The following is a 202,381-nucleotide window of genomic DNA, read 5'->3' as shown; positions in this document are numbered from 1 at the left end:
TGGATTCATTATGAACCCTTGGTCCTTCTTTTTTATAGGCTATGTTTTTTCACAGCCCCCTGGATAGACTTTCTCTTTCGTGAAATTGGTTTTGGTGCTTTTTTGTTTTTGCTTTCTGCTGAAGCAGCTTTTGCATTTACAACCTCATACACTATGGAATCAATATCTTCTTGAGAAAAATCGATGGTATCCATTTTATATGTCCATTTGTAGGGCACTGGTTCTTTGTTGATTTCATCAAAGTATCTGTAGATTCTATCTTCGAGTTCTTTCTTGCTTTCCACACGGATTCCATCCAGCATCTGCTTTGTCATTTTACTGAAAAAACCTTCAATCATGTTTAACCAGGAACCATGTTTGGGTGTAAATACAAACTCAAAACGTCCAGAAACCGTATTCAGATATTCCTGGGTTTCTTTGGAGGTATGTGCAGAGTGATTATCCAGAATAATCTGAATAATATCGCCCTTTGGATATTTTTCATCAAGTTTCTTTAGAAAAGTCACAAAGTAAGAACTTTTATGAGTTTCACTTACTAATGGAATTGCTTCTCCTGAGAGCAAATCAATCGCTGCAAGCAGGGAGAGGGTTCCCAGCCTGACATACTCATAATCTCGCTGATAGCCATTGCTTTTATCTGTATTCGGAATCGGTGGACGGTCTTCACCTGTGGTAGCAATTGCCTGAATTCCTGGCTTTTCATCATAAGACAGGGTATGTACGGCATCTTTCTCAAAGGGAATCAGTTTTCCATCCTTGTCAAACTGCATTTCAATCTGCTTGTAGATAACAAGGACATCATGCATTTTTGCATCAAACTCAGGATCCCGTCTTTCGCAGTAATAGGACACCTGAAACGGTTTGATCCTTGCATTGCTCAGAATTTTCCGAAGCGTTGTTTCAGCTACTGTTGCCATACGAGGATGTCCTTCCGTTTCTGCTATAGAGTTGATGAATTTCCTGAAACTCATGGGATACCAGAATTCAGCAGAATAGCCGTAATCCTTCGGTTTTTGGCAGGCTTTACTGATTCCCCAGGTGATATCGTCATCGGTGATTTCCGTTTTTCTTCCACGGCCGTTGTTATCATGTAAAGAAGCTTCAACACCGTTCTCTTTAGATTTATTAAGACAACGTTTTACCACACCGATTCCAATATCCAGTTTGTCAGCAATTGCTTCGTTAGATGCACCCTCAGATTTGAGCAGAAGGATCCTAGCACGTTGATAAACGCGAATTTCCAAAGTGCTCTGAGTCAGCAGTTTATTTAAGTAAGATTTATCATCATCTGTTAAAGAAATAGTTTTAATTGTATTAGGCATAATTGACACCTCCGATGGTTCAATTATACCATAATAGGAATGTGAATTAAAATAGTTTGTTATTTAAAGTGGATTATACTAGTGTAACGGTTTTAAATTAACTACACCATATCACTTGCCTATTTTCCCGAGAATACATGCCAAAAAGCCTCAGCGTAGCCCCGCTACGCCTACGTTTTTTGACATGTACTCTTGAAAAAACATTCTGCGTGAATGGTGCAGTTATTTAGAAACCGTTACACTACATGTTTTCCAACAGCCTAGGAAGCTCTCCCAGCCGGTTAATATAACAATCCGCCCCCTCCTGATTCATAGAAAACCGGGTCTCACGCCTGGCTACCACATAAAGGCCGGCTCTTTTTGCCGCCTCAATTCCATAAGCGGAATCCTCCACCACAATACACTGCTCCCCGGATAATCCCAGCTGTTCCAAACATTTCAGGTAAATCTCGGGATTAGGCTTGCTTTCCTTAACCATATCCCCACACAGCACAATCTCCATAAAACTGCCAAAACCGCACAACTCCTTCGTCTCCATTGCCTTTTCCCTTGGCGTGGAGGTTGCCATAGCCAGACGCAGACCCATGGCCTTCAGTCTTTTCAGCGTAGGAATGGTATCCTCAAACACAATATCCTGATAAGACACCGGATGGCTTCTTCCGTAAACTCTATAAGCCTCAAAAAATTGTTCTCTGGTCCATTCAGGCGGAAAATACGCCCGGACCGCCTTCCAGTGCCCCTCCGAGGTAGCTCCCACCATCTTTAAAAGCTGTTTCCTTGGAACCTCCCTTTGGGCTGCCTCACGGGTAAATTCTTTAAGCCTTCTCATATAGACAATCTCTGAATCAATCAAAACACCGTCCATATCAAAAATGACCGCCTTTATCCTTCCGTCCATCCGCCTGCACCTTTCCTCGTTCTTACCGCTGAACTGGCTTTGCCTTTGTCTGTAATGCATCCCTTGTGCGCGGATAATTGCGCACATTCAGATCAATCCCCTTTGCTGTATAAGTCAGATAAGCCAAAAGTTGCATCGGAATACAGTATTCCAGGGCAGAAAAGTCCTCATCGTTTATAAAATCCGCTTCCAGAACATGGCCGGACTCCACTCCGTCCTGTGCGCCGATGGAATATACATGCTCGTTCTGGTCATTCATGATTTTGAATAATGTATTGATTCTGTCATAACCCCAGGTCTTTGGAGAAATAAGCACCGTGTACACATCCGGCTTTACAGAGGCCAGAGGGCCATGAAGAAATTCCTCAGACTCAAACCAGAAATAGGGATAGCGGACCGTTTCCATAGATTTCAGTGCTCCCTCCATTGCCGTTCCCACATTTGCGCCATAACCGATCACATAACATTTCTCACAGGCTTTCCAATCTTCTTTATTCGTCTCAAACCATGCCTTGGTTTTTTCAACCACCGCGTTTGTGTGACCCAACACCTTATTCAGTCTTTCCTTATAGTTCCTGTATGTATCTTCATCCACCCGCTTACTGTACCTTGCCGCTTCCAGAGCCATCACATAAAGCGTCAGCACCGTGCAGGTGTACCCCTTCGTTTTTGGCCCCACAAACTCACGTCCGCAGTCGATTGTCACCTTGTTCTTTGCGGTCTGGGTGCATGTGTTGTTCAAATACTCTGTCACAACAAAGTTATCCATTCCAAGGGTATTTGCTTTCTGAAGGGCATCAATGGTATTCGTGCTCTCCCCCTCCTGGGTCACAGCTACCATCAGATCAGTCTCCGGCTTCAGTGTGTCTTCAAAATGCGCAAATGCGTAGGAAGTTACTGTCACGCAGGGAACTCCCAGCATCTTCTCCATAAAATACCTTGCTGTCACACATGCGTTATAGGAGGTTCCGCTGGCCGCCAAAATTACTCTCTCATATGGCTTTTTTGCAAAATTTTCAGCAAAAACGCGGCAGAGGTCTTCACTCTTATCTACAATATGCAGTGCTGCCTCCTGCGTTTCATTGATATAATCCATCATTACAAAATCACTCATTTCAATTCTCCTTTAAATCTACAGTATTCCGAAAAATTTTCCTACAATGCCTACCGCAATAATTCCAAGCATGATCCAGTATGCCTTTACGCCCTTCTTTAACAGCTTGTATACAATAAAGGTTGCCGCAAGGGGAAGCATACAGGGGCAGATTTCATCAAAAATTGACTGAACATCCAATGTAACATCAGAGCCAAAATTAGCTACCAACGCTATTTTTATGGATACCATGGATGCAATCATGCCGCCTATTACCGTAAGTCCCATAACCGATGCCGCCCTGGTCGCGCGGTTCATAAGACCGCCGGAAACCAATGTGTCGATTGAGTCCGCTCCCAGCTTGTAGCCAAACAGGACGCCATAGTAGCGCACCAGGAAGTTAGGGATGTTATAAATCAGCAGGAACAGAAGGGGGCCAAGAAGATTCCTCTGCATAGCCAGTGATATACCAATACCGGTGCCAATGATACGGAAGGTTCCCCAGAAAAAGGTATCGCCGATTCCTGACAGCGGACCCATAAGGGCTACCTTTATGGCGTTTATGGAAGATACATCGAAATCCTCATTTTCGGAAGCTTCCTCCTCCATTGCGGCCGCAATGCCCAGAACAAAGGGAGAACAGGCAAATGTATTGTTATATACCTCAGAGTGGCGGCTCAAAGCCTGCGATAATTTTTCCTTATTATCCCCATACAGCTTTTTAAGTACAGGGATAATGGAATAGGCAAAGCCCGGTGCCTGCATACGGTCCATGGAATAACAGGCCGGAAGAAGAAAAGAGCGGAAAAACAAAGACATAAGATCCTTTTTCGTTATTTTTTTGCCTGTTGCCTCTTCATTAGATTTCGTTGTCATCGACAGCCACCTCCTTATTTGCATGATTGCTGGAATTAAATACTAAAACCGCCAGAATCGCTCCCACAATCGCAACACCTACATTGCTCATTCCTAAAAATGCAACGAATACAAAACCGATAAACAGGTATGGTGCCAGCTCCTTATTGTAGGTAAGCTGCATCAGCAGCGCAAAGCCCAGAGCCGGAAGCATATTGGAAGCCACTTTGATTCCGTCTGTAATAAATGCAGGAATCACTTTAATCAGATATTCAAACAGCGGCGCTCCTACCAGCATGCCTAAAAGGACTACCAAAAACGGGAAGAAGAAATAATTGAACAGTCCCATCCACTGACAGATCTCCATAGTACGGGTATTCCCGTCCTCTGCCGCCCGTTTTGCCCGCTCACTGAGCAGATGGTTTAACGGAATCCATGTCAGGTATCCTATGGTTGTTGCGAAAGTAGAAATCGGAAGTGCCAGCGCCAGCGCTACCTCGGTTCCTGTTCCGCTCCCCAGAACAAAACCAGTACATAATGCGCTTCCCAGAGTGATTTCCGGCATACCGGAATGTGCGCCGATTCCCACCAGTCCCATACTGAGCAGTTCAAACTGCGCTCCTATTATCATTCCTTCTACCGGGTTCCCGTAAATGAATCCTACCAGTGTTCCAACGATTAATGGACGCTGTATCATCGTCATTCCGAAAATACGGTTATCAATTTTACATATTCCCGCGATCAGCGCCACTAAAAAAGCCTTCATAAACATATGGTTATCCCTCCTGATTTTTCAATGCCTTTACAAGAAGCTTCTCAAGATTTACGAATTTGTCACTGGGCGTCGGAAGCATTCCCACTGCCACTCCTGTTTTTATCACTTCAAGAAGTGCTTTCATGTCCTCATTTGTCAAATTCAGATTATCTGTAATATACTCCGCCTTTTTTCTCACTCCTCCGATGGTCAGACGCTGTACGTCCTTTACGCCCTTGCATACCTTCGCCGCATCCTGCGGGTCGCTGACCAATGCCATAATCTTATACTTCTGATTCTCCGGTGCGTTTAAAAAAGCAATTCCATCCTCCACGCTTCGGAAGCCATATTTCACCCCCGGCGGAACTGCCATTTTCAAAGCTTTTTTCCTGAGCTCGTTTTTTACAACCTCATCGTTGATTACTAAAAGTACGTTTGCATCCAGAAACCTTGTCCATGATATAGCAACCTGTCCGTGAATCAGACGGTCATCCAAATGCAGTGCCTTTATCATAGTTCATCCTCCTCTCCCGGCTGTGCAATCCGGTTCACATACCTGACGCCTTCTTTTCCTACGTTTTCCAGATATGCAGCCAATTCCTCTGTCTGCATATCCTTCGGTGCTAAAAGCGCTTCCAGCACCATGCCCAGATTCATGCCCGCAACCAGATACAGCTTCTTAGCGGACAGATATTCCGTCAGAATGTTATTCACATTTCCTCCAAACACATCTGTCAGCGCTATGATTTCATCTCCGGCTTCAAATCCGGAAAGAATCTGCTCAACCTGTGTCCGGATGCGTTCGCCTGAATCCTCTCTTGCGACCATTATGGTTTTTACCGGACTTATCAGTGCACTTCCACAGATAAACGAAGCACTTTCCAGTATAGCTCCTGCTAATGGGCCATGGGAAGCTAACAGCAGATGCCTCATCCCACCATCCTCCCTTCTTTTTATTGATATTTACATTTATTTGTAATATATATACATTATTGGCGATTTTACATTTCTTTCCTCTACATATGTATATATATTTATGTAGGTTCATTATAACATACTCATACTTTTTTGCAATATTTTTTTACATTTTTCATACTTTTTTATACATTTAAAAGAAACATCTTTTGTTTCACGACAAACGCATGAGTAAATAAATTGTGAACACGCTCCTTTTCTGATAAAATTAAAAGAAAAGGGGCGTTGATACATGCAGGAATTATTAGATTGGCTGGAATACATAAAAGATGATCGTCAGCAAAGGAAAGTTCGTCATACATTAAAGGACATTCTTGTTATTGTGTTGTTTGCAACATTAGCAAATGCAGATGACTGGGTAGAAATGGCATTATTTGCAGAAAATTATCAGGATTATCTTCGCAAATATATAGAGTTAAAAAACGGAATACCATCTCATGATACAATAAGACGCGTAATGGGAATGATATCACCAGAAATCCTGCAGCAGCTCTATGGAAAATGGCAGGATCGTTTAAATCAGGACGATGGGGAACTGTTGAAGAAGATCATCTGTATCGATGGAAAAACCATGCGTTCCAATAAAAGAGGAGATGGGAAGGCGGCCCACATTGTATCAGCATGGAGTAAGGAGGATGGTTTTTGCCTTGGTCAAAAAGCAGTTGAAGAAAAAAGCAATGAGATCGTAGCGATCCCGGAATTGCTGGACAAGATCCAGATAAAAGGCCAGATCGTAACAATCGATGCAATGGGAACGCAGACTGCAATAGCGGAGAAAATAAAGAAAAAACGGGCAGACTATGTGCTGGCATTGAAGAGAAATCAAAACAGTCTGTATGAAGATGTACAAGAATACTTTTCAGACGAAGAGTTCCAAAAAGAGATCCGTGAAAGAGGTAATTACAAAAAAACCCAGGAAAAAGCACATGGTCAGATCGAGATAAGGGAGTATTATCAGACAGAGGATATAAAGTGGTTAAGCCAAAAAAAGAAGTGGAAAGGACTGTCCAGCATCATAATGGAAAAGAAAACCCTGAAGAAGGAAGGCAATACAGCCATAGAGTATCGTTATTTCATTAGCAGTTTGAGGGCAGATATCGAACAGGTCAGCCGTGCAGTTAGAGGACACTGGAGTATAGAAAGCATGCACTGGTATCTGGATGTAACCTTCCGGGAAGATGCGAACACAACAATAGATAAGCTGGCAGCACAAAATTTGAATATCATAAGGAAATGGAGCCTGAGTATTTTGAAACCGGCACAGATGACAAGGCATAAGCTGTCGATGAGAAAGAAAAGGTTTGTAGTTAGTTTGCACCCGATTCAATATCTGGAAGAACTTTTAGAAGCTTAAAAAAATGAAATATAGTAAAAAAAGAATTGACAGGGGATAATCATTCATGCGTTTGTCGTGTCTTTTGTTTGTATATACATTGACCTTTTTCTCCATTTCGATTATAATAATTAAGCTCAAACTTCCCACATAAAAAATGGGGCTCGCACCTTGAAAAATCAATACTTTAACTCATAAATTAACATTCTGACAGGCATTTTAAGCATAGCATAATGCCTGTTGCATATATTTTGGCAGTCGTCAAATAAAGTTGGATGTAAATTCTTCCAACTGACTTTCTGTTATATGAAAGTATTCCATAACAGCATCCATTAGGGCATCTATAATAATCCTCATGGATTGGCTGAATGTGATATCATCCAATTCATCCAGTAGGCAGAAAAATAGTTCACAGATGGTTTTCTCATCTGTATTACGTCTTTGTGCGATAGACAGCATCATGTATCTTGTAAAAACGATGGCAATATGAGCATTTAAGGCATCATAAGATGTGCTTCTGCATTCTTTCTCCAGATGAAGATACGATTTGCAGGATTTGAAGAAAACTTCAATATCCCATATGCCGATATCTGGAACGTCCACGCCTCTTTTTATTACGACTGTAGATTTCCTTGATATTCAGATTTTTATCTTGGTATCCAGATTTGATCTTGCTGCTTTTCTTGATCATGGCAATGATATCCAGATTTTCTTCCTTTTTTAAAGCCTGGATTGTCTTTGGAGAAGAAAACCAACTGTCAAAAACAACGTATTTTGCAGCAATCCCTGCTTTCTGAACAGAATGGATCAGTTCGACCATGACATCAGTAGCTTTCCGCCGGGATTGACTTCTTCGTTTCCTGGCAAGGGAACGTCCATCATAGCATTCAGCTCTGCACAGAAGATTTTTGTCATCTGCAGCTGAGAGAAAGCAATGATTAATTGAAACAAAGGAATTTCCATCAGACCAGCCAAGCTGCACCAAGTGTCAGCATACGATAGCCACGCTTATATTTCATCGAGCAGTGATCAAAGACTTTTGCAAGAAGTTCTGTTTTCTTAGAACGTGACCGGTCAAACAGGCTATCATCGATAATGAATACGTCCTTGCGGTCTTCGGAAGTCAGTGGCTTCATAAAATCATTGACGATATTTGCAGAAAGCAGTGTTGTAAACCTTTGCCAGTTCGTCTTCGGACTATTTATAAAGCGATAGACGGTATTTTTAGAAAAATCTTCCTTAAATATGCCTGTTTTTCGCTGCATATACATGCTTCTGTCAGAAAAAAGGAGGCAAAATAGATAGCGAAAGATATCCATTACCGGAATCCCCTTTTCTTTTCCGGCATTGCTCTTAAACAAAAGCTTGCCTATATGAAACTCCGCGATAAAATTTGTGACAAAATCTAAAACATTGTTTTCGTTTTGGGAATTACGTGGTATACTTGACATGGCATAAATCTCCTTGCTGTGTAATTGTTTTTCGTCAACTCAATTATACCACTAGCGAGCGGTTTATGTCTTTTTTATGGGTTAAAATATTGATTTTTCAATGTTAAACACACCAAATGGTGTGGGAAGTTTGAGTTAAATATATTTAAATCGGAGAGGATTTTATGGGAAAGCAGTTACCGAAATATAAAGAAATAGAACGGGATATTCTTAATCAGATACAGAGCGGCGCTCTCAAAACAGGGGATCAGATTGAAACAGAAAATGAACTATGCGAGCGCTACAAGGTCAGCCGTATGACTGCCCGAAAAGCCCTGGATCTGCTTTCTTCGCAAGGCTATATAAACCGCATGCCGGGAAGGGGAACCTTTGTAAGTTCTATACAAATTTCAAAAAAAGCCAACTTTACCCGAAGCTTTTCAGATGATATGCGGTCGATTGGAAAAGCTCCAGGCTCTATTTTAGTGTCTTATTCCATCCATCGGGCCGCTGAAATTCCCGAAGCCGCAAGAGAACTGGGACTTGGGGATGATGAGCTGGTCCATTCTATTATAAGAATTCGTACCGCAGACGACACGATCATGGCTCTCAACTACACCTACCTTCCTGTCAGCCTGTTTCCTAACTTTGATCTTCGTATGCTGGAGGGTTCCCTTTACAATTATATCTCGCAGCACTATGACATTGATCCCACAGACGGCTCCCGCACAATCAGTGCGGTTTTGCCTACCCCACAGCAAAAAAAATGGCTGAAAATCGACGATATCCCGCTTCTGAAAATTTCCCATCCGGGCCATCTGACTGACGGACGCCGTTTTGAGTATTCGGAAACCTACTATATTGGTTCTCACTTTATCTATCGATACGAACGGTCTGAATAAAAGGAAAAGGAGCTGTGAAAAATGAGATCATCATTTTTCACAGCCCCTTTTTAATTGAATGGAATTTCCCGTAATCCCTCCGGACTTAACACCGTCACCTTCCGGAATCCGCACTCATAGGCAATCTGTCCGGCCATGTCGAAGGCATAGGCAATGGTACTGGCACTGTGGCTGTCGGAATTGATCATGATCCGGCCGCCCATGGCATGGAGCTCTTTCAATAAGATCCGGTTCGGATACGGAACTGTCCGGTAACCGCGTGACATGGCACCGGTATTGATCTCAAACGGGAGTCCCTGCCCGTGAAGCTTTTTCATCGCTGCAAGTGCCGGTTCCAGATACGCATCCTTCGTCTCATCAAAATGCTTATATCCTTCATTAAACTTCGTAAGCAGGTCAAAATGTCCCACCCAGTCACACTTCAGACGATCGTATACGGTTCCCTCCAGCTCATAATAATCCTTCGCAAACGCGTACCAGTCACCGTTCCAGAGTGTTTCCACGCCCTGTACCAGCTTTTCCTCCGTATCGTCCACACATACAAGCTGCCCGTTTTTTAATACACTGTGGGTGGAACCAATGGCATAATCCGCCTGCTGGCGCGGTCCCAGCACATCCAGTTCAATGCCGATATACAGATTCAGTTTCCCGGCATATTCCTCTTTGAGTTTCTGCAGCTCCTGCCTATAAGATGCCAGAATCGCATCAGACATGCCAAAGCCCGGCTCATACATCGAATAATCTGCATGGCCGGATATTCCAAAATCGGTAAGCCCCATGCGGTAAGCCGCCTCCACCATCTCACGGGGTGTACTCTTTCCGTCGCAGTACGTTGTGTGTGTGTGAAAATCACCTCTTATTTTCATTTGCGCAAATCCTTCCTTGTTTGGTCTTTCCATCATCCTACATACGGTACCATCTCAAAACAGTCATTTTCGCTGACTCCGTTGATCTTCCACTCCCAGTCGTCTGCTGCTTTCGTAACCGGGATCCGGCAGATGCGTCCGTCCGTAAGCTGTGCTTCCACAAAGCTCTCGCCATCGGTAGCGGTGATCGTGTAAGACGTTCCGGACGGCAGTGTTTCCTGCTTCCAGGAGTCCGCCAAAGTCCCCGTTCCAACCGTCACATCCAGTTCCCGTGTCGATACCAGCGTAACCGGATATTCCTTATACATATTTCCAAGACGGTACACAGTCTCATCGGTCTTTGGAAGTCCACCCTCTCCGATATGGTAGATCCGATACGCGCTGTAAGTTCCGAGCACATCCATGCGGTCCCACAATGGGAAGCATTCCGGATCGGTGATCGGAGAACCTGACCAGCTGCTGTCTAAGGAACCCACAAAAGCTGGTGTCCCTTTGCTCAAATCAAACACGTTGATGTAATGGGCATCGTTGTCACTCTGATGCTGCAGATACAGATATGTTTTTCCATCCTCAGTGTGGATCAGGTAACCCTCGGAGGAATAACCGCCAGAAGCGCCGTAATCCTGCTCGATCAGCTTTTCTGTGTTGAGAGAGGTACTGTCGCAGGTTACGGTAATAGCACCGCCAATCCCGTATTCATCACGGTCCACGGTGTAGGAGATCTCCTCTTTCTTTCCATCTCCGTTTCCATCAGCTTCCAGCGTCTCGTACTCCTGAATCTGCATGACATAAGATGTTTTCGATGTCTCATACTGCTTCTCAAACAGGTCCGCACGTTCTGCAAACGGAATCTCCACGCGGATCGGACCTGCCGCATAAGGTGCGATATCGTACTGGTTAAACAGGACCACTACCCGGTCATTCATCAAAAACCACTGCACACTGCCGTAATCCGGATCTTTGCCGTAAAACATGGCTTTCACGGTATCCTCGTAGCCCTCAAAAAACATGTCAGGATCGTTTTCCTCTTTCAGCTTCTGACAGACACTATCGTAAACGCCGTCGTAATCTGCTGCAATATCCTGCAGTGACAACTCTTTTCCGGTTTTCGTATCAAAACAAATCCCCTTATAATAGGTATTCGGATGCGCGCCGCCGAGCCAGCTGTATTCCGTCTGCTGCAGACTCAGTACCGTTTCATCGGTCCGGAGCGCTGTCACGCTCACCTCGGACTCCCAGGCACTGTCCTGAAACATTTCCGGACTATCCTGATAGCTTTGTCTGGCATCCTCCTGATTTTCCTGAAAAAAGGTATTCTGATCATCCAGATTTTTCTGGTTCAGGGCATCTATGGCTTTCTCCAATGCTTCATGCCCTTCCTCCAGAAGATGTACCTGAGATGTTTTTACGGAAAGCAGTGCCTTGTTATCCTCCCAGTCATTGTTGTATTCCGTGGTAATCTCCAACGGCAGCACACCCGAATGATTGCCCAGGGAATCCGAATCTTCCGTTACTGATGCGTCTGCGCCAGTATCAGAAGTTTCCGTTTCCGAATCCGCTATGGTAATTTCCTGCTGTGAGACATTTTCTGCCCCGGAAATCCGTTCTGTGCTGATTGCTTTCTTTGCACAGCCGCCGGTAAAACCTGCTGCTGCGATCACAAGTGCAGCGGCCGTATATTTTAACACTTCGTATTTCTTTTTTTTCATATTCTTTCCCTCCCCGTAATCACCGGCGCCTCCTCGATAAGCAATGCAATAAAAGCAAGCCCTGCCACATCGTTTTGTGCGGGCAGGACTGCTTTTTTCACTGTCTCGTTCTTCTAACTTTGTAACGGTTCCGTATCTTCACAGTCACGAGCAAAAATCTAACTTCTATGATACCGGATTGTTTCGCACTGCATGCTACTATAATCCTTGTATCATACTATCTCGCAAACAGCACCAGTTTCTGTGCCTGGTTCTCGCTATCGCTCCATACCAGCAGGTTGCTGCCCTGCTCCACATCTTCCAGGGAAACGATCTGTCTGGTCAGATACGGCAGAATGCGGCAGTCAGCAGAAACTGCATACTCGGTTCCGGCCGTGGAAACCAGACTCCAGCTTCCGTCTGCATTTGCAGTCATGGATTTTACCGTAATGTACTCCGGTGCCTTCGCGTCTGCCGGGATCTTACCGATGACAACCTCGCCGGTTGCCTGCGGTGGAAGGCTCATGGCCATAGCCGGGCCGATGTAGGCATACACCGTCTCTCCGGCCTGAAGATCCTTTAATTCCACTGGATAACCGTTTTCACCATCCAAAACCAGTGTATCATCGGAAATATTTACAATGACTTCCCCCTCAAACACATTGCCTGCCGGGCAGTCCAGATCGATGCTGCTGCCATCCACGCTGATGATGGTGCCCCAGATTGGTGCCTGCTCCTCAGCTGCTGCATTTTCACCAACTGTTCCCGGTCCTGCTGCTTCATTCTGGCTCATACCACTTCCGGCTACAATGGTCGGGGACTGGGCTGCCATGGCAGTCAGAACACCTGCTGCTGTCATAAGAGCTGCCATACCAATAGCTGTAATTGCATTGTTTTTCTTTTTCATAAGATCTATCTCCTTATCTGTAATCATGGTTCAGCGGTGTTATTTTCATCCGCTGCATCGTTTTCGGTTACAAAATACTTCTGTTTCCTTTTCACACGCACAGTATAGCAGATAAATTTCTTAATTGCCATTGATTATTGCAGACGTTTCTCTTAAGGATTTATTACCGTTCCTATTTACGCAAACGTGACAAGCAACTTATGACCTACTGTCTTCCCAAATAATCCACAATGACATCCGTCCGTGTCTGATCTCTGGTCTGTGCCTCAATATAATAATTTCCAGTTCCATTGATGATTGGTTTCAAATACAGCAAAACAGACGTCGACCATTCTCTTCTACAAATTTGTCTGAATCTTTTCCATAAATATCATGAAAATGAACCATGAATTTTTCCTGGACCCGTTTCATATCCAATACGCCGTCTTTTATAAACTGGTTTTTATCGCGTTCTCCAAACTGATAAGTGTGTCTTCAGCTTCTCAGACAGAAACGCGCTGCAGCTTCGCCCAGATTCCCACGCTATGGTTTCGTAATAAGTCATGGCATTCCGGTATTGCTTCAGAGCAATCAGGCATTCCATCTTCTTGCACTGCCATTTCTCCGATGGATAGCGTTCCAGCACCAGATCTTACATTTGTGTGTAAGTGAACGGTGCAGCTTTATTTCTTTGCCAACAGTAGACTTGTCTTTGCCGATAGTCTGGGCAATGGCTGTCAGGTATATAAAGTGTAAGACTAAATACAACTATAGTGTAAGTGGAAATAAGGGAAAGACTAACATCTACTTTGTCCCTTTCAAAGTGGAAATAAGCTTTTCACTTCAGTAACAAAAAAATCAATGAATAGTTTTCTCTTATTGATATTTTTTTGCAGCTATAATAAAATATGTTTCAGAAATCTGCAAACAGCAGCCACGATGCATGCGATCAAAACTTACCTTCAGGAGGAATACATAACCATGGAAAAATCCAAAGTATATTTTACCGATTTTCATACCATTGCCTTCGGCGACAGCCTTCCGACCAAATTAAAAAAGCTCATTAAAAAAGCCGGCATTGCCGACCTTGACATGGATGGGAAGTTTGTTGCCATCAAAATGCATTTTGGAGAGCTTGGAAACATCAGCTATCTTCGTCCGAATTACGCCAAAGCAGTCGCTGATGTCGTAAAAGAACTTGGCGGCAAGCCTTTCCTGACCGACTGCAACACCATGTACCCGGGAAGCAGAAAAAATGCCCTGGAGCATCTGGAATGTGCCTGGGAGAATGGCTTTACCCCGCTTTCCGTCGGCTGCCCGGTCATCATTGGTGACGGCTTAAAGGGTACGGACGATATCGAGGTTCCGGTTCAGGGCGGTGAGTATGTGAAGGCTGCCAAGATTGGACGTGCCATCATGGATGCTGATGTTTTTATCAGCCTGACGCACTTCAAGGGTCATGAGATGACCGGCTTTGGCGGCACGATCAAAAATATCGGTATGGGCTGCGGTTCCCGTGCCGGGAAGACCGAGCAGCACTGCAGCGGAAAACCGCACATTGAGGAGAGCCTGTGCCGTGGCTGCCGCCGCTGTCAGAAAGAATGCGCCAACGGCGGTCTGGTATTCGATGAATCCACGAAAAAGATGCATGTCAATCAGGATAACTGCGTGGGCTGCGGCCGCTGTCTGGGTGCCTGCAACTTTGACGCGATTATCTTCGACAACAACAATGCGAATGAGCTGTTAAACTGCCGCATGGCAGAGTACACCAAGGCGGTTGTGGATGGCAGACCGAACTTCCATATTTCCCTGATCGTGGATGTCTCCCCAAACTGTGACTGCCACGGCGAAAACGATGTTCCGATCCTGCCAAACATCGGTATGTTTGCTTCTTTCGACCCGCTGGCCCTGGATCAGGCCTGCGTCGATGCCTGCATGGCTGCACAGCCGATGCCGGGAAGCCAGCTGGCAAAGCATCTCGCAGATCCAAATTTCCATGACCACCACGACCATTTCACCAACTCCACACCGGAGTCCGAGTGGAAGTCCTGCCTGGAGCATGCTGAGAAGATCGGGCTGGGAAGCCGGGATTATGAATTGATCAAAATGTAACAATTTGATTAACTTTAATAGGGCCGTGTGCGTTGCCAAAAGGCAACTCACACGGCCCTTGTCATATACTTAAATTGTTAATCTGCTTTCACTGCCCACCGCAGCTTCGTGGATCTTGCTCTGCTGTTGCGGACGCATTCTTCTGCGGACGGCCGGATGACATCTTCCGCGATTTCGGAGTACAGTCCAGCCTTCTGGTACTGCTTAAACGATTTCTTTACCATGCGGTCCTCGCCGGAATGGAAGGTCAGAATCGCCACGCGACCGCCTGGTGCCAGCACATGCGGCAGCTTGTCGAGGAATGCGTAAAGCACCTCAAACTCGCTGTTTACATCGATGCGCAGGGCCTGGAAGGTTCTGGCGCAGGCTTTCTTCACGGCTTCCTTCCGTTCTTTTTCCGGGATAAAGGAAAGCGCCTGTTCAATAAGCTCCCGCACCTTCGTGGTCGTGTCCACCTTTTCCCCTTTGCGGATAGCTCCGGTGATGCAGCGTGCGATTTCTTCCGCATACGGCTCATCGGAGTTTTCCAGCAGCATGCCAGCCAGTTCTTCCCGGTCAACTTCTTTTAACCGCTCTGCCGCAGAGATCCCAGCCTGCGGGTTTAAGCGCAGATCCAGCGGTCCGTCGAATTTATAGGAAAAGCCACGCTCCGGGTTGTCGATCTGCATCGAGGAAACGCCAAGATCAGCGAGAATGAAATCGAACGGTCCAACTTCTTTTGCAATCTGGTCAATGTCAGCAAAGTTCATCTGGCGCACCGTCATAATATTCTCGCCAAAACCAAGATCCTCCAAACGTTTTTTCGTCTTCACAGACTCGATCGGGTCTACGTCCAGGCCGTAAATATGGCCTTCGCCATGAAGCTGCTCTAACATGGCACGGGTATGACCACCGTAGCCAAGCGTTGCGTCGAGGCCCTTCTGGCCCGGCTTGATCTGCAGGAAATCCAAAATCTCTTTCACCATAATGGAGATGTGCATTCCCGCCGGTGTTCCGCCCTTCTGAATAACGTGCTCGATGGTATCTGCGTATTTTTCCGGGTTCAGCTCTTTGTATTTTTCCTCAAATCTTCTCGGATGGGTGCCCTTATAGCGGACACGGCGCTTGTGCGGGGTCTGCGAATCCTGCCCCGCATTCCTATTCTGATTATTTTCTTCCATAATTACTCAGCTGTTACCTTCATGAATTTCTTCTTACCACGTTTTACAACCATACCGTCACCTGCAAAGTCTGCCTTGGTGTAGGCTGTCTTGATCTCCTTCACCGGCTCACCATTTACGGATACACCGCCCTGCTCTACGTTTCTTCTTGCCTCGGAACGGGTCGGAGCCAGACCGGATTTCTGCAGAACTGCCAGAATGTCAATGCTTCCCTCGTTGAAATCTGCATCGGTTAAGGTAAAGCTTGGCATGTTCTCCAGACTGCCCTGACCACTGAACAGTGCACGTGCTGCAGTCTGTGCTTTCTTAGCCTCTTCCTCGCCGTGAACCAGCTTGGTCAGCTCATATGCCAGGATCTCTTTTGCAGTATTTAACTGGCTGCCCTCCCACTTGTCCATCTCATCGATCTGCTCAAGCGGCAGGAAGGTCAGCATACGCAGACACTTTAATACATCGGCATCTGCCACGTTTCTCCAGTACTGGTAGAACTCGAACGGAGTGGTCTTGTTCGGGTCTAACCATACGGCGCCAGACTGGGTCTTGCCCATCTTCTTGCCCTCGGAGTTTAACAGCAGGGTAATGGTCATTGCGTGAGCGTCCTTGCCCAGCTTACGGCGGATCAGCTCGGTACCGCCTAACATGTTGCTCCACTGGTCATCGCCGCCAAACTGCATGTTGCAGCCGTATTTCTGGTATAACATATAGAAGTCGTAGCTCTGCATGATCATGTAGTTGAACTCTAAGAAGCTTAAGCCTTTCTCCATACGCTGTTTGTAGCACTCTGCACGCAGCATGTTGTTAACGGAGAAGCAGGCACCAACTTCACGCAGCAGCTCTACATAGTTTAATTTTAACAGCCACTCCGCGTTGTTTACCATGAGAGCCTTGCCATCGCTAAAGTCGATGAAACGGCTCATCTGCTCTTTGAAACAGTCGCAGTTGTGCTGGATCATCTCCGGAGTCATCATCTTTCTCATGTCGGTACGTCCGGACGGATCACCGATCATACCGGTACCGCCGCCGATGAGGGCGATCGGCTTGTTGCCTGCCATCTGCAGACGCTTCATTAAGCACAGTGCCATGAAATGACCTACGTGCAGACTGTCTGCAGTCGGATCAAAACCGATATAGAAGGTTGCTTTTCCTTCGTTTACCATTTTTTTGATTTCTTCTTCGTTTGTAACCTGGGCGATCAGACCGCGGGCTACCAGCTCTTCATAACAGTTCATTGTCATTCTCCTTTTTGATATCTTAGAAATAGAAATAAAAAACCCCGTCCTCCTGGCAAATGCCAGAAAGGACGAGGGACGTCTCGTGTTACCACCTTACTTCACAGACAGTTCACACTGCCTGCCTCAGCGAACAAAGCTGCAGATCGATGCTGATTGATGCATTTTGTTTCCGCCTGCTTTGTTCCAGCATGATAACGGATGCTGTAATCCGGCGCAGCCTACTGATCCATGCAGAACCCCCTTTCGCGATTCCAATGCGGTTTTCGGAATCCTGGCATTTCCATGCCATAACTTCTGCGACATATCTGTAACGCTGTGGTTCTGATTTTGTTCGGTGCACGGCTCCGGGATGTATTCGCAGTTCGTTTTCCGCGCGCCTCTCATCTGCCGGCTGCTTTCTGTGCGGTACCTCGGACTGTTACTTGTTCTCTTCAATGCCTTAACCTGTATTTACGACTTTTGGATGTCAATGATACTATTTTCGCATCGTAGAAACAGTATCTTGCCAATATATCGCATTATAAAGTGGAAGCCTCAAAATGTCAAGTCCCGGCAAACGATTTCTGCGTATCAACGCATGCGGCGGTTCCCCTTTGATGGAAACGCAGACAGGCAATCTCTATTTTGTGGTAGCAGCCGGGATGTATCTTGCGATTCTTCCTGCGAACTCTGCGATGTTCTGAGTCTGTAATACCACTTTGCCAGGACCGGTCAGTCTGGTTAAAAACAGACCTTCTCCGCCAAACATGATATTTCCGAAACCTTTGACCGTCTCAATCTCGTACTGAACGCTCTTTTCAAACGCAACGACATTGCCGGTATCGACCTTCAGTACCTCGCCCGCCTGCAGATTTTTGATGACTTTATCCCCGTCAATCTCCAGAAATGCCATGCCGCTTCCGCTTAATTCCTCCAGAATGAAGCCTTCTCCGCCAAACAGACCTGCGGACGCTTTTTTGGTAAAAGTAACATTTAAATCAACACTTTCCTGGGCGCAGAGGAATGCACCCTTCTGGCAGATGAGTCCGCCGGTTTCCCCCACATTGACTGGGAGAATGCTTCCTGCAACCGTCGAAGCAAACGCGATCTGGGTACCAGGCTGTTCTGCCTTGTAAGTTGCCATAAAGAGGGATTCCCCTGCAAACATACGGCCAATTCCTTTCATAAGACCGCCGCGTGCATTGGTAGTCATGCTGATACCCTCTGTCATCCATGCCATGCCGCCGGTCTGGGTATACATGCTCTCTCCGCTCTGTTCAAATAAAATCTCCACTGCAGGCATGGTTGTTCCAAGAATCTGATACTTCATCGCGTTCCCTCCATTTTCTTTGCTGTTGTTTTCTATAAAAAGAATACCACAAAACAGATGGGGAGAATTTACAATTTTCTTTCAATTTCAGAAATATTTCAAAAGCCATCCGCAAACAATCTTCCGGAAATGTCCGTGCAGAAAAAACATTTGTATTTCTATTGCAAATTGTGTATAATAAAACACTGGGCGTCGCCCACAGATCAATCACAGTTGATCCATTAACGAAAGAAAGAGGCATATTTATGAAAAAGCTATTCGAAACCTGGTGCGGCATCAGTCTTGTAAAACGAATCGTTGCCGGCCTCATCATCGGTGCCATCTTAGGCCTTGCAGTTCCGCAGGCTGCCGGCATCTCCATCCTTGGCAATGTTTTTGTAGGTGCGTTAAAAGCAGTCGCTCCGCTCCTGGTATTTTTCCTGGTCATCAGTTCTTTGTGTCATTCCGGTAAGAGCCACGGCGGCGTCATCCGTACCGTGATCATCCTGTACATGTTCAGTACCTTCCTGGCTGCTGTCATCGCCGTGATCGCCAGCATGATGTTTCCGATCACCCTGACTCTGGCTGAGGGCGCATCTGACCTGGCTGCCCCGGAGGGAATCACGGAAGTATTAAGTTCCCTGCTTTTAAACATGGTAAGCAACCCGGTTCAGTCCATCGTGAGCGCAAACTACATCGGTATCCTGGTATGGGCAGTGCTGTTCGGCATTGGTCTGCGCGGCGCAAGCGAAACCACCAAAACCATGTTCGATGAAATTGCAGGTGGTCTTGCGAAAGTAGTTACCTGGATCATCAGCTTTGCACCGTTTGGCATCATGGGACTTGTATTCAGCACTGTTTCCGAGAATGGTCTTTCCATCTTCACAGAGTACGGAAAACTCCTTGCCGTTCTGGTTGGTTCCATGCTGTTCATTTACTTTGTTACCAACCCGATCCTGGTATTCTGGTGCATCCGCAAGAATCCGTACCCGCTGATCTTCAAATGCTTAAAGAGAAGCGCGATCACCGCATTCTTCACCCGAAGCTCTGCAGCAAACATTCCGATCAACATGGAAGCCTGCGAGGAAATGGGACTGGACAAGGATACCTACTCTGTTACGATCCCGCTTGGCGCAACCATCAACATGGACGGCGCAGCGATCACCATCACCGTTATGGCTCTGGCTACCGCACACACGCTCGGCATCACAGTGGATATTCCAAGTGCCATCATTTTAAGCGTTCTGGCTGCCCTTTCTGCCTGCGGCGCATCTGGTGTTGCCGGCGGCTCCCTGCTGCTGATCCCGATGGCCTGCTCCTTATTCGGTATCCCGAATGATATTGCCATGCAGGTAGTCGGCGTTGGCTTCATCATCGGAGTCATCCAGGATTCTGTTGAGACCGCACTGAACTCCTCCTCCGACCTGCTCCTTTCCGCTTCTGCAGAATTTAGGCAGTGGAGACTGGAAGGAAAAGAAATTAAGTTTTAATATCTCACGTAGCGCTCCTGCGTGATCTTCTCATGCGAATACCCTTCAAATTCTTCTGTCTGCGCCAGTTTCCACGCCGACAGATCCAAAGTGCAGTATAAATCTGCCGGATAACTGCGGTTCCAACGAAACAGGATTACTTCTTCCGCATTTTCTGCGTACTGAGCCGGGTCCTGGTCTTCGATCAGGCAATATTCCCCGGATGGGATATTTTGAAATCCATCTTCTGTCACCTGAATGCTGCTGGCAGCTTCCTCTGAGAACTGACCTCTGCTGTAAGTATTCATCCACAGCTTCTTTCCATTTGTCAGCTCCAGCATATGCTGCCGCAGCACACGGTCCTGGCTCTGGCGACGCTTATTGAACATCATTCCATTGTGATCATCGACACATACCATAATAATCATAGTTCGTTTTCCCCCTGCTTCTTTTCTCAATACCGTTTTGCTGCTGTTTTCAGATGCATTCCCGGCAAGCGGATGTCCATTCAGATTCTCCTTTTCCCGGGCAGCAGCATCATTTCTGTTGTTTATGGTAACATCTCCTTTTGCCCGTTACAAGCAATTTTCCATTTTACACGTCATTTATTCCATGTTACACTGGTCATAAACAAACGTAGATGGCTGCCAGAGCAGCCGCGCTCCGGCGCAGGAATGTGCCAAGGCACATCCTTTCTTGTGAGGTGAGAATTTTATGCATTACGCGATCGTGGAGGACCGGACCGAGGATCAGGAGTACCTCCTGGGACTGATCCGGGAAGAACATAGAAAACTTGGAATCCCGGCAGATTTTTCCTGCTATCCGAATGGAGAAGTATTTTTGAAAGAATTCATTCCAGGTACATTTCAGGCTGTTTTTCTGGACATCATGCTGGAGAAAAACGGCCTGAACGGCATGGAGACAGCCAGGCGTCTGCGCTGTCTGTCCAAACGGATCCCCATTATCTTTACAACATCGGAGCTGGAGTTTGCACTGGAAGGCTACGAAGTGCATCCACTGGATTATCTTTTAAAACCAGTAGAGCCGGATAAACTCGCCTGGTGTCTTCAGGAAATCCGGGAACATCTCGCTGTACCGTCCTGCATCACCATTCCAGTCACTTCCGGACAGGGCGCCGCCCCGGTAAACCGTCCGCTTTCACTGGACGATATCGTCTACGTAGAAAAATCCGGTCACTGTCTGCTGGTGCACTCCATGAAAGACGACATCCGCACCCGCATGTCTTTTTCCGATCTGCTTGCTTTGCTGCCAAAATCCGGAAGTTTTTATTTAAACAGCAAAACACTTCTGGTGAATTTTTCCCAGGTTCAGGCGATTTCTGAGGATGGAAAGATCCTCTTTAAAAACGGGGAAAGTTTATTTTGCAGCCGCAGAACAAAAAAAGAAACCCAGGATGCTTATTTTTCCTACGTATTTCATAATTTGCGGAAAGACGGATCATTCTGATCTTCCTGCTCCCCGCTTCATCGTTTTCAGCCAGACCCGGTGCCCGTCTGTTTTCCAGATGATGGCACCGTTTTCTGTCGTAAGCAGAATCTTACTGCCGCAGTTCGTCAGGCGCTTTATCGTGTCCGGATGCGGGTGCCCGTAACGGTTCTTTTTTCCGCAGGAAATCACCGCACAGTCCGGATCCAGCCAGGAAAGAAATGCCTCGCTGCTGGAATATGCAGAACCATGGTGCGCAGTCTTTAAAATCCAAATATTCTCCTTCTCTGCTCTGCTGCCATCCATATACTCTGACACGTTCTCTGACATATCCTCTGCTTCGTGTTTCTCCAGACGGATCAGTTCTTCTTCCCCTTTTGCACTCATGTCTCCGGTTAACATCATATGAAACGCACGATAATCCAGCAAAAAGACCAGGGAATGTTCGTTTCGGTCTGTTTCCACATGATTTTCACGGAATGTTTGGGGCATTTGTATCATTGGCTTCCTCGCGGCCTGTATCTGACTGTCACCCCCGGATAGGACATTCCGTTCCGGATACAGACAGGTAAGGGTCAGTATTCCGTCTCCTGCTTCCTTCCAGCCGTCACCACGCGCAGCCCAGATCACATGACCGCCCTGCTGCTCGCACAATCGTTTCAGGTTCTCATACACTTCTTCTCCTTTTCCTTTCTCCGGCAGTACCAGCGTTTTCACCTTCACAAAACCCGCAGCTTCCCCACCTGCCGCTTCCTGTCTTCCTATCCCCTTCTTTCCCTTCTCTGCTGCCTGTTCCATCAGCCAGCTTAAACCGCTGATATGATCCCAGTCTCCATGGCTGACAATGGCAAGGTCTATGAAGCGGATTCCCTTGCTCCGCAAAAACGGCTCCAGGCTGTATTCTCCCAGCTTTTTCTGGTCGGTACTGCCTCCGTCGACCAGAATCACCTGATTCTTTGTGCGGATGCAGATGCCGTCTCCCTGTCCGGTATCCAGGATCGTCACTTCCAGACCGCGCACCGCCGGAGTGTGCAAACATACCAGTCCGGCAAGCAATGCGATCACAAGAAGATACTCCCGGGTTTTTAAAGCAATCTGCCGCACGATTCTGACCTGTCGGGCATATCTCAGATCGGGCCGGTTCCCGGTCTGCCAGGTATATTCCAAATTGGGCTGCTTCCCGCCCCTCCTGTCAGACCCGCAAACAGCCACCATCCTATTTTCACTGCCGACCCGCAGCGCAATTCCCAGTACCAGATAATAGAGCACGATCTGCCAAAGTTCCGGTCTCCCCATGAGCAGGCTGCAGCCCGGCAATCTCATAAAACACCTGCAGCAAAATGTATACCACGCCAAAACCGCACGGCCTCCTCCGGTTAGAAACGCACCCACCTGTATCCTGAAAAGACTGGCAAGAAGTCCTCCGGCTCCCGTTCCCACAATAATTCCTGCTAGCGGCACTACCAGCAGATTCAAAAAGATTCCATACAGCGGATACGCAAAAAAATGCCACAATACGACCGGCAGGGAGACAAGCTGCATACAAAGAGTCATCCGCATCGTCTGCTCCCACACAGAAGCAGCCATTTTCCCGCCCTTTTCCAAGTCCCTGGCAAGCCCAATACCTCCGATGGCCGCAAACGAAAGCTGGATACCGGCCTGATCCATCAGGTAGGGACTGTACCACAAAAGGAGCAGCGCGGACAAGCCCATAGCAGACAACAGATCATAGGTTCTGCCAAGATAAGCAGCCAGAAAACCGCACAGTGTCATGACCAGCGCACGCAGAACCGAAGGCGATGCCCCTGTCAGCATGCAATAAAAAACCAGGATCGTCCCTCCCGCTACGGCTGCCTTCCCATACCCGGCTCCTGCCCTGCGCAAGAAGCCATAAGCTGCCATACTGACCAGTGACAGATGAAGCCCGCTCACCGCCAGCAGGTGGGCAATGCCGTTTTTCTGGTACAGATCACGGATTTCTTCCGACATACTGCCTTTCTCGCCAAGCAGCATGGCTGCAAAGATGCCTCCGTCTTCCTCTCCCGCCAAAAGCTTCAGCCGGTCGGACGCCCAGCCCCGAACATGCCAAAGCATATTTGCCAGACCATCAACGGGACGGCTTAAGCCATAGGATTTCCCATCGATGTTCCTTACAGACCGTGCAAACACCCTCCATACCAGCTTTTCTCCCCGGTAATATGCTGCATAATCGAACGCCCCCGGATTGGAAGCAGGCTGGAAAGTGCTAAACTCGCCCCAGACCCGCACGGATTCCCCAATCCGGTACGGAGCGCGTTGCTCCGCCCGGACTTCTGTTTCTCGATCAGAATCGATTTTCTCTGCATTTCTGTTTTCTGTCTTTTCAGCAGAGTGCTTTGCCCGGTCATCCTGGTTTTCTGCATTCCCTGTGCCTTCCAGATCCCGCTCCACATACACCTGCAGATATCGAAGTCTGCCTTCTTTTGTAGACACCTGCTTTAACAAAAGAACCGTCCAGGCTTCTTTTTCCCCGACAGAAACGATCCGTCCCTCTCCATAAGTACGTTCTGCATCCAGCTGCATGCACATTTCCTTAACCACCACATGCTGCTCCTGCATACCGCGTGCCATGCCAAACAATACAAAAAGAGGCAGAAGCCTGATTCCTAAGCTCCTGCCCCATCCGGTGGATGCGCCACGGGCACCTCCACGGTGATCTGCAATGCAAAACTTTCTTCTGCGGCGGTCTGCCAGCACAGCAGCCGCACACAGCACGAGCGCCGCCGCAAAAAGCAGCGCCAGTTTTTTCATTGTGCCCTGATGCAGGATTACGACCTCTCCAAGTACGAATCCCCCTGTCAAAAGCAGCAATGGATGTCTGATATTAATTTCCTCCTGTATAATCGAGATTTCTCTCAAACAATGTATTTAATGAAATATTTTCCCGGAATGTGACTTCCTGGGAGCCGTTCACCGTGATCTGCACCCGGTTGACATTGGACAGTTCCGATAAGGAGTTCACAATGGAATAAATCGGAATATAATCCTTTACTTCCAGGGAATTGTTTAAAAATGCTGCATCAAAATTAACATAGCAGACGTTTTCATTGACGGAAACATTTAAAATCTTGATATGCGAATTTAAAGTCGGCATCAGTCCCGGCTGTTCCGGTCCGCTGATGAGTTCTTCAAGGATGACCTGCTCTACGGATGTGTTTACATTATGCATGACACTGCGTTTTTCCGGATACAGCATCGTCCCGTCTTCATCTGTAAAATACAACGTCAGCTCTGTGCGCTCATAGGCATTGACATCGGTAATGCTGTCTACAAAATCCATTGCGGAAATCGGACCAACCGGCATTCCGTTTCGATCTAACAGAGGCTGGTCACCAGAGTAAATGCTGATGTATTCAATCCCCGGCACCTGGGTCAGAGTTCTTGCCAGCGCTGCCCGGCATAAAATCTCCTGGCAGGCATTCATACTGGTGTAGTTGTTGTCAAAAAACAGGTAAAGCACATTGTCATCCTGACGGCAGCCAAGATACACTACCTTATCGGATAAAACAGCCTGGGCATCCAGATCAGCCGGTACATGAAGCATCGCATCCACCAGTTCCCCGACCAGACGCTCCGTATCGTCTGTTTTGGTTCGGTAAGGCTGCGCAATCAGCTTATTTGCTGCCTGGTTCATATAATAGATCTGATACTCTGATTCGCCATCCTGCAAAGGAGTGTTCCGTTTCTGACATCCGCTCAGAAAAAGCCCTGCCAGAAGAACGATCAGAAGCATCAGGCGATTCCTGTAAAAAAGCCTGCCGGCCTTTTTGCATCGATACTGCGATTGTTTCATAAAACTCCTCCTGCTAGGCGATATAGTTTAATGGAATGCGAAGCGTAAAGGTACTGCCTTCCCCTTCTTTGCTGGAAAGTTTGATCGCTCCCTTATGCATCAGTACGACATTCCTGGTAATGGCAAGACCAAGACCACTTCCGCCGGTTTCCCGCGAACGGGCTTTATCTACCCGGTAGAAACGTTCGAAAATGCGATCCTGGACATCTTCCGGAATTCCAATTCCGGAGTCCTGCACCTTGAGATAGAAAAATTTATGGTCTGCATCCAGGGTTACACGCACCCAGCCTTCTTCCATATTATATTTGATTGCATTTTCTACCAGATTGGTGATGGCAAGGGACAGCTTCATTTCATCTACGTCGGCCGTCACCTCCCGGATACTCTCAAAGATCAGTTCTACCTTCCGGCGGTTTGCGATCGGCTTTAAGCGTTTTAAGATCTGCTCTACCAGCGTATTTAAGTTTACCTGGGTTATATTTAACTCCGCTTCTGACTTATCCATTTTTACCAGGGATAACAGATCATCGATAATTTTGCTCTCGCGGTCAATTTCATTTGAAATATCTTCCATAAACTCCCGGTAAAGTTCTACCGGCACCTCGCCCATGCCCATCAGGGAATCTGCCAGTACGCGGATCGATGTGATCGGCGTCTTCAGTTCATGGGACACATTGGAAACAAATTCCTGTCTGGACTGATCGACTTCCTGAAGCTTCGTGATGGTCTGGGCAACCGAATTCGAAATATCCCGTGTTTCCCGATATGCCTCGGAGCTGATATCGGTATCGAGAGCTCCCTGCTCCACATGATGCAGGCGGACCTGGAAGTCCTTGAACGGGCGGACCATCATGGCCGCCGCCAGTACTGCAGCCAGAATCAGCACCAGAACCAGGATCACCTGAAACAGAATCAGCCGGTCTCCTACCGTGTCGGTCAGGCGTATCATGGCCTCGGTTGATGCAGTCACAACCAGAACCCCCTCGACATGCTTGTCCTGGGACAGACTGTAGATTGGGATTGCCTGGGCAAAATAATGCTTATCGCGGTTGTACCGGCTCACGGTTTCCCCCTGAAAACTGCGGATGACGGTATCCGCGATATGAATGCGGTCTTCCGCAATATGGAAGGTATCCTGCACGATCTTGAAATCCTGGTTCACCACGACAATGCGTCCATTGTAAACATCTGCAATCGTCTCAATCTCACTGTTTAAATTGCTCCGGTCTTCCCCGGAAAGATATCCGGTGCGTGCGATTTTGCTGCTTAAGATCTGACACTGATTCTGCACTTCTACCATGCGCTCGTCGATCTGGGTCTGCCTGAGCGAGCTTAAGATCGTCTGGGTGCACAAAAACATGGGAATGATACCAAACAGGACCAGGCAGACCGTGATTGGCACTTTTAAACTGACGACCCGTTTTTTCAGCCAGGGAATCTGCAGTTTTTTCATTTTATAAGCCATAGCGTTTCCGTTCTGCCTCAATATCGATCTTCTTGGACATGGCGATTGCCAGGGAACCTGGTCCGATGTGGCAGGCAATGCTCAAAGACAGCGGTGCCTGATCAATTGCACCGGCAGCCGGATACTGTGCTTCGATCTCTTTTGCAAACTCTTCTGCAGGTTCCGTATTCTGGGTATGTGCCACAAAGATCCAGGTATTTTCTGCCTTTGGATCTGCATAACGCTCAGAAAGGTCTTTCTCTGCCGCGGACAGCATTGTTGTGCGCGCCTGCTTCATGGTACGGACTTTGGAAAAAGAATCCAGCTTTTCGCCCTGGATCTGGAGCACCGGTTTGATGCGCAGCAGGGTACCAAGCGCTGCTGCTGCCGGTGTGATACGTCCTCCTTTTTTCAGGAACTTCAGGGTGTCAACCGTGATGTAAATGCTGGATTCCATCTTGACACGTTCCAGGATTTCGAAAATCTGCTTTCCGTTAAAACCAGCCTCTGCCAGTTCCTTCGCGTCCATTGCGGCACGGCGCTGGGTCACGGAGATGCGCTGGTTGTTCACGACAAATACCTTATCTTCATAGGGCTCATCCTGCGCCAGCATACGGGCAGTCTGACAAGATCCGCTTAAGCCGCTGGACATCGGGATGTGGACGATCTGCTCGTAGCCCTGTGCAAACAAGCTGTCCCACAGATCTGTAACCGCCTGCGGGGAAGGCTGGGAAGTACTGATGTCCGCATCTTCCGCCTGACGTTTGTAAAATTCTTCCTGGGTCAGGTTGATATCCTCCTCAAAGGTTTCTCCGTTGATCATAAATGGCATCGGCAGCACATAAATCCCCATGGTTTTTGCCTGCTCCTGGGTAATTCCGCTGTTGCTGTCCGTTACGATTGCAATTTTCATACTCTGCTTTTTCTCCTTCCGGGGTATCGTGATCCGGTCTGAACCGGTCTTGTTTCCATTCTATCCCGTAACTATTTTTCACGTACACAGCCACGGGATCTCAGTGTTACAGTTCATTCTATCTCATTTTTTATGGAAATGGAAGCAGTATTTCATCTTGGAAGGAAAAAGAAACTGTGTTAGGATAGTGAGTGGGAACCCGGTCATTTCATTGCCGGTGTCGTTCGCAACATCTGCGGTTTCCCTATTACAAACGAAAAGGAGTATTTTTTCATGGAAACTGTTACCCTGGGGCTGTTTTCCCTTATTCTGATAACCTGTCTTATCTTCGGGCTTCCTACCCTGTATGCCCTCTTTGCAGGACTCATCCTCTTTAGCGGATATGCATTAAAAAAAGGGAATCCTCCAAAGAAGATTCTCTCCATGCTCATCTCCGGCATTCTCACTGCCAAAAACATTCTGATCGTGTTTGTCCTGATTGGGATGATGACAGCCCTGTGGCGCGCCTGCGGGACGATTCCGTTTATCATCTGCCACGCCACCAGACTTTTGCGCCCGGAAGTGCTCTTACTTGTCTCATTTCTCTTAAACAGTGCGCTCTCTGTGCTGACCGGTACTTCATTTGGCACGGCAGCCACCATCGGTGTGATCTGCATGGCCATGGGCGTCTCTGCCGGTGCAAACCCGATGCTTCTCGGCGGTGCCATTCTCTCCGGAGCCTTTTTCGGAGACCGCTGTTCCCCGTTTTCCACCAGCGCACTTCTGGTCAGCGAGCTGACGAAAACCAGCATCTTTGACAACATCAAAAACATGGTCCGCACCGCATGGCTTCCGTTTCTTCTGACCTGCATCCTGTACGGGGTTTTCGGCTTCCAGCTGCACAGTCAGGCTGAAACGACGGATCTTACCGCCCTGTTCGGGCGGGAGGTTGTGCTTCACCCGGCAGCGATCCTGCCAGCCATTGTGATCCTGATTCTGGCGCTGATGCGCATCCCGGTAAAATTTGCCATGCTTGCCAGCATCGCCGTTTCCCTGATCGTTGGCTTTTTCATTCAGGATTTGTCCTTTTCCGACCTGCCGCAGCTGCTCTTATCCGGCTACCACGCTGCCGATCCGGAAGTTGCAGCATTTCTTGACGGAGGCGGAATCCTTTCCATGGTAAAAGTTGCCGCGATCGTGTGCATCTCTTCTTCCTACGCCGGCATCTTCCAGAATACCGGACTCTTAGACGGACTGAAGAACGGATTATCAAAGCTTGGATCACGTATTACCCCGTTCGGCGCAATCCTGACAGCTGCCATCGGTACTTCCATGATTGCCTGCAACCAGACCCTTTCCATTATGCTGACCAGACAGCTGGGAAATGACTTAGAGCCCAACAACAGCCGCATGGCTCTTGATCTGGAAAACTCTTCCGTTGTCGTCGCACCGCTCATCCCGTGGTCCATTGCGGGCGCCGTTCCCCTGGCAACCATCGGAGCCCCCATGAGCAGCCTGCTTGCGGCATTCTTTCTGTATCTGGTGCCGCTGTGCTATCTTTTCAGCGCCGCCAATAAAGCAGGGCATGTGCGGCACCTAAATCGGCTTTTCTAACAGTCTCTTGTAATATGCGCGTGCCTGATACAGCGCCTGCACCGGATTGTTTCCAAGGACACGGTCCTTTACTACCAGGGTTGTTGTCAGACCCTTCGCATACTTGATAAACAGGCTGTCATGTCCACAGCACAATCCCATGATGATGTTTAAATCCACTTTTTCTTTATTTAAAAGCTTTGCCTGCAGAATCGGATTGCACATTACATTGCCGGTTACACAGGTGTATTCCGGTTTGACGCCGATATCTGTTTTTAACATGGAGCCGGTTTTGCAGGCTGCGCTGTAAACCTCAAACCCGTTTAGGCGCAGGATCTTTGCCAAAATCCGGCTTTCTTCCAGGAGACCGATGCAGGTCGCGATTCCCAGCTTTTTCGCGCCGATGCGTCTTGCAAACTCGATGGTCTCTTCCACACGGGTATATCTGCCGTAGAATTCCCCTTCTACTTCCGCAGAAGCAATGGCTACTTTTTTGTTGACCCGGTTTTCATACAGGTGCGCGATCTCCTGCAGCTCTTCCTCCGTCAGTGCTGCGGTCGCGCAAAACTCCGGATAGTCTCCGTTATGCTTTTTGCAGCCGCATTTTCCGCAATCCACGCAGCTGAAGCAGGTCTTTTTTTTCTCACTCATGTTTTCATTCTCCTCTCCTAAAATTCATGGCTGTCCATACGTCCCGGAATTTCTGAGATCCGCGCCTCCAGATAGTCGCGGTTTGCCCGCAGATAGTCCCGCAGTTCTTCTTTCCATGCATCGCAGGAACCATTGTAAGCAGCTGTCAGGGCTGTTTCTGCAAGGATATTGCGAACCGAAAACAAGCCAAGCGCCTCTTCCTCAAAGCGTTTGCGCAGATCCGGATTCGGAATGATCGCATAAGCCAGCGGAAGTCCCGGAATATTTGCGATCTTTCCTGCGCTGCAGAGGGTGATGCTGTTTTGCTCTGCCTCTTTGTTCAGGCTGAAATACGGGATATGCTCCCCTTCCAGGACCAGCTCACAGTGGATCTCATCGGCTACCACGAAAAGCTCATGCTTTTTTGCAAAATCTGCAACCTGTGTAAGCTCCTGCCTCGTAAATACCCGTCCAACCGGGTTATGCGGATTGCAGAGCACATATACGCCCGTCTGCGGGGTAACCGCCTGCTCCAGCGCTTCAAAGTCCATGGTGTAAAACAGATTGTTTTCTTTCATTGGAACCTCTGTCACAGCGGCCCTGGCTTCCTGCGGCAGACGGCGGATATGGGTATACATCGGTGTGGAATAAAGAATGCTTCCGTCTCCGCCCTGGTGATCCCATTTTGCACAGTTTGTCCCTTTCCGGTTCAGAACCTGATCAAATTGTACCATAATTCATCCTCACAATCTATATCTGATAGTCATAATCATTCGGTAAAATACGCTGCAAAAACGCGCGGGTACGCGGATTTTTCGGCGCAGTCAGAAGCTCTTTTGGTGTCCCGGTTTCGACAACCACACCTCCATCCATGAACACGATCTTTGTCGCAATTTCCATGGCAAAGCTGATCTCATGCGTAACGACGATCATGGTCATCCCCTGCTTTGCCAATTCTTTCATGACATTTAAGACCTCTCCCACCAGTTCTGGATCCAGTGCACTGGTAGGCTCATCAAACTTCCAGAAAAATGCAATCACTACTGAAATGACTGAAAATAAGCTAACACTCAGCCAATTTAGTGATGGTTGCAGTTTTTTTCGTACGCAGCGGAGTCAATAAAAGTAGGGCGTGTATGAGTCTGACTTCTGGAATTTTCAGCATATCAGTTGTTTCGCCTCCCCCGCACACATGTCCGAATGCAGCGGATGTAAATCCAATGCAGGCGAACATGTGTCAGCGAAAGCAAGCGAACAACGATATGTGAAAATGGAGGAAGTCAGACTCGTACACGCCCGGACCTTCTATTTGTTACTGTGCAATATTGTTTATTTGACCAGCAGGGATTTTCCAGTCATTTCTTTCGGCTGCTCCATTCCCATCAGTTCGATGAGGGTCGGAGCGATATCTGCCAGGCAGCCGCCCTCTCTTAACTTGTAGGACGGGTCTGCATTGACCAGGATGAACGGAACCGGGTTGGTGGTATGTGCGGTCCACGGCTCGCCGGTGCTGTAATCTACCAGCTGCTCTGCATTTCCGTGGTCTGCGCAGATAAACATCACACCATTCACTTCTTTGATGGCATCAACCGCTCTGCCGACGCAGGCATCTACCGTCTCGATGGCCTTGATGGCTGCGCTCTCTACTCCGGTATGGCCAACCATATCCGGGTTCGCGAAGTTGATGATGATGACATCGTACTTGCCGGACTTAATACAGTCTACCAGCTTGTCACAGACAGCCGGTGCGCTCATCTCCGGCTTTAAGTCGTAGGTTGCTACTTCCTTCGGGGACGGAACCAGAATACGGTCTTCACCCGGATTCGGCTCCTCGACACCGCCGTTAAAGAAGAAGGTTACATGCGCATATTTCTCGGTCTCTGCGATACGGGCCTGCTTTAAGCCGTGCGCAGCTAAAAACTCACCAAAGGTATTGGTGATGCTCTCTTTCTTGAATGCAACCAACTTGTTTTCAATGGTCTCGTCGTAATCGGTGAAGCAGACAAAGGTTGTTTTGATGCGCTCGCCGCGGTCAAAACCGGTAAATTCATCATCGCAGAAGGTGCGGGTCAGCTGACGTGCACGGTCCGGACGGAAGTTAAAGAAGATCACGGAATCGCCGTTTTTGATGGTTGCGACCGGAGCACCGTTTTCCGTAATGACCGTCGGCAGCATAAACTCATCCGTCTTACCGTCATCGTAAGAAGCCTGAATGGCATCCACTGCATGCTCTGCATGAACACCCTCGCCCTTGGTCAGCGCGTTGTAGGCTTTCTCCACGCGATCCCAGTTTTTATCACGGTCCATGGCATAATAACGACCGGAAACAACGCCAACTTTGCCGACGCCCAGCTCTGCCATCTTCGCTTCCAGTGCTTCCACGAACTCTTTTCCGGAGGTCGGCGGGGTGTCACGACCATCTAAGAAGCAATGAACATAAACTTTGGAAAGCCCGTTTCTCTTAGCCAGTTCCAACAGTCCGTAAATATGGGTGATGTGGCTGTGCACACCGCCGTCGGATACCAGACCGAACATATGCAGCGCGGAATCGTTCTTCTTGCAGTTCTCGACTGCTGCCATCAGTTCCTCATTCTGGAAGAAATCACCATCCTCAATCGACTTGGTGATACGGGTCAGCTCCTGGTATACGATGCGTCCTGCACCCATATTTAAGTGACCAACCTCAGAGTTACCCATCTGTCCGTCCGGCAGACCGACTGCCAGACCGCTTGCCTGGCCCTTTACAAACGGGCACTGGCTCATAAGCTGGTCCATGATCGGGGTCTTGCCCTCGCAGACTGCGTTCGCCTCACAATGATCGTTTAATCCGTATCCATCCAAGATCATTAATACCACTGGTCTTTTTTCCATGACTTGTTCTCCTTTTTCTTTAACGACCGGCTTCCGGTCCGATGGCTGCTGTTTTCCATGCGGCAGACAGCAGCTCTTTTCCTGCATTCCCAATGTGGTTTGTCTAAATTTTGACGAACCAGTTATATTGTACTTCAAGAAAAACAATAATGCAAGGTAGAATTCTGATTCTGCGAAGATTTCTCGTTGCCGTTCACACGTGCGTGCCAGGCAACGGGATTTTGCCGATGCTTCGCATTCCAAATCGGCAAAATCTGCTACCAGAACTGTATCTTACGGAATTTTCAGTTCAGAAAATTCCTACCCGTATACAGCAACCAGGTTTCCACTCATTGCTTCTCTGATGTCGCCGGAATCTTCCCAAGCCGTACCTGCTCTAAGTATTCAGCCAGATCCTTCTCTACATCTGCGAAGAGATAACGTTTTCCAGGCTTTACCAGATGCCCCCGGTCTTCCTCAATCTGGCGGCTGACGCGCTCCATGTCTTCCTCCAGATCACTGGCTGACATGAGAAGGCAGCCCTGGCTGCGGATGATGACCTGCTCCAGTCCATCGGAAGTTGCCACGGTCACCCGGTATTTCTTTCCCATCTGATGGGCAAATTTTTCGATGTACTGGTCCGCGGTCTCAGCCTCTTTGGTATAAACCACATGAATATTGTGATAATCCTCCGTGCTTCCAACTCCGCCGCTCACCTTGTAGGCATCAAATACCACGATCAGGTTGTATTTGCGGTAGCCCTGATAGTTACAGAGCATGTCCATGAGACGGTGCCGCGCACCATCCAGAGTGACCTTCATCAGCTCTCGAAGTTCCTCCCAGGCATAGAGGATGTTGTAGCCATCCACAAGAAGGTATTCTTCCACGGGTTCTTCCTTTTTGGTATGCGCATATTTTCCAGGATCATACACCACCTGGCGCGGACCGCTGTCGTAGGAGCGTTTGCGCTTGCTCTCGCCGTAGGTACGGGTAAAAATGGCTTCGAGTTCTTTTTCATCAGCACCGAAAGACGCACCACCAGAATTAGAACAGCTTCCAGTCTGCGATACGGATCTGCCAGATATCCCTACGGTTCCTGCTCCCGCATTTCTGCCATCCCCAGGAGACGCGCCAATGTTCCTTCCAGCTCCGCCCCCCGTATTCCATCCATCAGCGGCGTCATTGTCGGTATTCGCCGCGGCTTCCTCTCCCAGCACCGGAATTCCGGTCTGGATATGCATGTAATGCTTCACCTCATACCATGGCACCACAAAGCCGGCTCCATGGGCACAGAATACCGAGCCCGTCGGATCCGCCAGGTCCAGTTCTGCCTCATAACCTGTTTCCTGCACCACTTCCACCGCATTATGGCATGGGAAATATCCCTGAAGCACGCAGCTTAACCGTCCGCGTCCTTTCGTGTAGGAAACAACCTCCCGCTGGTAATTCTGCATGGTGGCAACCGGAACCACACCGCTTAAAACCATATTTTCTTCCTCTAACTGCGGCGGTTCAAAGGTTCCCTTCATGCGCTCCAGATCCGTCATGGCGCGGCCTACATACTCGGACGGCACCTCCAGCTTAAACGCGTAATACGGCTCTAAAATCTGCACACATCCTTCCGCTGCTGCCTCACACAGTCCCTGGCGGACTGCCCGGTACGTGGCCTGGCGGAAATCCCCGCCTTCGGTGTGTTTTAAATGGGCGCGTCCTGCGATCAGCGTAATCTGCATATCCGTAATTTCAGAGCCGGTGAGAACTCCACGATGGCGTTTTTCTTCCAGGTGGGTTAAGATCAGGCGCTGCCAGTTCCGGTCCAGAAAATCTTCACTGCAGCGGGCAGAAAACTGCAGACCACTGCCCGGTTCCCCCGGCTCCATCAGCAAATGGACCTCCGCATAATGGCGCAGCGGTTCAAAATGCCCCACGCCCTCTACGGTCTGCGTGATCGTCTCCTTGTATACAATACTTCCTGCATCCAGACGGATATCCACACCAAAGCGCTCTGCCACCAGACTTTTTAGCACCTCGATCTGTACCTCACCCATAACCTGCACTTGAATTTCCTGCGCCGGTTCATTCCAGGTAATGTGAAGTTCCGGTTCTTCCTCCTCAAGCTGCTTTAGTTCTGCTAGCATTTTATGGGCATCGCAGCCCTCCGGCAACTCTACACGGTAATTTAACACCGGTTCCAGGACCGGAAGCTCGGATTCTGCCTCCGTTCCAATCCCCTGGCCCGGATACGTTGTCACAGGACCGGTCACCGCACAGACCATGCCTGGCACAGCCTCATTCACAAGTTCGTATTTCGTGCCGGAATAAATGCGGATCTGGTTGACCTTCTCCGGTTCTTTGCCCTTTTCTTCCAGAAAATCTTTTACTTTCAGACAACCTGATGTGACTTTTAAGTGAGTCAGCCTGGCACCCTGATCATCGCGGGAGATCTTAAAGACTTTGGCACCAAATGCATTCCGGGAATCTTTCTGATCCCTGATTTCCGTTTTTCCAACGGCCTGCTCTGCTTTTGTACCAGCGGCCAAACTGTGTTTTTCGGTGTTTTCACTTCCCATCCACCGCTCCAGTCCGGCAAGCAGTTCCTCCACGCCCTGCAGCTTTAACGCCGAACCAAAATAACACGGAAACAGCTTCCGCTGCCGGATCAGCCCGCGGATCTGATCATCCGTAATGCTTCCATTTTCCAGATACTGCTCCAAAAGCGCTTCATCGGACATGGCGATGTTCTCCCACACGTCCTCCGGCACTGCATCCTCAGGCCCGTCCAGCGGTTCAAAATCCACGCAGGAATCATGCAGGCGTTTTTTCAGCTCTGCCATCAGCGCATCCCGGTCGGTTCCCGGCTGATCCATCTTGTTGATAAAAAGGAAGGTCGGAACCTGGTAACGTTTCAGTAAGCTCCACAACGTTTCCGTATGCCCCTGCACGCCATCTGCCCCGCTGATCACCAGCACCGCGCAGTCCAGCACCTGCAGTGTCCGCTCCATTTCCGCGGAAAAATCCACATGTCCCGGTGTATCAAGCAGTGTAACCGTGGTATCCCCAAGCTGGCATACTGCCTGCTTGGAAAAGATGGTAATGCCCCGTTCCCGCTCCAGCGCGTATGTATCCAGGTACGCATCCCGGTTATCTACACGCCCCAGTTTCCGTATGGTTCCGGACGTATATAAAATCGCCTCAGATAACGTCGTTTTCCCTGCATCTACATGGGCCAGAAGGCCGATGCAGCGATATGTCTTTGCTTTTTCCTGCTCCTGTACACCCATGAAAAAAGCCTCCTTTTCGTAATCGCATAATAGAAAAAATTATACCACAGAAGGAGGCTGTCGTCGAGAAAGTTCTTTTCATGGACCCTGGCTGGAACCCGGTTGGAAATCCCAGAAAATCCCTGGCAGGAAGATTTCCGATCTCCAACCAGATTTCTGACCATTTTGATGCATCCGGTCTTGTTCTACAGTTCCAGCCCCTGCGCAATGCCTTTGAGCGTCTCTGCCGACTGGATCAGCCTGATCGTCTCGTCTTCATTCAGTGAGATCGGCACATGCGTTTCCACGCCGTCCGCCCCCAGAACTGCAGGCATACTCAGGGCAATGTCCCGGATGCCGTATTCCCCATGCATCATGGACGATACCGGCAAAATCGAGCGTTCATTGCGGACGATGCAGGCGCAGATCCGGCGCACGGACATGGCAATGCCGTAATACGTCGCCTGTTTTTTGGCGATGATATCGTAAGCACTGTTTTTGACAGATTCCGCGATCAGATCCAGCTTTTCTTTCGGATTCTCGTAACCGCGCATCTCACAGAATACATCCAGCGGAATGCCGGAAATATTGGTACTGCTCAGCACCGCGATCTCGCTGTCACCATGCTCTCCCACAATATAGGAATGTACACTGCGGCTGTCTACCTGCAAATGTTGTCCAAGCGCATATTTCATGCGTGCACTGTCCAGTACTGTTCCGGAACCGATCACCCGTTCTTCCGACAAACTGCTCAGGCGAAGTGCCACATAAGTCAAAATGTCTACCGGATTCGAGACGATCAGCAGAATCCCGCCAAAATTTCTGCCGGCAATTTCCGGGATGATGCTCTGATAGATTTCTACATTCCTGTGCACCAGATCCAGCCTTGTCTCATCCGGCTTCTGATTGGCCCCTGCTGTCACAATGATGATCGAAGCATCCGCAATATCATCGTAATCTCCTGCATAGATTTTCATGGGTGCCGCAAAGGGGACGCCGTGGGAAATATCCTTCGCCTCCCCGTCTGCCTTATCTTTATTCACATCCAGCAGCACCAGCTCCGAAAACAGTTTGCTCTGCATCAAGGTAAACGCAATCGCAGAGCCAACAAAGCCGCAGCCAATGACTGCGGCTTTTCTGGAACGAATCACATTACTCATAAGACCCTCTCTTTCTGACGCATTGTCAGAAACTAGTCTTTGCAGAACCAGAAATTCGTATACCAGCAATATGAAATTTTATTGTGTCCTTTTTCTTTTCTACCCCTGAATCAGCTTCTCTGCGTCCTTCATCCAGTCCGCTTTAAAGAAATAGATTGCCATTCCGACTGCACAGAGCGCCCAGGTGATAGGCCATCCTGCCATGACAACCATAAGACTGTGTGTTGCAGGTACTGTGATCGCCAGATAAATCTGACGGATCACCACAAACGTTCCAAGCATAAAGATCATCGGAATGCTGGATTTTCCTGCCCCGCGCAAAGAACCGCTTAAGATCTGAACCACCGGCAGCGTCCAGTACGCATAGGAAAACAGCTTTAACATGGCAGCACCGTTGGCAATGACTTCCTCATCATTCGTAAAAAGACTGACGAGAGCAGCACCGCCGCAGTTCATCAAAAAGCATCCTCCCACGATCAGGACAGAGCACATGATCCACGCCGTCAGCATGCCTTTCTTTACCCGTTCCAGTTTTCCCGCACCAATGTTCTGCCCGACAAATGTAGTGATCGTCATATTGAAGCTCTGCAGGATCAGCTGCAAAAATCCATCGATGCGGATGGTGGTAGAATAACCGGCGATTGCAGCGGTACCAAAGCTGTTGATATACGACTGCACGATCACATTGGAAAACGCCGTAATGCTCTGCTGAAATGCAGCCGGAAGTCCTACCAGGATAATCTGTCTGGTCATGGCCTTATGGAAACGGATCTTCTTTATTTCCACCCGGTACGCTTCCCGGGTATGGATCAGCTGACGCATGACAAGAAATGCACTGACTGCCTGCGCGATCATGGTTCCAAGCGCAACACCGGCTACGCCAAGACGCGCCACACACACAAGCAGAACATCCAGGATCACATTCAGCACACTGGCTATTGCCAGGTAAATAAGCGGGTCCCGGGAGTTTCCGATCGCACGCAGAATTCCGGATCCCATATTATAGAACAACAGAAAGGTGATTCCGGCAAAATAAATAGTCAGATACAAGGTGGAATGCGGAAGTACTTCCTGCGGTACACCAATTGCCCGAAGCAGGGGTCTTGTGACTGCAATTCCTGCAATGGTAAACAGGACACTTAAAAATGCCGTCAAAGCCAGTGCACTGTGAATTGCATGGCTCATTTTTTCCTGATCCCCTGCACCAAAATACTGGGCAATGACAACACCGGCACCTACCGACAGACCCATAAAAAAGCCAACCAGCATCTGGATGACGGAGCCAGACGCTCCTACGGCTGCCAGCGCATTGGTGTCGACAAAATTTCCCACTACATAGGAATCCGCCGTATTATACAGCTGCTGGAACAGATTTCCAATCAGCAGCGGGATTGCAAAAACCAAAAGGGCCTGAAAAATATTCCCCTCAATCAGATCCGCATGTTTACCCTTCAATCTCATACACCCCTTATCTGTCTGCCTGATGTTCTGCCAAATATGCTTCTGTCAATGCCACCGCATCCATAATACACTGCGGACAGCTGCAGAGCACCTTTCCAGTCTCCACTCCCTTCAGCTCTCTGCACAGATAAGAACCGTTTTTCTCTTTGAATTTCATGACCTGTTCCTTAACCTGCTTGTAGGTCGCACCTTTGGTCGGCATCCCCTTTTCCAGATCACCGACACTGTTTGCCAGTCCAATGATCATCATCATGCCAGAAAGGGCACCGCACATCTCCATCATGCCCATGCCAAGACCAAAGCCCTCTGCGATTTTAAACATTTCCTGTTCGTCCACACCAAATTCTTTGCAGAACGTGCAGGCTACTGCCTGCGCACAGTTATACCCCTTGTCGTGTAAAGAAATTGCGTATTCTGCTTTTGTACCCATGTTGCTTTCCTCCGTCTGAATTTTTCTGGATTTGTTATGCTACAACACAGAATATAGCTTGATCCATTCCCATGCTGCACCCAACTCTGATATCTAGTATACTCCGAATTTTACAGACTGTCCACAAAGCATTTTACATGGATTTTACAGGTTCCCTATTCTAATATTTCATTGATCTGTTTCAGATCCGGAAACCACACCGGCATCTCCATCTCATCCTGATGCTCTCCGATCATTTTTTCCATCCAGACCATATTATACCAGCGTCCGAATTTGTAACCACACTGATAAAATTCTCCTACCAGCCGGTATCCGATATGTGCATGATAATCCACGCTGTTTCTGGTCAGGTATTCATCATTTTCTGCTTCCGGAACTGCGATACAGGCTTCCATGTTGAGAATTCCCATCGCCCTGCATACGGCTTCCATGGCTCTGTTCAGCTTTCCACCCACCCCAGAGTGCCGCAGGGTTTCATCCACATAGATAGAAGTTTCTACCGCCCAGCTGTACGCTTCGCGCTCATGAAAAACGCCCGCATAGGCATAACCGAGAATTTTTCCATTTTTCTCAGCTACGAGATAAGGGTATTTCTGCAGTGTATGACGGATCCTTCCGCGGAATTCTTCCAGAGTCGGCGGCTCATACTCAAACGTGATTGCCGTTTTTACTACATAAGGCGTATAAATTGCTAAAAGTGCTTCTGCATCGGCCTCCGATGCCACACGGATCTGGATATCGTTTTTTTCCATATCATATGTTCTCACTTTCCCTTGTCTATCTTTTTAACTGCCAACTTGAATGATTCTTCCAAATTCCGCTGCAATTCGGTGAGAAATCGAAATCACCGTGCGGTCCTCCGAAACCTGTTTCAGTGCCTTTAAAACAGCCTGTTCGCTCTCCGCATCCAGATTAGCCGTGATCTCATCTAACAAAAACAGTTCCGTCTCTGCCGCAGCCGCCCGTGCGATCGATAAAAGCTGCCACTGCCCCTGGGAGAACAATTCCGGTGTGCAGACCGTATCGTAACCGTGCTCCATCTGCATAATCGTCTCATCAAGCCCGGTCAGCACCGCAGCCCGCTTTACGGCTTCCATGGAAATGTCCGGATCAAACAGCGTGATCTGGTCTTTGACGGTTCCGGGTACCTGGTGGAACGACTGCTCCACATAGCCAAACCGTTTTCTTCTTTCCAAATCCTGAATTTCAGACACCGGGCGGCCGTGAAGCAGTACCTGACCTGCCTGCGGATCATAAAGACCCAGCAGCAGTTTCAGGATCGTACTCTTTCCTGCTCCCGTCCGGCCGGACAGGGTAACCTGCTCGCCCTGCTGCACCTGAAAACTCAGGTGATTTAAAACGGTATGCTCATCATAGCCAAAGGTGACATCACGAAATTCTACAACCTTGTCCGGCTTTTCCACACTCGCTGCTGCTCCTGCAAATGGTTTCTTTTTCTCCTCCAGCCCCAGAAATTCATTGATTCTCCGGACACCGGCAATGGCTGACTGAATGGTCTGGATCTCCATGCCAAGGCTTTCCACCGGCGTGAAAATCTGGGAAATGTAATTGATCACCGCCACCGCGGTACCTGCTGACATGCCAAACAGGGGCAGTACCTTCGGATTTCCGGATGCAGAAAGCAGCATGACCACTGCTACTACCACTGCATTGAAAATCAGGATAACCGGGGAATAAACGGCATCATAAAAATTGGTCTTTTCCATCGCGCGGTAGCTGTCACGGATGTACTGGTCATAACGCTGCTCCATATACGGTTCTTTTCCCAGAACATGAATGGTGCGGATGTTATGCAGGGTCTCCGGCACACATCCGGATGCCAGGCTAACTGCGCGGCGGTTTTCCAGCTGTGCTGCCAGCATATTTTTCTGCACGATTCTGGTAAAAAGAAACAGAATGGGAAGCAGAACCAGAAGTACCAGGGACAGCCCCCGGTTCCGGGACCAGATCACAAACAGGATACTCACGATCCGGCATGCATCCACAAACATACTGATGATTCCGGAGGTAAACAGATTCTCAACCGTGTCCACATCTCCCGCAAACCTGGATACCATTGCGCCCGGTTCGATCTGTGTCAGTTCCTGCGCTGTGAGCCGCTGTGTTTTCGCCATCAGATGACTCCGGAGCGCATGCGTAATTTTCTGTCCGAACACCGTTAAAAGCCCTTCTCTTGCCGATTCCAGAATGCCGGTCAAAGCTGTCAGAACAAAGTAGGCAATCACAAGTGAAACCGTAAGACTTTCGCCGTTACTCAACCGGTCGATCGCATTTCCCAAAACCAGTGGCGGAAGCAGGGATACCACAACTGCCCCACAAACAGCCAGGGCGATTCCAAAAGAAAGGACTGCCGTTTTCTGAACTGTCTGCCGAATAATACTGCTCACTTTTTCACGTTTCATCATGCTCAGCCCCTCCTTCCTGTGCTGCATAAAGCCGCGCATACTCCGGCACTTCTTTCAGGAGTTCTTCGTGACTGCCCACGAAAGTTTTTCCGCCTTCCATCCAGATGATCCGGTCCATCTGCGAAAACAGGTACAGCCGGTGGGAGATCAGCAGCACAATGCTGTCTGCTGTCAGTTCTCTCAAATGCGCAAATGCTTCTTTTTCCGTATTCCGGTCCAGGGCCGAAAACGGATCATCCAGGATCAGAAGCGGCTTTTTATGGTACAAAGTCCGCGCCAGGGCCAGACGCTGTGCCTGACCGCCGGAAAGTCTCATGCCATCGTTTCCAATGACCGTCTCTGCACCCGCTTCCATCGTCTTGAGATCCTCATCCAGACAGACTGCATTCAGATATGGCCTGGTATCTTTTTCATCGCCAAGGGATATATTATTTTTTATTGTGTCATGAAATAATTCCGGATCATGTCCCAGATACCCGATCATTCCAACACGTTTTTCCTCTTCCAGTCCGCTCAATTCCTGTCCGGCAAACCGGATGCTGCCCTCGTAAGGATATTCACACAGAAATGTCTTTCCGAGCGTGGATTTTCCACAGGCTACCGGTCCGGTGATGCCAAGTATCTGCCCTGGTTTTGCGGAGAAATCCAGATGCTCAAATATTTTTGTCCCGCCAGGGTAGGCAAATCCCAGGTCTGTCACCTGGAGATTTCCAGGCGTTCCTTCCGTCTTTTCATATGTTTTCTCATTCTGTTTCATAAATGGCTGAATCCGCTTCCAGGACACCTGTGCCTTATGCACTGCATTGAACAGCTTTGCCGCACTGGAAGACTTGACCGCCAGTTTGGTAAAACAGGACAAAAATGTCGTAAACACTGCTACATTCCAGGGTCTCCACCCGTTTCCCAGCACATTTTTTCCACCAAAATAGAAAATAAACAGGACACTGGTCATGGAAATAACCCGGTATAAAGGCTGCATGACTGTATTCCAGACATTGGCCTTCACGGCAGCTTTCTCATAGGCAGACAGATGCTGTTCATAATCCTGCCCACGCTCCTGTTCGCAGCCGAAGACGCGGTATGTTAAGGCATTGACTGCACGGTCCAGTGTCGCCGTGCTCAAAGCGCCGGCTTGTTCTTTATAGGCTGCCCCTGCTTTCTGGATCTGCACCTTCATCTTCTCTGCTATGAAATAAGATACCGGAGGAAAGATTATGGACAACAATGCCAGTCTCCAGTCGTAATACAGTAACATGCCAGCATACGCAAGCAGTGCAACCCCTGTGTCAAACACCTCGGTGGTAAATTTCCGCATGCCTTCCACACAGTCATCCACATCCAGGATGGCCTTGGTCATCACGGTTCCGGCGCCTTCTTCCTGCAGTTCGTTTCTGCTTTTTCGCACCAGACTTGCGTAGATGATCTGTTTCATTCTCCAGTTCACATTGTTGGCAAAACGCCGTACATAGAAACGCTTTATGTAGCGGGAGCCCTGCACCACTGCAATGGAAAGGATATAGGCGCAGACCAGTGTGAGCATCTGCGCTGCCGTGGAACTTCCATTTAAAATCTGAATGAGACAGCCGGTCATACGTCCTTCAAACCACGGACCAGCCAGAAGTCCGAGGTTATAAATCAGACCGGAAACCGTAATCAGTGCCAGTACCCGCCATTCTTTCCGGAAATAAAAGTCAATGCGGTCCGGACTGTCTGTGGTCTGGGCTGTTTGTGCCGCTTTCTGCAATTCACGCATGCGGATGCACCTTCTCTCCTTCTGCGGTCTGTGCTCCCCGTTCCTTCACACGGCTTGTCACGGTAGAAAAGCCCGCCTGACGTTCCCGCTTCGAACGCCAGTATAACGTATCCAGCGTCTCTAAAAACTGTTCTTTTTCTTTTTCCGGCAATTCTTCCAAAAGCCACTCATAAAAAACAGATTCGATTCGTGCTTTTGAATTTTTCAGATGTTCTGCCTGCTCTGTCGCATACAAAAGCTGACTTCTTCCATCTTTGGGATTCGGTTTGCGGACCAGGTAGCCTTTCGCCTCCAGACTGGCTGCCCTTCTGGCCGCAGCTCCTTTGTCAATCTGGAGCTGTTCCCGCACCTGAGTCTGGGTAATTCCCGGATTGTGGCGCACCAGATGGATAAAATCAAATTCCGCCGTACCAATGCCTTCCTCTTTCATGGTCTGAACGGTAAATTTGCTGACCTCGCGCGCAATTTTTGTGATTTTTCTTTCGGTTTGATCCATACTATCATCCGCCTTTCTCTGTTTCCGAAGATACGTCTTGCATTTAGATGTATCTGCAACTATTTAGATGATAGTACAACCATTTGTTGCTGTCAAGTTTCTTTTCTTACAGCTTCGGCCAGCATTTCGGCAGTTTCGGATTTTCCACCCGCACCGGCTCCGGGTAAACCGCTCCAAACAGTTCCAGTTCTACATGGTCCAGGATTTCCGGCTTTACCGGGCGGTTCACTTCCACACCCGGAATCGGGAAATCAACCGGCACCGTTGGCACCTGCGCGATACGTAAAATCTCATCGATGCCGGAAATGACCGTTCCAAATACCGGATAAATCCCCTTGTGATCCGGGCAGTCGCGAAGCGGAAAGAAAAATTCACAGCTTGCCAGACCCGCATCCCCGTAACCACCCATGCAGACACATCCCGGATGGGAATCAAGCGGCGTCACGTCCGGATTTAAGATAAATTCATTTGGGGATCAGGTACTGGGTTTCCTTGTGACCAAATGCCGTGTAGCTCATATCCACCCAGTTTCCCGGCACAATGCGTTCAATGGCATGATGATCCAGATACCCATGGGATGCCGCATAAAGAAAGCTGTTCACCGTATTCGGAGCCGACTCTGGAAGCAGCTCGATCACGATTTTTGCCCCGTTTGCCATGTGCAGCGCTGCGATTGGATGTTTCATATCCATAAGCCTCCTTTATTCGATGATCTGCAAAGTCTTTGGGTAATGGTTCAGCACTTCCACGCCATCTTTGCGAACCAGTACCAGATCCTCCACACGGACACCGGTATCACCGCTTAAATAAATGCCCGGCTCAATGGAGAAGATCATGCCCGGCTTTGCCTCCCAGGTATTGGCAGAAGAAACATCCCCAAACTCATGGCAGGACTGTCCGATAAAGTGTCCGAGACGGTGATTGAAATTTGGTCCCCATCCGGCATCGGCGATCAGGTTTCTGGCTGTGGCATCCAGCTCACAAAGCGGTATACCGGGTCTGATTTTTGCAATGGCACTCTCATTGGCAGCTTTTGCGGTCTCATAGACCTTCCGGTGTGCTTCACTGACAGACTTATAATAAAAGGTACGGGTCATATCTGAACAGTAGCCGTCTTTGATACAGCCTACATCAAACAATACACAGTCTCCCGGCTGCACCACGGTATCATCCGGGGAGTGGTGCGGATCTGCCGCATTGGCACCAAATGCCACCAGCGGCGGGAATGAGTAACCATCCGCACCCAGGCTTAAATAAATCTCCAGCATCTGGTCAGCAACTTCTTTCTCCGTCACACCCTCATGGATCAGATTTTTAAACTGCGCCATAGCCTGATCGTTCAGCCTGGAAGCCACGCGCATCTTCTCCTGTTCCTCAGCATCTTTCACACCGCGGGTAATGTCCACAGCCTCAGAGCCATTCACAAAGCCTGCCGCTGCCTTCATCTCCATCAGCGGAAGCAGAAAACGGGCCTTTAAATCCTTATCTACCCCCAGCACTGCATGCTTGTCCAGATGCGCTGCCACCAGTTCTGGCACCGGATCGGTATCGGAATACCAGACTTTCTCTGCCCCGACTTCCTGCGGTACATAAAACAGATGATTTAAAAAGTAAGCGTGATGTCCGTCTGCCCGCAGTAAAAGCGCGTAAAAGCGTTCGATGGGTGTCATGCGAATACCAGTCAGATAGGCAATGGACATCGGGTCTGTCAGCAGCATCTGGCTGACCCCCTGTTTCTGTAATTCGTCCAGAATTCTTTTTGCTCTTGCTTCGTTCATGTTCAAAAACCTCCTCATTTTATCTGCCTGTTGACAGTATTTCTCAAAAAGCTCCATCTGCCAAAAGGGGCGCCGCAGACCCTCCCGGTCCCCGGCGCCGTCTTTCTATTGCTGATTCGTTTTGAGCCACGCATCCGCGCGGCATTTTTATCAGAACTGTGTACGCAGCTTCGGATCCAGCAGATCCCGCAGACCATCGCCAATGAAATTGGCTCCTACAGCCATGGTGAAGATCGCAAGACCCGGGAAACCGGATACCCAGAACTTATTGAAGTAATCCACACCGTCAGAAACCATCATGCCCCATTCCGGGGTAGGCGGTGCGGAGCCCAGTCCCAGAAAGCTCAGCGTTGAGAACATCAGGATCTTATTTCCGATATCCGTAGTCGCCATGATCAGCACAGAGCTGACACTGTTTGGGATGATTTCTTTCATCAGGATACGCATGCGGGAGGCGCCCAGGGCTTCCGCCGCATTCCCCGCCAGCCTGATTTGCTGGCGGCAGTTGTTACTGTTCACGCATGCGTGCCCAGCAACGGGATTTTCTGAATTATCAACAATATCTCAGATTATTTTACGCGGGTCAGCAGTGCGATCGTCTCACAGTTTGCGGTGTCTTGAACCTGTGAATCTACTTATTATATAGTAAGTTATGCTATCACTCAGTTTCCGCACAAAATAAGGCAAAACTGGTTACCGAATACATTTTCGTTTTTCTGAGCAACCTAGCATATTATACCGTAATTTATGCGCCGTAGTCAAATCGTTGTCATTGACTACGGCGCATCTGTTTTACTGTCTTAAACCCGGATACTGCAACGCCCCATCCTGATCAGGATTCAGCACCACCGGCTCCGTGGCCATCCGGCCAGCATCATCTAAATAATACCATTTACCGCTGACCGTCTGTAGACCTGTCCGCATTACCCCATCATCTCCTAGGTAATACCAACCGCCGTTATAGATATACCAGACATCATGGACCATCATGCCCGCACCATCAAACCAGTACCACTTATCTCCGTCCTGCCACCAGGCATTTGTTACACAGCGCCCAGATCCATCCCGGTAGTAAAACCGCCAGCCACCGTCCTCCTGCTGCCAGCCGTTCTTAACTGCAACCTGCACCGGGGTCAAAAAAAGTGCATGCTCTTCCTGGCGGCGCTTAGTAAGACCCGCCAGCACTTTTCCACCAGCTTTGTTGTAGGCCAGGATCATGTGCGAGATCTCTGCACGTGTCCTGGATCCCTGTGCAGTCAGACCGTCGATAGATCCGATATTGTAAGCAAAACTTACAAGAGCATCAAACTCGTTCTGGTTCCACTGGTAGCGGTCGTACTTGTCCACCTTGGGGGCATACTTGCGATTGATGGATTCACGCAGCCACTCATCTGCAGTCTCCTGGCTAATCTGTAGCCCCTTGCAAATCGTGGTGCCGGTAATAGTCTTGTCAGCATTGGTGGTGCCATAGCCGATAGTCCAGACTCCTACAGCATCCTGGTAGGCTGTCAGACGGCAACCCTCAAATTTCTTGATCAGTTTCAATCCGTTATCTGAGATTTTCATTTGACATTCCTTTCCGTTAACGTTAACCCGTTAACGTTAACTTTTGGAATATTGACAAATTAAGAAAAATAGAATATGATGTAGGCAGCTAAGAAATGTGGTGAACTTTTCTCATGCGACGCAAAAACCCCAGAGGGCCCTAATCCTCTGGGGTTTTCTTGTTCGTTACGGTGAACCACTCCGTTTAGGCTGTTGCTGCCTACTTATCTCTGTCCAGCCATTTGCATATGTAGTAGCTAACTACACCTGCTAAAACAGAGACAAGAAATGTGGTGATCAATTCTATTATCATGGACGCACACCTCCTTTCTGCTGGAGGTTCGGCAGCTCTTACATCATATCATATTTTATGTCAATATTCTACATGATTTCTGTTGCATTTACTTTATTTGCAGCTTACGTCGTCAAGCTCAACACCCTCCATAACCGCCCTGGCTTCAAGCACCGCAAGATAATCCGTCATTGCAGTCAACTGCATATTATAGGTGCTTCTTGGACAGGTCGGCTTAAACGGAAGCGTACCGGCATCCTGCTTATCGAGCATACCGCGCAGTCCGTAATATCTGATTGCCAGCTGATTATACTCAGCCTTAAATCTTTCTTTGTAATCAGTGCTATTCATTGCTTCTACAGTTTCACTTAATTTCATCATGGTTTTGTCCTCTTTTCTTTTTAAATTAATATAGCGCTTAAACCACCCATTGCGATATCGCAACAGTATGGCGACCGTCACCCGGGCCGCCGCGGGAGATATCTGGATCACCTCCTCTCAGTGTTTGTCGCTGTATTTTGTCCGCTGCCAGATCTCAGCAACGCGCTCCCAACCGTCCATTGCAACCAGTGCCACAATAAAGGCTGCAATCATACACGCAAAAATCAGATACCAGGTAACCGGCTTTGACATCCAGGTCAGCAACGCCACTAGTGCCGCCGGGCAGAGGACCAGGCTCAGCACAATCACGACCACAGCAGTCGGAATCTGCTTAAAGCATGGAAGCTCTTTGATTACCTGCGTGATTACGGATACTAAAAAAGCCATCACACCGATGGCCACCAATACATACGCTGCATACTGCAGCACGTCATTCATGTTCATTTCTTATCCTCTCTTTCTGCTGATTCGTACGGCAATGCCAGGCATCTGTTATACAGTTCTTCGCCGGTTCCATTCCCGCCAAGGGCCTTGTAAGGCTTAAACATGTACTCCAAATTGTCCCGGTCTTCAAGCGTGCAAAATCCCCGTTTTAAATAAAACTGACAAGCCTGGTACAGCCTGTCGTGGAGCAGGGCCAGCACTGCAGCATTGATAGACCGCGCTTTTATCTGCTCTGCTTTGAGCTGCTTGGACAATCTGCGATAAGCTGCGCCCAGGATGCCGGAGATAGCCGCAAAAAGCCACGCAACCCAGTGCGTGACTATGTACTGCAAAATCAATGATACCATCATAAATCTCCTTTACTCGTGGTCACACTCCTTATGACCAGGGCCGCCCTGCACGTGTCTCGGCTCTGCATGATCTGCGGTACCCGGTGTGCTGTCATTGCGGTACTCGTGATCCGGGCCGGTGCTTAACACCTCATTGTGCGGTTTCGGAGTCGGTACTCCGGTTGCCGGGCCGTAAGGGATGTTCGGGGTTTCGGTTCTGTGCTTGATACTCATGTGTAGTCCTTTCTGCCATTTAACGAATGGCTCCGATGATTAAAAGGTTATGCCCCTAAAAGGGCCTTAATTTCTTCTCTTTCCGCATATGTAAGTTTCGTATACGACTGCAAAATATCGTCTAACTCCTCGCCCTCTAACAGCCGGATTCTCACCGCACGCAGGATAATGTTTTTCTGAATGTTACTCAGCATTCGTTCCACCTCCAATCAGATCAGCCATAGCAAGCGTCAGTTCGTTGTTTTCTGCCTGCAATGTTTCCACCTGCTGTTCCTGGGTGGGCGCGTAGGGGATAGCCGTCTCTGTGCCGTCCTCACCTACTCGGTAAAATGTTCCATCGCGGTACTTATCCCCGATGCCACAGGCATACTGCAAACAATCGACTGCAAAAGCTTCACTTCCATAGACACATTTTGTCAGGTAATCGGCTGTTGGATAGTTGTTGCAGACAATGATGTTTTTTACCTCACCGTTAAGAACCTGTGCAAATATTTCATGTACAATCATTTTCGTTCTCCTTTACCATGTTATTACTACGGCACCGGAACCTCCTGAAGCGCCAGCTATGTTAATACTTGCGGCACCGCAACCACCTCCACCTGTTCCAACAGATCCGGCAGTAGGTCCAGAACCACCAAAGTAACCATTTCCTCCGCCTCCGGCACCGCCATATCCTTGACCATAGATTTGCTTTGGGCAACCACCACCACCACCGCCTCCGGCATAAAGTGTTCCATTAGGATTTCCAAATTCTCTTGTTGTAGTTCCTTGTCCGCGGCCAAAAATTGACGTAGCATTAAACTGTCCTGCACCACCTCCATTTGAACCATCGGCGCCACCATTGCAGGCTGTCTTATAACCAGATCCGTTACCATGACCTCCGCCAGAGCCACCATTGCGACCATATGACCTATTCGATCCACTAGGCTCATTAATTCCTCCACCAGAAGCACTTACAAGAATTGTTCCGGCTTTAGTAGCATTAGACGCGCCACAATTGGCGTTTGTTCCACCAATTCCACCGGCACCTACATTAATTGCAATTTGATCTCCCGGATTTACAGGAATATTGTTTGTATATGCTGTACATCCACCAGCGCCACCACCGCCGCCGACCGTTGAAGACCCATATGTACAACCGCTACCACCACCAACAGCAAAAATGTTAATAGATCTTACACCAGCTGGCACATTAAAGATTTCTGATGCTGTGAACGCCTTACGCCCACTAGCTGTAGGTGCACATGTTGCCTGTAAACATCCGCTGTAAAAATCTCCGGCACTACAGGTTGTATAGGCCCAGATGCAGAAATAGTAGGTTGTTCCAGGCGTCAATCCACTAATTATTACACTGCTTGTCCCATTAGCCGCTGCATTATTACCAACACCCGTATATACCCGGCTGTCATGGATGCTTGTTGGATAGCCGCCTGTTTTTGCGCAAATGATAACTCCGGAAAAAGGTCCCATTGACGGATTTTTCCAAGTGGCAAGAACCTGTGATGTGCTGTAGGCGGCAACGCTAAAAGACAGTACGGATTGACAAGTCATATTGCCGCTTAATTTGCTTCCGTTTACCCATGCAGTTTTTCCTTTGTAAATATACGCGGCGGTGGCATCACCTACGGTCTGCGATGCCAGGCTTACCGCCGTCACCGTCCCGCCGGTTGTGTATCCTGCTGGAATCTGCTTACTCTGACCACATTTTAACGTGGCGCTCTGCTCTCCGTTATTCGGCATAGTACCAGTCACAGCCTCATCTTCGGAATCACTGGTAACTGCCGTGTACCCTGCAAGGACCTGGGCTTTACCAGCAGTGCAGTCATCTGATCCTGTACTGCCGCCACCTCCGCCGGATGCTAAAACCTTGCCCATAATATCACACTCCTCTCAAACCGGCTGTAAAATCCGTAGTCGGCTTTTTATAAACCTTAAACGTCACGCTACCGTCTGCCGTTGTACCGGTCCCAGATGCCAGTATTCCAAATGCCTTGCTGTATGCTTTTTGCGTGGCCAGATCGGCTCCATCTTCCAAGGCACTTACCAGCATCGGGTTATCCTCAGCAGTAACACCATCAACCGCTACCGTCTGCTCATATGGCGTCGCATCACCAATCCATTTAGCTGCTGTGAGGGTAATCAACGTGACATGCTCCTGGCGGTTAACGGCTGCGTTGGTTGCGTTGATGTCATTCGCCCCAAAGGAATCGCCTTCCTGGGTGTATGTGGTGGCATCCACTATTTCTATAGTTCCATCCGCATCACTGATTAGCCTATACTTTCGATTGCCTTCAAACACATCTTCCTTATAGTTTGTTTTTAGCAAATACAATCACCTCCTGTTTCCTAAAGCTGCAGTTCCAAGCCTGAATGCCAAGTGCTTTCTTCCACTCAGCATGTTATAGTACATATCACCCAGATCCTTTAAGATTTGTTCAATGTTATTTGCCTGATAAATACTTCCATACGTTATCTTTACAGGCGTCGGCGGAGTTCCGGATTTTGTAAAATAGGCGGCACGCAAAATTTTGATGTTCTCCAGTAAACGATCCATTTCCTTATCTGTCCGGAAATCCTCCATCTTCCACTCTTTTGTCTGAATGTCAACATGAAAATACTCCGCAAGCTGTGCACAGGCCTGTTCCACGCGGTTCAGGCATATGTAATCCGCATACACTTTATCCAGATCTGCAGCAACATCAGCTGCTGTCCGGTCAGTAATCAATGTATCTAACACTGTACTCATTTCACAGTTACCTCCGCAGTTATTTTTCTTCTGGAAAATTTAAAATCCAGCTTTGTAATATTACCAGTCATAACTCCCTTAAATCCGGTCGATACTCTCACACAGTTTCCAAGTTCCTGATCCTCGATAGCTGCCTTGAAACTGATGGTCTCATTTCCGGCATAGTAATCATAAACCCGGTTCAAAACGTCCTGTGCATTTCCGGCCGTCACCAATGTAGCTTCCTTCACCTCAGCAATATTTTTGTTCTGTGTGATTTTAGGATTTTCTTTCACAATACACTGGGTACTGTGGTTATACTTCGTTCCGGATAAAACCACTTCTTCGCCACTGCCTGTAATACACGCATAATTTACTCCACACTCATCTATCACTCCGTTTGTTATGCTCAAACTATGGTATGGCTCTGAAAACTCCAGTCTCGTTGTTCCATCCAGCAGTCCCTTATAGAGTTCTGACACCTCAGTTCCTTCACTGTAGGTGTGCACATAAAGCCGCACACCACTTACAATATCCGTGTGATTTACAGTTAAGCCCAGTCTGATATCTCGCTCAGTAAACTCTCCTGATAAATCTTTTTGCTGTGGATAAAGATACAATTTTCTGTCATAGCTTGTATCAACCAGAGCTCCGATCGCAAAAGCTAACTGCTGCAACGCATTTCTTTTGGACATGATTGAAAGATAACCGCTTATCTTTGTATCTGCAAAAGCATCATCTAAGAAATAATCCACATTTTCTCCCTGCATAATGCTGTCCAGAACATCCGATGTCAGAGCTTCCTGATATATTCCTCCCATGAAGGAATTATTATCCAGGACCCCAACAATATCCTGAGTTTCGACCGTGTACCTTTTGGCGCCCAGCTGCTTTCCGTCCTTCAGATAAAAGATTCCCAGAATTGTCTCATCAAAATACAGCGTCTGTTTTTGCCTTTTCTGAAACTCAAAGGCGTATTCTGATTTGCTGCGCAGTGTGTAATCCATGGTATTGATGCTGACTTCTTCTGATATTGGATTTAACTCCATGAGGCAGTTTATATCTTCAATTTCGTCATCCTTAAAAACCCGGATTAAGCCCCAGATAATTCTAGTAAGAAATACATTTCTACATGGTTTACTTGTTTCCAGGAAATAAATCTCCACCCGGTTGTAATAATCAACCACTCCATAGCAGAAATAATCAGCCGAATTCGGAGTATAGATCTCTTCCGCAATCAGTTCTTCATTTCTGTACCATCTGATTCTGACCTTGCTGCAGTAATCTCCAGAATAATCATTAAACCGCAATGTGATTCCCACACTGGAATAATTTTGCGTAAAGGTAAACACCAGACATGGCGGATCAGAAAAAACGCCTTTATCATCCGAAATACTGTCACTGACATATCCCATGTCCGTAAGTTCTTCTGGGACATTGCTATAACTGCCGTCCATCTTTACATAACGTGGCAAACACAGGGCATAATCAGGAAATTCTATTCCGTCTTTCAAGTTCTGCAGATCTACATAATACTCTTTGTCGTCTGCAGCTGCCGTGCTGTCTTCCGATGCCCCAAGTGCGATATCGTCATAAACAATTTTTAATCCTCCTGTGTCCGTCATTCTCTGAATTTTCATAACAGACAACCAGAGATACCGATATGGCCGATTCGTGCTGTAAAAAACAATTTGTATTTTATTAAACAAAGAAACCTGCTCTTTACAAAAGTAGTCCACTCCGTCAGGAATAAACTCCTTTTCATGCACAAGAGTATCATCTTTGTACCAGCTTATTTTTAAAGCGTTTGCATAATCCCCCGAAGCCCGGTTAAAAACCATGTTCATGCCATTGCTGGATTTTAACCGGTCAAATGTAATGATTATCAACGGCTGTTCTGCAAAATTTCCATTCTCATCACTCAATGCAGTACTGATAAAACCATTTTCCCCACTATGCAACACTTCCGGAGCATTCACAAAATCCTCTGTCATTTTTGCGTAGTGGGGCAGACAATATGCATACGGATTCATACAGGTTTCGTAATTTAACAAATTCTCTGTGTCCGAATACGGCTGCTGACCATTTTGATTGATACTGACATCCCACTTCATCCTTAGCGCCTCCTCTGCGGAGCCATTGCAGTAAAGGTAAGAGATAATCCACTCTGGCCCCAATAATTCTTCCCGTTGCGGATTCGAAGCTTATCTTTTCCCTGGCTAACATAGGCCTGAAATGTCAAGGTTTCATCTCCGTAAGGAAATGTCATGGTATGGCTTTCGTATGCCGGATCTGATATGGCATCATAAAAAGCATTGTATGATGCCATATCAGCTGTTTTGGGATAAATCTTCATCGTATAGTTATAAAATGTCCCGATAATATCCCTGTCCATCGTATAATCCAACGTACGACCGGACTGGTCTGTATCAGTAACCGAAAAGCTGCGTTCAAGAGAATCATGCTCTACTTCTACGTTATATTCCTTTCCATCAAGTAAAAACACTGGTTGTCCCATATTAACCTCCCACAACCACAAGGCTTACGCCTCGCCGCGATGCCTCTTTATCCAGTTCCGGTTTAAGAATCCTTGCAAGGGCAGCAAGGTTTCCGTTTAAATTCAGTACAATCTGCATTGGTTTTCCGTCCGTTTCCTGCAATCCAGACATAAAATCATCCATTTTTCTCAGCAATTGGCCAAACGCTTCCTCCTGATCGATACCAGGTGCACTTCTCGCAGATGCAGAAGCAGCACCTGCACGCGGTGGCACAATACTTCCCGTCGCTATGCGTGGTAAATACGATGCCGCATTAGGCAGATCTACTCCCACCGGCAGATTTACTTCCACGCCATCAAATACATCAAGCACACCATCGAGCCAGCTCTGAACCGTACTCCGTGAAGTCTTTGCCATATCTGAAATACCATTGTTAAAGCCACGCACTACATATTCCGCAATCGTATGAAACTCTTTAGAAGGTGAATTGATGTCAAATTCATCTTCCGCCTCTTCCATCGCTTCCTGAGCCCATCTGCGTATTGCCTCCTTTGCCATATAAGCGAAATCAGAAATACCATTTGCAAAACCTTCGTTAATCCGTCTGGCCATATTGTAAAATGCATCATACATTCCACCAGTACCATTCAGATTGCTATCGCCCCAAAACCATGTCTTCACATCTGCAGCCCATTGTTCCATTGGGCTCTGCGTTTCAGAGTGGCTTCCAGTGATCTTTTCAGCAAATCCTTTGATGATATCAGCTGCAAATTTCTGCCAGGATGGCTCATTTACTCCTTGCGTTTCATTTTCTCCCGTAAACCATTTTCGGATGTTAGAGGCCCATGTCTCTGTCGGCTCCTGCGTTTCCACATGCTTAGATGATATTTCAGTTGCATATGCCTTAATTACATCATCCGCAAACTTCTGCCAGGATTCCTTATTGACACCTTTGCTGCTTCCGGAAGCAACAAACCACTTTCTTACGTTATCAGCCCATTTTTCCATGACGGACTGTGACTTCGTGTAATTTACATTTACTGCATTATTGTATCCAGTCATAGTGCTGTTCGCCCAGTTCTGGGCTTCTGTGGAGTTGCCGCTGCTGATTCCAAGCTTTTGTGAAAACCAGTTGGCCACCCCCTGCGCCCATGACTGCACAACGTTTTGCGTAGAAGCCTGGCCATTTTCAACGCCCTGATTAAATCCCGAAACCGTGTATCCGCCAATTTCCTGCAGTACCGTAGATGGACTGTGTATCCCCAAAAGGTTTTTTACCCCATTGATAAATGGATCTGTGATATTGGCCTGAATAAACGACGTTGGATCACTAAAAAATTCTTTAATACCGTTGCAGAAACCTTCCCAGAGGTACTGGCCCATTTCTGCCATTACAGTTGATGGACTATGAATACCAAATGCAGCTTTAAAACCATCTATGAAAGGTTTAAAAATATTGGTAACAATCCAGTTGCCAATCCCAAGCATCCCATCGATAATTCCTTTCAGGATGCCTGCAACCACATCACCGCCACACTCTTCAATCTTCCCCTGAAAATATTCTTTCGCCGCCGTTACTCCATCTGACAACAGACCGCCAAGGAATGCAGCAAAACCACCGAACGCAGCACCTATTACCGCAAAGAACCGACTTGCCACTGTAGACCAGTCAATGCTTTCGATGGATGTTGCTACTCCTTCTCCAAATGCCCACCAATCAGTCTCCGTAAGGAACAGTAGCAACGCTGTCAGAATTCCAAGCACAATATCACTGATTGCAGTTCCAGCTCCTGCCCAATCGAAATTTTGGAAAAACATGCTCATACTCAGCGCGAGAGAAGAACCAAAGCCGCTCCAGTCATATGTAGTGGCAAAATTATCAGCCACACTGAATAAACCACTCAGACCCAAAGCAAAATCAAGGCCAAGCATAGCCCAGTCAATTTCCGCTATGATGCCATTCAGTCCTGTTCCCATAGCCTTACCAATAGATGCCCAGTCGGCGGTCGTGACGAATCCGTATAAGCCTGCAATCTTAGCCTGCATATACGCTCCAAGCACCCGCCCGAACAAATCCCAGTCTACTGTGTGCACCATGCCATTTAACCCAAGGGCAAGAGCAGCGCCGAGCATCTGCCAGTCAATCTGTGTCAGTAATAAATAAAGCGTATGCGCCAATGTATTGATTCCTGTCCCCATCAATACGCCGATGTTATACCAGTTAATCGTTGCAACCAAGCTGTTAAAAAGCGTTGTAAATGCCAGGACAAAAGCCGTAATTTCATCTCCTACATTATCCCAGCTGATATAATCCGTCCATTTTTCCACCTGCTCATTGATTTTTTCTCCAAGCAGTTTTCCGATCCCCTCCCAGTCGCCGGCATCCCATAAACTCTTCAGTTCATTGGCAAAATCACTGATTCCTTTATCAATAACTGCCGTTTCGAACATCTGTGACGGGTCTGCCCCAGATGCTCTGCCACCGCCGCCAGACGATTCTGTTTCTCGCTGAATCTGAACCAGATCATCAAATGGTGCAAGCGCCTTTTTCGCTTCTTTTCCTGCACTGGATGCCGCACCGCCAGTCTTTTTCAGACTCTTTGCATAGTCCTCATTAACCTTTTTTGCCCTTACAAAAGATGTTGCGCCGCCAAGAGCAGCGAAGAACTGATTAACCCAGCTGACTGCTGTTGCCAGTAAATTAATAATTGTCGTGAGTGGTGGGGCTACAATAGACAGTATCGGCGCAAAAGCTGCGGCAAAGCTGTTTTTCAGATAAGTGGTCCCCGAGGAAAGTTCCGACATGGACTTGTTGGCTCCAGCCGAATACTGCACCAGATTTTCAAAGCCCTCCTTGGCAGCTTGGATTGCTTCGCGCATGGCCATACGGATCAGCATCAGCTTAAACATGTTCGAAAGTTTCAAAACACTCTTGCTGACTGATCCGGAGGCTTTCCCGAGATTTTTCAGGTTTCCTACCGCCTGTCCTGCTTTCTTTGCCAGGTCATTACCTGCAGATTTTCCAAATTTCATAACAGCTTTTTCAGCCATGCCGAAACCTGCTTTTGTAATTGCGGCAAATTTACTTCCTGCTTTCCCACTCTGATTCAAATGTGTCTTATATTCGTTGAGCCTTGCGGTAATTGCGGCAATTTTCCGTGCATTGGTGTCATATTCCTGATATCCAAGTCCTAAACCGGCTTTTCCAAGGTCGGCCTGTCTGGCGTTCAGCTGCGCCAATTCTTCTCGAAGTTTTACCACCTTGCTTGCTGATACCTGTGCGGCCTGGGCGATTCCCTCCAAACGCTGCTGCTCCAAGGCTTCCTGAACTTCTGCAGCACGTTTTACCTGCAGTGTCTTTTCTTCTGCAGCAATCTTGGCATCTTCCTTTGCCTTTGCTGCCGCTTGTCTCTGCGCCTCTTTCTGGGCGGCTGCTTCTTCCTTTGCCTGCTTTTCTGCCAGAAGCTGATTTTCCTTTTCGATCATGGCTGGGGTTTTCGCAAGCTCAGCAGCGTAATTCTTGGCTTCCTCTTTCGCGATAGCCAGCTTACGATAAAGCTTATCGTACTCAGCATCACCGAGACCCTTGCCAGATTCAGCCAACTTTTGCATCCTGGTCTGCAAGTCCAGAATTTTACCAGACATAGAGTCGGTACCGAACGGATTGGCATCCAGCGTTGGAGATACAAGTTCTTTCTTGTAATCTTTCAGTGCCTGTTCTACCTTCTGGAGTTTCAGGTAAGCCTTATCATACTCCTCATCACCGAAATACATTCCCTGGCTTTCCAGCTGCTTCATCTGTCCTTTCAGACCATCAATCTCCTGCCGGAATTCATTTACCTTTTCGCCAGATTGCTCCGCCTGCTGACCATACTGCTCTACAAATTCCATCGCAGACTTGTCGTAACCATAAGCATCCGGATTCTCAATCGGAACCACCTTGCTTTTCGCGGATTCCGCGTCGGAAAGCGGTTCCCCGCCTGGGTTCTGCTCCACCTTGATGTTTTCCATCTGCTTTTGCAGATCTTTCACGTGGTCTTTGGCTTCATCAGCTGCGGCACCAATAGACTCAACACCCTTCGATGCTTCAGCTGCTTTCTCTCCGGTCTCCTGCACTGCTGTCCCAGCTCCCTGGAAGCCGTTTGTAATCTTGCCAGACAGCTTATCTACTGCAGCGGAAAACCGCTCAACAGCCTTGCTAAGGTTGGCAATACTCTTATCAAACTCTCCGGTATCAATTTTCGTATCAAACTTTAAGCTTCCGTCAGCCATACGTTACCACCTCGATTCCGGGCATAAAATAAGACATCTTTCGATGCCCTAACCCAATAGCTTATTCCAGTAATCAATTTCAGCCTGTTCCTCTGCGGTGTACCGCTTTTTCAGATCACAAAGTTCTTTGTTTTCCCTCCGGAATTCCTGTTCCCATTTTTCCAGTTTCTTCCCCTTAGCAAGCTTCTGGCGGATACCAAGGACGGTCGAAAATGTTCCATCCTCAATTTCCATGAAATATCCCGCAAAGGTCCACCAGTGAAGATATGGGACGGATCTGGTCTCGTAACCGGCAACCTTATTGATAGCTGGGAAAAGAATCCGCTCATCCTGCTCCCAGTCCATCAGCTTTTTTGCAGGTTTTTTATCATCATTTTCTTGGCCGCAATCGATAAACCATTTTGCTTGACCAGCAGCCTCCTCCCGGAGTTCTGGCGGGATTTTATCAAATCCGTCCCGGTACAGACGGCGCATCATGATTTCCAGCTTCTGCCCCGGTTCCAGGTCGGGATCCGCACAGGCCAGCATGATAACCAGGATATTCCGGTAATCTGTCTCGACAGGATAGTTTTCATCTCCAACTTTCAGGGTCTTTGGAAGTTCCCCGATCACGACAGATCACTGAGGTATTTCCCCATCATCTTCTGATTCTCCTTGTTATACTCTTCAACCGCAGGCTTTATAATCTCCAGAATAGCCTCCAGAACACCCTCAAATAGATAACGTCCCTTAACGATACACAGCGGAGATTGTCCATCAAAGATGGTGTCGTACACATCTCCATTAAAAATACCATTGAAAGCTGTTCTCATTGCCCCGGAGAACTCCGCCACATAAGCACCATCAACTTCCATATCACTCTTCGGGCTTCCGTCCGGATTCAGATTAATATTGTCCGGCACATGATAATTCTGAAATATTTTCTGTACATTCAGCACACGGTTGATAATTTCTGGATCCGCCGGATTGAACCGAATCACTCTGGAAGGATCATTATTTACAGAAAAGCTTTCATAACCATCATCAAATACCAAGTTCTTCATCTTTTCCATTGTTTTCCACCTCCTGATCTGCTATATCAAATACCGGCAGCGCATTTTCTGCGGCTGCCGGTTCTGGATTTCATTCGGAATCTGCGGTAAAAGTTTTTGTTGCAAGAACAAATTTTCCTTTCACACGGTTTCCTGTATGATGCACATTGAACGGGATCTGATAACCGGTCGTATCGCCACCATAGCTTGATACCTCAATAATAGCTTCTTCCTGATAAGCCACAAAGGATCCAGCTGCTTCGGAGACTTCATCCCAAAGATGTACTTCCACCACGGTAGTCTTCAGATCATCCAGAGTCTGACGCTCATCCACAATGCCTTGCAGGCGTTCAAACATTGGATCACCAACAACTGCATAGTACGGATCTGCGGAAGCCTGCGGCTGGTAGCTATCCAGAGTAACCGATGTATCACCCAAGATATTGTTTTTGGTCTCCACATTGGCGTTCATTTCCACGTTAAACTCTTCAAGATCGGTGCCTAAGCGGACATATGCCGGACTTCCGGCATCCGGAAGCGCAGAGTCGATAAAATGTGCCATAAATTTTCTCTTAATCTTCTGTCCTGCGACAGGTGCTTTCTCTGCCATTTATATTTCCTCGCTTTCTATTACTTTGTACTGGGCCTGTATCTGAATCTGATACATAACGCCCTGGTCAATGGTTTCTCCCATCAGCCCCATGCTCATGGCATTCGCTGTGGTTGCCTTTAAAAACACAGCCTGCTTTACCTCACTGCCAGTATTTACTTCAATGCCGCCCTCTTCCGGAAGATTTTCCAGCCAGTAGGACAGCTCCAAAAGAAAATTACTGTTCGCCATCCGGTTATAATCCGTGAAAGACTGCCCTGCAGCATACATGGTGAAATTGTGCCGCCGGATCTGATTGCCAAGCAAGTCCTCTTTCACCAGGGAATCCCCCGTACTGGATAAACCATAATTCACAGGTTCTGGTTCTGTGAAATCAATGTGAATATCATCACCTGCCAGAAACTCGGATATCTTCGGATACTCTGTCAGTTTCTGGCGCATATAATCAATGATCGTCATAAGCCGTCTCCTCTGTTGCTCATTGCCTGCGCTGCCCGGAGAATATCCTCTTTGTGGTCCGCTTTCATCCGCTCAAACCACTTTTTTCCCCGCATTGGAGCACCTGCATAGGTAAGCTCTTTCCCGGTCGGAACCTTGATTTCGTTTTTCTTCGCCCATGCACTACCGGTTGTCGGCGAAACATACAGAATGCCCTCGTACAGATAATGAGCGTAAGGACCAGGTGTGTCGATCTCTCCGGATCCGATTACGGTAGACAATACCATCATGTGCTCCAGCTCCCCGGCCTGTCTGCGTGGCATATAATCACTCATATACCGCATGCACTCGCTATCCACCAACTTCTGTACTGGTCCACCTTCCTGCAGACCGTGATTTTGCAAAATTTCCTGCATGGACTTCATTTCCACTTTCAACTTCACAAAACCACCTCCTACTTGCAGGATAGTTCATAATGCTGAACCGATTCACTGCCGTACAAGTATTCATCTACCGTGGTAACGGTAAGGTAATGATATTTCTCTTTCAGCGCTGCCAGAGATTGGGAAAGAGTTTCCGGCGTGTTGCCGTCAATCTCGTCCTCGATAATCCCTTTCACAACCAGGTCCTTGCCCTGCGTAAGCATGAGTGGGTCTGTCAGGCTCTCAAACGGGATTACCAGCAACGCCGAAGCAGCGTCTCTTTGTCCGGTCTTTAAAAATGTGCTCTGTCGTACATCCTCCCAATAAACTTCCTCGATTGGCTGCCGTAAGTAGCTTACATTTTTTCCGTCTTCGCGGTACAAGTACAGCGTTGCGTCTGCATTTGTAAACATCACTCCACCCCCTGATAGCACAATCCGGTATGCTCTAGCCATTTCATAATGATCTGGCGCTCCCTTCTGGTCTTCATCTCGTTCTGCTCCTGCACGGATCCGAACGATACAGAATAGGTCCCAATCTTTTCCGATGTCTTTCCGGATGATTCTTTTTCTGCTTTTTCCTGTCTGCATCCCACCTCTGCGAGTTCACAGCAGCACAGCCGAACATCCTCCGGAATCTCTACCACATTGGCGAGTCTGCCAAAAGTATACTGGTCTATCACCTGGCTCGCCTGGCGGGCATAATAGGGAAAGCCGGTGCTGATGACCGGCTTTCGTCCTAAAAGGTACTTGTCCTTATAAAATTCTTCATCTGCATAGATCATCAGCACAGTTTCTCCTTATCAGGTGGTCGGGATTAAAGTTACATCCTTGGTCACTGCAGAACCAGCTACCACTACCGTCTCCGTAATCTGGCTGTAGCCGGTCTTTTTAATCTTTGCCGGATAAGTTCCTGGTCTCAAGTTGAAAACAGCTTCACCGCTTGCATTCGTCTTGATTCTGGAACCATTCACATCTACGATTGCATCTTTAATCGGCTCCGGAGATCCCTGATTGTCCTTTACGGTAAAGGTAACCGTCTGGGTAGTAACCGGAGTTGCCGGCTCCAGATATGCAAACGGACAGCCTACGCGGTCCTCGTCCATTCTGGTTGCTGGATTCGGCAGCGCCCAGCCCATGCGAAATACTATACGCAGTGCAACCATATCCTGCTGCGCCAGGTTATAGGCGATCTCCTTGGTAGTCGGGTCCTGGATAACACCCTGATCCAGAACCTTTACCGTAATATCCTGACGGATCGCATATACAGCCTGCTTAAAGTCACCGATAATCAGCTGCGCAATACTGTTGTTGAACGCGCCATTCTGCGGGAAGTACATCGGTGCACCATCCAGCGCATAGTTGGTGGAACCCTGCATATCGCTCTTGAAGATCGGAGTGCCGTCGGTTGCTTTGATACCTCTCAGTTTCGCTCTCATGCTCATGGAAGCCAGCGCACCGGTTGCCATATAGCCATCTTCCTCAACCTTGGAGATCACACCATTCTCGCCCAGGAGAAGATTATAGTAATCCGGATTGGAACCAGGCGCCACGTTATTGCCGGCCTGACGTGCCAGGGTGATAATGTCATTCTGCCATACTCTCGGACGATTCTCGCCGAAGATGATTGCCGCATCAACTCTCTGGCCAATAGCCTCCATGACTCTCGGAGTTACCTCGCCGAAGATATCAAACTCCGCATCATCCAGCACAGCTTCCGGAATCGGAACAATAACGGCCAGCTCAGCCGCATCCAGATACACGTTGTCCCATGCCTGACGGCTGGTCTGCTTCATGCCGGTATCACCGTCTACCCAATACGCAGTCGGCAGGAAATCCAGTACGCGGATTCTGGTCTGGTTGCTGGTCATATTTGGCAGTTTCTTAGCCAAACTCATAAACACGGACTGCTTTGGAGCATCCTGGAAAATATTTTCTACGATCTGCTGGCGGATAATCGCCTCGGCATCCGCTCTGTTTACAATATTCGTTGCCATAAATAGCCTCCTTTACTCTCTGCCTAAGATACTTCTTAAGGCTTCATTTGCTCTTGTCTTTGTGTCTTCTGTTTTTGGTGGATTAGTTCCAGAAGTTCCTGAAACCACCCTGGGAATACTGACATCCTGAAACAGATACACATTGTCTTTCTTGACCGCCTCCAGGGCTGATTTGATATCACTTTCCTGGTTCTTGCTGGCTTTCAGCTTTTCGACATCAAGGAACGGCATAACTGCTTTCAGGTCGCGCGGCTTGAAGCCTGCTGCAGTCTCTTTCAGAAGATCATTGAAGTCACGATCTGCGAGCTGCTTTTTGTACTCATTGTCCTTGGCTGCCATGTCATTGGTCAGCTGGGCGATTTTCCCCTGCAATTCCTGGACGTTGACGCCTTCAAAGCTTTTCAGCGTTGTCTGCGCCGTATCCAGCTGTGACTTATAATTGTCACGCTCTGCCTTCATGGCTTCGATGTCCTTGCCATTTTCGTCCATAATGCTGTCGACCTGTTCCTTGGTCAGTCCCATGTCTTCCAAAAACTTTCTTTTCATGTTGCTCCTTTCGCACTACGCTTTTTACGGGGTCGCATCCCTTGTGTTGGTAGTTTTACGTCATTCCGGACAAAATTTTTGGCATAAAAATAACACGCATCTCTGCGTGCTTACTGCTCGACCTTATTACATTTTGTGCACCGCCTTACATATCCACCATACTGGCCGGATGCACGGCTCCAATGTTTGCGGTACTGGTGTTTGCAATACCGCTGCTTAAACCAGGTTAATACATTCATCAGCTACTCCTTCCTGTTGCGACGTCGCAACGCGTAACGGATCCACTGGCATGCGGTGTAAACCACGTAGGTCACTACCGTTACGAACCAGGTAACCGAACAAATCACCTTGATTGCTAAAACCACTTTTAACATAATTTTCTCCACAAAAATACCACCGGCCTGCTGACTGGTGGTATCATTTTCCTTGTTGTCTAAGTCTCCAAAGTGGTACATATGACCCTTCTTTCACCAAATGAAAGTTTTTTGCATAGTATTCGCGTTCTACTTCATATTCTTCCTGGCTCATTCCCTCTCGCCAAAAAGGAACTTCTTTTAAGGTTGGGCTTGACCAGTCATCACTTTTTTCTTCCGTCATACTCAATCAATTTACCTCCCTTCGTGTAGTCCCTCAATAAATTTTCCACAATCAAAAGTTCTCGCCGTTTACTCCATTCGGCTGATGATATTTCCCCACTTCGGATTTTCGCCCGGATTTCATTCAAATCCTGCTCATACAAATCATCAAACCAGCCTGATTCCAAAGGAGATCCTTTTCTTTCCGCCACATACTTCACTGAATCATTTCTACATGCAATCATAACCGGAATTTGTTTCTCAGTCAACAATGTTCGCATATCCGCTTCAGAAAAAGCGCTGTCTGTATTGTGGTTATGCACAAAAGCAAATTCTTCATCCGAATGTTCCTTTAAGTATCTCCAGAACTTATATCCAACTTCATGAGCCATATGATTGGTTTCATAATAATCCAACGTACCAGTTTTTAGATTTACCAGATACATATGTTCATAGCCATCTGAGCCACCTTTTTCTGCAACACTTCTTGCAGCATCTGACAGACCGGTATTAACCTTATCTTGATAGCTCTCGAGTTTCAACGAATAGTCATTATCTGGATCAAATGAAACATTAGAAAAAGTATTTCTCGTAGCTTCATGCGCTCCCGTTGCCAGCTTGCCAACTTTCAGCCGTTCCCGCTGCTGTCTCAGCCCCATAGCCGCCGAAAACTCCGTGTACGTCTTTTCTGTCAGCCGTTTCCGGCACCGTGCCGCGGTCAGATCGTCCTTGTCTGCTCCGCCTTTCTCCAGAAGCTTAATGTCCTGCTTCTGTTTCCGAATCACACGCTCCAGCTTGCGCTGGTACTGCAGAGCAGCATAGGTGTCGTATTCCTTCCCGCGAAACTCTTTCTTCTCGTTCTCCTTCCGGTTCTGCTCCGCAAGCCACTCATCGGTATACCTGCGCTTGGAAATTCCGGGAATAAAGGGCCAACGAATATGATAGCAGTTTATTCCGGCAAACCCAAGCATCTCGCCAAGACCACAGACGGTCCGCATCTCTTCCGAGCTATACACCTTGCCCTGCCATGACTGGTGATTCATATAGCCAGTTCCGGTATTTCTGGCTCCCATGTGCCAGTCTACTTCCCAGTAATCTGTTTTCAGTTCTTCCGCGTTCTTCTCGTTGACCTTGTCCGTCATCTGGGCTACCCCGGTCATTACTGCCCTTCTGGCAGCCACCTCAATCCGATCGGACTTTCCAGAAGCATAATCCACTATGCGGACACCGCTGGAAGTCATCTCATCAATCACATCGCCAATTGCCTGGCTGTATGTCTTCATGCCTGTGGTAATACCGAGCATTGCCTTGTCAAGACTCCGCTCCAGATACTCCGACATAGGTGTGAACACCCGCTTGCCGCCCATATAAACATTAAAGCCGGTTGTCTGCGTAATGTTCTCATAGGCCCGCAGGCTTTCCTTTGTTTGCCGCCTCACTGCATCCACGATCTGCTGCAGATATTGATTATCCTCATACGGGGTGTAATCCTGCCCGGCAGCTTCGTAGATTGCCTTGGTCCTGATGTAATCGGATTTTGCAGCCTGATCATAAATATCATCAACCTGCAAATCAGCTGCTTCCAGGGCGGCATGCAGGATCTGTTTTACCCGCGCCTTGCTTGCGCCGATGATGCTCAACCGGTTTAACAGCCAGTCTGTCACTGGTGTGATCTGCTGCGCCTCCTTAATGCGCTCAATGATTTCTGACATGATATCCAATTCCAAGGATGTCATGATCCGTTCTAGTGGCTTTGGCAGATTTTCAAGTTCTTCTGGCGTCAATCAGATCACTCCTCTACGTTGGCAGGCTCTGGAAGGTTCTTTTCAGCCTCCTCCCTTGTCTCACCATACCATTTGCTTCTGTACTCTGCCAGGCTCATAACACCCATAGCAACATCGGCACGGTCTGTCTGGCGTTCTGCTTCTGCATCCACGACAATACTGTCATCCCACTCAAACGACACCTCATAGTCCGCACCCACCGTAATCAATCCATATAGGGCCGCCCAGAAGTTCATGGCATATACCAGATCTTCCAGAGCCTTCTGCAATGCCAGCTGCGTATCGGAAACAAACGTATAAGACCGCTGCTTGCTGGTCTTGATCTCAGTTGCTGTCTTATCCACGTTCTGCGGATCCGAAAGCGTGCCATATGCCAGACAGCAGGCAAACTCAATCAGCTTTAACTGGTTATTGAAACCATTGAACAATGCCGTGTCGCGGATCTCCGGGGAAAACGTTTCCATGAACGGCTTGTCTGTTGCTCCGGAGTTGTATTCCACATTTCGGTACAGCCGGTTCTTTCCTCCCGGATACTCAAACTTGTCCAAGTCACGGTTATATTTGAGTAATGAGGTTGCCACATGCACGGCCAGCTGCGTACCTTCGTACTCCCAACAGATATTGGAATAACGGCGATCCGCTTCCTCAATCAGCTCCGGCGCTGCCCTGGAATACACGGAAACGCCCAGCGGGCTGTCAGAATCCTCTGCATTCGCAAGTGGCACCCGGAAATAACCAAATAACAGCCGGTCAGCACCGGCAAATATCACCTGCGGCTGCAGTTCAGACCAACGGTCCACTGAGTTTACGGCAATTTCGCTTCCAAGGCTATAATCATTGGTTGCCACAAATGCCCGATTCGTGATCCGGATGTGTTCGCCCTGCTGCTCATGCACTTCCAGGCGCGTGTAGATCTTCTTACCTTTCCGGAACTGCTCCGTAAATGCGCATTGCTGTATTCTGCCAGAGTCATCAAAAGACAGCGGAAAAAAGCAATCAGCCTGAACAAACTGGACCGTAAGGCCGTTCTTGGTTACATACGGCTTTAAGATCAGCCCGCCCTTTGCGCAGCCATATTCCACGTACCGCCTCAGCCCAGATAAAGCCTTTTCCTGGTACTGCTGGTTCAAATACTCTGCTGCAACACTGCCGGTAATCTCTGACTTCATTTCCAGAGTAACCAGACGGGCAATCTCTGAGGCAATGGTTGCCGGCAGCTGGGCGCTTTTCACATCCTTCCGATTCACCCAGGGCGCCCGATTCTCATACATGGCCGTCCAGAGTTCAATCTTCCGCGCCATTTCAGACGTCATACAGACATCAATCTCTGTGTCAGAATCCTGATTCAAAATATCTGTGATTGCTGCAAGCATCTTTGAAAATTTCATCGTCATCACCTCTATTCGTACCGGATAAACCGGCTGATATCCCGCTCGAATGTGTACTCAAAGGCATCCAGCGTATCGATATCACTGGTGCCGTCATCCAGTCTCACATCTTCCACGAGACTCTTTTTCTCGTCCCACAGTGCTGTTGTCATGGCATCCTCCAGGCTCTGGCACTGATCTTTCACGTATTGAAAGCGGTGCTGGCTAAGCATCCGCTGCGTAAATCGTATTCGGTCGTTGATCGCTGTTTTTAATGCGTTCTCAATCCGGATCCAGCTAAGTCCAGCTTTTCGGACGGCTGTCCTCATACCGGCAATAAGCGTCTGCTCGGCACTGTCACAGTAAACCACGGTAATGAATCCGTACAGATTTATGATTTTCAAGCAGAAGTCCACGAACAGATCACCCAGCTTGTCCGGGTCAATGCTGCCGTTTTTGCTCATGTGCCGCTCGCTAGCCAGTGCTGTGATACTTAAATATGCCCTGGAATAGGCTGTTGCCACAAACGCATGGCCGGATCCAGAACCACCGAAGTCAACACCGATATTGATTTGCATGATGCTCTTCGGCTTTTCGAAAATTGCGAAAGGATTTTTTGCTCCTGTTGATACGGCATCACACATCAGCTTATAAACTGAGCCTTCTGCTGCAACCCACAAACCGCGAATGTAACGATCATAAAGGACCGTGCCCTTATACTCCTTGCAAAGCTCATCCACGAACACAGGGCTTAGGAAAGGATTGTCGAAAATCTCGTACTTCTGACAATAAATATCTGCATCAGAGTCCAGAAACTGCTTAAACCAGTGCTGCGGGGCATCCGGGTTGCAGGCACCATCAAAACAGGAATATGGCTTATCAAGACGGGATTTCAGCATGTTAAACACTTCCTTGTTCCAGTCCACCACCTCATCACCGTAACAGTATTTCAGGGACGATCCTCGAATCTTGGATACCTGGCTGACCTTCTCAGCACCCAGACAATAAACATCCTCGCCAAACATCGGGCAGATGTTCTGCGAATTGATATCACCCACCAAGTCTGTGCCCCAAATATGCTGCAACGGCTCGATGATGTTACGATGGATCGTACCCTTTGACACGCCCAGGATTGCCACAAGCCCCTCTTGTCCAATCCTAGATCGGATTCGTTTCGGGATTACGTAATAATCCATGTAGGTCTTTCCTGATCTCGTTGCCCCCACCTTGATGTTCCAGCGGTGGCTTGCATTCTGAAAGAACTCCTGCTGCTTATCTGAAAATGGCATCTTACACAACCCCTTTGATTTCACTCAGGACTTCATCCAGGCGGTTCAGCGCCGCATCGTTGTCAGTGCCTTTAAGTTTGTCCGTCTGCGCCCGAATCTGGGCAATGCGGGCTTTCTGTTCCTCGGTGGCAAGGTCCCAGCGCTTATGCAGCAGCTCATCATACTGTTTAACCAAGCTGCGCAGTTCCGACTGTGCCCTAGCCTGCGCCTGCAGGAAGTTGCCCTGCTTATCCCATGCCTGCTGCACTTCCCACTTCTCTCTGGTAGACTTCTCGCCGTAGCCTTCCTCGATCTTGGTCGTTGTCATATCATCCCGGTCACGCACATACATGATCTGCTGCGCCCGGATAATGGCAGCGTAGGCAATCTGAATCTGATCCCAGAGGACGTCCAGAGGATCAGTCGGCATCTCCTGAATAATAGAAACGGTCTCCTCAGGCAAGTACTTGCTAAAGAAACCGAATTTTTCTGCATTCTTATTTTGTTCCGGAGCACCAGCACCTACAGCATTCTTATTTCCTTTTGGCGCTCCTCTTCTGTCCGAACGCTCGCTTTTCTTTTCCGAACGTTCGCTATCCCACTTGTGCGTGCACTTCCAACGACGAACCGTCCCTTCCGGCAGATTTAGTTGACTTGCAATCTCAACCAATTTCTGACCTTCCAGGTACATGGTCTTCGCCTGCTCAATTCTCGGATCCGGTGCTCTGGCCATGTCGATCACCTCGCTTTTGTTTGTTTTGTGGCATAAGAAAAGAGCCACGCGGGGTGACCCTTAAGATTCATAAATAAATATTAAAAAATTTCTATGTTAATAACACTTGCAAGGCTATCCTCTATTGTTAGCAGCGTATCAATATCTACTTCCTTCGCCTCTTTACTCGTAATATCTAAACGTTCATTATCCCAAAACACATATGCCCGTACTTCATAATCTCCTTTTTCCGTAAATTTCATATTAGAAATTCTTATACTCTTTATGGCATTAGAAAGATGTTGCATTGTTGTTTGTCTAATACGGCCATTAGATCCAGCCACACCATTTTTTCGGCGAAAAACTGATTTGTTGATAATTTTTGCAGTATTCGCACCTTTTTCCACATTATAAATACAATAAAAAATTGTTAATGTCTCATACTGCTTATTTAGAAAATTCATAATAGTTAATAAATCAAATGATAATACTTCATTTTCATTTAATTGGATTGAATTAAACAAGCCAACTATAGTTCCTGTCCTTGAATCATAATTATGGCATGCTAATAAGTTAAAATTACATTTTTTTTGATTTTCCATTATACTTCTATCCCCTCATCCACCTTAGATGGCTCTGCTGTTATATCGTTTTGGTATTCCATTACTCTTCTTGCTGTATCCTCAGATATGTGTTCTATTTTCTCATTTAACATATCATTGCCCTTAGCTAATTTATCTAAGTTTACTTCTACTGATTTATTAATTTCATTGACTTTTCTTTGCGTCTCTTGTATGTCTTTCGCTGTAGCTTCCAACTGTTCTTTGATATGCTCAGTTTTTCCCTCGCCTGTAATACTCATAATTATAGCCAACACCGATAAAATTATAGATGTAATCGTACTTGCAAATGAAACCTGTCCCACAAATCCATCATTTCCACATGTTATTATAGAAAATAACCATACACAAATCATCGTTGCAATAACAGCTAAATACATACTATGTAGCTTTATTTTCATGCACCTAATCTTTAGTTCATATTCATTATAGCTAGAACAAGGGCATTCTTTGCTAGTTTCTATTTCAACAATTGGAAGTTTTATTTTCATGCATATACCCCTTTTGCTTATATTATATATGAATAATACAGCAAAAAAACTACCTTGACAAGTTCAAAGACAGCAAAAAGCACCCATCTCACGACAGGCACTTTCATGAAAGAGGGCTTCTTATGAAGCAAATAGCGAAGGCAGGATTTGAACCTGCGACCTCCAGGGTATGAACCTGGCGAGCTGCCTGACTGCTCTACCTCGCAATATTAAGCACGGCCGGGTGTATGGGCCGTGCTGCAGCTGTTTGCAATCGGTAGCTGCGAACCAGTCCGCGCAGGTGGGCTCGAACCACCTCCTGCATAGCCAGTGCCATGGTGCACTACGCAAGACATCCGATCTGTTACGCGGAGAATCCCCGCCAGGCTGTAACACCCGGCAGGGGTGGGATTGTATTGTGTAATCAAATCAGCAAGGTAAGCCGCAAGCTGTATGCCTTTGGCTTCATGCATGCTACCATAATATCACGGAAGTACCCCTCCGTAGTTACCCACTTTTTTATTTTTCTTTTTGGCGCGTTCCTCTCTCTTACCCTGAATCACACCGTATGTATAAGCCAAGGAAAGCATGAAAGGCGAACACTTGCACTTATATCTATCCATAAGGCCTTGGAAAAAGGCTGCCATATCTGTCCCGGCATAACCAACCGTAGGCTGATGACCATTGATACGCAATTCTTCCTGAATATTCATTTACGACACCCCCTGAACTGTATCAGCTTTCTTTGTAAATAACTCACCATATATCAGATCAAGCACTGCTGCCATAAACTGCGTGCTAAGTTTCTGCTTTCTAACTTCGTGCATCACACTCTCACGGAATTCGTTAAACTCCTCTTCACTCATTTTTCTGCACTCATCCTGCAATTCCAAAACAGACGGAGCAATCTGTTTACAAAATTCATGATATGACATTACGCCACCTCCCCATAAACAACCTTGCATTTATTGCTGTTGCCATTAGAGAGAACCAATTCAATTACAGTCGGATAACCATTCTCATTCAGCCATTCTCTGACTTTCTCCAAAACACTACTCTTATACTGTACTGTCACACCGTCATGCCCATTTCGGCTATATGCTGTTCTCACTACTTCATCCGAGAAAATATCCAGCTTCTGGATAATAGCACTGACAGCTTTATCGTGCGGTCTGCCGGTCTCAGAAAGGATTCCCAGTTCTTTCGCGATGGAAGTACAGTCCCACAGCTTCGGCACATCGGAAATCACAGGAGCATTAACCGGATAACCAGAATCCGAATAAATTCTCACAACCTCTGCTGCAATATACTTTGAATCAACTCCAGCATCATGCAGGGCCTCTTTGATGTTCTTTACCATCATGTTTACGGATGGGAGTTTTTCTTTCTTAGACTTGTCCTGTTTCGGCATTTCATAGGAACCGCTCTTACGAAGAGCTGGAAGGACTTCGTCTGCGATCCAGTCTGTGAACGCTTCTGCATTTGGTTTATGGCTCTTGAATACCAGCTTGTATACGCCGCTTTCTGTGAGGAAATTCTCACCCGTATTATGCAATTTTCTAAAGTCAACTTTATTGACTTTAGAATTCGTCAGCTTCACAACCTGCTTTTCATTCATTTTTGATACAGCCATTCTCACCGCACTTTCGCCCAATTCCAAACATTCGCCCACGTGATACGGATTAAACAATACCTGTCCATTCAGTTCAAATACTTCTACATCGTGTCCTTCAAAAATCATTAAATTCTGCATTGCAATTCCTCCTTGCAATTTCTGGCGGAATCACTTACAATACAAAGTGATTCCTGGGTTTACAGGTTTCAGGTTTCGAGCAATCACGGCTGTCGCCAAACTTACCGTGACTGCTCTTTTTTTGTTTCAATCTCTGCTTTGACAAGCTCCACAATAATGTCAGTCACTGTTCTGCCTTCATTTACCGCCAGATGCTTTAACTGCTTGTGAAGTTCATCATCCATGATAATTCCTACTCGTTTCATCAGCGCCTCCTTTTTAGTGTTATTTGTGCTAATTCATTTGCATATTAGCACTAATTAGTGCTTTAGTCAATGCTTTTATTAAAACAATTGATTTTTAATGCTTTTCATGAGATACTTAGTGCAAAGGAGGCACACATATGGGTTTTGGAACTGTTTTAAAAGACATACTAGCCGAAAGAAAAATGTCCATCAAAGAACTATCTCGCATTACCGGCATATCACTTAATACCCTATATTCCATTACAAAGCGCGATACGGTAAATATTCGACCAGACACTTTGCAAAAAATATCTCATGCACTAAATATTCCCAGTAGCCAGCTGGTGGATTGTCTGCGTCAAAATATCTTTGAAACACAAAAGGAGCTCGAAGATCTTCAAATACGTTTAAAAGATGCAGAACTTGTAGAAGAATATCGCTTGGAATGTCGTGAACATTTAAAGCATTATCTTTATGAGCTGACTAACTATCATTTTAATGATAAAGAAATCGATATTATATTATCCACCGCAGTTCTTTTAAAAAAGCCACCCACCACTGAGTAGGTGGCTTTTTCACAACATATCACAGTCACCCTTAAATGTAAACCAGCTGAATTGTCTATACAATTACATACTTCACTGCAATTTCTAAAATTAGGTCTTTCCGTTTTGGAAATATCAAAGCAAAATACGAAAGATAGTAACAAATAGTGAAAGATAGTAACAGGTAGTAACAGATATTCAATTTTTCTGATTAGTCTATTCAATTTTGCATATTCACACCAATTCAATAATTATAAAATTTTTATAAACTATCTTTTCTGCGCCAGCAGATAGAAAAAATATCTGCGGTATTCATAAAACTGTCTGCGCCCCACAGGGACATCCAGCCATTCATAAGGTGTCCCCTCGGTAACATTCTTCAAAATCCACTTGTAAATCTCTGGTGCAGCTTTCTTGGCTGTTTCCTCTATCAGCCTGATATCTTCCTGCATCATAGTATTTCGCACAGCTTCCTGGGCTGTAGAATCGCCTGACAGATTCCCCTTAGGCATGCCATCATTGATCACTGCTTTTAAGCCATACGCATTCTGCAGTTTTTGCTTTTTCTCCGCGTACTGCACACAAAAATATTTCAGCTCATTGTATTTTGCACGGGATATGTTGAAATCACTCAGTTTTATATTTCTAGTGCACATCTGTTTTTCAAACATTATCATTCTCCTCAAATCAACTCAATTTACACAATTTTTCTAAATCGCATTCTATAGTGTTTCTCCCAATCGCCTGCTAAGCTGCAACTTGCCGGTGCTTCATAAATGCACTCACCGCATTCTGGCTGTTGCGACGTCGCAACACCCTCCGGCCCCTGCCCTTCTCCAAACTCCTCTATCATCTTGCGGGTCTCTGCCGCTACCATTGCATCATAATCGGTATCCCACAGGCAACGCACTCCCCTCTGCCAGCCGCTGCACCAACTCATCTTTTTTATTCGGAGACCAGTATCCGCTTTTGATTCCATTTGCTCTTTTATGCGTTAATCTTTCCACTATTTCTTTTCCTCCTCCAACAAGCTAAACGCTGCCAGCATCATCCTGCCGCAAACCGTTGCGCCTTTATATTTTCTCATGATCTCACCAAAGTCTTTCGTGGCGTCTTCCCAGAATCCAGGCTCTAAAGGCCGCCCATGATACTTTAGATAAAAGTTGTAGGAATCACACCAGACGCCTTTCGCCAGCACCGCCTGTTCCTCGCTTCTTGTCATAAAATACAACCCGCCTTTCTGTAATGAGTCTTTCGCCGCTTGAACTGATTTTCGCAGAACTGGATGGCATCCACATAGTCATAGCACACAGCATCTGTCTTTCCCTCTGCCTTCCTCGCTATCCGTCCAATCGACTGCGTAACCACTGCATAATCTTTCTGCGGTGATACCAAGAGCAACCGATCCAGACGCGGAATGTCCAGTCCTTCTTTTGCAGAACCAAATGAAGCAAACAAGATTTTTTTCTCTCCGGTCCGCATTTCTTCAATGGCTGCCTCTCGCTCTGCTTTGGCACGCTTACTGGTCATGCTTCCATCTATCATGGTTGACACCGCCTTCAATTCTTCCGGCAGCAGATTCTGAATATTACGTAACTGCTTTAAGCGGCTTGCTAAAACGAGGCAAGAATGCCCAGCCTGAATCACCAAATCTTTTGCAATCAGCTCATTTCTTTCCCGGTTTTCTCCCAGGTAAACAAGAAGCTCGTTATACTTCAGCGTTCCGTCGGTATCCAAACATTCACGACCAATTTCTATTCCAGTATCTCTCCTACAGATCCGCACCTTCATGGTCTTGTCTGCCACGGCTTCATCCGGTACTTTGTAAATGACCGGTCCCAGCACCGCAAATGTGCTTTTTATCATGCCGTCCGACCGGTGCACCGTCGCAGACAAGCCGTATTTATATCTTGCCGCCAGACTATTCATAACTTTGTAAAACATAGTTACCTGCGTAGGTGATCCAGCCAGTCGGTGGCATTCATCGACTATGATCACATCCCATGTATTCCGGTATCGCTCCAGATCCAGTTTGCAAAGAGTCTGAATTGTTGCAAACGTCATGTGACTGCCGATTTGCACTTTTCCGGCGGTAATCGCTCCAAGCGTCTCCGCTGGAAAATACTGTTCCGCCCTGGCTCTGGATTGCACCAAGAGATCTTGTGTGTGAGTGATCCACAAAACCTTACGGCCCAATGTTGCCGCCAACGCAATCCCCATCTGTGTCTTACCGGATCCACACGGGCTTTGTAAAATCCCACAGCTGACATGCCTCATCGCCTCCACAGCCTCTTCTTGATAGTCATACAAGGGAATGTTGCCTTGATAGTCTAAAATCCCGTTATCAGCTAAATTAACGCTTATCCTGTCGGCTGGCGTAAGGAACTGCCTTACCTGTTTTCCAACTCCCGTCGGAAGAATCAGATCAGAACCATCAATCCGATACAGACATAAGTATTTCGGGGTTTTTCCTATCCAGAGCCCTCTTAATTCCCGCTTGCGGTACTGCGGATTCGAAACAATCATATTTTCCCTCGCCCAGGCTCTCAGTTCCTTGGATGCGTCCTTGATGCGGATCTCAGGCCCAATCTCCACAACCATTGTTATCACCTGCCCTTGTTACGTTCAATTCGTCCAGCCAGCTCTCCAGCGTCCTGCCATATGTAGGCATTGCGCTTTTCGGAATAGTTTTCCTACCTTTGTTCTTCAAATGCTTCAACACCTGGAAATCTACCAGATAAACCTGTGCTCCCTGGAAGCTCACCGCAAACATCCCGCGGCTGTTTCCTGTCATGTGGAAAAGCAGCATTGCATTGTACTGGTTCTCCTCCATTCTTCTCAGCTCAAACACATCTTTCTGGCAGTCCTTGCAATCAACCAGGTACGTTTCCCCGTTTCTTGCAGCAACCACATCACACGGCTGACCATTTTTATTATCCTGGAAGCGGTGCACCCAGAAACCTTCTGCTGCCAGCCGGTCGGCAAATTCTTTTTCGAATTTCGTACCGGCTGCTTTATTACTGATTTTCATTGTCTTTCTCCTCTTTTCTGCCACAGTCTAACCATTTTTCCGTTTTGTCTAACCGAAAGTCTAACCCAAAATTGCCCGCAAACCCTTGATTTCCTTAATGGTCTAACCGTCTAACCTAAAATCCGGTATAATAAGTCTATATATTTATAGTAAGAGAGAAAATAGCTCTCTTCTTCCTCGCGTCACGAGACTATATATACGGTTAGACTGGTTAGACGGTTAGACTGTATATAAAAAAGCCAGGTTTTATGCGGGTTTTAGGGTCTAACCTAGGTCTAACCTTTCCAAATGTGGTTAGACCCTAAACGAACGGCAAACTCTCCTGCTCATACGTTTCTACTGCCATAAATCCGTCCTTATCCGTTGCATCATCATCCTCCGGAAGGTTGAACTTGATGTAACTGGATTTGATTCCATAGACCTTTGTGCTATGAATGAATTTTCCCTGCGAATTCCGCACCAGATATCCCTTTTCTGCCCATTTCCGATTCACTGCCGTATAGTCAAAGCCATTCTGATCCAGAAAATTTAAGAGCACATCCCTGTTTATAATCAAGACACCTGCATCAATCTTTCCCCAGACTTCGCCCTTATTCAAAGAGTTTTCTGCTTTCGGATCCTCAAACCGGATTTGATACTTTGCCGCCCAGTTCATTACCTGCTGGTAAGCCCGCTCCGCAATGTCTATGTCATGTGCACTTTGAAGATACTGTTTCACCTGTCCAATCTGTAACGCCTGCTCGCCCGCAAAAAACAATTTCACAGCAATTTCGTCCGCCAGCAAAATGCAAGCCATTGCCATAGCCTGCTTGTCCGTGGTATCCAGCTTGCAAAGCTCGTCAAAAATCTCCCGGTACCGGTCCATGAGTTTACTCGTTTCCGTTTCCTGTATGTACTCCACAAACTTCCTCCCGGCAAACCCATAGTTTTCCTGCACCATACTGCTCACATAATGACCATCCGCCACCAGCGGACCATCAATCGCAATTTCAATGACACGGTTCTTGGAACCGCCACCCGAATTCACCTTTGTGATCGGCTCCTCACCTGTGAAGATAAAGCTGTTCTTCCAGGTCTTTGTATCTTCCACACCGCCGTATGCCTTCGCACGGCCACGGTCCACACCCTCTGTGATCTGGTAGATCAGCTGGTCGAAATTTCCCTGCCATTTATCTTTTATGGTCTGCAGCTCGTCACCAGAAAACGGAATGCTGCAGAGAAACGCTGCGTTTCGCATAATGGCATTCTTTGTCATGTTCATGGTCTTGACCAGACCGCCCATCCTTGGATTGCCCCAAATGGACATGGCCACCATCAACGCCACTGTTTTTCCTGTGCCGGTCGTGCCCCACAGATGCAGCACAAACGGAAGCACTTTAAGCGGCTCCAGAAGCACGGAAGCAAAGCTTGCAGCCATCATCATACGCAATGGCAGATTCTTCCGCAGGTCGCTGCAAAGAGCCTTCCAGGACTCGAAATCGCCCTTCTCGGACACATTTTTGAAGATTGCTTCGTAATCCATCCCGCCCTCGTAGCGGATATCCTTTTCATATGGAGTAAACGCTGCACCGACCCATCCAAGGCGGTTGATAGACTTCTTTGGCTCCAGTGCCACCGGATTATACCCCACGCAGTCACTGATATAGCGCACCAGACTCTTTGCATTGTCCGATGTTACTTCGATGCCGTACTGCGACAATACATCCACGATCTTATTGGTATTGGCACAAACAGACCGGTCAACTGTGATTCGCTGCCAGGACGCAGATTTAAAATAAGCCAACGTGATACGTTCTTCTGATGTATCCACGTTCTTCAGGATCTCAACCGGCATGATCGGATGGCTGCAGGCAACAACCGGGACCTGCTGCATGTTTTTGTCATACCGGACTGTTTTCACACCCATATCGTTTGCAGTCCACTCTGCGCAGTTAAGCTCCAGCGGCTGATCGGTAAAAGCCGTCTTCTTCCCGGTCTGGCGCATACGCTGGATATAATCAAGCTGGAACTGTTTTAACAGGTTGTTAAACTCCAAGGCACGTTTTATGGTCTTTGCTGCGTTCCGCAGCGCCTCAATGTATTTCTGGCGCTCCACGTTGTCATCAATCTCAAAAATCCGGTAAAATACTTCATCTGGAAATGGATCCATCTTCTCCAATTTTGATATACCAGTCGCTAACTCTTCGTTCGACTTTTCCAATTTCACTCACCGCCTTTCTGTCTGCGTATAGTTGTTCCGGGCACCGATCCAGACAGTCAATCAGATACTCCACATAGGTAATATTGCTAAGTGCCTCACAGAAATGCTCGCTGCGCTCTCTGATTGCCTCACAGAGCAGCCCGCGATACACAACCAGCCATTTCCTTGCATAAGACACAAAATCGCGTAATTCGCGTTTTAAACGGTTTCGTTTATCTGCTTCGCGCTTCTCCCGGTACGTCACCGGTTCCTGGATTGGGATCTGGAACGCTGTCGCAAGCTGCTTGGCCGCCTCATAATTTCCAATGCTAAAATAACCGGCTACAAACTTAACTTGATCACCGCCAGCGCCACAGGAAAAGCAGTAATAGCCTTTCCCATCCGGATATATCTTCATGGATGGGCGGGTATCGCGATGGAACGGACAAAGACATTTCCCGTTTAAAACATGCAGGCCGCAGTATTCTACGGCCTGCTGCATACTCACTGCATCTTTTACTTTGCTATAAAGCTCCGGATCACATGAATGGGATTCCTTCATCGCCTGCTCCCTCCGGAATATCTACAAAGCCATCCCCTACAGCAGATGGAGTGCCATGGTTAACCGGAGTTGTCTGGCCTACAGGCGGATCCTGTAAAACTTCATCCTCCGGCACCTCTGCCTCAGCCAGACCGGCCACGCTGCGGATCTGGAACAGTTCCGTTACAAATGGGCGGTTACCGTTGGCTGCCTCGTACTGACGGCGGCGGAAAATGCCACCAAACTCCTTTCCGACCATCTGCTTCTCGTTGTCGTTCACGTCCCACTGGAAGGTAAAATTATTGGAACGCTCAATGGATGTGATAATACCCTTAAACCAGGAAAGGCCCTTTCCTTCCATGTTCTGCTTGAAGACACCGCGCCATTTCGCTCCCATCGGGTTCTGCGCCTTATCACTTTCAAACATCTTCTTGTAGAAGTCCTTGTATTCGCCCTTCGCGATGTCATACAGCAAAACAAACTGCAAATTGCCATTCCTGGATTCCTGGGTGGTTACCTGCTTAATCACACACACATATTTTCCCTTCGGCAGCTGTTGGAACTCTCCTGTATAAGCTGCTGCCTCATCGTATCCTGTCGGTTTCTTAATCATGACTGCTTATCCTCCTTGGATTTATATTTCTCCCATCCGTAAAAATCGCGGATAGTATCATCAACCAGTTTCAGGTTGTTTTCAATTTCTGGTGCCTCGAACATATCCTCCGGGGTCTTTGTAATATCGGAACCATCTGTAACCGTGCGGAAGAAATGATTTCCATTCTCGCTCATGCACCGGATGCAGATCGTCACCATTCCCTCCAGGCAAACCTTTCGATCAAGCTGCTTGCCAATCGTTCTAAGTCTGGAAATGCCAAAATCGTCCGTGTCTTCGTGGAACATGATGTATACAATTTTGTCCGGATCCGTCACATCCGTCTTGATCCGCTTCACAAGTCCATACATTGCATCCGCGATATCGTCATACATTTCAAACGACGCGTTGCCCTTTTTATTGCGGTGCTGTGACATAAACAAATGCGTCATGATATAACCAGCATCATCAATCACATAAACCTTTTCCGGATTCTTATTGATAGTAGTAATGATCTGGTTGATATCATCACTCGCCCCGGTTTTACGGAAGCGCTTGCGGAATGGCAATTCCTTCCGCTCTGTATTCAACAGCACAATTTCATTTTCATCGAAAAACTTTAAACTCCGGCTCTTTCCGCTGCCGGATTTTCCATAGATCAGTACCGGTAATCCCATAGTGTCCTCCTTAATATGGCAGTGTTTCTTCTTCATCAGAATCGTCAATTTTCTTGTCTTTGCTCAGCCAGTCATCCTCGAAGAAATCCAGATCCTTCATGCGGTCAAAGACAGTTTCCCGTGTTTTTCCTTCAACCTGCACGCAGCAAACCCAGTACAGCATGGTCTCGCTCTTAAAATAAAGGATACTTCCCAATGGAGAGACGCTTGGTCTGCCCGGCATACGTTCGCCAGCAACTTCCAGCTCTGCAGGAGACAGCATGCCATCGGTCCACTCTCTTACTGCTGTCAGATAATCCTTGTCACTGTGGCGCTGGTAAACAGACAACTCGTGATAATTGTTTGTCAGTACCAGCGGGACGCTGCAGGCGAAGTCCTTTGCCTCTCTCCATTTTTCATACGGATTCAGGTAATCCACACGGAGCTCTGCTTTTAACTGTTTGTCCTCGATATAATACTTATAGCAGCTGTCTTCTTCCGGCATGTCACCAATCAACTCCATGATGGCAGCCTTAAACTTATTGGTCGCATACAGCTTCTCAACGCACACGCCCAAGTAACCGGTATATACCAGATACTGATCATTTACATTTCCGACATACAATCCGCCCGCCGTCTTCAAAGCGGATTTCATCACTTTCTTAAACTCACTGATTTTCAGGAACATTTTCTCTTTCCTCCTCATATTTGCGCTTATAGGCATCGATTCCGCACCGGATGTAATCCAGAATAATATCCATTTCATCAAATGACAGGTGCCATGCACCCGTAGTCATGATCTTGACCGCTTTCGCAGCTACTTCCATGAGCAGCTGCATCCGGTACGGTCCAACTCCCGGCCGGTCCATCAGCGAATCCGCAGGCTTTCGCCACGCGGCTCCAGATGTGCCCAGTCGACCTGCTTCTCATCCAGCAGCTTGCGGATTGCCTCGTTGTTCGGCACTGGCGACTGCGGTACAAGGTACTTGCCTGGGATATCTTCCAGCAGACCATCAATCACCAACGGCTGCAAGCCACCATTTTTCTGGATATTGAAGCTAAACAGGGCCGTCTTGAACTTCGTCTTGCCTATCTCGCGCATATTGGCTTCCAGATTGCTCTTTAATGCCTGCTGACGGTTCTCCAGAGCCTTTCTTCTGGCTACCAGGCGGTTTTCCTCTGCTTTTAATGCCTCAATATCACCCTGCATACCCTTAATGATCTTGGCATAGCCGTCTGCCTTCTCCTCAATTTCTCCCCACAGGCCGTCCATTGTGTCCTGCAGGACCCGATTATCTACCTCCGGATCATAAACCAGATCCTGTAACGCTAAAAACTGCTCAGTCAACTCATAAAGTTTCATCTTGTTTTTCCTCCGCGCCTCGCTTATAATGAGGCTGTAAATTCATTTTTTATTTACTTGATTCCCTGGAAGTTGCCGCTTCCGGGGTTTCTTTTAATTCTGCTACCCGGATCTCCGACAATCCGTGCATAATGGCTTCCAGCCATAAATCATCCAGATTCCAGTCAACGCAAGTCGGTGCGTGCTTGTCGATCGCTTCCAGAATAATCTGTGCTTTTTCCAATTTGGTCATGTCCTCACCTCCCTCCTATGCCAATGCCAAAATAATAAACAACCAGAACATAAAACCGGTCGCGCCGCAGAACGCTGCAGCTACAACCATCACATCCACAGCCAGTTCTCCCAACCGGTCAGATAATGTCTCTTTCGGCGCCGGTTCTTCCGCCGGTTCTGCCACCGGATCACTCTGCACTGTCACATAGCTGAGCATCCGCGGGTGCTGGGACTCGATAAAGTTAAGCTTCGCCACTCTGATCACCTCCTTCCTCCGGCTCGTACGCCGGGTACTGCTCAATAAAGCGCTCCAGGTCACTGCCCCGGATCTTAATCAGTCCAAGGCGCAGAGCCACAAGCTGTTTTCCGTTAATCAGCCGGTATACCGCCTGCGGATTAACCCGCAGAAGTTTCGCAGCTTCTTTTACTGTGTACAATGGTTCGTATGCTCTTACCATCTTCTTACACCTCCCTCGTTGCTTTTCCTGCATATTCCGTGATACAATTTCTTTATCAAATTCATACTACGGAGGTTTTTATGTTTCTCACACAACTTGCATCCGCTTCCGACACTATGTTCACCGGCCTGCTTAGTTCACTCAGCCCGTCCGATATAATTCAGTTGCTCGGAATACTTTTGTCAACAATCATCAGCACAATCGCAGTCATAATATCTGTTGTCACCTTGCGTCAAAACCATCAAATGGTTGAAGAATCAACTCGTCCATACATAGTTGTTTACACCGCTGCAACCAACTTTCAATCTCCTATGTACTACCTGGTCATCAAAAATTTTGGTCAAACAGGGGCTCGCATTACCAGTTTTTCCTGCGATTTTGATTTAGCTAAGTGCTCCTACAGCCCAAAATACATTCCTTTTGAACACATCAAAGATACTTTCATTGCTCCAAATCAATCCTTCGTTTGTAATGTAAACCAACGCGAAATATTTGAAGATCCAAAACCAATCGCTATAAACATCTCCTACGAAGCTAATAACAAGACATATACCGATTCTTTTGTTCTCAATATCAAAGCAGATGCCGATTTAACTCATAGCCGAGCATCTACCAAAGATAAAGAGCTGAAAATCATCTCTTATACGCTCCAGGATATGGTGGAAAAGATGCTATAACACAATTCGCCCGCTCTGTAACCGGTCCTTACATCTACATAAAACAGTCTCGCAAACTTCATAGGTCTGGGCTTCCTCCGGAAGTTCAGACTTTATTGTTTGTAAAATCTCTTCGACAGTTTTCTCCAGTACCTCTTCGGAAACAGAAATGCCATTTCCAAAAGAAATCACTGTATTGAACATCTTCCTCACCTCCTACTCTGTTGCAAACAGGTAATCCACTGTACACGCTGAATTTAACACTCCATCAACGGCAGAACGTCATGCTGTTTCAACAGGTCATACAAGAATAACCGTCCTTTCTGTGTCCAGTAAGAATGTTCTTTTGAGTGCTGAACACCATCGGCGTCCGGATAGTTATGAGTCTTGGTCTTCAAATAGCCATTTCCCTGATACTTTGCATACAGCACCCAGACATCTCCCTGCTTGAACTGGATACCAAGGTCATGAAGAATAGCATTAAATTTCTTTGCTGACATTCCATAGTCCTTGGCAATCACAGTGGTTGCAATCAGGTCTTTGCACTGCAGAATCATGTCATAATAAGAAGCTTTTGGCTGCAGCTCCTCGATTACTTTCTGCTGATCCGCAACCTGTCCGCCAAGGAACTGGCAGCGATCCTTTAAGCTATTGATTGTCTGATCTGCCATGCGTAAGGCTCTGGCAAATACCTGCTCCGGCGTGTTCCATGCCTTTTCCAGTACATTAAATGCTTCTATATACTTCAACTTCCATTTCATTGCTTCTGAACCAGTGAATCCCATCGCTAGTAATGAAAAACCATCACGATTCATAAAATATACTTTTTGTTCTCTTCCATAAGAATCAGGCATTGTCGATTCAAAAAACATCTGCCCAAAATTCGGCACATCTTTTTCTAAGTTTCTTATGCTTTCTAATACATGACGATGTTGCTTATTGAATACGTCTGAAACATTTCTGCTGTCCGTAATCATTTGGTCATTCTCAAATCTTACACTTATTGAAACTAAATTATCCACTGCTCGACCGCCTCTCTTAATTCAGACAGCGTAAAATAGGAAATCCCTTTGATTTTCCGCTCGTCCTCAATTTCTTTTTCTGTTATTCCTATTAAAATAGGGTTCTCGAATTTAGAACCGTAGGCAATGAGTTGTGTATTAGGGTTTTTACTTCCTGTTTTCAATTCGATAATTACACTTCTCTCGCCACACAAAGCATAAATATCTATTCTCCCTATACTGCCAACTTGCTTTTCACATCCGACAAATGTATAATCAGGAAAAATCGAGTTGAAATTATTTACAATTTCTTCTTTCATTTTTTCCTCATTTGCCTTTCTAGCTTCTAAGCTCTTTACAGGCAAAACCATTTCTGTATCTATCGAATCTGCGAGATATACGACTGCTTCCGAACCGAATTTATAAGAGAATGTTTTTACAACCGTTCTTAATAATTTCAATTCTTCCATATCCATAGACACTTTCATTTTTGAGACTTCAACAAAGAAATCCTTGAAATCTCTGTGTCTATTCAACTGTCCATGCAGTTCTCTTGCCGACACCGTCTGAGTGTCGAAATTCACATTGATTAACTCATTCACTGGTATGTACCTCCTAAGATGATTTTAAATCATCTTTTTGTTTAAAAAAAAGAGATTCCTTTTCTTTTAAACTCTTGATTTCTAACAACTCACACAATGCAGCTACTTCGCTCGTCTTAAACTCCTGCTTGTTATTCAGTTTCAGCGCAAATCCATAGCTGGTTAATCCGAGATAATCCGCTACATATTTAAGCTTTAAACCTCTGGATTTAATCAACGCCTTTAAAGCATCTGAATCTGTCAATGTTCTCACTTCCTTTCGTTGGAGATGATTTTAAATCATCTGTTGTTATACTATCACTGCGTAGATTAAAAGTCAACTATTTTTTTTATTTCAATCAAAAAATATTGATTTTAAATCATTTTCGTGCTATATTCCAATTATAAATAAGGAGGTTTCCAATATGCCTGAAATAGGAAAACGAATACGTACACGGCGCGAAGAACTTGGGATGACTCAGGAAGAACTTGCATCTAAGCTAGGATACAAAAGCAAAACAACAATAGCTAAAATTGAGAACGGAATCAACGACATTGTTCAAAGCAAAGTAATTGAATTTGCACAAGTTCTTGAAACTACACCAGCTTATCTCATGGGCTGGACTCAATACGACGAAAGCTTCTCTGGAAAAGAAACTTCAGATAATAAGGTTATAAAACTGGCTCAAAATATTATCAAGTTTCACAGTGATCAAAAGCGCTTGATAGATAACTATGAACAGCTTTCTGATATCAATAAGAAAAAAGTGGTTGATTACTCCGATAATCTTCTAAAGATACAGCAGATGGAAGAAGAACAGCTGCACCTGATACCTGATGCCGCTCACGACCGCACCGACATTTCTGACTCCGACCGAACAGAAGCTTCTCGCAAGGAAGAAGACGATATAATGGATGATCCAAACTTTTAAGTGAGGTGATTGCGTGAGTTACGAAGATCTACTCAAAGAAGCTGATGCCGCCGGACTGATCGTAAAGGAAAAGCCTCTTCCGCTGAGTGACGGACGAATAAAGGGCCGTAAGATTGCTATTCGAAAGAATATCCCAACACTACGCAAAAAAGCGGATGTGCTAGCAGAAGAACTTGGGCACTACTACACCACTGTAGGCCGCATCATCGAGCAGGATTCCGTGTCTGATCGGAAGCAGGAACGCATCGCACGGTTATGGGCCTACGATAAGCGAATTGGATTGTTCGGAATAGTCGAGGGATATAAAGCACGCTGCAAAAATCGTCACGAACTGGCTGAGTATCTGGAAGTATCAGAAGAATTTTTAAAGGAAGCGCTGGAATGCTACCATGAAAAATACGGTTCTTATGTGAATTTTGGTGGCTACACCATTATGTTTGACCCAGCCTTGGTTGTTATAGAAAAATTTTAATAAAATCAAAAGAAAAGGAGAATTGATATGCGAAAAATTAAATTATTATCCTTCGTTTTTCTTGTTACCGCATCTATGTCCATCACGGCTTTTGCAGGTGAATGGACCGACGATAATCGCTGTTATTTAAAAGATAATGGTGCTTATGCCAGCAACGAATGGGTCAACATTGATGAAAAATGGTACTGGTTTAATGAAGGTAGCAATAGAAAAGGTTATTTGCCTTCATGGGCTGGGCGCGCAAATGACGGCTCGCCGTATAATGCAAATGGTGAATATATTGATATGAATACAGATGGGATGAAATACGCTACTGAAGATTTGTATAATCAATTGCAAGACGGTATGAGCTACGAGCAAGTTATTTCTATTCTCGGAAAAGAGCACGAAGTAAGTAACGCTGAACGTCGGCAAATCGGCAATCAAACCTATGATTATTTGCAAGTGAAGTGGTATGCTGAGGATCTTGATTCCAATATTCGAATTACATTTAAGAACGGATTACTTCACGCAAGACATGCGACCTGGAAGCATTAACCATTATAAAATGCAAAACCGCCCGGTGCTGGTAACACAGAACGGCTTTACATAGATTTCTCTTGCCGGATGCCCGGCCAGATATAATCGAGTCCAAACGAATTATATCATTTTCCTGGGCGTCCTGCAAGGGGTGCTATTTTTGTACCTAATTTTCTGTTGTGACATCGCAACAACCATACGAAAGGAGCATGATATATGGGACAGTTAAGAACAAGGAAGCGCGGATCAACCTGGCAATACAGCTTTGAGACCGCGCCAGTGAATGGAAAACGGAAATCAATCTCAAAGGGCGGATTCCGGACAAAGGCCGAAGCCCTGGCAGCTGGCACTATTGCAATGAGCGAATATAACTCATCCGGCCAGACCTTCGCGCCAGCGGAAGTCAGTGTTGCCGATTATCTGGATTATTGGTTTGAGAATTACTGTAAAATGAATCTGAAATACAACACGCAGCTTGGTTATCTCTACATTATGGAGAACCGGTTAAAGCCGCACTTCGGACAGTACCGGCTAAAATCACTGACCACTGCTGCCATACAGGAATATGTGAATCAGTTAAAGATTGACGGCCTGGCAAAATCTTCTGTCCTGGGAATCTTGCGGGTATTATCAGCCGCTTACGAGTATGCTATAGAACCGCTGCAGTATGTCAGGGAGAACCCCTGCGCCAGGATAAAACTGCCAAAATTTGAAAAACAGCCAAAACAGCGCTATGTGATCCGCCCGGAAGAGTTCAAAAAGATTCTGGAGCGCTTTCCGGAAGACAGCAATTTCTATCTGCCGCTCATGATTGGCTATTATACCGGCCTGCGTCTCAGCGAAGCCTTTGCACTGTGCTGGGATGATATCAACGTGGAAAGCCGCACCTTATCCGTAAAAAAGGCGGTCGTGAAACGGAATTATGGAGTGGATGTCCGAAAAGTGCTGGAACAGAAAGGGAAGAAAGAAGAAAAGTCTGCCTGGTACTTTGGAACACCGAAAACAGTCAATTCCATCCGTACCATCAAATTTGGAGATGCCCTCTATAAGGCATTGAAACATGCGCAGCTGACCCAGAAGAAGAACCGGCTGCTCTATGGTGAATATTATACCGATCATTATCTGAAGCCGGAGAAAGATGAAAAAGGAAATACCATATACCGGATTGTTCCGGTTGAGCGCGGTATCAGCTGCACGCTGCAGCGCGTGGATTTCCTGTGCGTCCGAGAGAACGGGGAATTCATCAGCCCGGACTCCTTTAAGTACTGTGCCAGAGTGATTCATCACGAGCTGAACATGGTCTTCGATTATCATTCTCTCCGGCACACGCATGCCACCCTCTTAATAGAAAATGGTGCTGACATCAAGGATGTCCAGACACGCCTAGGACACGCTGATATCAACACCACCTTGCAGGTCTACACCCATGCCACCGAAAAAATGGCAGAACGCAGCGTAGAAATCTTTGAAAAAGCTGCCAGTCTTTGACAACATCTCAAAAAAGCGTTGTCAAATCGTAGTCAAATGGTCTTTCGTAGTCGTCCAGAAAGCCCACAAATCCTTATTTTACGCGGGTCAGCAGCGCGATCGTCTCACAGTTTGCCGTGGACGGGAACATATCTACCGCACATGCTTTCTCCAGCTTGTAACCACGCTCCTGCAATACCACAAGATCCCTGGTCAGGCTGGTCGGCTTACAGGAAATGTAAACCATGCGGTCCACACCAAAATCGATGATCTGATCCAGTGCCTTCGGATGAATGCCATCACGCGGCGGATCCAGAATAATCAGATCCGGCTTATCTTTTAACGCTCCGATCACCTTCAAAACATCTCCGGCGATAAATTCGCAGTTTTTCAGTCCGTTCCCTGCCGCATTTTCTTTCGCAGCCTCTACGGCTTCCTCCACGATTTCCACACCCACAACCTTCGCAGCCACCGGGGCAATGATCTGGGCAATGGTTCCGGTTCCACTGTATAAGTCAAACACAACTTTATCCTTCGTCTCCCCGACATAGCTTCGTGCCGTCTCATAAAGCACCTCGGCTCCCAGGGAATTGGTCTGGAAGAAAGAAAACGGGGTAATACGGAACTTTAAGCCAAGAAGTTCCTCATAGAAGAAGTCCTGACCATAAAGAATCGTCGTCTCATCGCTCTGAACAACGTCAGCAAGGCTGTCGTTTTGGATATGCAGGATTCCGGCAAACGTTCCGGTAAGCTCAAGATTCTGCATGCAGGAAAGCCAGCCTGCCAGAAGTTCTTTCTCCTTCACCGGAGTTGTATGTTCTTCGATCACACCAAGCTTTTCGTTCTGCCCGGAAGTGACCAGGGCCACTAAAATCTCGCCGGTCTTCACGGCACGGCGCACCAGCAGATGACGCAGGTAGCCGGTGTGCTTCATCTTTTTGTGGTAACTGATATGGTGTTCCGTGAAATACTGCAGGGTTGCCGTTAAGATTTTGCAGAAATCCGCATGTACGATCTGGCACTCCGGCGTATTCACGATATCATAAAAGCTGCCGCGGCGGTGCATGCCGAGTGCCAGCGGACCGTCCTTGTACTCATCGCCAAAAGAGAATTCCATCTTGTTGCGGTATCCGTCAGAGAGCGGGCTTGCCTTGATTCCCTCGAATTCATAAGAATCACAGACTTCATCCAGAAGTGCTTTGATCTGACTTTCTTTGATCTTCAACTGTTCTTCGTAAGGAAGACTCTGATAGAGGCAGCCGCCGCAGATGCCAAAATGCGGACAGGGGCCCTCCCTTCGCTCCAAAGGCGACTTTTCTACTACTTCCAAAAGACGTGCCTCGCATTTTCCTTTTCTTTTTTTATTTACGACAAACCGTACTTTTTGTCCCGGGATGGCATTCTTCACGATGACCCGCTCCCCGTCCACATGTAAAATTCCCTTGTTCGGGAAGTCAATGGTCTCTACGACCGCTTCATACATATCGCCCTTTTTCACGTTTTTCTCCTATTCTTCTTTGATGCATGGCAGAGAAAAGGCGCATCCCGGTCTGCGAGACACGCCTGATTGGTTCTGCTAAGTAACAAGTTTCTTTCCTTCAAACCTTTGTGGATGACCAAAGCTATTCTTATTTTTCTTTGGTGTCGTCCTCGTCCTCGAAGAAATCATCATCGAAGTCGTCATCGAAATCATCCTCAAAGTCTTCCAGATAATCCGGGGTAAAGAAACGGTATACGCCATATGCGATTGCTGCAACAGCTGCTACCACTCCGATGATGGCAAGGATCCAGAGAATGCAGGTTTTCTTTTTCTCCTCTTCCTCTTTTCTGTGCAAGAACTCATTTAACTTGGTGGAATTCATGATTTCTTCCACACGTGCCATTGCGTCTTTGCTCATGTTATCAAAACGATTCATACTGCCACGTCCTTTCTACCATGTTTGGTCGGCTATATAAATGTGCCGTTTCATGCTATGCATTACTAGGATTATATCATTGTTTTTCTTTTTTTACTATCCTATTTTATTCAAATTTGTAAATTCTATGCGCCAGCGTAAACAGCACGGCTGTCTGTTTATCCGATTTTCTGAAGCTTCGCAAAGGAGGCGAACATCTTCTTCACACCGGCCGTATCAAAATTCACGAATACCTCAAAATCCTTCGCTCCGTCCTTTACACTCAGAACGGTTCCCTCGCCGAATTTGACATGGCGTACCCGGTCTCCTACTCCATAGTCCAAAGAAGAAGGTTTTTGAACCGTAAACGCCTTTCCAAATCCTGGTCCGGCTGACTGAAACGACTGTCCTGAAGCAGCCCTGGCTGCTGCCCCTGCCGCCCTGCCTCCGGATAACTTCCGGTCGAAAATCCCACTTAAATCACGTCCTGCTCCCTGCATTCCTGCGTATCCGTTTCCGGTCCCGGAAACATACGATGCGGTCGGCGATGCATAGGAATTCGATTTCATGCCAAATTTGCTGATGCCAAGATGACTCTGTTTTTTATTCCACGGAAGATCGTCATCCTCAAATTCATCCCGCGCCACGCTGCGTCCCAGTCTCGGCTCCAGCTTTTCCATCTGGATCAGTTCTTCCGGAATTTCTTCCACAAAACGGCTGACTTTGGAATAATGGGTTTCCCCATTGATCATGCGCATGCGGGATGCCGTGATCACCAGCCGCTCCTTGGCACGGGTAATGCCGACGTAGCAAAGGCGGCGTTCTTCTTCCAGTTCGGTCCGGTCATCCGCTGAAATTGCCATGCGGCTTGGGAAAAGTCCATCCTCAAGGCCGCTTAAATATACTACCGGGAACTCCAGTCCCTTTGCGCTGTGTAAGGTCATCAGCGTTACCCGGTTCTCAGAATCGTCCATCCGGTCCACATCGGCCACCAGCGCCACCTGCTCTAAAAATTCATCCAGGGACGGATGTTCCGCATCCTCGCTGTAGCTGACCGCCTTATTCATAAGTTCTTCGATGTTCTCCAGACGCGTCTGGGACTCGACCTCTCCCTCTGCTTCCAGTTCTTCCCGGTAGCCGGTATCGGAAAGGATCTGCTCGATCAGTGCTTTGATGCTGATCTCATCCTCGGTCAGCGCATCGCGGAATTCCTCGATCTGACCGGTAAACACGGCAACCTTTCCTGCTGCCTTACCGAGCCCCGGCACGACTGCCGCCCGGACACACGCATCGTAAAAGCTGATGCCCTGCTCCGAAGCCCACGCCGTAATCTTCGCGATCGATGCCGCACCAATGCCTCTTTTTGGCACATTGATGATACGCTGGACTGCCAGATCATCCCGTCCGTTTGCGATTGTTTTCAAATAAGACAGTACATCCTTGATCTCTTTTCTCTGATAGAAATTTACGCCTCCTACCAGACGGTACGGCACGTTGTGCTCAATGCATTTTTCCTCCAGAAGACGGGACTGCGCATTCGTCCGGTAAAGGACCGCGTAATCCTGAAAGTCCCGTCCATCCTTTAAAATGTCACGGACGATGCCATCCGCCTCTTCGTAAGCCTGCTCATACTGGTGGAAGATCACCGGTTCCCCCTCTCCATTGGCGGTCCAGAGAGTCTTGTCCTTCCGCCCCTGGTTATTGCGGATCACTGCATTGGCCGCATCCAGAATATGACTGGTGGAACGGTAATTCTGCTCCAGCTTAATGACTTTTGCCCCAGGAAATGCACTTTCAAAATCCAGGATATTGCTGATGTTGGCACCACGGAACTTATAAATAGACTGGTCATCATCGCCTACCACGCAGAGGTTTTTATATTTTCCGGCCAGAAGCTCAATCAGACGAAACTGCGCCGTGTTGGTATCCTGGTACTCATCCACCATGATATAGCGGAAACGCTCTTGATAATATTCCAGCACATCCGCATTCGTCTGGAACAGATCCACGGTTTTAAAAATAAGATCATCGAAATCCAGTGCATTATTTTTCTTTAACTCATCCTGATACATCTGATAGATTTCTGCAATCTTCTTTGCACGCCAGTCGCCTTCCGCATTCAGCCGGAATTCTTCCGGGCTCATCAGTTCATTTTTGGCACCGGAAATGGCAGAAAGCATGGCTCTGTCCCGAAACTGCTTCGGGTCCAGATCCATTTTCTTTAAGATCTGCTTCATCAGCGTTTTCTGATCATCCGAATCGTAAATGGAAAAACTTGTGCTGTAGCCCAGATTCTCGATAAAGCGGCGTAAAATCCGCACACAGGAGGAATGGAACGTCGAAACCCAGATGCTCTCAGAGCCAAAACCGACCAGCTTGTCCACACGCTCCCGCATCTCTCCCGCCGCTTTGTTGGTAAAGGTGATCGCCATGATATTCCATGGGTTCACGTCCTTTTCTTCAATCAGGTACGCGATGCGGTGCGTCAGGACTCTGGTTTTACCGGATCCTGCCCCGGCCAGGACCAAAAGAGGACCTTCCGTACAAAACACCGCCTCTTTCTGTCTGTCATTTAAGGTATCATAAACTGCCATTGCGCTGTTATCCTTTCAAAATCTTTTTTCTCGCTCCATAAACAGTAACCATTCTACCATAAAACAGCAGGTACCGCAAACCTTTGTTCGCAGTACCTGCTGTATCCGGATCTACGCAGGCAGCGAACCCAAGTCCGTGCCTGCATCGTTCCACTTCTATGCTGTTTCCGTGCATGACAGATTGAAAACAATCCGTAACACATCCGCCGTTTTTCGATTACTCAGCGTATGCAATTGCCTCAATCTCTACCAGTGCGCCCTTCGGAAGTGCTGCAACCTCGAAAGCTGCTCTTGCCGGGCATGCACCCTCAAAGAACGTAGCGTAAACTTCGTTCATAGCACCGAAATCTGCGATGTTGTTTAACAGAACAGTGGTCTTTACTACGTTTGCCATGCTAAGTCCGTCGCTCTCCAGAATGTTCTTGATGTTGGTTAAGGACTGCTTGGTCTGTGCTGCGATATCTGCACCTGCAAACTCACCAGTAGCCGGATCGATCGGAAGCTGACCGGAAACAAATACAAACTTGTCTGCGTGGATTGCCTGGGAATACGGTCCGATTGCTGCCGGAGCATTGTTAGTTGCTAATACTTTTTTCATAAGAAATCTCTCCTTTGTTTGTTCTTTGTAATTTTCTATTATAGACATTCCGGATAAAAAATTCAATCCCTTTTCAAGCTTCGTTAATACTTTTTGTTTTTGTTCCAAATTTTTTGTTTTTTGCATGATCTTTTCCACTTGCTATCTGGTTTTCAATACTATAATAGGAGGAACTTTTCAGCTCTTTTTTGCTGATATTTCCGTTGTTCCAGGGTATTATTTGCCGATTTTTAATGCTGATTTTTGTGTTTCATTCATTTTTTAGTATCATTTTAGTATCATGCGCCGTTCCATCCAATGACATCAGAACCGGCTATTCTTTCCCATGTCTGCGAATGTGATCAATCCGGTCAATCACGTCAATCAGCTCCTGCAGGCTGCTGCCCTTTTCTGCTTCTTTCAAGATCAGCTCCGCATCGTCTCCATACTCTTTTACGTCCAAATACGTGCCGATCAGCTTCACCAGCTTATCCAGGTAAGGCGCATCTTTGTTTATCATGATTGTGTCACTGATCCGGTCATAACCAACATGGATCCCGCCTTTCTTGCCTCCTGGCATATCTACAGCCACAATATGATATTTTTTATTCAAAATTTTAAATTTCATGTACTTATTCTCCTATTCATATAATGTTGAATGGTATCGCGTTTCACAACAGCCTATATCTAACCCGCGAATGGGCATTCTGCGCAAAGAATGGGGGAACTGCGGTCTTGTACGGAATCGCCTAAACATTTCCACATTCCCTGGGTAAAAGGGCACAGGAAGGCACAGAGAAAGCCTGCTGCTGTCCTGCTGCCCTCTTGGTTCGCTCTTGCTTCGTCCTCGCTTCGTCCTTGCTTCACGCCCTTTTTTAGGGCGTCGCAAATGTCGCAATGCTGCTGTCAACGCCCCATGTTTTCGCCATTTTTGACGATAAGGGAAAAGCTCCCATTTCTCACGGCTTCCTCACGGCTTCGTACTCCAGTACGAGTCGCAATTTCTCGTTGTTCCCCCGTTGTTCGCGGCTTCAAAGGTAAAGCCATTTCTGGCTTCTCCTGCTGCCACGCCCGATCCATTTCTGCCTCCGGCTGCTGCGGATCCGCTCCAACGAAGTGAGGTAAACGCAATTTTGCTTTCACCTGCAGCAGGGCACAAAGTTAACATTCCCGGAGCTTAATATTGCGCGCGCTCATCGTGTTCACTAATTAAGGCCGCACCGCAGCAGGACCACATAACCGCGCTGCAGCTTAACATTTCTTAACATCCTCGGGCTTCGTTCGGGCTTCAAGCTCTTGCGATCTCGCAACGCAGCAGGCTATTGTGACTATCAGTCACTTTCGGATGTGAATAATAGTCACATCCGGCTATTCGTGTTGTTTTGAAAGACAGCGTTGTACAACATTCGTTTAACCGGTTCGGAGTCCCTGGCAGTCTTCCAGAGCATGAAAGCACAAGGAAGAAAGAAAGCGCCCCCATCTTTATGTCTATGGGTACTGTTTGACACCTTGAAGTATTGCCCCGGAAGGTGTCAAACAGTACCCATAGGCTTTTCCAAAAAGTGATTTATCGGATTCCGAACGTTCGCTATTCTATCCGAACGTTCGCTATAAATATCTATGGTCTTAAATAGGCGTCCTGCTGCTTCGTCGGTTTTGTGAAACGCAACGTTTTGGCTATTCGTTTGTTTTGGAAAATGCAGTATTTCAGCCATTTTCCCGCGCATTCGTGTTTGTTTTGTAACCCTATTCGTTTCGTTTTAAAGTACAACATTGCTTACATGAAACGCTGCATTTTCGACCACGTTTGACAACAGTGCCGTTGCAAAAAAATTTCAGTATTTTTCAGTATCATGATACCGAACGTTCGCTTTGAATATTGGCCAAATAAGCATATAGCTCAGCTGTACGGCAGATGTTAGCATTTGCCATTTCCGAACGTTGCAGCGTATAGCTGACTATGTACCCCAAAAGACGCCTTACATAAAACCGTCAAGGCGTCAAATGGTAACATAAAGGCGCCTATTGTCTCTTTCACCAACAATCCCCTGTGAATAATGTGGATAACCCTATAACAATATGTCTCACGCATCTATTCGTGCAGATAGTGCCCCGCAATTACCTCGATTCTGTTATGCCCCAGGAAGCGGGAAACCTGTTTCATAGCCGCCTTGTCATATACTACCCCGGCACGATCACAGCGGCAGACATACCGTTCTGAGCGCTCCAGGAAAGCCACAGGACGCGCAAGGCGCTTATACCAGGCAGTAGCGTAATCAGCCCGGTAGCTATGTATATCAGCGTGACTCGATACATGAGGCCAGACCTTTCCAGAACCGGCAGCCACGCAGCAGCGTACCACTGTGACCTCGTAATCCGGAAGCACAGGAACATCACGGATCTTTCCGCCTTTGCCCTTGACGCCGATCAGATAATAGATACCGTCCCGCCGTTCCAACTGTGTGCCCTTCACCTGCTGCAGCTCCTTATGGTTGCGCAGACCGGTTCCGCGGCAGAAATCAACCAGATCCTGGTTGTTCTTCTCCGAAAAGTGCGCATCTGAAGCCTTGCGTCCTCTCGATCGGGTAATGTTCGCCCGTCTTCTGGGTGCTGTCTTAATCTTCAGATCTTCCACACTGCAGTGATACACCTTTGCGATAGCCGAAGCGATCAGCTTCAAAGTAGACGGTGCACGGCCGGCAGCAGTCAGCCCCTGGATATATTCCGCTGCATACGGCTTGCACGCTTCCAGATCGCGGATCTGATGCACGTCCCGGCACCACTTCACAAAATTGATAGCGTGCCGCAGATAGACGCGGTACGTCTCCCATGAGTAAATTTTTGATTCTGTGCAGCCTTCCAGCTTGTCCTTCCGCTTGCTACAGCCAATCGCAAGCTGTGCGTCCAGCGCTTCTTTGACCTGCTGGACAGTCGATTTTCGTTTGATTCTCTTACGCATAGATATTCCTCCATTCAGTTTAAGGTGTGTTTAAGATAGTCACGAGCCAATTTTTAAGCCGTTTTCACGGTCCGGGCAGGCAATAGCCCTCCTTACAGTCAACGGGTTACGGTATGGCGGGACCCAGTGCATAATGCACTCGAATAAAGGGCAGCATCGGCAGCAGCCGGCACAACATGACGCCACAGAGGGGCGTTTTAGGGTATCCTCGTCATGGTGGCGGCCTTGCACCGCCTCGCAGGTCTGTATCACCTGTGCTCTCAAACATGCCTTAATCTGTTCATAATAAGCATGAAGGACGATCCAAAAAAATGAAATCGTCCTTAACTCAATGCCTTTATTTTTCTGTATATTATAAGTATGGGGGCGGAATTGGAAATTGTAGCCCGAAAAAATAGATTTTAAGACGCAAAAAGATCATTGTATCGAAAAAAATACAATGACCTAATCTTCCTTGAACTCGCAGCAAGTAAACGCTACGCCAAAAATAACACACATGCGACATACTATAAAGTTAACCATCTGCAGGATACGGCAATCTTCCTGTTATCACTGTTTACATATCCATAAATGGACCTGTAACCGGATAACGATACCAGGCAGCAGGACTATTCTGGCCAAAGTCATGCGCGCGCTATCGTGTCAAAAAATTGCGGATAACACTTTTTGGTCGCACTTCCCTGAACTCGACGCCATTTTGTCGTTGAGCCGAAGACCAAACTAGACCGGCCACCCTGTTGCGATGTCGCAACACCTCAAACAAAACAGACACCGCTCTTGCTCTTTTCTGGCCGCCATAGATAAAAACAAGAGCCATTCGGCTGTACAATCCTTTTGGATTATGGGTACTGTGAATGACTCTCATTATGTTTTATTTTATGGTCTTATGAGTAAAAAGACAAGAAAGTTATGCTCCGAAACAACTACAGTTCTAAGGCTACCCGCTCCGTTGAACTTGTCCAGGTCTGGTTGAAACGCTCCCAACCGTTCCCGATCAGGGCGCTGCTGTAGATCTGTGCATCATCCGGAAGGAATGGACGCAGCAGCTTCCCGTTCTCGCCGCTTCTGAGGTTCCTCAGCGCCTTGTCGTGCTGTTTCCTTGCCTCTGCTGCAGTTATCCCGCACGCATCCCCACAGCCCTTTATTGTGAGGTTCTGGCCGTATCGGCTCCGGATCACGTCCGGCTGGATCCCTGGCAGACTGTCCACGCAGCGCCACAGGGTACGGCAGAGGCTTTCTTTCTCCATCCGGTCCAGAATATCCTCTTCCTGGTTGCCTGCTACTGCCACCAACTCCCCCACCGTGGTATCTTCTGTGCCATCAATTCCCGTAACAGGTGCGTCCAGGCTTCTCAGGATCACCATACAGGCATTTTCCTGTATCGCCCTGACTATCCCATAAACCAGGCTATTTCGACCGCTGAGGGCTCACGACCATACTTCTTTAGATAATCCGACTAGAATTCCTTCACCTTCCAGATCTATTCTGGAAACTGCACTTGGATATACTTACAAATGCCCTCGTTCCGCGGATTGTCTAAATAACTACATAAGTACTTAAAAGACAAAACAATTTTTCATCACATGACTGCTGTAAAATGTAACATCATACAGGTGTCTGTTTATGCTAATATCTCAATCCGTAAAACTTCCAGTATTTATAGCACTAGACGATTTTTAAATATAATTCACATTAAAATAATCAATTAAATATCGTGCCGCAAAACGTATGTCTTTTTCAAATTGGACATCATCCTCTGACATTGTCCTACTTCTTTTGGGACTATTTTTCACCAACTTGCATTCTAACTCGTTAATTTTTTGCTTAAAATACAAATTTTCTGATCCTCCATACTTTTGAGCTGCTTCCATGCATGAAATTGCTTTTTCATATTCGTGTTCTGATTCGTAAACTTTAGCATAAGTTAAATGTATATTGAGTGGCTGAAAAGATGAAAATTTCATTAGCGTTTCATCTGATACAAAAGGTTTTGATTTTTCAAAAAAATTTATCGCATATTTTCTAAAAAAGGCTCCTTTCGTTACATAAGCAATAGATTTTGAAAATTCGTCAAGCGGATTATCCGACAACTCTAAGAGTTGGATTATCATTTCAAACAAAACATATCTAGCCTTATACTTCACAATCCAGCTTTCGTTTGCAAGGCCGATCCCTCTTAAATCCATAGGATATTTATTTCGTGTTACCTTCAAAGCATGATAGATGGCTTCCACCTCATGCGTGGAATATTTTTGTGTGCAATACTTGCCATTTTCTACTACACTTTTCCTCGGATCTTGTATAAATGAAGAATCCGCTACATACATTGGTATATTTTTCATTTTTAGTAACTATTCTAAGCCGATTTGGGCTTTTTGATATAATTTTCCGTCCACAAAGTATAACTCTGCATTTGCTCCGCTGTATTCATCGGCGTACCACATATATGCTGTCATGCTTGTATCTATAATTTCAGACTCAGCAAGCGGAGTTCCCGCAGATCCAATTATTTTCTCACATTGCTCATATGTCATTCCAATTTCACACTGATTAAACGCTTCCAACGTAATTTTTTTGTCGTGCATAATGGAAGACATATTATTCATGTAGAAAAAGAATGAACCCAGCAGAATAATGAATGCAGATATCCAGCATAATGCCTTTTTTCTTCCTGGCATGTAATTATATGCAGATCGGCAATCAATTCTTTCATACTGTTCATTCAGTTTCACATCTGGATATCCTATTTGTATGATATCCAAAAATTCTGATACCTGTTCATTTTTCTTTTTCCGAAACAAAAATGTCTCAACCGAACCGTTTTTTCCGTGGAACCTTAAATATCCAAAACTTCCATGATCCCCATAGCAATACGTTATTTCTTTTATTTTTCTAAAAGAATGTGCTTGTGATGGCATAAAAAACTCAGATAATAAAAAACTCTTATCAGAGTATAAAAGTTCCTGCCGGATTCCCTTTACCGTGGTATTCATTGAAAACCTCATTTTTCAAATATGCATACTTTTAATCACATATTATCACAAGTTTACGCAAAAGAAAAGCATCCGTCCCACATGACAGATGCTTTCAAAAAATAAAAAACTTTGGATAATGCCGTCATCTTGGATCTATGATACCTTATCCTACACCATTGATGCTATTGTAGGAAATATCCGTATAAAGGTAACGGTGGTTTTCCATTCTGACCACGCCTGGAACTGCAACCAAAATTTCAAATAACATCACACTGTCACCATCCTTACACCTACACGCTGTTTTTCTTCATTGTTTGCCTTGTACACTGCCTGTCCAAAACGCCGACCGTCCACTTCCATGATAACCGTTATGTCCCGACTACCTCCGCTTTCTGCCAGAGCTTCTTTCAATGCCTGTTTTATCGTGCTTAACGGGGAAACAACTTCTGTCTCGCGCTTGTTATCACCAAGGATAGCCGCAAACTCACCAGCGCGTGGCGGTACCACGGTTCCGGTCGCAAGACGTGGCATATTGTACGTTGCCGCTGCGGAAGCGTACTTTGCATATCTTCCGCCGCCTGCATTGCTGTAAGTAGACTGCGTCTGCCGTTTGCCTGCATTAATCGCAATCATTGCCGCTCCTATTCCTGCCGCAATAGATGCTCCCATAGCCAACGCACCTGCAGCACCAGAAATCGCACCAAGGGCAACTGCAAGAATTCCAGCCGCAGAAGCTGCTGCCAACAGAAAGCTTATCATTCTTTCTGTCGGAGTCATTTTGTCCCAGCTATCGTATAAAATGGCTGCAAGTGTTATTATTGCCCATAATGCCAGTTTAACCGGTGTTATAGAATCCAGGACTTTGCCCATTACACTAATAAAGCCTTTTAATGCGACAAACAACTTTCCAATATCAGATACCAACTTTATTATTGTCCAAGCCGCAAAAAAGCCAAGTATTGCATATGTTATAGTTCTTACAAGTTCTTTATTTTCACTAATCCAGTCAGAGAACTTTTTCAAAACATCTGTAAGCAATTTCAGGGCGTTAATTATAATTTCCCCTGTCCATTCCCCAATAGGCTGCAAAAAGCTATTCCATAACCATTCTCCAACCGGTTCCAAAGCTTCTATTACTGCGCAAAGGGTATCAAGTGCCGCTGCTATAAGTTCAAACACACCGGGCAGAGCCTGTTCTAAACCCCATTTTGTGATAGGCAGCAAAACATTATTTAAAAGCCATAGCAGCAAATTTCCAATAGCCCTTACAACTGGATTTACGGATGTAAGCACCTTATCAAAGGATTTCAGCAGCGGAGAAAAGTCCAAGTTTGCAGCCCAATTCTTGATACTTTCTGATGCTGAGCGGAAAAATCCTGATAACGTAACCAAAATATCCCCCAGATGGCGTAATATCTTTGTCCCGGTATCACCTGAGACCCAAGCTTTATCAAACTGCGTTATAAGATTCGCAACAGTTTGCGCCAGATTGGCAAATGTTATAAGCAGATTGTCCGTTATGGTCTTTCCGTACCCTTCAACATTCCAAACCTGCATGAATGATGCGCCTACGTCCTGTGCAAGCTGTTTTGCGGATGTAAACAGGTTTGTGAGAGACTGCATCACTTCCGGGCCATTATCAAGCCAGGATTCTTTCAGCGGAGCAAACAGGCCGGAGAATATCTCTTTCACTGCATCGGCACGGGCCTTTATGTCGTTTGATACCTCTTCCGTGGTAAACATCTGATCTGGTGTAGGTCCGACATATCCGGTCTTGTCCTGATCTGATTTGTTCCCGGCCTGGATAAGCTCATCAAACGAATACGTCAGCTTTTTATTCGCCTTTTCCTGTGCCTTTATCTGCTTGTTACTCTCTTTTAAGGCAGCGCCGTAGTCTTCCTCTACCTTCGTTGCTTTGGTATATGTATCTTTTCCGGTAAGAGCCGCAAAAAACTGAGAAGTCCACGTAACTGCTTCTGAAAGCAATGAGATGAATTCTACCAGTACAGGAGACGCATATTCTGCGACCGGAGAAAACGCAGTAGCAAATGAATTTTTCAGCTGCGTAAGAGACGAAAGAACATTTGATATGGCCTTATTCGTCTCAGGCGAATACTGAGCAATATTCTCCATTCCCTCGCGTGCCGAACGAAAAGCTGTGAATATAGCAGTGCGAAGAATCCGAAAAAGAATAAGCCTTTTCAAGAGTCCGGCCATATTGGATCCAAATTTCTTAGCGGATTTTCCGCCCTGATCCACGCTTGTCTTCATCTGCTTTGTGGATTTGCTTGCCTTTTTCGTATCTGACGCATAGGCATTAATCTGAGCACGCAAATTGCGGATTTTCGCCGCATTGCGGTTATATTCTTTGTATCCTACACCAACTCCAGCCTTTTGCAGATCCTTTTGTCGGTTTTCAAGAGCTTCCAGTTCCTGCCGGAGCTTGACGATATGAGCATTTGACACCTTGGCATTTTCGCCAATCTCCCTAAGCCTTTCGGATTCAGCGGCAGCAGCGGCTTCTTTTTCTTTTGCTTCTTGCAGCTTTTGGTTAAGCTTTTCCTGGGCTTCCTGCTGCTTCCTGACTGATTTCGCTTCTTTTTGACGCTGTTCATCAGTCTTGAAAAGCTCTGATTTGTATGCTGCAAGGGCTTCCTGGGCACGCTTAAGAGCTACCGCGGTTGCATCATATTCAGAATCTCCAAAGCCTTTTCCTTTATCCTCCAGATGCAAAAGCTCTTTTGAGAGCTGACCTATCTTTCCAGACATTGTGGATACATCAACAACCTTTGGAGTTGCCGCAGGACTGACAAGTTCTTTTTTATAATCTTTTAATGCCTGAGTAACCTTCTGAAGCTTAATGTATGTATTGTCATAATCTTCATCACCAAAATACATACCATCTTGCTCCATGTCCTTTAAGGCCTTTGACAGGCTTTCAATTTCCCGCTTATAATCATTTGTCTGATCCTGTAATGACGAATCTAGTTTATTCAATACCTGTCCGGCTTGTTTCCCATACAGTTCTATCGCATCTACATAATTTTTAATATTTTGGGCAGCAGTCTTTCCAAACACCTTCTCCATAGCTTGAGGATCATAAGTGAAAGCCCCAGCTTTAGCAAAAGCCTTTTTTACCTTATCCGCTGCTTTCTCCGCATTATCTATTACCCGGCCCAGTTCCTTTTGTAGTTTTCTCCCACCTACACCAGCGCCATCCGTATTGATCTGGGTATCAATAATAATTGATCCATCACTCTGCTGCATCATAAATCACCGCCTTATATAATACAAAAAGCCGATGATTCTCATTTCTGAAAGTCACCGGCACCATTTTGCCATTAACAGATACCATTCTATCTGCCTGAGCTGTATGCAATTTTTCTTATTACTTCAAGTACTACTACATCCTCCTTCCTCTTTTTAACCTCTGCTGTATTGCCTCGCCCCTGAATTTCTTCAATAACACGTAATATTTCTGTATCGATAGTTCGTCTCCAGTCTACTTTTTATATTTATCTGTGTATTTTCCAATACGGCTTTGAGTCGCTGCGCCAACCTCTTCATTCACCATCTCAAAAGCTGCCTCAAGAAATGCCTCAAACAACAGCTTATGATCTTTTCCCACAATGGAAAATGGAGATTGTCCGGCAAATACTACATCGTATACATCTGAATTGAAAATATAATTCAGTTTCTGCTTAATGAGATCATTAAATTTCTCTAGTGTTGCGCTTGCTTCTTCCAATGAGCTCATATCATTAATGGCCGCAGTTCCATCTGGATTCAGTTGTATGTCCGCCATAGTTTCTTTTTCGGACTGCAGTTCTTTTATTGCCTTTGCGAAACGCTGAACAATGTCTGCGTCCGTTGGGTTAAAGCTGATTGTCCTGTCCGGATCATCATTAATGGAAAAAGTCTTATAACCGGTCTCAAATCTAATGCTTTTCATTCTCTGTTTCCTCCGCCAAAACCTGCTGCCTCAGAAAAATTTCCTGCTTGACTCCCTGTTCACACCCTTCTCCCAAATTCTTAATCAACGCGCCCGCTCTGCGAAGTGCCTGTAAAGCATTTTCCGTCTCGTTTTTATTTTTCATCTGCATGATCTCCTTTTTTTGTTGTCATATCATCATAAATAGCCGCAAGTTCACAGACTATCAAAAATAAGAATCCGCTGATTATTATCACACCAAACATTCAGTTCACCTTCTTTATACCATTATTCAATTTTCACTACGCTTTCTTCACTTCTTTTGATATCATGTATAACTTTTAAAATATGCGCGGCAGCAGGTTTATCCAGTTCATACCGCATACGCCGTACCAGAGTATTTTCCGATATACCTAATGCATCTGCCAGGCGCCATTGTGGTATCTTACATTCTTTCAAGGTTTTCCGTATTGTTACATTATTCATGCATCCACATCACCACCACCATCATCATAATCATACTATATCATCCGCATTCAATGCGGCTATCCTCGTTTATTAAAAAAAATGGGCGTAATATAAATTTCTATGGTTTTCTCTCACATAAGCAACAATACACAGTTCATAAATCAAAACCCATATTTACTGCAAAATCCAGTAAAAGTTTTTATGCAAGCGGTACGATAATCTCTCTGCATCTTTTTTAATTCCGACACCAGCTTTTCATACTTTTCATATCGCATATACGCGGGCTTGGGTGGAATAGAAAGGTCCGCAATGTAATCGCAGATATAATGCCATCCATAATAGCCCATTTTTTTCTCCACAATATTCTCCATCTTCATGCGAAGTTGTTCTTGACCGCTGACCTGTTGGGACCTGTAATTTAATCCCGAGCATAACCTACACTGATATGTACCTTTCCGGCTGTCACGATACAGATACCGGACACGCCGCTCACAGCATGGACAATAAAAATACAGGCGCTGTGATACTCCATCAATATTCTTTACCCTTGAAACCTCCAGCGGATAAAATGCACGGTTCTCCAGAATCTCCATTTCTCTGCTTTGTGGATAATATCGAATAACCGTACCGCCGCTGCGAATATCCACTTCCTCTTTGTAATGAATATACTTGTCATACTGCAGAAAATTATATACCGTGAAACTATCTACACGGACACTTGTTTTTTCTTCAACCTGCTCATGCTTTTTATTGTGGCCGCCGCTCCCAAAACCGCCCATACTATTCTCACTCCTTTATCAAACACGGAAATATACCCGGCTCGCCGGGATCTGGAATCAAAACTTCCATTTCCCATTTAACCGGATACAGCCTTATATGATCCAGCAGCATTCTCTCCATTGTTTCTACATTACGAGAAAAAAGCTTCATACCCGCGGTCTTTGTGTTATCATGCTCATAATGAGCCAATGATAATAAAGTCTCCAAAACTTTATTTTTTTCGTCCCATCTTACAGAAATAAAACTTACTTTCAAGGTTGTCCGCGTATAATATGCTTTGGGCTTAAGCGTGATTTTTCTCATTGCAAGTTGCTCCTCCTCTATGATTTTCACCATAAATCATACAATTTCAACCTGTGGTAAAACTCTGCTTTGACCTTCCGGCGGTAGCCGTAAAAATCATCGGTCTTAGCCGGAATATCACGCCCGCGGCGAAGCAAGCTATAGTACCCGGCTTCTTTCGGATCCTTGGCCGTCAGACTTTCATAAATAACTAATTCCATGCCTGGCGCTTTTGATATTGCACAACTAAAAAGAATGAACCGAATATCTGAATCCAGCTTTTTGCAATATTCATCAAGCCTCGCTTCATCCTCTTTCGGTACATCATAATCAGATAGTTTTGCATCGCGTGTGCGCATGATTTTCCTCCCTATGTCCGTTTTCCAACTGTCCACAATTCTACCTACTATTTTCCACCAAATGCTATTACTCCAAAATATTTATTGAAAAACAAAAAAGGGCGAAGAAATGACAACGAATATCTTCGCTCTCTGTCATTCCCACGCCCTTAAAGGACTTCCGAACATGTTCATATGCCCAGGGTACTACATATTCTTTTTGCTTGCTTTCACTATGTCAATTTCTAAATAAAATCCCATCTTTATTTTTCTATTAGGCGAAATTTGCCTAAATTAATCATAAATCCGCGGTTTTCTGCAAATTCATATGTACCGCCGCAGATGCTGTGATTCACTCCGTTTTTATATCCACGTAGGCCCGTCTGTATTGCCCGTCCTTGCCCTTTCCTGCCTTATACGCCTTAACTATCGGTCGGAGCAATTTGAGCACTGTATCAAGCTCCTGTGGCTTCTCATAGGATATTCTAATCTTTACAGACATATTATAATCCAATCGCCTCACTTTTGCAAATTATCTATTTCACATGCTGCCGATCGTTTCCCAATCGGCAGCACCTTATCATTTTACGCACACTTAGACCGGTTCAGCTTGCGGCGGACTCTCGCCACGCGCGCCAGTGCGTGAAAAATTCCCAGTAAGATATCACTCGTCACAACCTCATACAGTTCTTTCCGGACTTCATCGTCCTCCTGCTCCAGATACGTAACCATCAGCCTTACAATTTCCTCCTGACAAGGCATAGTGCTGTTAACGATAATAATATCGGCAGAGCTGTAGCAAATCTGAAAGTTATTTGCTTCTCCCGGCATCTCAGTGGTAGCGATACGATGTTTTTCATTTAAAATTCTTCCCATTATTCTTGCCCTTTCTGCCGGTTCTGTGCTACTATGTAATTGGTTTTGAGTAGCTCCGGCTATGCCCGCCCTATAAGATGCGCCAACATCCTATAGGGCTTTTCTTTATACATTTCCAGATTTTCCCTTGTTAATCTCGGCCAACTGGTAAATTTTCAGCATCTCCAATGCTTCCTCCTGTGTGTAACCTTCCTGAATGGCCGTTACGATCATTTCAGACTGCGCACGCAGCCAGGAACGGAAGTTTCCGTCCACATCCGTTTTCTTTGACCGGTCAATCAATCTCAGATTCATCTCCCGCAGCGCTCTATCTTCGCCCGCTGTAAGTTTCGCATCATCTGAGGCCAGTACAACGCCCTGACGGGTCAGAATGACATATGCGTCTACCAGTTCGCAACTGCTGCCCTTATACTTTTTATCCACCTGTTTCTCCTTTCCGTAGCATTACTCCGCGCCCTCTTCTGGCACTTCCTGAACATCAAGAAGATTGCTCTGTGTTTCAGTAATTTTTTTCATGTTCTCTCGTACCTTTGAAGGAATTTTTTGTTCTTCTCCCATTTGTTGCGCTATGCCCTCATACTGCCTTAAAAAGTGGCTCTGTTCAACAGTCTCTAAACGTCCTATATCAAGCTGGCTCATTTCTTTTAAATTATCTGCAGAGCCAAGAGCGCGCTGAACTGCCTCCGGCAGCTTTTTAAACTCCTCAGCAGCATTATACAGGCTATTGCGTAAAGCTTTACGCACCAGGGCCCACGCTTCAAGTGAACTCATTTTCTGCCTCTCTTCCGGCATTGCTTTGTGAATACAGTCAATTACTTGCCCTGGAGACGGCGGGAAACCTTTTGTGTCAGTAGAAAGATATATTCTAACCCCGGCTGAACCCTGAGAATATGTATAATCTTCAAGCACTGAATGCCATACAAAAACCATGTTTGTAATATCCTGTGCAGAACATTTTGAATATGTCTGCGGATATGCGGACCGGATCACGCAAAGCATTTTTGCAACTTCGTCTCTCGTCAAAAGAAATCGCCTCCTTCAAGTTTAATGTCTCCGTTAATGATCCCTTGTAAACAATCATCCGCACTCATAACCTGCTGCCTGCTACTTGCCTGCCTCTGTTCTCCCTTTGATGGGTATACCGTCAGCCAGCCGCATTCTATTGCGGTATTGATTAAATCAATTTGGTCTTGCACACTGTCTGTCATTCCCTGTAAATGTCTCACAAATAACGCTATGGCCTTGTCCGTCATGGGTTTTCTCAATTTTTTTCGATTTTCCACAAAATCGCAAATAGCTGTATTCAGTTCTGGATCATCTACATAGGCGCTCGCCTCCACTTTCTTTTTCTTCTCTTTCTCTACCTCTTTATCTTTCTCTATATCTATCTCTTTCTCTACGTTACAGCATTGAACGCTTGCGTCACTCCCTGTTACACTACCGTTACACTCTGTTACATCGTTGTTACATTGTAACGCTTTTCGCCGTCTGAAATTGCGAACACGCTCTGCTGATGTTCCCTCTGATCCGACCCGCTCCAACGCTTCTGGAAGAAAAATACCGCTTTCTGTCCACTCAAGTTTTTCGTTCGCTTCCAGAAAATTTATGGTTTCTTTCACCATCTCTGATTCTTCTCCGAGTTCTTCTGCAAGTTCTTCCTCAATAGAATCATATACACCCTGGAATGGTATCACGGCGTCCTTATCTATGCTGTACAGCAACATTTTTAAATAGATCAACTGCATTTCAATGCCGCCGGTCTGCTTTCTCATTTTCCGCTGAAACAACTGCCGAAAATAGTCATTCGGCAATTTCATCCAGTAGAAACGTCTGTTTTCTGCCATCCTACTGCCCATCACCTCCAGGCTGATAGCCATAATATTTCTTTCCGAAAAAGCCCTCCGGGATTTTACCGGCTATGGTTATGTATCCCGCTTCTTTCAGTTCCGCGTTCATCTCCCGGATAAGGCTATAAGCCTTTGTGGTAGACACGCCAACCGTTTCCGCCACTTCCGCAGCGGTTAAATACTGCTTCATGGACTCAGCACCTTCCTTTCTTCCAGCGCCTTTCTACTGGCTGCTATCTGCTCCAGAAGCTCACAGCGGCGCTTTGCAATCGGTTCGTATGCTTCCGGGCTTTCCGCATTACGTGGAAGCTCTGAAAGCTCTCTGCAGAGCCTTGTGTACTCTGCAATCTGGTTAATGATTCCCACATGTGCCCCTTTCTGATGCCCTCTGTGCATCCCAGACGCCCCAGCCCGGCCCGTCTTTTAATTGTTTTCAGTATCAATAATATCGGATACATCACACTCTAAAGCACGAGCAATCTTTCCTATCGTCTCCGGTCTTACTTCGCTACGCAATGCTCTGCATAGGGTTCCTTTTGGAATTCCAGCAGCTTCAAGATCCTTTTGCCCCATGCAGGCCCTTGCTCTTGCAATCATATACTTTTCTCTATCCAATTTCATTTTTGTCACCTCCATTCAGATTCACATTGAATCTATTCATATTATATAGCTTCAATATGAATCTGTCAAGTTTCATTTTGAATCTATACAAACTTGTTTTTTTATGATAAAATCATTATTATGGAGGTAACAAAATGTCAATCGGTAAAAACATTAAAAAATTTCGATTAGAAAGAGGACTAACTCAAAGAGGTCTCGCAAATAAAGTTGGCCTTGCCGAAATAACAATACGACAATATGAAAACGAAAGTAGAACACCAACCCTTAAAACATTAAATATAATCGCTGATAAACTCAATATACTACTCTCTGAATTAATATCCGATGATTCTTTAGATTCATTTACACCCGAGGAATTAAAGAATTTTACAAGTGCAAAATTATCAAGTATCACCATCAACACAGATACTGATCAAAAAGCCTTTACGAATTCAAATGACTACAAGAAATTTATTTCAGAAAAAGCAAAAGAGACACAGAATGACATACCAAAGCAAAATGCACCTGTAGACAATACGGAGACAGCCACACACAAAACAATCGTTATCGATGATAATATAGATAAAACTCATCCTATTAATACCATTCTGGCCAAGGTAGATAACCATGAACAGTTAACGCCAGAAGAATTGGAACAATATAGAAATCATGTTGCAAAAGCCATCCCCTCCATAAAGCAATCGTTAGAAAGCTTTGCTGAAACGCTCAAGCAGTCACTGGCCGAATATTATGAGGCAATGAATGACGAAGGGCAAAAGGAAGCTGATCTGCAAATACAGAAAACGATTGAAAAAGTAACAAAGCAGGCTGAGAACCAGGCTATAGATGAAGCTACGGAAAAAGTTCAGTTGCTTAGTAGAATACCAGAGTACAAGAAAGATTCTGATGCTTAATTTTAAGTTTCACCGCACCATGACAATATAATACACTTAACCGGGGAGCCGGGGGACGCGCTGCACCCGTTCCGAGCCTGTCGGAGGTGGTGCCAATGAGTACATATGAGAAATTTCAGCTTGTAATATCTGTTGTATCGCTGATTGTGGCAATTCTCACATATACGCATAAAAAATAGCCGTCCTGAACTTTGGCGAGTCTGACGGCTATTTTTTAATAACTAGATTTTTCGCCGGGGCGGGGAGGTAGTGGCTCCTTTCCGGCTTTCCTGTTAAGTGTATTATAAGTCATTCCGTTTTATTTGTCAAATACCTACACCAGGTGCAGAGCGCCCAAAGCGCCCCTGTTGCACATTGAAAACTATAATACACTTACCCAGGGAGCCGAAGGGGCGATTATGTCAGCCGCCGGACGTTATACGGAAGGAGGCCGGTGCCAATGGTTACATACTCTGATCTTTTTCAGTTTGTGATTATGCTTTGTGCTGTAATTACTCTTGTCGCTTATTTTACACACAAAAAATAGCGCCCTCGTCCTGGTAAGATAAGGCGCTATTTTTTGCTCTATGCTTTGCCGGCGGCTAGGTGTACTCTAGCTTTCGGCTCTCTTGTTAAGTGTATTATAAGTCATTCCGTTTTATTTGTCAAATATCCTCTGTTTGTCCCAGACGCCCCAGCCCGGCCAGGAACAAAGGAGGGGCAACTCATGCCTGTATATCAAGACAAAACAACGAAAACCTGGTTCGTGAAGCTGTATTATACCGACTACACCGGAACCAGAAAGCAGAAGCTGAAACGCGGCTTCAAGCTGCAGCGTGAGGCGAAGGAGTGGGAACGGCAGTTTCTGGAGCGGCAGCAGGGCCAGCCAGACATGACCTTTCAGACCTTATACGACCTCTATGCCGCCGATTTGAAAGCCCACGCGAAGGAATCCACCTGCAGGAGCCGCCTGTCTATGATCCGCAACCATATTCTCCCGTTCTGGAAGGACCGGAAGCTGTGCGAGATCACCCCGGCAGACGTCCGGAGCTGGCAGGGCGAACTAAAGGCATCCGCCTTAGGCGAATACAGCCAGTATATGGTGAACTGCCATTTGTCTGCTATGTTCAACTTTGCCATGCGCTACTACAATTTGAATTCCAATCCCTGCCGGTTGGTTAAAGCGGTTGGAAAGGTTCACAGAGGTTTAAACTTCTGGACTCTGGAAGAGTTCAAGACGTTCCTTCCTACCGTGGAAGACATGATTTTGCGCGTTGCGTTCCTTACGCTCTTCTATTCCGGCATCCGGTGCGGGGAGTTGCTGGCCTTGACCGTGAAAGACTTCGATGCAGCAGGCAAAACGATCACCATTTGCGGCACTTTCCACCGGTTCAATAAGGTGGACACGATCACAGACCCAAAAACAGACAGAAGCAAGCGTTCTATTCCGATTCCCGGCTTTCTGGTTGCAGAGATCCAGGGCGTTATTGCAAAGATCTATGAACCGGATCCGGACGAACGGATATTTCAAACGGTGACGCCGTCCAGGCTCTACACCGCCATTGAAAAAGGTTCTGCTGCTGCCAGCGTGAAGCGCATCCGGGTGCATGATCTGCGGCACAGTCATGTGTCTTTGCTGATCAACATGGGCTTCCCGCCGATCCTAATTGCGGAACGCATCGGTGACACCGTGGAAATGGTCAATAAAATCTACGGCCATTTGTACCCCAGCAAGCACCGGGAAGTGGCTGACCAACTGGAAAAATTAAATTTTTAGTATCATTTTAGTATCAGAAAGGCTTAATTGTGTGGAGTATTTCCCACAGTTAAGCCTTTTCCTCTTGCTATCTGGTTTTCAATACTATATAATAGAGTAAGAGGTGACATCATGAAAAATAATTCCGAAAGACTATCTGATATTCTGAGCTGGCTTGACTCCATCTCATACATTAAAACAGAAAAAATCCCTGAAGTGGACTTATATATGGACCAGGTCACTTCCTTCATGGAAGAACATTTGAAGAAGACCAAACGCAGCCCGGAGGATAAAGCCCTCACCAAAACCATGATCAATAACTACGCGAAAAACCGCCTGCTGCCCGCGCCTGTCCGTAAAAAATACAGCAAAGAGCACATTCTGCTGCTTTTGTTTATTTATTACTACAAAAATCTTCTTTCCATTAACGACATCGAGCAGTTGTTCCGTCCGGTGACCGAACAGCACTTTCGCGCAGAAGAGGGATTGTCGTTAAGTGACATTTACGAGGAAGTTTTTTCCCGGGAAGACCTTCAGATGGAACATTTAAAAGACGACGTCCGTTCAAAATTTGAGGACAGTCTTAAGACTTTTGCTGATTCCGAAAGTGACGACAAAGAATATCTGCAGCTTTTTTCTTTTATCAGCGAACTTTCTTTCGATGTTTATCTGAAAAAACATATGATTGAAATGCTGATCGACCAGCTCCGCGAAGAAATGCCGCTTGATCCTAAAACCAGGAAAACGAAAAAGTGATGCCGCATGACATCACTTTTTTATATGGTGATATTCTGTTTTTGTTCTTCCGGACTCTGAATCCACCGGATCATGCTTATTCCTCTGGTGCATGTTCTGTCTGAGTTTCTGCAGTTTGCTCCTTAGCAGTTTCCCCGTTTGCGGCTCCCGCTTCCTGCTTTTGGGCAATACGGCCAAATACCATGTCATAACCATCGTTTCCATAGTTTAATGAGCGGTTCACACGGCTGATGGTTGCAGTAGATGCTCCTGTCTTATCTGCAATTTCCAGATAAGTCCGCTTCTCCCGCAGCATTTTTGCTACCTCATAGCGCTGGGATAACGACAACAGTTCATTTACCGTACACACATCTTCAAAAAATATATAGCACTCCTCCGGAGTCTTTAATGTTAAAATGGCTTCAAACAGATGGTCAACCGCCTCTGTCTTAATCTTCTTATTCATCGGACACGATTCCCTTCTTTTCATGCAGGATCCTGCAGTTTCTACTGTCACCAGTTTATCACACTAAATTTGTAAAGTCCATAGTCCTGAGGAAAAATTTTGCTGTGCTTCTGCTCCAACACCCTTTTCTTCCCGTCTACGGCAGCGCCTTTTTTGCATATTCCGTTGTGACCAGGTTTTCGTATGGTACGCGTCCGGAAAGTTCTCCGGCTTCCTCCAGGATATTTTCCAAAAGTTCAAAACTGCTCTTTTCAAAGATCAGATCCTTTTTCCAGGTATCCTGATCCTGATAACGTTTTACGATCGTTACGATATTTTCCAGTGGAGTCTCGGAAAACTGAGGCTGGATCGTCTTTGCAATCTCCTCCGCCGTATGGGAATTCACGTAATCCATCCCCTTTTGCAGGGCATTTGTAAATTGCTGGATCCGCTCCGGATGCATGGCGAGATAGCTTTTCTTTGCGCAATATGCCGTATAGGGGACATATCCGGAATCTGTGCCCAACGATGCCACCACATAACCATTTCCTTCCAGTTCCAGTCCCGTCGCAAACGGTTCAAATTCTACCGTATAATCGGACTGGTCACTGGTAAATGCTGCCGCTGTCAGACCGAACTGGATACTCTGGTCAATCGTGAGATCTGTTTTGGGATCAATTCCGTTTTTCTTTAAAATGTATTCAAATACCATTTGCGGCATGCCACCTGCCCGACCGCCAAGAACTCTGCTTCCTTTTAGTTTCTGCCAGTTAAAATCCGGATCCGCTTCTCGTCCCACCAGAAAGTTTCCTGCCCGCTGCGTCAGCTGTGCAAAGTTTACCGCGTAATCCTCAGCTCCTTGCGCATAAGTATAAATACTTGCCTCCGATCCCATAAATCCAATATCTGCATCCCCGGCAAGCATGGCTGTCATGACTTTATCTGCCCCCGCACCATTCACCAGTGTCAGATCAATCCCCTCTTCTTTAAAGTATCCAAGTTCAATCGCTGCATACTGCGGTGCATAAAAAATAGAATGGGCAACCTCATAAAGCGTAACCGGGGTAAGCCCCGATTGTTCCTTTGTACAGCCGCACAAAACCGCGCAGATCATGCTGACTGCGCATAAACACCCGATTCCTTTTCTTCTCAAACCGAAATGCCTCCTGTCAAACCTCTTAATACCTACAATGTATGAAACCGATTCCCCAACGGTTCGCCTTTTGATCTGTCTAACCTGTTTTTTCGCTGCTGTTCACGCATAATGTCCGTAACAGTTTTCTTTCTGTCTGCCCATATTCGACAGCGATTCCGTGTCACGTATGTGCACCCAGATTCCAGATCCGCATTACCATCTGCAAATAATCGAAAAATCCGGCTTTCTCCACGCTTCCATTTGTCAGAATCCCGACCTCCCCCAGTACCTTCCCATTCAGCTCATAGCGCAATACTCCAACTTTTTCTCCGGCACTTACCGGAGCCTTCAGGGTTTCCGGCAGCATCAGTTTCTTCTCGATCGCCGAAAAATCCTCACCGTTTAAACTCAGATAGGAAAAACTTCCTGCGTATTTCAGAAAAACGGACTGGGCAACACCATCCGTTACTTCCATAACCGGGAGCGGCACCATTTCCTGATCCTCGTAAAGCCGGCAGCTTGCATAACCGTAATTTAAAAGGTTCTGGGCATCTGCAAAACGTGCCTTGTAGTCCGGTGCTGCCATCACAACTGCAATCAGGCGTACTCCGTCTTTCTCAGCAGTGGCGGACAGACAATATTTTGCAAGGGAAGTCGATCCGGTTTTTAAGCCAGTCACTTTAAAATTGGTTGCCATCTTTAATAACTTATTCGTGTTGGAAAGCCCAAACTCTTTCGTTCCCTGCTTTGTCACATGGGTAATGTTTTCCATCCAGATAGTGGAGTAGGTATGGATCTGCGGATATTTCGTAATGAGTTCCCGCGACATGACTGCAATATCCCGCGCTGTAGTCAGATGCTCCGGTGATTCCGTCAGACCACAGCAGTCTGTAAAATGGGTTCCTGACATTCCCAGAGCCTTAGCACGTTCATTCATGCGCTGGACAAAAGCATCTTCCGATCCGGCTATGTATTCTGCCATCGCGACCGATGCATCATTCCCCGATGCAACCACAATGCATTTGATCAGGGTTTCCACCGTCTGCACCTCTCCCTCCTCCAGAAAAACCTGCGAACCGCCCATGGATTTTGCATGGGCGCTGGTTACCACCTCATCGGTCAGCCGGATTTTTCCTTCATCGATCGCATCGAAGATTAAGATCAGGGTCATAATCTTTGTTATGCTGGCCGGACTGCGCCTTTCATCCGCATTTTTTTCATAAATGATCTGCCCCGTGGAAGCTTCCATCAAAACGGCAGACGGCGCCTGCACCTGCACCGTGGATTCTGCAGACAGTTCCTGTGAGTCCAGTTCCCTTTGTATTTCCTGTTCTCCCTGCAGTCCCGGCTTTTCCTGCAATCCAGGCAACATCGCTTCTCCCTGCAGTCCCGGTTCTCCCCGTAATCCCGGCATGTGCGCCGCATCGCAGACGATTGGATTCACCAGATTCACCAGCAGACAAAAGCACATGATCATCCCCCATCGTTTCATAAAACGCCTCACTTTTCCCCTTTTCTATAATGCAATCTATGGCTATTTTTCAGGTTCTATGCTATGATGAAAATATCATAGTAAAGGGGTTTTTATATGAACGAATATTATTCCGGCAGGTCATACAGCCACAGGCGCCGCCGCCCGCGGTTTCCACGTTTTCTGGCAGCTGCAGCCTGCGTTGTACTGATCGGTGCACTTGGCACCGGCATTTTTTTTCTGAAAAAGCATCATGATACCAGCACACCTGACGCGACCAGTTCCATCGTCATTTCCACGGACTCTTCTGACTTAGCAGAAACTCCAACCGAGGGAGACGGCTTTGTCATGCCCGATACTCCGGCAGCAGACCTGCTTCACCAGGCTTATCTGCTTGCAGCCGGCTACGACTACGACGCTGCCATAGACCGGTTAAAAGCATCGGAAGAATTCGCTTCCGACCCGGAAGTTATCAATGCCATTTCCGAATATGAATCCACAAAAGAAACGCTGGTCCGCACACCGATCAGTAAGATTACCCATGTATTCTTTCATACTCTGGTAGCGAATCCATCCAAGGCATTCGATGGCGACAACGATCAGGATGGTTACAATCAGGTCATGACTACCATCGATGAATTCAACAAAATCCTGGAAAGCCTGTACAGCAAGGGCTATGTCCTGGTACGACTCCACGATATGGCTTATGAGACAACCGATGAAAATGGAAATACGGTCATGAAAGCCGGCGACATTATGCTGCCGCCTGGAAAAATTCCGTTTGTTATGTCCCAGGATGACTTATGCTATTATCCCTACATGGATGGAGACGGCTTCGCCAACCGCATTGTCATTGGCGAAGACGGCAAGCCAACCTGCGAAATGACCATGGATGATGGATCTGTCCGCACCGGGGACTATGACCTGGTTCCGATCCTGGACAAGTTCTGCGAACATCATCCTGATTTCTCCTACAAAGGGGCCCGCGCCGTTTTGGCATTCACAGGCTATGAAGGAATCCTTGGATACCGCACGGCATCTTCCTATGCCGGTTCCGCAACCTATGAAGAAGACCGGCAGGCTGCTTCCCAGGTCGCACAATGTCTGAGGGACAACGGTTTTGAACTTGCCTCCCACAGCTGGGGACACTTGAATCTCGGCACCGTGGAGTGGGAACGTTTCCAATCCGATACAGACAAATGGGAATCGGAAGTAGAATCCCTGATCGGACCTACGGATATCATTCTGTTCCCATTTGGTGCGGATGTCGGTGACTGGCATCCTTATACCATGGACAATGAACGCTTCCGCTATCTTTACAACGTGGGCTTCCGCTATTTCTGCAACGTCGATTCCAGCCAGTACTGGGTACAGCTTGGCGATGACTACCTGCGTCAGGGCCGCCGCAACTTAGACGGCTACCGCATGTGGAAAGATATTACGGCAGATGCAGAAGGACGTTCCCGCAAGCTGGACGATCTCTTCCGCGCAGAAGATGTTTTTGACAAATCCAGACCCACTCCGGTACCGGAAATGTAAGCAGCAGATACACCACTGACGTCCCATCAATATCATGAAAAAAACTGCAGATGAATCCATCACCTGCAGTTTTTTTCATTCCTGTTTCCGCATTACGCAACCGTTTTTCTTATCTTAAGCTTCCCGAAAAACAAATAATAAATGATAAACAGAATCGTGGTTGTGATCCAGGTCAGCGGATAACTGAACATGATCGTGTAAATATCCCGTTTCAATGGAACTGCGATCAGAATCCAGCTGACGCGCAGCACACAAACACCCAGAAGACAGATGATCATCGGCCACCAGCAATCCCCCACTCCGCGCAGAGCGCCGGAAAGGATTTCGATTGCCACGTATTCTACATACATCGGAGCCAGATAGTGCATCATGGCAATGCCGATGTGAATTACCTCACGGTCTGTGGTAAACAGTTCATAGCCGTACACACCAAACCGGTAGATCAGAAATGACATGCCCAAAGAAGACAGGATTGTCATGATCATGCAGGTCCGCACGCCCCGGTGTACCCGCTCCATCTTCCCGGCACCAAAATTCTGTCCCACGAAGGTTGTCACCGAAATGCCAAACGCATTGATCATCATCCAGAACACGGAATCCAGCTTACTGTAAGCGGCCCAGGCAGCAACCGTATTGGTTCCAAGCGAATTAATGCCTGCCTGGATGATTACATTCGACAGTCCGTACATCACAGACTGCATTCCCGCCGGAAGTCCTATACGGATGATCCGTTTTAGCATCCGTCCATCCAGCCGCAATTCTTTCAGGATCAGCCGGTGCATATCTTTGGTTCTTATGAGACAGCCAAGCACCAGCACTGCACTTAAAAGCTGGGAAAGAATGGTTGCAAGCGCCGCTCCCACTACACCGAGCCTGCAGATCACAACGAGCAGGATATCAAGAGCAATATTGGTCAGGCAGCTGGTCGCTAGAAAATAAAGCGGTCTTTTGGAATCTCCCACGGCGCGCAAAATCGCAGCCCCCATATTATAAACCAGATTGGCAATGATCCCCAAAAAATAAATTCGCAAATACGTTAAGGAAAGCCCCTGTACATCCTCCGGTGTTCCCATGGCAGTAAGCATGGCCGGAGCAAACCAGATTCCTGCCGCCATGATCACAAAGCCGGAAAGGATACTGAACATCAGCGCAGTATGAACTGCATATCCAACCATCTCCGAGCGTTTTGCACCGTAATACTGGGAAACGATCACGGAAGCTCCCGACGACAATCCGACAAAAAAGCCTACGATCAGCTGTGTCAGCATGCTGGTGGAACCACCTACTGCCGATAATGCTTCTTTTCCCACAAAACGGCCTACGATCATGGCATCCGCTGCATTGTAAAGCTGCTGAAAAAAAGTACCAAAGAGAATCGGAAAGAAAAACAGCAGAAGCTGCTGCCAGATGATGCCTTCCGTAATCTGATTTTCTCTGAAATTATCTTTTGTCATGTTTTCTGTTCCTTCCCTGGGTTTCTTTTACTGCTGTCTGCACCGTTTCATGCTGCGCAATCTTGAAGAAGTAATCTAAAATTAAAAATATCTTAAAGCTTTTTTATCGGTTCCTTGCTATAATGACAACACTATTGTTATTGGAGAATGATTATGCAAATATACCGTAAAGTTCTGGTTCTTTTTCTTTTGTCCGCGGCAGCTGTTTCCGCTTCCGGATGCAGTATCAGCGAAAGCAAGGAAACGCAAAGTACTGATACAGAGCTTGCCGACACGCAAAACCAGGAAGAACCAGCCAATATGATCCTGTTAAACAACATTCTTTACTATGACACGCAAAGAACGGTATCTGTTTTTCCAGGATACACCGATGGCACGATCCAGTCTGTCACGGCTGCCAATACCACACCGGTCAATAACGGAGAAGCAAATTTCGACTGTCAGGGCAAATCTTACTCGTTTCTCGCAGACGGGGCGATCGGTCTGATCACAGACGAAACAGCCAGAATCTGTGAACTTTTTCTGGCTGATGACACCGTGGAGTTTCAAGGTGTTTATAAAAAGAAAAAAGAACTTTCCAAAGATACCTTAAAGTGGCTCAACTTCTATTATACACTTTCTGAATCTGACCGCAATGCACTTTCCATGATTCCTTCCGAATTTGCCGGACAGATTTCCGGAACCAGTGCAGCAACAAAAGAAACCAGCACATCAGGTGCTTCCTACCTGGAATCACTCACACAGGAGGAACTAGACACGACTGAAGCGCTGGCTCAACATTATTTCACAGAAGAAGTCATCTCTTTTGAAGGAGTCGACCAGATCTACCCGGCAGACTCTTCTGACCCTCAATACCACAACAGTGGCATTGAAGAGGATTACAGTCCTGGAAATATCATCATCTACCGCGTTCTGACCAACCTGGACCGCAGGGACGGAAACCCGTTCCGTTATATCAGTATTGCCAGGAAATCCAAATCTGACGACTGGAAGATCATCAACAGCGGATTCTAACATCATCTATCATCATTCTTTCATCCGGTATCCCACACCAATTTCCGTGAAAATGTAGTGTGGCTCTGCCGGATTTGTTTCGAGTTTCCGACGGATATTCGCCATGTTTACACGAAGAATCTGATTGTCCGTATCGGCATATGGTCCCCAGATTTCCTTTAGGATAAAGTCGTACGTAAGTACTTTTCCTGCATTTTTCGCAAGAAGGGACACCAGCTTATACTCAATCTGGGTCAGATGGATGTCTTCTCCGTTTAAGGTAACGACACGCTTATCAAAATCAATCACCAGACCATCCCGTGAATATACGGTTTCCCGCGGTCCGGCACTGACGATCTGGGCACTGTGGCGCAACGCGGTGCGGATGCGTGCCAGTAGTTCTTCTGAACCAAACGGCTTGGTTATGTAATCGTCTGCCCCCTTATCGAGTGCCTGTACTTTTTCTGCCTCCTGCGTTCTCGCAGAAATTACAATGATCGGTACCGCAGAAAAGCCGCGGATCCGCTCCAGCACTTCACTTCCGTCAAGATCCGGCAGACCCAGATCCAAAAGGATCAGATCCGGATGGTGGGAGGTGCAAAGGGAAAGCCCCGACATTCCGTTCATGGCACGCAGTGCTTTGTAACCGTTTGATATCACAATGGTTTCAATATAATTTCCAATATTTTTTTCATCTTCAATGATCAGAATCACCTGTTTATTTGTCATGTTCTTCTTCCTCTTCCAATGGTAATGTAAAAATAAATTCAGCTCCCTTTAAGCGGTTAGCTGCCTCAATGCTTCCGTTATGTGCATTGATGATCGTCTTACAGATGGTAAGACCAATCCCCATTCCTTTGTGGGAATCTCCGCTGGCATTGGGTTCCATTCCTGCTCCATCAAAAATTATCTTCAGACGTTCCGGATCAATTCCTTTTCCGTAATCCCGGATGTGAAATGCCACACAATCTTCCCGTTTTTCTACATAAAACTCAATCGGCTCATCGGTCCCGGAATGGTAAACTGCATTTTCCAGAAGATTAATGATTACCTGTTCGATCAGGGTCGCATCCATCGGAACCATAAGAAATTCATCCGGGATCTTAACATCGACTTTTCCCTGCGGCAGACGTTTCCGGAAACGCTGTACGGCTTCCGCCACAACTTCTTCCAGTGGCTCCGGTGACGTATTTACATGGGCATCGCCCACACGGATCCTGGTTACCGACAACAAATTTTCCACCATATTCAGCAGCCAGTTGGCATCATCCCGGATCCCTTCTAACAGTTCCCGGCGCTTTTCCTGCGTAATTTCCGGGCTGTCGCTTAACGCAGTATCTGCCAGTCCGATAATGCTTGTAAGTGGTGTTCTTAAATCATGCGATACCGCTCTTAAAAGATTCGCCCGCATGGTCTCTTTTTCCGCTTCTACCAGCAGTTTTTCCCGTTCATTTAAAAGCTGGTTCTGTTTTTTAAAGCGGGTTGTCGTTGTACTGGTGATCGAAGATACCAGAAGCATACCGAGAAACGTTACCGGATACCCATCGATTGAAAAGTTAAAGTTCATGTATGGATAGGTAAAGACATAGTTCACAAAAAACACACCAAAAATAGATGCAATAATACCGGTAATGTAACCCGTTGTGTAACGTGCGATCAGCATAACCGTCAAGACATAAATGATCGCCACACTGGTAGAGTTCCTGCTATAATGGAAAAAGGCCTGCGCAATAATCGTAGATATTCCCATGATCAAGAACGTGATCACAACATTGTGCACAATCACATTGCTCAATTTTGGATGTTCTTTTTCTGCGTTTTTAGGTTTTCTTTTTCGTTTTTTTTCAACTTCTAGCTTTTTTTCAGTTTCACTCATAACGTCCCCCACTATACATCCGTGAATTTTCTATTCCGCAAACAGCTGATGCACCACTGGCATCCTGCCTTAAGTAAAGCGCTTTTTGTTTCACCAGACACAGCTCCATGCGAAACTCGAAAAAGGGAGCGGAAGTTTCCTTCCGTTCCCTCATATTTTACTACAAAAATGATTTTGTGTATAGTTTTTCACCTTTTGGGGGGCAATTCCTTAACAGCACCTTTACGGCTGTTACGGTTCATACACTGCGCAGCTTACACTTGCTGTTTTCCAGAAATGTCTTACTTATTGTAATTGACAATTGCGCCGAAATCCGGTTTTAAGGAAGCTCCGCCTACCAGACCACCGTCGATATCTGCCTGTGCAAACAGTTCCAGGGCACTTGCCGCAGATACAGAACCGCCATACTGGATACGGATTGCTGCTGCAGTTGCCTCGTCGTAGATCTCACCGATGCATGCGCGGATTGCTGCACATACCTCCTGTGCCTGCTCAGTCGTAGCAACCTTTCCGGTTCCGATCGCCCAGATTGGCTCGTAAGCGATCACTGCAGTCTTTGCCTGGTCTGCAGTGACATTTAAGAATGCAACCTTGATCTGCTGGCGGATCCAGTCAATGGTGATGCCCTGCTCTCTCTGGGTCAGGCTCTCGCCGCAGCAAATGATCGGGGTAATACCATGCTCAAATGCCTTTAAGACTTTCTTGTTTACGGTTTCATTGGTCTCTGCAAAGTATTCTCTTCTCTCAGAATGGCCGATGATGACATATTTTACGCCTGCATCGACTAACATATTCGGGGAGATTTCGCCGGTGTAGGCCCCCTTCTCCTCGAAGTACATATTCTCGGCACCGATCTGGATGTTGGTTCCCTTTGCTGCCTCCATCGCCGGGATAATGTCGATGGCCGGAACACAAAGCAAAACATCTACTTCATCGTTTTTTACAAGTGGTTTTAAGGTTTCGATCAGGGCAACTGCCTCGGAAGGAGTCATGTTCATCTTCCAGTTGCCTGCGATAATTTTTTTTCTGGACATTTTTTCTCTCCTTTTTTATATTGGAAACTTGTGAAAGGAAGCTTATTGAAACTTCCTCTTACTAAGTTCATACTGCGCCTTTGGCTTGCATTCACTAAGTGCGGGGAAGTAAGTTCACACTAAGCTTGTGCTTCGCCCTTGGCTCGCACGCACTAAGTGTTCACTTAAGTGCTTACTTATCATCTGCTGCTGCTACGCCTGGGAGGGACTTACCCTCTAAGAATTCCAGGGATGCGCCGCCACCAGTGGAGATGTGGCTCATCTTGTCTGCGAAGCCAAGCTGGTTGACTGCTGCTGCGGAATCACCGCCGCCGATGATGGTGGTTGCGTCGGTCTCTGCCAGTGCCTTTGCTACAGCAATGGTACCTGCTGCCAGGGTCGGGTTCTCGAATACGCCCATCGGTCCGTTCCATACGACGGTCTTGGCGCTCTTTACTGCCTCAGCATAAAGTTTTGCGGTTTCTGTGCCGATATCCAGACCCATCATGTCAGCCGGGATCTGATCTGCTGCTACGTTTGCAACCTCGATCGGTGCATCAATCGGATCCGGGAAGGATGCTGCGACTGCTGCGTCTACCGGAAGAAGCAATTTCTTGCCAAGCTTCTCAGCCTTTTCCAGCATCTCTTTACAGTAATCTAACTTGGTATCATCTACCAGGGATTTACCGATTTCCTTGCCCTCTGCCTTTAAGAAGGTGAACGCCATGCCGCCGCCGATGATCAGGGTATCGCATTTCTCAAGCAGGTTGGAAATTACATTTAACTTGTCCGCAACCTTTGCGCCGCCCAGGATTGCTACGAACGGTCTTACCGGATTTTCTACTGCATTGCCCAGGAAATCAATTTCTTTCTGCATCAGATAACCAACTGCGTTGGTACCGCCCTTTGCGGTGATGAATTTGGTTACGCCCTCTACGGAAGCGTGTGCTCTGTGGGAGGAACCGAATGCGTCGCATACATAGTCATCTGCCAGGTCAGCCAGCTCTTTGCTGAACTGTTCGCCGTTCTTGGTCTCTTCTGCGCCGCGGAAACGGGTATTCTGAAGAAGGACAACATCGCCTTCTTTCATCGCTTCTACTGCTTTGGTTGCTGCCTCACCGGTTACGTTATAATCTGCTACGAATACAACCTCTTTGCCCAGCTTTTCGGACAGGCGTACTGCAACCGGAGCTAAGGACTCACCCTCGTTCGGACCATTCTTTACTTTGCCAAGATGGGAACAAAGAATGACCTTTGCGCCCTCACCGATCAGCTTCTGGATGGTCGGGAGTGCAGCCACGATACGGGTCTCATCGGTGATGACACCATTCTTTAACGGAACGTTGAAATCACAGCGCACCAGCACTCTTTTTCCTTTTAAATTTTTCAGATCATCAATACTTTTTTTATTTAACATGGAGGTAATCCCCTTTCCTGTATCCAAATTTTCTGCATGGCTGCTGTTTGCGTACTATGCGGGCAGCAACCAATCTTTTTCCAGATTCCCAAATGTAGCACTATAAAGCGAAAAAGGATCCGGTCCACACGTGACCGGACCCTAATCTGAGTCTTTTGTAATAATTTTCTTTAGCAGAAATTATGCCAGCTCTGCGAAGTATTTGATGGTGCGAACCATCTGGCTGGTGTAAGAGTTCTCGTTGTCGTACCATGAAACAACCTGAACCTCGTACAGATCATCTGCGATCTGAGCTACCATGGTCTGGGTTGCATCGAACAGGGAACCGTACTTCATACCGATAACATCGGAAGAAACGATCGGATCCTCATTGTAGCCGAAGGACTCGCTTGCTGCTGCTTTCATAGCTGCGTTGATATCCTCTTTGGTAACGCCAGCTTTCTTAACAACTGCGGTTAAGATGGTGGTAGAACCGGTCGGCACCGGAACACGCTGTGCAGAACCGATGAGCTTGCCGTTTAACTCCGGAATAACCAGACCGATTGCCTTTGCAGCACCGGTGGAGTTCGGAACGATGTTTGCAGCGCCTGCTCTTGCTCTTCTTAAATCACCTTTTCTGTGCGGACCATCCAGGATCATCTGGTCGCCGGTGTAAGCATGAATGGTGCTCATGATACCAGACTGGATCGGAGCGTAATCGTTCAGTGCCTTCGCCATAGGTGCTAAGCAGTTGGTGGTGCAGGATGCTGCGGAAATGATGGTATCCTCTGCAGTCAGGGTGTTCTCGTTTACGCTGTAAACGATGGTCTTTAAGTCGTTTCCTGCCGGAGCGGAGATAACAACTTTCTTTGCGCCTGCGTCAATGTGAGCCTGTGCTTTCTCTTTGGAGGTGTAGAAACCAGTACACTCTAATACTACATCTACGCCGATCTCTCCCCACGGAAGGTCTGCTGCCTTAGCTTCTTTGTAGATAGTGATCTTCTTGCCGTCAACTGTGATGGAATCCTCGCCAGCCTCTACGGTGTGCTTGCCTTCACCGATGTGACCTGCGTATCCGCCCTGTGCGGTATCGTATTTTAATAAGTGAGCTAACATCTTCGGATCGGTTAAGTCGTTGATAGCCACTACCTCATAACCTTCTGCGCCAAACATCTGTCTGAAAGCCAGACGGCCGATACGACCAAAACCATTGATTGCTACTTTAACTGCCATGATTCATTCCTCCTAGATTGTTAAAAATATGATGATTGTTAAAAACTCATCAACCTTGTTCTTATTGTACCTAATTACACACAAAATAGCAAGCCTTTTTTTGCCATATTGACAAAAACACTTGAATTTTCGTCTTGTTTTTGTCAAAGAAGCCCCTCGGAGACCGGCTCCGAAGGGCTTTCTTTTGTGCTTTGTATACAAAGAACGCTGTTTCTGTATTTTTTCTCGCATCAATCTGTCATGATTTACATCTCATCTTTTACATATCCAGCCAGATTGTAGGCATGATCGGATACACGTTCCAGATTGCTGATGATATCGAGGAAGACGACACCTGCCGATGCATTGCACTCGCCTGCTGACAAACGCTCGATGTGTTTTTCGCGGAGTTCTTCTTCCTGGCTGTCGACATCGTCCTCGTACTGGCTAACTTTTCGTACTGCCTCCATATTTCCATTCTGTCTCGCATCGATGGCATACTGGAACGATTTTAATACGCTGTCACTGATCGAACGCAAATCATCTGATCCGGTAGTGGAAAACTGAAGTCTGTGTTCCACCATATACTGAGCCTGCTCCGCCAGGTTTTCCGCATGGTCACCGATACGCTCGATATCGCTGACACTGTAGAATAAGTTGTTTACAACCTTCTTCTGTTTCTCGGTCAGGGAAAGATTGTCTACCTTGATCAGGTATTCTGTCAGCATCTTTTCCATGTTGTTGATGGTCTGCTCCACCTTAAATACGGTTTCCACCTCATCGGAGTTCACCGTCAGGACTGCATCAATGGCGCGTGTTACATTTTCATAGGTGATCTGGCCCATATGGACTACTTCAAGGGCAGCTGTCTCAACGGCAAAGGCCGGAGACTCAAAAATACGCTCATCCAGATGCTTGAGGGTTGCAGCTGTTTCTGCATCTTCCACAACCGGTTCTTTTTCTTCTTTCTCTTTCACAACGATACCGGAGATTTTTACCAGTACATCTGCAAATGGGAACAGCAGCGTTGTCATGGACAGGTTAAAGATCGTATGGAAGATAGAAATCTGTACCGCATTGATATTCGCCGCCGCGAAAGCCGGACGCAGACTGAAAAAGATAAAACCAATGGTTCCAAACACAATCGCACCGATCACGTTGAAAGTCAGATGCATAACCGCTGCACGCTTTGCGGTACGGGAACCTCCCATACTGGACAGCATTGCTGTTACACAGGAACCAATGTTCTGGCCAAGGGTAATATAGATTGCTGCATTGGTCGTTACGATCCCGTTCATGGCCAGAGTCTGCAAAATACCGACAGAAGCAGATGAACTCTGTAACAGTGCAGTAACCAGTGCACCGATCAGCATACCCAGAAGCGGGTTTCCGCCAAGAACCTCAAACGCTTTTGCAAAGATCGGGGCATCGGTATACGGACTTATGGAACCAGACATAAAATCCAGACCAATGAACAAAAGTCCAAGACCGATCATAATCTCGCCGACCATCTTTTTCTTCTGACTTTTCGCAAAAACCAGAAGCAAAGCTCCGATTCCAATGATCGCCGGTGCATAAAAACTCGGCTTCATAACTTCAAATGCATCTCCGAGCTGGCTCATGGATACGATCCATGCGGTGATGGTGGTACCGATATTAGCACCCATGATCACGCCGACCGCCTGGGACAGGTTTAAAACGCCTGCACTTACAAAACCGACTACCATAACCGTTGTAGCACCACTGGACTGGATGATCGCCGTGATTAACGCACCCAGAGCCACGGCCAGGAAGCGGTTATTTGTGAGCATTCCAAGGAAACTGCTCATTTTGCTTCCTGCTGTCTTCTGCATGCCGTCTGCCATGATATTCATGCCATAAAGGAACATGCCGAGACCTCCAAGGAAACTAAACCCGTTTGAAATGTCGCTGATTGACATACTCTCCTCCTCGTCTCGCGTACTTTTTCTCTTTATTCTCTTCAGTCCGCAAACAATTTAATCATACCATACTGCTACCTGCATTTCCAACCATTTTTAAAATTTAACTAAATTTTGGATAAATAGTATGTAAAAATGCCTGCCGCAGCATCTGCGACAGGCATTCTCAACGAAATATTGCAAAAGAATTGTGAAAACCTCAGCATTCCTGTTAATGTACCATCCGATCCGTTTTGATCAATGATCCACTGCATAGGCAGCTACAGCTGCCATTACAGCCTGGTTACTGTTCCAGACATTGCCAAACTCGCTGACCGGCATCGGGCAGGCAACACTTCCTACCTCAATCGTCAGACTTGGAATCGGATTGTCTTTGATCTGGACATAGTCCTTGAAACCACCCTTTCCGCTGCTTGCATTGATCTGATATCCGGAAAGTCCGGTTACCAGATCAGCGAGCGCCTTAGACCCGGCTGATACTTTGTTTCCCGCAAAATCCCAGTAAACTAGGTTTCCCATACTGTGATAACTGATAGTAAGTGCCCAGTTTCTGGAATTGGCAAGATTCGCAAGCGCCTGGCTCTCCGGCTCAGAAAGTGCACTGGTTCCTTTGTAGTTTGCGTAAGAAGCATGGGACGGACCGGTCGTGATACTTTCCCACAATGCCGGGAAATTCTGATTTAAGTCCACGCCACGCCCATTTGCTTTCCACAAATTCAAATAGCGGCCAAATTCCTGGCTGGTACGTCCGTCCGCCTTATCCTGCGCATAACACTGATTTACAATCTGACGCAGGTCAGAAGAACGGAGCGCTGACACGCCAAACTGGCTGATGGTGATTCCATCCGGATTCACCATCGGCACTATGTGGACTGCCACACCGTCCAGAATACCAGAAAGGCTCCGCCCCTGATAAGTTCCGCTGTCATAAAAAGCCAGCAGATGTTCCGCCTGTTTCATGACCAGAAGCGGCGTCATGTACTCCCGCGCATGAATTCCCGCATGGATCAGCACATGTTTCGACGCATTCGGATTCCCGATCACCATCTCATAAAGAGCCCGTCCATCCAGGCTCGTTCCTATGGTATTCACCTGCAGATGGTTTCCGTAGCGTTCTTTCAGCGTGTTGATGTCACGTCTCATCTGGTCATAACTGTATTTTTCGACAACTTTCACAACTGGGTTCTGAAGCTGTCCTGCAAAAGAAAGATTTCCATTTTCAACTGCCGATGGAATCATCACGCCGCCCGGACCTGCTGCAATGCCAACCGCCGCTCCGCTTCCCACCGTGATCACCCCGGAGGAAGGTCCTGTCTGCGTGCCGGCCGTGACCGTCTGGTTTACAGACGCACCTCCGCCTGCTATTACGGCAGTGCTGCCCGCTGTCTGGCTTCCAGCCGTCACAGTTGCGCTTCCTGCTGCCTGGTTTCCGGCTGTGACACTGCCACTGCCCGCTGTCGAATTCCCGGCTGTCTGGCTTCCTGCCGTCACAGTACTGCTTCCGCTTTGTGCTTCCGATGCAGCCGGTGCTTCCGTCACCGCAGACGCTGTATCCTGGTTTCCTGTCCCGGTCATCTCACCGGGCGCTGATGTAAGTCCTGCCGGATCGGTTCCCATGGATGCAGGACCGTCCGCGTAAGTCATAAAAGCACTACTGGCTACCATAAAGGCAGCCAGAGCACCTGTAAAATATCTTTTACAGTTCATAATTTAGTTTTCACTTTCCTTTTTTGCAAGGTCGCCCGGCTTCATGCTGAGGCTGATCTTGCCCATTTTGTCAACATCAAGAACCTTAACGGTTACCATATCGCCGATATTTACAACATCTTCCACTTTCTCTACGCGCTTGTCGGAAAGTCTGGAGATGTGAATCATACCATCTTTCTTCGGCTTCAGCTCGACGAAAGCACCAAACGGCATAATGCGGACAACCTTACCGGTAATAACCTGACCCGGCTCAATGTCGGTTACAATGCTCTTGATGATGCTCTTTGCTTTCTCGATCATCTCTTTGTCGGTACCGCAGATTGCTACGTTGCCTTCCTCAGAAATGTCGATCTTCACGCCGGTCTCCTCGATGATCTTGTTGATCACGCAGCCCTGCTTACCAACCACATCGCCGATCTTCTGCGGATCAATGCTGATCTGGTCGATCTTCGGAGCATATTTGCCAACTTCTTTTCTCGGCTCAGAGATTGCCGGCTTCATGCAGGTATCCATGATGAAGAGTCTTGCCTCGCGACATCTTGCGATCGCACCCTCTACGATCGGTCTGGTCAGACCATGGATCTTGATATCCATCTGGATTGCAGTGATACCGTCGGTGGTACCGGTTACCTTAAAGTCCATATCGCCGAAGAAATCCTCAAGGCCCTGGATATCAGTTAAGAGAACGAAATCATCGTCGGTCTCACCGGTAACAAGACCGCAGGAAATGCCTGCTACCATCTTCTTGATCGGCACGCCTGCTGCCATTAAGGACATGCAGGAAGCACAGGTGGATGCCATGGAGGTAGAACCGTTGGACTCGAAAGTCTCGGATACGGTACGGATTGCGTACGGGAACTCTTCCTCGGACGGCAGTACCGGAACCAGGGCACGCTCAGCCAGTGCGCCATGACCGATCTCACGGCGTCCCGGTCCTCTGGATGGCTTGGTCTCACCTACAGAGTAGGACGGGAAGTTATAATGATGCATGTAGCGCTTGGATACTTCGTTCTCATCCAGGCCATCTAACTTCTGCTGCTCAGACAGCGGAGCCAGGGTACATACGTTGCAGATCTGGGTCTGTCCACGGGTAAACATCGCGGAACCATGTACACGCGGGATCAGGTCAACCTCTGCTGCCAGCGGACGGATCTGGGTGATCTCACGGCCATCCGGTCTCTTGTGGTCTTTTAAGATCATCTTGCGGACGGTCTTCTTCTGGTACTGGTAAACAGCCTCGCCAAGCACTGCAAGCCACTCTTCGTTGTCTGCAAATGCCTCTTCGAGTTTCTCGGTGATCTGACGGATGTTCTCCTCACGGGTCTGCTTGTCATCGGTGAAGACAGCCTCTTCCATCTGCTCCGGAGTTACGATCTCCTTGATCGCTGCAAACAGCTCTTCCGGAATCGCACAGCTCTCGTAGCTGTGTTTTGCCTTGCCGCACTCTGCCACGATGGTGTCGATGAATTTAATGATCTCCTGATTGATCTCATGAGCCTTGTAAATAGCCTCGATCATCTTTGCTTCCGGGATCTCGTTTGCGCCAGCCTCGATCATGATGACCTTCTCACGGGTAGATGCTACGGTTAAGTTTAAATCGCCCTGTTTCCACTGAGCCTGGGTCGGGTTGATGATAAACTCGCCATCGATCATGCCAACCTGGGTCATGGCACACGGACCATCAAACGGGATGTCAGAAATGCAGGTTGCGATTGCAGCGCCTAACATTGCAACTAACTCCGGACGACACTCCGGATCTACGCTCATAACCATGTTGTTCAAGGTTACATCGTTGCGGTAATCCTTCGGGAACAGCGGTCTCATCGGACGGTCGATGACGCGGGAAGTCAGGATTGCATTCTCAGATGCCTTTCCCTCTCTCTTGTTGAAGCCTCCCGGGATCTTTCCTACAGAGTATAATTTTTCTTCATATTCTACGCTTAACGGGAAGAAATCAATGCCGTCTCTCGGTTTATCAGATGCCGTAGCGGTAGATAATACGGTGGTATCGCCATAATGCATAAATGCTGCGCCGTTTGCCTGCTTTGCAACTCTGTTTACATCCACAGTCAGGGTTCTTCCGGCAAGTTCCATACTAAAACTTTTGTACATGGGTTGTCTCCTTTTCTCTTTCATTCTATATATTCACAGAAGGCTCCGAAACTACTGCTCTGTACACAAAGGAAATGCATCGTTCTATCGGGCTGACATGCCTTGTGTATACAGCAGCGGCTTCGGGATATACCTTCCAGAAAATATCCAGGTAACTCAGAACGTTTTTCGCTCCATGCAGCCCGCCGAATCTGCCACTGGCAGTTTTCTTCCGGTGCATGGCAGTAAAAAACAAAAGGGTGGAGATGACCTCTCCACCCTAACGTCCTAATTACTTTCTGATGCCTAACTTTTCAATCAGTGCACGATAGCCTTCCAGGTCGGTTTTCTTTAAGTAGTCAAGAAGACCACGTCTCTGACCTACCATCTTTAACAGACCACGTCTGGAATGATGATCCTTCTGATTGCTCTTTAAATGCTCAGTCAGCTCTGCGATTCTTGCAGTCAGGATTGCGATCTGAACCTCTGGTGAACCGGTATCTCCTGCTTTTCTGCCGTACTCAGCGATGATTGCTGCTTTCTTTTCCTTTGAAATCATGTTGATTTCCTCCTTAAAAATAATATACTCACCGTAAACCAGGTCATTGGTTGGAGTTATCCAAACGACTGGGTCCCGGCGCTAACTCATACCGGACTATAATAGCATATCCGTTTTCCTGTGTCAACTCGTTTTTATAAATAGTTTCTGTGCCAGACCGCATGCGCAAACAGAACTATAAATAGTTCTGATGCACAACCAGAGCCAGCAAAATGCCAAGTGCTGCTCCCGCTGCTACCTGAAGCGGTGTATGTCCGACAAATTCCTTCAGCCGCTTCTGGATTTCCTGATTATTTAAGTTAAACCAGTCCTGCTCCATGATCAGGTTCAGCAATTTTGCCTGCTTTCCTGTCTCCTGACGGACCCCGATGGCATCGTACATGACAACCGCAGCCAGAATAAAACTGATGGCAAACTGGAACGAATCCACTCCATAGCAAAGTCCTGCCGCAGTCGTAAGCCCGCAGACCGTTGCAGAGTGCGAACTCGGCATGCCGCCGGATCCGACAAGGCGTTCCGGAGTAAAGCTTTTATTCAAGCCAAAATCGATAAGTGTTTTTAAAACCTGAGCAACCGTCCAGCCCACAATGGCGCTGATCAGTACTTCGTTACTCAGCAGTTTATCCCAAAATCCCATGTTGTAATCCTGCTTTCCTTTTTCGTTTTGTTGCTGTGCACGCAGACGTTTGCATTGGATCTTTCACAACCGCCTGTCGGGAACGTTCCTTTCCTGCGCAGGCAAACACTTGGGATCAATAGCCAATCAGCCAGTCATAAAGTTCCTGGTATTTGCATGCTGACTGCTGCCAGGAGAAATCTGCTGCCATGGCACGGTCAATGATCTTGTTCCATTCCCGCTTTTTACTGTAGTAGATATACTTTGCATAGCGAACGGTATCTAACATCTCGTGTGCATTATAATTTGAGAAAGAGAATCCGGTTCCGCGGCTCTCATACTCATTATAAGGCTCTACCGTATCCTTCAGGCCACCGGTCTCGCGCACGATCGGCACAGTGCCGTAGCGGAGTGCCATCAGCTGACTTAAGCCACACGGCTCAAACAAAGACGGCATAAGGAATGCGTCACAGCCTGCATAAATCTTATGGGACATCTCGTTGGAATAATAAATCTGCGCCGATACACGGTCATGATATTTCCAGTCATAATGACGGAACATGTTCTCGTATTTTTCGTCGCCGGTTCCCAGTACTACCAGCTGCATGTCATCGCTGCAGAGTTCATCCATCACACACTGAACCAGATCCAGACCTTTCTGGTCAGTCAGTCTGGAAACAATGCCGACCATGAATTTCTTTTCATCCACAGGAAGTCCCAGCTGTGCCTGGAGCTGCTTTTTGTTTTTCACTTTTTCCTTGCGGAAATTCTTTGCATTATATGGCTGTACGATCAGTTTATCGGTCGCCGGATTAAACTCTTCATAGTCGATTCCGTTTACGATACCGCGCAGATCGCCGGAACGGGCACGCATCAGACCATCCAGACCCTCGCCATAAAACGGCATCTTGATTTCCTCTGCATAGGTCTGGCTTACGGTGGTAACAGCATCTGCAAATACAATCCCGCCCTTTAGCATGTTTCCGTCTTTGTATGCTTCCAGCTTATCCGGTGTAAAGTAATAATCCGGCAGCATGGAAAATCGCTGGATGGTCTTAACATCCCAGACCCCCTGGAATTTTAAGTTGTGGATCGTCATAACGGATTTCATGTTTGCAAAAAACTCTCCGCCGCGGAAACGGTCCTTTAAGTAAACCGGGATCAGACCAGTCTGCCAGTCGTGACAATGGACTACATCCGGTTTAAAACCGATAACCGGGAGTGCGGATAATGCCGCGTTGCAGAAGAAAGAAAACTTCTCCAGATCATACAGCCAGTCACCATATGGCTTCGGACCGCCAAAGTAGGATTCATTGTCAATAAAATAAAAGGTAATGCCGTCATAGACATATTCCATGATTCCCACATAACGGCTCTGTCCCAGATAATCCATATAAAAATGGTCAATATAGGTCATTTCATTGCGCCATTTTTCCGGGATACACAAATATTTTGGTATCATAACCCTGACATCGAAGTACTCCTTGTCAAAGCATTTTGGCAAAGAACCAACCACATCAGCGAGTCCTCCTGTCTTGATAAATGGAACTGCTTCTGATGCGACAAATAATATGTTCTTCATACGAACCCCTCCTCTGCACCAGTCTGCCCCCAAGCGGACTGTCTTACTTATCAGTATACATGATTTATACCGTTTTAGGAAGTAAAATCTTTATGAAACTTTGATTTGATTTTTACTTATTTACAAATCTCCTTTTTTGTAAAATTTCAGGCGCAAGGCAGGTTTTCTCAAAAGATCACAGAGCCCGTTTATAATCCAGACGGATCTTATCTGTGATCAGTGCAATAAATTCTGAGTTCGTAGGTTTTCCTTTTCCGCTGTTTACCGTATAACCAAAAATCTCGTGGATCATCTCCAGCTGTCCGCGGCTCCACGCCACCTCAATGGCATGACGGATTGCCCGTTCCACACGGCTCGCCGTAGTTCCATGCTTCTTTGCGATCGTGGGATACAAAACCTTGGTCACGGAAACCAGCATATCCTGTTCTTCTACGGAAATCGTAATCGCATCCCGCAGATACTGATATCCTTTGATATGAGCTGGTATTCCAATCTCGTGAAGCAGCTGTGTGACATCATCTTCCAGGTTCTGACGCAGGTAATCTCCTTTATTGATATGATTCAGGTAAGCTTCTGCCGGTTTTTCCCGCACGGAAGATACCATTCTGGAACGGAAACGCTCCTCCGCAACCAGACGGATCTTGTCGAGAAGAACTTCCCGGTCAAACGGCTTTAAGATATAGTAACTGGCTCCATTCCGAAATGCTGCCGATGCCACAGTCTCATTTCCCGCAGCAGTTACCATAATGATGGAAGGCATATCTTTTCCGCCTTTTGCCGCACGAACCTTCTCCAGCACGGTAATCCCATCCAGCTTTGGCATAATCACATCCAGAAGAACAATATCCGGATTTTTCTCCATGATCATCTGATAGGCATCTTCTCCATTGTCTGCTTTCCCGACCACATGGAACCCTTCTTCTGCTTCCAGTATACTGCTCAGTAATTCCAACATTAACGGGTTATCTTCTGCAATCGCAATATTTAATTCTGCCATGATCCATTCCTCCTGTCCCCAAATCCGACATACCATCTATATGACGGATAGTTACACAATTTGTATTATACACGCCGTCTTTGCAAGGGAACAACCAGGTCCTGGCGCACCATTCGACGCTTCCCGCATAATTCGACAAACGCTCAGAATCATCTTATGCAGCGTTTTTGCAGTCGCTCCGCCGTTTGTTTTCCAGACATGTCTGCATTTCATCTCAGACAGACCGCCTTGCATGTTCGGCTTTCCTACTTTATGACGAATGAATCCTGTCAGATATAACGCTTTGTGGAGAATTTTTTTCATATTTTTACAACGTTTCCAAGTTAAACAAAAAAGCGCCGCATTGCTGCAGCGCTTTTTACCTGGAATTATTCTGTTATGTTGCGTCGTCTTCTACCGATGAACAGCCTGCCCCCCGCAGATTTGCCGCCTGCAGGATCTCCGCATTCAGGGCGTTATCCTCCGCGCAGAGGAAACGCATACCGTTTAGGATGGAAGCACGCTCCGGCGCATCCGCAGGCACTTCGCTATGTACCCGGTCGATCACAGTTGCAAGGTTAGACAGGAAGAAAGGACGAGTCAGCACACCGTCTACACCGCCGTTTTCCGCAATCCCGGAAAGATACTCCCGTTCTTCGTAATCGCATCAGTAAAGCAGCAGTGCGTTTCCTGTTTTGTTCCGCAGCCGGTGCAGATTTCCGGCAAGCGTATCGTCCTTGAGACAACTGCCCAATAAAGCAATGTCCACCGGATTCTTCCGCAGTAATTCGTTCGCCTCCGTTTCGGATTTTGCAAGCAGCAGGGTAATTTCTGTTTTTTTGAATGCTGCCTGTGCATTCTCAATGAAAGATTTCTCATCGGTAATCAGCAGCAGCAGCCTTGTTGTCGTGTTCACCAGCTGTACTGTATTCGTAGCGACATAAGCGGATGGCACAAGAAACAGCAGCGTCCATTCGAAATTTTCCATCTGGTACAGTACATAATAATATTCCTGTCCATTCAGAATGACATTGGAATAAGCCACTCCGGTTTCCCGCATCGTCTGCAAAGTGCTGTCAAACGATGCATCGTGCAAATACTGCATATCCCGAAGCACGGAAAAGACATGAAATCAAAATTGATTTCCGGATAGTACTTGTGCACGACCTCGATGAATGCGTTCACATCACGGAACGGACTGCATATGCTGAGCGGTTCATGGACGCCACTGTCAAAATCACCGGCAGCACCAGGACTGGCCTTGCCGCCGCGGCCAGACACCAAGGACAGCACACAGACAATCGCCAGCAATACACCCGGAATCTTCTTTTTCTTCATCGCTCTGGTCTCTTTCTATTATAAATCTTAAATAAGTTCATTATAGCGGGCAATTGCGTGATTTACAAGGAAATCTTTCCAATTTCCAGGACGATCCAAAGCTGTCATTCCTAATGAGCACACATATTTTCCATAAAAATTCCGTACCCTTTTGTCGGATCATTCACAAATACATGCGTCACTGCCCCGACCAGTTTCCCGTTCTGGAGGATCGGACTGCCGCTCATCCCCTGCACAATCCCACCCGTAAGGCGCAACAGCCGTTCATCGGTCACCTGAAATACCAGGCTCTTGTTTTCCCGCGCCGGACTGTAATCAACCCGCTGGATCTCTATCTCATAATCGCAGGCACTTCCCGAAACATAGCTGCGGATCCAGGCCTTGCCCTTTTTTACGTCCTGCCGGTGTCCCACCTCAACCGGCTGTTCCAATATCTTCTGACGAAATTTTTCATCCACTGTTCCGAATATCCCGCAATCGGTATTTTGATCCACACTTCCCAGCCTGGATCCGGGACCGTAGTAGATGACACCGGCCATCACCCCAGGATTTCCGGCACTTCCTTTCTCTATTCCCAGAATTTCGGTCTCGTACAGCACCCCGTTCTCAATCTCTACCACCCGCCCAGTATCACTGTCACTGATCCCGTGCCCCAGTGCACCAAAGCTTCCATCTTCCTCTAAGTACGTCATGGTGCCGATCCCCTGGGTATCATCCCGCACCCAGGCACCCAGTTTGCGGCTCCCGTCCTCTGTTTTTACCGTATCCACAGACAGCTCCAGTTCCTTTCCGGCCCGCCGTACCCGCAAAAGTGCCTCACTCTCGCCCATATGGTTTAAGTTTGTGACCAGAGCTTCTTTGTCCGAAAGCGGCTGCCCATTGATTGCCTCAATGTAATCACCGGACTGCAAAATTCCGTAAGCTGGTTCTGCCTCTTTCCCGTTTTCATCCGTCACTTTTCCGGTTCCAACCACCAGAATTCCGTTGGATTTCAAATAGATTCCCACTGGCATGCCACAGGGAACTGCATAGCAGGTATCCTCCACGTCCACACTGATCTGCTTAAAGGGAATTGCTCCAAACAGCTTCAGACCCAAACGGAACTGACCTTCTTTTTCCGCATAGAGAGAGAATTCCTGGTCCGGCCGGATCCGGATCTCGTCCTGTGGGATGCCGGAATCTCCCTTTAGTACGACCGCCTCGCTCTCACTCAGTATGGTAGTATAAAAAGGCAGATCTAGCACCATAGATTCTTCCTCTCCCTCTGCAATGCTGAAATGTTCCGGGATCTGGTGTTCGGTATAATACCAGCCATATCCCGCTGTAAAGACCAGACTGCTCCAGAATACTGCGTTAAGAATCCGGTAAAAGTAACTTCCTGCCCTGTGTGTTTTTCGCATTCCACATTCCTCCTGTCCGTTGTCTCACCTGCCGTCTGTTTCATTCCTGTATCATGGAACCTAATTACCGATTTTCTATGAAACAAAGAAAAAAGGAGCCTTTTGTAAGCTCCTTTCTAGTATGTGTGCCGAATAGAAAAATCACACTGTCAGTTTTTAGTTGCAAACATCTTACCTGTACTTCTTTGTCTGCTTAGCCAGTTTTTTCATCTCGCTGGCATTCTGAAGCACCGCATCCGTAATCTGGACGCCGCCGAGAAGTCTCGCCAGTTCCGTGACCGTCTCATCTTCTTTTAACCGGTTGATCCTGGTTTTTGTGCTTGCCCCGTCTGTTGATTTTTTAATTTCAAAATGACAGTCTGCCATTGCCGCGATCTGCGGAAGATGCGTGATACAGATCACCTGGTGGTTTCTGGAGATCACTGCCAGTTTTTCCGCAACTTTCTGTGCCGTGCGACCGCTGATTCCCGTGTCGATCTCATCGAAGATCAGGGTCGGAATATCATCGCTGTCTGCTAACACCGTCTTGATTGCCAGCATGATACGGGAAAGTTCACCGCCGGACGCCACCTGGGCGAGCGACCGCTCCGGTTCTCCGGGGTTTGTGGAAATGACAAATTCCGCCTCATCAAATCCATTCGCCGTATAGTGAGGCAGCCGCTTAAATTCCATCGAGAAACGCACATCCAGGAAGTTTAAGTCAATCAGTCCCTCGCGGATTTTTTCCGTCAGTTTTCTCGCTTCTTCCCTGCGGACTTTCGACAATTTTGCACTCACTGTCTCCAGTTTTTCTTCTGTCTTTTTGTATTCCTGTTCCATTCTGGCGCGGTACTCATCAAAATGCTCCAGCTGCTCCAGACGTTTTTTCTTTTCTTCCAGGGATTTCTGGATCTTTTCTATATTTTCTCCATATTTTGCCTGCAGCCCGCGGATCAGATCAAGACGCTCTTTCGTTTCCTGAAACGATGCTTCATCAAAATCAAGTTGTCCTAAGTATTCCCCGATTGCATGATGGGCATCCGCTAACACCGCCTCCGCATCGTAAAGCTGATCCTGGATTGCTTTTAATTCCGGGTCAAATTCTGCCACCTCGCTGACCTCATGCAGGGCATTTCCCACACTTTCCGAATCCACCGCGCGGTATGCAGCCGAAAGGTTTTCGATGATCCTCTTTGCATTTGCATATTTTTTATAATTTGCCGCAAGAAATTCCTCTTCCCCTTCTTTTAATCCGGCATTTTCAATCTCTTCGATCTCAAAGCGCAGAAAATCAGCCTCTCTTCTGCGGCTTTCACTGTCCGTAACAAGCTGATCCAATTCTTTCTTAAGGGAAGTATATTCTTTATAAAGAGACTCTGTCTGCAATTTCAGCTCAAGAACACGGGATTTTGCGTAGGTATCCAGAATTTCCAGATGTTTTGATGCGTGAAGCAAAGACTGATGCTCATGCTGTCCATGAATATCGATCAGAAGAGACGTGATCTGTTTTAACCTGGCCGCCGTAACCGTCTCATCGTTAATACGGCTCATACTGCGGGATGCCATGATCTTGCGGCTGATGATCAGGATGCCGTTTTCATCCGGTACGACATCCAGTGCCCGGAGCGCTTCTTTTTTTTGTGGATCCACCAAAAACACGAGTTCCACATACGCATATTCCGCGCCGTTTCGGATCATCTCCTTCGAAGCCTTCTGGCCAAGCGCCAGGTTGACTGACCCGATCATGATGGACTTTCCTGCACCGGTCTCACCGGTCAGGATATTTAAGCCATCTTCCAGTTCCACATCTGCCGCCTCGATCAGCGCCAGATTTTTTACATGCAGTTCCAAAAGCATTGCCGCCCCTCCTTTTGCCTATCGGGCCAAGATCAGTTTTTTCAGTTTATCCATTAAAAGGATCGTGTCGTCCACGCTGCGAACCGCACACATGATGGTGTCATCTCCAGCGATGCAGCCAACGATCTCATGAAAATGGATCTCATCCAGTGCTGCTGCCACTGCCATTGCCATGCCGGACACCGTTTTGATCACAAGGATATTCTGTGCCATATCCATAGAAACATATCCATCTTTTAAGATGCGGATATATTTGTCACTGAAAGCCGCCTGGTTCTGCATGACCATATAGCGCTGCCGTCCGTTTTCCGACTGGACTTTGGTTAGTTTCAGTTCCCGGATATCCCTGGAAACGGTAGCCTGGGTCACCTTATACCCTTCCTGATTCAGGCGCTCTGCCAGTTCTTCCTGGGTTTCAATCTCATATTTTCCGATCAGTTCCACAATTTTGCTGTGACGTTCCAGTTTCATCTGTTCCCTCCGTTAAATGCGGTCCATTTTCTGTCTGATATTTTCAAGGAATGATACATTTTTTAATTGAATCAGGGTAGTATATTTCGGTGCCCGGCTAATCTCCAGCCGTTCCCCATAATGGAGCGGAAATGCCTGGTCTCCGTCAAATACTGCCGAATACGATCTGCCGCCGCTCCATTTTACCAGTCGGATGCTGACGCGGTCCTCCGGAGAAAGCACAATGCTTCTCGCGTTCAGGGAATGGGAACAGATCGGAGTCAAAAGCATCAGCTGCGCCCCAGGCGCCACGATCGGTCCGCCTGCTGACAAATTATACGCAGTAGAACCTGTAGGGGTTGCCGCAATGATTCCGTCTGCCATATATTCGTTGAAAAATACTCCATTCACATAAACCTGGAAATGCAGTACCTGCAATACATCCTGTCTGGTCAGAACGATCTCATTTAAAGCAATGCCTTTGACTTCTTTTTCTGCCCCTACCACACTGCCTTCCAGCATCATGCGCTTTTCCAATGTAAAAGAATCGGTCAAAAGGGCATCCAGTACCGGGTCGAGGGCTTCCTCCCGCGACACCTGGGTCAGGTAGCCCAGATGCCCCATATTGATTCCCATCATGGGAAGATCGAGGCTGATCAGATCTCTGGATGCCTGGATCAGGGTACCATCTCCGCCAAGTGTGATCACACACTCCGTGTCAGACGGAACCTGATCCGCCCTTGTATACCCCCGGTTATGCGTGCAGTATGCGCCGCGGCGAATCAGTTCTTTTTCTATTTTTTCCGCTGTATCCAAAGCTCCTGGTTTCGACGGATTCGCGATCAGATAAAAATGTTTCATAAACTCTCCTGTTATTTGTCCAGTTCTCCGTGAGCCGCATCGACAATGGCTTTTGCGTCGACCTGATACTCCGTGTAGGTTTGTCCATCGGTATGATTCTGAAGATAAAGCAGATATTCGATATTGCCTTCCGGCCCCTTGATCGGAGAATACTCCAGGTTCAAAATTTCAAATCCAATGCTTACTGCAAATTCGATCACTTTCTCAATGACTTCCAGGTGCGTGCTCTTTTCACGGACCACGCCTTTCTTTCCGACCTTCTCCCGTCCTGCTTCAAACTGCGGTTTGATCAGGCAGACGATCTGTCCGTCATCCGCAAGAAGCGCCTTCACCGGTCCTAAGACTTTTGTCAGGGAGATAAAGGAAACATCGATGGAAGAAAAATTGATCTGATCCGCGATGTCTTCCGGGGTGACGTAACGGATATTCGTTTTTTCCATACACACCACCCGCGGATCGTTGCGGAGCTTCCAGTCTAACTGACCGTGTCCCACATCCACCGCATAGACCTTCACCGCGCCATTCTGCAGCATGCAGTCGGTAAACCCTCCCGTGGAAGAGCCCACGTCCATACAGATCTTATCTTTTAATTTCACTCCAAAGTGCGTCATGGCCTTTTCCAGCTTCAGGCCGCCGCGGCTGACGTATTTTAAGGTTGCGCCGCGCACTTCGATGTTTGCCGTCTCCTCAAACATGGAGCCTGCCTTATCTTCCTTCTGTCCATCTACATAAACGATGCCCGACATGATAATGGCTTTCGCTTTCTCTCTGGAAGCGGCAAGACCTTTATTCACGATCAGGATATCCAGTCTTTCTTTCATGTATCTTCCTCTTTCTGTTTCTGGTTTTCTCTCTGAATTTGTTTCTGTTTGTCCCAGTTTTGTTGCTGACTTTCTGTTTTGTTTCCAGTTTTGTTTTCGCTTTTCTTTCCGACTCTTCTTCCGGTTTTATTCCTGGGTTGTTTGCGTTTTTTCATGAGACTGCATGGCAGACAACCTCTCATCCAGCGGTTTCCAGGCATTTCGCATCGTTCGGATCACAGAATCACTGTCAATGCCCAGTTCCTCGCGCAGAACCGATACATTGCCATGTTCCACATACGCATCCGGAAGTGCGATATTCAAAACTTTTACCTGCGGGTAACGTTCCTGCACATAAGCCTTCACCTGTAAACCATATCCGCCCTGAAGCACATTTTCTTCCAATACTACGAGCAGTTCATGCGCTGCTGCCAGCCGGTCTGCCAGTTCATAATCCACCGGCTTGATAAAACGACCGTTGGCAAGCGTGCAGTCAAAACCAACATCCTTTAATTTTTCCCGCACATGCTGCGCCGTGCTGACCATGCTTCCGACTGCCAGCAGGGCAATGCGGCTGCCTTCGTAAAGCATTTCACCCTTTCCGTACTCGATCGGCTGGGCAAACTCCTTTAATCCGCGGTATGCCTGCCCGCGCGGATAACGGATTGCGATCGGACCGTCGTAATGGCAGACTGCAAACTCCAGTTCCTGCTGAAGCTCCCATAAATTTTTCGGAGCCATAATGCTCATATTGGGAATACAGCTTAAATAGGACAGGTCAAAAATTCCCTGATGCGTTTCCCCGTCACTTCCGACCAGTCCGGCACGGTCGAGTGCGAAGACAACCGGAAGGTTCTGAATGCAGACATCGTGAAGCACCTGGTCAAATCCTCTCTGCAAAAACGAGGAATAGACGGCAACCACCGGTTTCAGACCGGCTGCCGCCATACCAGCCGCAGAGGTCACCGCATGCTGTTCCGCGATTCCCACATCAAAGAAACGCTCCGGGTACTGTTTGGAAAACGCTTTCAGTCCCGTTCCATCCGGCATGGCTGCCGTGACCGCAACCAGTCGTTTTTCGGTTTCCGCAAGCTGGCAGATTTCTTTGGAGAATACATCCGTGTACGTAGGATAAACCTTTTCCTTCAATGACTTTCCGGTTGCAATATCAAACGGATCGATTCCATGGAAACGGGACGGATTTTTTTCTGCCGGAGCATACCCTTTTCCTTTCTTGGTCAGCACATGCACCAGCACTGCATGGTCCATTCTCCGGGCTTCCCGGAACGTTTTCACCATGGCTTTGATATCGTGCCCGTCCACAGGTCCCAGGTAAGTCACGCCCATGTTCTCAAAGAGCATTCCCGGAATGACCAGCTGCTTGATGCTGTCTTTGGTGCGGCTGATCTGCTCTACCAGGCTGGCACCAACCACTGGAACTTTTAACAATGTCTCCGATACATGACGTTTCAGTGCATTGTATCTGGTTCCGGAACGCAGACCGCTTAAATATTTTGACATGCCGCCCACATTTTCTGAGATGGACATGTTATTGTCGTTTAATACAATGATAAAATTCTTTTTCAGGTGAGCCGCATTGTTCAATGCCTCGTAAGCCATACCGCCGGTCAGGGCTCCGTCGCCGATCACGGAAATGACTGCATAATTCTCGCCTAACAGATCCCGCCCCTGGGCAATGCCAAGACCAGCGGAAATGGATGTGGAACTGTGTCCGGTATCAAAGGAATCGTATGGGCTTTCCTTGCGTTTTGGAAACCCGCTCATTCCCCCGTACTGCCTCAGTTCATCAAACATTTCCCGGCGTCCGCTTAAGATCTTGTGGGTATACGACTGATGCCCCACATCCCAGATGACTTTATCCTTTGGCAGGTCAAATGCCAGATATAAAGCAATGGTCAGCTCCACTACGCCCAGATTGGACGCAAGATGTCCGCCGGTCACGCTGATCTTTTCGATCAGAAACTGCCGGATCTCTGCTGCCAGAGTCTTAAGCTCCTCCGTGTTTAATTTTTTCACGTCCCACGGACCTTCAATGTGTTCCAGAATCATGGTTTTTGCAACTCCCTGTTTCTTCCCTAAAGTAATTTGTAACTGCCCGCTGTGTTCCCAGTTACGGCATGTTACCTATCGTTCTTATTTTTTCCGCTCCACGAGCATCGTAATCAAATTTTCAAGGAACGGATTTTGGCCCGGCAGCTGCTTTAGCAGTGTTACCGCACGGGATGAGATCTCTGCCACATCTTCTCTTGCCTGGTCCAGGCCAACCAGCGTTACATATGTGGTTTTCTGGTTTTTCTCATCGCTTAAGACCGGTTTTCCAAGTTCTTCACTGGTGCTTGTCACATCCAGGATATCGTCCTGGATCTGGAAAGCCAGACCGACTGCCGCTGCAATCTCCTCCACACGACGGATTTCTTCTTCCGAAGCACCGCCTAAAATGGCACCGATCATCATGGAAGCCTCCAGAAGTGCTCCAGTCTTTAACCGGTAGATGAAATCCAGTTTTTCCTGCGGGATCGGTTTTCCGGTCAGTTCCACATCGACCACCTGACCGCCGATCATACCATAAATACCAGTCTTTTCTGCCAGAATGCCAATCGCCCTTGCTGCCCGCTCTGGGTACTGTGTCATGGCAAAGGCTTTGGATGCGGTCTCAAACGCATAGATCATCAGGGCGTCTCCCGCAAGCACAGCCATATCATAACCGAACTTTTTCCAGGTAGTCGGAAGCCCTCTTCTCAGTTCATCGTTGTCCATGCACGGAAGATCATCGTGGATCAGAGAAGAAGTATGGATCATCTCCATCGCTGCCATAAAAGGCTCCACAGCCTGTTCTTTTCCGCCAAACAGCCGGTACGTTTCTTCCATCAGCATAGGGCGCAGACGTTTTCCACCAGCCCGTACGCTGTAGTTCATGGCCTCAAAAATGGTTTTCTGGTGTCCTTCTTCCTTGGGCAGATAACGCTCAACAACCGTTTCTACCTCTCCGGTTCTCTTCTTCAGTTCTTCATGCATCTCCATCTTCCTCTGCCCCTCCCTGCAGGATGATCATCTGCTTTTCTACTTTATCGATTTTATCACTGCAAGCTTTCACCAGCTTCATGCCTGCCTCATAGCAGGCAAATGACTCTTCCAGACTTGTATCCGGAGACTCCAGTTTTTCCATGAGCTCATCCAGCTCTGCAAAAGTCTGTTCGATTGATTTTTCCATGTCCGCTCCTTTTTTGCGTGGCATATGTTCTGCTTCCAACACGCCAGATTTCCATGTCGTTTTATCATGGATCAAACGCTTCCCATCCAGCATGTGTTATGCTTCACGCTCTGTATGATAAGCTTCTGTTTCAAGCACCTTAGCCCGGATTTTTCCGTCCGTAATACGCAGCGTGATCTCCCCGCCAGGAGCTGTCTGGCTGACATGCGTAAGGCGCTCACCTTTTTCGTCTGTCACAAAGCCAAAGCCATTGCTGATTTTTGCAAGCGGCGACAGCCCATGCAGCTTCCCGCCAAGAAGTGCCAGCCGGTGCCGGCTTTCTGTTATTTTCTGTTCCATGGCACGTCTTAAGGCATACTCTGTATCAGCCAGGCGCTGCTTCTGCTCCCGCAGTTTCCGCTCCGGGTCATGAAGCTTAAGCTGCAGACGATACTGCTCTGTGCGATAACGCAAAAGCTCGGTTTTCCGCTCCATCGCCTGCGCAAGTCCCGCCCGATAAGAGAAACAGGCTGCTTCGAACTGCCGGTAATCAAACACGGCAAGCTCCGCTGCTGCCGACGGTGTCGGGGCACGCAAATCCGCCACATAGTCTGCGATCGTGACATCTGTTTCATGCCCCACTGCAGAGATAACCGGAGTCGCACAGTCAAAGATTGCCCGCGCTACGACTTCTTCATTAAATGCCCAGAGATCCTCAATGGAACCGCCTCCGCGCCCTACGATCAGAACATCCAGCCCCATTCTGTCTAATGTACGGATTCCTGCTGCGACAGACTCTGCCGCCCCGGCTCCCTGTACCAGGGCCGGATATAAGACCAGCTGCGTATACGGATTTCTTCTGGCTGTGATATTCATGATATCCCGGATCGCAGCACCGGTAGATGCCGTTACCACACCTACGGTTCTCGCATACTTTGGGATCGGCTGCTTGTATTCCGGTGCAAACATGCCCATCTCTTCCAGCTCATCACGCAGTTTTAAAAAGCGCTGGTACAGATCCCCGCGGCCCTCTTTCTCGATCTTTTTTGCGTAAAGCTGGTATTTGCCGTCCCGCTCATAAACGTCGACCGAGCCGGTCACCACAACCTGCTGCCCTTCCTGTAACTGAAAAGAGAGACCTTTCCTCTGGCCGGCAAACATCACTGCCGCCAGAGTTCCGGTCCCATCCTTCAGCGTAAAATAAATATGTCCTGATGTGTGATACTTGCAGTTTGAGACCTCGCCCCGCACCGTGATCCGGCTGAGGGCAAAATCCTGGGCAAACATATTCTTGATGTAGGAATTCACCTGGGAAACAGAATATACACTGGCCATATTATTCCTCGGTTACCAGCTTTGCCAAAACACCATTGATAAACGCCGGTGAATCCTTTCCTCCAAATTTTTTCGCAAGGTTTACTGCCTCGTTGATCGCAACTTTGGAAGGCACCTCGCTGTCATATAACATCTCATAAAGTGCCTGACGCAGAATGGTAAGCTCTACCTTTCCCATACGTCCGGTCTTCCAGCCCTGTGCCACCTCGTCGATGCGGGCATCCAGTTCCGGGATCTTGCCGGCAATGCCTTCCACACGGTCCGTCAGGAAAGTGCGGTCTACTTCTTTCATGTCTACGTTATGAAGCACTTCTTCCTTGCCGTCATCCGCAACATCGTCCTCCTGCGGTGCATCGAAATACTGCTCCACCTGAACGTTTATTTCTTCTGTCGGGTAAAACTCTACTCCGAACAGGATCTTAAAACAATGCTCACGCATTTCTCTTCTGGTCATCTATCTTTCTTCCTCCTGCTTATACCGATTCCAATCTTACGCATTATCATACCACATTTTTTTCAGTTTCACAACGCTGTTTTATCCGGCGCAAAAAAAGGTATAAAAACAGCCGCATCCGGTACACTAGCTAATGTTTCTCCATTGTGCTAATGAACCGGTACGGCTATATTTTGGGAGGTATTTTATGTTTGGATTTTTCATTGCCTTGATCTCAGGCGCCCTCATGAGTGTCCAGGGTGTCTTAAACACCGGACTTACCCGTCAGACCGGTATCTGGCTGTCTGCCGGATGGGTCCAGCTCAGCGCTTTCTTTACCTGCGTGGTCTTCTGGTTTTTTTTCGAACGGGTTCCTGTCTCTGCCCTCGTTTCCGTGCGCCCCTGGTACATGATGCTCGGCGGCATATTCGGGGCTTTTATCACTTACACGGTTGTCCGCAGCATGGACGGCCTCGGCCCGGCCAAAGCGACCCTGTTTATTGTCGTCACACAGATCATCGTGGCTTATGCCATCGAACTGTTTGGCTGGTTCGGAGTGGAAAAAGCCGCATTCGAGTGGAAAAAACTCCTCGGTGCGCTGATTGCCATCGGCGGAATCGTGCTGTTCCACAGCAAATGACAGTTCTGTCCACCTGGATCCCGCATCGTTCTGTTTCACAAACTGCTGCCACCCGTGGAGCATTCCATGAATATCCTTACTCCGGGGAATTCATCTTTCCTTCCCGGTCCAGCATCCGGAGGATAAAATCAACGGAACCGTCGATACCATAGGCCGCACTGTTTAAACACAGATCATAGTTCGCAGCGTTGCCCCATTTTCTTCCGGTAAAGAAGCGGTAATAATTCTGATGCTGGCGGTCTAACTGTTTTAACAGATGTTTTGCCTGCTTCTCATTCAAATCCGGGTGCACTTCCATGGTACGGTGCAGCCGCTGCTCAAACGGAGCCGTGATAAAGATGCTGATATGCGGGATCTGGTTATTGGTCAGGATCACATCGGCACAGCGTCCCATCACGATAAAGTCCTCCTTCTTAGCCATATCGCAGATCAGATCACTCTGGTTAAAGAATACCGCGTCCCGCTTGCTCAGGCCATGATAACGGTTAAACCCTGCCGCCCAGGCTTTCAGTGTCAGTTTCTGCGGTTTGGAAAATGCTGCTTCCTGATCCGCTTTATCAATCGTTTTTCCCGGATATCCGGCTTTATCTACTACTTCATCTTTTTCTGCTTCCAGACGTTTCAAAACGGCTGAAAAGATTTCCGCATCATAATAATTGATCCGCAAACGGTCTGCCAGGGTAAAACCAATCTCATTTCCGGCACAGCCATACGTACGGCTGATGCAGATAACCAGATGATCGTTTCCAGAGAAACGTTTCTCCAGATTTAAGGTATTTAAACTTGCCATGTTCTGATCCAGCACATCGCCGCCGCCAAAGCTGGTCGGCAGAGCGATGATCTCATGCAGAATACTGGTGTATTCCCGCATGATCATGGAACGGCTTTCCTTATCTGGAATCGTCCGCGCCATATTACTGATCAGTGCCAGCTCACTGCGCAACTGGTGGCCGCTGTCACGCTGCATCATCAGCCGCACCATTTCTGTTACACAGCGTTCCCGGTCACGGTTGAACACACGGCCAAGGGAAGAGCCAAGACAGCTGTAAACTTCTGCATCCAGATCATAGATGCGCTCCGCAAGCTCACGGAGACTTTCCTGTGTATATTCCATAGTCTCTTTCCCTCCTTATAAAAAGAATACCAGCATGTCCAGAATAAATACCGGAATCAGAAATGAAACCGCCCAGAGCAGATATCCGAAAAACGAAGGCATGCGGATACCATTCTCATCTGAAATCGATTTTACCATAAAGTTCGGTGCATTGCCGATGTAAGTATTGGCGCCCATGAAGACTGCACCGCAGGAGATTGCTTCCAGCATGGCGATCGGAACGGTACCGAGGATTGTCGGCATGCCTTCCGTAAACCCAAGGGCTCCGGCTGTCGTGAGGAAGACCAGATAGGTCGGTGTATTATCCAGAAAACTGGAGAGGCATCCCGTTGCCCAGAACATCTCAAACGGTTTGGTCAGACCAAGGCTTGCACCATTCGCCTTTAAGATCATAAGGGCCGGCTGCATGGTGATGAAAATTCCCACAAACAATACCGCAACCTCGTGGATTGCTCCCCATGTAAAGTGGTTCTTTCTGCGGATTTCCGGACTGGTTGTCTGAAAGGATAACCATGCTGCTGCCAGAATGATCACAACCTCGATCAGTGCCGGGTAAGTCAGCGTTACTTCCCCAAACAGATGAATTCCGCGCACAGCGCCCTCTGCATCCTGGAATGCTGCCATCCCCGGAAGGGTTCCGCTTAAAATTACGGCTGCAACGATCATAATCAGAAAGATCAGGTTATGAAGTCCCATAATGTGAACCTCAGTACCCGGCTTGCTGATATCCGGCTTTAAGCCTTCTGCGATATCTTTCCGGTAAGCCCTGCGGTCCAGGAAATAAAAAACAGTCAGTAAAATCACAACATTAAATAACAGCACCGGTAACAAATGCAGGCTCCAGAAGAATGGAACCCCACGCATAAATCCCATTAAAAGAGGCGGATCGCCGATCGGTGTCAGACAGCCTCCAATGTTGGAGATCAGGAAAATAAAGAAGACCATGATATGACTTCTCCGTTTTCTCCACGCATTCATCTTAATGATCGGACGCACCATCAGCATGCTGGCACCGGTTGTTCCGATCCAGCTCGAAAGCATGGTTCCGATCAGAAGAAGACCCACATTGATCCGCGGGGAACCAGCCAGATCTCCTTCCAGGGTGATATTACCAGAAACACAAAAAAGGCCGAACAGCAGAATGATAAAGGTCAGATAATCATCGACGATACACTCTAACACTTTCTCAAAAGCCTGTCCTGGTCCATAAACGAATGCAAACGGCAGCACAAACAGCAGCGACCAGAATATAACTGCATGCGGCTGGTGTGCTTCCCACCATTCTGCTTTTACCAACGGGAGAACCGCAATGCAAAGCAGAAGTCCTGCAAACGGAATACAAAATGCAAGATTCATTTCCATTTCCTCCTTTTTTTCATTTGTAATTGCAGAAAATAAATCTGCAATAGTTCTTCTCTTGATGAATCAAGCATGGATTATAGCACTATTTTTTACAAAATGTAACCATAGATATTTTATTGTCACATTTCTTTATGTTTTCTTTATATGTAATGTTCATCACGGATATTTTGTCATGCGTATGACAGCAAAAAAGAGGCCATACCATTTCCAGGCAGACCTCTTTTTACGATATTTCCATTCATGTTTAACTTTTATGCAATTTTTCAACTCGTTCCTGCAGCTTACAGTTACTGCTCGTTGATGTTCACTCCTGCAATCCGGATATTAACATCCAGTACGGTAAGACCGGTCATGTTCTCAATTGCAGATTTTACACGATCCTGTACACGTTCGCTGACATCCGGAATGTTGTAGCCGTACTTGATGTTTAAAGATAAATCTACCGATACATGTTCCTCAGTCACTTCTACCTTAACACCCTTGGACAGATTTTTCATGCCGAGTTTTCCAACCAGCTCGTTGGTAATGTTGCCAGCCATGGAATCCACGCCGTCTACCTCGGTAGCTGCCAGTCCGGCAATGATCGCTACAACTTCATCTGCAATACGAACCTCGCCCATCATCTCTTTTTCATATAATTTATGCGTATTTCTTCCTTCTAACTCTGCCACAGTATTCCCTCCTCAGATCAGCCCGGTGCAGCAGCTGTTTCTTACAACTCCCACTGCTGTCCAGATTCTCTATTTCCTATAGTATAGCAAATCTGGGGTGTTTTGCAAAGGGGATTTTCAGTCTTTCCAATTCGGTTTCCCATTTCCAATTTAGTCTTCCAGGTTCAGCAGCGTGATAATGATATTCTCCGCTCCAACTTCCGTTTTTCTCTTCACGATATCCTCGATCTGGGCTCTTTGCTGATCGGTGATGGAAGGCGCATTGATCACAACATCGACTTTTCCATCCGTCAGACTTACAACCGGATCTGCAAACCCGCGTGCCTGCAAAAGGGTCTCTGCTGCATTTTCTTTTTCTGCAACTGCAGTCATGGTGATCATGTTCTGAATCGCTTCCTGCTTCGCAGCTTCATCGATGTTGGTGTTGCTGATGATTGAATTTAACGTTTCTTTATTTCTTGCCCGGATCTGTTCCCGGTTTAACTGCACGTTTGCTATGTAATCCGATACGGTAAGACCGCTCGTCAGAACTGCCTCTCCCGGATTCTCGATTCCGGCTTCCTCTCCGCTGTCCCAGCTGTCAATTTCAGCGAGTTCTGCTCCCTGCTCTGCCTCTGCCAGCGTATTTTCCTGCGTCTGAATTTCTGTCTGCGAGGCTTCTGCCTGAAGCATGGAGCCTTCTGCCTGCGGCTGCGCTTCCTCAATCATGCCTGCTCCCTCCAAACTGTTCTTCTGGTTTTCTTTCAGCAGATCTTCCTGTGAAATGTCAAACATGCCGGCCTGGTAAATTTCATCTCCGGTGCTGGCTTCCAGTTCCCGTTTTCCCGCATAATTCAAATATCCGGCAGCCGCGATCATGATGGCCAGGGTCGTAATGATGATCTGGTTTCTGCGAAACAGTTTTTTCATGTTGTTCTGTTTGGATGTTTCTTCCCGTTTCAGTTTCATACCGACGCTCCTTCTTTTACTCCACCCGCTTTAGCACTTTTATCTTATGCGCCGGAAGGCCAAATAATGCTTCCATGGCCCCGGAAATCTCCGCCTGGACCGATGCACTCCCTCCCCCATCTGCACTGATCACGATTCCTTCGATCTCCGGGTAAACTTCCTTGGAGACAATTGGTTCCTGACCACTGCCGCTCCCCGTAAGTACTGTACTGTGTTCCTGATCCATGGTTTCCACCGAGCGGTCCATTCCGTTTCCCTTTTCTGTTGTCACGGATTTGGAACTGCTGTTATCTACCTGAATCACTTTTTCAGAGGAAGATTTTAATACGATCATCACATCGACTTCCCCTACACCGGAAACATTGCGCAGCAGTTCTTTTACGCGCAGTTCCAGTTTTTTCTCGTAGGCTGCCGCATCCTGTGACACGGTCTGTGTATTTTCTGAAGTGTCCGCATATCCGGGAGTCGGAGACAACATCCGCTTTTCTTTATTCCCCACCGGAAACGCCAGAATACAGAGAATCACGCCTATGGTCAGCAGAAAGATCCACCGATCTTTTCCCTCCGGCAATTTGAATTTCCACATAGTTTTCCTCCAGACCATAATATTCCTGAATTTTTTTTAACAGTTTTTTGGTACTCTCTGCATCAGACTCTTCCTGCAACACAATTGAGATGCTCTTTACTGCTCCAAATTTTGCACTGTTTTCTTCTCCGTCTATACTTACGTTACAATCAACAGGCTTCATGCCGCATGCATCTGCCAGTTTCCGGATGTCCTGACAAACTGTCTCCTCATAACGCTTCAGAATCTGCGTCACGCGTTCTTTTTCTATTTCATTGAAGTTTGCTTCGAGTCCCCCGGCTTCTTCACGAATGAGCAGACTCTCATAGCTGCGTGCCAGAACCTCTTCCAGATCAAGATGGTTCGTCAGCGGCTCCACGACCAAAAGGATCAGAACCATACCAGCAAACAGGCGTATGTATTTCCCGTATTTTTTCCCTGGCAACAGATTTTCCACGACAGAAAAAAAGAGGAAAAGTGCTGTCAGATTGCGGATCCATTCATAAACTGCTGACACTTTACTCCCTCCAAATTTTACGATGCCAGATAAACCGCATTTGTTCCCTGACAGATCAGCGCTATCGTGACCGCAAACAGCAAGAATCCGGATGCTGCCACCACAAGAAGCATTTTCTGGGCTTCTGCCACACCACTCAAGCAGGAAATCAGCCGCTTATCTGCCACCGGCTGCAAGACAGCTGCAATTCCACGGTAAAGCAGGTACATCACAAACAATCTTGCCAACGGCACTATGGAACATAAGAGTAACAGCAATACCGCCGCGGCTCCCATGGTATTTTTGATCAATACACCGGAACCCAGCATCAGTCTGGTCACTGCCCCGGCTCCATCTCCGATTCCCGGAATTGCCTGCAAAAGCCTTTGCATTCCGGCATTTTTTACTGCATCTGCATAAGGAAGCACCATTCCCTGAATCAGCTGAAACCCAAGTACGATTCCAAACAGGGACCGGCTTGCCCACCAGATCCCTGTTTTTAAAAGATCCAGCATCCGGGAACACAGATCTTCTTTGATCATGGAACCAACCATAACAGACAGAAAATAAATGCGTGCCAGCGGGAGTAATAATCCTCCAAAAAGCCGCTGTACCCCGGCGATCAAAAACAGCGCCAGTTCATACCAGGCAGCCGAAGAAAGTCCGGCACCAGACCAGACCACTGCCGTAAAATAAGAAGGAAGCAGTACTTTCATAAACTGGACCTGCCCATCCAGGATCCGCGAAGCAGCCTCAGAGCTTTCTTTGAATGCAGCCGCCAAAATTGCAAATACCATCAAATAAGTCAAAAAAAATCCGGTTTCTACCGTGGAATCTCCGGAAAACACCTCGGAAAAACCTGTAAACATCGCACCGAAAAGTCCAAGTGCCAACAGGCTGACTGCCATACTTTTTTTCCCCTGCAATTCGCCAGACAGCTGCTGCCACAGTCCTTCCAGGCAGAGAGAAGCAGCTGTTTTTGTATCTCCGGATGCCAATGCTTTCATCAGTTCACGAAACGTAAGCCGGTGCTCCCCTCCACCCAGTTCTTGTTTGAGATATTCCTCAATCTCATCCAGACCGGAAAGCTCGTCCAGAGGAAGCGCAGACTCTGACCCCAGTCCGGTTTTCTCTCCATCTGTGCTCCCGTTTTTCTGCCCGACCACAATCCCGGCATTATGAAACCCAGATACATTCCAGACATTGAAAGCCCTATCTGCTGCCAGCACGTTCGGAGACTCCCCCATCGCCCATGCATATTCAGCCGAAGCCCCCAACATGCACACCGAAATCGTCAGAACAGCTACGAACAGACGCAGCACTTTGCCTTTGCTCCCCCGCTTCATACCAGAAACCCCTGCAGTGTCTCCAACAGTGCCAGAATGACCGGAAGACTTACTGCCAGAATGGACAATTTTCCAAATATCTCAATCTGATTTCCCAACGCTCCATATCCTGCATCTTTGCAGATTCCGGAAGAAAATTCCGCAATATAAGTAATTCCGGTCATTTTTAAAAGCGTATTTAAATAGACCGGATTGAGCCGGATCATGGCCTGGATTTTCCCTAAGCCGTCAAGGATCACGCGAAGCCTCAGTGTTCCGTAAAAAAAGATCACACAGGCAGCCGCCATGACCAGATACAGCCCATATTCGCCCTTCATGCTTTTTAGCTGAACTGCCATCAGCACTGCCGCAATTCCGATAATTCCTACTGTTACAACCGACATATCAACCCCTGCCAGACATTTGCTATAGAAACACGATCTGTAACTGCCAGACACCCCGCAGTTACAATTTTTATAAGGCAAACAGATTTTTCATGGTTTCAAATAACTCATAAATATAAGGCACCAGCCAGAACAGCACCAGTACAAGACCAGCAAGACTGGTCAGAAATGCCTGTTCTTCCCGCCCGCTGTGCCGCAGTACCTGACAGATCACAGATACTAAAATCCCGACTGCGGCAATGCGAAAAATCAGATTTACTCCCATATGGATCCTCCATCAGACCAGGATTACTGCAAGAAATAAGCCGCCCATAACTCCAAGGCTTGTATACAGTCTGCAGCGTTCCTGGCGGTGTTCCCTTAAAACCTCAAGCTGGGCATCTACCTGTTCCAGATATAGAAGCAGTGTCCGTTCCTGAGTTTCCCGGTCCAGAAATCCAAGATGATCCCCCAGATTTTCAAGCGCCTGCATGTCCATTTTTGAAAGTGCGCTGTGCCCGGATATTTCGGAAACACATCGTTTCCAGATTACCGGGAATGGATCTCCGGGCTGTTGTTGCAGACTGGCTGCAGTTTCCTGAAACAATTTTCCCAGGATTCCGTCTACCCGCTTTCCGACTGTCTCCAATGCTTCCGGGAGCGGTGCACTGGCATAGAGGATCTGCCCTTTTAACAAAAAGACCATCTGTTTCAGCTGCTCCAGTTCCTGGATCCGCTGTTTATATCTTCCGGCAAACCAGATTCCGGTCCCTGCTGCTCCCCATAGAATACAGGCCGCCCCCAATACCTTCATCCATCCCTGAATACTCAAAAGCATTCACCTCCTACCGGATACAGCCTGCAGCCCCTGGAATCATAAATCTCTCCGATATTGCCAATTTTCCCCCTGTTATTTAAAATCACATAGCGCTCAAACCATTTTTCCAGCACCATCTTCCGAAGCACCGGTTTTTGTTTGATATCCTCAATCGAACTTCCATGAACCGTGGCAACCAGCTTACAGCCGCAATTCATGACATATTCGATCGCTTCCAGATCTTCCCGGCTTCCAATCTCATCCACCGCGATCACCTGCGGCGACATGGTTCGGATCAGCATCATCATCCCCTGTGCTTTCGGACAGCAATCCAGAATATCCGTCCGGATTCCGAGTTCATTCTGCGGAATTCCCTGATAGCAGGCACCAATTTCCGACCGTTCATCGATCACGCCAATGGTAAGCCCTGCATGTCCAGGTCCTCCATTGGACACCTGACGGATAATATCACGGAGAAGTGTGGTTTTTCCGCAGCGTGGAGGCGATATGATCAGGGTATGAAAGAGGGTTTCCTGGTCATACAGATACGGCAACAGTACCGTTGCACATCCTTTCACCTGATGGGAGAGACGTACATTGATAAAGGAAATAAATTTCATACTGCGGATTCCATGTTCATCAATGATGGTTTTTCCGGCAATGCCGATGCGGTGTCCTCCCTGGATCGTGATAAATCCCTGTTTTATTTCTTCTTCAAAGGCATACAGCGAATAATTGCTCATATAGTCCAACGTTTCTTTCAATGCTTCCCGCGTCACCAGATACGCCTCTTCGGCCCGCGTACTTAAATTTCCTTCCGGCGTAATGTAATACTCGTGATTATTCCAAATCATCAGAAGCGGCGCATGGACCCGCAGACGTATTTCCTGCACCTGGTCAAAATCCACCATGACCTGTTTTAAAATCACCCGGATATCTTTCGAAAATATTTTGATCAGTTCTTCCCGCTTATCCAAAAAATCACCCCTCCCCTACATAATATATATGAGGGAAGGGGTGATTTATACCCGGACCTTGTCTATGTTCACAATTGTTTCCTGCACAATGCGCTGTATTCGGTTATCCTATACCATGTTTTCTTTATCGCATTTTTTTTACTCCTGCAGGGCACCGGAAGCATCAAACCGGTATGCAGCACCGTCAATGGTGTATTCCCCGACTGCCATGGCACCGCTTCCCGTGCAGTAATAGCGGCTGCCGTTCCAGTCGATCCATCCCGTCTGCATATAGCCCTGCGCATCAAAGAAATACCAGATCCCGTTTGCCAGGTCCTGCCACCAGCCATTTGCCGGATAGCTTCCATCCGCATTCTGATACCACCAGCGACCGCTTCCTGCCTCCTGGATCCATTTCGCCTGGGACACAACGGAAGCTTCTTTCTCTTCAGCCGCCTGTTCGCCTTCTTTCTTTCCAGGTCCTCCGTTCTTTAACTGGGAAGAACTTCCGCCATTTTTGATCAGTTCAGCAAAATCAGCCGCAATATAGGTTTCCTCAGAATCTTCCGACCAGTATCCATCTGTAAATTCCTTCGAATTTGATTTTGCCAGAGCGCGCACCCGGAACGTGTAATTTCCCTCTTTTGTCATTTTCTTTTCCATGTCATAAGAGTCTTTTTTGGTTTTGACACTTGCCACCTGGCTTTCTTCACAGTAAAGACGCACTTCATACTGATAAGCATCCTCTACCGTTTCCCAGTTTGCAGTTGTTCCATCGTCCCCCCAGTAAAGATCTGTGATCGTTTCCAGCCTGCTCTTTGAACTTGCAAATGCAGTAACGGCTCCCATTGCCATCAAAAGTCCTGCTGCTACAACCAATGCAATCTGTTTTTTCCAGTTTTTCATATGAAATCTCCTCCTTTTTTTACATGGTCTTTCCTCTGAAACCTGATTGCTCTGTATACTGCTTTGCTGCGCCACCGGCAGCATGATTTATGATACCGTTACTTATGATACGGCTCTTTGTGGATAATCCGGTAACTGCGGTAAATCTGTTCCAGCAAAATCACCCGCATCAGCTGATGCGGGAATGTCATCTTTGAAAAGCTCAGATGGTAATCGGCACGGTCAAGCACGGCTTTGGAGAGTCCGAGGGAACCACCGATCACAAAAACCAGCTGACTGACTCCACCAACACCAAGCTTATCGATCTTTTCCGCCAGTTCCACGGAATCCAGCATTTTTCCATCGATTGCAAGGGCAATGACGAAAGCACCATCCTTGATCTGCTCCAGGATCCGTTTCCCTTCTTTTTCTTTGATCTGGATTTCTTCTGCCTCGCTCGCCTTATCCGGCGTTTTTTCATCTGCTACCTGAACGATCTCGAGTTTGCAGTAACGGCTTAACCGCTTCGCATATTCTGCGATCGCATCCGTATAAAACTTTTCTTTGATTTTTCCTACCGTCACCAGTGTGATCTTCATGATTCTCTCCTGCTTCTCTCCCGTCCGGATTTTACCCGTTTTACGGTTTTTCCTTCTTTTTTCCGCTCGATCCGGTAAATGACCTCCAGGAAACGGCTTACTTCGTCCCATGCCTCCCGGCTTTCCGGAATCAGGCGCAGCGCCATCTGAAACACATGGAACATACCCTCATAGACAGTCACACGCAATTTTCCATGTGCTTTCCGTACTTTATCAGCCGCCCGCAAAGTATCATCTAAGAGCACTTCCTCACTTCCCACCTGGAACAAAACCGGTGGGAACTCTTCAAAGCTGCCAAACAAAGGAGACAGATATGGATCGCGCGGATCTGCAGTTCCAATATAAGGACTGTGAAACAGCATATTGTCTGTTGTACCGCCAAACTGGGGATCCCGGTCAAAATTTGTCTGATATGAGCCTCCGCTGTTCGTCAGATCCGTCCAGGGTGACATGACCACAATACCCGCCGGAAGTTCCATTCCATGATCGCGCAGATACATGACCAATGCCAGTGCCAGACCACCTCCTGCAGAATCTCCCGCTATGATGATCTTTCCGGATTCATAATGCTTCTCCCCGATCAGCCACTGGTACGCTGCCACGGCATCTTCCAGCGCAGCTGGATACGGGTGCTCCGGGGCAACGCGGTAGTCCACCGTCAGCACATCTCCGCCGAAGCTTCTTTGGGAATACTGTATGGCAAAATCCCGGTAAATATTCTTCATGGGGCCAATGTAGCCGCCGCCATGAAACTGGAGAATCACCCTCCCGGTACACACACCGGCCGGACGCAGATATTCCATTTTAAAATGTTCCATCCCGATGATCTCATATTCATAATCCGGCGGACAATTCCAGGCTGGCTCCTTCGGATCCATCCGGTATTCCCCGGTCTGGATCTTATGTCCCATGGCGGAATCCATCATGTTTTTCATCATGTCCCGCACCAGTTTTCCACGCAGGCTCACTTCTCTGTTTCTCAAACTAGTCATCCTTTCCAAGCTCTGTCTAACATTATTTCCAACTGTTTCGCATACGCACAGTCTATGCAGCAACTGTGCAGACCGGCAAAGCAGTTACGTGGTGATTATATATGCAGGCGCCGTTTTAATTCTTCTTTCCAGCTTCTCCGGCCACTTACATAATCGCGGATTCCTTTTGCCGCGCCCACTCCGGTATTTCCTACTTTCTTTGCCATACGGGTTGCTTTTTCCTCTGCGCCTCCGCGGCGGATGAGCACTTTTCGGACTCGCGGATACATATCCCGTTTTGCTGCCGCAGAAAGCTCATTTCCCTCAAAACGGACCGGTACACCATCTTCTTTTAATTTATGGAAAAACTGCTTCTGAAGACGGCTGTCCGCAAATACCGAGGTAAAGGTGATCACCATTTCATCCTGATAAGCACAGACTGCGCACTTTACCGGCTGGCGACGGGACACCCCGATCATCAGATGGAAGCGCTCAATCAGATCTGCATATTCCGGTTCCATCGAAACCGGACCAATATTGGATAATGTCATCGTGTAGGCACGGTCTTTTAAACGGAACACCATGGAAAGTGCCGGAACCTTAAGGAAGAGCGGAATTGCACGCAGATACCATTTTTTCTCATTGGAGACATTGTAGGCAATGCTCTCTGCCAGCTTTTCTTTGTCAATTTTTTTATCCATCTGGCTGCTGACCTTCTGAAGCAGCACGTCAAACGGAATATCCGGATTTCGGAACAGCCAGCCGATCATGGTAACTGCAAAAAAATTAGCCATGGTATCAGAACCAAAAAAGGCCCGCAGATTGATTGGAAGATTCAATACAACTGCCCTCCGGCTGCTTCTTCCGCCCAAATATTCCTTCCAGATCGACCAGATCAGAGTTGCCGCCAGATATTTGGTAATGCTCACTCCGTGCTTTTTACAAACTTTCTTAAGTTCACTGACCGGAACATAGCCGTGCAAAACCTGACCGGCTCCAAGCGGCAGATAATGTCCTTCCAGCTGATAAGCCGGTTTGGAACTGTAGCTGCGCGGTTTTCCGTCATCGCCATGCTCTAAATAACTGTCCTGCACATGGAATACTTCCTGTTTGCGGATATTTTCATCGTCCCATGTCATAAACTGAGACGCCCCTGCCGCCAGTCTCAAATACTGCCTGGTCAGGCATTTTAAGAAATTTACTGCCCCAAGTCCGTCTGTCAGCGCATGGAACACCTCCAGGTTGATCCGCTTTTCATAATAGGTTACCCGGAACAAAAAACGCTGGTTTCCATGCGGGTCAATAAAACGGCACGGGTACGTATTTTCCCGTTTTACCTGAGGGATTCTGTCATTCTCTTCAAAATAGTACCAAAAAAGTCCTCTCCTGAGTTTTACCCGGAAATTCCGGATCTCCGGAAGAAGATCCTTCAGTGCCTGGCTTAAAAGTTCCGGATCTACCTTTTCTTTTAGCGTGACCGAAATCCGGAATACCTGGCTCACATTTTCATTTGCGATCACCGGAAAAATCTTAGCCGTATTGTCCAGTCTTCTCCACCGGTTTGTCCATTTGTTTTGTTCCATACTGCTCACCTCTTGTCCTACACACGGAAATAATAACCGACGCCCCACTTCGTATGCACATATTTCGGGTCACTCGGACTTGGTTCAATTTTTTCCCTTAAGCGTCTGACATGAACATCTACGGTTCGAACATCACCAGATTCGGATGCTTTGTTGCCCCACACTAGAGCCAGAAGACTCTCTCGCGAATACACCTTATTCGGATTGCATACCAAAAGTTCCAAAAGATCAAATTCCTTCGCAGTCAGGTTAATTTCTTTCTCTCCGATAAATACCAGACGTCCTTCCCGGTCAAGCTTTAAATTTCCTGCCGTGATCATCTTATTCTCTGCTGCTTTTCCCTTACCGGCCTTTTTGGAATTTCTTCGCATGATCGCCTTGATCCGTGCCTTTACCTCAAGAATATTAAAAGGTTTCGTGACATAATCATCGGCCCCGTATTCCAGTCCCAAAATCTTGTCCATGTCTCCGCCCTTGGCAGTCAGCATGATGATCGGCATCTCGGAAAATTCACGGATTGCCTGGCAAACCTCAAACCCGTCATACTTCGGCAGCATAACATCCAGAAGTACCACATCGTACTCGGTCTGCTTCGCAAGATTGATTGCCTCTTCCCCGTCATATGCGCAGTCCACTTCCATGCCGTCCTGTTCCAGACTGAACCGGATGCCCTTCACGATCAGTTTTTCATCATCAACCACCAGAATCTTTGCCATGTTCTCACCTATTCCCTATACTATAATGTTGTCTTTTATTTTCTGAAAAGCTGCCTCTTTGATGCCAGGCACTTTCATAATGTCTTCAATTTTTGTAAAACCACCGGTCTCCTGCCTGTAGCGGACAATATCCTCTGCCCGGGAAGCCCCAATGCCTTTTAACGTCATCAGTTCTTCCAGAGAAGCCGTGTTGATGTTCACCAGTGCCGCCTGGCTTTTCCCCGCTGCACCGTTCGCTCCACCTCCGGCCGCCCCCGCATTGTTTGCACTGCCAGCCTGACTTTTCGCCTGCCATGACGGATCCTTTGCCTGTGTCCGGGACGGAACCTCCAGCTTCATGCTGTCGCAGACCGGCTCTGCCAGATTCAGCCAGCTTTCCGCTGCTTCCCCGGTAAAACCGCCAGCCAGTTCAATGGCTTCATAAATCCGCGCGCCTTCCGGTAGCGTGTAAACACCTGGACAATTGACCTCTCCGCAGATGTACACATAGCAGCGTTTCTGCTCCGCAGTGCCCGCACCGGACCTCTGTACGGTTGACTGTCCTGCTTTCTGTACCGCTGCCTGTTCCGCTGTTTCCGATACGATTTCGGCACCGGACTGTCCATCTGATTCCAGTTTTTCGGTTTCTTCTACTTCCGCTTCTTTTCCTGCTTCTGGCACTTCCGCTTTGAATGTTTCCGACGCTCCCAGCGACTCTGTCTCCATGGAAGTTGCTGACGGATTCCACGTTTCAGAAGTCTGCCCTCCACTGTAGCTGTAAAAGCATCCGGCCGCCAGCAAAAACACAGCCAGCAAAAGCCATTTTAAAATGGCAGATCGTTTTTTCTTCATGTTCTTCTCTCCGTTTCCAAAGAGAATCCCAGATTCAGCCTAGTACTATTCTACCGAAAGCCGTGCACAAATACAAGCGGTATTTTCCGCAAACCGTCACCACCTTTTAAAACAATTTAGCACAGTAAGTATCAAAGGGGCGAAAGTTCCCGCAGCCGCCATGCATGGCGGCTGCGGGAACTTTCGCCCCTCATTCGTTATCGTGCAATATTGTTTAATTTTACGATTCGGACGGTGATTTGGCCAGCTGGCTCTCATCCTGTCCGGCTGCCGGGGTTGGGGAGGTGCTGGTCTGGACCACTCCTCCTGCCTTGGTGCCAGGGCCGGTCTGTCCGTCAGAAGACTGTCCTGCGGTCGGGGTTGCCTGGGTCTGTCCGGAGGTCTGCATATTTACGCCTGGACCGCCGCTGTTTGAAGAGCCAACGGTATAGGTTTTGCTTGCAGCTGCATTTGCCAGTTCCGGATAATCATAATAGGAAACCTCCAGGCAGACATTGCCGGTAATCCCGGCTACGGTTCCGGTTTCCGTAAACTGCCAGATCTTGCGGTTTACGAAGTCTCCGTTTGTTCCATAGCGGGCATACCAGATGTCATACGGAATCTGGGAGAGATCGATATGTTTCGTCAGCCATTCATTGTTTCCGTACAGCATCGGACGGTATCCTGCGTCTGCAATGGCTTTGCAGAAAATGTTTACATGATTTGCCAGTTCCTGCGGTGTTTTTCCGTTGTCCATCAGGTATTTGGATTCCACATCATATGCAACCGGGTAAGAGATCGGGTAGTCCTTGATCTTATCCAGCACAAACTGCGCTTCCTGGCGCACGGTGTTCTCATCCAATGCTCTTGTGTAATAGAACACGCCGACACGGATTCCGTTCTGGAGTGCGCCTGCTATATTTTCTTTGAAATACGGATCCTCTTTCAGGTAAGGCTCTTCGCTGTCCATATAAGCCACACGGATCATGGCGAAGGTTACACCGTCTGCTTTCATGGCTGCCCAGTCGATCGGACCAGCCTGGTTCTGATATTTGGAAATGGTAACGCCCTTTGCGACCGCCCCCGTGATCTGGGTTCCGTCACTCCGGTAGAAGTTCTGGTTTTCTATCCTTAAAGTTTCCTGTGCTGCCATAGCAGGTGCGGTTGGATTCTGCATGGCAAATAACCCGCAGAGTGCCAGCGCCGCCAGGCATCTGCCTGTATGTTTCTTATGAAATAACATAAAAATCTCCCTTCTGTCTGATTATACTTTTGTCATGTGTTTTAGTGTAATCCAGACGGAAAGGAGATGCAATGTCTATTCTTTTAAAAATTTCTTACTATTTTCTATGTTTGCCAAACGCGTTGTTGTTCACGCAATACGCAAGCAGCAATGCCCAAACGACATTTCATACCAATCTACGCAAACACCTGCTCTGCGTAATTGACCGATGCCATCGCGTCGCGGCAGTACTGGTCTGCCCCCATAGTATCGGCATACTCCTGGGTCAGCACGGCGCCGCCCACCATAACCTTGACCCATGGTGCTTTTTCGCGAAGCTGTACAATGGTTTCTTCCATGCTTGGAACGGTTGTCGTCATCAGCGCAGAGAGACCGACCAACTGAATGTGTTTCTCCACTGCGGTCTCCACAATCGTCTCCGGCGGAACATCTTTTCCAAGGTCCAGTACGTCGTAGCTGTAGTTTTCCAGAAGGACCTTTACGATATTTTTTCCGATATCGTGAATATCCCCCTTTACCGTAGCCAAGATGATGGTTCCCTTCTTCTCCTGCTTCTGACCGCTGGCATCCATCTTTTCTTTGATGATCTCAAACGCGCCTTTCGCAGCCTCCGCGCTCATCAGAAGCTGCGGCAGGAACATGGTGCCTTTCTCAAAGCCTTTTCCCACAACATCGAGTGCCGGAATGATCTGGCTATTGATGACATCCAACGCATCCTGGGTTTCCAGAAGTTCTCGCGCCGCATGTACCGCCTGATCCTTCAGGCCTTTTACAATGCTGGCATGCAGATCAGAAGTTCCCTGACCGCCTGCTGCTCCGGCCGCGCTTCCTGCTGCCGAACCGCCATTTCCAGTCACCGCGCTCTGTCCCAGGCTTGCTACCTGACCGCTGTAGACGGAAATGTACTCACTGCACTGCGGGTCTAAATTCATCAGCGCGCGGAAGCTGTAGTACGCACGCATCATCGCCTCGGAATTCGGATTGATGATTGCAGCGCTTAAGCCATTCTGCATCGCCATGGTGAAGAACGCCGCGTTGATAATCTCTCGCTGCGGAAGTCCGAAGGAAATATTGGACACACCTAAAATGGTCTTTCCATGGAGTTCATCACGCACCCGTCGTAATGTTTCCAGTGTCGTGATGGCGCCCTGGCTGTCTGAACTTACCGTCAGGCAAAGCGCATCGATCACGATATCTTCCGGTCCGATGCCATACTCGGCTGCGGTCCGGTAAATCTTCTTTGCCACCTCGATACGGCCTTCCGCGGTTTCCGGGATACCGCCCTCATCCAACGCCAGTGCAACTACAACACCGCCGTATTTCTGCACCAGCGGGAATACGGTGCGCATGGATTCTTCTTTGCCGTTGACAGAGTTGATGAGCGGCTTTCCGTTGTATACACGCATAGCCCGCTCCATAGCTTCTGCATCGGTCGTGTCGAGCTGAAGCGGCAGATCGATGATGCTCTGCAGTTCCCGCACTACTTCCTCTAGCATAGACGGCTCGTCGATTTCCGGAAGACCTACGTTTACATCCAGCACATGGGCACCGTGATCCTGCTGGGTCACACCTTCGCGGAGAATGTATTCCAGGTTGTGGTCACGCAGGGCCTGTTTGAACTTGGATTTTCCGGTCGGATTGATGCGCTCTCCGATGATGACCGGATTTTTGCCGATCTCCACTGCCTGTGCAAACGAAGAAACCACGGTACGGTTCTTTTTCGTAACCGGAACCGGCTGTTTATCCCGGCAGCGCTCTGCCACCATGCGGATATGCTCCGGCGTGGTACCGCAGCAGCCGCCCACAATGCGGGCACCCATATCCACGATTTCTTCTACGGTCTTTGCGAAATGTGCCGCATCGATATCGTAAACGGTCTTTCCATTCTCGCTTCTTGGAAGACCCGCGTTCGGATTGATCATCACCGGAGTGGAGGAAACCTCCAGAATGTCCTTCAGGATTTCTTTCATCTGAACCGGACCAAGTCCGCAGTTCATGCCCAGAACATCCACACCAAGGCCCTCTAACATGGCTACGATCGAAGCCGGGCTTCCACCGGTTAACAGCTTTCCGCGCTCATCAAAAGTTACCGTGACAAAAATCGGGAGATTGCAGCCTTCCTTTGCCGCCAGCACCGCTGCCTTGGTTTCATAGCTGTCGCTCATGGTCTCGATGAGGACAAAATCCGCACCTGCATCCGCACCGATCTCCACCACTTCCCGGTAAATCGCATAGCAATCTTCAAAAGCCAGGTCGCCCATCGGTCTTAGCAGCTTTCCGGTCGGTCCCATATCCAGACCGATCCAGGCCTGCTTTCCACTCTGGCGGATCGCTTCTTTCGCGTTTGCTACTGCCGCGCGGATCACCGGCTCCAACTGAAACTCGGTTGTTTCATTATATTTTAAGCGATCAACACCGAAGGTATTGGTTGTCACGATATCCGCGCCAGCCTCCAGATAAGCCTTGTGGATCTTCACAAGCTCCTCCGGGTGGGTGATGTTCCAGGTGCCCGGAAGCTCTCCCGGTTTTAAGCCCGCTTCCTGTAAAAGGCTTCCCATTCCTCCGTCACAAAACAGGATGCGTTTCTGTAGTTCCTGTACTATATCCATAACCAAACTCCTTCGTGTTTTCATTTTTTTCATTGTCAGGCAAACAATGACCGTTGCTACTTTGTATATCTGCCTTGTCTCAAACTGCACGAAAAGGCAAACGAATGACGCCAAACACCAACTCTTGCCGCTTCGTACGCCTGTATTGTCCGAATTTTACCTGCGATACGCGCAGTCCCGCTTTGCGCAGACTTCGCACCCCTGCACCGTGCAGTTTCTCGGCAGGCGGCTCAGTCCGATGACCGCGGTCACCGATTTGGATGGTGCCATAAGAAGGCTGTCCGTCAGCGTCACACCGATCCGTTTTGAAAGTTCCAGTGCCGGTGCGATCTGCCGCTGGCATTCCAGCGGAAAATCCCCATAGCCCGGACTGAATCTCGGGCGCAGATACCAGCCCTTTTCCTGATAGGCTTCTTTCAGCTTCTGGTTTTCTTCGTCGCAGAAGGTCTCCAGCATGGCAACCGATGCCGCCTGCATGACCACCGCCTTGCTCATCTGGATCATATTATAGCGGTGCAGCAATACATCCACCTGACTGCCAAGCGTTGCTGCAAACAACAGGATCTGCTCACAGTCCTTTAGATTCCGCTCCAGGCTTTTACTCCTTGTCTGAAAACAGGTCATATCGATCACGTGGTCCTGAATAGACAGCGAATACTCCCTCCAGGTTACCCGCGGGGAAGCTGCCTGCTCCAGTTCCTGCTTGCACTGGGCGATCAGGACTTTCGTGTTTTCATCTGGCACAATTCCATTTTTGCAGCCAAGATAGCGCAAAAGTTCCCGGTCATTCCACTGAAATGTATTTCCCATGAATAAAATTTCTCCGTAGTTTCTGGTCTCTGTTCACGCATGTAAGCCATTCAGCCCTTGCCAGTGAACAAAAATCCATATTTTTCCTACCGTATGATCTCAGAAAGGCTGTTTTTGATCTGCGCAGCCACATCCGGCTTATTCATGGAATAAACGTGAATGCCGTTCACATGGTTTGCGATCAGGTCGATGATCTGCTCCGTCGCATAAGCAATACCAGCCTGCTTCATGGCTGCCGGGTTATCTCCGAAACGGTCTACGATCGCCTTAAAGCGTGCCGGAAGGTAAGTTCCGGACATGGAACAGATGCGTTTGATCTGGGCTACATTGGTTACCGGCATGATGCCTGCGATCACCGGAACCGTAATGCCTTTCTCGCGAACCCGGTACAGATAATTGTATAAGATATTATTGTCAAAGAACATCTGGGTAGTCACAAAGTCGCAGCCAGCCTCAACCTTTTCCTTCAGATGCTGAATGTCTTCGGTCTTGTTTGCAGATTCCACATGCCCCTCCGGATAGCAGGCAGCACCGATGCAGAAATCGCCGGATGCCTTGATCTCCGCAATCAGCTCGGAAGCATAGCGGTAATCCTTCTCTACCTTGCCGTCCTTCGGGATATCGCCGCGCAGAGCCAGTACATTTTCAATGCCCTCTGCCTTTAACTGATTCAGAACGGAATGCACCTTCTCCCGGGTAGAGGAAACACAGGTCAGATGCGCCAGCGGGGTTACGCCCTTCGCCTTTAAAGAAGCGGCAATGTTCACCGTGTACTGGCTGGTTCCGCCGCCGGCACCGTAGGTAACGCTCATGAATGCCGGATTCAGCTTTGCAATCTCGAAAGCGGCTGCCTCTACAGACTCATATTTGTCCTCCGTCTTCGGCGGAAACACCTCAAAGGAAAGTGTCGGTTCGTTTTTTGCAAGAATATCTCTGATCTTCATCGGTATAAAATCCTCTCTTCATACTTGTTTTGGTTCAATCCACAATCGGTCTGAATTAAAAAATCCCTATCAATGCGTTCACCAGACCGCCCACCAGACTGATGATCCAGAACAGAACCACAATGAACACATACAGAAAAACCAGTTTTTTCACCGGATTTTGGGTTTTTGCATCCGTTTTTTTCGCGGTCATTTTCCTGTCAGCAGTTTCCGTTGTTCGCGGAGTGTTCACTGCAGGCTTTGCTGGTTTATATGCCGCCTTTTGCTTTCCGGTCCCGTTTTTCACAGGATCCGGATCTTCGTTGTGATAGCTGCAGTGCATTTCATGCTCTGGATGCCGCTCATTCAGATAGTAGGTTACATTCATATACACCGGGTCCTTCACCCAGGATCTGCATGCACTGCAGTAATGGGCATGTTTCATCACCTGGTCGCACACCGGACAAATTCGCTGCATCATAAAATGGCACCTCCTCACGCGATTTGTTCTTTAGTATAGCATAACATTTTGAGATTTTCCATTTTCTGCGCAATATTTTCCAAAAACAACAATATCGTTAACATAATAGGACCGTAGAAATCGCCTTCGGCAACTTCCACGGTCCATCGTTTTTCAATGATATTGTTCCTTCAGCGCCTCGATCGCAGCCTGCACCTGGTTATCCCGTTCTAACGGGATATCATACTGTCCGATGAGGTCTTCGTCAATCTGCTGCTCGACTTCCACATCCGGGGTCAGGCCTTTTTTATGCAGGTCATGACCGGCTGGTGTGTAATAGTGGGCAGTCGTGATCTTGACTGCAGAGCCGTCGGTTAACGGGATCAGGCTCTGCACGATTCCTTTTCCAAAAGAGGTAGTTCCAACCAGAGTGGCTGCACCATAGTCCTGGAGAGCACCGGCAAATACTTCTGCCGCACTGGCGGACTGTCCGTTGATGAGAACAGCAATCGGAACATTCAGCTCATGATCATCTGCTTTTGGGAACACGCCATCTTCCGTGCTCGTCCCCCTGACATCATGGCGGGTCTGACCGTCCTGACAGTAATAGCGTTCTTCCTGCCCGGTCTTGGTTGCAGTGGAAAGAATGGTGCCGTCATGCTGGTTTTCCGGCAGAACATATGCAGCCATCTCTACACAGGAGGTCACCACACCGCCCGGGTTGTCGCGCAGGTCAATAACCAGACGTTCCATTCCCTGCTGTTCCAGATCTGAAACGGCATCGATAAACTGCTCTGCCGTTACGGTATCAAACTGGGTTACCAGGACATAGCCGGTCTTGTCCGGCAGCATCTGGTGTTCTACAGTTGCCACTTCTACCATGCGTCTCTGAATGTGAAGCGGGATTTCTTCCGTTCCGCGCAGCACCGTTACATCAACATAGGTGCCTTCCTCGCCGCGGATGTATTCCTGAACCAGAATATCGAGTTCTTCCTCGGCCGCAGAGACGTCTTTTACTTTATAAAGAATATCGCCTTTCTGCATCCCTGCCTCTTCCGCAGGGGAACCCGGGAATACGCGGAGTGCCATTACGATTCCGGTCTGGACATTCTTGCTCACCAGAACACCAATGCCGCAATAAACACCGGAAGTCTCTTCGGTTAAAGAACTGTACTCGTCCGGCGTATAATATACCGTATACGGATCGTCCAGTCCTGCCAGCATGCCTTTGTAGATGCCGGTTTCCATCTGCTGTGCGTCCTCATCAAATAAGAAGTAGCGGTCTATGATCTGCTGCAACACGGAAATTTTTGCATCGACCTGTTTTAAATCGACCCGGGTGCGCACCGCATCGCTTCCGGTTCCAGAAGCTTTGGTATCCTGCACCTGGCTTTCGATCACCGTCCGCCCGATCACGGAAATACCGGTAGCTACGCCTACAATGCCAAAGCCCGCGAGTGCAGTCACAAGGGAACCTGCTAAAACGCCTTTCCAAAATTTTGTCTTGCCCTTATTCTCTTTTTCCAATGATGTCACCTCGTTTATTCTGTTTCCCTTTACGGACTTACATAAGACTGCGGATTTACATACCGTCCGCCGGACCGGATTCCAAAGTGCAGGTGAGATCCCGTGGAATACCCCGTGGAGCCAACCTTTGCAATGGTCTGTCCCTGTTTTACGGTCTGGCCTTCCGATGCCAGCAGCTGGGAGCAATGCATGTATACCGTGTATACACCGCCTCCATGGCTGATCATGATGTAATTTCCCGCAGAATAGCTGTAGGTCGATACGACGACCGTGCCGGATGCTGCCGCCACAATTGCTGCCCCGGTCGATGCCGGGATATCGATGCCCTGATGGTTGCTGGACGCTCCCTTGGTCGGTGAGGTTCTGCTTCCAAAACCGGAAGAAATTCTGCTGCTGGATGGACATGGCCACTTAAAGCTAATATTCCCAAGACTGGCAACATTATACGATGCGGCTTTATCCGTAGCGGAAACCTTTTTTCCTTCGGCCTCTGCTTTCTTGCGCGCCTCTTCTTCTGCCTTACGGGCTGCCTCAGCCTTCTTGCGTTCTTCCTCTTCTTTCCGCTTGATCTCTGCCTCGATCTGCTTGATCTTGTTTTCCTGGGCAGCCAGATCAGCATTGTACTGGTCTACCTGGCTCTGCGCCGTATCGATCTGACCGGCATAATTCTGCATTTCCTTATTTTTCTGGGCACGCAGCGTCTTAACCGACTCCTGCTTGGCTCTGGTCTTCTCCTGCATATCCACAAGAGCCGCCTTATCGTCCTTTAATTTCTGCTCCTCATCCGCAATAGCCTGCCTGGTAGCTGCGTATTCATCCAGCTTTTTCCGGTCATAATTCGACATCTTGTTGATGTACTCCGCCCGGTTCATCAGCTGTACCATATCTGTCGACTGAAACAGCATGTCAATATAGTTGGTATTTCCCTGTTCATACATATATTTGATGCGCAGCTTCATATCGGCATACTGTTTGTTTTCTGTCTCTTTCGACTGTTCCAGGGCAACTCCCGTGTCGGCGATCTCCTGCTCTTTCGTGCTGATCTGGGAAGAAAGCTCATCGAGTTCTCCTTCCAGTTTGGTCAGGCTGCCATCCAGTTCTTTCACATAAGCAGCCGCATCATTCTTTAATCCTTCCAGGTTTTTGATCGTCGCCTGTACTTTTTTCTTTTCTTCTTCAATGGAGCTGACTTTCTTTTTCGCCGCTTCCACATCCTGTTTCGTTGCGTATGCAGTCTGGAACGAAGACATCGCCATGGCAGCACCAAGCAGCGCCGCCGCAATGCGTTTTCGTATTCTTTTCCAATTGCAGTTTCCCGCAACGGTCATATCTCTATTGTTTTTATGCATGCTTACACCTTCATATACTTACGGATGGTGAAAAAGCTTCCCAAAAAGCCGATTCCCACGCCAAGGAGCATGGATGCCCCGATCATAAGCGGGTAGATCTGTGCTACCGGAATAAAATAGAACAGATCCGACAGAACCTGAAACCGCTCCGATAAATAGACAATTCCCTTCGTATAAAGGAAGTAGTTGCCAACTAACGGAATCAGGGCACCGACCAGACCGATCATCACACCTTCTACAATGAACGGTGCACGGATCATAAAATTGGTGGCACCAATCAGACGCATGATCTGACATTCCTGTTTGCGAAATGCCGCTGCCACGGAAATGGTGTTGTTGATCAGAAACAGCGAAACCGCCAGCAGCACACCGATGATCAGGGAGGATAACACGCCGATCACCCGGTTAAAGCCGGCAAAGCCTGCCACAGCCGTATTGGAGTAATTCACCTGACGCACTCCGTCTAAGCTCTGTAAATAAGCCACCAGATCATTCTGCTGGGAAATATCGTTTAAAAAGATCTCATAAGAAGCAGAACCGGCAAGCGGGTTGTCGTCCGCGAAACCTTCTGCCAGTTCCTCATGCCCTGCAAAATATTCCTCTTTAAAGGAATTCCAGGCATCCTCCGCAGAGATATAGTACATCTCCCGGATTTCCGGACGCTGGTGGATGACTTCGCCAAGACTCTGAATGTCTTCCTCGGTCATGTCCTCATTGAACAATACCGTGATACCTACGGTGCTCTCCACATGCTTTACCATATACTGGATGTTGGCAATGATGGAAAAAAACAGACAAAACAAAAAAATACATGCAGAAATCGTCGCTACAGAAGCAAGCGAAAACCAGATATTTCTGCATATATTTTTCATGCCCTCTTTCATGCAATACCAGAATGTACTAATCTTCACGGTTTGATCCACCCTTTCTTTCGTCACTCACCAGACGTCCTTTGTTCAGAGTGATGACCCGTTTGCCCATCTGGTCTACAATTTCCTGACTGTGTGTTACGACCACAACCGTAGTTCCAAGCGCATTGATCCGCTCCAGAAGCTTCATGATCTCTGCTGCATTCTCATGATCCAGGTTTCCGGTCGGCTCGTCCGCAAGAAGTACCTCCGGCCGGTTGATCAGGGCGCGGGCAATGGCTACACGCTGCTGCTCGCCTCCGGAAAGCTGCTGCGGATAACTTTTGTACTTTGCGGAAAGTCCCACCAGCTTTAACATCTGCGGAACGTCTTCCCGGATCTTTCTGGTAGAAGCACCTACCACTCTCTGGGCAAATGCTACATTTTCAAATACTGTCCGGTCTTTCAAAAGCCGGAAGTCCTGAAATACAACGCCAAGTCTGCGGCGGTATTTCGGTATGTAACGACGCGGCATCTTCTGGAGATCCATATCGTTTACAACGATCCGGCCGGAGGAAGGTTCTGCCTCTTTCATCAGAAGGCGGATCAGGGTTGATTTTCCTGATCCGCTCCGTCCCATGATAAAGACAAACTCTCCGTCCTGGATGCGGATGTCAATGTCTTTCAATGCCTTGCTTCCATTCTCATAGGTTTTACTTATATTACGAATTTCTATCATGATTAATAATCCAGGTTCTCCATGTATTTCATATACTTCACAACCATTAACGCGATTTTAAAGGTGATAGCATCCTCAAATACCCGAAGGTCCAGTCCGGTGCTCTTCTGAAGTTTATCCAGACGGTAAACCAGCGTGTTTCTGTGGATGTAGAGCTGACGGGAGGTCTCGGATACGTTTAAGCTGTTCTCAAAGAACTTATTGATGGTGGTCAGCGTTTCCTCATCGAACTCATCCGGGGATTTGCCATCGAAAATTTCGCGGATAAACATCCGGCACAGCGGCAGCGGCAACTGATAGATCAGACGGCCGATTCCCAGGGTTCCGTATGCGACCACATTCTTTCCGTTGTAGAAGATCTTGCCTACATCCAGGGCCATCTTTGCTTCCTTGTAGGAGCGGGATACTTCCTTGATGTCGTTAACTACGGTACCGTAAGCCACGCGCACTTTGGTCATGGCCTCGGAGCTTAACATATCGAGGATCACGCTGGCAGTCTTGTCCAGGTCTGCGTAGTCCTCATTCGGTTTTACTTCTTTCACGAGAATGATGTTCTTTTCATCGACTGCGGTGATAAAGTCCTTGGTCTTGGTTGCAAACAGGCTGCGGACAGTCTCAAGCGCATTCACATCCTTTTCCTGCCTGGTTTCGATCAGGAATACCACTCTGCGGACATTGGTCTCAATGTGCAGCTTTTTCGCACGATTGTAAATGTCAACTAACAGCAGGTTATCAAGAAGCAGGTTCTTGATGAAGTTGTCCTTGTCGAAACGCTCTTTGTAAGCGACCAGCAGGTTCTGGATCTGGAACGCTGCCAGCTTTCCTACCATGTAGACATCGTCACTGCTTCCCTTGGCAAGCAGAATGTATTCCAGCTGATGCTCATCAAACACCTTAAAGAACTGGTAACCCTGGATCACCTGGCTGTCTGCCGGTGAATCCACAAAGGAAAGAATGGAATTTTCGTACTCTTCTGCCTCTGGAAATGTGGAAGCCAGCACCTTGCCCTCTGTGTCGCAGATACACAGATCAATTCTGGTGATTCCCTTCAGGCCGTCGATGGTTGTCTGAAGAATCTGGTTTGAAATCATAATATTCACTCCTTAATCCTTATTTCGTAATACCGCCCCGTTTTGTAAAATCGCACAAACATAAAAGGACCCATATCGTATATTTTAATGCACTTTGCAGAAAAAAGCAAGCAAGTATCCAATACTTGCCTGCCTTTTTTGATGTTTTATTGTCTAAATTCAATAAAATCTTTTCAAAATTTTTTCTGTACATCAGGATATTTTCTTTGCAAGTACGTTTAGGAGTTTTGCTCCTTCTTCCCGGTCTTCATCTTCTGTAGTCCAGATCTTTAAGATTTCCAGACGACCCGTTTCTGTTAAGATGCGCTCCAGTTCTTCTTTTGTATATTCGCAGAAGTACCGTCCGCTTCTCTGTCCCTCAAAGTCTCCTTCCTGGAAGGAAAGGAATAAGATTCCGTTCTGGCACAGTGCCTCGGTCAGTTTTTCCAGGATACCCGGCAGTTCCTCCTCCGGTACATGGATCAGCGCTTCGTTCCCCCAGATGCCGTCAAATGCATCGTCAAACTCCATGTCTTCATAATCCATGCACAGCACCTCCAGGCCTGTGTGGATCTCTGCAAGCTTACACATTTCCTCGGAAGCATCCAGTGGAGTTACATCAAAGCCCTGCTCGTAAAATGCCAGGCTGTCGCGGCCGGAGCCGCACCCGAGATCCAAAATGGTGTCGCCATCGATTTCGCGGAGTTCCTCTAAGAACTCCTCCCGCTGCGACTCCATGTCACGATCTACCGTATCCTCAAAAATTCGCGACGCATACTTATTATAGTATTCTATCGTGTCCAAAACTATCCTCCTATATTCTCTCTATGGTTTTCTCCGTAATACGGATCTTATTTTCTTTCAGTAATTTGCCGACTGCACGCTTAAATGCGTTTTTGCTCAGCTTAAATTCCCGCATGATGGTTTCTGGTCTTGCCTTGTCATTGAACGGCAGAACTCCGTCAAATTCATCGATGACCTTTAATACAAGCTCGGCATCCTCATCCATCTGCATGTAGGCTTTCTGACGCGGGCTTAAGTCCAGCTTGCCATCGTCACGTACCTTCACAACACGTGCTTCGATCACATCGCCCAGATGGAAATCTCCGTAGAGCTCCTTTTTCGGGATGAGTCCGTAATAGCGGTTATCCACTGCCACAAACGCACCAAGGTTCTCATTGATCTCGTAGATGGTTCCCTGTACTTTGTCATCTTTCTTGTACGGGGACTCTGCACTCATGTAAGAATATACATTCATGGTCGCTGCGAGTCTCTGGCTCTTGTCCACATAAAGCGCAACCAGGCAGTTTTCGCCCTGACGCACCTTGTGGTTCTGCTCCTTAAACGGAAGCAGCAGGTCCTTCTCCAGCCCCATGTCGAGGAATGCGCCGATCTTTGCCACATCCTTTACGGTCAGGACTGCAGTCTCTCCAACCTGTAATTTCGGACGGTTGGTGGTTGCAATAAGACGGTCCTGGGAATCCTTGTAAACAAACACTTCCAGGCTGTCGCCCACTTTTGTGCCTTCCGGCACCTGTTTTTTCGGCAGGAGCACCGAGTTTTTATCGGTCTGGCTCTCGCCAAGATACACTCCGAATTCTTTTTCTCTCTGAACTACAAGGGGCTGTATCTTTCCTAATTCAATCATTTGGTTCTCTCTTTCTGGTCGTTCCTTCACGACCGCTTACCTGCCCGCAGCCATGCTGTTCACGCAAGCGTGCCCAGCATCGTGATTTTGCCGATGCTTCGCATTCCAAATCGGCAAAATCTGCTGCCACAACTGTATTGTACGGAATTTTCAGTGCAGAAAATTCCTACTCTGAACAGTAACTTCGCAGCCACACAATGGCATAAGGCTTTCCTTCTGTATCGCACAGGGCTACGGTATAGCACCCTGCTTCCACGCTGACGCGCGGTATCATGTTGTCGCCGAGGACTGCCGCTTTTTTGTACTCCACCCTAAGCTCCCGGATGCAAAGCCCTGCCGGCAATACCTCCCGCGCGATTTCCACATACTGGGCATTGTTCACATGGTGGTTGGTATCGATGTGATGCGCCGCCACTGCAATGACCGGATATTCCTCATATTCCGCCGGAAGCGGGATTCTTCTCGGTGCATAGTCCATCGGAAGTTTTTCCTCCTGCCCGATGCCATAAGCCGCCACATCTTCCTCCCCGACACGAACCGGACAGCCGGACTCCGTGTCAAAGAAAAACCAGTTGGAATTGGCCCGTACCAGATAATTGCCCTCCGGGTCCTGAATCGTAAAATTACGGTACCCGTAAATGCCCTTAAAGGCATACGGCCAGGTGCTCACCACGATCCGCTCTCCTAACTTCGGATAACGATCCACAATGATCTGCCAGGAAGACAACAGCCATGCCCGGTGCTTCTTTGTCAGGTAATCAATTCCCTGATTCAAGTCCTCCGACTGAAACGTCGAACAGTCCTGGAGATAGTTGATTACCCCGGTCAAAGAAAGCTTCCGGTCCTCATCTACCTCGCTGTAGCGCACCCTGCTGTCAAATGAATACATGATTGTCCTCCTTCTGGTCACGATATCCCACGGTTGTCTCACGGTCCCTGGATTTCTTCCGAGAAATCCGCAAAATGGAAATCGTCCCTTATTATCTCACATTCCTCGTGGATTCACAACTGTTTTTCTAAAAGAATTGTTAGAACTTTTTGTACAATACAAAAAAGCTTCCGAAAACCGGAAGCTTTTTCAGCTGGGCTACAAGGATTCGAACCTTGAAATGACGGAGTCAGAGTCCGTTGCCTTACCATTTGGCGATAGCCCAATAATAATCGGATATGAAGTTTTTGAACTGGGCTACAAGGATTCGAACCTTGAAATGACGGAGTCAGAGTCCGTTGCCTTACCATTTGGCGATAGCCCAATAATAATCGGATATGAAGTTTTTGAACTGGGCTACAAGGATTCGAACCTTGAAATGACGGAGTCAGAGTCCGTTGCCTTACCATTTGGCGATAGCCCATCGCTGCAACGAGTGTTATTATATACGATACCACCCGTTTGGTCAAGCACTTTTTTCAAAAAATTTTATTTTTTTCAAATTTCCTGAAAAAGTGCCTGATTTACGCAGTTTTGACGCTCTGTTCCTCGCGCTTTTTTTCCAATATCATTTACATACTGCTGTTTTCTTCTCCGGTTTCCGCGCTGCCTTTTGCAGTGTTCTCTTCATCGCTTTTGGAATCTGGTTTCGCAGTACTGCTTCCCTGATCTGCATCGTGACCGGTTTCTGTCTTTTCTTTTTGTGACTGTTCTGATGAATGATGTATTTCAGAATCTGATTTGACATCTGCCTTAGAATCCGCTTTCGCATCTGATTTCAGTTCTGCTTTGACATCTGCCCCGGAATCTGCTTTCGCATCTGATTTCGTATCTGTTTTGGCATCTGCCCTGCTATTCTCATCCTCATCCGTATTCTCGTCTGTGTTCTCAGCATCTTTTTTGTATGCTTCAGAAGACTTAAGCTCCTCTGCAATCTCCGGGGCATCAAAATAGCCCTTTACGGTCGTAGCAGTCGTATCCCCCTTGCGGGTAATACCGCCCAGGACAAAACTGTACGTTTTTCCGCCTTCCAGGGCATCCGTCTCTACGATGCAGCTGTCACTTTCCGTTTCTTCGATCCGTGCTGCATAGGAATTCCCGTCCTCGTCCCGCACGGATACTGTCGGATTTTTCCAGCGGACATAATCTTCAAAATAAATGTAGATGCGGCCTTCCTCATAATCCACATAATCGATCTTTACCCTACCCTGACGGATTTCCTCCTCTGTTTCCAATTCAGACTGTGACTCTGCCACGGTTTCAACTGCAGACGTTTTCTCTGCAGTGGTTTCTTCCGCTTTTTTCGATGTTTCCAAAGTTTCCGGTTCGGTTTCCACGCTGCTTTCGGTCGCTTCCGGTGTCTCCGTTTCCTGCGGTTTCGTATCCGCATCCCGTGAAGATTTCGCCTCATCCGCAAATTCTCCCAGACTTAGGGAATCCTTCGTGATCTCCCTGGCGATTTCTTCCATGTTCATGGTAGAAAGCCGCTTCATATCATCTTGCGTTAAGTTCCGGTTCTGGTCGATCAGTTCCTTTAAAAAATAAGCCTTTCCGTAAGAAATCCCATACGTATCCGCAAGACTGCGTACTTCATCCGCTTCGATCACCTGCTGGTCATAGACGACTGCATCCACCTGGTTTTCCTTTAATGTCTGTTCAATGTCTTCCACCACGCTGGTGCGCAGGGCGGATGCCTTTTTCACGCTGTCGTTGCTGACGGTGACCAGAATCGCATTGTCCAGATCATCCAGATAACCATGCGTTACCATGGATCCGATCACTGCATTGACCGCCACGTTGAGTTCAACACCTTTGAGGTCCATATCTTCCATGATCGTTCTGGCATCTGCATTCAGAGGCTCCGCCTTTAAGATCCGGTTTTTGCGGCTGATGGAAAGCTCTACACTCGGATTGACATCGATTCCGATTACAGAATCGATCTGGCGGTTCTGATACTGATAATGCCAGACACCTCCTGCGGCCGTCACTAGGCACAGACACGCTGCTGCGACCGCTGCCATGCCACGGATACGGCGCTGCAGCGTTATGATTTTTTCCTGACCGCGGTCCGCCTGCGGCCTTAGCTGCGGCACAGAGAGATCCAGTTTTTCAAAGACATCCGGCGTGAGCGCATCCAGAGCCGATTTCAGGTGCTGTTCAATTTCCTGGCTGCTCATGTTCCGGCTTTCCATTGTCTGGCTTTCCATTGTCTGGCTTTCCGTTTCCTGGCCGTCCGTTGTCTGTCCACTGGTTTCCTGCTGTTTCCTTTCCCGGTCACCATGTTCCAGTTTCTGCGTCTTCCTGTCCATATGCACTCACACCTCCTCTCTCAGATAATTCTGCAGTTTTTTCATAGCCCGGTTATACTTCGACAGTACCGTAGCGAGCGGCATGCCAAGCCCGGAAGCGATTTCCCGGTGTTTCAGACCGGAAGATGCATGCAATAAAACGATCTGGCGTTCATCTTCCTTCAAAATTTCCAGTGCTGCCTCTAATACCATGGCATCCGTCATCTGCTCAAGCGGAAGGCAGAGTTCTCCGGTCTCTTCGCCGGAAAGCTCATCCAGTCCCACATCTGCCATGCGTTTCTGATCCCGGAACTTCATATAACACAGATTCCGGGCAATGGTAAACATCCACGCAAGGGGCTTTCCCTGCGGCTTATAGCTGGCCGCAGAAGTCCATATTTTCAGATAGGTTTCCTGCAGAACTTCCTCCGCATCCTGCGGATTTTTCAGGATCGATAAAATAAAACTATATACACTCCTGTCTGTCTCCAGATAAAGCTGGTGAAACGCTTCCCGGTCACCCTCTGCTACCTGTTTTAAAAGTTCCTCCTGATTCAATCGACTGTTCCTTTTCCTTCCTCACAATCATTTAATGCGTTCCCGGCAATTCTTATTGCAGAAAATAGTAATTTATTCCTGATGTTCTTCCTGCCGGTAGCTGTTTTCCACCGTAACAATGCAGGCGCAGCGGCTATCCCGCTCCCGCACCTTTTCGCAGACCTGCCTGGTCAGTTCTTCCCGCATCTGTCTGGTATAATCCCGCGGCACCACCAGATCAAAGATCAGGTTGATGCGGGTCGGACTCTGGACAATACGAAAATCATGCAGAGTCAGACGGGAATCCAGATGCAGGATCACATCGATGGTCATCTCTTTTAAAATCGCCGCAAGTTCATTGTCGGTCTCAACCGGATCCATGTGGATGACCAGAAAAATACCAAGCTTTTCCATCGCATCGCGTTCAATCCGATCCACCACCGCATGCGACACTTCAATATCGACCTTGCTCGGCACCTCCGCATGGATTGATGCCATGCTGCGGCTTGGCCCATAGTTGTGCACGATCAGATCATGGCTGCCAATGATTCCGTCATAGCTTTCCACAAAATCAGAAATTTTTTTGTAAACCTCCGAATCGATGGCCTCGCCCAGAAGCGGAGCAAGTGTATCCTTCGCAATGTTGATGCCCGCGATCAGGACCAGAACCGAAACCACCAGACCAATGATGCCATCGATGTTAATATGGAAGAAACGGAATACAAGCAGAGACACGATCGTCGCTGAGGTCGCGCCCACATCTCCCAGGGAATCCGCAGCAGTTGCCATCATCACCGTGGAATGGATCTTCTTTCCCAGCTTCCGGTTATAGGAGGCCATCCACAGTTTCACCAACACAGAAAACACCAGAATTCCAACCGAAAACAGACTAAAACTCAGGGTTTCTGGATGCAGGATTTTTTCAACCGCAGTCTTTAAAAGCGAAAAGCCTACCTGAACAACCAGAAAGGCAACCACAAAGGCTGCAATATATTCCATGCGTCCATGTCCAAATGGATGCTCCTCATCCGCCGGTTTTTCCGCCATACGCACCCCGACAAATCCGATGATCGAGGACGCCGCATCCGATAAGTTATTAAAGGCATCTGCCATAACCGAAATACTGTTTACCAGAAATCCCGCAAATAACTTGGAGCTGAACAAAAAGAGGTTGCAGCAGATTCCAAGAATACTCGCCAGCATTCCATATGCAGTCCTTACCTTTGCATTTTCTACATTTTCATAGTCTTTTACAAATCGTTTTACTAAAAAATTGATCATAATCTTTTCAACGCCATACCTTCCTCACAAGCCTTTACTCATAAAATACCTTCTGCAGACAGAGACCTTCCGCCGGCGCCGTATAACCAGCAGCCTGCCGGTTCAGTGCCGCAAGGATCTCCGGCATCGAGCCTGCATCCCGTTTTCCAAGCCCTGCCTCGATCAGGGTTCCAGTCAGAATGCGTACCATATTCTGCAAAAATCCAGTTCCTTCAAATTCCAGCTTCACCAGACTGCTGCCCGCATCCTGCTTTACGTCAATCCGGTAAATGGTCCGCACGGTAGATTTTTTCATCTTCTTATTTCCACAAAAGCTCCTGTAATCGTGGGTTCCGCAAAGAAGCCCCGCCGCTTTCTGCATCGCATTTACATCCAGTGGCTGGCCAAGCCCATAACAGGTCCGGCGGGAAAATACATCGCGCTTTGCCCCGGTTTCGATCTGATAGGTGTAGATTTTCTTCACCGCACTCAAGCGGGCGTGGAAACGCTCCGGTGCCGGTGTCAACTCGGTTACGGCGATATCGTCTGGAAGATACTGGTTACAGTAATCACGGATCCAGTCTGCCACAGCGAACTGTTTCCGATCGTGAGCCCCGTTTTTGTGCCAGTCATTTTTCTGGTTTTTTTCCTGATTCGGTCCGCCATTCTGATTCTGGCTTCCCTCCGGTTTCCAGCTATCCGGCAGGTGAAAGTTTGCCACCTGTCCCATCGCATGCACACCGGCATCCGTGCGTCCGGAGCCATGCACTTCCACAGAAAATCCCGTCATGCGCTCCAGCATCTTTTCCAGCTTCCCCTGGATCGTATTTTCGGTGTTGCCCTGCTTCTGCCAGCCATCGTACCGGGTGCCTTCATATTGTATGATCATTTTGTAATTTTGACTCATAAGCGCTCCTTAATCAGATAAAATCACATCAGCAGACCCAGAAATGCCGCCGACTGGCGGCATTTCGTGGCCTGCTGCTTTTTAATCAAACTTATTTCAGAATCCCGCACGCCTCAATCGCTGCGATGCCCTTCTTTAACTCCGGCTCATCCTGGACGAGTGCCATGCGCACATAGCCTTCTCCGGATGGTCCGAATGCGCTGCCTGGTGTGACAAGCACTCCGCTTCGCTTTACCAGTTCCACCGCAAATTCTTCTGAATTTGTAAAGGTTTCCGGGATCGGTGCCCACACAAACATCGTTGCCTCCGGCTTTGGAATCTTCCAGCCGATGGCATTTAAGCCATCGCAGAGCACATCGCGGCGTTTCTCGTAAGCTGCACGGGTTGTCTTAACGCAGGCCTGGTCACCGGTGATCGCTGCAACCGCTGCTTTCTGGATCGGCAGGAACATGCCGTAATCCATATTCGATTTAAGGAGTTTTAAATGCTTCACGACCTCCGGATTGCCCACGCAGAAGCCGATTCGCGCGCCAGCAAGACCGTAAGTTTTTGAGAGGGAATTAAACTCGACACCAACCTCTTTTGCCCCCGGAAAACGAAGGAAGCTTCCGCAATGTTTTCCATCAAATACCAGTTCACTGTAGGCATTGTCGTGAAGGACAGTGATATCGTATTTCTTTGCAAATGCGACCAGTTCTTCATAGAAGGAATCCGGTGCCATCACAGCAGTCGGGTTATTCGGATAAGAAACGATCATAAATTTTGCACGCTGTGCCACATCCTCCGGGATATCGGAAAGGCGGATCACATAGCCATTTTCCTTTTTCTGCGGCATATAGTAAAGCTCTGCCCCGGCCAGACGCGGACCATCTGCAAATACCGGATAGCACGGATCCGGAACCAAAACCAGGTCACCCTCATCCACGATAGACATGGCGATGTGAGCCAGTCCCTCCTGGGAACCAAGCAGGGAACAGATCTCCGTGTCCGGGTCCAGCGCTACCCCATAACGGCGCTCATACCAGCCGGAAACCGCCTGCAGCAGATCTTTCTGGTCATTGATCGCGTAAATATAATTGTTTTTATCGGCTGCCTCTTTGCAGAGCACGTCGAGAATATGCTTCGCCGGCGGAATGTTCGGCGCACCGATGCTTAAATCCAGCACACTCTCCCCGGCTTCCAGTCTCTGGCGTTTCATCTCGGCAAGTCTGGAGAAGACGCCCTCTCCAAACCGGTTCATTCTATTTGCAAATTTCATAATCATTCTCCTCCGTAACTCCGGCACATATCCAGGCTTCACAACCGCCTGAAACATTTTCCATTACATTTTGTGCCATCTCATATTTTTCATAAAAGATTAGGCTTATTCTACCACAGTTTATTTAAAAAGTCTCGACTAACTTTACAATTCCCCGCACATCCTCTATGATTAAAAAAGTCACAAATAAAGTTCAAATTAAAGGAGTTCACCATCATGCTTACCATCGGATGTCATCTTTCCTCCTCCCGCGGCTACCTTGCCATGGGAAAGGATGCCGTTAAAATCAACGCCAACACCTTCCAGTTTTTCACCCGCAATCCCCGCGGCGGGAAAGCGAAGGACATTGACCCGGAAGATGTCGCACAGTTTCTTGCCTTCGCAAAGGAACACAGAATCCACCAGATTCTGGCACATGCCCCTTATACCTTAAATGCTGCTTCTGCCGACGAAGGGCTCCGCGACTTTGCCCGCCGCACCATGGCCGATGACCTCGTGCGCATGGAATACACCCCGGGCAGCTGCTACAACTTTCATCCCGGAAGCCATGTCAAACAGGGGATGGAAGTCGGCATCGCCTACATTGCTGAAATGCTAAATGCTATTTTAAAGCCGGAACAGACCACCACGGTTTTACTGGAAACCATGGCTGGAAAAGGAAGCGAAGTCGGCGGGCGTTTTGAAGAACTGCGCGAGATCATCGACCGTGTGGAATTAAACAGCCATCTGGGCATCTGCCTGGACACCTGCCATATCTGGGACGGCGGCTACGATATTGCAAACCATCTGGATGAAGTTCTCGCCGAATTCGACCGGATCATCGGTCTGAACCGGCTTCGCGCCATCCACTTAAACGACAGCTTAAATCCCCTTGGCGCCCACAAAGACCGCCACGCAAAGATCGGGGAAGGCTGCATCGGAAAAGATGCGCTGATCCGCGTGGTGCAGCATCCGGCTCTGAAAGATCTGCCGTTTTATCTGGAAACACCGAATGAGCTGGATGGGTATGCGGCGGAAATCGCGCTGATGCGGGAGCATGCAAGGTAAACTGCAGGCATCCGCTGATTCAGAAAAATCCTGGTTCGGAACCGTATCCGTAAAACCTCAGCATAACAACAAAATGGAATCGAAGCCAGATACATCATCCAGCTTCGATTCCATTTTTTCGATTCCATTTTTTGTATTCTGGTTGAATTATACTAGCTTCCTGTAACTTCTCCAGAAGTACAGCACCTCTGCCACTCCCGTGATTGCCCAGGAAAAGAAATACAAAAGATACAGTGAAGTAAGCGTATGGAAATGGGCGAAGATCGTAAATACCCAGATCACACGGAACACACAGGATCCCAGAATCACAATGATCGTCGGCGGGATACTCTTTCCGATTCCGCGGGATGCCGCAATGGAACAGTCCATGAATGCGGAAATCGCATAGGAAAAGCTCATGACATAGAGGCGTTCCCGTCCTGCGTGGATGACGGCTTCTTCCGTTGCAAACAGCGATAAGAATTCATGCCCGAACACAAGGAACAGAATGCCAAATGCTGCTCCGATTGCAAAAGCATAGGTCAGGCAGATAAAATAGCTTTTTAATACCCGGTCTTTCTTTCCTGCGCCGAGGTTCCGGCTCATAAAGCTGGCACAGGCAGTATAAAAAGCAAACATGGAATTGTAGACCAAAGGGTCTGTGTTTGCGGCCGCCGCGTTTCCGGATACGGTAACTGCATCAAACGAATTCACGCCTGCCTGCACAAACAGATTCGCGATCGCAAAAATGGCCTGCTGCAGACCGCCCGGGATTCCAAGCATTAAAACAGCCTGTCCAGCCACCTTGTGGTAGCGGAGTTTGCTGATTTGCAGCCTGCAGACATCTCTCCGGCACCACAGGTGATGCAGGATCAGTCCCGCTGACAGATACTGCGCCATAACACTGGCAATCGCCACGCCTTCTGCCGCCATATGAAACCCGATGACAAAGACCAGGTTCATAATCACATTCAAGATTCCTGCAATAAACAGGTATACCAGCGGACGTTTTGTGTCCCCTCTGGCACTCATCACGCCGTTGCCGAAATTGTAAAGTCCCAGCGCAGGCATACCAAGGGAATAGATCCGCAAATAGTTCACGGCACCATCCAGCAGTTCTTCCTTTGTATTTAACATGAGAAGAAATGTTTTCGAACAGGTCAGCCCGATGATGCAGATCAAAAGTCCGGTCAGAAGACAGATCAGGCAGGAGGTATGGATCGTTTCCTGCGTTTCCCTCTGGTTTCCGGCTCCCAGGCTGTGGGCCACGCGGACATTGACTCCGCTTCCCATGCCAATCAGAAATCCGGTAAACAGCGTGACCAGAAGGCTGGTCGACCCAACCGATCCCAGCGCCCGGTAATCCGCGAAGCGGCCCACCACAGCCACATCGCTTAGGTTGAACATGACCTCTAAAAGCTGGGAAAAAATCAGCGGGCAGCTGAACAGAAAGATATTCTTCCAGAGAGACCCTTCTGTCATGCTGACCGCAAATGCCTGATTCTTCTTTGAATCCGTATGATTTAATTTGTCAGAGCCCTGATTACTGCTCATACAGCTTCAGACTCTCCATAATGATATCGACACAACGCTCAATTCCAAGCTTCCCGCTGTTTAAGCTCAGATGATAGTTTCTTGGGTTGCCCCACTCATTTCCGCTGTAATACTGGTAGTAATCGCGGCGCTTCTGGTCAATCTGGCGCATACGGTTTTCCATCTTCTTAGCGCTTTCCTGCGGCTCTAATGCTAACATACGCTCCACACGTTTTTTCATGCCAGCACAGATGAACACATGGAAGCCGTCCTCCACCAGAATATCGGAGCAACGGCCGATGATCACGCAAGGGCCTTCCTGAGCCAGCTTTTTGATGATCTGGGACTGGGCCATAAACACCTGGTCGGATACCGGAACTTCATATAAAGGAGAAAACGGATTCACGGATACATAATCGTGATCGATCCGCTCCTTGTTTCCAATGACTTCGTCGTGGCTGTGGAAGACTTCTTCGGAAATGTTGCTGTCCTCTGCCGCCATAGAAATGATTTCTTTATCGTAAAACGGGATGCCAAGTTTTTCTGCCAGACGGAACCCCACCTCACGTCCACCGCTGCCAAACTCACGGCTTATGGTAATGACTCTGCTCATAATTGTTTCCTCCTCTCCGGTATCTTTCCCATTTTCCGAGAATGCTTCACACGATTCCATGTGCAGCACCCTGCTGCATTGTTTTCGGTCACCACGCCCTTTCAAAAAGGCATGTACTGACACCGTAAACCGCACGGATACCGTGTCTCCATCTTAGCATGTTTGTCCACAGAAAGCTACCGCTTCCGACAAAATTATGCACCAATTTTCCTTAATTTTGTCGCCTGCTGCAATTTCACCCTTCTTCATCGGTCCATGGATTTATTCTGCCCCGGTGCGCCTGGAATTTTCCAGAAATTCATACGCGATCCGCTCATCCCCGTTTGCGAGGTAAATGATCCCGCATCTCTGAAATCCGTTTTTTTCCAGCACATGCTGCATCGGAAGATTATTTCTGTGCGTGTCGATCCGCAAATCCCCGCCGCTGTGCTTCGCGCACCAGCGGATGCCAAAAGATCCGGCTCCTTTTACCCGCCCCGGTGCTGCCACGCGGTGCATGATATGATAGTTTTCATTCCCGATCCAGCTTCCCTCATAGATCTTTGCGTAATCCGGATCTGGTCCTTCGGAAAAATAGAATACTCCGGCAAGGATTCCCTCTGCCTCACAGACATAGCTTTTTCCTTCGCGGATATCTGCTTCTACCTGCTCCACAGGCGGATATGTGGTTCCCCACTGGCTTCCATTTCCGGTTTCCTGCATGAAGGTCCGCGCCTGTGCATATAACTTCAGGATTTCCTGCAAGTCCTGCGCTTTCGCTTTTCTTATTTTCATTTTTTCGCTCGCTACTGTTCACGCACGCATGCGCGGAAACGAGCTTTCCAATTCAAAAAACCGCCCCCCGTGATCAGTAACTTCTACTCCATTCTTATTATTTGAGATTACGACTAACGGATGAAATTGGTTCTTGCCCGCTCTTCTCTTCCGATTGGTGCGGTAATTCCGGCTTTCTTTCCAGCCTCCAGGCACTTGATTACCCACGCCATGTTGCGTCCGAGGGTCCGCATGGTCTGCAGTCCTTCGAGATCCTGCATCACTTCTTCCGGTTTGTTGCCATGTACCATGTTCCAGTACTGGGAACCAACCGTTACCATGTTTGTGATGCCGAAATATTTATTTAACACATCAAAGGATGCTGTCGTTCCGCCGCGTCTTGCAGAAAGCACTGCCGCACCCGGCTTATACGCAAAGGCACTGCCAGCGGAATAAAACAGGCGGTCCAGGAAGGAAAGCACTCTTCCGCTTGGATGCGCATAATAAACCGGGCTTCCGAAGATAAATCCGTCCGCATCTTTTGCCTTTGCAGCTACCAGATTTACCAGATCATCCTCAAACACGCAGCGTTTCAGCTTGCCGCATGCACCGCAGCCAATGCAGTCCCGGATCGCATCTTTTCCAAGCTGGATGATCTCGGTCTCCACGCCCTCTTCGTTCAATGCCTTTGCAGCCTCACTCAGTGCTGTAAAAGTACAGCCATGTTCGTTTCCACTTCCGTTGATCAGTAATACTTTTGCCATGTGAATCTTCTCCTTTCATTCTATCCATTGTTTTTCGATTCGTCTTTTTATCTCTTTCAACCGGACAACCAGTTTTTCGATGCAGACAGCCGCAATCTGCCGGCATATCCTGGTTTTCCAGCCGCGGATCGTAACTCTTTCTACTTATTACAAGAGTCCTGCTACCCTCATGAGATGCTTCGCCAGCACTGCCGTTGTCACCGCACCAACACCGCCCGGTACCGGAGTTGCCGCCTGGGCTTTCTCTAAAATGGTATCGTAATCCACATCTCCGCAGAGTTTTCCATTTTCATCCACGTTGATGCCAACATCGATCACAACTGCGTCGTCGCCCACATAATCGCCGTTCAACATTTTCGCGCGTCCGGCCGCTGCCACCAGGATCTCCGCATTGCGGCAGGTTCCTGCCAGGTCTTTCGTTCTGGTGTGACAGATGGTGACAGTCGCATTTTCCTTTAACATCAACATGGAAAGTGGCTTTCCGACTACCATGCTGCGTCCCACGATCGTCACGCGTTTTCCGGTCATCGGAATCTCGGCTGCCTTCAATACCTCAATGACTGCCTCTGCGGTGCACGGCGCAAAGCCACTGTTGTCGCCCGCAAATACCTTCGCGATGTTTACCGGTGAAATTCCATCCAGATCCTTTTTCGGATCGATCATCTGCTCAATGTCCTTCTCGCAGATCTGCTTTGGCAGCGGACGAAGCAGCAAAATACCGGTCACATCCGAATCCTCATTGATTTTGGTGAATTCTGCCTTAAATTCTGCATCCGAAATGTCAGCCGGATACACATAAGACTGCACGCGCAGTCCGAAGTTCTCCATCTTCTTGGTTGCACCGCGCTCATAAGACATATCATCCGGGTTCTCTCCCACCCGTACAATAGCCAGTTTTGGTGCCTCCCCGGCTCTGTTTGCAAGCGCTGCCTGCACTTCTTCTTTGATCTTGGCAGAAACCTCTGCACCTTTCAATACTCGCATGGAATGTCCTCCCTTATATTCTCTCCGTATTCTGGAACTCGCTTCTTCTCCTTTGTGTATTTTCTATTTTAAAATACACAGAAGCCTTCAAACCACACTGCGTTATCCAACCAGCTGCTTAAACACCTTTGCATAGATCTCATCCGCCTGTCTGGCTCCCTCTTCGATCAGTTTTTTCGCCTTTGCATTCAGTTCTTCCGCCTTTTCCCGGTTTTTCATGGACTTTGTATTGATGTATACGTTCATAACTGCGCCGGTCAGTGCCGTTCTAGCAAACTGCACAGCCACACCGACATCCGACACAGCCATGCGACTGCCTTTCTCACCGAGGAATTCCAGGATCTCTATGGTTTCCAAAGCCTTTTCCATCATCTGAAGCGGTACCAGGCTTGCCGCAAGCAGGTTTTCTTCCATAATGCGTGCTTTTACCTGTTTTTCCTCCTCCGTAGAAGCTGGAAGACTGTAAGCCGCAGCCAGCGGTGCAAAGACTCTGGCATCCTGGTCTGCCAGATCCAGAAAATCATTCTGAAGTGCCTGCAGCTTTCCAATCAGCTCCTGCACCTTTTCTTCCACGTCTGCATATTTCTTTTTTCCAATTGTCAGATTCGATACCATCTGTCCCAGTGCTGCTGCCACCGAACCGCCCAGAGCAGACGCACCGCCTCCGCCCGGAACCGGCGCTTTCGATGCCAGCGTTTCAAGCCACAGTCCCATCCGTTCTTTCTCTATCATAAAAGGAATCCTCGCTTTCGTTCTTTTGCCTTTACTCTCTTTGGCTCTCTTGCGCTCGTTCTCGTGACGCAAGTCACTCGATTTCCTCGCCGTTCGCCACATTATACCATAGGAAAAGAAAGAACGCCAGTCCGTGAGTGGATTGGCGTTCCAAAATTTGCATTCGAAAGTCTGCACACTTTTTTTCTGCTTCGTGCCTGTAATTCCAGTAAATCAGGAAAAATGTACTTGCTACCGCAGCTGCTCCATCGGGTCTTTTCCGAGGATTCCCGGCTCTGTCATGGTGTATGGGTTCAGCACGGTATTTAACTGTTCCGCATCCATCAGACCCTTTTCCAGAATCAGATCCCGTACCTGACGGCCGGTGCGCAGCGCTTCTTTCGCAATGTTTGCTGCTGTCTCATAGCCGACATACGGACAGATCGCGGTGATGACACCGATGCTGTTCTCTACCTCTTTGCGGCAGTGCTCCTTGTTCGCGGTGATTCCGGTAATACAGTTGTCCACCAACGTCTTGACTGCGTAGGTCAGCGTCTCGATCGATTCAAACAAATTATAGAAAATGATCGGCTCAAAGGCATTCAGTTCCAGCTGTCCGGCCTCTGCTGCCATCGTGATCGTCACATCGTTTCCGATGATATTGAAAGCAACCTGATTGACCACCTCCGGGATAACCGGGTTGATCTTGCCCGGCATGATGGAAGAACCATTCTGTCTCGCCGGAAGGTTGATCTCGCCAAAACCGGTTCTCGGTCCCGATGACATCAGGCGCAGGTCATTGGACATCTTGGACAGGTTCACGGCACAATTTTTCACAATGCCAGATACGGAGGCATAGCTGTCCAGGTTCTGAGTCGCATCGATCATGTCGTAGGACTGCACCAGCTCCTCACCGGTTAACGTGGACATATTTTTTACCACGCGGTGAAAATACTGGACATCCGCATTCAGTCCGGTTCCGATCGCGGTACCGCCCAGGTTTAAGCAGCGGATTTCTTCCTTCGCATTGTCGAACCGTCTGATATCGCGGCGGATGGCCGATGCATACGCGTGGAATTCCTGTCCCAGGCGGATCGGCACGGCATCCTGCAGCTGGGTTCTGCCCATCTTGATCACGGAATCAAACTCTTTCGCCTTGTCCATGAGTGCCTCTTCCAGGCGTTTCAGCTGCTCCTGCGCATTGCCAAGCAGCTTTAACGCTGCCATCTTTCCGCAGGACGGGAATACGTCATTGGTGGACTGTCCAAAGTTAACATGGTCATTCGGATTGACCAGCTTGTAATCGCCCTTCTTTCCGCCCAGGATCTCGATCGCACGGTTGGCAATGACCTCGTTTGCATTCATGTTCAAAGAAGTTCCGGCACCGCCCTGGATCGGGTCTACGATAAACTGATCGTGCAGCTTTCCGGCAATGATCTCGTCGCAGGCCTGGGTAATGGCCGATGCCCGCTTCTTATCCAGCTCGCCCACCTCAAAGTTGGTGATGGCCGCCGCCTTTTTGATCTGCGCCACACTGTTGATCAGTTCCGGATGCATTTTCAGCCCCGTTATATTAAAATTCTCATAAGCACGAAGCGTCTGAACCCCATAATAGGCATCCTCCGGCACTTCCTTTTCTCCGATCGAATCGTGCTCCAGACGATATTTCTTTTCCTCTTCCTTCATGTTCCTGATCCTCCCATGTATCTTTTCGTCCAAATATCCTGCCATACAAATATTCTATGCTTCCCTGCAGGCTGCTGCCGTTTTCTGCCATCTTGTTCCCGCATTTGTGTCCCGCAGCAGAATCTCTCTTATGTGGTTCTGACATTGTTTGTTCTTGACACCAGTATAATTTGGCACTACACTATTTTCAAATACTTATAAAATCATACTTTTTATAGATGTTTATCTATATCAGGAGGAAGTTATGTTTCAGGGGATGCGTTACGTTTACGAAGTTTACAAAGAAATGAGCTTTTCGAAGGCCGCCCGCAATCTGTTCATCAGCCAGCCATCGTTAAGCGCTGCCGTCAAAAAAGAGGAAGCCCAGATCGGTTTCCCCATCTTCGACCGCAGTTCCAATCCCATTCAGCTCACAGATCTCGGAAAAGAATATATCCGCTCCATCGAGATCATCCTGGATGTGGAAAACGGCTTTCAGAACTATATCCATGACATGCGGGAGATCAAAAGCGGCTCCATCTCCATCGGTGGCACCAACCTCTTCATTTCCTATGTGCTGCCGCCGTTCATTTCCAGATTTACGGAGCGCTATCCACAGGTTCACTTAAATCTGGTCGAAGCAACCACCGCAGAACTGACCGAAAAACTGTTTTCCGGCTCCCTGGACCTTTTGATCGACAACCAGAACATGGATCCTGCCGTCTACAGCAAACGTTTCTTTTGTGAAGAACACCTGCTGCTGACCGTTCCATCCCGCCTGCCCGTCAATGAGACGATGAAAAATTATTCCCTCACCGCTTCTGATATCCTGGAAGACCGGCATTTCAACTCCCGTATTCCACCGGTTTCCCTGGAACATTTCCAGAATGAAAACTTTCTCCTTTTAAAAGGTGGAAATGATACAAGAACACGAGCTGACCGGATGTTCCACAACGCGCACGTTCTTCCCAAAATCCGTTTAGAGCTGGACCAGCAGATCACCGCCTACAATCTCTCCCGGCACGGCATGGGGATCTCCTTCAGCTCCGACACCCTGATCCGCCATGTTCCGGACGCCGAAAACCTGGTGTACTATAAGCTCAACCACCAGGATGCTTCCCGGGAAGTGAACTTTTACTACAAGCGCAGCCGGTATATGCCAAAGGTAGTCAGCACGTTTCTGGATATGATCTGACCGGTTTGAAACATCTGCGTCCAGACTTTTTCGAACATTTTGCCAGAAAATGATTCGTCACTGATCTATAGTATCTATATCACTTATAGATAGTTGTCTATATCGTTTACGTTTACCCTTCCACAAGAAAGTGTCCTTTGGCATTTTCTGGCACTTTCTTGACATTTTTGTCCTCTGATTTTATACTCATTCTAATCAATTACATAAGGGGGGCTACCTATGAAAAAGATCCTGGAAGAATTCAAGGCATTCGCGCTGAAAGGCAACATGATCGACATGGCAGTCGCTGTAATCATCGGCGGCGCATTCAACGGACTGATCACCTCTCTGGTTGAAAACGTAGTCATGCCGGCATTAAGCCTGATCACCGGAAAAATCGACTTCAGCAACATGTTCATCGCCTTAAACGGCGAGCACTACACAACCCTGGAAGCAGCAAAAGAACAGACCTCCGTCATCGCCTATGGTCTGTTTGTAACCCAGCTGATCAATTTCCTGATCATGGCCTTTGTTGTGTTCCTGGTCATCCGTCAGCTGAACAAGCTGTACAAAAAACCGGCTCCGCCTGCAGCACCAACCGAGAAAGAATGTCCATACTGCAAGACCAAGATCGCGATTGCAGCAACCCGCTGCCCGCACTGCACTTCCATTCTTTCCGACGAGATTCAGAAAGAGGCGGCTGCTGCAGTCAAAGAAATTTAATTTAAATGCACGCAAAAAGCTCTGACCACATGGCCAGAGCTTTTATGATGTATACCTTCTTCATTTTTGAGCTGCTTCAATCACACAGCTATGCTTTTTCGTCTTCTTATCGTAATTGATTCCAACCAGAAGGATGTTCCCGGAATAGTCTTCCAGACTCCGGCAATATTCTTTGTCCTTTATCTGCTTCGCTGCACCAGCCGCGTTTTTATCCCATTTTAATTCCACAACCAATGCCGGTTTATCCGGGAATCGTTTTTTTGGAATGAAGACCAGGTCTGCAAAGCCCTTTCCGCCCGCAAGTTCCCTGTGTATCGTATAAAAATTACGTGCAGCATACAATGCCAGCGAAATCGTATAACTCAATGCATTTTCATCGTTATACTGAATATGTGACGTTTCAAAATGAGCCTGCCGCACTCCCTCCGCAACCTGCGCAGGTCTTCCTTCCCAAATAGCCTTCAGCGTTTCAGCGGAATTTTTCAGCGCAGAGGATACCTCTCCCCAATCTGAAACTGCTACCGCATTTACATACTCTGACTGCACTTCATAATTCGGTATAAACACACACCTGGATACACTGTCATATCCCAGATACCCCAAATGAATCAGCAAGGTCAAAACATCATCTTCACTGTGGAAGGTAGTCATATCGTTGGTAAAACTTCCTGTATTAACCGGAACATGATTCCCCGCGATCATATTAAGAATATCATCGCGAAGACCATCAAAATTCATATCGATATAAACCTGCAACGCTTCAAAGGTTTCTGTCTGGTTCCAGTAATTTTCAAGTTTTCCAAACCGCATACAGCTCACAACCGAACGCGGACTATATACGGATGGTTCCTGTTCAAACGAATACCCATCGTACCATCCCTTTACTTCATCCAGATCCATGCGATATTTTTCGCACAGCTTTCGGACCTCTGCTTCTGTAAAACCGGTATATTGTGCCAATGGTCCCGGATCCAGCATGGAGAATTCGTCAAACATATTTAGCGCAGAATGCGTCCCATATTTCTTAATTGGCAGAATTCCTGTCATATAAGCCAGTGCCACATACACCTTATCCTTCAATAAATCCCTCAGAAAGTCCAGATACCGTTCCTGCGCCTCTTTATCCTGCTTATATTCACGGAAAATGCAATCCCATTCATCGATGATAAACACAAACGGGCGATGATATGCCGTATAAATGTCCTTCAGAGACTCCGTCAGATCCGTACGGTCAAAATAAGCTGCATCCGGATACTTCTCAATCAGCTCCCGCAAAATCATCCGTTTTATGCGTGCAATCATTTCCGTCACGTTGCTGCTCCGGCTTAAAAACTCCTGAACATTCAGAAAAATGGTATCGTACTGGTTTAAATGCTTGTGGAAATCCGGTGAAGCAGAAATCTCATATGGTTGAAACAGTGCTTCCGAGCTGCAGCCGCAGCTATAATAAGCCACTAGCATGGCTGCGGCCATCGATTTTCCAAAACGTCTGGGTCTGCTGACGCAAAGATAGCCCTGCATCGTGTTGATCACCCGGTTCGTATATTCGATCAAACCCGTTTTATCTACGTAAATTTCCGAGGCAGCCATCTTGCGAAACTGCTCATTGCCTGAATTCAGATAATTTCCCATGCCACCCTCCTCTTATATTTAAGCTAAGCATAGCACAGCGGATTTTCTTAAGCAAGAACTTCTTTCTGATGCTTCATCGTCCGAAACAAATGCGTGCAAATGATAACGCCCACCATGATCGACAGATAATCCGCCGTCGGCTGCGCATAAATCACACCATCCAACCCAAACAGATTGTTTAAAATAAAAATCAGCGGAATAAAGATCAGTCCCTGACGGCAGACCGTAAGAATGAGAGAAGGCAGCGCCTTTCCCATACCCTGGATCGTATTGATGCACAGGAACAAAATTCCGATGAACGGGGCGGAAAGCTGCAGTGCAATGACCATCCGGATACCATATTCCACGACTTCCGCATCGTTGATGAAGATCTGGATCAGGGACTTTCTTGCAATGAGCATGAACAGGGTCAGCAGCATTCCCATAGCAACCGAAACAATACCGGTAAACTTAAACACCTGCATCAGGCGCTTTTTATTTCCGGAACCATAATTGTAACCGATTAACGGCTGGATTCCCACGCAAAGTCCGATCTGCAAAAGCACCACCAGCATATTCGACTTCATCGCCACACCCATTGCCGCAACCGGCGTATCGCCATAACCGACCAGTGCCTGATTCAGAATGATGTTCGCAAAACTCATCAGAATGTTGTTCAAAGAAGCTGGGATGCCGATTGCCGCCACCGCTATGGCGATTCCATCTCCCATCTTGAAATCCTTCAGATGAATGGACAGCATCGATTTGCCGCGCACATAGTAGCCAATATAAAACAGACATGCCGCAATATTTCCGATCACCGTTGCAAGTGCTGCTCCGGAGACACCCCAGCCAAACACCAGGATCATAACCGGATCCAGAATAATATTTACAACCGTGCCAAGCAGGTTCCCGATCATGGATTCCCGGGATGCACCTTCACCGCGCAAAATATTTGCAAACGCGGTCGAAAACATGATGGTCGGTGCACCAACGGCAATGATCGTCAGATACTGTCTTGCAAAATCAATGGTATTCGCGCTGGCACCGATCAGGCGTAATATCTTCTCCATACAAAGTACGGAAATCGCTGCCACAATGACGCCCAGTCCCAATGAACCATAACAGCAGAATGAACTAATGTGCCAGGCACGGTCCTTTCTCCGTTCTCCCAGTGCTCTTGAAATTGCAGAACTTCCGCCAATTCCAAACAAATGTCCCAGTGCCATAAAAATCATAAATACCGGCGTAGCCAATGACACGGCTGCTACCTGTAGCGGATCTTTTGTCTGTCCAATGAAAAATGTATCCGCCATGTTGTAAATAACCACAACCAGCATGGAAATCATCGTTGGAATCGCCATCGTCGCCACGGCCTTCGGCACCGGGGCATTCTCAAATAAATCTGTGTTTGCTTTCACTTTCTTTTCTCCTTTTCCTGCGTACCTTCCTTTTTAGAACGTTTCTTCCCAAAATCTTTATGCCGATGTTCCTTTTTTTAACGGCATTATGCTTATTGTAGTATTATTCTCATGTAGACGTCAAGTAAATATGAATTAGCTTGCAAAATAGAAACCGGACATCTCGTCCAACTGTTCCTTACAGACGATTGCAAAACAATCCACAAACGATACAATGGAGGTATCCTAGCAAACAGCAAAGCCAGGGACTTGATATGCCAGATGCAGTGGACGCAGCTGTCCAAATCTGCATTAAGCGTGGCATTTTAAAAGATCTGCTGGCTTCTCATCGCGCGGAGGTGGTAGATGTGATTTTGACAGAATATGATGAACAGAAATACCGGGCTATGGAGAAAAAAGAGGGGAAAGCTGAATGTAGGGCTGAGGGCAAAGCCGAGGGTAAAGCCGAATCTGTCATTTAAAATCTTAAAGCTTCGCTTTCATATTGTTCCCGAACAACTCAAACAAGCTATTTCAGAAGAAACTGACTCACAACGTTTAAGTTCATTACTTCATCTTTCTGCCACGGTTTCTTCTCTGGGGGAATTTATCAGGAAAATAAAGTGAGCAAAAAAGACCTTCCAAATTAACACAATACCAAAAGCATAAACCGTTTCCACCGCAAGAGCCGGGAATGTTCCCCGGCTCTTCGTCGTTTTCTATGCTTTATTTCAGCATGGTCTTATAGCTTCCTTCTTCCGCCATCTTCACAAGTCCCTCCACGCCGCACTGCACCATGCTGTCTACAGCCTGCTCGGTGTAAAATGCCATGTGCTGGGTCATGATGACGTTGCGGAACTGGTGCAGATAAAACCAGTTGCGGTTTGCGATGATATCACTTCTGCGGTCACAGTGGATAATGCCTTCATCTCCTTCTGTCGTATCCATGCCGAGCGCACCGATCTGCATGGATTCAATGCCTTCGATGAGTGCCTCGGTGTCGGTCAATCCGCCGCGGGCACAGTTTACCAGGATCACTCCTTTTTTCATTTTGGCGATGCTTTCCCGGTTGATCATATGGCGGGTAGAAGGAAGCAGCGGCATGTGAAGCGTGATGATGTCGCATTCGCGGTACAATGTTTCCAGATCTGTATACTCTGCCATCTTCGCGGTTTCTTCGTTCTGGTGCACGTCGTATGCCAGGATGCGGCAGCCAAAGCCCTGAAGATCACGGATGACCTGCTGTCCGATTCTCCCGGTTCCCATAACGCCTACCGTCATGGCTCTCATATTTTTCCCCTGCAGTCCTGTCAGGGAAAAGTCGTTAACGTAGCCACGCCAGAATGCCTGCTTATACTGCCTTAAGCACATCAGCATCATCATGATGGTGAAATCGGCTACGGCATCCGGAGCATAACTGGCGTTGCATACCAGAATGCCAAGCTCTTTTGCTGCTTCCAGATCGATATGGTCACTGCCAATGGTACGGGTCGACAGGTATTTCACACCCAGGTCGCGGTATTTGCCCAGCAAAGCACGGTCAATTTTTCCCTGACCGAGTATGGTCACGCCTTCACAGCCCGCCACAAGACCGGCATTTTCCAGGGTCGGCACCTGCGTATATTCTAAAATCTCCACCTGGTACTCTTTTGACCAGCGGGCAAACGAGTCTTTTTCATCTGGCCGCACTTCAAACGCTGCAATTTTCATAAGCACATCTCCTCTTCGTTGTTTATGGCATTATTATAAACTCTTTTCGCCAGAATTCCATCTTTTTGGCAAAATAAAACTGCAATGTTTTTTGTTTCACCGGACGCATTTTTCTGTGAAACATAAAAATCCTCTCCCCGCCGTCGCTGTGGCCGATGCCCGGAATGATTTCCAGATCTGCTGCAATCTGATGCTGCAAAAAATTATTCTGGAGATACTTCATGCGGTCGACTCTGCAGCCTCCGCAGAATTCTTCTCCGATCGGTTTTCTGTCTTCTCCACCGACCAGGATCTGAACCGGCACTTTTCGCATTGCCTCCAGATCAATCTCAGTGCCAAAGAGTTCCTTCCAGTCTTTTACGCCCCAGTAGTAGTCTTTTTCCCAGTCCAGGAAAGTAGGACGCCCGGGTGCACTGATCGATACGGCTGCCAGACGGTCCGGGTGCAGATATTTCATCCAGCATACCGAGCAGGATCTCGTCATAACGGATTCCATGTGATTTCATCATTTTATATTCATTGAAATCCTTCGGATCTCCCACGCCCCCCGGGAAAAGCGGAACCAGAAGACAGCATTCTTCTTTCTGCATTTCCAAACAGATTTTTATAGCTTTCTGCAGAAAGTCCTTTGCTCAGTGTATCTTTTTCTGTAGCTGTTTCCAAAGAACTGACTCCTTTTTCTTCAGTAAGCGACCGGTCTCGTTCCTGTAATCTGACTATACCATACCCAGGCATGTTTTTACCAATGCAAAAAGCAACAGGGGTATGCATAAAAGCTTATACCCTGTTGCTTTTCTTATAAAATACAATTTTATAATCTGCGTCCTGTGAGCGTTGTTATTTCACCACTGCCTCGATCGCAGTCTTCAGCTTTCCAACCATCTCATCTACATCTGCCTTCTCAATGACAAGCGGTGGTACAAAGCGGATGATATTGGCTCCGGCACTGATGAGTACCAGATGCTGCTCCAACAGCGCGTTGGTCACAACCGGTCCTACTGCAGCGTTAAACTCCAGTCCCTGGATCAGGCCTTTGCCGCGGTGTGCGATGACGCAGTCATACGCTGCTGCAACCTCTTCCAGCTTCTCCCACAGATAAGCCCCCACTTCTTTGACATGACCGGTAATGTTCTTCTCTTTGAATACGTCAAGAACGGCATTGGCTGCTGCACATACCAGCGGATTGCCGCCGTAGGTGGTTCCATGGTCGCCCGGCACCATAGCGGTTGCTGCCTTGCCGCAGGCAAGGAATGCACCAATCGGAACACCGTTTCCGAGTGCTTTTGCACTGGTCATGACATCCGGCTTCACGCCGTATCCCTGCCATGCGAACATCTCGCCGCTTCTGCCCATGCCGCACTGGATCTCATCTAACATAAGAAGGGCATCGTGCTCATCGCAGAGTGCTCGTACGCCTTTGATGAACTCCTCTGTTGCCGGGTAGATACCGCCCTCGCCCTGAATCGTCTCCATGATCACGGCGCAGGTCTTATCAGAGAACAGTGCCTTGACGCTGTCCAGATCATTGAACTGCGCGAATTTGATATTCGGGATCAGCGGGGCAAACGGCTCCTGGTAATGATCATTTCCGGTTAAGGAAAGTGCACCCAGGCTTCTTCCGTGGAAGGAATGCTTCATGGCAATGATCTCATAATCCGGTGCCATGCCCTTGTTGTAGGCATAACGCTTTGCGATCTTCAATGCGCCCTCAATGGCCTCGGTACCGCTGTTGGTGAAGAACACTTTATCCATCTCGGAAACAGCCAGAAGCTTCTCACCTGCATCGATTGCCGGTTCATTGTAAAACAGGTTGGAGATGTGCGGAAGCTTGTCCATCTGCTCCTTTACTGCATTTTTTACTTCATCACAGCTGTAGCCCAGACCCATAACAGCAATTCCGGCGCCAAAATCCAGATATTCCTGTCCGTCTGTGTCATACAGCTTCACGCCCTCGCCGTGGTCAAATACCACCGGAAAGCGGTTGTAGGTTTTATATAATACGTGCTCAGCACGGTCAATATATTGCTGCTTTTCCATGTCTTGTATCCTTTCTTTTCCTGCTGTTCAAGCATATGCATCCAGCAACTTTTTCATCAGTTCAGGCCGACTTTCTGAAAATTTTCTTTTTCCTCCGCCAGCCTTGTTTCTAACTTTTATTTGCATATCAGAAATGCTATTTACTTGCTCTCCTCATGGAAATACCGCGCATCTCCATCCTTATAGATTGCAGTACCGATACCACGGTTGGTAAAGATTTCCAGAAGCAGGCAGTGTGCGATCCGGCCATCCAGGATATGGACGCGGGATACGCCATTTTCGATCGCGTCGATGCAGTTCTGCAGCTTCGGCAGCATGCCGCCGCCCAGGCTTCCGCTGTCTACGAAGTCCTGTGCCTCTTTGACGGTCATCTCGGAAATGAGGGAACTCTTATCCTCAAAGTCGCGGTAAACGCCCTCTACATCGGTCAGGAATGCCAGCTTCTCTGCGTTGACTGCACGGGCAATGGCGCAGGCTGCGTCATCTGCGTTGATGTTATAGCTTGCATAGTGCTCGTCAGAACCGATCGGGCAGATGATCGGAAGGAAATCCTTCTCTAACAGATCGTAGATGATCTGCGGGTCTACCTTGGTGATCTCGCCTACAAAGCCGATATCCTCACCCTTGGAAAGCTTCTTCTCGCAGCGCAGCAGCATACCGTCTTTTCCGCTGATGCCGACTGCCTTCACGCCCAGCTCGTTGACCCGCTGAACCAGGCTCTTGTTGACCTTGTTTAACACCATCTCTGCGATTTCCATGGTCGGCTCATCGGTGACGCGCAGGCCGTTTACAAAATGCGGCTCCATGCCAACCTTGTTGACCCAGCGGCTGATTTCCTTACCGCCGCCGTGTACGATGATCGGCTTAAAGCCTACCAGCTTTAACAGTACCACATCCTGGATGACCTGATGCTTTAACTGCTCGTCTACCATGGCGCTGCCGCCGTATTTGACAACAATGATCTTGCGGTTGAACCGCTGGATATATGGAAGGGCCTCAATGAGGACCTCTGCTTTCTGTAACTCGGTGATCTCAGAACTTTTCATAATCGTCTCCTCTCCGCGGGCTGTGCAGGATCTGACGCAGTCCGTGCTCCTTCTGTTTTCCACACTTTTGTTTTGCAGGTTCTACTCTGCATGTTTTTCTTCTGCCTGTCTCAATTTGATCAGAAATCAGGAACGGTAATCCGCGTTGATCTTTACATAGTCAAAGGTCAAATCGCAGCCCCATGCAGTTGCACTTGCATCACCCATCTTCACATCAGCGATCGCGGTTACCTCCTGCTCAGACAGGATCCTGGTTGCTTCTTCCTCGCTGTAGTCCAGTGCCACGCCGTCTTTGATGATCTGCATGCTGCCTGCTGCACTTTCGAAGAACAGGTCCACCTTCTCCGGGTCGAACTGTGCTCCGGAATAACCCATCGCGCAGAGGATACGTCCCCAGTTTGCATCATGTCCGAAGATTGCTGCCTTGGTCAGGCTGGACGTGATGATGGACTTGGAAAGGGTCACTGCCTGTTCCTTGCTCTCCGCACCGATAACCTTTACCTCAAACAGTGCGGTACAGCCCTCACCGTCGCCAGCCATCTTCTTTGCCAGGGTCTCATTGACGTAATTGAGTGCCTTGCAAAATTCCTCATAGTCTGCGTTCTTCTCGGTGACCTCTGCATTGCCAGCCATACCATTTGCCAGAAGCAAGCAGGTATCGTTGGTGGATGTATCTCCGTCTACGGAGATCATGTTGTAGGTATCCTTGACATCGGCGCTGAGTGCCTCCTGCAACAGCTCTTTGGAAATGGCAAGGTCGGTGGTAACGAAGGAAAGCATGGTGCACATATTCGGGTGGATCATGCCGGAGCCCTTGCACATACCGCCAATGGTAACGGTCTTTCCGCCGATCTCAACCTGAACAGCGACTTCCTTTTTCTTCGTGTCGGTTGTCATGATGGATTTGGCTGCCTCGGTACCGCTCTCGATGGTGCCGGAAAGCTCCGGAGCCATGGCGGTGATGCCTGCTTTTAACTTATCCATCGGAAGCTGCATGCCGATCACACCGGTGGATGCCACTAAAACAGCGCTCTCTGGAACGTTCAGTGCTGCGGAAGCTGCTGCGGCAGTCTCTGCGCAGTAGCCCATGCCCTCTGCGCCGGTACATGCGTTTGCGATGCCTGCGTTGATGACAACCGCCTGTGCGTACTCAGACTCTTTTACGATCTTCTGGTCCCATTTGACCGGGGCTGCCTTTACGATATTCGTGGTAAAGGTTCCTGCTGCCTTACACGGCTTCTCGCTGTAGATCAGCGCCATATCTTTTCTGTTCTTGTATTTGATGCCTGCTGCAGTTGATGCAGTCTGGAATCCTGCTGCAGCGGTTACGCCGCCTTCGATTACTGTATACATCTTATGTTCCTCCATGTTCTGACCGATTTTCTTTTCTCTTTCCGGTCTTCTTCTGGCATACCGAATCTGCATACTCTGCAGATTCCCGGCACTTGTTATTGTATAAATTTGGTAATATTCTCTTCATTCAGCACGAAATCATAATAGTTCACATCGCTGCGCTCTACCCAGCCCACGTTGTGCCAGAACTCATTGCCGACCTCGTTGGATTTAAAGGCGATCAGGCTTACCTTGTTGATGCCTTCTGCCTGAAGGGCTTTCATGGCGAAATGCACCATGCGGTGCCCGACTCCGTGCTTGCGGTAATCCGATGCCACACACACATGGTAGAAAAAGCCGGTCCGTCCGTCGTGTCCGCAGAGGATGGCACCTACAATGCGGCCGTTCTGCTCTGCCACCACGCTGGTGGTTGGATTGCGCTTCAAAAACCGCGTCACGCCTTCCCTGGAATCGTCGATGGAGCGGATTCCGAAGCCCTGAATGCTCATCCAGAGTTCATAAACTTTATCATAATCTTCCGGGGTCATCTCCCGGATCAAAATACTCATGGTTCCTGCCATGTGATGCTTCCTTTCCCGGTACTACCAGTTTCCTTTTGTTTGCTTTCTTTCCGATTGCTTTTTCCGGTTGTTTTTTCGACTGTTTCCGTCTGCTGTTCCCATTTCCACATTCCATTTGGCGGGGAAAAACGGCCGGAAGCAATTTTTCCTCTTACTATTCTACGGGAATACCGGGATCTGCTTCAGTCCGGTATTTTCCGGCAGTCCGAACAACAGGTTCATATTCTGCATGGCCTGTCCGGCTGCTCCTTTTACCATATTGTCGATTGCGCCCATCATAACCACGCGGTTAGTTCTCGGATCCAGTTTGAAGGACACGTCTGCAAAGTTACTGCCCTCTACCCAGCGTGTCTCCGGTGCCATCCCCGGCTCCAGGACGCGGACGAAATATTCATGCTGATAATACTTGTCGTAGATTGCCTTTACCTCTTCTGTCGTTACTTCCCTGGTAAGGGATGCATACGCGGTTACCAGAATGCCGCGGTTCATCGGAACCAGATGCGGGGTGAAGCTGATGGTTACCGGCTTTCCTGCCGCATAAGATAACTGCTCCTCGATTTCCGGGGTGTGACGGTGTCCTGCAACGCCATAGGCCTTCATGCTTTCATTGACCTCGCAGAACAGACTGGAAACCTTTGCGCTTCTGCCTGCGCCGGAGGTACCGGACTTCGCATCGATGATGATGGTGTTCGGATCGATGATGCCTTCCTTTACCAGTGGATACGTGCTTAAGAAGGAACAGGTCGGATAACAGCCCGGGTTCGCGATCAGTCTTGCGTGTTTGATCTTCTCACGGTTGATCTCCGGAAGTCCGTATACGGCTTCCCCGATCAACTGCGGGGTTGCATGTTTGATCTTGTACCATTTCTCGTAAACGTCTACATCTTTAATACGGAAGTCTGCGCTCAGATCGATGATCTTGGTCTTGGATAAGATATCCTCGGTCACCTGGGATGCACAGAAACCCTGCGGGGTTGCGGTAAAGATCACATCTGCCATCTCTGCAAGCTTTGCCATGTCATCGTCTTTGCAAGGCTCGCTTACTGCGTGTGCAACGTTTCTATATATAGAAGCAAAATCTTCCCCGACATAGCTTCTGGAACCGTACCATACCAGTTCCACATCATCTCTCTGAAGTAATAAACGGGCCAGCTCCGCTCCTGCGTAGCCGGTTGCTCCGATAATTCCAGCCTTAATCATAGCCATTCCTCCCTATTGTTCATAAATATACACTTTTGGATGCTTATAACTGTCAAATACCCTCACAATCATAAATATTCCTAAGATTTTTGATTTTCATTATAAGTATTTTTTCATCACAAGAAAAGACCTTTTTCCAAATATTCTCATTATGTACAAAATGTGTTCCTGTACATGAACAAGAATTTTCTGGACTGAAGTAACTGCAAATACGATGCACCAGTTCCTGCGAGATTTCATAATTATACATCTGTTTTGCATAATATGCAATCTTTTTTTGAAAAATATGCAATTTAGTCTTGCATAATCCGAAAAACTGTTGTATATTTATGAAGTCTTACATGACAAGGGAAATTCAAAACATACATTTTTATAGACTACTCAAGGAGGATTTTGAGATGAAAGAGAAAGTTGTTCTTGCATATTCCGGCGGTCTGGATACCACCGCAATCATTCCGTGGTTAAAGGAGCATTTCGATTATGATGTTGTATGCTGCTGCATCGACTGTGGTCAGGGCAGTGAGTTAGAGGGTCTTCAGGAAAGAGCAAAGCTTTCCGGCGCTTCCAAATTATACATCGAAGATCTGGTAGATGATTTTGCTGAGAACTACATTGTTCCGTGTGTACAGGCAAACGCTACCTATGAAAACAAATATCTGTTAGGTACTTCCATGGCTCGTCCGGCTATCGCAAAACGCCTCGTTGAGATTGCAAGAAAAGAAGGCGCTGTTGCCATCTGCCACGGTGCAACCGGCAAAGGCAATGACCAGATCCGTTTCGAGCTTGGTATTAAGGCACTGGCTCCGGATATCAAGATCATCGCTCCATGGCGTATGAGCGACGTATGGACCATGCAGTCCCGTGAAGACGAGATCGAGTACTGCAAGCAGCACGGCATCGACCTTCCGTTCGCAGCAGACAGCAGCTACAGCCGTGACCGTAACTTATGGCACATCAGCCATGAGGGCCTGGAGTTAGAGGATCCGGCAAATGAGCCGAACTACGATCACCTTCTGGTACTCGGCGTAAGCCCGGAGAAAGCACCGGACCAGGGCGAGTATGTTACCATGACCTTCGAGAAAGGTGTTCCGACCAGCGTAAACGGCGAGAAGATGAAGGTTGCTGATATCATCCGCAAGTTAAACGAGCTGGGCGGCAAGCACGGCATCGGTATCGTCGATATCGTAGAGAACCGTGTAGTCGGCATGAAATCCCGCGGTGTTTATGAGACTCCTGGCGGAACCATCCTCATGGAAGCTCACAAGCAGTTAGAGGAGCTGGTTCTTGACCGCGCTACCATGGAAGTTAAGAAAGAGATGGGCGACAAGCTGGCTCAGGTTGTTTACGAGGGCAAATGGTTCACTCCGCTGCGCGAGGCCATCCAGGCATTCGTAACCTCCACCCAGGAATATGTAACCGGTGAAGTCAAATTCAAACTGTACAAGGGCAACATCATCAAGGCTGGTACCACTTCCCCGTACTCCTTATACAGCGAGTCCCTGGCATCCTTCACCACCGGTGACCTTTACGACCACCACGACGCAGACGGCTTCATCACCCTGTTCGGACTGCCGCTTAAGGTTCGCGCAATGAAGATGGCTGAACTGAAGAAGAACGAGACAAAATAAGACGTAACTATGAT

216 protein-coding genes, 4 tRNA genes and 1 pseudogene are annotated in these 202,381 nt (G+C 47.6%); 23 read left to right on the top strand and 198 right to left on the bottom strand.

All coding sequences use genetic code 11. The features are described 5' to 3' along the window. Nucleotides 1-32 precede the first annotated feature (32 nt). The 7 genes from DXB18_RS01585 to DXB18_RS01555 all read right to left on the bottom strand — a co-directional run bounded on the left by DXB18_RS01585 (nucleotide 33) and on the right by DXB18_RS01555 (nucleotide 5,855). Nucleotides 33-1,322, bottom strand: a complete 1,290-nt coding sequence (locus DXB18_RS01585) for an IS630 family transposase (protein WP_118705621.1) — start codon at nucleotides 1,320-1,322, stop codon at nucleotides 33-35. A 241-nt stretch (nucleotides 1,323-1,563) separates the two neighbouring features. Beyond that, on the bottom strand, nucleotides 1,564-2,220 hold the full coding sequence (locus DXB18_RS01580; protein WP_182430427.1) for an HAD family phosphatase: 657 nt from the start codon (nucleotides 2,218-2,220) through the stop codon (nucleotides 1,564-1,566). A gap of 22 nt (nucleotides 2,221-2,242) precedes the next feature. Beyond that, nucleotides 2,243-3,334 carry an SIS domain-containing protein gene (locus DXB18_RS01575; protein WP_118544316.1) on the bottom strand — a complete coding sequence of 364 codons (1,092 nt, stop codon included), beginning with the start codon at nucleotides 3,332-3,334 and terminating at the stop codon, nucleotides 2,243-2,245. Between the two features lie 18 nt (nucleotides 3,335-3,352). Next, a complete protein-coding gene (locus tag DXB18_RS01570) occupies nucleotides 3,353-4,189 on the bottom strand; it encodes a PTS system mannose/fructose/sorbose family transporter subunit IID (protein ID WP_118544317.1) in 837 nt (278 codons plus the stop codon). Then, nucleotides 4,173-4,940 carry a PTS sugar transporter subunit IIC gene (locus tag DXB18_RS01565; RefSeq protein ID WP_118544318.1) on the bottom strand — a complete coding sequence of 256 codons (768 nt, stop codon included), beginning with the start codon at nucleotides 4,938-4,940 and terminating at the stop codon, nucleotides 4,173-4,175. The genes DXB18_RS01570 and DXB18_RS01565 overlap by 17 nt, the downstream gene beginning before the upstream one ends. Nucleotides 4,941-4,944: 4 nt before the next feature. Then, nucleotides 4,945-5,436: a PTS sugar transporter subunit IIB gene (locus DXB18_RS01560; RefSeq protein WP_118544319.1), complete on the bottom strand. Its 492-nt coding sequence runs from the start codon at nucleotides 5,434-5,436 to the stop codon at nucleotides 4,945-4,947. Further along, entirely contained in the window at nucleotides 5,433-5,855 is a 423-nt protein-coding gene (locus tag DXB18_RS01555; protein WP_118544320.1) for a hypothetical protein, read from the bottom strand. Before DXB18_RS01555 ends, DXB18_RS01560 begins: the two co-directional genes overlap by 4 nt. A 274-nt stretch (nucleotides 5,856-6,129) precedes the next feature. Here DXB18_RS01555 and DXB18_RS01550 point away from each other — a divergent pair, with 274 nt between their 5' ends. Continuing rightward, nucleotides 6,130-7,251 (top strand): ISAs1 family transposase, encoded by a 1,122-nt coding sequence (locus DXB18_RS01550; RefSeq protein ID WP_118544321.1) that lies wholly within the window; start codon nucleotides 6,130-6,132, stop codon nucleotides 7,249-7,251. A 547-nt stretch (nucleotides 7,252-7,798) separates the two neighbouring features. Here DXB18_RS01550 and DXB18_RS16690 read toward each other — a convergent pair. Further along, the gene (locus DXB18_RS16690) at nucleotides 7,799-8,212 is read right to left on the bottom strand and encodes a transposase (RefSeq protein WP_279220682.1); all 414 of its coding nucleotides are present in this window, start codon (nucleotides 8,210-8,212) and stop codon (nucleotides 7,799-7,801) included. Beyond that, nucleotides 8,193-8,681 carry a transposase gene (locus tag DXB18_RS16685; RefSeq protein ID WP_279220681.1) on the bottom strand — a complete coding sequence of 163 codons (489 nt, stop codon included), beginning with the start codon at nucleotides 8,679-8,681 and terminating at the stop codon, nucleotides 8,193-8,195. Before DXB18_RS16685 ends, DXB18_RS16690 begins: the two co-directional genes overlap by 20 nt. 164 nt (nucleotides 8,682-8,845) lie before the next feature. Here DXB18_RS16685 and DXB18_RS01540 point away from each other — a divergent pair, with 164 nt between their 5' ends. Continuing rightward, the gene (locus DXB18_RS01540; RefSeq protein WP_118543991.1) at nucleotides 8,846-9,562 is read left to right on the top strand and encodes a GntR family transcriptional regulator; all 717 of its coding nucleotides are present in this window, start codon (nucleotides 8,846-8,848) and stop codon (nucleotides 9,560-9,562) included. Nucleotides 9,563-9,612: 50 nt separating this feature from the next. On the opposite strand, the gene DXB18_RS01535 is transcribed toward DXB18_RS01540, so the two are convergent. The 3 genes from DXB18_RS01535 to DXB18_RS01525 all read right to left on the bottom strand — a co-directional run bounded on the left by DXB18_RS01535 (nucleotide 9,613) and on the right by DXB18_RS01525 (nucleotide 13,023). Then, on the bottom strand, nucleotides 9,613-10,428 hold the full coding sequence (locus DXB18_RS01535) for a histidinol-phosphatase (protein WP_243103077.1): 816 nt from the start codon (nucleotides 10,426-10,428) through the stop codon (nucleotides 9,613-9,615). A 32-nt stretch (nucleotides 10,429-10,460) separates the two neighbouring features. Beyond that, complete coding sequence (locus DXB18_RS01530; RefSeq protein ID WP_118543989.1) at nucleotides 10,461-12,137, bottom strand: DUF3298 and DUF4163 domain-containing protein; 1,677 nt, start codon at nucleotides 12,135-12,137, stop codon at nucleotides 10,461-10,463. A gap of 217 nt (nucleotides 12,138-12,354) precedes the next feature. Further along, nucleotides 12,355-13,023 (bottom strand): hypothetical protein, encoded by a 669-nt coding sequence (locus tag DXB18_RS01525; protein ID WP_118543988.1) that lies wholly within the window; start codon nucleotides 13,021-13,023, stop codon nucleotides 12,355-12,357. 960 nt (nucleotides 13,024-13,983) lie between these two features. Between DXB18_RS01525 and DXB18_RS01515 the strand changes: the two genes are divergently transcribed. Next, nucleotides 13,984-15,114, top strand: coding sequence for a DUF362 domain-containing protein (locus DXB18_RS01515; RefSeq protein WP_118543987.1), 1,131 nt, complete (start codon nucleotides 13,984-13,986; stop codon nucleotides 15,112-15,114). Nucleotides 15,115-15,191: 77 nt separating this feature from the next. Here the strand turns inward: DXB18_RS01515 and rsmH are convergent, their stop codons facing one another. The 3 genes from rsmH to DXB18_RS01495 form a co-directional block, all read right to left on the bottom strand. Next, the gene (rsmH, locus tag DXB18_RS01510; RefSeq protein ID WP_118705617.1) at nucleotides 15,192-16,274 is read right to left on the bottom strand and encodes a 16S rRNA (cytosine(1402)-N(4))-methyltransferase RsmH; all 1,083 of its coding nucleotides are present in this window, start codon (nucleotides 16,272-16,274) and stop codon (nucleotides 15,192-15,194) included. Between the two features lie 2 nt (nucleotides 16,275-16,276). Then, nucleotides 16,277-17,503 (bottom strand): tyrosine--tRNA ligase, encoded by a 1,227-nt coding sequence (tyrS, locus tag DXB18_RS01505; RefSeq protein ID WP_118543985.1) that lies wholly within the window; start codon nucleotides 17,501-17,503, stop codon nucleotides 16,277-16,279. A 622-nt stretch (nucleotides 17,504-18,125) separates the two neighbouring features. Continuing rightward, nucleotides 18,126-18,815 carry a TIGR00266 family protein gene (locus DXB18_RS01495; protein ID WP_118705613.1) on the bottom strand — a complete coding sequence of 230 codons (690 nt, stop codon included), beginning with the start codon at nucleotides 18,813-18,815 and terminating at the stop codon, nucleotides 18,126-18,128. A 245-nt stretch (nucleotides 18,816-19,060) separates the two neighbouring features. Here DXB18_RS01495 and sstT point away from each other — a divergent pair, with 245 nt between their 5' ends. Beyond that, nucleotides 19,061-20,284, top strand: coding sequence for a serine/threonine transporter SstT (sstT, locus tag DXB18_RS01490; protein WP_182430426.1), 1,224 nt, complete (start codon nucleotides 19,061-19,063; stop codon nucleotides 20,282-20,284). On the opposite strand, the gene DXB18_RS01485 is transcribed toward sstT, so the two are convergent. After that, complete coding sequence (locus DXB18_RS01485) at nucleotides 20,281-20,691, bottom strand: ribonuclease Z (RefSeq protein WP_118705611.1); 411 nt, start codon at nucleotides 20,689-20,691, stop codon at nucleotides 20,281-20,283. The genes sstT and DXB18_RS01485 overlap by 4 nt on opposite strands. Nucleotides 20,692-20,977: 286 nt before the next feature. Here DXB18_RS01485 and DXB18_RS01480 point away from each other — a divergent pair, with 286 nt between their 5' ends. Beyond that, nucleotides 20,978-21,730 (top strand): LytTR family DNA-binding domain-containing protein, encoded by a 753-nt coding sequence (locus tag DXB18_RS01480; RefSeq protein ID WP_118705609.1) that lies wholly within the window; start codon nucleotides 20,978-20,980, stop codon nucleotides 21,728-21,730. Here DXB18_RS01480 and DXB18_RS01475 read toward each other — a convergent pair. From DXB18_RS01475 to DXB18_RS01460, 4 genes are all read right to left on the bottom strand, one after another. Further along, nucleotides 21,722-24,499, bottom strand: coding sequence for a ComEC/Rec2 family competence protein (locus DXB18_RS01475; RefSeq protein ID WP_147355206.1), 2,778 nt, complete (start codon nucleotides 24,497-24,499; stop codon nucleotides 21,722-21,724). The two genes, DXB18_RS01480 and DXB18_RS01475, sit on opposite strands and share 9 nt — an antisense overlap. Before the next feature lie 73 nt (nucleotides 24,500-24,572). Then, nucleotides 24,573-25,541: a GerMN domain-containing protein gene (locus tag DXB18_RS01470; RefSeq protein ID WP_118705605.1), complete on the bottom strand. Its 969-nt coding sequence runs from the start codon at nucleotides 25,539-25,541 to the stop codon at nucleotides 24,573-24,575. Between the two features lie 13 nt (nucleotides 25,542-25,554). Further along, nucleotides 25,555-27,006, bottom strand: coding sequence for an ATP-binding protein (locus DXB18_RS01465; protein WP_118705603.1), 1,452 nt, complete (start codon nucleotides 27,004-27,006; stop codon nucleotides 25,555-25,557). Next, nucleotides 26,996-27,898, bottom strand: a complete 903-nt coding sequence (locus DXB18_RS01460; RefSeq protein ID WP_118543976.1) for a DegV family protein — start codon at nucleotides 27,896-27,898, stop codon at nucleotides 26,996-26,998. The genes DXB18_RS01465 and DXB18_RS01460 overlap by 11 nt, the downstream gene beginning before the upstream one ends. Before the next feature lie 273 nt (nucleotides 27,899-28,171). On the opposite strand from DXB18_RS01460, the gene DXB18_RS01455 reads away from it, so the two are divergent. After that, nucleotides 28,172-29,491, top strand: a complete 1,320-nt coding sequence (locus tag DXB18_RS01455; protein ID WP_118705601.1) for a Na+/H+ antiporter NhaC family protein — start codon at nucleotides 28,172-28,174, stop codon at nucleotides 29,489-29,491. Here the strand turns inward: DXB18_RS01455 and DXB18_RS01450 are convergent. From DXB18_RS01450 to DXB18_RS01215, 52 genes and pseudogenes are all read right to left on the bottom strand, one after another. Continuing rightward, entirely contained in the window at nucleotides 29,474-30,121 is a 648-nt protein-coding gene (locus tag DXB18_RS01450) for a DUF1847 domain-containing protein (protein ID WP_118705599.1), read from the bottom strand. The genes DXB18_RS01455 and DXB18_RS01450 overlap by 18 nt on opposite strands. A gap of 17 nt (nucleotides 30,122-30,138) precedes the next feature. Next, nucleotides 30,139-30,834, bottom strand: coding sequence for an aminotransferase class I/II-fold pyridoxal phosphate-dependent enzyme (locus tag DXB18_RS01445; RefSeq protein ID WP_118705597.1), 696 nt, complete (start codon nucleotides 30,832-30,834; stop codon nucleotides 30,139-30,141). Between the two features lie 16 nt (nucleotides 30,835-30,850). Further along, nucleotides 30,851-31,120 (bottom strand): annotated as a pseudogene (locus tag DXB18_RS01440) (amino acid ABC transporter ATP-binding protein); the annotation flags it as partial. Nucleotides 31,121-31,429: 309 nt separating this feature from the next. After that, nucleotides 31,430-32,971 (bottom strand): 2,3-bisphosphoglycerate-independent phosphoglycerate mutase, encoded by a 1,542-nt coding sequence (gene gpmI / locus DXB18_RS01435; RefSeq protein WP_118705595.1) that lies wholly within the window; start codon nucleotides 32,969-32,971, stop codon nucleotides 31,430-31,432. 329 nt (nucleotides 32,972-33,300) lie between these two features. Next, on the bottom strand, nucleotides 33,301-36,231 hold the full coding sequence (locus tag DXB18_RS01430) for a TetM/TetW/TetO/TetS family tetracycline resistance ribosomal protection protein (protein WP_118705593.1): 2,931 nt from the start codon (nucleotides 36,229-36,231) through the stop codon (nucleotides 33,301-33,303). A 185-nt stretch (nucleotides 36,232-36,416) separates the two neighbouring features. Beyond that, the gene (locus tag DXB18_RS01425; protein ID WP_118705591.1) at nucleotides 36,417-37,370 is read right to left on the bottom strand and encodes an L-lactate dehydrogenase; all 954 of its coding nucleotides are present in this window, start codon (nucleotides 37,368-37,370) and stop codon (nucleotides 36,417-36,419) included. Nucleotides 37,371-37,469: 99 nt separating this feature from the next. Next, nucleotides 37,470-38,825 carry an MATE family efflux transporter gene (locus DXB18_RS01420; RefSeq protein ID WP_243103075.1) on the bottom strand — a complete coding sequence of 452 codons (1,356 nt, stop codon included), beginning with the start codon at nucleotides 38,823-38,825 and terminating at the stop codon, nucleotides 37,470-37,472. Between the two features lie 13 nt (nucleotides 38,826-38,838). Then, complete coding sequence (locus tag DXB18_RS01415) at nucleotides 38,839-39,261, bottom strand: C-GCAxxG-C-C family protein (protein WP_118543969.1); 423 nt, start codon at nucleotides 39,259-39,261, stop codon at nucleotides 38,839-38,841. Nucleotides 39,262-39,416: 155 nt separating this feature from the next. Continuing rightward, a complete protein-coding gene (locus DXB18_RS01410; protein ID WP_118705587.1) occupies nucleotides 39,417-40,013 on the bottom strand; it encodes a GNAT family N-acetyltransferase in 597 nt (198 codons plus the stop codon). Nucleotides 40,014-40,046: 33 nt separating this feature from the next. Next, nucleotides 40,047-41,687, bottom strand: coding sequence for an ABC transporter ATP-binding protein (locus tag DXB18_RS01405; protein ID WP_118705585.1), 1,641 nt, complete (start codon nucleotides 41,685-41,687; stop codon nucleotides 40,047-40,049). Next, entirely contained in the window at nucleotides 41,674-43,440 is a 1,767-nt protein-coding gene (locus DXB18_RS01400; protein WP_118705583.1) for an ABC transporter ATP-binding protein, read from the bottom strand. Before DXB18_RS01400 ends, DXB18_RS01405 begins: the two co-directional genes overlap by 14 nt. Then, nucleotides 43,433-43,936: a helix-turn-helix domain-containing protein gene (locus tag DXB18_RS01395; protein ID WP_118705581.1), complete on the bottom strand. Its 504-nt coding sequence runs from the start codon at nucleotides 43,934-43,936 to the stop codon at nucleotides 43,433-43,435. Before DXB18_RS01395 ends, DXB18_RS01400 begins: the two co-directional genes overlap by 8 nt. Before the next feature lie 106 nt (nucleotides 43,937-44,042). Then, complete coding sequence (locus DXB18_RS16680) at nucleotides 44,043-44,381, bottom strand: peptidylprolyl isomerase (protein WP_279220811.1); 339 nt, start codon at nucleotides 44,379-44,381, stop codon at nucleotides 44,043-44,045. 19 nt (nucleotides 44,382-44,400) lie between these two features. Beyond that, nucleotides 44,401-44,622 carry a peptidylprolyl isomerase gene (locus DXB18_RS16675; RefSeq protein WP_279220810.1) on the bottom strand — a complete coding sequence of 74 codons (222 nt, stop codon included), beginning with the start codon at nucleotides 44,620-44,622 and terminating at the stop codon, nucleotides 44,401-44,403. 15 nt (nucleotides 44,623-44,637) lie between these two features. Beyond that, nucleotides 44,638-45,714: a Xaa-Pro peptidase family protein gene (locus tag DXB18_RS01385; RefSeq protein WP_118705579.1), complete on the bottom strand. Its 1,077-nt coding sequence runs from the start codon at nucleotides 45,712-45,714 to the stop codon at nucleotides 44,638-44,640. Between the two features lie 150 nt (nucleotides 45,715-45,864). Next, nucleotides 45,865-46,233: an ABC transporter permease gene (locus DXB18_RS01380; RefSeq protein WP_243103072.1), complete on the bottom strand. Its 369-nt coding sequence runs from the start codon at nucleotides 46,231-46,233 to the stop codon at nucleotides 45,865-45,867. A gap of 273 nt (nucleotides 46,234-46,506) precedes the next feature. After that, nucleotides 46,507-47,280 (bottom strand): lysozyme, encoded by a 774-nt coding sequence (locus DXB18_RS16420; RefSeq protein WP_118705577.1) that lies wholly within the window; start codon nucleotides 47,278-47,280, stop codon nucleotides 46,507-46,509. 385 nt (nucleotides 47,281-47,665) lie between these two features. Next, nucleotides 47,666-47,932: a hypothetical protein gene (locus DXB18_RS01370; protein WP_118705575.1), complete on the bottom strand. Its 267-nt coding sequence runs from the start codon at nucleotides 47,930-47,932 to the stop codon at nucleotides 47,666-47,668. A 117-nt stretch (nucleotides 47,933-48,049) separates the two neighbouring features. Beyond that, nucleotides 48,050-48,376 (bottom strand): hypothetical protein, encoded by a 327-nt coding sequence (locus DXB18_RS01365; protein WP_118705573.1) that lies wholly within the window; start codon nucleotides 48,374-48,376, stop codon nucleotides 48,050-48,052. Further along, complete coding sequence (locus DXB18_RS01360; RefSeq protein WP_147355205.1) at nucleotides 48,373-48,726, bottom strand: hypothetical protein; 354 nt, start codon at nucleotides 48,724-48,726, stop codon at nucleotides 48,373-48,375. Before DXB18_RS01360 ends, DXB18_RS01365 begins: the two co-directional genes overlap by 4 nt. A gap of 9 nt (nucleotides 48,727-48,735) precedes the next feature. Further along, nucleotides 48,736-48,939 (bottom strand): hypothetical protein, encoded by a 204-nt coding sequence (locus DXB18_RS01355; protein ID WP_118705569.1) that lies wholly within the window; start codon nucleotides 48,937-48,939, stop codon nucleotides 48,736-48,738. 47 nt (nucleotides 48,940-48,986) lie between these two features. Beyond that, nucleotides 48,987-49,133 carry a hypothetical protein gene (locus DXB18_RS16075; protein WP_182430425.1) on the bottom strand — a complete coding sequence of 49 codons (147 nt, stop codon included), beginning with the start codon at nucleotides 49,131-49,133 and terminating at the stop codon, nucleotides 48,987-48,989. Beyond that, nucleotides 49,123-49,446, bottom strand: a complete 324-nt coding sequence (locus DXB18_RS01350; protein ID WP_118705567.1) for a hypothetical protein — start codon at nucleotides 49,444-49,446, stop codon at nucleotides 49,123-49,125. Before DXB18_RS01350 ends, DXB18_RS16075 begins: the two co-directional genes overlap by 11 nt. 12 nt (nucleotides 49,447-49,458) lie before the next feature. Beyond that, on the bottom strand, nucleotides 49,459-50,814 hold the full coding sequence (locus DXB18_RS16670; RefSeq protein WP_118705565.1) for a fibronectin type III domain-containing protein: 1,356 nt from the start codon (nucleotides 50,812-50,814) through the stop codon (nucleotides 49,459-49,461). A 4-nt stretch (nucleotides 50,815-50,818) separates the two neighbouring features. Further along, on the bottom strand, nucleotides 50,819-51,265 hold the full coding sequence (locus DXB18_RS01340; RefSeq protein WP_118705563.1) for a hypothetical protein: 447 nt from the start codon (nucleotides 51,263-51,265) through the stop codon (nucleotides 50,819-50,821). Between the two features lie 6 nt (nucleotides 51,266-51,271). Continuing rightward, nucleotides 51,272-51,685, bottom strand: a complete 414-nt coding sequence (locus DXB18_RS01335; RefSeq protein ID WP_118705561.1) for a hypothetical protein — start codon at nucleotides 51,683-51,685, stop codon at nucleotides 51,272-51,274. Continuing rightward, nucleotides 51,682-53,778, bottom strand: coding sequence for a hypothetical protein (locus tag DXB18_RS01330; protein ID WP_118705559.1), 2,097 nt, complete (start codon nucleotides 53,776-53,778; stop codon nucleotides 51,682-51,684). Before DXB18_RS01330 ends, DXB18_RS01335 begins: the two co-directional genes overlap by 4 nt. A gap of 2 nt (nucleotides 53,779-53,780) precedes the next feature. After that, nucleotides 53,781-54,182: a hypothetical protein gene (locus DXB18_RS01325; protein WP_118705557.1), complete on the bottom strand. Its 402-nt coding sequence runs from the start codon at nucleotides 54,180-54,182 to the stop codon at nucleotides 53,781-53,783. A 1-nt stretch (nucleotide 54,183) separates the two neighbouring features. Then, complete coding sequence (locus tag DXB18_RS16410; protein ID WP_243103070.1) at nucleotides 54,184-58,434, bottom strand: hypothetical protein; 4,251 nt, start codon at nucleotides 58,432-58,434, stop codon at nucleotides 54,184-54,186. A 48-nt stretch (nucleotides 58,435-58,482) separates the two neighbouring features. Next, nucleotides 58,483-59,046 carry a Gp15 family bacteriophage protein gene (locus DXB18_RS01315; RefSeq protein ID WP_118705555.1) on the bottom strand — a complete coding sequence of 188 codons (564 nt, stop codon included), beginning with the start codon at nucleotides 59,044-59,046 and terminating at the stop codon, nucleotides 58,483-58,485. Then, nucleotides 59,043-59,486, bottom strand: coding sequence for a hypothetical protein (locus tag DXB18_RS01310; protein ID WP_118705553.1), 444 nt, complete (start codon nucleotides 59,484-59,486; stop codon nucleotides 59,043-59,045). The genes DXB18_RS01315 and DXB18_RS01310 overlap by 4 nt, the downstream gene beginning before the upstream one ends. A gap of 70 nt (nucleotides 59,487-59,556) precedes the next feature. Beyond that, complete coding sequence (locus DXB18_RS01305; protein WP_118705552.1) at nucleotides 59,557-60,075, bottom strand: hypothetical protein; 519 nt, start codon at nucleotides 60,073-60,075, stop codon at nucleotides 59,557-59,559. Next, entirely contained in the window at nucleotides 60,076-60,534 is a 459-nt protein-coding gene (locus DXB18_RS01300; protein WP_118705550.1) for a hypothetical protein, read from the bottom strand. Then, nucleotides 60,531-60,956, bottom strand: coding sequence for a minor capsid protein (locus DXB18_RS01295; protein ID WP_243103068.1), 426 nt, complete (start codon nucleotides 60,954-60,956; stop codon nucleotides 60,531-60,533). The genes DXB18_RS01300 and DXB18_RS01295 overlap by 4 nt, the downstream gene beginning before the upstream one ends. Nucleotides 60,957-60,967: 11 nt before the next feature. After that, nucleotides 60,968-61,348, bottom strand: a complete 381-nt coding sequence (locus DXB18_RS01290; RefSeq protein WP_118705548.1) for a DUF6751 family protein — start codon at nucleotides 61,346-61,348, stop codon at nucleotides 60,968-60,970. Then, nucleotides 61,348-61,719 carry a hypothetical protein gene (locus tag DXB18_RS01285; RefSeq protein WP_243103067.1) on the bottom strand — a complete coding sequence of 124 codons (372 nt, stop codon included), beginning with the start codon at nucleotides 61,717-61,719 and terminating at the stop codon, nucleotides 61,348-61,350. The genes DXB18_RS01290 and DXB18_RS01285 overlap by 1 nt, the downstream gene beginning before the upstream one ends. A gap of 18 nt (nucleotides 61,720-61,737) precedes the next feature. Further along, nucleotides 61,738-62,931 carry a phage major capsid protein gene (locus tag DXB18_RS01280; RefSeq protein WP_118705546.1) on the bottom strand — a complete coding sequence of 398 codons (1,194 nt, stop codon included), beginning with the start codon at nucleotides 62,929-62,931 and terminating at the stop codon, nucleotides 61,738-61,740. Between the two features lie 12 nt (nucleotides 62,932-62,943). Then, nucleotides 62,944-63,477 (bottom strand): phage scaffolding protein, encoded by a 534-nt coding sequence (locus tag DXB18_RS01275; protein WP_118705544.1) that lies wholly within the window; start codon nucleotides 63,475-63,477, stop codon nucleotides 62,944-62,946. 110 nt (nucleotides 63,478-63,587) lie between these two features. Then, nucleotides 63,588-63,716, bottom strand: a complete 129-nt coding sequence (locus tag DXB18_RS16665; protein ID WP_279220809.1) for a hypothetical protein — start codon at nucleotides 63,714-63,716, stop codon at nucleotides 63,588-63,590. Between the two features lie 3 nt (nucleotides 63,717-63,719). Beyond that, nucleotides 63,720-63,932: a hypothetical protein gene (locus DXB18_RS01270; protein ID WP_118705542.1), complete on the bottom strand. Its 213-nt coding sequence runs from the start codon at nucleotides 63,930-63,932 to the stop codon at nucleotides 63,720-63,722. Beyond that, entirely contained in the window at nucleotides 63,895-64,074 is a 180-nt protein-coding gene (locus tag DXB18_RS16025; protein ID WP_207665749.1) for a hypothetical protein, read from the bottom strand. Before DXB18_RS16025 ends, DXB18_RS01270 begins: the two co-directional genes overlap by 38 nt. Next, nucleotides 64,055-65,836 carry a phage minor capsid protein gene (locus tag DXB18_RS01265; RefSeq protein ID WP_118705540.1) on the bottom strand — a complete coding sequence of 594 codons (1,782 nt, stop codon included), beginning with the start codon at nucleotides 65,834-65,836 and terminating at the stop codon, nucleotides 64,055-64,057. The genes DXB18_RS16025 and DXB18_RS01265 overlap by 20 nt, the downstream gene beginning before the upstream one ends. A gap of 5 nt (nucleotides 65,837-65,841) precedes the next feature. Beyond that, nucleotides 65,842-67,224 carry a phage portal protein gene (locus DXB18_RS01260; protein WP_118705538.1) on the bottom strand — a complete coding sequence of 461 codons (1,383 nt, stop codon included), beginning with the start codon at nucleotides 67,222-67,224 and terminating at the stop codon, nucleotides 65,842-65,844. An 11-nt stretch (nucleotides 67,225-67,235) separates the two neighbouring features. Next, entirely contained in the window at nucleotides 67,236-68,492 is a 1,257-nt protein-coding gene (locus tag DXB18_RS01255) for a terminase family protein (protein WP_118705536.1), read from the bottom strand. 1 nt (nucleotide 68,493) lies between these two features. Further along, entirely contained in the window at nucleotides 68,494-69,204 is a 711-nt protein-coding gene (gene terS / locus DXB18_RS01250) for a phage terminase small subunit (protein WP_118705534.1), read from the bottom strand. Nucleotides 69,205-69,284: 80 nt separating this feature from the next. Then, on the bottom strand, nucleotides 69,285-69,785 hold the full coding sequence (locus DXB18_RS01245; RefSeq protein ID WP_118705532.1) for a hypothetical protein: 501 nt from the start codon (nucleotides 69,783-69,785) through the stop codon (nucleotides 69,285-69,287). Beyond that, nucleotides 69,785-70,294, bottom strand: coding sequence for a hypothetical protein (locus DXB18_RS01240; protein ID WP_118705530.1), 510 nt, complete (start codon nucleotides 70,292-70,294; stop codon nucleotides 69,785-69,787). The genes DXB18_RS01245 and DXB18_RS01240 overlap by 1 nt, the downstream gene beginning before the upstream one ends. Before the next feature lie 132 nt (nucleotides 70,295-70,426). Beyond that, a tRNA-Met gene (locus DXB18_RS01235) sits at nucleotides 70,427-70,500 on the bottom strand. A 258-nt stretch (nucleotides 70,501-70,758) separates the two neighbouring features. Further along, nucleotides 70,759-70,986 (bottom strand): hypothetical protein, encoded by a 228-nt coding sequence (locus DXB18_RS01230; protein WP_118705528.1) that lies wholly within the window; start codon nucleotides 70,984-70,986, stop codon nucleotides 70,759-70,761. After that, nucleotides 70,987-71,208 carry a hypothetical protein gene (locus tag DXB18_RS01225; protein WP_118705526.1) on the bottom strand — a complete coding sequence of 74 codons (222 nt, stop codon included), beginning with the start codon at nucleotides 71,206-71,208 and terminating at the stop codon, nucleotides 70,987-70,989. It lies immediately after the preceding gene. Next, on the bottom strand, nucleotides 71,208-72,026 hold the full coding sequence (locus DXB18_RS01220; protein WP_118705524.1) for a BRO family protein: 819 nt from the start codon (nucleotides 72,024-72,026) through the stop codon (nucleotides 71,208-71,210). The genes DXB18_RS01225 and DXB18_RS01220 overlap by 1 nt, the downstream gene beginning before the upstream one ends. A gap of 101 nt (nucleotides 72,027-72,127) precedes the next feature. Beyond that, a complete protein-coding gene (locus DXB18_RS01215; RefSeq protein WP_118705522.1) occupies nucleotides 72,128-72,271 on the bottom strand; it encodes a plasmid partition protein ParG in 144 nt (47 codons plus the stop codon). 137 nt (nucleotides 72,272-72,408) lie between these two features. On the opposite strand from DXB18_RS01215, the gene DXB18_RS01210 reads away from it, so the two are divergent. Continuing rightward, nucleotides 72,409-72,816, top strand: a complete 408-nt coding sequence (locus DXB18_RS01210; protein WP_118705520.1) for a helix-turn-helix transcriptional regulator — start codon at nucleotides 72,409-72,411, stop codon at nucleotides 72,814-72,816. Between the two features lie 248 nt (nucleotides 72,817-73,064). On the opposite strand, the gene DXB18_RS01205 is transcribed toward DXB18_RS01210, so the two are convergent. The 15 genes from DXB18_RS01205 to DXB18_RS01135 form a co-directional block, all read right to left on the bottom strand. Then, nucleotides 73,065-73,466 carry a hypothetical protein gene (locus tag DXB18_RS01205; RefSeq protein WP_243103065.1) on the bottom strand — a complete coding sequence of 134 codons (402 nt, stop codon included), beginning with the start codon at nucleotides 73,464-73,466 and terminating at the stop codon, nucleotides 73,065-73,067. Between the two features lie 210 nt (nucleotides 73,467-73,676). Beyond that, on the bottom strand, nucleotides 73,677-73,802 hold the full coding sequence (locus tag DXB18_RS16660) for a hypothetical protein (protein ID WP_279220808.1): 126 nt from the start codon (nucleotides 73,800-73,802) through the stop codon (nucleotides 73,677-73,679). Continuing rightward, nucleotides 73,802-74,017: a hypothetical protein gene (locus tag DXB18_RS01195; protein ID WP_118705516.1), complete on the bottom strand. Its 216-nt coding sequence runs from the start codon at nucleotides 74,015-74,017 to the stop codon at nucleotides 73,802-73,804. The genes DXB18_RS16660 and DXB18_RS01195 overlap by 1 nt, the downstream gene beginning before the upstream one ends. Then, nucleotides 74,014-75,396, bottom strand: a complete 1,383-nt coding sequence (locus tag DXB18_RS01190; protein WP_118705514.1) for a DEAD/DEAH box helicase — start codon at nucleotides 75,394-75,396, stop codon at nucleotides 74,014-74,016. Before DXB18_RS01190 ends, DXB18_RS01195 begins: the two co-directional genes overlap by 4 nt. After that, nucleotides 75,374-75,826: a hypothetical protein gene (locus DXB18_RS01185; protein WP_243103063.1), complete on the bottom strand. Its 453-nt coding sequence runs from the start codon at nucleotides 75,824-75,826 to the stop codon at nucleotides 75,374-75,376. Before DXB18_RS01185 ends, DXB18_RS01190 begins: the two co-directional genes overlap by 23 nt. A gap of 301 nt (nucleotides 75,827-76,127) precedes the next feature. Further along, nucleotides 76,128-77,975, bottom strand: coding sequence for a DUF927 domain-containing protein (locus tag DXB18_RS01180; protein WP_243103060.1), 1,848 nt, complete (start codon nucleotides 77,973-77,975; stop codon nucleotides 76,128-76,130). Then, on the bottom strand, nucleotides 77,956-78,567 hold the full coding sequence (locus tag DXB18_RS01175) for a CHC2 zinc finger domain-containing protein (RefSeq protein ID WP_243103054.1): 612 nt from the start codon (nucleotides 78,565-78,567) through the stop codon (nucleotides 77,956-77,958). Before DXB18_RS01175 ends, DXB18_RS01180 begins: the two co-directional genes overlap by 20 nt. Further along, on the bottom strand, nucleotides 78,545-79,159 hold the full coding sequence (locus tag DXB18_RS01170; protein WP_118705512.1) for a hypothetical protein: 615 nt from the start codon (nucleotides 79,157-79,159) through the stop codon (nucleotides 78,545-78,547). Before DXB18_RS01170 ends, DXB18_RS01175 begins: the two co-directional genes overlap by 23 nt. Then, complete coding sequence (locus DXB18_RS01165; protein ID WP_182430424.1) at nucleotides 79,156-79,815, bottom strand: AAA family ATPase; 660 nt, start codon at nucleotides 79,813-79,815, stop codon at nucleotides 79,156-79,158. Before DXB18_RS01165 ends, DXB18_RS01170 begins: the two co-directional genes overlap by 4 nt. A gap of 10 nt (nucleotides 79,816-79,825) precedes the next feature. Beyond that, nucleotides 79,826-80,482 carry a hypothetical protein gene (locus DXB18_RS01160; protein WP_118705509.1) on the bottom strand — a complete coding sequence of 219 codons (657 nt, stop codon included), beginning with the start codon at nucleotides 80,480-80,482 and terminating at the stop codon, nucleotides 79,826-79,828. Continuing rightward, nucleotides 80,463-80,663, bottom strand: a complete 201-nt coding sequence (locus DXB18_RS01155; RefSeq protein WP_118705507.1) for a hypothetical protein — start codon at nucleotides 80,661-80,663, stop codon at nucleotides 80,463-80,465. Before DXB18_RS01155 ends, DXB18_RS01160 begins: the two co-directional genes overlap by 20 nt. Continuing rightward, nucleotides 80,663-81,157, bottom strand: a complete 495-nt coding sequence (locus tag DXB18_RS01150; RefSeq protein ID WP_118705505.1) for a siphovirus Gp157 family protein — start codon at nucleotides 81,155-81,157, stop codon at nucleotides 80,663-80,665. Before DXB18_RS01150 ends, DXB18_RS01155 begins: the two co-directional genes overlap by 1 nt. 49 nt (nucleotides 81,158-81,206) lie before the next feature. Next, nucleotides 81,207-81,389, bottom strand: coding sequence for a hypothetical protein (locus tag DXB18_RS01145; RefSeq protein WP_118705503.1), 183 nt, complete (start codon nucleotides 81,387-81,389; stop codon nucleotides 81,207-81,209). Nucleotides 81,390-81,404: 15 nt separating this feature from the next. Next, nucleotides 81,405-81,626, bottom strand: coding sequence for a hypothetical protein (locus tag DXB18_RS01140; protein WP_118705501.1), 222 nt, complete (start codon nucleotides 81,624-81,626; stop codon nucleotides 81,405-81,407). Beyond that, on the bottom strand, nucleotides 81,613-81,828 hold the full coding sequence (locus DXB18_RS01135; RefSeq protein WP_118705499.1) for a helix-turn-helix domain-containing protein: 216 nt from the start codon (nucleotides 81,826-81,828) through the stop codon (nucleotides 81,613-81,615). Before DXB18_RS01135 ends, DXB18_RS01140 begins: the two co-directional genes overlap by 14 nt. An 80-nt stretch (nucleotides 81,829-81,908) precedes the next feature. Between DXB18_RS01135 and DXB18_RS01130 the strand changes: the two genes are divergently transcribed. Further along, nucleotides 81,909-82,505 carry a hypothetical protein gene (locus DXB18_RS01130; RefSeq protein ID WP_118705497.1) on the top strand — a complete coding sequence of 199 codons (597 nt, stop codon included), beginning with the start codon at nucleotides 81,909-81,911 and terminating at the stop codon, nucleotides 82,503-82,505. On the opposite strand, the gene DXB18_RS01125 is transcribed toward DXB18_RS01130, so the two are convergent. The 4 genes from DXB18_RS01125 to DXB18_RS01110 are packed head-to-tail and all read right to left on the bottom strand — an operon-like array spanning nucleotide 82,500 to nucleotide 84,331. After that, complete coding sequence (locus DXB18_RS01125; RefSeq protein WP_118705495.1) at nucleotides 82,500-82,688, bottom strand: hypothetical protein; 189 nt, start codon at nucleotides 82,686-82,688, stop codon at nucleotides 82,500-82,502. The two genes, DXB18_RS01130 and DXB18_RS01125, sit on opposite strands and share 6 nt — an antisense overlap. Before the next feature lie 53 nt (nucleotides 82,689-82,741). Continuing rightward, nucleotides 82,742-83,506, bottom strand: coding sequence for a phage regulatory protein/antirepressor Ant (locus DXB18_RS01120; protein ID WP_147355203.1), 765 nt, complete (start codon nucleotides 83,504-83,506; stop codon nucleotides 82,742-82,744). Next, complete coding sequence (locus DXB18_RS01115) at nucleotides 83,494-84,087, bottom strand: PD-(D/E)XK nuclease family protein (RefSeq protein ID WP_118705491.1); 594 nt, start codon at nucleotides 84,085-84,087, stop codon at nucleotides 83,494-83,496. Before DXB18_RS01115 ends, DXB18_RS01120 begins: the two co-directional genes overlap by 13 nt. A gap of 13 nt (nucleotides 84,088-84,100) precedes the next feature. Further along, nucleotides 84,101-84,331 (bottom strand): hypothetical protein, encoded by a 231-nt coding sequence (locus DXB18_RS01110; protein WP_118705489.1) that lies wholly within the window; start codon nucleotides 84,329-84,331, stop codon nucleotides 84,101-84,103. Nucleotides 84,332-84,491: 160 nt separating this feature from the next. On the opposite strand from DXB18_RS01110, the gene DXB18_RS01105 reads away from it, so the two are divergent. The 4 genes from DXB18_RS01105 to DXB18_RS01090 all read left to right on the top strand — a co-directional run bounded on the left by DXB18_RS01105 (nucleotide 84,492) and on the right by DXB18_RS01090 (nucleotide 87,477). Beyond that, on the top strand, nucleotides 84,492-84,998 hold the full coding sequence (locus DXB18_RS01105; RefSeq protein ID WP_118705487.1) for a helix-turn-helix transcriptional regulator: 507 nt from the start codon (nucleotides 84,492-84,494) through the stop codon (nucleotides 84,996-84,998). Nucleotides 84,999-85,011: 13 nt separating this feature from the next. Beyond that, nucleotides 85,012-85,470: a hypothetical protein gene (locus DXB18_RS01100; protein WP_118705485.1), complete on the top strand. Its 459-nt coding sequence runs from the start codon at nucleotides 85,012-85,014 to the stop codon at nucleotides 85,468-85,470. A 27-nt stretch (nucleotides 85,471-85,497) separates the two neighbouring features. Continuing rightward, on the top strand, nucleotides 85,498-86,007 hold the full coding sequence (locus tag DXB18_RS01095) for a hypothetical protein (protein ID WP_118705483.1): 510 nt from the start codon (nucleotides 85,498-85,500) through the stop codon (nucleotides 86,005-86,007). A 198-nt stretch (nucleotides 86,008-86,205) separates the two neighbouring features. After that, entirely contained in the window at nucleotides 86,206-87,477 is a 1,272-nt protein-coding gene (locus tag DXB18_RS01090) for a site-specific integrase (RefSeq protein WP_118705481.1), read from the top strand. 73 nt (nucleotides 87,478-87,550) lie between these two features. Here DXB18_RS01090 and rlmD read toward each other — a convergent pair whose 3' ends face one another. The 23 genes from rlmD to DXB18_RS00980 form a co-directional block, all read right to left on the bottom strand. Further along, complete coding sequence (gene rlmD, locus DXB18_RS01085) at nucleotides 87,551-88,954, bottom strand: 23S rRNA (uracil(1939)-C(5))-methyltransferase RlmD (RefSeq protein WP_118705479.1); 1,404 nt, start codon at nucleotides 88,952-88,954, stop codon at nucleotides 87,551-87,553. Nucleotides 88,955-89,084: 130 nt separating this feature from the next. Then, the gene (locus DXB18_RS01080) at nucleotides 89,085-89,372 is read right to left on the bottom strand and encodes a DUF4366 domain-containing protein (RefSeq protein WP_118543963.1); all 288 of its coding nucleotides are present in this window, start codon (nucleotides 89,370-89,372) and stop codon (nucleotides 89,085-89,087) included. 158 nt (nucleotides 89,373-89,530) lie between these two features. Next, nucleotides 89,531-91,945, bottom strand: a complete 2,415-nt coding sequence (locus DXB18_RS01075; RefSeq protein ID WP_118705477.1) for a UvrD-helicase domain-containing protein — start codon at nucleotides 91,943-91,945, stop codon at nucleotides 89,531-89,533. A 217-nt stretch (nucleotides 91,946-92,162) separates the two neighbouring features. Beyond that, nucleotides 92,163-92,543, bottom strand: coding sequence for a RidA family protein (locus tag DXB18_RS01070; RefSeq protein WP_118530959.1), 381 nt, complete (start codon nucleotides 92,541-92,543; stop codon nucleotides 92,163-92,165). A gap of 313 nt (nucleotides 92,544-92,856) precedes the next feature. Further along, on the bottom strand, nucleotides 92,857-93,150 hold the full coding sequence (locus tag DXB18_RS01065; protein ID WP_118705475.1) for a hypothetical protein: 294 nt from the start codon (nucleotides 93,148-93,150) through the stop codon (nucleotides 92,857-92,859). 1,464 nt (nucleotides 93,151-94,614) lie between these two features. Then, on the bottom strand, nucleotides 94,615-95,481 hold the full coding sequence (locus tag DXB18_RS01060; RefSeq protein WP_118705473.1) for a hypothetical protein: 867 nt from the start codon (nucleotides 95,479-95,481) through the stop codon (nucleotides 94,615-94,617). Between the two features lie 923 nt (nucleotides 95,482-96,404). Next, complete coding sequence (locus DXB18_RS01055; protein WP_118705471.1) at nucleotides 96,405-96,845, bottom strand: sigma factor-like helix-turn-helix DNA-binding protein; 441 nt, start codon at nucleotides 96,843-96,845, stop codon at nucleotides 96,405-96,407. A 312-nt stretch (nucleotides 96,846-97,157) separates the two neighbouring features. After that, nucleotides 97,158-97,823, bottom strand: a complete 666-nt coding sequence (locus tag DXB18_RS01050; RefSeq protein ID WP_147354267.1) for a hypothetical protein — start codon at nucleotides 97,821-97,823, stop codon at nucleotides 97,158-97,160. Between the two features lie 9 nt (nucleotides 97,824-97,832). Further along, nucleotides 97,833-98,474, bottom strand: a complete 642-nt coding sequence (locus tag DXB18_RS01045; protein ID WP_118705469.1) for a hypothetical protein — start codon at nucleotides 98,472-98,474, stop codon at nucleotides 97,833-97,835. Between the two features lie 249 nt (nucleotides 98,475-98,723). Then, nucleotides 98,724-101,726: a hypothetical protein gene (locus DXB18_RS01040; protein WP_118705467.1), complete on the bottom strand. Its 3,003-nt coding sequence runs from the start codon at nucleotides 101,724-101,726 to the stop codon at nucleotides 98,724-98,726. Nucleotides 101,727-101,958: 232 nt separating this feature from the next. Further along, complete coding sequence (locus DXB18_RS01035) at nucleotides 101,959-102,408, bottom strand: hypothetical protein (protein WP_118530949.1); 450 nt, start codon at nucleotides 102,406-102,408, stop codon at nucleotides 101,959-101,961. After that, nucleotides 102,395-102,553, bottom strand: coding sequence for a hypothetical protein (locus DXB18_RS16070; protein WP_178716331.1), 159 nt, complete (start codon nucleotides 102,551-102,553; stop codon nucleotides 102,395-102,397). Before DXB18_RS16070 ends, DXB18_RS01035 begins: the two co-directional genes overlap by 14 nt. A gap of 122 nt (nucleotides 102,554-102,675) precedes the next feature. After that, nucleotides 102,676-102,873: a hypothetical protein gene (locus tag DXB18_RS01030; RefSeq protein WP_118705465.1), complete on the bottom strand. Its 198-nt coding sequence runs from the start codon at nucleotides 102,871-102,873 to the stop codon at nucleotides 102,676-102,678. 143 nt (nucleotides 102,874-103,016) lie between these two features. Then, nucleotides 103,017-103,634, bottom strand: a complete 618-nt coding sequence (locus DXB18_RS01025; RefSeq protein WP_118705463.1) for a hypothetical protein — start codon at nucleotides 103,632-103,634, stop codon at nucleotides 103,017-103,019. A gap of 7 nt (nucleotides 103,635-103,641) precedes the next feature. Continuing rightward, nucleotides 103,642-103,938 (bottom strand): hypothetical protein, encoded by a 297-nt coding sequence (locus DXB18_RS01020; RefSeq protein WP_147354265.1) that lies wholly within the window; start codon nucleotides 103,936-103,938, stop codon nucleotides 103,642-103,644. Nucleotides 103,939-103,964: 26 nt separating this feature from the next. Continuing rightward, nucleotides 103,965-104,276, bottom strand: coding sequence for a hypothetical protein (locus tag DXB18_RS01015; protein WP_118530941.1), 312 nt, complete (start codon nucleotides 104,274-104,276; stop codon nucleotides 103,965-103,967). A gap of 564 nt (nucleotides 104,277-104,840) precedes the next feature. After that, the gene (locus tag DXB18_RS01010; protein ID WP_118705461.1) at nucleotides 104,841-105,131 is read right to left on the bottom strand and encodes a hypothetical protein; all 291 of its coding nucleotides are present in this window, start codon (nucleotides 105,129-105,131) and stop codon (nucleotides 104,841-104,843) included. A 105-nt stretch (nucleotides 105,132-105,236) separates the two neighbouring features. Further along, nucleotides 105,237-105,554, bottom strand: coding sequence for a hypothetical protein (locus tag DXB18_RS01005; RefSeq protein ID WP_118705459.1), 318 nt, complete (start codon nucleotides 105,552-105,554; stop codon nucleotides 105,237-105,239). Nucleotides 105,555-105,575: 21 nt separating this feature from the next. Continuing rightward, nucleotides 105,576-106,154 (bottom strand): replicative helicase loader/inhibitor, encoded by a 579-nt coding sequence (locus DXB18_RS01000; protein WP_118705457.1) that lies wholly within the window; start codon nucleotides 106,152-106,154, stop codon nucleotides 105,576-105,578. Next, nucleotides 106,151-106,975 carry a phage replisome organizer N-terminal domain-containing protein gene (locus tag DXB18_RS00995; protein WP_207665748.1) on the bottom strand — a complete coding sequence of 275 codons (825 nt, stop codon included), beginning with the start codon at nucleotides 106,973-106,975 and terminating at the stop codon, nucleotides 106,151-106,153. Before DXB18_RS00995 ends, DXB18_RS01000 begins: the two co-directional genes overlap by 4 nt. Before the next feature lies 1 nt (nucleotide 106,976). Next, entirely contained in the window at nucleotides 106,977-107,168 is a 192-nt protein-coding gene (locus tag DXB18_RS00990; RefSeq protein WP_118705453.1) for a helix-turn-helix domain-containing protein, read from the bottom strand. Further along, nucleotides 107,165-107,344, bottom strand: a complete 180-nt coding sequence (locus tag DXB18_RS00985; RefSeq protein WP_147355202.1) for a hypothetical protein — start codon at nucleotides 107,342-107,344, stop codon at nucleotides 107,165-107,167. Before DXB18_RS00985 ends, DXB18_RS00990 begins: the two co-directional genes overlap by 4 nt. A 57-nt stretch (nucleotides 107,345-107,401) precedes the next feature. Beyond that, nucleotides 107,402-107,599: a helix-turn-helix domain-containing protein gene (locus DXB18_RS00980; protein ID WP_118705449.1), complete on the bottom strand. Its 198-nt coding sequence runs from the start codon at nucleotides 107,597-107,599 to the stop codon at nucleotides 107,402-107,404. A gap of 134 nt (nucleotides 107,600-107,733) precedes the next feature. On the opposite strand from DXB18_RS00980, the gene DXB18_RS00975 reads away from it, so the two are divergent. The 3 genes from DXB18_RS00975 to DXB18_RS00965 all read left to right on the top strand — a co-directional run bounded on the left by DXB18_RS00975 (nucleotide 107,734) and on the right by DXB18_RS00965 (nucleotide 110,983). Continuing rightward, nucleotides 107,734-108,492 (top strand): helix-turn-helix transcriptional regulator, encoded by a 759-nt coding sequence (locus DXB18_RS00975; RefSeq protein ID WP_118705447.1) that lies wholly within the window; start codon nucleotides 107,734-107,736, stop codon nucleotides 108,490-108,492. Between the two features lie 706 nt (nucleotides 108,493-109,198). Next, nucleotides 109,199-110,248, top strand: a complete 1,050-nt coding sequence (locus DXB18_RS00970) for a site-specific integrase (RefSeq protein ID WP_118705445.1) — start codon at nucleotides 109,199-109,201, stop codon at nucleotides 110,246-110,248. Between the two features lie 111 nt (nucleotides 110,249-110,359). Then, nucleotides 110,360-110,983 (top strand): DUF1836 domain-containing protein, encoded by a 624-nt coding sequence (locus DXB18_RS00965; protein WP_118543961.1) that lies wholly within the window; start codon nucleotides 110,360-110,362, stop codon nucleotides 110,981-110,983. A 76-nt stretch (nucleotides 110,984-111,059) separates the two neighbouring features. On the opposite strand, the gene DXB18_RS00960 is transcribed toward DXB18_RS00965, so the two are convergent. The 3 genes from DXB18_RS00960 to DXB18_RS00950 all read right to left on the bottom strand — a co-directional run bounded on the left by DXB18_RS00960 (nucleotide 111,060) and on the right by DXB18_RS00950 (nucleotide 113,914). After that, nucleotides 111,060-111,428 carry a YerC/YecD family TrpR-related protein gene (locus tag DXB18_RS00960; RefSeq protein WP_243035374.1) on the bottom strand — a complete coding sequence of 123 codons (369 nt, stop codon included), beginning with the start codon at nucleotides 111,426-111,428 and terminating at the stop codon, nucleotides 111,060-111,062. Nucleotides 111,429-111,564: 136 nt separating this feature from the next. Next, nucleotides 111,565-112,521 carry an ABC transporter substrate-binding protein gene (locus tag DXB18_RS00955; RefSeq protein ID WP_118543995.1) on the bottom strand — a complete coding sequence of 319 codons (957 nt, stop codon included), beginning with the start codon at nucleotides 112,519-112,521 and terminating at the stop codon, nucleotides 111,565-111,567. Nucleotides 112,522-112,723: 202 nt separating this feature from the next. Continuing rightward, nucleotides 112,724-113,914 (bottom strand): D-alanyl-D-alanine carboxypeptidase family protein, encoded by a 1,191-nt coding sequence (locus DXB18_RS00950; RefSeq protein ID WP_347560830.1) that lies wholly within the window; start codon nucleotides 113,912-113,914, stop codon nucleotides 112,724-112,726. 216 nt (nucleotides 113,915-114,130) lie between these two features. Here DXB18_RS00950 and DXB18_RS00945 point away from each other — a divergent pair, with 216 nt between their 5' ends. Continuing rightward, nucleotides 114,131-115,552 carry a polysaccharide deacetylase gene (locus tag DXB18_RS00945; RefSeq protein ID WP_118705441.1) on the top strand — a complete coding sequence of 474 codons (1,422 nt, stop codon included), beginning with the start codon at nucleotides 114,131-114,133 and terminating at the stop codon, nucleotides 115,550-115,552. 92 nt (nucleotides 115,553-115,644) lie between these two features. Here DXB18_RS00945 and DXB18_RS00940 read toward each other — a convergent pair whose 3' ends face one another. Next, a complete protein-coding gene (locus DXB18_RS00940; protein ID WP_118543958.1) occupies nucleotides 115,645-117,006 on the bottom strand; it encodes an MATE family efflux transporter in 1,362 nt (453 codons plus the stop codon). A gap of 153 nt (nucleotides 117,007-117,159) precedes the next feature. Between DXB18_RS00940 and DXB18_RS00935 the strand changes: the two genes are divergently transcribed. Continuing rightward, nucleotides 117,160-118,020 carry a hypothetical protein gene (locus DXB18_RS00935; RefSeq protein WP_118543957.1) on the top strand — a complete coding sequence of 287 codons (861 nt, stop codon included), beginning with the start codon at nucleotides 117,160-117,162 and terminating at the stop codon, nucleotides 118,018-118,020. Between the two features lie 12 nt (nucleotides 118,021-118,032). On the opposite strand, the gene DXB18_RS00930 is transcribed toward DXB18_RS00935, so the two are convergent. The 25 genes from DXB18_RS00930 to nusB form a co-directional block, all read right to left on the bottom strand. Next, a complete protein-coding gene (locus DXB18_RS00930) occupies nucleotides 118,033-118,728 on the bottom strand; it encodes a response regulator transcription factor (protein WP_118543956.1) in 696 nt (231 codons plus the stop codon). Continuing rightward, nucleotides 118,718-119,767 carry a DUF4118 domain-containing protein gene (locus DXB18_RS00925; protein WP_347560829.1) on the bottom strand — a complete coding sequence of 350 codons (1,050 nt, stop codon included), beginning with the start codon at nucleotides 119,765-119,767 and terminating at the stop codon, nucleotides 118,718-118,720. Before DXB18_RS00925 ends, DXB18_RS00930 begins: the two co-directional genes overlap by 11 nt. A 389-nt stretch (nucleotides 119,768-120,156) precedes the next feature. Further along, nucleotides 120,157-120,909 (bottom strand): triose-phosphate isomerase, encoded by a 753-nt coding sequence (gene tpiA / locus DXB18_RS00920; RefSeq protein ID WP_118705439.1) that lies wholly within the window; start codon nucleotides 120,907-120,909, stop codon nucleotides 120,157-120,159. Nucleotides 120,910-121,081: 172 nt separating this feature from the next. Continuing rightward, entirely contained in the window at nucleotides 121,082-122,305 is a 1,224-nt protein-coding gene (locus tag DXB18_RS00915; protein ID WP_118543953.1) for a phosphoglycerate kinase, read from the bottom strand. Nucleotides 122,306-122,485: 180 nt separating this feature from the next. Then, nucleotides 122,486-123,517 carry a type I glyceraldehyde-3-phosphate dehydrogenase gene (gap, locus tag DXB18_RS00910; RefSeq protein WP_118543952.1) on the bottom strand — a complete coding sequence of 344 codons (1,032 nt, stop codon included), beginning with the start codon at nucleotides 123,515-123,517 and terminating at the stop codon, nucleotides 122,486-122,488. 245 nt (nucleotides 123,518-123,762) lie between these two features. Further along, nucleotides 123,763-125,436 carry a Na/Pi cotransporter family protein gene (locus tag DXB18_RS00905; RefSeq protein ID WP_118543951.1) on the bottom strand — a complete coding sequence of 558 codons (1,674 nt, stop codon included), beginning with the start codon at nucleotides 125,434-125,436 and terminating at the stop codon, nucleotides 123,763-123,765. Between the two features lie 237 nt (nucleotides 125,437-125,673). Further along, the gene (locus DXB18_RS00900; RefSeq protein WP_118705437.1) at nucleotides 125,674-127,143 is read right to left on the bottom strand and encodes a M14 family zinc carboxypeptidase; all 1,470 of its coding nucleotides are present in this window, start codon (nucleotides 127,141-127,143) and stop codon (nucleotides 125,674-125,676) included. Nucleotides 127,144-127,146: 3 nt separating this feature from the next. After that, entirely contained in the window at nucleotides 127,147-129,255 is a 2,109-nt protein-coding gene (locus DXB18_RS00895) for a polyribonucleotide nucleotidyltransferase (RefSeq protein WP_118705435.1), read from the bottom strand. A 271-nt stretch (nucleotides 129,256-129,526) separates the two neighbouring features. Beyond that, the gene (gene rpsO, locus DXB18_RS00890) at nucleotides 129,527-129,793 is read right to left on the bottom strand and encodes a 30S ribosomal protein S15 (protein ID WP_118530908.1); all 267 of its coding nucleotides are present in this window, start codon (nucleotides 129,791-129,793) and stop codon (nucleotides 129,527-129,529) included. A 175-nt stretch (nucleotides 129,794-129,968) separates the two neighbouring features. Next, nucleotides 129,969-130,430 carry a divergent PAP2 family protein gene (locus DXB18_RS00885; protein ID WP_118543948.1) on the bottom strand — a complete coding sequence of 154 codons (462 nt, stop codon included), beginning with the start codon at nucleotides 130,428-130,430 and terminating at the stop codon, nucleotides 129,969-129,971. A gap of 115 nt (nucleotides 130,431-130,545) precedes the next feature. Continuing rightward, on the bottom strand, nucleotides 130,546-131,991 hold the full coding sequence (glgA, locus tag DXB18_RS00880; RefSeq protein ID WP_118543947.1) for a glycogen synthase GlgA: 1,446 nt from the start codon (nucleotides 131,989-131,991) through the stop codon (nucleotides 130,546-130,548). A 175-nt stretch (nucleotides 131,992-132,166) separates the two neighbouring features. Further along, nucleotides 132,167-132,988 (bottom strand): sporulation transcription factor Spo0A, encoded by an 822-nt coding sequence (gene spo0A / locus DXB18_RS00875; protein WP_118543946.1) that lies wholly within the window; start codon nucleotides 132,986-132,988, stop codon nucleotides 132,167-132,169. Nucleotides 132,989-133,364: 376 nt separating this feature from the next. Beyond that, entirely contained in the window at nucleotides 133,365-133,574 is a 210-nt protein-coding gene (locus DXB18_RS00865; protein WP_118543944.1) for a hypothetical protein, read from the bottom strand. A gap of 60 nt (nucleotides 133,575-133,634) precedes the next feature. Next, the gene (locus tag DXB18_RS00860; RefSeq protein ID WP_207665747.1) at nucleotides 133,635-134,072 is read right to left on the bottom strand and encodes a hypothetical protein; all 438 of its coding nucleotides are present in this window, start codon (nucleotides 134,070-134,072) and stop codon (nucleotides 133,635-133,637) included. Further along, nucleotides 133,988-134,305: a hypothetical protein gene (locus tag DXB18_RS00855; RefSeq protein WP_118705433.1), complete on the bottom strand. Its 318-nt coding sequence runs from the start codon at nucleotides 134,303-134,305 to the stop codon at nucleotides 133,988-133,990. The genes DXB18_RS00860 and DXB18_RS00855 overlap by 85 nt, the downstream gene beginning before the upstream one ends. A 110-nt stretch (nucleotides 134,306-134,415) precedes the next feature. Continuing rightward, nucleotides 134,416-135,705 carry a SpoIVB peptidase gene (gene spoIVB / locus DXB18_RS00850; RefSeq protein ID WP_118543941.1) on the bottom strand — a complete coding sequence of 430 codons (1,290 nt, stop codon included), beginning with the start codon at nucleotides 135,703-135,705 and terminating at the stop codon, nucleotides 134,416-134,418. A 171-nt stretch (nucleotides 135,706-135,876) separates the two neighbouring features. After that, a complete protein-coding gene (gene recN, locus DXB18_RS00845; RefSeq protein ID WP_118705431.1) occupies nucleotides 135,877-137,541 on the bottom strand; it encodes a DNA repair protein RecN in 1,665 nt (554 codons plus the stop codon). Nucleotides 137,542-137,559: 18 nt separating this feature from the next. Continuing rightward, a complete protein-coding gene (argR, locus tag DXB18_RS00840) occupies nucleotides 137,560-138,012 on the bottom strand; it encodes an arginine repressor (protein WP_118543939.1) in 453 nt (150 codons plus the stop codon). A gap of 12 nt (nucleotides 138,013-138,024) precedes the next feature. Then, the gene (locus DXB18_RS00835) at nucleotides 138,025-138,852 is read right to left on the bottom strand and encodes an NAD(+)/NADH kinase (protein ID WP_118705429.1); all 828 of its coding nucleotides are present in this window, start codon (nucleotides 138,850-138,852) and stop codon (nucleotides 138,025-138,027) included. A gap of 11 nt (nucleotides 138,853-138,863) precedes the next feature. Next, a complete protein-coding gene (locus DXB18_RS00830; RefSeq protein WP_118543937.1) occupies nucleotides 138,864-139,673 on the bottom strand; it encodes a TlyA family RNA methyltransferase in 810 nt (269 codons plus the stop codon). 126 nt (nucleotides 139,674-139,799) lie between these two features. Beyond that, nucleotides 139,800-141,722: a 1-deoxy-D-xylulose-5-phosphate synthase gene (gene dxs, locus DXB18_RS00825; protein ID WP_118543936.1), complete on the bottom strand. Its 1,923-nt coding sequence runs from the start codon at nucleotides 141,720-141,722 to the stop codon at nucleotides 139,800-139,802. 84 nt (nucleotides 141,723-141,806) lie between these two features. Further along, complete coding sequence (locus DXB18_RS00820; RefSeq protein ID WP_118705427.1) at nucleotides 141,807-142,694, bottom strand: polyprenyl synthetase family protein; 888 nt, start codon at nucleotides 142,692-142,694, stop codon at nucleotides 141,807-141,809. Further along, entirely contained in the window at nucleotides 142,681-142,884 is a 204-nt protein-coding gene (gene xseB / locus DXB18_RS00815; protein ID WP_347560113.1) for an exodeoxyribonuclease VII small subunit, read from the bottom strand. Before xseB ends, DXB18_RS00820 begins: the two co-directional genes overlap by 14 nt. Before the next feature lie 96 nt (nucleotides 142,885-142,980). Continuing rightward, nucleotides 142,981-144,198 (bottom strand): exodeoxyribonuclease VII large subunit, encoded by a 1,218-nt coding sequence (gene xseA, locus DXB18_RS00810; protein WP_118705425.1) that lies wholly within the window; start codon nucleotides 144,196-144,198, stop codon nucleotides 142,981-142,983. Nucleotide 144,199: 1 nt separating this feature from the next. After that, the gene (nusB, locus tag DXB18_RS00805; RefSeq protein WP_118543933.1) at nucleotides 144,200-144,652 is read right to left on the bottom strand and encodes a transcription antitermination factor NusB; all 453 of its coding nucleotides are present in this window, start codon (nucleotides 144,650-144,652) and stop codon (nucleotides 144,200-144,202) included. Nucleotides 144,653-144,839: 187 nt separating this feature from the next. Here nusB and DXB18_RS00800 point away from each other — a divergent pair, with 187 nt between their 5' ends. Further along, nucleotides 144,840-145,271: a DMT family transporter gene (locus DXB18_RS00800; RefSeq protein ID WP_118705423.1), complete on the top strand. Its 432-nt coding sequence runs from the start codon at nucleotides 144,840-144,842 to the stop codon at nucleotides 145,269-145,271. 76 nt (nucleotides 145,272-145,347) lie between these two features. Here DXB18_RS00800 and DXB18_RS00795 read toward each other — a convergent pair whose 3' ends face one another. From DXB18_RS00795 to DXB18_RS00610, 39 genes are all read right to left on the bottom strand, one after another. Continuing rightward, nucleotides 145,348-146,385: a cytidylate kinase-like family protein gene (locus DXB18_RS00795; RefSeq protein WP_118705421.1), complete on the bottom strand. Its 1,038-nt coding sequence runs from the start codon at nucleotides 146,383-146,385 to the stop codon at nucleotides 145,348-145,350. A 15-nt stretch (nucleotides 146,386-146,400) separates the two neighbouring features. Next, on the bottom strand, nucleotides 146,401-147,741 hold the full coding sequence (locus DXB18_RS00790; RefSeq protein ID WP_243035373.1) for a sodium:proton antiporter: 1,341 nt from the start codon (nucleotides 147,739-147,741) through the stop codon (nucleotides 146,401-146,403). A 293-nt stretch (nucleotides 147,742-148,034) separates the two neighbouring features. After that, nucleotides 148,035-148,370, bottom strand: a complete 336-nt coding sequence (locus DXB18_RS00785; protein WP_118543993.1) for an Asp23/Gls24 family envelope stress response protein — start codon at nucleotides 148,368-148,370, stop codon at nucleotides 148,035-148,037. Between the two features lie 198 nt (nucleotides 148,371-148,568). Beyond that, nucleotides 148,569-149,366 carry a SpoIIIAH-like family protein gene (locus DXB18_RS00780; RefSeq protein ID WP_118705419.1) on the bottom strand — a complete coding sequence of 266 codons (798 nt, stop codon included), beginning with the start codon at nucleotides 149,364-149,366 and terminating at the stop codon, nucleotides 148,569-148,571. Between the two features lie 16 nt (nucleotides 149,367-149,382). Beyond that, nucleotides 149,383-149,865: a stage III sporulation protein AG gene (locus DXB18_RS00775; protein WP_347560112.1), complete on the bottom strand. Its 483-nt coding sequence runs from the start codon at nucleotides 149,863-149,865 to the stop codon at nucleotides 149,383-149,385. Next, nucleotides 149,855-150,448, bottom strand: a complete 594-nt coding sequence (locus DXB18_RS00770) for a stage III sporulation protein AF (RefSeq protein WP_182430422.1) — start codon at nucleotides 150,446-150,448, stop codon at nucleotides 149,855-149,857. Before DXB18_RS00770 ends, DXB18_RS00775 begins: the two co-directional genes overlap by 11 nt. A gap of 17 nt (nucleotides 150,449-150,465) precedes the next feature. Continuing rightward, nucleotides 150,466-151,773, bottom strand: a complete 1,308-nt coding sequence (locus DXB18_RS00765; protein ID WP_118705415.1) for a stage III sporulation protein AE — start codon at nucleotides 151,771-151,773, stop codon at nucleotides 150,466-150,468. Next, complete coding sequence (locus tag DXB18_RS00760) at nucleotides 151,770-152,156, bottom strand: SpoIIIAC/SpoIIIAD family protein (RefSeq protein ID WP_118543925.1); 387 nt, start codon at nucleotides 152,154-152,156, stop codon at nucleotides 151,770-151,772. Before DXB18_RS00760 ends, DXB18_RS00765 begins: the two co-directional genes overlap by 4 nt. Nucleotides 152,157-152,226: 70 nt before the next feature. Beyond that, entirely contained in the window at nucleotides 152,227-152,421 is a 195-nt protein-coding gene (gene spoIIIAC / locus DXB18_RS00755; protein WP_118530868.1) for a stage III sporulation protein AC, read from the bottom strand. Between the two features lie 12 nt (nucleotides 152,422-152,433). Beyond that, a complete protein-coding gene (locus tag DXB18_RS00750) occupies nucleotides 152,434-152,967 on the bottom strand; it encodes a stage III sporulation protein AB (RefSeq protein ID WP_243103046.1) in 534 nt (177 codons plus the stop codon). Continuing rightward, complete coding sequence (gene spoIIIAA, locus DXB18_RS00745; protein ID WP_182430421.1) at nucleotides 152,964-153,929, bottom strand: stage III sporulation protein AA; 966 nt, start codon at nucleotides 153,927-153,929, stop codon at nucleotides 152,964-152,966. The genes DXB18_RS00750 and spoIIIAA overlap by 4 nt, the downstream gene beginning before the upstream one ends. A 138-nt stretch (nucleotides 153,930-154,067) precedes the next feature. After that, the gene (locus tag DXB18_RS00740; protein WP_182430420.1) at nucleotides 154,068-154,814 is read right to left on the bottom strand and encodes a hypothetical protein; all 747 of its coding nucleotides are present in this window, start codon (nucleotides 154,812-154,814) and stop codon (nucleotides 154,068-154,070) included. 98 nt (nucleotides 154,815-154,912) lie between these two features. Beyond that, nucleotides 154,913-155,392 (bottom strand): 23S rRNA (pseudouridine(1915)-N(3))-methyltransferase RlmH, encoded by a 480-nt coding sequence (gene rlmH / locus DXB18_RS00735; protein ID WP_118543922.1) that lies wholly within the window; start codon nucleotides 155,390-155,392, stop codon nucleotides 154,913-154,915. Next, nucleotides 155,389-156,375, bottom strand: coding sequence for an alpha/beta hydrolase (locus DXB18_RS00730; RefSeq protein ID WP_118705409.1), 987 nt, complete (start codon nucleotides 156,373-156,375; stop codon nucleotides 155,389-155,391). Before DXB18_RS00730 ends, rlmH begins: the two co-directional genes overlap by 4 nt. Before the next feature lie 104 nt (nucleotides 156,376-156,479). Continuing rightward, nucleotides 156,480-157,946 carry a hypothetical protein gene (locus tag DXB18_RS00725; RefSeq protein WP_182430419.1) on the bottom strand — a complete coding sequence of 489 codons (1,467 nt, stop codon included), beginning with the start codon at nucleotides 157,944-157,946 and terminating at the stop codon, nucleotides 156,480-156,482. A gap of 17 nt (nucleotides 157,947-157,963) precedes the next feature. Beyond that, entirely contained in the window at nucleotides 157,964-158,662 is a 699-nt protein-coding gene (locus DXB18_RS00720) for a response regulator transcription factor (RefSeq protein ID WP_118705407.1), read from the bottom strand. Nucleotides 158,663-158,677: 15 nt separating this feature from the next. Then, nucleotides 158,678-159,493, bottom strand: coding sequence for a helix-hairpin-helix domain-containing protein (locus DXB18_RS00715; protein ID WP_118705405.1), 816 nt, complete (start codon nucleotides 159,491-159,493; stop codon nucleotides 158,678-158,680). Nucleotides 159,494-159,713: 220 nt separating this feature from the next. Then, entirely contained in the window at nucleotides 159,714-160,715 is a 1,002-nt protein-coding gene (locus DXB18_RS00710) for a glycoside hydrolase family 25 protein (RefSeq protein WP_118705403.1), read from the bottom strand. 176 nt (nucleotides 160,716-160,891) lie between these two features. After that, nucleotides 160,892-163,324, bottom strand: a complete 2,433-nt coding sequence (locus DXB18_RS00705; RefSeq protein ID WP_118705401.1) for a homocysteine S-methyltransferase family protein — start codon at nucleotides 163,322-163,324, stop codon at nucleotides 160,892-160,894. A gap of 156 nt (nucleotides 163,325-163,480) precedes the next feature. Then, the gene (locus tag DXB18_RS00700; RefSeq protein WP_118705399.1) at nucleotides 163,481-164,134 is read right to left on the bottom strand and encodes a vitamin B12 dependent-methionine synthase activation domain-containing protein; all 654 of its coding nucleotides are present in this window, start codon (nucleotides 164,132-164,134) and stop codon (nucleotides 163,481-163,483) included. Between the two features lie 86 nt (nucleotides 164,135-164,220). After that, entirely contained in the window at nucleotides 164,221-165,078 is an 858-nt protein-coding gene (gene metF / locus DXB18_RS00695) for a methylenetetrahydrofolate reductase [NAD(P)H] (RefSeq protein WP_118544056.1), read from the bottom strand. Nucleotides 165,079-165,133: 55 nt separating this feature from the next. Next, entirely contained in the window at nucleotides 165,134-165,538 is a 405-nt protein-coding gene (locus tag DXB18_RS00690) for a hypothetical protein (RefSeq protein ID WP_118544057.1), read from the bottom strand. A gap of 153 nt (nucleotides 165,539-165,691) precedes the next feature. Then, on the bottom strand, nucleotides 165,692-167,044 hold the full coding sequence (locus tag DXB18_RS00685) for a S41 family peptidase (protein ID WP_118705397.1): 1,353 nt from the start codon (nucleotides 167,042-167,044) through the stop codon (nucleotides 165,692-165,694). Nucleotides 167,045-167,073: 29 nt separating this feature from the next. Then, nucleotides 167,074-168,393, bottom strand: a complete 1,320-nt coding sequence (locus DXB18_RS00680) for a peptidoglycan DD-metalloendopeptidase family protein (RefSeq protein WP_347560827.1) — start codon at nucleotides 168,391-168,393, stop codon at nucleotides 167,074-167,076. A gap of 2 nt (nucleotides 168,394-168,395) precedes the next feature. Then, nucleotides 168,396-169,304, bottom strand: a complete 909-nt coding sequence (gene ftsX, locus DXB18_RS00675; RefSeq protein WP_118705395.1) for a permease-like cell division protein FtsX — start codon at nucleotides 169,302-169,304, stop codon at nucleotides 168,396-168,398. Next, nucleotides 169,294-169,980 (bottom strand): cell division ATP-binding protein FtsE, encoded by a 687-nt coding sequence (gene ftsE / locus DXB18_RS00670; protein WP_118705393.1) that lies wholly within the window; start codon nucleotides 169,978-169,980, stop codon nucleotides 169,294-169,296. Before ftsE ends, ftsX begins: the two co-directional genes overlap by 11 nt. Before the next feature lie 2 nt (nucleotides 169,981-169,982). After that, a complete protein-coding gene (locus DXB18_RS00665; protein ID WP_118544061.1) occupies nucleotides 169,983-171,071 on the bottom strand; it encodes a helix-turn-helix domain-containing protein in 1,089 nt (362 codons plus the stop codon). A gap of 192 nt (nucleotides 171,072-171,263) precedes the next feature. Continuing rightward, the gene (locus tag DXB18_RS00660) at nucleotides 171,264-171,854 is read right to left on the bottom strand and encodes a class I SAM-dependent methyltransferase (protein WP_118705391.1); all 591 of its coding nucleotides are present in this window, start codon (nucleotides 171,852-171,854) and stop codon (nucleotides 171,264-171,266) included. 10 nt (nucleotides 171,855-171,864) lie between these two features. Then, nucleotides 171,865-172,698: a S1-like domain-containing RNA-binding protein gene (locus DXB18_RS00655; RefSeq protein ID WP_118544063.1), complete on the bottom strand. Its 834-nt coding sequence runs from the start codon at nucleotides 172,696-172,698 to the stop codon at nucleotides 171,865-171,867. Next, a complete protein-coding gene (locus tag DXB18_RS16280) occupies nucleotides 172,691-172,828 on the bottom strand; it encodes a hypothetical protein (protein WP_207665746.1) in 138 nt (45 codons plus the stop codon). Before DXB18_RS16280 ends, DXB18_RS00655 begins: the two co-directional genes overlap by 8 nt. A gap of 36 nt (nucleotides 172,829-172,864) precedes the next feature. Continuing rightward, complete coding sequence (locus DXB18_RS00650; RefSeq protein WP_118705389.1) at nucleotides 172,865-173,587, bottom strand: acyl-ACP thioesterase domain-containing protein; 723 nt, start codon at nucleotides 173,585-173,587, stop codon at nucleotides 172,865-172,867. Nucleotides 173,588-173,780: 193 nt separating this feature from the next. Beyond that, nucleotides 173,781-173,852: transfer RNA gene (locus DXB18_RS00645), tRNA-Gln, on the bottom strand. A gap of 27 nt (nucleotides 173,853-173,879) precedes the next feature. Further along, nucleotides 173,880-173,951, bottom strand: a tRNA-Gln gene (locus DXB18_RS00640). A 27-nt stretch (nucleotides 173,952-173,978) separates the two neighbouring features. After that, nucleotides 173,979-174,050 (bottom strand) — tRNA-Gln (locus DXB18_RS00635). A gap of 148 nt (nucleotides 174,051-174,198) precedes the next feature. Further along, on the bottom strand, nucleotides 174,199-175,935 hold the full coding sequence (locus DXB18_RS00630) for a hypothetical protein (protein ID WP_118705387.1): 1,737 nt from the start codon (nucleotides 175,933-175,935) through the stop codon (nucleotides 174,199-174,201). 6 nt (nucleotides 175,936-175,941) lie between these two features. After that, nucleotides 175,942-176,472, bottom strand: a complete 531-nt coding sequence (locus DXB18_RS00625; protein ID WP_118544066.1) for an RNA polymerase sigma factor — start codon at nucleotides 176,470-176,472, stop codon at nucleotides 175,942-175,944. 72 nt (nucleotides 176,473-176,544) lie between these two features. Continuing rightward, a complete protein-coding gene (locus tag DXB18_RS00620) occupies nucleotides 176,545-177,732 on the bottom strand; it encodes a cation diffusion facilitator family transporter (RefSeq protein ID WP_118544067.1) in 1,188 nt (395 codons plus the stop codon). Between the two features lie 34 nt (nucleotides 177,733-177,766). After that, on the bottom strand, nucleotides 177,767-178,618 hold the full coding sequence (gene truA, locus DXB18_RS00615) for a tRNA pseudouridine(38-40) synthase TruA (RefSeq protein ID WP_118544068.1): 852 nt from the start codon (nucleotides 178,616-178,618) through the stop codon (nucleotides 177,767-177,769). A 91-nt stretch (nucleotides 178,619-178,709) separates the two neighbouring features. Beyond that, nucleotides 178,710-179,876, bottom strand: a complete 1,167-nt coding sequence (locus tag DXB18_RS00610) for an aminotransferase class I/II-fold pyridoxal phosphate-dependent enzyme (RefSeq protein WP_118705385.1) — start codon at nucleotides 179,874-179,876, stop codon at nucleotides 178,710-178,712. Between the two features lie 216 nt (nucleotides 179,877-180,092). On the opposite strand from DXB18_RS00610, the gene DXB18_RS00605 reads away from it, so the two are divergent. After that, the gene (locus DXB18_RS00605; RefSeq protein ID WP_118544070.1) at nucleotides 180,093-180,923 is read left to right on the top strand and encodes a deoxyribonuclease IV; all 831 of its coding nucleotides are present in this window, start codon (nucleotides 180,093-180,095) and stop codon (nucleotides 180,921-180,923) included. A 147-nt stretch (nucleotides 180,924-181,070) separates the two neighbouring features. On the opposite strand, the gene DXB18_RS00600 is transcribed toward DXB18_RS00605, so the two are convergent. From DXB18_RS00600 to DXB18_RS00570, 7 genes are all read right to left on the bottom strand, one after another. Next, the gene (locus tag DXB18_RS00600; protein ID WP_118705383.1) at nucleotides 181,071-182,456 is read right to left on the bottom strand and encodes an MATE family efflux transporter; all 1,386 of its coding nucleotides are present in this window, start codon (nucleotides 182,454-182,456) and stop codon (nucleotides 181,071-181,073) included. Beyond that, nucleotides 182,446-183,048 (bottom strand): cytidylate kinase-like family protein, encoded by a 603-nt coding sequence (locus DXB18_RS00595; RefSeq protein ID WP_118544105.1) that lies wholly within the window; start codon nucleotides 183,046-183,048, stop codon nucleotides 182,446-182,448. Before DXB18_RS00595 ends, DXB18_RS00600 begins: the two co-directional genes overlap by 11 nt. A gap of 261 nt (nucleotides 183,049-183,309) precedes the next feature. Further along, complete coding sequence (locus DXB18_RS00590; RefSeq protein WP_118705381.1) at nucleotides 183,310-183,822, bottom strand: GNAT family N-acetyltransferase; 513 nt, start codon at nucleotides 183,820-183,822, stop codon at nucleotides 183,310-183,312. Between the two features lie 113 nt (nucleotides 183,823-183,935). Continuing rightward, the gene (locus DXB18_RS00585) at nucleotides 183,936-184,565 is read right to left on the bottom strand and encodes a flavodoxin family protein (protein WP_118544073.1); all 630 of its coding nucleotides are present in this window, start codon (nucleotides 184,563-184,565) and stop codon (nucleotides 183,936-183,938) included. A gap of 147 nt (nucleotides 184,566-184,712) precedes the next feature. After that, on the bottom strand, nucleotides 184,713-185,549 hold the full coding sequence (locus DXB18_RS00580) for a bifunctional 5,10-methylenetetrahydrofolate dehydrogenase/5,10-methenyltetrahydrofolate cyclohydrolase (RefSeq protein ID WP_118705379.1): 837 nt from the start codon (nucleotides 185,547-185,549) through the stop codon (nucleotides 184,713-184,715). A 102-nt stretch (nucleotides 185,550-185,651) separates the two neighbouring features. Beyond that, nucleotides 185,652-186,281 carry a cyclodeaminase/cyclohydrolase family protein gene (locus DXB18_RS00575; protein ID WP_118705639.1) on the bottom strand — a complete coding sequence of 210 codons (630 nt, stop codon included), beginning with the start codon at nucleotides 186,279-186,281 and terminating at the stop codon, nucleotides 185,652-185,654. Between the two features lie 231 nt (nucleotides 186,282-186,512). Then, nucleotides 186,513-187,946, bottom strand: coding sequence for an aspartate ammonia-lyase (locus tag DXB18_RS00570; protein ID WP_118544076.1), 1,434 nt, complete (start codon nucleotides 187,944-187,946; stop codon nucleotides 186,513-186,515). 244 nt (nucleotides 187,947-188,190) lie between these two features. Here DXB18_RS00570 and DXB18_RS00565 point away from each other — a divergent pair, with 244 nt between their 5' ends. Both DXB18_RS00565 and mscL read left to right on the top strand, forming a co-directional pair. Beyond that, on the top strand, nucleotides 188,191-189,120 hold the full coding sequence (locus DXB18_RS00565; protein WP_243103043.1) for a LysR family transcriptional regulator: 930 nt from the start codon (nucleotides 188,191-188,193) through the stop codon (nucleotides 189,118-189,120). A 228-nt stretch (nucleotides 189,121-189,348) separates the two neighbouring features. Then, nucleotides 189,349-189,822: a large conductance mechanosensitive channel protein MscL gene (gene mscL, locus DXB18_RS00560; protein ID WP_347560121.1), complete on the top strand. Its 474-nt coding sequence runs from the start codon at nucleotides 189,349-189,351 to the stop codon at nucleotides 189,820-189,822. Between the two features lie 60 nt (nucleotides 189,823-189,882). On the opposite strand, the gene DXB18_RS00555 is transcribed toward mscL, so the two are convergent. Further along, entirely contained in the window at nucleotides 189,883-191,454 is a 1,572-nt protein-coding gene (locus DXB18_RS00555; protein WP_118705377.1) for an AAA family ATPase, read from the bottom strand. Between the two features lie 47 nt (nucleotides 191,455-191,501). After that, complete coding sequence (locus DXB18_RS00550) at nucleotides 191,502-192,854, bottom strand: MATE family efflux transporter (protein WP_118544080.1); 1,353 nt, start codon at nucleotides 192,852-192,854, stop codon at nucleotides 191,502-191,504. Nucleotides 192,855-193,108: 254 nt separating this feature from the next. Here DXB18_RS00550 and DXB18_RS00545 point away from each other — a divergent pair, with 254 nt between their 5' ends. After that, on the top strand, nucleotides 193,109-193,315 hold the full coding sequence (locus DXB18_RS00545) for a hypothetical protein (RefSeq protein WP_118544081.1): 207 nt from the start codon (nucleotides 193,109-193,111) through the stop codon (nucleotides 193,313-193,315). 244 nt (nucleotides 193,316-193,559) lie between these two features. On the opposite strand, the gene DXB18_RS00540 is transcribed toward DXB18_RS00545, so the two are convergent. The 7 genes from DXB18_RS00540 to argC all read right to left on the bottom strand — a co-directional run bounded on the left by DXB18_RS00540 (nucleotide 193,560) and on the right by argC (nucleotide 200,739). Continuing rightward, nucleotides 193,560-194,543 carry a D-isomer specific 2-hydroxyacid dehydrogenase family protein gene (locus DXB18_RS00540; RefSeq protein ID WP_118705375.1) on the bottom strand — a complete coding sequence of 328 codons (984 nt, stop codon included), beginning with the start codon at nucleotides 194,541-194,543 and terminating at the stop codon, nucleotides 193,560-193,562. 22 nt (nucleotides 194,544-194,565) lie between these two features. After that, nucleotides 194,566-195,000: a hypothetical protein gene (locus DXB18_RS00535; protein WP_207665745.1), complete on the bottom strand. Its 435-nt coding sequence runs from the start codon at nucleotides 194,998-195,000 to the stop codon at nucleotides 194,566-194,568. 380 nt (nucleotides 195,001-195,380) lie between these two features. After that, nucleotides 195,381-196,580 carry an aspartate aminotransferase family protein gene (locus tag DXB18_RS00530; protein WP_118705371.1) on the bottom strand — a complete coding sequence of 400 codons (1,200 nt, stop codon included), beginning with the start codon at nucleotides 196,578-196,580 and terminating at the stop codon, nucleotides 195,381-195,383. A gap of 140 nt (nucleotides 196,581-196,720) precedes the next feature. Further along, the gene (gene argB / locus DXB18_RS00525; RefSeq protein WP_118705369.1) at nucleotides 196,721-197,626 is read right to left on the bottom strand and encodes an acetylglutamate kinase; all 906 of its coding nucleotides are present in this window, start codon (nucleotides 197,624-197,626) and stop codon (nucleotides 196,721-196,723) included. A 126-nt stretch (nucleotides 197,627-197,752) separates the two neighbouring features. After that, nucleotides 197,753-198,979, bottom strand: a complete 1,227-nt coding sequence (argJ, locus tag DXB18_RS00520; protein ID WP_118705635.1) for a bifunctional glutamate N-acetyltransferase/amino-acid acetyltransferase ArgJ — start codon at nucleotides 198,977-198,979, stop codon at nucleotides 197,753-197,755. Nucleotides 198,980-199,074: 95 nt separating this feature from the next. Further along, nucleotides 199,075-199,539: a GNAT family N-acetyltransferase gene (locus DXB18_RS00515; protein WP_118544086.1), complete on the bottom strand. Its 465-nt coding sequence runs from the start codon at nucleotides 199,537-199,539 to the stop codon at nucleotides 199,075-199,077. A gap of 159 nt (nucleotides 199,540-199,698) precedes the next feature. Continuing rightward, nucleotides 199,699-200,739 (bottom strand): N-acetyl-gamma-glutamyl-phosphate reductase, encoded by a 1,041-nt coding sequence (gene argC / locus DXB18_RS00510; protein WP_118705367.1) that lies wholly within the window; start codon nucleotides 200,737-200,739, stop codon nucleotides 199,699-199,701. A gap of 398 nt (nucleotides 200,740-201,137) precedes the next feature. Between argC and DXB18_RS00505 the strand changes: the two genes are divergently transcribed. Continuing rightward, a complete protein-coding gene (locus DXB18_RS00505; protein ID WP_118705365.1) occupies nucleotides 201,138-202,367 on the top strand; it encodes an argininosuccinate synthase in 1,230 nt (409 codons plus the stop codon). Nucleotides 202,368-202,381: the final 14 nt, after the last annotated feature.

It is taken from the genome of Clostridium sp. OM02-18AC (assembly GCF_003481825.1).
In the GTDB taxonomy this organism is placed as follows: domain Bacteria; phylum Bacillota; class Clostridia; order Lachnospirales; family Lachnospiraceae; genus Brotaphodocola.
Note: the sequence above shows the minus strand (reverse complement) of the source record. Positions and strands in the feature narration are given on the sequence as shown.

Bases quoted from the DNA above. Each gene is read 5' to 3' on its own strand.
- DXB18_RS01585 (WP_118705621.1), bottom strand. From the start codon at position 1,322: ATGCCTAATACAATTAAAACTATTTCTTTAACAGATGATGATAAATCT.
- DXB18_RS01580 (WP_182430427.1), bottom strand. From the start codon at position 2,220: ATGGACGGAAGGATAAAGGCGGTCATTTTTGATATGGACGGTGTTTTG.
- DXB18_RS01575 (WP_118544316.1), bottom strand. From the start codon at position 3,334: ATGAGTGATTTTGTAATGATGGATTATATCAATGAAACGCAGGAGGCA.
- DXB18_RS01570 (WP_118544317.1), bottom strand. From the start codon at position 4,189: ATGACAACGAAATCTAATGAAGAGGCAACAGGCAAAAAAATAACGAAA.
- DXB18_RS01565 (WP_118544318.1), bottom strand. From the start codon at position 4,940: ATGTTTATGAAGGCTTTTTTAGTGGCGCTGATCGCGGGAATATGTAAA.
- DXB18_RS01560 (WP_118544319.1), bottom strand. From the start codon at position 5,436: ATGATAAAGGCACTGCATTTGGATGACCGTCTGATTCACGGACAGGTT.
- DXB18_RS01555 (WP_118544320.1), bottom strand. From the start codon at position 5,855: ATGAGGCATCTGCTGTTAGCTTCCCATGGCCCATTAGCAGGAGCTATA.
- DXB18_RS01550 (WP_118544321.1), top strand. From the start codon at position 6,130: ATGCAGGAATTATTAGATTGGCTGGAATACATAAAAGATGATCGTCAG.
- DXB18_RS16685 (WP_279220681.1), bottom strand. From the start codon at position 8,681: ATGTCAAGTATACCACGTAATTCCCAAAACGAAAACAATGTTTTAGAT.
- DXB18_RS01540 (WP_118543991.1), top strand. From the start codon at position 8,846: ATGGGAAAGCAGTTACCGAAATATAAAGAAATAGAACGGGATATTCTT.
- DXB18_RS01535 (WP_243103077.1), bottom strand. From the start codon at position 10,428: ATGAAAATAAGAGGTGATTTTCACACACACACAACGTACTGCGACGGA.
- DXB18_RS01530 (WP_118543989.1), bottom strand. From the start codon at position 12,137: ATGAAAAAAAAGAAATACGAAGTGTTAAAATATACGGCCGCTGCACTT.
- DXB18_RS01525 (WP_118543988.1), bottom strand. From the start codon at position 13,023: ATGAAAAAGAAAAACAATGCAATTACAGCTATTGGTATGGCAGCTCTT.
- DXB18_RS01515 (WP_118543987.1), top strand. From the start codon at position 13,984: ATGGAAAAATCCAAAGTATATTTTACCGATTTTCATACCATTGCCTTC.
- rsmH (WP_118705617.1), bottom strand. From the start codon at position 16,274: ATGGAAGAAAATAATCAGAATAGGAATGCGGGGCAGGATTCGCAGACC.
- tyrS (WP_118543985.1), bottom strand. From the start codon at position 17,503: ATGAACTGTTATGAAGAGCTGGTAGCCCGCGGTCTGATCGCCCAGGTT.
- DXB18_RS01495 (WP_118705613.1), bottom strand. From the start codon at position 18,815: ATGAAGTATCAGATTCTTGGAACAACCATGCCTGCAGTGGAGATTTTA.
- sstT (WP_182430426.1), top strand. From the start codon at position 19,061: ATGAAAAAGCTATTCGAAACCTGGTGCGGCATCAGTCTTGTAAAACGA.
- DXB18_RS01485 (WP_118705611.1), bottom strand. From the start codon at position 20,691: ATGATTATTATGGTATGTGTCGATGATCACAATGGAATGATGTTCAAT.
- DXB18_RS01480 (WP_118705609.1), top strand. From the start codon at position 20,978: ATGCATTACGCGATCGTGGAGGACCGGACCGAGGATCAGGAGTACCTC.
- DXB18_RS01475 (WP_147355206.1), bottom strand. From the start codon at position 24,499: ATGAAAAAACTGGCGCTGCTTTTTGCGGCGGCGCTCGTGCTGTGTGCG.
- DXB18_RS01470 (WP_118705605.1), bottom strand. From the start codon at position 25,541: ATGAAACAATCGCAGTATCGATGCAAAAAGGCCGGCAGGCTTTTTTAC.
- DXB18_RS01465 (WP_118705603.1), bottom strand. From the start codon at position 27,006: ATGGCTTATAAAATGAAAAAACTGCAGATTCCCTGGCTGAAAAAACGG.
- DXB18_RS01460 (WP_118543976.1), bottom strand. From the start codon at position 27,898: ATGAAAATTGCAATCGTAACGGACAGCAACAGCGGAATTACCCAGGAG.
- DXB18_RS01455 (WP_118705601.1), top strand. From the start codon at position 28,172: ATGGAAACTGTTACCCTGGGGCTGTTTTCCCTTATTCTGATAACCTGT.
- DXB18_RS01450 (WP_118705599.1), bottom strand. From the start codon at position 30,121: ATGAGTGAGAAAAAAAAGACCTGCTTCAGCTGCGTGGATTGCGGAAAA.
- DXB18_RS01445 (WP_118705597.1), bottom strand. From the start codon at position 30,834: ATGGTACAATTTGATCAGGTTCTGAACCGGAAAGGGACAAACTGTGCA.
- gpmI (WP_118705595.1), bottom strand. From the start codon at position 32,971: ATGGAAAAAAGACCAGTGGTATTAATGATCTTGGATGGATACGGATTA.
- DXB18_RS01430 (WP_118705593.1), bottom strand. From the start codon at position 36,231: ATGGGTGTACAGGAGCAGGAAAAAGCAAAGACATATCGCTGCATCGGC.
- DXB18_RS01425 (WP_118705591.1), bottom strand. From the start codon at position 37,370: ATGAGTAATGTGATTCGTTCCAGAAAAGCCGCAGTCATTGGCTGCGGC.
- DXB18_RS01415 (WP_118543969.1), bottom strand. From the start codon at position 39,261: ATGGGTACAAAAGCAGAATACGCAATTTCTTTACACGACAAGGGGTAT.
- DXB18_RS01410 (WP_118705587.1), bottom strand. From the start codon at position 40,013: ATGGAAAAAAACGATATCCAGATCCGTGTGGCATCGGAGGCCGATGCA.
- DXB18_RS01405 (WP_118705585.1), bottom strand. From the start codon at position 41,687: ATGATGAAACGTGAAAAAGTGAGCAGTATTATTCGGCAGACAGTTCAG.
- DXB18_RS01400 (WP_118705583.1), bottom strand. From the start codon at position 43,440: ATGCGTGAATTGCAGAAAGCGGCACAAACAGCCCAGACCACAGACAGT.
- DXB18_RS01395 (WP_118705581.1), bottom strand. From the start codon at position 43,936: ATGGATCAAACCGAAAGAAAAATCACAAAAATTGCGCGCGAGGTCAGC.
- DXB18_RS16675 (WP_279220810.1), bottom strand. From the start codon at position 44,622: ATGAAACATCCAATCGCAGCGCTGCACATGGCAAACGGGGCAAAAATC.
- DXB18_RS01385 (WP_118705579.1), bottom strand. From the start codon at position 45,714: ATGAACGAAGCAAGAGCAAAAAGAATTCTGGACGAATTACAGAAACAG.
- DXB18_RS16420 (WP_118705577.1), bottom strand. From the start codon at position 47,280: ATGAAAATCTCAGATAACGGATTGAAACTGATCAAGAAATTTGAGGGT.
- DXB18_RS01370 (WP_118705575.1), bottom strand. From the start codon at position 47,932: ATGATGAAATTAAGTGAAACTGTAGAAGCAATGAATAGCACTGATTAC.
- DXB18_RS01365 (WP_118705573.1), bottom strand. From the start codon at position 48,376: ATGAACATGAATGACGTGCTGCAGTATGCAGCGTATGTATTGGTGGCC.
- DXB18_RS01360 (WP_147355205.1), bottom strand. From the start codon at position 48,726: ATGATGGTATCATTGATTTTGCAGTACATAGTCACGCACTGGGTTGCG.
- DXB18_RS01355 (WP_118705569.1), bottom strand. From the start codon at position 48,939: ATGAGTATCAAGCACAGAACCGAAACCCCGAACATCCCTTACGGCCCG.
- DXB18_RS16075 (WP_182430425.1), bottom strand. From the start codon at position 49,133: ATGCTGAGTAACATTCAGAAAAACATTATCCTGCGTGCGGTGAGAATC.
- DXB18_RS01350 (WP_118705567.1), bottom strand. From the start codon at position 49,446: ATGATTGTACATGAAATATTTGCACAGGTTCTTAACGGTGAGGTAAAA.
- DXB18_RS16670 (WP_118705565.1), bottom strand. From the start codon at position 50,814: ATGGGCAAGGTTTTAGCATCCGGCGGAGGTGGCGGCAGTACAGGATCA.
- DXB18_RS01335 (WP_118705561.1), bottom strand. From the start codon at position 51,685: ATGAGTACAGTGTTAGATACATTGATTACTGACCGGACAGCAGCTGAT.
- DXB18_RS01330 (WP_118705559.1), bottom strand. From the start codon at position 53,778: ATGAAGTGGGATGTCAGTATCAATCAAAATGGTCAGCAGCCGTATTCG.
- DXB18_RS01325 (WP_118705557.1), bottom strand. From the start codon at position 54,182: ATGGGACAACCAGTGTTTTTACTTGATGGAAAGGAATATAACGTAGAA.
- DXB18_RS16410 (WP_243103070.1), bottom strand. From the start codon at position 58,434: ATGGCTGACGGAAGCTTAAAGTTTGATACGAAAATTGATACCGGAGAG.
- DXB18_RS01310 (WP_118705553.1), bottom strand. From the start codon at position 59,486: ATGGAAAAGATGAAGAACTTGGTATTTGATGATGGTTATGAAAGCTTT.
- DXB18_RS01305 (WP_118705552.1), bottom strand. From the start codon at position 60,075: ATGGCAGAGAAAGCACCTGTCGCAGGACAGAAGATTAAGAGAAAATTT.
- DXB18_RS01300 (WP_118705550.1), bottom strand. From the start codon at position 60,534: ATGACGATCATTGATTATATGCGCCAGAAACTGACAGAGTATCCGAAG.
- DXB18_RS01290 (WP_118705548.1), bottom strand. From the start codon at position 61,348: ATGTTTACAAATGCAGACGCAACGCTGTACTTGTACCGCGAAGACGGA.
- DXB18_RS01285 (WP_243103067.1), bottom strand. From the start codon at position 61,719: ATGATCTATGCAGATGAAGAATTTTATAAGGACAAGTACCTTTTAGGA.
- DXB18_RS01280 (WP_118705546.1), bottom strand. From the start codon at position 62,931: ATGGCAACGAATATTGTAAACAGAGCGGATGCCGAGGCGATTATCCGC.
- DXB18_RS01275 (WP_118705544.1), bottom strand. From the start codon at position 63,477: ATGAAAAGAAAGTTTTTGGAAGACATGGGACTGACCAAGGAACAGGTC.
- DXB18_RS16665 (WP_279220809.1), bottom strand. From the start codon at position 63,716: ATGAATGTATTAACCTGGTTTAAGCAGCGGTATTGCAAACACCAGTAC.
- DXB18_RS01270 (WP_118705542.1), bottom strand. From the start codon at position 63,932: ATGTACCACTTTGGAGACTTAGACAACAAGGAAAATGATACCACCAGT.
- DXB18_RS16025 (WP_207665749.1), bottom strand. From the start codon at position 64,074: ATGACGGAAGAAAAAAGTGATGACTGGTCAAGCCCAACCTTAAAAGAA.
- DXB18_RS01260 (WP_118705538.1), bottom strand. From the start codon at position 67,224: ATGAAATTTTCAAAGATGCTTGCAGCAATCACAGATATTTTGAATCAG.
- DXB18_RS01255 (WP_118705536.1), bottom strand. From the start codon at position 68,492: ATGCCATTTTCAGATAAGCAGCAGGAGTTCTTTCAGAATGCAAGCCAC.
- terS (WP_118705534.1), bottom strand. From the start codon at position 69,204: ATGGCCAGAGCACCGGATCCGAGAATTGAGCAGGCGAAGACCATGTAC.
- DXB18_RS01245 (WP_118705532.1), bottom strand. From the start codon at position 69,785: ATGGAAAATCAAAAAAAATGTAATTTTAACTTATTAGCATGCCATAAT.
- DXB18_RS01240 (WP_118705530.1), bottom strand. From the start codon at position 70,294: ATGAAAATAAAACTTCCAATTGTTGAAATAGAAACTAGCAAAGAATGC.
- DXB18_RS01230 (WP_118705528.1), bottom strand. From the start codon at position 70,986: ATGAATATTCAGGAAGAATTGCGTATCAATGGTCATCAGCCTACGGTT.
- DXB18_RS01225 (WP_118705526.1), bottom strand. From the start codon at position 71,208: ATGTCATATCATGAATTTTGTAAACAGATTGCTCCGTCTGTTTTGGAA.
- DXB18_RS01220 (WP_118705524.1), bottom strand. From the start codon at position 72,026: ATGCAGAATTTAATGATTTTTGAAGGACACGATGTAGAAGTATTTGAA.
- DXB18_RS01215 (WP_118705522.1), bottom strand. From the start codon at position 72,271: ATGAAACGAGTAGGAATTATCATGGATGATGAACTTCACAAGCAGTTA.
- DXB18_RS01210 (WP_118705520.1), top strand. From the start codon at position 72,409: ATGGGTTTTGGAACTGTTTTAAAAGACATACTAGCCGAAAGAAAAATG.
- DXB18_RS01205 (WP_243103065.1), bottom strand. From the start codon at position 73,466: ATGTTTGAAAAACAGATGTGCACTAGAAATATAAAACTGAGTGATTTC.
- DXB18_RS01195 (WP_118705516.1), bottom strand. From the start codon at position 74,017: ATGACAAGAAGCGAGGAACAGGCGGTGCTGGCGAAAGGCGTCTGGTGT.
- DXB18_RS01190 (WP_118705514.1), bottom strand. From the start codon at position 75,396: ATGGTTGTGGAGATTGGGCCTGAGATCCGCATCAAGGACGCATCCAAG.
- DXB18_RS01185 (WP_243103063.1), bottom strand. From the start codon at position 75,826: ATGAAAATCAGTAATAAAGCAGCCGGTACGAAATTCGAAAAAGAATTT.
- DXB18_RS01180 (WP_243103060.1), bottom strand. From the start codon at position 77,975: ATGGATCCATTTCCAGATGAAGTATTTTACCGGATTTTTGAGATTGAT.
- DXB18_RS01175 (WP_243103054.1), bottom strand. From the start codon at position 78,567: ATGAAGGAATCCCATTCATGTGATCCGGAGCTTTATAGCAAAGTAAAA.
- DXB18_RS01170 (WP_118705512.1), bottom strand. From the start codon at position 79,159: ATGATTAAGAAACCGACAGGATACGATGAGGCAGCAGCTTATACAGGA.
- DXB18_RS01165 (WP_182430424.1), bottom strand. From the start codon at position 79,815: ATGGGATTACCGGTACTGATCTATGGAAAATCCGGCAGCGGAAAGAGC.
- DXB18_RS01160 (WP_118705509.1), bottom strand. From the start codon at position 80,482: ATGTTCCTGAAAATCAGTGAGTTTAAGAAAGTGATGAAATCCGCTTTG.
- DXB18_RS01155 (WP_118705507.1), bottom strand. From the start codon at position 80,663: ATGGACCGGCCGGGAGTTGGACCGTACCGGATGCAGCTGCTCATGGAA.
- DXB18_RS01150 (WP_118705505.1), bottom strand. From the start codon at position 81,157: ATGAAACTTTATGAGTTGACTGAGCAGTTTTTAGCGTTACAGGATCTG.
- DXB18_RS01145 (WP_118705503.1), bottom strand. From the start codon at position 81,389: ATGACCAAATTGGAAAAAGCACAGATTATTCTGGAAGCGATCGACAAG.
- DXB18_RS01135 (WP_118705499.1), bottom strand. From the start codon at position 81,828: ATGGTAAGAGCATACGAACCATTGTACACAGTAAAAGAAGCTGCGAAA.
- DXB18_RS01130 (WP_118705497.1), top strand. From the start codon at position 81,909: ATGTTTCTCACACAACTTGCATCCGCTTCCGACACTATGTTCACCGGC.
- DXB18_RS01125 (WP_118705495.1), bottom strand. From the start codon at position 82,688: ATGTTCAATACAGTGATTTCTTTTGGAAATGGCATTTCTGTTTCCGAA.
- DXB18_RS01105 (WP_118705487.1), top strand. From the start codon at position 84,492: ATGCCTGAAATAGGAAAACGAATACGTACACGGCGCGAAGAACTTGGG.
- DXB18_RS01095 (WP_118705483.1), top strand. From the start codon at position 85,498: ATGCGAAAAATTAAATTATTATCCTTCGTTTTTCTTGTTACCGCATCT.
- DXB18_RS01090 (WP_118705481.1), top strand. From the start codon at position 86,206: ATGGGACAGTTAAGAACAAGGAAGCGCGGATCAACCTGGCAATACAGC.
- DXB18_RS01080 (WP_118543963.1), bottom strand. From the start codon at position 89,372: ATGAATCGTTTTGATAACATGAGCAAAGACGCAATGGCACGTGTGGAA.
- DXB18_RS01075 (WP_118705477.1), bottom strand. From the start codon at position 91,945: ATGGCAGTTTATGATACCTTAAATGACAGACAGAAAGAGGCGGTGTTT.
- DXB18_RS01070 (WP_118530959.1), bottom strand. From the start codon at position 92,543: ATGAAAAAAGTATTAGCAACTAACAATGCTCCGGCAGCAATCGGACCG.
- DXB18_RS01065 (WP_118705475.1), bottom strand. From the start codon at position 93,150: ATGAAATTTAAAATTTTGAATAAAAAATATCATATTGTGGCTGTAGAT.
- DXB18_RS01060 (WP_118705473.1), bottom strand. From the start codon at position 95,481: ATGCGTAAGAGAATCAAACGAAAATCGACTGTCCAGCAGGTCAAAGAA.
- DXB18_RS01055 (WP_118705471.1), bottom strand. From the start codon at position 96,845: ATGGTGATCCTGAGAAGCCTGGACGCACCTGTTACGGGAATTGATGGC.
- DXB18_RS01050 (WP_147354267.1), bottom strand. From the start codon at position 97,823: ATGAAAAATATACCAATGTATGTAGCGGATTCTTCATTTATACAAGAT.
- DXB18_RS01045 (WP_118705469.1), bottom strand. From the start codon at position 98,474: ATGAATACCACGGTAAAGGGAATCCGGCAGGAACTTTTATACTCTGAT.
- DXB18_RS01040 (WP_118705467.1), bottom strand. From the start codon at position 101,726: ATGATGCAGCAGAGTGATGGATCAATTATTATTGATACCCAGATCAAT.
- DXB18_RS01035 (WP_118530949.1), bottom strand. From the start codon at position 102,408: ATGAAAAGCATTAGATTTGAGACCGGTTATAAGACTTTTTCCATTAAT.
- DXB18_RS16070 (WP_178716331.1), bottom strand. From the start codon at position 102,553: ATGAAAAATAAAAACGAGACGGAAAATGCTTTACAGGCACTTCGCAGA.
- DXB18_RS01030 (WP_118705465.1), bottom strand. From the start codon at position 102,873: ATGAATAATGTAACAATACGGAAAACCTTGAAAGAATGTAAGATACCA.
- DXB18_RS01025 (WP_118705463.1), bottom strand. From the start codon at position 103,634: ATGGGCGGTTTTGGGAGCGGCGGCCACAATAAAAAGCATGAGCAGGTT.
- DXB18_RS01020 (WP_147354265.1), bottom strand. From the start codon at position 103,938: ATGAGAAAAATCACGCTTAAGCCCAAAGCATATTATACGCGGACAACC.
- DXB18_RS01015 (WP_118530941.1), bottom strand. From the start codon at position 104,276: ATGCGCACACGCGATGCAAAACTATCTGATTATGATGTACCGAAAGAG.
- DXB18_RS01010 (WP_118705461.1), bottom strand. From the start codon at position 105,131: ATGGGAAGAATTTTAAATGAAAAACATCGTATCGCTACCACTGAGATG.
- DXB18_RS00995 (WP_207665748.1), bottom strand. From the start codon at position 106,975: ATGGCAGAAAACAGACGTTTCTACTGGATGAAATTGCCGAATGACTAT.
- DXB18_RS00990 (WP_118705453.1), bottom strand. From the start codon at position 107,168: ATGAAGCAGTATTTAACCGCTGCGGAAGTGGCGGAAACGGTTGGCGTG.
- DXB18_RS00980 (WP_118705449.1), bottom strand. From the start codon at position 107,599: ATGAAATTGGATAGAGAAAAGTATATGATTGCAAGAGCAAGGGCCTGC.
- DXB18_RS00975 (WP_118705447.1), top strand. From the start codon at position 107,734: ATGTCAATCGGTAAAAACATTAAAAAATTTCGATTAGAAAGAGGACTA.
- DXB18_RS00970 (WP_118705445.1), top strand. From the start codon at position 109,199: ATGCCTGTATATCAAGACAAAACAACGAAAACCTGGTTCGTGAAGCTG.
- DXB18_RS00965 (WP_118543961.1), top strand. From the start codon at position 110,360: ATGAAAAATAATTCCGAAAGACTATCTGATATTCTGAGCTGGCTTGAC.
- DXB18_RS00960 (WP_243035374.1), bottom strand. From the start codon at position 111,428: ATGAATAAGAAGATTAAGACAGAGGCGGTTGACCATCTGTTTGAAGCC.
- DXB18_RS00955 (WP_118543995.1), bottom strand. From the start codon at position 112,521: ATGATCTGCGCGGTTTTGTGCGGCTGTACAAAGGAACAATCGGGGCTT.
- DXB18_RS00950 (WP_347560830.1), bottom strand. From the start codon at position 113,914: ATGTTGCCTGGATTGCAGGAAAAGCCGGGACTGCAGGGAGAACAGGAA.
- DXB18_RS00945 (WP_118705441.1), top strand. From the start codon at position 114,131: ATGAACGAATATTATTCCGGCAGGTCATACAGCCACAGGCGCCGCCGC.
- DXB18_RS00940 (WP_118543958.1), bottom strand. From the start codon at position 117,006: ATGACAAAAGATAATTTCAGAGAAAATCAGATTACGGAAGGCATCATC.
- DXB18_RS00935 (WP_118543957.1), top strand. From the start codon at position 117,160: ATGCAAATATACCGTAAAGTTCTGGTTCTTTTTCTTTTGTCCGCGGCA.
- DXB18_RS00930 (WP_118543956.1), bottom strand. From the start codon at position 118,728: ATGACAAATAAACAGGTGATTCTGATCATTGAAGATGAAAAAAATATT.
- tpiA (WP_118705439.1), bottom strand. From the start codon at position 120,909: ATGTCCAGAAAAAAAATTATCGCAGGCAACTGGAAGATGAACATGACT.
- DXB18_RS00915 (WP_118543953.1), bottom strand. From the start codon at position 122,305: ATGTTAAATAAAAAAAGTATTGATGATCTGAAAAATTTAAAAGGAAAA.
- gap (WP_118543952.1), bottom strand. From the start codon at position 123,517: ATGGCAGTTAAAGTAGCAATCAATGGTTTTGGTCGTATCGGCCGTCTG.
- DXB18_RS00905 (WP_118543951.1), bottom strand. From the start codon at position 125,436: ATGTCAATCAGCGACATTTCAAACGGGTTTAGTTTCCTTGGAGGTCTC.
- DXB18_RS00900 (WP_118705437.1), bottom strand. From the start codon at position 127,143: ATGAACTGTAAAAGATATTTTACAGGTGCTCTGGCTGCCTTTATGGTA.
- DXB18_RS00895 (WP_118705435.1), bottom strand. From the start codon at position 129,255: ATGTACAAAAGTTTTAGTATGGAACTTGCCGGAAGAACCCTGACTGTG.
- rpsO (WP_118530908.1), bottom strand. From the start codon at position 129,793: ATGATTTCAAAGGAAAAGAAAGCAGCAATCATCGCTGAGTACGGCAGA.
- DXB18_RS00885 (WP_118543948.1), bottom strand. From the start codon at position 130,430: ATGGGATTTTGGGATAAACTGCTGAGTAACGAAGTACTGATCAGCGCC.
- glgA (WP_118543947.1), bottom strand. From the start codon at position 131,991: ATGAAGAACATATTATTTGTCGCATCAGAAGCAGTTCCATTTATCAAG.
- spo0A (WP_118543946.1), bottom strand. From the start codon at position 132,988: ATGGCAGAATTAAATATTGCGATTGCAGAAGATAACCCGTTAATGTTG.
- DXB18_RS00860 (WP_207665747.1), bottom strand. From the start codon at position 134,072: ATGCAGTATTTGCACGATGCATCGTTTGACAGCACTTTGCAGACGATG.
- DXB18_RS00855 (WP_118705433.1), bottom strand. From the start codon at position 134,305: ATGAAGAAAAAGAAGATTCCGGGTGTATTGCTGGCGATTGTCTGTGTG.
- spoIVB (WP_118543941.1), bottom strand. From the start codon at position 135,705: ATGCGAAAAACACACAGGGCAGGAAGTTACTTTTACCGGATTCTTAAC.
- recN (WP_118705431.1), bottom strand. From the start codon at position 137,541: ATGCTTTTGGAACTGCATGTAAAAAATCTGGCGCTGATCGAGGCGGCA.
- argR (WP_118543939.1), bottom strand. From the start codon at position 138,012: ATGAAACTGGAACGTCACAGCAAAATTGTGGAACTGATCGGAAAATAT.
- DXB18_RS00835 (WP_118705429.1), bottom strand. From the start codon at position 138,852: ATGAAACATTTTTATCTGATCGCGAATCCGTCGAAACCAGGAGCTTTG.
- DXB18_RS00830 (WP_118543937.1), bottom strand. From the start codon at position 139,673: ATGAAAGAAAGACTGGATATCCTGATCGTGAATAAAGGTCTTGCCGCT.
- dxs (WP_118543936.1), bottom strand. From the start codon at position 141,722: ATGATTCTGGAACACATTGAAGGTCCGTGGGACGTGAAAAAATTAAAC.
- DXB18_RS00820 (WP_118705427.1), bottom strand. From the start codon at position 142,694: ATGGAGATGCATGAAGAACTGAAGAAGAGAACCGGAGAGGTAGAAACG.
- xseB (WP_347560113.1), bottom strand. From the start codon at position 142,884: ATGGAAAAATCAATCGAACAGACTTTTGCAGAGCTGGATGAGCTCATG.
- xseA (WP_118705425.1), bottom strand. From the start codon at position 144,198: ATGGCCAGTGTATATTCTGTTTCCCAGGTGAATTCCTACATCAAGAAT.
- nusB (WP_118543933.1), bottom strand. From the start codon at position 144,652: ATGACCAGAAGAGAAATGCGTGAGCATTGTTTTAAGATCCTGTTCGGA.
- DXB18_RS00800 (WP_118705423.1), top strand. From the start codon at position 144,840: ATGTTTGGATTTTTCATTGCCTTGATCTCAGGCGCCCTCATGAGTGTC.
- DXB18_RS00795 (WP_118705421.1), bottom strand. From the start codon at position 146,385: ATGGAATATACACAGGAAAGTCTCCGTGAGCTTGCGGAGCGCATCTAT.
- DXB18_RS00790 (WP_243035373.1), bottom strand. From the start codon at position 147,741: ATGAATCTTGCATTTTGTATTCCGTTTGCAGGACTTCTGCTTTGCATT.
- DXB18_RS00785 (WP_118543993.1), bottom strand. From the start codon at position 148,370: ATGATGGGCGAGGTTCGTATTGCAGATGAAGTTGTAGCGATCATTGCC.
- DXB18_RS00780 (WP_118705419.1), bottom strand. From the start codon at position 149,366: ATGAAACTGAAACGGGAAGAAACATCCAAACAGAACAACATGAAAAAA.
- DXB18_RS00765 (WP_118705415.1), bottom strand. From the start codon at position 151,773: ATGAAGCGGGGGAGCAAAGGCAAAGTGCTGCGTCTGTTCGTAGCTGTT.
- DXB18_RS00760 (WP_118543925.1), bottom strand. From the start codon at position 152,156: ATGTCGGTTGTAACAGTAGGAATTATCGGAATTGCGGCAGTGCTGATG.
- spoIIIAC (WP_118530868.1), bottom strand. From the start codon at position 152,421: ATGGGAGTAAATCTGATTTTTCGCATTGCCGCAGTCGGGATTTTAGTA.
- DXB18_RS00740 (WP_182430420.1), bottom strand. From the start codon at position 154,814: ATGAAAAACTGGAAAAAACAGATTGCATTGGTTGTAGCAGCAGGACTT.
- rlmH (WP_118543922.1), bottom strand. From the start codon at position 155,392: ATGAAGATCACACTGGTGACGGTAGGAAAAATCAAAGAAAAGTTTTAT.
- DXB18_RS00725 (WP_182430419.1), bottom strand. From the start codon at position 157,946: ATGGAACAAAACAAATGGACAAACCGGTGGAGAAGACTGGACAATACG.
- DXB18_RS00720 (WP_118705407.1), bottom strand. From the start codon at position 158,662: ATGGCAAAGATTCTGGTGGTTGATGATGAAAAACTGATCGTGAAGGGC.
- DXB18_RS00715 (WP_118705405.1), bottom strand. From the start codon at position 159,493: ATGAAGAAAAAACGATCTGCCATTTTAAAATGGCTTTTGCTGGCTGTG.
- DXB18_RS00710 (WP_118705403.1), bottom strand. From the start codon at position 160,715: ATGTTATTTCATAAGAAACATACAGGCAGATGCCTGGCGGCGCTGGCA.
- DXB18_RS00705 (WP_118705401.1), bottom strand. From the start codon at position 163,324: ATGGATATAGTACAGGAACTACAGAAACGCATCCTGTTTTGTGACGGA.
- DXB18_RS00700 (WP_118705399.1), bottom strand. From the start codon at position 164,134: ATGGGAAATACATTTCAGTGGAATGACCGGGAACTTTTGCGCTATCTT.
- metF (WP_118544056.1), bottom strand. From the start codon at position 165,078: ATGAAGATCAGAGATATTCTTGCAAAAAACGAACCGACACTTTCCTTT.
- DXB18_RS00690 (WP_118544057.1), bottom strand. From the start codon at position 165,538: ATGATGCAGCGAATTTGTCCGGTGTGCGACCAGGTGATGAAACATGCC.
- DXB18_RS00680 (WP_347560827.1), bottom strand. From the start codon at position 168,393: ATGCATAAAAACAATAGAGATATGACCGTTGCGGGAAACTGCAATTGG.
- ftsE (WP_118705393.1), bottom strand. From the start codon at position 169,980: ATGATAGAAATTCGTAATATAAGTAAAACCTATGAGAATGGAAGCAAG.
- DXB18_RS00665 (WP_118544061.1), bottom strand. From the start codon at position 171,071: ATGATTTCAAACCAGATTCTTCAGACAACCATCGACGGCCTGAAGGGA.
- DXB18_RS00655 (WP_118544063.1), bottom strand. From the start codon at position 172,698: ATGATTGAATTAGGAAAGATACAGCCCCTTGTAGTTCAGAGAGAAAAA.
- DXB18_RS00650 (WP_118705389.1), bottom strand. From the start codon at position 173,587: ATGTATTCATTTGACAGCAGGGTGCGCTACAGCGAGGTAGATGAGGAC.
- DXB18_RS00630 (WP_118705387.1), bottom strand. From the start codon at position 175,935: ATGGACAGGAAGACGCAGAAACTGGAACATGGTGACCGGGAAAGGAAA.
- DXB18_RS00620 (WP_118544067.1), bottom strand. From the start codon at position 177,732: ATGATCAATTTTTTAGTAAAACGATTTGTAAAAGACTATGAAAATGTA.
- truA (WP_118544068.1), bottom strand. From the start codon at position 178,618: ATGAGTCAAAATTACAAAATGATCATACAATATGAAGGCACCCGGTAC.
- DXB18_RS00610 (WP_118705385.1), bottom strand. From the start codon at position 179,876: ATGAAATTTGCAAATAGAATGAACCGGTTTGGAGAGGGCGTCTTCTCC.
- DXB18_RS00605 (WP_118544070.1), top strand. From the start codon at position 180,093: ATGCTTACCATCGGATGTCATCTTTCCTCCTCCCGCGGCTACCTTGCC.
- DXB18_RS00600 (WP_118705383.1), bottom strand. From the start codon at position 182,456: ATGAGCAGTAATCAGGGCTCTGACAAATTAAATCATACGGATTCAAAG.
- DXB18_RS00595 (WP_118544105.1), bottom strand. From the start codon at position 183,048: ATGAGCAGAGTCATTACCATAAGCCGTGAGTTTGGCAGCGGTGGACGT.
- DXB18_RS00590 (WP_118705381.1), bottom strand. From the start codon at position 183,822: ATGAAAATAAGAAAAGCGAAAGCGCAGGACTTGCAGGAAATCCTGAAG.
- DXB18_RS00585 (WP_118544073.1), bottom strand. From the start codon at position 184,565: ATGGCAAAAGTATTACTGATCAACGGAAGTGGAAACGAACATGGCTGT.
- DXB18_RS00580 (WP_118705379.1), bottom strand. From the start codon at position 185,549: ATGCGAGTATTGAAAGGTGCAGAGGTTTCTGCCAAGATCAAAGAAGAA.
- DXB18_RS00575 (WP_118705639.1), bottom strand. From the start codon at position 186,281: ATGATAGAGAAAGAACGGATGGGACTGTGGCTTGAAACGCTGGCATCG.
- DXB18_RS00570 (WP_118544076.1), bottom strand. From the start codon at position 187,946: ATGAAGGAAGAGGAAAAGAAATATCGTCTGGAGCACGATTCGATCGGA.
- DXB18_RS00565 (WP_243103043.1), top strand. From the start codon at position 188,191: ATGTTTCAGGGGATGCGTTACGTTTACGAAGTTTACAAAGAAATGAGC.
- DXB18_RS00555 (WP_118705377.1), bottom strand. From the start codon at position 191,454: ATGGGAAATTATCTGAATTCAGGCAATGAGCAGTTTCGCAAGATGGCT.
- DXB18_RS00545 (WP_118544081.1), top strand. From the start codon at position 193,109: ATGCCAGATGCAGTGGACGCAGCTGTCCAAATCTGCATTAAGCGTGGC.
- DXB18_RS00540 (WP_118705375.1), bottom strand. From the start codon at position 194,543: ATGAAAATTGCAGCGTTTGAAGTGCGGCCAGATGAAAAAGACTCGTTT.
- DXB18_RS00535 (WP_207665745.1), bottom strand. From the start codon at position 195,000: ATGAAATATCTGCACCCGGACCGTCTGGCAGCCGTATCGATCAGTGCA.
- DXB18_RS00530 (WP_118705371.1), bottom strand. From the start codon at position 196,580: ATGGAAAAGCAGCAATATATTGACCGTGCTGAGCACGTATTATATAAA.
- argB (WP_118705369.1), bottom strand. From the start codon at position 197,626: ATGAAAAGTTCTGAGATCACCGAGTTACAGAAAGCAGAGGTCCTCATT.
- argJ (WP_118705635.1), bottom strand. From the start codon at position 198,979: ATGTATACAGTAATCGAAGGCGGCGTAACCGCTGCAGCAGGATTCCAG.
- DXB18_RS00515 (WP_118544086.1), bottom strand. From the start codon at position 199,539: ATGGCAGGAACCATGAGTATTTTGATCCGGGAGATGACCCCGGAAGAT.
- argC (WP_118705367.1), bottom strand. From the start codon at position 200,739: ATGATTAAGGCTGGAATTATCGGAGCAACCGGCTACGCAGGAGCGGAG.
- DXB18_RS00505 (WP_118705365.1), top strand. From the start codon at position 201,138: ATGAAAGAGAAAGTTGTTCTTGCATATTCCGGCGGTCTGGATACCACC.